Source organism: Kitasatospora sp. NBC_01246 (assembly GCF_036226505.1).
Lineage (GTDB): Bacteria > Actinomycetota > Actinomycetes > Streptomycetales > Streptomycetaceae > Kitasatospora.
On the sequence record NZ_CP108484.1, the window covers coordinates 57,672 to 288,357 of the forward strand.

General features: G+C 72.6%; 183 protein-coding genes and 11 pseudogenes (2 of these 194 only partly in view). 84 read left to right on the forward strand and 110 right to left on the reverse strand.

What is annotated here, in order from left to right; genetic code table 11:
* The 3 genes and pseudogenes from OG618_RS00270 to OG618_RS00285 form a co-directional block, all read right to left on the reverse strand.
* Positions 1–15 carry the 5' portion of a helix-turn-helix domain-containing protein gene (locus tag OG618_RS00270; RefSeq protein WP_329485030.1) on the reverse strand. It extends 765 nt beyond the left edge of the window, so only the first 15 of its 780 coding nucleotides appear in the window; it begins with the start codon at positions 13–15; its stop codon lies off the left edge, out of view.
* A 95-nt stretch (positions 16–110) separates the two neighbouring features.
* Positions 111–637 (reverse strand): annotated as a pseudogene (locus OG618_RS37935) (DUF6879 family protein).
* Positions 609–911, reverse strand: coding sequence for a hypothetical protein (locus OG618_RS00285; protein ID WP_329485031.1), 303 nt, complete (start codon positions 909–911; stop codon positions 609–611). The pseudogene OG618_RS37935 and the gene OG618_RS00285 overlap by 29 nt, the downstream one beginning before the upstream one ends.
* Positions 912–1,263: 352 nt before the next feature.
* On the opposite strand from OG618_RS00285, the pseudogene OG618_RS00290 reads away from it, so the two are divergent.
* Positions 1,264–1,458 (forward strand): annotated as a pseudogene (locus OG618_RS00290) (transposase); the annotation flags it as partial.
* Between the two features lie 511 nt (positions 1,459–1,969).
* Here OG618_RS00290 and OG618_RS00295 read toward each other — a convergent pair.
* From OG618_RS00295 to OG618_RS00310, 4 genes are all read right to left on the reverse strand, one after another.
* The gene (locus tag OG618_RS00295) at positions 1,970–2,251 is read right to left on the reverse strand and encodes a hypothetical protein (RefSeq protein WP_329485032.1); all 282 of its coding nucleotides are present in this window, start codon (positions 2,249–2,251) and stop codon (positions 1,970–1,972) included.
* A gap of 330 nt (positions 2,252–2,581) precedes the next feature.
* Positions 2,582–2,770 carry a hypothetical protein gene (locus tag OG618_RS00300; RefSeq protein ID WP_329491964.1) on the reverse strand — a complete coding sequence of 63 codons (189 nt, stop codon included), beginning with the start codon at positions 2,768–2,770 and terminating at the stop codon, positions 2,582–2,584.
* Positions 2,771–3,063: 293 nt separating this feature from the next.
* Complete coding sequence (locus OG618_RS00305; RefSeq protein ID WP_329485033.1) at positions 3,064–3,405, reverse strand: hypothetical protein; 342 nt, start codon at positions 3,403–3,405, stop codon at positions 3,064–3,066.
* Positions 3,402–7,403: a polymorphic toxin-type HINT domain-containing protein gene (locus tag OG618_RS00310; protein WP_329491965.1), complete on the reverse strand. Its 4,002-nt coding sequence runs from the start codon at positions 7,401–7,403 to the stop codon at positions 3,402–3,404. The genes OG618_RS00305 and OG618_RS00310 overlap by 4 nt, the downstream gene beginning before the upstream one ends.
* A gap of 384 nt (positions 7,404–7,787) precedes the next feature.
* On the opposite strand from OG618_RS00310, the gene OG618_RS00315 reads away from it, so the two are divergent.
* The 3 genes from OG618_RS00315 (at position 7,788) to OG618_RS00325 (ending at position 12,010) form a co-directional block, all read left to right on the forward strand.
* The gene (locus tag OG618_RS00315; protein ID WP_329485034.1) at positions 7,788–8,339 is read left to right on the forward strand and encodes a hypothetical protein; all 552 of its coding nucleotides are present in this window, start codon (positions 7,788–7,790) and stop codon (positions 8,337–8,339) included.
* 203 nt (positions 8,340–8,542) lie between these two features.
* Positions 8,543–10,165: a trypsin-like serine protease gene (locus OG618_RS00320; protein WP_329485036.1), complete on the forward strand. Its 1,623-nt coding sequence runs from the start codon at positions 8,543–8,545 to the stop codon at positions 10,163–10,165.
* Between the two features lie 90 nt (positions 10,166–10,255).
* Positions 10,256–12,010, forward strand: a complete 1,755-nt coding sequence (locus OG618_RS00325) for a trypsin-like serine protease (RefSeq protein WP_329485037.1) — start codon at positions 10,256–10,258, stop codon at positions 12,008–12,010.
* A gap of 378 nt (positions 12,011–12,388) precedes the next feature.
* Here OG618_RS00325 and OG618_RS00330 read toward each other — a convergent pair whose 3' ends face one another.
* The gene (locus tag OG618_RS00330) at positions 12,389–13,867 is read right to left on the reverse strand and encodes an ALF repeat-containing protein (protein WP_329485038.1); all 1,479 of its coding nucleotides are present in this window, start codon (positions 13,865–13,867) and stop codon (positions 12,389–12,391) included.
* 278 nt (positions 13,868–14,145) lie between these two features.
* Here OG618_RS00330 and OG618_RS00335 point away from each other — a divergent pair, with 278 nt between their 5' ends.
* From OG618_RS00335 to OG618_RS00345, 3 genes are all read left to right on the forward strand, one after another.
* Positions 14,146–14,541 (forward strand): hypothetical protein, encoded by a 396-nt coding sequence (locus OG618_RS00335; RefSeq protein ID WP_329485039.1) that lies wholly within the window; start codon positions 14,146–14,148, stop codon positions 14,539–14,541.
* Positions 14,542–14,926: 385 nt separating this feature from the next.
* Positions 14,927–16,135 (forward strand): DUF4241 domain-containing protein, encoded by a 1,209-nt coding sequence (locus OG618_RS00340; protein ID WP_329485041.1) that lies wholly within the window; start codon positions 14,927–14,929, stop codon positions 16,133–16,135.
* 337 nt (positions 16,136–16,472) lie between these two features.
* Positions 16,473–16,880 carry a hypothetical protein gene (locus tag OG618_RS00345; protein ID WP_329485042.1) on the forward strand — a complete coding sequence of 136 codons (408 nt, stop codon included), beginning with the start codon at positions 16,473–16,475 and terminating at the stop codon, positions 16,878–16,880.
* Positions 16,881–17,535: 655 nt separating this feature from the next.
* Here the strand turns inward: OG618_RS00345 and OG618_RS00350 are convergent.
* From OG618_RS00350 to OG618_RS00365, 4 genes and pseudogenes are all read right to left on the reverse strand, one after another.
* A complete protein-coding gene (locus OG618_RS00350) occupies positions 17,536–18,189 on the reverse strand; it encodes a hypothetical protein (RefSeq protein ID WP_329485043.1) in 654 nt (217 codons plus the stop codon).
* 63 nt (positions 18,190–18,252) lie between these two features.
* On the reverse strand, positions 18,253–18,405 hold the full coding sequence (locus tag OG618_RS00355) for a hypothetical protein (RefSeq protein ID WP_329485044.1): 153 nt from the start codon (positions 18,403–18,405) through the stop codon (positions 18,253–18,255).
* 82 nt (positions 18,406–18,487) lie between these two features.
* Positions 18,488–18,670 (reverse strand): annotated as a pseudogene (locus OG618_RS00360) (NUDIX domain-containing protein); the annotation flags it as partial.
* Positions 18,671–18,806: 136 nt separating this feature from the next.
* Positions 18,807–19,276 (reverse strand): annotated as a pseudogene (locus OG618_RS00365) (DUF4279 domain-containing protein).
* A gap of 138 nt (positions 19,277–19,414) precedes the next feature.
* On the opposite strand from OG618_RS00365, the gene OG618_RS00370 reads away from it, so the two are divergent.
* Entirely contained in the window at positions 19,415–19,657 is a 243-nt protein-coding gene (locus tag OG618_RS00370) for a hypothetical protein (protein ID WP_329485045.1), read from the forward strand.
* A gap of 527 nt (positions 19,658–20,184) precedes the next feature.
* Entirely contained in the window at positions 20,185–20,679 is a 495-nt protein-coding gene (locus OG618_RS00375) for a hypothetical protein (RefSeq protein WP_329484999.1), read from the forward strand.
* Here OG618_RS00375 and OG618_RS00380 read toward each other — a convergent pair.
* From OG618_RS00380 to OG618_RS00400, 5 genes and pseudogenes are all read right to left on the reverse strand, one after another.
* A complete protein-coding gene (locus tag OG618_RS00380; protein ID WP_329484998.1) occupies positions 20,645–21,427 on the reverse strand; it encodes an IS5 family transposase in 783 nt (260 codons plus the stop codon). The two genes, OG618_RS00375 and OG618_RS00380, sit on opposite strands and share 35 nt — an antisense overlap.
* 198 nt (positions 21,428–21,625) lie before the next feature.
* Positions 21,626–23,068, reverse strand: a pseudogene (locus tag OG618_RS00385) (IS1380 family transposase).
* 807 nt (positions 23,069–23,875) lie between these two features.
* Positions 23,876–24,184 (reverse strand): hypothetical protein, encoded by a 309-nt coding sequence (locus OG618_RS00390; protein ID WP_329485046.1) that lies wholly within the window; start codon positions 24,182–24,184, stop codon positions 23,876–23,878.
* A gap of 1,526 nt (positions 24,185–25,710) precedes the next feature.
* Positions 25,711–25,869: a hypothetical protein gene (locus OG618_RS00395; protein ID WP_329485047.1), complete on the reverse strand. Its 159-nt coding sequence runs from the start codon at positions 25,867–25,869 to the stop codon at positions 25,711–25,713.
* A gap of 460 nt (positions 25,870–26,329) precedes the next feature.
* On the reverse strand, positions 26,330–29,290 hold the full coding sequence (locus OG618_RS00400) for an AfsR/SARP family transcriptional regulator (RefSeq protein ID WP_329485048.1): 2,961 nt from the start codon (positions 29,288–29,290) through the stop codon (positions 26,330–26,332).
* 181 nt (positions 29,291–29,471) lie between these two features.
* Between OG618_RS00400 and OG618_RS00405 the strand changes: the two genes are divergently transcribed.
* Positions 29,472–29,804: a hypothetical protein gene (locus OG618_RS00405; protein ID WP_329485049.1), complete on the forward strand. Its 333-nt coding sequence runs from the start codon at positions 29,472–29,474 to the stop codon at positions 29,802–29,804.
* Positions 29,805–29,983: 179 nt separating this feature from the next.
* Positions 29,984–30,142, forward strand: coding sequence for a hypothetical protein (locus OG618_RS00410; protein WP_329485050.1), 159 nt, complete (start codon positions 29,984–29,986; stop codon positions 30,140–30,142).
* 93 nt (positions 30,143–30,235) lie between these two features.
* Here OG618_RS00410 and OG618_RS37940 read toward each other — a convergent pair whose 3' ends face one another.
* The 4 genes from OG618_RS37940 to OG618_RS00430 all read right to left on the reverse strand — a co-directional run bounded on the left by OG618_RS37940 (position 30,236) and on the right by OG618_RS00430 (position 33,144).
* Positions 30,236–30,379 carry a hypothetical protein gene (locus tag OG618_RS37940; RefSeq protein ID WP_442906714.1) on the reverse strand — a complete coding sequence of 48 codons (144 nt, stop codon included), beginning with the start codon at positions 30,377–30,379 and terminating at the stop codon, positions 30,236–30,238.
* A gap of 71 nt (positions 30,380–30,450) precedes the next feature.
* Positions 30,451–31,188: a hypothetical protein gene (locus OG618_RS00420; protein ID WP_442906715.1), complete on the reverse strand. Its 738-nt coding sequence runs from the start codon at positions 31,186–31,188 to the stop codon at positions 30,451–30,453.
* 563 nt (positions 31,189–31,751) lie between these two features.
* Positions 31,752–32,546 (reverse strand): hypothetical protein, encoded by a 795-nt coding sequence (locus OG618_RS00425; protein WP_329485052.1) that lies wholly within the window; start codon positions 32,544–32,546, stop codon positions 31,752–31,754.
* 43 nt (positions 32,547–32,589) lie between these two features.
* Positions 32,590–33,144, reverse strand: a complete 555-nt coding sequence (locus OG618_RS00430; RefSeq protein WP_329485053.1) for a SigE family RNA polymerase sigma factor — start codon at positions 33,142–33,144, stop codon at positions 32,590–32,592.
* Between the two features lie 557 nt (positions 33,145–33,701).
* Between OG618_RS00430 and murJ the strand changes: the two genes are divergently transcribed.
* Entirely contained in the window at positions 33,702–35,384 is a 1,683-nt protein-coding gene (gene murJ, locus OG618_RS00435; protein WP_329485054.1) for a murein biosynthesis integral membrane protein MurJ, read from the forward strand.
* Positions 35,385–35,879: 495 nt separating this feature from the next.
* Here the strand turns inward: murJ and OG618_RS00440 are convergent, their stop codons facing one another.
* Complete coding sequence (locus OG618_RS00440) at positions 35,880–36,965, reverse strand: IS110 family transposase (RefSeq protein ID WP_329485055.1); 1,086 nt, start codon at positions 36,963–36,965, stop codon at positions 35,880–35,882.
* Between the two features lie 323 nt (positions 36,966–37,288).
* Here OG618_RS00440 and OG618_RS00445 point away from each other — a divergent pair, with 323 nt between their 5' ends.
* Complete coding sequence (locus OG618_RS00445; protein ID WP_329485056.1) at positions 37,289–38,323, forward strand: IS110 family transposase; 1,035 nt, start codon at positions 37,289–37,291, stop codon at positions 38,321–38,323.
* Positions 38,324–38,474: 151 nt separating this feature from the next.
* Here OG618_RS00445 and OG618_RS00450 read toward each other — a convergent pair whose 3' ends face one another.
* The 6 genes from OG618_RS00450 to OG618_RS00475 all read right to left on the reverse strand — a co-directional run bounded on the left by OG618_RS00450 (position 38,475) and on the right by OG618_RS00475 (position 44,773).
* Positions 38,475–38,759 (reverse strand): hypothetical protein, encoded by a 285-nt coding sequence (locus tag OG618_RS00450; RefSeq protein ID WP_329485057.1) that lies wholly within the window; start codon positions 38,757–38,759, stop codon positions 38,475–38,477.
* A 335-nt stretch (positions 38,760–39,094) separates the two neighbouring features.
* Positions 39,095–40,132: a sugar ABC transporter substrate-binding protein gene (locus OG618_RS00455; RefSeq protein WP_329485058.1), complete on the reverse strand. Its 1,038-nt coding sequence runs from the start codon at positions 40,130–40,132 to the stop codon at positions 39,095–39,097.
* Between the two features lie 78 nt (positions 40,133–40,210).
* Positions 40,211–40,942, reverse strand: coding sequence for a FadR/GntR family transcriptional regulator (locus tag OG618_RS00460; protein WP_329491966.1), 732 nt, complete (start codon positions 40,940–40,942; stop codon positions 40,211–40,213).
* 119 nt (positions 40,943–41,061) lie between these two features.
* Positions 41,062–42,093, reverse strand: a complete 1,032-nt coding sequence (locus OG618_RS00465) for an ABC transporter permease (RefSeq protein ID WP_329485059.1) — start codon at positions 42,091–42,093, stop codon at positions 41,062–41,064.
* Positions 42,077–43,642: a sugar ABC transporter ATP-binding protein gene (locus OG618_RS00470; RefSeq protein WP_329485060.1), complete on the reverse strand. Its 1,566-nt coding sequence runs from the start codon at positions 43,640–43,642 to the stop codon at positions 42,077–42,079. Before OG618_RS00470 ends, OG618_RS00465 begins: the two co-directional genes overlap by 17 nt.
* A gap of 84 nt (positions 43,643–43,726) precedes the next feature.
* Positions 43,727–44,773 (reverse strand): sugar ABC transporter substrate-binding protein, encoded by a 1,047-nt coding sequence (locus OG618_RS00475; RefSeq protein ID WP_329485061.1) that lies wholly within the window; start codon positions 44,771–44,773, stop codon positions 43,727–43,729.
* Between the two features lie 510 nt (positions 44,774–45,283).
* Here OG618_RS00475 and OG618_RS00480 point away from each other — a divergent pair.
* The 10 genes from OG618_RS00480 (at position 45,284) to OG618_RS00525 (ending at position 54,106) form a co-directional block, all read left to right on the forward strand.
* Positions 45,284–46,135, forward strand: coding sequence for a fumarylacetoacetate hydrolase family protein (locus tag OG618_RS00480; protein WP_329485062.1), 852 nt, complete (start codon positions 45,284–45,286; stop codon positions 46,133–46,135).
* A gap of 11 nt (positions 46,136–46,146) precedes the next feature.
* Complete coding sequence (locus tag OG618_RS00485; protein ID WP_329485064.1) at positions 46,147–47,490, forward strand: L-fuconate dehydratase; 1,344 nt, start codon at positions 46,147–46,149, stop codon at positions 47,488–47,490.
* Positions 47,487–48,248 (forward strand): SDR family NAD(P)-dependent oxidoreductase, encoded by a 762-nt coding sequence (locus OG618_RS00490; protein ID WP_329485065.1) that lies wholly within the window; start codon positions 47,487–47,489, stop codon positions 48,246–48,248. The genes OG618_RS00485 and OG618_RS00490 overlap by 4 nt, the downstream gene beginning before the upstream one ends.
* Positions 48,245–49,243, forward strand: a complete 999-nt coding sequence (locus OG618_RS00495) for an aldo/keto reductase (protein WP_329485066.1) — start codon at positions 48,245–48,247, stop codon at positions 49,241–49,243. The genes OG618_RS00490 and OG618_RS00495 overlap by 4 nt, the downstream gene beginning before the upstream one ends.
* A complete protein-coding gene (locus OG618_RS00500; RefSeq protein ID WP_329485068.1) occupies positions 49,243–49,983 on the forward strand; it encodes a (Fe-S)-binding protein in 741 nt (246 codons plus the stop codon). The genes OG618_RS00495 and OG618_RS00500 overlap by 1 nt, the downstream gene beginning before the upstream one ends.
* Entirely contained in the window at positions 49,980–51,431 is a 1,452-nt protein-coding gene (locus tag OG618_RS00505) for a lactate utilization protein B (RefSeq protein WP_329485069.1), read from the forward strand. The genes OG618_RS00500 and OG618_RS00505 overlap by 4 nt, the downstream gene beginning before the upstream one ends.
* Entirely contained in the window at positions 51,428–52,084 is a 657-nt protein-coding gene (locus OG618_RS00510; protein WP_329485070.1) for a LutC/YkgG family protein, read from the forward strand. Before OG618_RS00505 ends, OG618_RS00510 begins: the two co-directional genes overlap by 4 nt.
* Positions 52,081–52,392, forward strand: coding sequence for an L-rhamnose mutarotase (locus OG618_RS00515; RefSeq protein WP_329485071.1), 312 nt, complete (start codon positions 52,081–52,083; stop codon positions 52,390–52,392). Before OG618_RS00510 ends, OG618_RS00515 begins: the two co-directional genes overlap by 4 nt.
* A complete protein-coding gene (locus OG618_RS00520; RefSeq protein WP_329485072.1) occupies positions 52,389–53,270 on the forward strand; it encodes an amidohydrolase family protein in 882 nt (293 codons plus the stop codon). The genes OG618_RS00515 and OG618_RS00520 overlap by 4 nt, the downstream gene beginning before the upstream one ends.
* 140 nt (positions 53,271–53,410) lie before the next feature.
* The gene (locus OG618_RS00525; RefSeq protein WP_329485073.1) at positions 53,411–54,106 is read left to right on the forward strand and encodes a FadR/GntR family transcriptional regulator; all 696 of its coding nucleotides are present in this window, start codon (positions 53,411–53,413) and stop codon (positions 54,104–54,106) included.
* 258 nt (positions 54,107–54,364) lie between these two features.
* On the opposite strand, the gene OG618_RS00530 is transcribed toward OG618_RS00525, so the two are convergent.
* From OG618_RS00530 to OG618_RS00560, 7 genes are all read right to left on the reverse strand, one after another.
* Positions 54,365–55,558 carry a mechanosensitive ion channel family protein gene (locus OG618_RS00530; RefSeq protein ID WP_329485074.1) on the reverse strand — a complete coding sequence of 398 codons (1,194 nt, stop codon included), beginning with the start codon at positions 55,556–55,558 and terminating at the stop codon, positions 54,365–54,367.
* 450 nt (positions 55,559–56,008) lie between these two features.
* Positions 56,009–56,221, reverse strand: a complete 213-nt coding sequence (locus OG618_RS00535) for a hypothetical protein (protein WP_329485075.1) — start codon at positions 56,219–56,221, stop codon at positions 56,009–56,011.
* Complete coding sequence (locus OG618_RS00540; protein WP_329485076.1) at positions 56,218–56,430, reverse strand: DUF6199 family natural product biosynthesis protein; 213 nt, start codon at positions 56,428–56,430, stop codon at positions 56,218–56,220. Before OG618_RS00540 ends, OG618_RS00535 begins: the two co-directional genes overlap by 4 nt.
* Before the next feature lie 593 nt (positions 56,431–57,023).
* A complete protein-coding gene (locus OG618_RS00545) occupies positions 57,024–57,740 on the reverse strand; it encodes a hypothetical protein (protein ID WP_329485077.1) in 717 nt (238 codons plus the stop codon).
* Between the two features lie 158 nt (positions 57,741–57,898).
* A complete protein-coding gene (locus OG618_RS37945; protein ID WP_442906716.1) occupies positions 57,899–58,291 on the reverse strand; it encodes a hypothetical protein in 393 nt (130 codons plus the stop codon).
* 40 nt (positions 58,292–58,331) lie between these two features.
* Positions 58,332–58,763, reverse strand: a complete 432-nt coding sequence (locus OG618_RS00555; RefSeq protein WP_329485078.1) for a hypothetical protein — start codon at positions 58,761–58,763, stop codon at positions 58,332–58,334.
* Positions 58,764–58,981: 218 nt separating this feature from the next.
* Positions 58,982–59,122, reverse strand: a complete 141-nt coding sequence (locus OG618_RS00560) for a hypothetical protein (RefSeq protein WP_329485079.1) — start codon at positions 59,120–59,122, stop codon at positions 58,982–58,984.
* Positions 59,123–59,578: 456 nt separating this feature from the next.
* On the opposite strand from OG618_RS00560, the gene OG618_RS00565 reads away from it, so the two are divergent.
* Together OG618_RS00565 and ppnP are read left to right on the forward strand one after the other, a co-directional pair.
* Positions 59,579–59,881, forward strand: a complete 303-nt coding sequence (locus tag OG618_RS00565; RefSeq protein ID WP_329485080.1) for a hypothetical protein — start codon at positions 59,579–59,581, stop codon at positions 59,879–59,881.
* Positions 59,882–60,279: 398 nt separating this feature from the next.
* On the forward strand, positions 60,280–60,564 hold the full coding sequence (gene ppnP / locus OG618_RS00570; protein ID WP_329485081.1) for a pyrimidine/purine nucleoside phosphorylase: 285 nt from the start codon (positions 60,280–60,282) through the stop codon (positions 60,562–60,564).
* Between the two features lie 96 nt (positions 60,565–60,660).
* On the opposite strand, the gene OG618_RS00575 is transcribed toward ppnP, so the two are convergent.
* The 5 genes from OG618_RS00575 to OG618_RS00595 form a co-directional block, all read right to left on the reverse strand.
* The gene (locus OG618_RS00575; protein ID WP_329485082.1) at positions 60,661–63,705 is read right to left on the reverse strand and encodes a hypothetical protein; all 3,045 of its coding nucleotides are present in this window, start codon (positions 63,703–63,705) and stop codon (positions 60,661–60,663) included.
* Positions 63,702–68,654 carry a hypothetical protein gene (locus OG618_RS00580; protein WP_329485083.1) on the reverse strand — a complete coding sequence of 1,651 codons (4,953 nt, stop codon included), beginning with the start codon at positions 68,652–68,654 and terminating at the stop codon, positions 63,702–63,704. Before OG618_RS00580 ends, OG618_RS00575 begins: the two co-directional genes overlap by 4 nt.
* 212 nt (positions 68,655–68,866) lie before the next feature.
* On the reverse strand, positions 68,867–70,621 hold the full coding sequence (locus OG618_RS00585; protein WP_329491967.1) for an ABC transporter ATP-binding protein: 1,755 nt from the start codon (positions 70,619–70,621) through the stop codon (positions 68,867–68,869).
* Between the two features lie 245 nt (positions 70,622–70,866).
* A complete protein-coding gene (locus tag OG618_RS00590) occupies positions 70,867–72,111 on the reverse strand; it encodes a cupin domain-containing protein (RefSeq protein WP_329485084.1) in 1,245 nt (414 codons plus the stop codon).
* Positions 72,112–72,162: 51 nt separating this feature from the next.
* Positions 72,163–72,336, reverse strand: a complete 174-nt coding sequence (locus OG618_RS00595) for a hypothetical protein (RefSeq protein ID WP_329485085.1) — start codon at positions 72,334–72,336, stop codon at positions 72,163–72,165.
* Positions 72,337–72,916: 580 nt separating this feature from the next.
* On the opposite strand from OG618_RS00595, the gene OG618_RS00600 reads away from it, so the two are divergent.
* The 3 genes from OG618_RS00600 to OG618_RS00610 all read left to right on the forward strand — a co-directional run bounded on the left by OG618_RS00600 (position 72,917) and on the right by OG618_RS00610 (position 75,426).
* Entirely contained in the window at positions 72,917–73,321 is a 405-nt protein-coding gene (locus OG618_RS00600) for a hypothetical protein (protein ID WP_329485086.1), read from the forward strand.
* Between the two features lie 66 nt (positions 73,322–73,387).
* Positions 73,388–74,596, forward strand: a complete 1,209-nt coding sequence (locus tag OG618_RS00605) for an IS701 family transposase (RefSeq protein WP_329485087.1) — start codon at positions 73,388–73,390, stop codon at positions 74,594–74,596.
* A gap of 269 nt (positions 74,597–74,865) precedes the next feature.
* Entirely contained in the window at positions 74,866–75,426 is a 561-nt protein-coding gene (locus tag OG618_RS00610) for a nitroreductase family protein (RefSeq protein WP_329485088.1), read from the forward strand.
* A gap of 122 nt (positions 75,427–75,548) precedes the next feature.
* Here the strand turns inward: OG618_RS00610 and OG618_RS00615 are convergent, their stop codons facing one another.
* The 6 genes from OG618_RS00615 to OG618_RS00640 form a co-directional block, all read right to left on the reverse strand.
* A complete protein-coding gene (locus tag OG618_RS00615; RefSeq protein ID WP_329485089.1) occupies positions 75,549–76,622 on the reverse strand; it encodes a HEAT repeat domain-containing protein in 1,074 nt (357 codons plus the stop codon).
* A gap of 455 nt (positions 76,623–77,077) precedes the next feature.
* Positions 77,078–78,343 carry a sensor histidine kinase gene (locus OG618_RS00620; RefSeq protein WP_329485090.1) on the reverse strand — a complete coding sequence of 422 codons (1,266 nt, stop codon included), beginning with the start codon at positions 78,341–78,343 and terminating at the stop codon, positions 77,078–77,080.
* Between the two features lie 4 nt (positions 78,344–78,347).
* A complete protein-coding gene (locus OG618_RS00625) occupies positions 78,348–79,154 on the reverse strand; it encodes a response regulator transcription factor (RefSeq protein ID WP_442906717.1) in 807 nt (268 codons plus the stop codon).
* A 112-nt stretch (positions 79,155–79,266) separates the two neighbouring features.
* Positions 79,267–80,181, reverse strand: a complete 915-nt coding sequence (locus OG618_RS00630) for an endonuclease/exonuclease/phosphatase family protein (RefSeq protein ID WP_329485092.1) — start codon at positions 80,179–80,181, stop codon at positions 79,267–79,269.
* A gap of 239 nt (positions 80,182–80,420) precedes the next feature.
* Positions 80,421–81,287 carry a D-alanyl-D-alanine carboxypeptidase family protein gene (locus OG618_RS00635; protein ID WP_329485094.1) on the reverse strand — a complete coding sequence of 289 codons (867 nt, stop codon included), beginning with the start codon at positions 81,285–81,287 and terminating at the stop codon, positions 80,421–80,423.
* Between the two features lie 675 nt (positions 81,288–81,962).
* Positions 81,963–82,463, reverse strand: a complete 501-nt coding sequence (locus tag OG618_RS00640) for a hypothetical protein (RefSeq protein ID WP_329485095.1) — start codon at positions 82,461–82,463, stop codon at positions 81,963–81,965.
* Between the two features lie 333 nt (positions 82,464–82,796).
* Between OG618_RS00640 and OG618_RS00645 the strand changes: the two genes are divergently transcribed.
* Both OG618_RS00645 and OG618_RS00650 read left to right on the forward strand, forming a co-directional pair.
* On the forward strand, positions 82,797–83,687 hold the full coding sequence (locus OG618_RS00645; RefSeq protein WP_329485096.1) for an SDR family NAD(P)-dependent oxidoreductase: 891 nt from the start codon (positions 82,797–82,799) through the stop codon (positions 83,685–83,687).
* A gap of 67 nt (positions 83,688–83,754) precedes the next feature.
* Positions 83,755–84,333 (forward strand): TetR/AcrR family transcriptional regulator, encoded by a 579-nt coding sequence (locus OG618_RS00650; RefSeq protein ID WP_329485098.1) that lies wholly within the window; start codon positions 83,755–83,757, stop codon positions 84,331–84,333.
* Between the two features lie 453 nt (positions 84,334–84,786).
* Here the strand turns inward: OG618_RS00650 and OG618_RS00655 are convergent, their stop codons facing one another.
* Positions 84,787–85,305 (reverse strand): hypothetical protein, encoded by a 519-nt coding sequence (locus OG618_RS00655; RefSeq protein ID WP_329485099.1) that lies wholly within the window; start codon positions 85,303–85,305, stop codon positions 84,787–84,789.
* An 877-nt stretch (positions 85,306–86,182) separates the two neighbouring features.
* Between OG618_RS00655 and OG618_RS00660 the strand changes: the two genes are divergently transcribed.
* A complete protein-coding gene (locus OG618_RS00660) occupies positions 86,183–86,458 on the forward strand; it encodes a hypothetical protein (protein WP_329485100.1) in 276 nt (91 codons plus the stop codon).
* A 151-nt stretch (positions 86,459–86,609) separates the two neighbouring features.
* Here the strand turns inward: OG618_RS00660 and OG618_RS00665 are convergent, their stop codons facing one another.
* Positions 86,610–86,999, reverse strand: a complete 390-nt coding sequence (locus OG618_RS00665) for an ATP-binding protein (RefSeq protein WP_329491968.1) — start codon at positions 86,997–86,999, stop codon at positions 86,610–86,612.
* An 835-nt stretch (positions 87,000–87,834) separates the two neighbouring features.
* Here OG618_RS00665 and OG618_RS00670 point away from each other — a divergent pair.
* The 6 genes and pseudogenes from OG618_RS00670 to OG618_RS00690 form a co-directional block, all read left to right on the forward strand.
* Entirely contained in the window at positions 87,835–88,017 is a 183-nt protein-coding gene (locus tag OG618_RS00670) for a hypothetical protein (protein ID WP_329485101.1), read from the forward strand.
* A 698-nt stretch (positions 88,018–88,715) separates the two neighbouring features.
* The gene (locus OG618_RS00675) at positions 88,716–89,978 is read left to right on the forward strand and encodes a PP2C family protein-serine/threonine phosphatase (protein WP_329491969.1); all 1,263 of its coding nucleotides are present in this window, start codon (positions 88,716–88,718) and stop codon (positions 89,976–89,978) included.
* 99 nt (positions 89,979–90,077) lie between these two features.
* A complete protein-coding gene (locus tag OG618_RS00680; RefSeq protein ID WP_329485102.1) occupies positions 90,078–90,218 on the forward strand; it encodes a hypothetical protein in 141 nt (46 codons plus the stop codon).
* Between the two features lie 1,101 nt (positions 90,219–91,319).
* Positions 91,320–91,418 (forward strand): annotated as a pseudogene (locus OG618_RS37950) (hypothetical protein); the annotation flags it as partial.
* A 26-nt stretch (positions 91,419–91,444) separates the two neighbouring features.
* Complete coding sequence (locus OG618_RS00685) at positions 91,445–92,020, forward strand: YncE family protein (protein ID WP_329485103.1); 576 nt, start codon at positions 91,445–91,447, stop codon at positions 92,018–92,020.
* A 21-nt stretch (positions 92,021–92,041) separates the two neighbouring features.
* Positions 92,042–92,347, forward strand: a pseudogene (locus OG618_RS00690) (DNA-binding response regulator); the annotation flags it as partial.
* 271 nt (positions 92,348–92,618) lie between these two features.
* On the opposite strand, the gene OG618_RS00695 reads toward OG618_RS00690, so the two are convergent.
* From OG618_RS00695 to OG618_RS00715, 4 genes are all read right to left on the reverse strand, one after another.
* Positions 92,619–93,170, reverse strand: coding sequence for an EF-hand domain-containing protein (locus OG618_RS00695; protein ID WP_329485104.1), 552 nt, complete (start codon positions 93,168–93,170; stop codon positions 92,619–92,621).
* 133 nt (positions 93,171–93,303) lie between these two features.
* Entirely contained in the window at positions 93,304–95,613 is a 2,310-nt protein-coding gene (locus OG618_RS00700) for a molybdopterin-dependent oxidoreductase (RefSeq protein ID WP_329485105.1), read from the reverse strand.
* Between the two features lie 950 nt (positions 95,614–96,563).
* Positions 96,564–97,448, reverse strand: a complete 885-nt coding sequence (locus OG618_RS00710; protein ID WP_329485106.1) for a carbon-nitrogen hydrolase family protein — start codon at positions 97,446–97,448, stop codon at positions 96,564–96,566.
* 5 nt (positions 97,449–97,453) lie between these two features.
* The gene (locus tag OG618_RS00715; protein WP_329485107.1) at positions 97,454–99,073 is read right to left on the reverse strand and encodes an APC family permease; all 1,620 of its coding nucleotides are present in this window, start codon (positions 99,071–99,073) and stop codon (positions 97,454–97,456) included.
* A 132-nt stretch (positions 99,074–99,205) separates the two neighbouring features.
* On the opposite strand from OG618_RS00715, the gene OG618_RS00720 reads away from it, so the two are divergent.
* The gene (locus OG618_RS00720) at positions 99,206–99,814 is read left to right on the forward strand and encodes a TetR/AcrR family transcriptional regulator (RefSeq protein ID WP_329485108.1); all 609 of its coding nucleotides are present in this window, start codon (positions 99,206–99,208) and stop codon (positions 99,812–99,814) included.
* Between the two features lie 912 nt (positions 99,815–100,726).
* Here OG618_RS00720 and OG618_RS00725 read toward each other — a convergent pair.
* The 5 genes from OG618_RS00725 to OG618_RS00745 form a co-directional block, all read right to left on the reverse strand.
* Positions 100,727–101,086, reverse strand: coding sequence for a hypothetical protein (locus OG618_RS00725; RefSeq protein WP_329485109.1), 360 nt, complete (start codon positions 101,084–101,086; stop codon positions 100,727–100,729).
* A 235-nt stretch (positions 101,087–101,321) separates the two neighbouring features.
* Complete coding sequence (locus OG618_RS00730) at positions 101,322–101,816, reverse strand: hypothetical protein (RefSeq protein WP_329485110.1); 495 nt, start codon at positions 101,814–101,816, stop codon at positions 101,322–101,324.
* A 54-nt stretch (positions 101,817–101,870) separates the two neighbouring features.
* A complete protein-coding gene (locus OG618_RS00735; protein WP_329485112.1) occupies positions 101,871–102,608 on the reverse strand; it encodes a hypothetical protein in 738 nt (245 codons plus the stop codon).
* A gap of 798 nt (positions 102,609–103,406) precedes the next feature.
* Positions 103,407–104,570: a hypothetical protein gene (locus OG618_RS00740; RefSeq protein ID WP_329485114.1), complete on the reverse strand. Its 1,164-nt coding sequence runs from the start codon at positions 104,568–104,570 to the stop codon at positions 103,407–103,409.
* A 677-nt stretch (positions 104,571–105,247) separates the two neighbouring features.
* Positions 105,248–106,504, reverse strand: coding sequence for a serine hydrolase domain-containing protein (locus tag OG618_RS00745; protein WP_329485115.1), 1,257 nt, complete (start codon positions 106,502–106,504; stop codon positions 105,248–105,250).
* A 332-nt stretch (positions 106,505–106,836) separates the two neighbouring features.
* On the opposite strand from OG618_RS00745, the gene OG618_RS00750 reads away from it, so the two are divergent.
* A complete protein-coding gene (locus tag OG618_RS00750) occupies positions 106,837–107,214 on the forward strand; it encodes a nuclear transport factor 2 family protein (protein ID WP_329485116.1) in 378 nt (125 codons plus the stop codon).
* 71 nt (positions 107,215–107,285) lie between these two features.
* Here OG618_RS00750 and OG618_RS00755 read toward each other — a convergent pair.
* A pseudogene (locus tag OG618_RS00755) lies at positions 107,286–107,459 on the reverse strand (IS630 family transposase); the annotation flags it as partial.
* 119 nt (positions 107,460–107,578) lie between these two features.
* Between OG618_RS00755 and OG618_RS00760 the strand changes: the two are divergent.
* The 4 genes from OG618_RS00760 (at position 107,579) to OG618_RS00780 (ending at position 110,464) form a co-directional block, all read left to right on the forward strand.
* On the forward strand, positions 107,579–107,950 hold the full coding sequence (locus tag OG618_RS00760) for a hypothetical protein (protein ID WP_329485117.1): 372 nt from the start codon (positions 107,579–107,581) through the stop codon (positions 107,948–107,950).
* A 752-nt stretch (positions 107,951–108,702) separates the two neighbouring features.
* Positions 108,703–109,020 (forward strand): hypothetical protein, encoded by a 318-nt coding sequence (locus OG618_RS00770; protein ID WP_329485118.1) that lies wholly within the window; start codon positions 108,703–108,705, stop codon positions 109,018–109,020.
* Positions 109,017–109,283: a DUF4235 domain-containing protein gene (locus OG618_RS00775; RefSeq protein WP_329485119.1), complete on the forward strand. Its 267-nt coding sequence runs from the start codon at positions 109,017–109,019 to the stop codon at positions 109,281–109,283. The genes OG618_RS00770 and OG618_RS00775 overlap by 4 nt, the downstream gene beginning before the upstream one ends.
* Before the next feature lie 611 nt (positions 109,284–109,894).
* Positions 109,895–110,464 carry an Asp23/Gls24 family envelope stress response protein gene (locus OG618_RS00780; RefSeq protein WP_329491970.1) on the forward strand — a complete coding sequence of 190 codons (570 nt, stop codon included), beginning with the start codon at positions 109,895–109,897 and terminating at the stop codon, positions 110,462–110,464.
* A gap of 345 nt (positions 110,465–110,809) precedes the next feature.
* Here the strand turns inward: OG618_RS00780 and OG618_RS00785 are convergent, their stop codons facing one another.
* The 3 genes and pseudogenes from OG618_RS00785 to OG618_RS00795 form a co-directional block, all read right to left on the reverse strand.
* Entirely contained in the window at positions 110,810–110,983 is a 174-nt protein-coding gene (locus tag OG618_RS00785; protein WP_329485120.1) for a hypothetical protein, read from the reverse strand.
* Between the two features lie 384 nt (positions 110,984–111,367).
* Positions 111,368–111,901: a hypothetical protein gene (locus OG618_RS00790; protein ID WP_329485121.1), complete on the reverse strand. Its 534-nt coding sequence runs from the start codon at positions 111,899–111,901 to the stop codon at positions 111,368–111,370.
* 199 nt (positions 111,902–112,100) lie between these two features.
* A pseudogene (locus OG618_RS00795) lies at positions 112,101–112,264 on the reverse strand (LLM class F420-dependent oxidoreductase); the annotation flags it as partial.
* A 391-nt stretch (positions 112,265–112,655) separates the two neighbouring features.
* Between OG618_RS00795 and OG618_RS00800 the strand changes: the two are divergent.
* From OG618_RS00800 to OG618_RS00805, 3 genes are all read left to right on the forward strand, one after another.
* Positions 112,656–112,901 carry a DUF2945 domain-containing protein gene (locus OG618_RS00800; protein WP_329485122.1) on the forward strand — a complete coding sequence of 82 codons (246 nt, stop codon included), beginning with the start codon at positions 112,656–112,658 and terminating at the stop codon, positions 112,899–112,901.
* 183 nt (positions 112,902–113,084) lie between these two features.
* The gene (locus tag OG618_RS37955; protein ID WP_442906718.1) at positions 113,085–113,300 is read left to right on the forward strand and encodes a nitroreductase/quinone reductase family protein; all 216 of its coding nucleotides are present in this window, start codon (positions 113,085–113,087) and stop codon (positions 113,298–113,300) included.
* 37 nt (positions 113,301–113,337) lie between these two features.
* Positions 113,338–114,195, forward strand: coding sequence for an SMI1/KNR4 family protein (locus OG618_RS00805; protein WP_329485124.1), 858 nt, complete (start codon positions 113,338–113,340; stop codon positions 114,193–114,195).
* Between the two features lie 825 nt (positions 114,196–115,020).
* Here the strand turns inward: OG618_RS00805 and OG618_RS00810 are convergent.
* Positions 115,021–115,935 carry an oxygenase MpaB family protein gene (locus tag OG618_RS00810; RefSeq protein WP_329485125.1) on the reverse strand — a complete coding sequence of 305 codons (915 nt, stop codon included), beginning with the start codon at positions 115,933–115,935 and terminating at the stop codon, positions 115,021–115,023.
* A gap of 386 nt (positions 115,936–116,321) precedes the next feature.
* A complete protein-coding gene (locus OG618_RS00815; RefSeq protein WP_329485126.1) occupies positions 116,322–117,461 on the reverse strand; it encodes a PucR family transcriptional regulator in 1,140 nt (379 codons plus the stop codon).
* A gap of 87 nt (positions 117,462–117,548) precedes the next feature.
* On the opposite strand from OG618_RS00815, the gene OG618_RS00820 reads away from it, so the two are divergent.
* Positions 117,549–118,616 carry a ferredoxin reductase gene (locus OG618_RS00820; protein WP_329485127.1) on the forward strand — a complete coding sequence of 356 codons (1,068 nt, stop codon included), beginning with the start codon at positions 117,549–117,551 and terminating at the stop codon, positions 118,614–118,616.
* Positions 118,617–118,623: 7 nt separating this feature from the next.
* A complete protein-coding gene (locus tag OG618_RS00825) occupies positions 118,624–119,748 on the forward strand; it encodes a fatty acid desaturase family protein (protein WP_329485128.1) in 1,125 nt (374 codons plus the stop codon).
* A gap of 33 nt (positions 119,749–119,781) precedes the next feature.
* Here OG618_RS00825 and OG618_RS00830 read toward each other — a convergent pair whose 3' ends face one another.
* Both OG618_RS00830 and xylB read right to left on the reverse strand, forming a co-directional pair.
* Positions 119,782–120,975 (reverse strand): ROK family transcriptional regulator, encoded by a 1,194-nt coding sequence (locus OG618_RS00830; protein WP_329485129.1) that lies wholly within the window; start codon positions 120,973–120,975, stop codon positions 119,782–119,784.
* Positions 120,976–121,048: 73 nt separating this feature from the next.
* Positions 121,049–122,479, reverse strand: coding sequence for a xylulokinase (xylB, locus tag OG618_RS00835; protein WP_329485130.1), 1,431 nt, complete (start codon positions 122,477–122,479; stop codon positions 121,049–121,051).
* A gap of 96 nt (positions 122,480–122,575) precedes the next feature.
* Between xylB and xylA the strand changes: the two genes are divergently transcribed.
* Complete coding sequence (xylA, locus tag OG618_RS00840) at positions 122,576–123,748, forward strand: xylose isomerase (protein ID WP_329485131.1); 1,173 nt, start codon at positions 122,576–122,578, stop codon at positions 123,746–123,748.
* Positions 123,749–123,880: 132 nt separating this feature from the next.
* Here xylA and yjfF read toward each other — a convergent pair whose 3' ends face one another.
* The 5 genes from yjfF to OG618_RS00865 all read right to left on the reverse strand — a co-directional run bounded on the left by yjfF (position 123,881) and on the right by OG618_RS00865 (position 130,238).
* Entirely contained in the window at positions 123,881–124,852 is a 972-nt protein-coding gene (yjfF, locus tag OG618_RS00845) for a galactofuranose ABC transporter, permease protein YjfF (protein ID WP_329485132.1), read from the reverse strand.
* The gene (locus OG618_RS00850) at positions 124,849–125,934 is read right to left on the reverse strand and encodes an ABC transporter permease (protein WP_329485133.1); all 1,086 of its coding nucleotides are present in this window, start codon (positions 125,932–125,934) and stop codon (positions 124,849–124,851) included. Before OG618_RS00850 ends, yjfF begins: the two co-directional genes overlap by 4 nt.
* Positions 125,931–127,454, reverse strand: a complete 1,524-nt coding sequence (locus tag OG618_RS00855; RefSeq protein ID WP_329485134.1) for a sugar ABC transporter ATP-binding protein — start codon at positions 127,452–127,454, stop codon at positions 125,931–125,933. The genes OG618_RS00850 and OG618_RS00855 overlap by 4 nt, the downstream gene beginning before the upstream one ends.
* A gap of 78 nt (positions 127,455–127,532) precedes the next feature.
* On the reverse strand, positions 127,533–128,516 hold the full coding sequence (locus OG618_RS00860) for an ABC transporter substrate-binding protein (RefSeq protein ID WP_329485135.1): 984 nt from the start codon (positions 128,514–128,516) through the stop codon (positions 127,533–127,535).
* Positions 128,517–129,248: 732 nt separating this feature from the next.
* On the reverse strand, positions 129,249–130,238 hold the full coding sequence (locus OG618_RS00865) for a LacI family DNA-binding transcriptional regulator (RefSeq protein WP_329485136.1): 990 nt from the start codon (positions 130,236–130,238) through the stop codon (positions 129,249–129,251).
* Positions 130,239–130,911: 673 nt separating this feature from the next.
* Between OG618_RS00865 and OG618_RS00870 the strand changes: the two genes are divergently transcribed.
* Positions 130,912–133,410, forward strand: a complete 2,499-nt coding sequence (locus OG618_RS00870) for a glycoside hydrolase family 9 protein (RefSeq protein WP_329485137.1) — start codon at positions 130,912–130,914, stop codon at positions 133,408–133,410.
* Between the two features lie 268 nt (positions 133,411–133,678).
* On the opposite strand, the gene OG618_RS00875 is transcribed toward OG618_RS00870, so the two are convergent.
* Together OG618_RS00875 and OG618_RS00880 are read right to left on the reverse strand one after the other, a co-directional pair.
* Complete coding sequence (locus tag OG618_RS00875) at positions 133,679–134,620, reverse strand: glycoside hydrolase family 6 protein (protein WP_329491971.1); 942 nt, start codon at positions 134,618–134,620, stop codon at positions 133,679–133,681.
* A gap of 46 nt (positions 134,621–134,666) precedes the next feature.
* Positions 134,667–136,550, reverse strand: a complete 1,884-nt coding sequence (locus OG618_RS00880; protein WP_329485138.1) for a glycoside hydrolase family 3 C-terminal domain-containing protein — start codon at positions 136,548–136,550, stop codon at positions 134,667–134,669.
* Here OG618_RS00880 and OG618_RS00885 point away from each other — a divergent pair.
* The gene (locus OG618_RS00885; protein ID WP_329485139.1) at positions 136,540–136,734 is read left to right on the forward strand and encodes a hypothetical protein; all 195 of its coding nucleotides are present in this window, start codon (positions 136,540–136,542) and stop codon (positions 136,732–136,734) included. The two genes, OG618_RS00880 and OG618_RS00885, sit on opposite strands and share 11 nt — an antisense overlap.
* An 80-nt stretch (positions 136,735–136,814) precedes the next feature.
* Here the strand turns inward: OG618_RS00885 and OG618_RS00890 are convergent, their stop codons facing one another.
* The 5 genes from OG618_RS00890 to OG618_RS00910 form a co-directional block, all read right to left on the reverse strand.
* Positions 136,815–137,903, reverse strand: coding sequence for an aldose epimerase family protein (locus tag OG618_RS00890; RefSeq protein ID WP_329485140.1), 1,089 nt, complete (start codon positions 137,901–137,903; stop codon positions 136,815–136,817).
* A 118-nt stretch (positions 137,904–138,021) separates the two neighbouring features.
* Positions 138,022–139,530, reverse strand: coding sequence for an L-arabinose isomerase (gene araA / locus OG618_RS00895; protein ID WP_329485141.1), 1,509 nt, complete (start codon positions 139,528–139,530; stop codon positions 138,022–138,024).
* Complete coding sequence (locus OG618_RS00900; protein WP_329485142.1) at positions 139,527–140,216, reverse strand: L-ribulose-5-phosphate 4-epimerase; 690 nt, start codon at positions 140,214–140,216, stop codon at positions 139,527–139,529. Before OG618_RS00900 ends, araA begins: the two co-directional genes overlap by 4 nt.
* Complete coding sequence (locus OG618_RS00905; RefSeq protein WP_329485143.1) at positions 140,213–141,910, reverse strand: ribulokinase; 1,698 nt, start codon at positions 141,908–141,910, stop codon at positions 140,213–140,215. The genes OG618_RS00900 and OG618_RS00905 overlap by 4 nt, the downstream gene beginning before the upstream one ends.
* Positions 141,911–142,209: 299 nt before the next feature.
* Positions 142,210–143,199 (reverse strand): LacI family DNA-binding transcriptional regulator, encoded by a 990-nt coding sequence (locus tag OG618_RS00910; RefSeq protein WP_329491972.1) that lies wholly within the window; start codon positions 143,197–143,199, stop codon positions 142,210–142,212.
* Positions 143,200–143,677: 478 nt separating this feature from the next.
* Between OG618_RS00910 and chvE the strand changes: the two genes are divergently transcribed.
* The 9 genes from chvE to OG618_RS00955 all read left to right on the forward strand — a co-directional run bounded on the left by chvE (position 143,678) and on the right by OG618_RS00955 (position 157,196).
* On the forward strand, positions 143,678–144,772 hold the full coding sequence (chvE, locus tag OG618_RS00915) for a multiple monosaccharide ABC transporter substrate-binding protein (protein ID WP_329485144.1): 1,095 nt from the start codon (positions 143,678–143,680) through the stop codon (positions 144,770–144,772).
* Positions 144,773–144,870: 98 nt separating this feature from the next.
* Positions 144,871–146,418: a multiple monosaccharide ABC transporter ATP-binding protein gene (mmsA, locus tag OG618_RS00920; protein WP_329485145.1), complete on the forward strand. Its 1,548-nt coding sequence runs from the start codon at positions 144,871–144,873 to the stop codon at positions 146,416–146,418.
* A 3-nt stretch (positions 146,419–146,421) separates the two neighbouring features.
* Positions 146,422–147,657, forward strand: a complete 1,236-nt coding sequence (mmsB, locus tag OG618_RS00925; protein ID WP_329485146.1) for a multiple monosaccharide ABC transporter permease — start codon at positions 146,422–146,424, stop codon at positions 147,655–147,657.
* 442 nt (positions 147,658–148,099) lie between these two features.
* A complete protein-coding gene (locus OG618_RS00930) occupies positions 148,100–150,748 on the forward strand; it encodes an RICIN domain-containing protein (protein ID WP_329485147.1) in 2,649 nt (882 codons plus the stop codon).
* A 140-nt stretch (positions 150,749–150,888) separates the two neighbouring features.
* Positions 150,889–151,935 carry an expansin EXLX1 family cellulose-binding protein gene (locus OG618_RS00935; protein WP_329485148.1) on the forward strand — a complete coding sequence of 349 codons (1,047 nt, stop codon included), beginning with the start codon at positions 150,889–150,891 and terminating at the stop codon, positions 151,933–151,935.
* Positions 151,936–152,066: 131 nt separating this feature from the next.
* A complete protein-coding gene (locus OG618_RS00940; RefSeq protein WP_329485149.1) occupies positions 152,067–152,597 on the forward strand; it encodes a SigE family RNA polymerase sigma factor in 531 nt (176 codons plus the stop codon).
* Positions 152,594–153,373, forward strand: a complete 780-nt coding sequence (locus OG618_RS00945; RefSeq protein ID WP_329485150.1) for a hypothetical protein — start codon at positions 152,594–152,596, stop codon at positions 153,371–153,373. Before OG618_RS00940 ends, OG618_RS00945 begins: the two co-directional genes overlap by 4 nt.
* Before the next feature lie 761 nt (positions 153,374–154,134).
* Positions 154,135–155,607 carry an endo-1,4-beta-xylanase gene (locus OG618_RS00950; RefSeq protein ID WP_329485151.1) on the forward strand — a complete coding sequence of 491 codons (1,473 nt, stop codon included), beginning with the start codon at positions 154,135–154,137 and terminating at the stop codon, positions 155,605–155,607.
* A 170-nt stretch (positions 155,608–155,777) separates the two neighbouring features.
* Positions 155,778–157,196, forward strand: a complete 1,419-nt coding sequence (locus OG618_RS00955; RefSeq protein ID WP_329485152.1) for a non-reducing end alpha-L-arabinofuranosidase family hydrolase — start codon at positions 155,778–155,780, stop codon at positions 157,194–157,196.
* Between the two features lie 260 nt (positions 157,197–157,456).
* Here OG618_RS00955 and OG618_RS00960 read toward each other — a convergent pair whose 3' ends face one another.
* Entirely contained in the window at positions 157,457–158,185 is a 729-nt protein-coding gene (locus OG618_RS00960) for an SDR family oxidoreductase (RefSeq protein ID WP_329485153.1), read from the reverse strand.
* A gap of 173 nt (positions 158,186–158,358) precedes the next feature.
* On the opposite strand from OG618_RS00960, the gene OG618_RS00965 reads away from it, so the two are divergent.
* The gene (locus OG618_RS00965; protein WP_329485155.1) at positions 158,359–158,829 is read left to right on the forward strand and encodes a hypothetical protein; all 471 of its coding nucleotides are present in this window, start codon (positions 158,359–158,361) and stop codon (positions 158,827–158,829) included.
* Between the two features lie 158 nt (positions 158,830–158,987).
* Here OG618_RS00965 and OG618_RS00970 read toward each other — a convergent pair whose 3' ends face one another.
* From OG618_RS00970 to OG618_RS00980, 3 genes and pseudogenes are all read right to left on the reverse strand, one after another.
* Positions 158,988–159,755, reverse strand: a complete 768-nt coding sequence (locus OG618_RS00970; RefSeq protein ID WP_329485156.1) for a hypothetical protein — start codon at positions 159,753–159,755, stop codon at positions 158,988–158,990.
* Positions 159,756–159,914: 159 nt separating this feature from the next.
* Positions 159,915–160,252: pseudogene (locus OG618_RS00975) on the reverse strand (aldo/keto reductase); the annotation flags it as partial.
* 366 nt (positions 160,253–160,618) lie between these two features.
* Positions 160,619–161,266, reverse strand: coding sequence for a TetR/AcrR family transcriptional regulator C-terminal domain-containing protein (locus OG618_RS00980; RefSeq protein ID WP_329485157.1), 648 nt, complete (start codon positions 161,264–161,266; stop codon positions 160,619–160,621).
* A gap of 80 nt (positions 161,267–161,346) precedes the next feature.
* Between OG618_RS00980 and OG618_RS00985 the strand changes: the two genes are divergently transcribed.
* Positions 161,347–161,787, forward strand: a complete 441-nt coding sequence (locus tag OG618_RS00985) for an ester cyclase (RefSeq protein WP_329485158.1) — start codon at positions 161,347–161,349, stop codon at positions 161,785–161,787.
* Between the two features lie 98 nt (positions 161,788–161,885).
* Here the strand turns inward: OG618_RS00985 and OG618_RS00990 are convergent.
* A pseudogene (locus tag OG618_RS00990) lies at positions 161,886–162,029 on the reverse strand (IS5 family transposase); the annotation flags it as partial.
* A 332-nt stretch (positions 162,030–162,361) separates the two neighbouring features.
* Positions 162,362–162,880, reverse strand: a complete 519-nt coding sequence (locus tag OG618_RS00995; protein ID WP_329485159.1) for a DinB family protein — start codon at positions 162,878–162,880, stop codon at positions 162,362–162,364.
* Positions 162,881–163,346: 466 nt separating this feature from the next.
* Between OG618_RS00995 and OG618_RS01000 the strand changes: the two genes are divergently transcribed.
* Positions 163,347–163,658, forward strand: a complete 312-nt coding sequence (locus OG618_RS01000) for a hypothetical protein (protein WP_329485160.1) — start codon at positions 163,347–163,349, stop codon at positions 163,656–163,658.
* 187 nt (positions 163,659–163,845) lie between these two features.
* Here the strand turns inward: OG618_RS01000 and OG618_RS01005 are convergent, their stop codons facing one another.
* Together OG618_RS01005 and OG618_RS01010 are read right to left on the reverse strand one after the other, a co-directional pair.
* Entirely contained in the window at positions 163,846–164,457 is a 612-nt protein-coding gene (locus tag OG618_RS01005) for a phosphotransferase-like protein (RefSeq protein ID WP_329485161.1), read from the reverse strand.
* Between the two features lie 426 nt (positions 164,458–164,883).
* Positions 164,884–165,756, reverse strand: coding sequence for a hypothetical protein (locus OG618_RS01010; RefSeq protein WP_329485162.1), 873 nt, complete (start codon positions 165,754–165,756; stop codon positions 164,884–164,886).
* Between the two features lie 400 nt (positions 165,757–166,156).
* On the opposite strand from OG618_RS01010, the gene OG618_RS01015 reads away from it, so the two are divergent.
* Positions 166,157–166,888, forward strand: a complete 732-nt coding sequence (locus OG618_RS01015) for a hypothetical protein (RefSeq protein ID WP_329485163.1) — start codon at positions 166,157–166,159, stop codon at positions 166,886–166,888.
* A gap of 661 nt (positions 166,889–167,549) precedes the next feature.
* The gene (locus tag OG618_RS01020; protein ID WP_329485164.1) at positions 167,550–169,490 is read left to right on the forward strand and encodes an ABC transporter ATP-binding protein; all 1,941 of its coding nucleotides are present in this window, start codon (positions 167,550–167,552) and stop codon (positions 169,488–169,490) included.
* Between the two features lie 217 nt (positions 169,491–169,707).
* Here the strand turns inward: OG618_RS01020 and OG618_RS01025 are convergent, their stop codons facing one another.
* The 8 genes from OG618_RS01025 to OG618_RS01060 form a co-directional block, all read right to left on the reverse strand.
* A complete protein-coding gene (locus tag OG618_RS01025; protein WP_442906922.1) occupies positions 169,708–170,142 on the reverse strand; it encodes a carboxymuconolactone decarboxylase family protein in 435 nt (144 codons plus the stop codon).
* 522 nt (positions 170,143–170,664) lie between these two features.
* Positions 170,665–171,018: an STAS domain-containing protein gene (locus OG618_RS01030; protein WP_329485165.1), complete on the reverse strand. Its 354-nt coding sequence runs from the start codon at positions 171,016–171,018 to the stop codon at positions 170,665–170,667.
* Between the two features lie 81 nt (positions 171,019–171,099).
* Positions 171,100–172,746 (reverse strand): fused response regulator/phosphatase, encoded by a 1,647-nt coding sequence (locus OG618_RS01035; protein WP_329485166.1) that lies wholly within the window; start codon positions 172,744–172,746, stop codon positions 171,100–171,102.
* Positions 172,743–174,509: an ATP-binding response regulator gene (locus OG618_RS01040; protein ID WP_329485167.1), complete on the reverse strand. Its 1,767-nt coding sequence runs from the start codon at positions 174,507–174,509 to the stop codon at positions 172,743–172,745. Before OG618_RS01040 ends, OG618_RS01035 begins: the two co-directional genes overlap by 4 nt.
* 32 nt (positions 174,510–174,541) lie before the next feature.
* Positions 174,542–175,738 (reverse strand): ATP-binding SpoIIE family protein phosphatase, encoded by a 1,197-nt coding sequence (locus tag OG618_RS01045; protein ID WP_442906719.1) that lies wholly within the window; start codon positions 175,736–175,738, stop codon positions 174,542–174,544.
* Complete coding sequence (locus OG618_RS01050; RefSeq protein WP_329485168.1) at positions 175,726–176,151, reverse strand: anti-sigma regulatory factor; 426 nt, start codon at positions 176,149–176,151, stop codon at positions 175,726–175,728. Before OG618_RS01050 ends, OG618_RS01045 begins: the two co-directional genes overlap by 13 nt.
* A complete protein-coding gene (locus OG618_RS01055) occupies positions 176,148–176,528 on the reverse strand; it encodes an STAS domain-containing protein (protein WP_329485169.1) in 381 nt (126 codons plus the stop codon). The genes OG618_RS01050 and OG618_RS01055 overlap by 4 nt, the downstream gene beginning before the upstream one ends.
* Entirely contained in the window at positions 176,525–177,370 is an 846-nt protein-coding gene (locus OG618_RS01060) for an STAS domain-containing protein (protein WP_442906720.1), read from the reverse strand. Before OG618_RS01060 ends, OG618_RS01055 begins: the two co-directional genes overlap by 4 nt.
* Positions 177,371–177,671: 301 nt before the next feature.
* Here OG618_RS01060 and OG618_RS01065 point away from each other — a divergent pair, with 301 nt between their 5' ends.
* The 3 genes from OG618_RS01065 to OG618_RS01075 all read left to right on the forward strand — a co-directional run bounded on the left by OG618_RS01065 (position 177,672) and on the right by OG618_RS01075 (position 183,209).
* The gene (locus OG618_RS01065; RefSeq protein WP_329485171.1) at positions 177,672–181,847 is read left to right on the forward strand and encodes a SpoIIE family protein phosphatase; all 4,176 of its coding nucleotides are present in this window, start codon (positions 177,672–177,674) and stop codon (positions 181,845–181,847) included.
* Positions 181,847–182,194 carry an STAS domain-containing protein gene (locus OG618_RS01070; protein WP_329485172.1) on the forward strand — a complete coding sequence of 116 codons (348 nt, stop codon included), beginning with the start codon at positions 181,847–181,849 and terminating at the stop codon, positions 182,192–182,194. The genes OG618_RS01065 and OG618_RS01070 overlap by 1 nt, the downstream gene beginning before the upstream one ends.
* Positions 182,195–182,330: 136 nt before the next feature.
* The gene (locus OG618_RS01075) at positions 182,331–183,209 is read left to right on the forward strand and encodes a nuclease (RefSeq protein WP_329485173.1); all 879 of its coding nucleotides are present in this window, start codon (positions 182,331–182,333) and stop codon (positions 183,207–183,209) included.
* Positions 183,210–183,291: 82 nt separating this feature from the next.
* Here OG618_RS01075 and OG618_RS01080 read toward each other — a convergent pair whose 3' ends face one another.
* The gene (locus tag OG618_RS01080; RefSeq protein WP_329485174.1) at positions 183,292–183,699 is read right to left on the reverse strand and encodes a winged helix-turn-helix transcriptional regulator; all 408 of its coding nucleotides are present in this window, start codon (positions 183,697–183,699) and stop codon (positions 183,292–183,294) included.
* A gap of 100 nt (positions 183,700–183,799) precedes the next feature.
* Between OG618_RS01080 and OG618_RS01085 the strand changes: the two genes are divergently transcribed.
* From OG618_RS01085 to OG618_RS01100, 4 genes are all read left to right on the forward strand, one after another.
* Complete coding sequence (locus OG618_RS01085) at positions 183,800–184,651, forward strand: alpha/beta fold hydrolase (protein ID WP_329485175.1); 852 nt, start codon at positions 183,800–183,802, stop codon at positions 184,649–184,651.
* 189 nt (positions 184,652–184,840) lie between these two features.
* The gene (locus OG618_RS01090; protein ID WP_329485176.1) at positions 184,841–185,173 is read left to right on the forward strand and encodes a hypothetical protein; all 333 of its coding nucleotides are present in this window, start codon (positions 184,841–184,843) and stop codon (positions 185,171–185,173) included.
* A gap of 91 nt (positions 185,174–185,264) precedes the next feature.
* Positions 185,265–185,561: a DUF3253 domain-containing protein gene (locus OG618_RS01095; protein WP_329485177.1), complete on the forward strand. Its 297-nt coding sequence runs from the start codon at positions 185,265–185,267 to the stop codon at positions 185,559–185,561.
* Positions 185,562–185,721: 160 nt separating this feature from the next.
* Positions 185,722–188,067 (forward strand): excinuclease ABC subunit UvrA, encoded by a 2,346-nt coding sequence (locus OG618_RS01100; protein WP_329485178.1) that lies wholly within the window; start codon positions 185,722–185,724, stop codon positions 188,065–188,067.
* 130 nt (positions 188,068–188,197) lie between these two features.
* Here OG618_RS01100 and OG618_RS01105 read toward each other — a convergent pair whose 3' ends face one another.
* On the reverse strand, positions 188,198–189,673 hold the full coding sequence (locus OG618_RS01105; protein ID WP_329485179.1) for a SulP family inorganic anion transporter: 1,476 nt from the start codon (positions 189,671–189,673) through the stop codon (positions 188,198–188,200).
* A gap of 43 nt (positions 189,674–189,716) precedes the next feature.
* A complete protein-coding gene (locus OG618_RS01110) occupies positions 189,717–190,319 on the reverse strand; it encodes a carbonic anhydrase (RefSeq protein ID WP_329485180.1) in 603 nt (200 codons plus the stop codon).
* A 520-nt stretch (positions 190,320–190,839) separates the two neighbouring features.
* Between OG618_RS01110 and OG618_RS01115 the strand changes: the two genes are divergently transcribed.
* Positions 190,840–192,345, forward strand: a complete 1,506-nt coding sequence (locus OG618_RS01115) for an alkaline phosphatase family protein (protein WP_329485181.1) — start codon at positions 190,840–190,842, stop codon at positions 192,343–192,345.
* Positions 192,346–192,653: 308 nt separating this feature from the next.
* Here OG618_RS01115 and OG618_RS01120 read toward each other — a convergent pair whose 3' ends face one another.
* Together OG618_RS01120 and OG618_RS01125 are read right to left on the reverse strand one after the other, a co-directional pair.
* A complete protein-coding gene (locus OG618_RS01120; protein ID WP_329485182.1) occupies positions 192,654–193,442 on the reverse strand; it encodes an LPXTG cell wall anchor domain-containing protein in 789 nt (262 codons plus the stop codon).
* Between the two features lie 274 nt (positions 193,443–193,716).
* Positions 193,717–193,905: a hypothetical protein gene (locus tag OG618_RS01125; RefSeq protein ID WP_329485184.1), complete on the reverse strand. Its 189-nt coding sequence runs from the start codon at positions 193,903–193,905 to the stop codon at positions 193,717–193,719.
* 285 nt (positions 193,906–194,190) lie between these two features.
* On the opposite strand from OG618_RS01125, the gene OG618_RS01130 reads away from it, so the two are divergent.
* The 4 genes from OG618_RS01130 to OG618_RS01145 all read left to right on the forward strand — a co-directional run bounded on the left by OG618_RS01130 (position 194,191) and on the right by OG618_RS01145 (position 198,304).
* The gene (locus OG618_RS01130; protein ID WP_329485186.1) at positions 194,191–194,727 is read left to right on the forward strand and encodes a hypothetical protein; all 537 of its coding nucleotides are present in this window, start codon (positions 194,191–194,193) and stop codon (positions 194,725–194,727) included.
* 34 nt (positions 194,728–194,761) lie between these two features.
* Positions 194,762–196,063, forward strand: a complete 1,302-nt coding sequence (locus tag OG618_RS01135) for a NucA/NucB deoxyribonuclease domain-containing protein (RefSeq protein ID WP_329485187.1) — start codon at positions 194,762–194,764, stop codon at positions 196,061–196,063.
* Positions 196,032–196,574 carry a hypothetical protein gene (locus OG618_RS01140; RefSeq protein ID WP_329485188.1) on the forward strand — a complete coding sequence of 181 codons (543 nt, stop codon included), beginning with the start codon at positions 196,032–196,034 and terminating at the stop codon, positions 196,572–196,574. The genes OG618_RS01135 and OG618_RS01140 overlap by 32 nt, the downstream gene beginning before the upstream one ends.
* A 353-nt stretch (positions 196,575–196,927) precedes the next feature.
* The gene (locus OG618_RS01145; protein WP_329485189.1) at positions 196,928–198,304 is read left to right on the forward strand and encodes a glucose-6-phosphate dehydrogenase; all 1,377 of its coding nucleotides are present in this window, start codon (positions 196,928–196,930) and stop codon (positions 198,302–198,304) included.
* 64 nt (positions 198,305–198,368) lie between these two features.
* On the opposite strand, the gene OG618_RS01150 is transcribed toward OG618_RS01145, so the two are convergent.
* Complete coding sequence (locus tag OG618_RS01150) at positions 198,369–198,719, reverse strand: beta/gamma crystallin domain-containing protein (RefSeq protein ID WP_329485190.1); 351 nt, start codon at positions 198,717–198,719, stop codon at positions 198,369–198,371.
* A 1,065-nt stretch (positions 198,720–199,784) separates the two neighbouring features.
* Here OG618_RS01150 and OG618_RS01155 point away from each other — a divergent pair.
* Complete coding sequence (locus OG618_RS01155; RefSeq protein ID WP_329485191.1) at positions 199,785–200,183, forward strand: hypothetical protein; 399 nt, start codon at positions 199,785–199,787, stop codon at positions 200,181–200,183.
* A gap of 148 nt (positions 200,184–200,331) precedes the next feature.
* Here OG618_RS01155 and OG618_RS01160 read toward each other — a convergent pair whose 3' ends face one another.
* The 3 genes from OG618_RS01160 to OG618_RS01170 all read right to left on the reverse strand — a co-directional run bounded on the left by OG618_RS01160 (position 200,332) and on the right by OG618_RS01170 (position 210,700).
* Positions 200,332–202,890: a collagenase gene (locus OG618_RS01160; protein ID WP_329485192.1), complete on the reverse strand. Its 2,559-nt coding sequence runs from the start codon at positions 202,888–202,890 to the stop codon at positions 200,332–200,334.
* A 254-nt stretch (positions 202,891–203,144) separates the two neighbouring features.
* Entirely contained in the window at positions 203,145–203,459 is a 315-nt protein-coding gene (locus OG618_RS01165; protein ID WP_329485193.1) for a hypothetical protein, read from the reverse strand.
* Complete coding sequence (locus tag OG618_RS01170) at positions 203,450–210,700, reverse strand: RHS repeat-associated core domain-containing protein (RefSeq protein ID WP_329485194.1); 7,251 nt, start codon at positions 210,698–210,700, stop codon at positions 203,450–203,452. The genes OG618_RS01165 and OG618_RS01170 overlap by 10 nt, the downstream gene beginning before the upstream one ends.
* Positions 210,701–211,043: 343 nt before the next feature.
* On the opposite strand from OG618_RS01170, the gene OG618_RS01175 reads away from it, so the two are divergent.
* On the forward strand, positions 211,044–215,351 hold the full coding sequence (locus tag OG618_RS01175; RefSeq protein ID WP_329485195.1) for a LamG-like jellyroll fold domain-containing protein: 4,308 nt from the start codon (positions 211,044–211,046) through the stop codon (positions 215,349–215,351).
* A gap of 138 nt (positions 215,352–215,489) precedes the next feature.
* On the opposite strand, the gene OG618_RS01180 is transcribed toward OG618_RS01175, so the two are convergent.
* Positions 215,490–216,881 carry a pyridoxal phosphate-dependent decarboxylase family protein gene (locus OG618_RS01180; protein ID WP_329485196.1) on the reverse strand — a complete coding sequence of 464 codons (1,392 nt, stop codon included), beginning with the start codon at positions 216,879–216,881 and terminating at the stop codon, positions 215,490–215,492.
* Positions 216,882–217,913: 1,032 nt separating this feature from the next.
* On the opposite strand from OG618_RS01180, the gene OG618_RS01185 reads away from it, so the two are divergent.
* Together OG618_RS01185 and OG618_RS01190 are read left to right on the forward strand one after the other, a co-directional pair.
* Positions 217,914–218,291: a hypothetical protein gene (locus OG618_RS01185; protein ID WP_329485197.1), complete on the forward strand. Its 378-nt coding sequence runs from the start codon at positions 217,914–217,916 to the stop codon at positions 218,289–218,291.
* A gap of 209 nt (positions 218,292–218,500) precedes the next feature.
* Positions 218,501–219,805: a YncE family protein gene (locus OG618_RS01190; RefSeq protein ID WP_442906721.1), complete on the forward strand. Its 1,305-nt coding sequence runs from the start codon at positions 218,501–218,503 to the stop codon at positions 219,803–219,805.
* A 100-nt stretch (positions 219,806–219,905) separates the two neighbouring features.
* Here OG618_RS01190 and OG618_RS01195 read toward each other — a convergent pair whose 3' ends face one another.
* The 4 genes from OG618_RS01195 to OG618_RS01210 form a co-directional block, all read right to left on the reverse strand.
* Positions 219,906–221,195, reverse strand: a complete 1,290-nt coding sequence (locus OG618_RS01195) for an MFS transporter (RefSeq protein WP_329485199.1) — start codon at positions 221,193–221,195, stop codon at positions 219,906–219,908.
* A gap of 44 nt (positions 221,196–221,239) precedes the next feature.
* Positions 221,240–223,399 (reverse strand): PEP/pyruvate-binding domain-containing protein, encoded by a 2,160-nt coding sequence (locus OG618_RS01200; protein ID WP_329485201.1) that lies wholly within the window; start codon positions 223,397–223,399, stop codon positions 221,240–221,242.
* Positions 223,396–224,784: an ATP-grasp domain-containing protein gene (locus tag OG618_RS01205; RefSeq protein WP_329485202.1), complete on the reverse strand. Its 1,389-nt coding sequence runs from the start codon at positions 224,782–224,784 to the stop codon at positions 223,396–223,398. The genes OG618_RS01200 and OG618_RS01205 overlap by 4 nt, the downstream gene beginning before the upstream one ends.
* A 927-nt stretch (positions 224,785–225,711) precedes the next feature.
* Entirely contained in the window at positions 225,712–226,284 is a 573-nt protein-coding gene (locus tag OG618_RS01210; protein ID WP_329485203.1) for a hypothetical protein, read from the reverse strand.
* Between the two features lie 203 nt (positions 226,285–226,487).
* Here OG618_RS01210 and OG618_RS01215 point away from each other — a divergent pair, with 203 nt between their 5' ends.
* On the forward strand, positions 226,488–227,219 hold the full coding sequence (locus tag OG618_RS01215) for a helix-turn-helix transcriptional regulator (protein ID WP_329485204.1): 732 nt from the start codon (positions 226,488–226,490) through the stop codon (positions 227,217–227,219).
* Between the two features lie 32 nt (positions 227,220–227,251).
* Complete coding sequence (locus tag OG618_RS01220) at positions 227,252–227,734, forward strand: DUF3291 domain-containing protein (RefSeq protein ID WP_329485205.1); 483 nt, start codon at positions 227,252–227,254, stop codon at positions 227,732–227,734.
* Between the two features lie 91 nt (positions 227,735–227,825).
* On the opposite strand, the gene OG618_RS01225 is transcribed toward OG618_RS01220, so the two are convergent.
* Positions 227,826–228,239, reverse strand: coding sequence for a RidA family protein (locus OG618_RS01225; protein WP_329485206.1), 414 nt, complete (start codon positions 228,237–228,239; stop codon positions 227,826–227,828).
* 73 nt (positions 228,240–228,312) lie between these two features.
* On the opposite strand from OG618_RS01225, the gene OG618_RS01230 reads away from it, so the two are divergent.
* Positions 228,313–229,206: a LysR family transcriptional regulator gene (locus OG618_RS01230; protein WP_329485207.1), complete on the forward strand. Its 894-nt coding sequence runs from the start codon at positions 228,313–228,315 to the stop codon at positions 229,204–229,206.
* Positions 229,207–229,348: 142 nt separating this feature from the next.
* On the opposite strand, the gene OG618_RS01235 is transcribed toward OG618_RS01230, so the two are convergent.
* Together OG618_RS01235 and OG618_RS01240 are read right to left on the reverse strand one after the other, a co-directional pair.
* On the reverse strand, positions 229,349–229,648 hold the full coding sequence (locus tag OG618_RS01235) for a hypothetical protein (protein WP_329485208.1): 300 nt from the start codon (positions 229,646–229,648) through the stop codon (positions 229,349–229,351).
* 221 nt (positions 229,649–229,869) lie between these two features.
* Positions 229,870–230,686 carry the 3' portion of a glutathione S-transferase C-terminal domain-containing protein gene (locus tag OG618_RS01240; RefSeq protein ID WP_329485209.1) on the reverse strand. Its footprint extends 38 nt past the window's final position, so 817 of the gene's 855 nt are visible here — the last part of the coding sequence; its start codon lies off the right edge, out of view — the gene reads right to left on this strand; the stop codon is at positions 229,870–229,872.

Here is a 230,686-nt window from a genome sequence, read left to right on the forward strand (position 1 = left end):
CCCGGCGTCCAGCATCAGCTCACGCAGCCGGGTGGCGAGCGCCGCCCGGGCGGCCTAGGCGCTGGAGGAGGGTGAGGTGGGCATGGGCTGTCGGCTCGGTGCGGGCGGGCTCAGACGGTGTACTGCTCGTGCGGGACGGCCCGCTCCCAGACCGACTCGAACGCGGTGGCGCACAGCTTCGCCACCGCGGGGTCCTCGGTGTAGGAGGTGCGCGGGTCGCCGTCACCGGTGAAGTGGTTACAGTAAACCGCGCGCCCCTGTCGTCGAACAGCCAGAAGTCGCTGCCGGGCAGCGCCAGGTCGCAGGCGTTGCGACGCGCCAGCCATCGGACCTGCTCACCGGCTGTGACGTAGACCGGGGTCATCGCGTGCAGGTAGCGCGTGTAGAGGGTGACCGGCTCGGACACGATCCGGGCCCGGCGGATGACCACGCCCCGCGCGGTCGCCTCGCGCACCATGGCCGTCCAGTCCCGCCAGTACTCCGACTCCGGGTCGAGATCGGACTCGCCGGTCAGCCGGAACCGCTCAACGGCCTCGGCCTCGTCGGGGACGTCGTAGCTGTCGCGCAGCTCCAGGTGGACCGCCGAGTACCGGGCGGCGGCCAGCAGGTCAGAGAAGCCCATCGCGCTCTGCGTCATCGCATGCCTTTCGCAAGATCGGGATCATCCGGGTGGGAATCCACACCAGGGCCTCGTGGCCCGGGATGCCGGCCTCGTGGTCCGGTGCCCAACTGCGCCCGCCGACCTCGGCCTCCAGGTCCTCCTCGGCCTTCACGCCCTGGAGGACGATCCTGCGATTGGCGCGGTCGAGCCACACCCTCGGTGACCCCTCTTTACCCGTATCCGGGTCGATGCCGATGAAATCTAGCCCCATGACGCCCTCCAGAACCAAGCCAGTTGCGGTCACTTGCACGCCACGTTCCGCAGGTCTGACGGCCCGTCAAGGGCGTGCGGGCGCAGCCAGGCGGCACGGGGGCATGAGAGGCCCGAGGTAGGAATTTCTTACTTCGGGCCGAGAGAAGCGGTCAGGCCGACCGCAGGGGGGTAGCGCGTCGCGGACACACCCACTGGCTCAGGTTCTGCGGGTACCACGAGGCGCCCGGTCGGGATGCGCTGTACGAAACACCATGATGGCCATACCCCCACCTTCCCGGCCGGCTTTCGGGGCCGCTACTCGGGGGTGGAGTAAGAGGACATCTGATCCACGTTGTGGTCGGTTTGTCCCAGGTGAGCGACCGGACCGCCAGTCAGTCGTTGCAGGGCCCGTGACTCCTCGACGCCCGTATCGCAGTGACGTGTCCGATGCTCGATGGCGCCTGATCGAGCCGGTCTTCATAGCCTGGCGGGCTCGCCGCAACGGTCCTGGTGTGGCAGCCCGGGTTCATGACCTGCGGGAGATCGTGAACGCGATCCTCTACGTCAACCGGACCGGCCTCCCGTGGGAGTACCTGCCGCACGACTGTGTTCGGGCGGCGGGTTCGGGGCGGCCGGTGTGCGGCCGGCCGCACCGGCGGGCGATGCCCTTGCCGGCTCGGTGCCGTGGGAGTGTACGTACCGAGTCGTGTGAAGAAGGGCATCGCCGCACGCCCTGGTCGGCGCGTTCACCCGTTCAACGAACGGAAGCGGTCTCGGTCACCAGCCAGACAGCGAGAACCCGAACGGCTCGGTGCCGACGGGGCAGCCGGGCCAGGCGTCGGTGAGCGAGCCGGGACGGGCGTTGTCGAGTCAGTCCACTCCCCCAGGGCCGGTCGTTGTGGCGTCCGACCGGGCGGGTGACGGCCTCGCAGCCGGCGTGGGCCCACGCGCTCTCCCGCGGTTCGACGTCCGGGCGCCCGGGTGCCGGCGCGTCGAGGCGCCGCACCAGGTAGGCCCTCCTCCCCCACCGCCACGACAAGCAGGCGTCGACCCGGCCGGGCGATCTCCTCGACGACGGCCCCGGCCCGGTAACGGGGGCTGGTAGTGGTCACCCCTTCATGCTCCCGCGCACACCGCCGCGACTCTGTCGGCGCTGGCGCGGTACCGCCCTGGCGCCAGGCGGAGCACTCCCGGGTGTGCGCCGGCGGGGCGGCTGGCTGGACCCGCGCCCATCGGTGCCAGGGCGAACATCCGCTGCCACTCGGTGGCGCGCGGGTTGAAGGCGCGCAGCTTCACCGTCTGCAGGATCCGGGCGGCGTGCTTGCGGGCCTTGATCCGCAGCCAGTCCACCGGCGACTCCCCCGCCGACAGCTCGGCGTCCCTGGCCTGCCCCGACACCCGTGTCCTCGCCGGCCGCCGGCGCGGTGAGGTCGTCGTCCTTCTCCCCCACCCGGCGGGTGCGCAGCACGGTGATCCTGCCGACCACCCGGACGGCGTGGGCGGCCAGAGCCCGCAGGACGCGCCAGATGGCGCGGAACGAGCTGGCCTCGATCTCGTCGTCAGCCTCCGCCTTCACGGCCTCGCCCGCGACTACGAAACCAGCCCGGCCCGCTCGGAGACCATGATCCGCTGGGCGATGATCGGCGTCATGATCCGCAGGATCACCCGAGGCCGGCCCGCTCAGCGACCGGGCCCACGACCCCTTCGCCTCTTGTCATGACGTTGGCCCTACCGCTTCTGGGCTCTGTATCGCTTGAGGAGAGCGGTAAGCCTCGCCGGGTCGGCCTCGCCGTTCAGTTCAGCAGTGAGGTCGTCGGGGCAGAGCTCGTACAGGTCACCCCACCACCGGCGCCCTCGGTTGTCCCAGATGCGGTACCCGCCAGGCACGCCTCTGGCCACATAGCGACGCCTACTCACGAAGCCCCCGCTGAGAGCAAGGCCCACGCCCGTAGCCCACTTCCCCTCCCTCTCGCTCTACTGGCAGCAGGCTACGGCAGATCTCAAACGCGGCCTGAAGTCTGATAGCAACGGCGGCGGAACCAGGAGTTACGCCGCCGTTGCTATCAACCACTGCCGCCAGGTACGGCCGAATCCTCACCGGTCACGGCTGGTGGGCTTCAGATCTGAAGGGAAAAGTGCGTGCTCGAATTTCACGGACGCCAGGTCACCGCACGTGGGCCGAGAAGTAACACCCTCGGACCGAAGCCGAATTAGCGATCGATCAGTGGTCTCGCGATTTCATTACCTGATTCCGTGTTTGCGATCCAGGCGCGACTGCCCAGCTTAGGCTCCCACGAGAGGCTCTCAAGGTCGTCAACTACCACCTGGGCCACTTCGTCGACCCCACCCTTCCATGGCAAGAATCCATCTTCGGCAAGTTCGCCAATCTGGATAAGATCACTTTCAAGCAAGAACTTCAGCAGTTCGACGAAGAATTCTTTCCATGCACGTCCTTCTGCCCCTTCCCGTGCTGCCCAGATAAGCTGATCGATTGGGACCCAGTCGTCCAGACCCTCGATCAATACGTCAGCGAAAATATGCTTGTCGATCATGGCAAGTGAACCTTCAATGCTTTCCCCCCAGCACCTGGCTGGATGTCGATCGTCGCCCCACCGGAGGCAGATGCCGTTCTCCACTGAATCACAGTACCATCTTCAAGTCGATAAACTTCAGGGATCTTTGGGCCTCGCGCCGGGAGCTGCTCGGCGCCAGCAGTCCATCGATCGAAGGCGGCACGCATTGTCTGCTCATCGGGCATTTCCCGAACATGCCCCTGCTTCCCCTTTGGAAGATTGTCAAACTCGGACTTCCATACGCCACACAGTCCACTGCTATTGTGAACGAGGACCGGCGCATTCCCGGCCAGCACATAATACGTGTGAAGATCCTGGACGGTCAGATTGTAGGCTGAGTCGAGCCCTGTACGGCTCTTGACCCCGGTCACATCTACGCTACGTCCGCTCGGGGTGCGCAGGGTGTTGCCGATACCGAGATCGCCAGCGTCAACCCACTTCGAGTCGTTCTCGACCCAGAAGGGGTGATGGTCGGTGGCCGTCAATGCTCCAGTGGCACCGTCCGCCGATGTGACACTGAGGTCGGTGAATTCTCGGTCATCCGGCGTGTAGATAGTGGCGTCGACGCGACGGGCGCCGGTTTCACCGGTATCGGGGTCCGTAGCCAGCACGTGGTCTCCGGCACGGACTTTCTCGATGGGGACGGCCGAGCCGTCCGCCATGAGGACGGGGGTGCCGGCGGGGAAGCTGTTTGCCCGCCGCAGACAGTCCGCCGCCGCTCGACTGAGGCGTGATGCCGCTGCAGTTTCCTCGAGGGTTTTGGCCTTCTTCAGGACTTGAGCAAGCTTTGCTGCTTTTCCGGCGGGGAAGAGGCCGGCCGCGAGTTCGACACAGGAGACGGCGTTCTTCTGCTTGATGCACTCTTCGGCAGAGTCGAAGCCCAGCAAGGATTTGGTGACGGTGGTGACAAGCTGCAGCTCGTCCCGGTAGAGATAGAGCGTTCCGAGGACCGGGCCGAGCCAGCGCGATGCCTCGTCCTTCTCCTGACCATTCCTGTCCGCGCAGTACAGGGTGACATCGATCGGCTTGGGAACGATGGAGTGGCAGTCATAGCGACTGTACCGCTCTGCCATAAAGGCGTCGTAACGTGCCTTGTCGGCGAGCCTCTCTATTTCCTCGTTGAGAGTCTTCTGGAGTTCGTCGGCGATCTTCTTTGCTTCGCCCTGAAGCCAGATTTCCTCGGCGGCGACTTCCGCCTGACGTTCCTGGCTCTGCTTCTCGGCCGTGATGGCCCAGGCCTCGTCGGCGGCGTCCTGGGCCTGGGTGGCATCCTTGCCCGCCGCGCGTGCGGAGGCGTAGGCGCTGTCCGCGGCGGTGCGGGCGGTCACGGCCGACCAGCGCGCCTGCGCAGCGGAGGTTCGGGCCCGCACCGCGGAGACGGCGGCCTTTCCGGCGTCGGTGCTCGCGGTCTGGGCGGCGTTGCGGGCGGTGGTGGCGGACTGGCCGGCGCGGGTCGCGGAGGCTTCGGCGTCCTGGGCAGACGCCTTGGCATCGGCGGCGTACTGCCCGGCCTGGCCGGCGTAGGTGCGGGCTTGGCCGCTCGCGGCCTCGGCCTCGGCGGCGGCGTTGTTGGCGACGGCTGCGGCGGCGGTGGCCTCCCAGGCGTCCTGCTGGGCCCTGGCCACGGTCTGGGACGCCTCGGCGATGAGGCGGCGCATCTGCGCGGCGTGGGTGGCTGCTAGTTGGTCCTTGCGGTCGGCCATGTACCGGCCGGTCTGCAGGAAGGAGGTGACGAGGTCGGGGGGGCCTGCGAGGGCGAGCTTGGCCGCGGACTGGACCTCCGGGCCGCCGGCGGCGAGCGCTTGGAAGGCCTGGACGCGTTCGTCGGTCTGCCGGGCGGTGTACTGGCCCATCATCAGGAACCCGGCGACAGCCTTGGGTGAGCCTTCCCGCAGGGCCTTCTCAGCGGCCTCCTTGACGCTGGGCCCGCCGGTGGCGATCAGCTGATAGGCGCGGACACGGTTGTCGGTGGCCGCGGCCTCGTGCTGGCCGGTGGTGAAGAACGCCTCGATCTGCTGGGGGGTGCCCTTCAACGCGGCGGTGGCGGCGGTGCGCACGGCCTCGTCGGGACTGTCCTGCGCGAGCTCGAGCACGCTCTGGCGCATGTCGTCCAGTTCGGCCTTGTGCCGCCCGCTGCGCACCCAGTCCACGACCGCCTCGTCGGAGCCGGACAGGGCGGCCTTGGCGGCTTCCAGACTCCAGGGACCGCCGCTCCGCATCGTCTGGATCGCGACCTTGCGGCCCTTGGCAGCCACAGTCTTGGGGTCGGCGCCGGGCCGGGCGGCATCGGCGGCCAGGTCGGCGGCCTCCTGGTCGCGGGCCCTCCAGTCGGCGAGAAGGGTGCCGACGCCGCCGATGGCCTCGTCGTCCGCTGCCTTCATCACACGTACACCCTCGAGAGCGGCAGCGGTGCGGGCGGTGAGGTCCTCGGCCTCGGTCCTGCGGGCGAGGTCGTAAACGCTGCCCGCCGTGGTCACCGCCGCGCTCGCCGCGGCGGCGGCGGCGCGGGCCGCCTCGGCCTGACGGGTGGCCTCGGCGGCGGAGGTGGCGGATTCACCGGCGTGTTCGGCCGCCTGGTCGGCGGCGGTGGCGGCGTTCTGGGCATGGGTGGCCGCGGAGCGGGCCGCGTCACGGGCCTGGAAGGCAGCCTGGGCAGACTGGTCGGCCAGGGCCGCAGACGCGGTCGCGGCGCGGTTGGCCTCCTTGGCCTGGCGGCGGGCCTGGTCGGCGGCGGCCTGGGCGCGCTTGTCGTTCGCGCCTGCGGCGTTCGCCAGTTGGCCGGCCTTCTCCGCGGATCCGGCGGCCGCGTTCGCGTCCGCGCCGGCGCTCTTGGCCGCGTTCGAGGCCTCGCGGGCGGCCTGGGAGGCGACTCCGGCGCTGTCCGCGGCGTCCGCGGCACGCTGGGCGTCACTGGCGGCGTTGCGCGCCTCTTCGGCCCGCTGGCGCGCTTCGGCTGCCTTGTTCCGGTCGGAGGCGGCGGCATTGGCGGCCTTGCGGGCGTTGGCCGCCGCGAGGGCGGCGCCCCCCGCGGCGCTGGCGGCGGCGCTGGCGGCGCTGGCGGCGGTTCGGGAGGCCTGGTTGGCGGCGGCCGCGGCGGCGGTTGCCTGGCCGGCTGCCGCGGCCGCGCCTTCGGCCGCGTCGGCCGCGCGTGCGGCCGCTTCCTTGACGCGGGCCAGGTCCTGCCCGGCGGCCTCGGTCTCCCTGGCCGCGGTCTCGGCGGCCTCCTTGGCGAGACGAGAGCTGTCGACCGCGCGGGCGGAAGCCGTCTTGGCGGCTTCCTTGGCGACCTGGGCCTCTTTGCCGGCCTGCTGAGCCTGTTCGGCCAGCTGGGAGATCGTCGCCCGCTCCTGGTCACGGGCGAGGGCCACAAACTGGCCGACAGCCAGGAACTCGGTGACATCGGCGGGCGTGCCCCGCAGCGCGACCTTCGCCGCCTCTCGCGTGGCCGGCCCGCCGGTGGCTATGAGCTGGAACGCGCGGACGCGATTGTCGGTCTTCGCGGCGTCGAACTGGCCCTCTTCGAGATACCGCTTGACGTCACCGGGAGTGCCCTTCAGGGCGGCGGTGGCCTGTTCCTTGACGCTCACCCCTCCGGTGGCGATGAGCTGGAACGCCTCGACCCGGCGGTCCTGGTCCAGCGGGGCCACCCAGCCGTCCTTGAGGAAGGCGCGCAGTTCCTCCTCGGTTCCCTTCAGCGCCCTGGTGGCCGCCTCACGGACCCCGGCCCCACCGAGACTGAACATCTGGAAAGCGCTTACCCGCTGGTCGTGGTACTCCTCGATGTCCAGGCCGGCGTCCAGGAACCGCTTGACGTCCTCATCCGACCCGGTCAGCGCGGCCTCGGCGGCCGCGCTGACACCGGGGCCGCCGCTCAGCCACAAACTGACGACACGACCACGGTCTGTCAGCGAGGACGCGCTCGAACCGGCATCAGGCTCTGTCGCGAAGGCGGGCGCCGCACTGAACAGGCCGACCATGAGCGTCACGGACAGCAGACCGGCCAAAGCACCGCGCAGTCCGGCGTTCCTCCTGTCACGGCGCCGTTTTCTTCTGGAGATGCCTGGCGCTCCCAAAGAACGCAATGGGTGATTCAATGTCAATCCCTCTCAAAACGGGCACAATGTGAGTAAACGTGAACGAAGTATCAATCGCTCACAGGGACGCAGAGTGACAAGACACCGCCCATTGGTGCATCTTGTCGTCAACGAACAGCCACCCCGCCATACAAGGCCGCCTATGCGAAGCAGGATCTCCCTCAGCCGGGGGGTGCTGATATCTTACGCATGCTCTACTCGTGCCCGAACAAGGGCGCGAACGCCGGGGAACTTTCCCCGCATTGACTCAAACTCAAAGGAATTTCCTTGCTTGAATCCCGTTTCCGGAAGACCATCCTGGCTGGTAGCGCCAGCATCCTGATGGCGTACGTCGTATCTTCCTCGCTGCCAGCCGCACAGGCCACCACCGGTGTGACGGTAACGCCGTCCGCCGTCGGTTCAACAACGAATGAGACGATCCCACTTGCCATTGAGGACTTCCAGCACCCAGGCGCCGCACGGATTCTGACGGAACGCAAGGTCACCTTGAAGCAAGGCGATGGACGTATCCGGCTGAAGGAGGGCGTCGAGAACAACACGCAGGCCGCTTGCCAGGGAGCGAACGACATCTTCGTCGAGTCCCGTATCGACGACAAGAACGGATACTGCTTCACCGTCTCCGGCACCACGGGCTACCTCGCGATGGAGCTCCCGAGCGTCTACGGCTTCTGGACCGAGGAACGCTCGGTCAGCGCCAAGCTGGTCGCCTCCGGGCACGAGACGCTGGTGAACGTCGCCCCCAACTCGGCCCAGCCGGTCGGGGAGAGCGTGCCCGGCGGGCAGCGCTCCGTGCTCGTCGAACTGCGCGTCACCAGCTGAGCCTCCAGCCGTCCCCTCGTGATGACTGGCCTCGACCGTCATCTTCGGACCGACCCGACGGCACGCCGGGACTCTCGGGGCCAGAACTGCGCCCGCCGAAGCACGCGAGAGACAGAGCCCCCTTGTGATCGAAGTAGTCGGCAGGCCGTGAGCGCACGCCGTTAACCACCAGAGCCTCCCTCACTCATCGGAGACCGAACCCCTTGTCCCGCAAACTCATACACCCCGCCCTCAGGGCCGGCGTTCTCTCAGCAATACTCATCGGTGCCCTGACCACGTTCTCCGTCCCCACCGCCGGCGCCACGGCCGGCGACCCCGCCAGCAACGGCTCCTATGCCTACACCGCGCGCGTCGCAATCGGCGACAACATCCGTGCCTGTACCGGCGCGCTGGTGGACCGTAAATGGATCATCACCGCGGCGTCCTGCTTCGCCGACGACCCCGCCCAACCGCAGAACCTCGCCGCCGGCGCGCCGAAGTGGCGCACCACCACCACCGTCGGGCGCACCGACCTCACCACCGGCGCCGGCCAGCAGGCCGACATCGTCGAACTGGTGCCCCGGCAGGACCGCGACCTCGTCATGGCCCGCCTCGCCACCCCTGTCGACGGCATCGCCACCCTCCCGCTCGCCACCACCGCACCCACCAGTGGCCAGAGCCTGCTCATGCCCGCCTACGGGCGCACCAGGACCGAGTGGGTCCCCAACAAGCTCCACACCGGCACCTTCACCCTCGACACCGCCCGGCCCACCGCGATCGACACCACCGGCGTGAACGGCTCAGCCGTCTGCAAGGGCGACACCGGCGCCCCGCTCCTGCGCGAGACGAACGGCAAGGCCGAACTCGTCGCCATAGCCTCCCGCTCCTGGCAAGGCGGCTGCCTCGGCGAGACCGAGACCCGCACCGGCGCCTCCAGCACCCGCACCGACGACCTCGCCTCATGGGTGAAGGAGCTGCGGCTGCGTACGGCAGACGTGCAGGCAGGTACCCACGTGCAGGTCGTCGGGGCCAACGACACACTGTGGGACACCGTCGTGGGCCCCAGGACGGGCGGAAGTTGGTCTCCGGTCACCAGCGGTACGCTGGCCGCTGTCGACACCGTCGCCATCGGCGACACCCTCCACATCTTCGTCGTGGGCTCCGACGGCCATGTGTACACCCGTGACGGAAAGGTCGGCGGCACCTGGACGCCGTGGGGTGAGGTCCCCGGCGGCGCGGCGGGAGTCAGCGGCATCACCGCCACCGCCCGCGGCACCATGGTCGGCCTGCAGATCATCGGCTCCGACGGCTCCCTCTACAGCACCGGCGTCGACTACGCCGCCGGCTACTGGAGGCCCTCGTGGGATCGTGTCGACACCAACAACCTGAAGGCCATCACCAGCGCCACCACCGCCAACGGTGCCGTCCACGTCTTCGCCGTCAACGAGGACCGCCGGGTCTATACCCGCGACAACAACCTCGACGGCAGCTGGACCGCGTGGGGTGAGATCCCCGGCAACGCCGTCGGCGTCGAGGACATCACCGCCAGTGCCCGCGGCAACATCGTCGATCTGCAGATCATCGGCGCCGAGGGTTCCCTGTACACCACCAACGGGAACTTCGACGCCGGCCACTGGGACCCCGCCTGGAGCAAGGTCAGCGACAACAAGCTGAGGGCCATCACCAGCAGCGCTGAGAACAACGTCGTCCACGTCATCGCCATCAACGAGGACTACAAGGTCTACCAGCGCGACGCCGACTACAACGCCGGCCGCTGGACCGAGTGGAGCGAGGTCCCCGGCGGCGCCGTCGGTGTCAAGGCCCTCACCGCCGCCACCACCGGCTGACCTACATACCTCGTGGTTTGCGGGGCCCGGACCAACACGGTCTGGGCCCCCGCAAACCACCATCCGCATCCGGCTTCAGGGAACCGCATCATGTCTCGCACCACCTCAGCCCGCACCTGGCGTGCGGGCCTCCTCGCCATCAGCATCGCCGCAGGCACCCTCACCGCCGGCTTGAGCACACCGGCCGTTGCCGTCTCCGCCGACCCGGCGGCCGACGGCTCCTACGCCTTCACCGCCAAGATATCGATCGGTGACACTTTCCGTGCCTGCACCGGCGCGCTGGTGGACCGCAACTGGATCATCACCGCGGCGTCCTGCTTCGCCGACGACCCCGCCCAACCGCAGAACCTCGCCGCCGGCGCGCCGAAGTGGCGCACCACCGCCACCGTCGGGCGCACCGACCTCACCACCGGCGCCGGCCAGCAGGCCGACATCGTCGAACTGGTGCCCCGGCAGGACCGCGACCTCGTCATGGCCCGCCTCGCCACCCCCGTCGACGGCATCACCACCCTCCCGCTCGCCACCACCGCACCCACCAGTGGCCAGAGCCTGCGCATGCCCGCCTACGGGCGCACCAAGACCGAATGGGTCCCCACCAAGCTCCACACCGGCACCTTCACCCTCGACACCGCCCGGCCCACCGCGATCGACACCACCGGCGTGAACGGCGCGGCCGTCTGCAAGGGCGACACCGGCGCCCCGCTCCTGCGCGAGACGAACGGCAAGGCCGAGCTCGTCGCCGTCGCCTCCCGCTCCTGGCAAGGCGGCTGCCTCGGCGAGACCGAGACCCGCACCGGCACCTCCAGCACCCGCACCGACGACCTCGCCTCATGGGTGAACAAGACCCGTCACACGACGCCGTCCGGGTCTGTCCTGGCCGGGTCGCCGTTCACGATCGCCGACCCCGCCGACAAGCACCTGGTCACCTTCGTCCAGGACAGCGTCAACCACCTGTGGTCCGTCGACCCCAAGGGCGAGGGCTGGCGCGACCTCGGCGCCTACGCCGCCGGCTCCCCGACCGCCCTGGTCAACCCGGCCGACAACCACGTCGTCGTCTACGTCAACGGGCCGAACAACCGGCTCTGGTCCTACGACCAGCAGGCCGCCCGGTGGACCCAGTTCACCACCACTTCCGCGGGCACCGTGCTGGCACCGAACGCCGTCCCGCGCACCGTCGTCGACCCGGCCGACGGGCACCTCGTCACCTACATCCGTGACACCGACAGCCACCTGTGGTCCGTCGACCCGCAGGGAGAGGGCTGGCACAACCTCGGTCCGATCGCCGCCGCCGACCCCTCCCCCGTGGTCAACCCCAACGACGGCCATGTCGTCGTCTTCCTCAACGGCCCGAACAACCGGCTGAACTCCATCGACGAACGCGGCGCCGGACGCACCGAGTTCACGACCACCGGTTCGGGCACCGCCATGGCCTTCGACGCCGTCCCCAGCACCGTGGTCGACCCCGCCAACGGGCACTTCACCACCTACATCCGCGACACCGCCAACCACCTGTGGTCCGTCGACCCCCTCGGCGCCGGCTGGCTCGACCACGGCGCCAAGGCCGCCACCGACCCCGTCGCGAGCATCAACCCGATCAACAACCACATCGTCGTCGTCGTCCACGTCAACGGCCCCGACAACTACCTCAACTCCTTCGAACCCCAGGGCTCCGGCGACGGCTGGACCCAGTACGACCGCACCCCCGCAGGCACCGTCATGGCCCCCGACACCAAGCCCAACACCGTCGAAGACCCGGCCGACCACCACCTGGTCACCTACATCCGCGACACCAACAACACCCTCTGGGCCGTCGACCCCGCCGACGAAGGCTGGACCCTCCTCTAGGACACGCCCCGCGCCCCCAGGACAGAACCCCTCCCGACGGGGGCGCAGGCGGGACAGGCTAGACCCGCCCGCCAGCCGGCGACGGGAGCACCGGCACCGCCCGTAGGCGCAGGACCGCCGCATCACCGGGCACCCACCCGGTGATGCGGCGTCCGCCGCCCCGCCCGAGGAACCACGCCCAGCGGGCGGTCAGGGACCGCTCGGGGCACGGCCACTCCCTCACGGTCAACGGCCGGCCTTCACACCCCCGGCCGCCGGCCCACACCGGTAGCAACACCAAGCACAGCCTCCGCCCGCCGGGTCGACGGACCAGCCGGACGCCAGACACAAGGTGCCCCCGACCAACGGCCGGGGGCACCAGGGTGTGCGGGGTCGCGGTCAGCTGTCGGCGGCGTGCCGGCGACGTGAGAGCGCCACCAGGGCGGCACCGGCGGCGACGGCCGCGGCGGCGCCGCCGGCCTCCCAGCCGAGCCCCTCGTCCACACCGGTCGCGGCGAGCTGACCGGAGACGGGAGCCGTGGCGGAGGCGACCCGCGCGGGCACCACAGCCGGGGCCGGGGTGGCACTGGTGCCAGTGCTGGTGCTCACGGAACCGACGGGCTGGACAACGGTCTGGGCGCTCTGCCCGGTGCCGGTGTTCTGGGCATGGTCAGGCTGCTGGACCGGCGCGGTCGGCTTGGCGGCGGCCGCCGCGTTGGCCTCGTCCTCGGCACGGGCCTTGTACTGGCCCTCCTTCAGGAAGGCGACCACGTCCTGGGGAGAACCCTTCAGCGCGGCGACCCCGGCCTTCTGGACCGCGGGACCACCGACCGACAGGATCTGCGCGACCTTCACCCGGTTGTCGATCACCCGTGCGTCCGCGAGACCGACCTCAAGGAAGCGACGCAGGTCGGCGGGCGTGCCGCCCAAGGCCCTCTGAGCCCCCTCGGAGACACTCAGGCCGTTCTCCTTGTCCGCGAGGATCGTAAGAATCTCGACCCGGTCGTCCTCCGCGCGGGCTATGTACTGGCCCTCCTTCAGGAACTTCAGGATGACCTCATGCGAACCGAACAGCGCGGCCTCAACGCCCTTACGCATCGCGGGTCCGCCATTGTTGAGGAGCTGGGCGACTTTCACCTTGTCGTCGCGCCAACGCCAGTCCTCCAGTTCGACCGTGAGAAAGTGCCGCAGGTCAGCGGCGGTACCGGCGAGAGCCTTCTCAGCCGCCTCCCGAACACCGGGCCCCGACTCCTTGTCCTCCAGAATCCGCTGCACCTCGGCGCGGTCCTCGTCCTCCGCGCGGGCCGTGTACTGGCCCTCCTGCAGGAACCTCAGGATGTCCTCGTCCGAGCCGTGCAGCGCGGCCACGACGGCCTTACGCACAGCAGGACCGCCAGTGTTGTAGAACTGGGCGACCTTCACCTGGTTGTCGGCCCGACGCTGCTTGGCCGACTCGGCGGTGAGGAAGTGCCGCAGGTCGCCCGCGGTACCGGCGAGAGCCTTCTCGGCAGCCTCCCGAACACCCGGCCCCGACTCCTTGTCTGCCAGGATCCGCTGAACCTCGGCACGGTCCAGCACCTCCTGGGAGTCATGGTCCCCCGACGCATCGGACGCCGTGTCCGGACCGGACACCCCCGCGGGCGCCGGCTGCTCGGCAGCGGACGCCATCGACGGGAACAGCACGGCGGGAGCCAGCGCGGCCGCGGCGAGGACCGTGGACACCTTGGGCAACTTCATCAAGCGGACCTGCTTCTTGAGCGGAGAACACGGGGAGAGATCGTGAATCCAGCCAGCATAGATCGTTTCATCCGATGGCCATTCCAGATTTTCGGCCAGGGCCCGGCCGCCCCTGGCGCTGCTCTCCTGTTCATCCTTCATCGGGCCTTTCGAACAGCTCACCGATCCTCAGCAGGCCTCCCACGCACGGCCCGGAGCGCACCGGGCAGACGAAGGGGGTTCTCACGCCCCGCTCAACCAGCTGAGCTCTGGTCAGCATGAGCCCGGATACTGCTGCGGGTGCCAGGCGCCGGCGGGCAGGGCTTCGAGGTCGCGATCGCGGAGGGCGGCCCGGAGGATGGCGATGGCCTGGAGCACGGCGGGGGCTCGGTAACGGTCTCGCCCTCAAAACCGGCGGGGACGGTGCGGTGGTGGCGGTAGTGGAGCTCGTCCTGCTGGAGGGCCCGAGCGAGGATGTCGGGCAGCATCTGGTGGAGCTGAACGAGAGCCCGGCCGGCCTCGGCAGCGATGCCGGCCTGGGCGGTGTGGAGGTATTCGTGGACAGCGTCGCCGGCCTCGGCGGCCAGGCGCAGAGGCTGCTCGGCCGGCGCGCCGGTGGGTGCGTCTTCGCGCGGCACCGGGAGCCGGAGTGCCCCGGTGGCCGCCGGGGCGGCCGGGTCGGTGGCGGTCTTGCGGCGGCGGTAGGCGGCGCTGCGGCAGTTGGTGTTGCAGTACCGCGGTTGGCGGCCGCTCCTGCCGGTTGTGGAGGTGAGTTCTCTGTCGCACGCCAGGCAACGCGAGATGTCGGGCGGGCCCGACTGGTCGGGATCACGTGATCAAGGCTAGGCGCGGGTGGTGGACATCATGCCGCCGCCGGCCGCCCTTTCGTGACGCCAGCCTTGGAACGCCGCTGCCACCAGGAAGAACGCGGGCGGCCTCGCGGACCGCGTCACGAAATTGCGACTCATGCCGGATCCGGTGGCCGGCTGGCTCCCTCGGCCGGTGGGGAGCCAGCTGCGCCGGCTGCTCTGCGCGGCGGCCCGGGGGCGTCACATTTCATCGGTAACCCCAGGTCGGGGCCTTCCACAATTCGCTGTGTCACATCTCAGTGGCAGACTGCGGCACAACGAAGCTTCAGAAGAGCAAAGCGTTGCGGCGGGGTCACCCTTCGAGCGCCACCGCTCGGGGGTGGCTGGTGCCACGGGGGGGAGATGTGCGGCTGTGATCTTCGACAGTCTTGATGTGTCGTACGGCGAGATGTGGGGTTCCTATCGGGGAATGACCCATCCGAACCCGATGTCGCGCGCGCTCGCGGCACGCAAGCACGTTGCCGGGGTGGACTACGCGGTTCTGCTATCCGCGCGGGAGCGACCGCTGGTGCTGGTCGAGTACTGGCCGCGACGGATGTGGCGTGTGTATCTGTTCGACGACAGGTCGTGGTGCATGCAGATGATTGACCTCAAGCCGCACAGCACGGGGATGTTGCTGGCTCAGCGGAACACCCGATGGCAGTTTCCCAACGAGCAAGGGTTCCGGTTTGGTAAGTGGGACGTTCAGGAGACCACGACCATCTCGGCCGACGGCCAGGTCGAGGTCAGGTCCGAGTTCGCCGGACCGCGGGGAGCGTCGACGGGGTCACCGCACGATCGAGCATCCGGCCCGAGCGGCCCCGTGCGGCGGTTCGCGGCGCCCGTCGAGGACTTCCTCTGTCCCGTACCGGAATTCGGCGACTGGCAGGTGTTCGCGCCGTTCGTCGCCCAGCAGGGCCACGAGCCCGCCACGACCGTAGTCCTGAACGACGTGTCGGTGGACGAAGGATCGGGACCGCTGCGCGCCACCGGCATCGAGCAACTGTTCAGTCCGGGTGCGTGCGAAACTCAAGAGGGGTCGACCGTCGTGGAGCTCATTGACGCCGGCGTGCTGCGGATCACGTCAGGGCAGCTGGTGGTCTCGGACCCCGGCTGGATCGAAGAAGCCCCGCGGACCGTCGCTGTGCCACTGGGCAAGTTCCCGGTCACACTGTCGCTTGTGCGCACGACGCGCGGGGCCGATGTCACCGCCGCCAAGGTGACGTTCCTGGACATTCCTCCCCACGAGTGGGAAATGGCCCTCCGGCCCGACGAAGACCTGGGGCTGCTCGGCGATGGCCAGTTCTACGGGGTCGGCGTAGATACCGGCACAGCGGCCTTCATGGATGCGACGCGGACGGTGAACGAAGACCAGCTGGACGAAGACCTTTTCATACCCCTCGACAGCGACAGCCGTTTCAGCGTCGAACTGCCCAGCGCAGAGCCCGATCCGAACCTCATCGCCTTCCGCGCCGGCCAGGGCGACGGGGCCTATCCCGTCTGGATCGGCCGTACCGAAGACGGACAGGTCAGTTGCGTCGTCGTCGACTTCCAGCTTCATTCTACCGACAAGGGAGAGTAAGGACCGCGCGTCGCGGTCGGTGCCGAGGGTGGCCAGGGGGTCGAATCCGAAAACGGAGCGCAGCGGCCGGGCCCGGGGACGACGGGGCGTTCCGCGGGCCCGGCCGGTGGGAGGCCAGCTGCGCCGGGGGCGTGGCGCGGCTGCTCTGCTCGGCGGCCTGGTGGTGCTGTGGTGGGGCCGCCGTGGCGGGAATGCTAGCCCCGCGCCGCCGATCGTGGCCAGGGCTTTGACCTGCAATATTTCGGGCCGCGAACATGCCAGATGAGAATGCCTGGCGTTCGGAGCGCACGGTGTGGTCCGCGCCCCGGCGCGGCGTGCCCGCCCCGCCGACGGAGCGTTGACGGGTCATGAACGATCACACGCCGTTCGCCTCTCCACCGCCGACCGCGCCCTGGTGGCACTCGGCGCGCCGACCGGCGCGGCCCCGGCCGCTTCCGCGAGAAGGACCGGCATCCCCGGCCTGGCCTCCTGGGAGCAGCGGGCTACGGCGGCGGGGATCGAGGTGGGGATCGCGGGCGGGTTGATGACGGCGTACTTGGCCGGGTTGTCGGCGCTGGCGCCGGCGTTCGCGGCGCTGCAGGTGCTCGCGCTGCTCGCGGACACGGACATCCGCGGCGCGCTGGCCGGGGTCTACCGGGTGGTCTGGGGCAGGTGGCTGGTGCTCCAGTGGGCCGAGCGGGTTGAACTCGCCATGTCGGTGATCAAGGTCAGGCGAGGGAGGGCTGTGGCATCCTCGTGCGCGTGATCGATGCCCCGAATGATGACTGGTCGTTTGCATCAACGCGGGAGCCGGCCCGATTCGGAGCCTGCGAGGTGAACGGCGTTCCTGGCGTCGAGCATGCGGTGGGCGCGCGGGACGCTGTGCGGCGTCTCGGCCCGGCATACCACCTGCTATCTGCATCTGTTCGTTCCCGAGGCCCTGCAGTCGTGCCGACGGTGCCGCCAGGAGGCTGAGGCAGCCCCGCCGCAGCCATGCGTCCAGGAGCGCCTTCACGGCCGAGTCCTGGACTCGGCTCAGGGAGCGACGCGTGACGAGTTGCTCGCCGCCCTTCGCATGGGGGCGAACGTCCGCTTGTGGCTCAACGGCCGCTCTGCGGATCTGGCGAAGTTCTACGCAAGGCTCGACGATCTGACCGACGGAGCTGGGCCCGCGGCCGAGGCTTTCTCATCCGTGGCAACCATCGGATTGGCGAACGTTGAACACGACCTCTGGCGGTTCCTGGTCGTCCTGCCGGAGGACGGCGGCCCACCGATCATTGCTCGCGGACCACGCGAAGTTCACTGATGCTTCGGGGACCTGCCAAGGCCAAAAGCGATCACGGCAGAGCGCCCAGCCCGGTCGCGGCCAGGCAGCCGTCGATCCCAGAAACAACCTCAGGGGCAGCTGGGTGGCCGGTCGTTCAGTCGAGGTCGGCGGATGCCAGGGCCACCGCGAGCACCAGGTACGGGACGGCTTCCAGGCACTGCTCGGCCATCATGCTCGGATCGGACGCCGTGCCCGCGTCGGCCAGCGCCAGCAGCCCGGCGCCGACGGCCGCGTCGAGCGCCGCGTCCAGGACCTCGGCCGCGGTGAACTCCCCGCCGGCCACCAGCTCGCGCACCACGGCGGCGGCCTGCGCGGGGTCGGCGCGCCACAGCTCGGCAACCTCGTCACCGGCGCCCGCCAGGTCGATGACCGCGCTCTGCTGCGCGGTCGGAAGCGGCACGGGCCAGGACGCTCCGGGCTCCTCCACGATCTCCTCGGCCCGCGCCAGCGCCACCCTCGCGGCGCTGGCGCGCCGGGCCTGCTCCCGCTCCCGGGCGACGGCGGCCGGCCACCGCGCGTCGTCCTCGGCCCGGGCCGCCTCCAGCAGCGGGGCGGCCGTGTGGCCGAGGTAGACGACCGGCAGCGGGTCCACCACGACCGCGTCCTGTCCGGGCGGGGCGTCCGCGACGGGCTGGTACAGCGCGGCCGCCGCCGTGGCGCAGGCCCCGACCGTGGCGGTCAGGGCGGCGATCAGCCGGGCGTGGCGGCGTCGGCGTGCGGGCAGGTCCGGGCTGGGAGTCGCGGTCACCCCCGCACTATGCCGCGCCGCACCCGCCCGCGGCGTCCGTTCCCGTGAACACCGTGCGGCAGGTCAGCGCCACTGGTAGGACGCGCCGGTCATCGCCGGGAGCAGCAGCGGGCCGCCGGCCTGGGCGGTGTCGGGCCGGACGGCCTGGGCGAGGACGGCGCCGACATCCGGGTACAGGTGGACGGCGGCCGCGTCGGCCACGGGCAGCCACACCACCAGCGCGCGGTCCGGGTCGTCCTGCTCGACCGCGGCGACGGCCGCCGCCAGGCGGTCGGGCGGGCGGGTGAGCGACGTAGACCAGGTGCCGGCGCCGGAACGGCGTGGTCTCGCCCGGGCGCTCGGTCTCCTGGTCCTGGACGAAGCACAGCACCGGTGGTGCGGGCAGCATCGCCAGGGCGAGGCCGAGCTTCTTGGTGAGCTCCCGGCGCAGCGCGTCGGCCGGTTCTTCGTCGTCCTCAAGCAGGCCGCCGGGCAGCGAGTGCTGGAGGCCTTTTCCGACCGCTTGAGTGTCCGCATCGGTCCTGAACTGGGGCGATGCTGGGCTTGGTGTCCGCGACGTGCGGCCCCTCGGCTTCGGTCCGGATCGACTTCGCTGGGCGTTGAAGGCGCGCGGGGGCTCAGATGGTGTCCTCGCCTGGGGTCATGTCGTACTCGTCCACGTCGAGCTCGGCGCCGACTGCGGCGAGAAAGTCCAGGACATCGCGCTCCAGATGCCAGCCGAAGAGATCGGGCGCGCCGGGAGCGTCCGGGAGGCCGGGCGATTCGTCGTGGTCTGTGTCGTTGAAGTAACGCACGACCTGCAGGACCGCCCCGCCACCGTCGGCGGCTAGTCGGCCCACGATCTCGGCTATGCGGGCCGTGTGGGGCTGAAGCCTTTCGAGGATGCGGGCGATCTGTTCGTCGACGCGCAGGTCAGGTTCCCGGCAGACGACCTTCCAGCGGTGGCTGATGGGAATCGTCTTCGGTTCGGTGAAGCCGCTGCCTCGGACGGACACCTCGTCAGGGGTGATGCCCAGTTGCGAGGTCATCTCGTCGGCGGAGACGTGCTGGCTGAACAGTGCGAGTAGGCGTACTGGCGGAGAGGCATCCGGGGAGGATAGCGGCGTGAGTACTGCGCCGAGCGTGGATTTATGCAGGTTGTCCCGGGGCCGGCAGTCACGCAACGTCGGGGTCACCTGACCAGTCCCTCTTCGCGGCAGCTGCGGCCGCGTGGGACCATCCGGTCATGCGTCTGATCGCCGATGGGACCACAACCGCCTCACAGTTGGTGCTCGTGAACGAACTCGAATCCGATGACGGATATGCCTTCGAGCTGGACAGCCCGCTGTTCTTGGCAGTTGGCGATCAGGTCAGCTTCGAGGGTAGCGACCTCGTCGTCGCTCGCGCGAGCGGTGAACGGCTGCGAGCCGCCGGCTCCTGGTCCACGCGCTGCCGGATCGGCTGTTACCGCTCCGCCACCGCCTCTTGATCTCGATGGCTCCACGACCGCCTGAGTGCTGAGTACGCCACGTTCGTGACTGGGCGCGTGACGCAGCACCTCAACACGGGGAGGCCGCAGCGCGGATCGGCCGCTGAGGTTCGTCGAGGGGCGGGCTACCGGCTGGGAACCTCCACACATGTACGCCCTGTGCGACGTGGAGAAGGACGAAGAATGCACCCCGCAGGACCGAACGATTGGGAAGCCTAGCCTCCGTGTTTCGGTTGGGGCTGGCTGAGCTGAGGTGATCTTCCGGGGCGGTCGTGATGCGGTGCTGTGGAGGAACGGGCGTGCCGAGGGCCCGACGCGTGGGTCGGGTGCTCCTGTGGGTCCTCGGGTCGTGGGCGGGCAGTGACGGTTTCGTCCGATCAGGTGGCCGGTCGGGGCAGTGCCGCGAGGCGGCTGAGAAGCCGTTGTCTTTCCGAGAGTGACGGGCGTGTTTCCGCTGGTCAGGTATAGGAATGGTGTTTCGGCGGCAGGGACGGGGTGTCGATTCGTCTCTTCGTGGAGGTGCCGGGATGCCGTCGGTGATGGGGCTGTTGGAGGAACGCGAACGCACTGCCCGACAGCGGGTGGAGACCCTTCAGGCCGAGCTGCGGGAGGCGGAGGCCGCGTGGGAGCGGTTCGTGATCACCCGTGAGACGGTTGTCGAGGTCCTAGCGGAACCTCGCGATGGCGAGGAGCTTCCGCAGGTCGTGGTGGCCGACGAGCGTCCGGCGCGGGACCTGGCGGCGGCGGCCGGTTCGGTGGTGCCGCATTGGCGGGAAGGGCTTGCTCCGGCGGTGCTGGCGCCGGACTATCAGCGGATCATGGACGTCCTGATTGGTCGGAGCGGGCCCGGTGGGGAGGCGATGGACTGCCGACAGCTCGCGGCGGCGGTCGGGCTGGAGCCGGTCCCGGCGAAGGTCGAGGGGATGAGGTCGAAGGCGAAGCGCCTGGCCGCGCGGGGCTGGCTGGCCGAGGAGAAGCCGGGGAGGTTCAGGCTGGTCGCCGGGCGAGGCGTCGGCTCATAACCATGCTCATCGACCAGCGAATCATCGCCTCGGCGGTGTCGGTGCGGGCCTCATAGTCGCGGGCGAGTCGGCGTGAGCACATCAGCCAGGCGAACGTGCGCTCCACCAGCCACCTTTTGGGCAGCACCACGAAGCCCGCGGTGTCGTCGGTGCGTCTGACCACGGTCAGCGCGATGGCAAGGACGTCGCGGGCGAGGTCGACCAGGCGTCCGGTGTAGCCGCCGTCGGCCCACACCAGCGTGATGCGCCAGTGCCGCGTCCGCAGCCGGGCCAGCAGCGTCTGTGCCGCGTCCCGGTCGGTGACCGACGCCGCGGTGACCATCACCGTCAGCAGCAACCCGAGGGTGTCCACCACGATGTGCCGCTTACGGCCGTTGACCTTCTTCCCGCCGTCGAAGCCCCGGCTCGCGGCCGGCACCGAAGCGGCGCCCTTCACCGACTGCGCGTCGATGATCCCCGCGGTCGGCTCCCGGTCCCGGCCCACCGCTTCGCGGACCCGGTCCCGCAGCCGGTCGTGGAACTCGGCGACCAAGCCCTTGTCCCGCCAGCGCCGGAAGAAGGCATAGACGCGGTCCCACGCGGGGAAGTCCGCGGGCATCGCCCGCCAGGTGATGCCGCCCGCGACCAGGTAGCGGATCGCGTCGACCATCTGCCGGTGGCAGGAGCCCTCCGGCTGTCCACCCCTGCCCTCCAACCATGCCGGTACCGGCATCGCCTCGCGGACCACGGCCCATTCGGCATCAGTCATGTCGGAGGGATACCTCGGCCGTCTGTGCGGCTGGTCCCCAGCGTTCCCGAACCGGTGAGCGAGGCAATCACACTCACGGGCAGCCAAGTTGAAACCCACAGGTGCGAGGGCATACAACAGCGACAACAGGGCCTCCCTGGTGCTTCTCCGGCTTCAACACCCAGGAGCTGCACCGGAGGCCCTGTCTTCATGCGTCCATCACCCCGCGATCACCCGAACGGGACTCCCGTTCGATCGGCAACCGCCCTGATCGGTACGACAACGGCGTCTGAACGCTGTGGTCAGGTCGTGGCGCCAGGGCCAGGTGGCGGCGATCCGAAGTCGTAGGCGGCGGGCTCCGCGGGTGAGGCGGGCGGCTGCGTGAAGAAGTCGGTAGCGGAGCTTCTTGGGCTCGGCGGTGGCCAACTCGCTGTCCAGCAGCAGGGTTCGGGTCCAGGCGAGAAGGTCGATCGCGGTCAGGGACAGCTCCAGCCAGGCCGCGTTGATGGCGAAGTGACGGGAGGGGAAGCAGCCGAAGCCGGTGGTCTTGCCGCAGCGGATGTGGTCCTCGACCCTGGCGTGAGCCCGATGACGGACTTCCAGGTGCTGCAGCGAGCCTCCGCCGGCGACGGGTGTGTCGGTGAGGAAGACCTGGTGGCGCATGCCCTCGTCCTGGTCGAACAGGGAGAGCTGGGCCCCGGGGTGGGGCCGCTCGCGGCGAACGATGATGCGAGTGCCGTCCGGGTGGCCGGAGAGATCGACCAGGCCGGTCAACTCTGCGACTTCGGCCCCGGCGCGCAGGGAGCCGTCCTGTTCCAGTGCGGGGTGTCAGACCCGGTTGGGCAGGGCGCGGATGGCTTTGCGGACTTCGGCAGTGACGGCATGTCCGACCGAGAACGTGGTCTGGATCCCGCGCTGTCGCAGCCCTCGCAGGTGGGTGAGGAAGGCCTTGGCACCGCCCGCGCTGTCGGCCCGGACGAGGATCGGGGTCCCGTGGCGATGCGAGTCCGGGATCTGGGCGAGGGCCTGGTCGAGGACCGTGATGTGGTCGGCTGCGGTGTTCGCTCCGGCGTTGCCCGGCCGCAGGAGACCTGCCAGGGCCTCGCCGGTGTTGTCCAGGAAGCAGAGCGCCGGGTGGTAGCCGAAGCCGCGCTTGTAGGTCGCGGCGGCCTCTTCCTTCTCGGAGTGGCAGGTGACCAGGGTGGCGTCGATGTCCAGGACCAGGCCCGGCAGTTCGCGCCCTCCGGCGTGCGCTGGAGGCAGGGTACGTCCGGTCTCGTCCGCTTGCAGCCAGGCGACCTCGTGCGCTCGGGCCCGGGCTGTTCGCAGCGCGGCCAAGGCAGCCGGGCTGACACCTGCCAGCACCCGCCATGCGGTGGAGGTGGAGGCGACCGGACCGAACACGTCGCCCTGGTCTCGCAGCACGGACAGGTCCCGGATCGCCTCGCCGCCGTCGGCGAGCATCACCGCCAGATCCACCGCGACACGGCCGGGATCGTGCCCGGTCCCGCGTGGTCGCAGCCGGCGCAGAGCGTCGGAGAAGGCGCTGGTCAGCGTCGTGGTGTCGGCCAGATCCGCGAGCAGGCGCGAGCCGGCGTGGTTGACCACCCCGTGCCCGTCGGCGCTGACGACGAGCCTCGGACGTGAGCGGGTAAGGTGCACGCAGAGAGTGCCTTCCTGCTGGTACGACGGAGACCTTAGACAAGCCTCATCGTCCCAGTTCAGAAGGCACTTTCGCGTCCCCGCTCACTATCCGCTCCCAGTCCGACGTGAAACGCGCAGGTTAGCAACAAGGAGTCCCATCATCGGGTGGTACTCGACAGCCACCCACACACCCGCCGTGACGCACACCAGCAGGGTGACCCATGCGACCCAACGCAACCGCCGCAAGGCCCTCCCCGCCGCGACCGCCTGCGCGGTGGCCGCGAACGCGATCGCCGGCTCTTCCGATACCGCGTAGCCAAGTTCCCTCGCCCTCACCCGTTTCTCCCTTACGGTCAGCGTCCCAACTGTCGGAGCGGACCTCCGCCGAACAGCCTGCCCCGGGCTATGGCAAGAGCGCACTGGAGCAGAACCGACCGAGGACGGCCCGTCGGCCGCACCGGCTGATCGTGGCCAGGAGCAGCACGCCGGAGCGGTTCCGGCCCATCGTCACCCGCCCGGCCAGTGGGCGGGCGCCGCTGGGCCGGGTGGGGTGCAGCCGGGCAGCACCACCCCGGTCCTTTTGGCCTTCCTGGTTTCTGCGGCGGGCGGCCCGGCGGCCGCGGGGGTGCCGGCCCGCCGGCCGCGCCGGGGAGATCTTGCGCCGCCCGACGGCTGCGCAACAGGCACGGGGTGGCCTGGCCCGGGCGCCTGCGGCACCGTGGCAGCCGAGGAGGCCGACCCGCCGGCTTCGACAACCGCCCTCCCCCCGCACGGGGCGGAGGGAGGGTGGGTTCTTTCAACGGGGCGTTTCGCCCCTGCGGGCTGTCAGATCTCGATCCACAGCTTCTGCTTGTTGCCGAAGGGGGTGCACTTGGCGTTGAGGTAGCGGGAGGGGTTGGACTGGATGACGTTGGCGCCAGCCACGATGCAGGCGCCGAGACTGTTGTAGGTCCCCCAGTAGTGGTAGACCCCGGCGGCGATGCTGGCCGTTTCCTCTCCCTGTGCGGCCCGGTTCGACGCGACCGTGCCGGCGGTGGTCGTGGCGGACGGGGCGGCAAGCGCCGGGGCGATCGAGCCGCCCAGTACCAGAGCGGTGCCGAGGGCGGTGGTCGCGAGCGCACGACGAATACGCATGAATTTCTCCTTGCCTCGTACGAGAACAGAGTGTCGATCCCGGACTCGGGAGAACTGGTACCAGTACCACTCCCCTGTCCGCCTGATGCACTCTGCCGTCACCGCATTGGGAAGACCTTGAACGTTCCTGTAATCCCCTGCTCGGACCCCTGGTCGCCGCGGCCGACGACACCATCGACGAGAATGCCGGGGCTGGGTGTTCTCCGGCCGGGGTGCGGACGGACGATCGGCCCTGGAACCGGTGCCCAAGTCATCCTGGTGGACAACGTGTCACCGACTTCCACCGAAGGGGACGTCGCGCCTCGCCGTGGTCGCGCCACGGTGTTGCCGCCATTGTCCCGGTGCCGCAGGCGTCCGGGCCCGACCGCCGGCCCGCTGCGGGGCCTTCCGGGCCCCGGCCCCCGCCTCGTCGGTGCGGCCGCCGGGCTGACACCCACCGCGGCCACAGGCCGCCCGTGTGGGGCGCGTGGGTGCGGCGGCGTGTGTGTGGGTGCGCGGAGAACCAGGAGGCCTTGAGGCGGGTGCCGCCTTCGCCGAGGACAGCGGTGTGCGGCACCTGGCTATCCGCGAGCCTCAGGCCGCACTCGGCTTCGTGCACTTTTTCGGCTGACGGTGACCGGGGCCGGTGAGCGGACGGTGTGGGTCGACAGCTCTGAGTGCCGCTGGAGCCCGCCCACCGGTTGACCCGGCATGGCGCAGCGGGCCCGGTCCGTTGGCGGGTGGGGGCGGGGTGTGATGGTTATGGCCACAGCGGGTGCTGGCTGTGGGCGATCTTCTGCTGGACCCGCTGTTCGGGGCTGCTGCCAAAGTGGCGGCGGGATCGCGGTCACGGTCGGCGCGCTCCCGGCACCGGCGGCAGACGGCGTCCCGCAGGTCGTTGTCCAGGTCATAGAACAAAGCGGTTGCTGTGCAGGCCAGTTCGAGGAAGAGCGACTGCGTTGCGGTCCGCACCCTGGCCAGGTGGTTGGTTCACCCTCCGTGGACCCGGACCTGCAACGGCCACGGATCGGCCGGCGGCTGCTTGTCCGTCCGGGCGGCCATGGCTCCCTCTCCCCCGCTCACCAACGCGTCCTGGCCTGATTCCATGACCCGGCGTGTCCAGGGCTGGCCCGGGGGTGCCGGGCGCGGCGGCGGGTGGCTATCCGGCGGGGCGCAGCAGGGGGATGACAGTGGGTCCGGTGCTGAGAGCTTTGCCGGTGAGGCGGTAGTAGCGGACGTTGGCGACGCGACTGGATTCCTTGGGCCATCCGTCGTCGACGAGGGCTGTACGGACCTTGGAGAAGGTGCTCTCTTCGTGCCGGCTTCGTCGGCGATGACGCGGGCGAGGGTTTCGACGGCTCCGGTGGGGTTCTTGGGCAGGACGCTGTAGAGGTTGAGGACGATGCGCTGGTTGGGGGCAGTTGGTTGGCGCGTCGCATCATGGCGCGGAGCTCTGCGCGGGGGTCGGTGCTCGCGCGGTCTCCTCCTCGTTCTTCTTCGGCCGCCTGCGCGACTTGCGAGAGTCGGCGTTGCAGTCGGCGCGGTGTTCAGCGCCGGGGTCGGGGGGCGGTGAGGCCGGGGATGTGGGGCGGGTTCCAGCGTTTGATGGCCTCGCGCTGCTTGTGTGCTTTGCCCTTGTAGCTGATGTAGGGGCTGATGCGGTCGATGACGACGCGTCCGACGCGGTGGGTCTCGGCGATGGTCACTGTGGCTGTGAAGATGGCGCAGGATCTGGCCGAGGGAGTTGGGGTTGGAGCCGATCTCGGTGGCCATGTCGACGGCGGTCATGGTGACGCCGGGGGCGAGGTCTGCGGGGGCGCCATTGGTGGGCGGGATGGGGCCGGGGACGCGGCGACGAAGAACGTGACGACGCGGCATTCCTTGTCGGTGAAGGCGGGGCCGGCTCCGGTGATCGCGCGGAGGTAGCGGTCGGAGGCGGTGGCATAGCTGCCGCCGTAGAGGAACCGGGCTGTTGGCTCGGCCGCCGCCCGCTGTCGCCGCTCGGGGCCTGGCTCACCTGCCGCATCCTTCCGTCCGTGGGCTCGCTGCTCGCTGGGCGGTGTTTGGGGCGTCTGGTGGCCCGGCCCCCGTGACGGCGACGCACCGGTGGCCGGGCGCCCCCCTGCGCGGGCCGGTAGCCGCCGGCCGGGGCGGACGAGGGCGCGGTCAGGACGGGGTGCCGAGGGTGTCGAGGGCGGCGAGCTTGGTGCGGAGGTCGGCGGCCTCCTCGTCCGTGTTCCCGAGGTCGAGGAAGATGTGGAGGGCCTGCGTCCAGGCCCGCCGTGCGGCCGGCGCGTCGCCGCTCGCCCCGTGCGCATCGCCCAGGTGGGCGAGGGCCTCGGCCTCGCCGTACCGGTGGCCGACGGTGCGGTGGAGCTCCAGGCTCCGCCCGTGGCAGCGGGCACCCTCGCCGTGTTCGCCGAGCTGCTGGTGGGCGTAGCCGAGGGTGTCCCAGGTGTTGGCCTGGCCGCGGACGTCGCCGAGTTCCTCCTGCAGCCGCAGGGCTCGTACGGCGCACGCGACCGCCTCACGGTGGTCACCGAGCTGGGCGTGGTCCCAGCCGACCGCGTTCAGGGCGCGGGCCTGTTCGGCGCGGTGCCCGAGCGCCTCGAACAGCTCCAGCGCCCGCCGGTCGTGGTGCAGGGCCTCCCGGTGGCGCCCCTCGCGTTCGCACGTCCAGCCGAGCATCACCTCGGTCCGGGCGATCCCGGCGTCGTCACCGAGTTCGCGGTGGAGGACGAGGGCGAGTTGCAGGTGCAGGTGGGCGCGCTCGAACGGTCCTGTCTCCGTGTAGGAGCAGCCCAGTTCCCGGTGCGATTCGGCCTGTTTGGCGCGGTCGGCGAGGCGGGTGGCGGCCGCCAGCGCGGTGTGCTGGGCGCGGGCCAGGCCGCTCCAGTGGCTGCGGCGCCCCAGGTAGGTGGTGATCGCACGGGTCAGGTGCCAGCAGTGTTCGTCGAGGCCGGCCCGGTCGGCGGCGGCGACCACGGCGAGCAGCGCCTCGCGTTCGGCGCCGAACCAGGCCATGGCCTGCGCGTGGTCCCCGGGCCGCTCCACCGTGACGCCCTCCGGCAGGGGCGGCGGCTCCATCGGCGCGCCGTGGGGCGACAGCAGCAGGTCGGCGCGGTGCGCGGAGTGCAGGTAGTGGCCGATCAGCCGGTCCAGTGCCGCGGGCCGTCCGGGGTCGGCGGCGGCCAGCTCGAACGCGTAGGCGCGCAGCAGGTCGTGCGAGGTGTACCGGCCCGCCAGCGGCTCCGCGAGGAGGTGGGCGCGGACGAGCTCGGCCATCAGCGGCCGTACCGTTCGCGGCGGCGCCCCTGCCAGGCTCGCCGCCGCGGGCAGCGCGAGGTGGGGGCCGGGGTGCGCGGCCAGGAGGCGGAAGAGCCGCGCCGCGGGGGCGGTCAGGGCCCGGTAGGACCACGACAGCACCGCCCGGACGTCGGTGTGCCGCTCGCCGTCGCTGAGGGCGTCCAGCCCGTCCTGGCACTCCCGCAGCTCGGCGGCGAGCGCCGCCAGCGGGAAGTGCGGGTGCGCGGTCGCGCGCGCGGCGACCACGCCGAGGGCCAGCGGCAGCCGGGCGCAGCGCGCGACGATCTCCTCCACCGCCGGCGGCTCGGCCCGGACCCGCTCCTGGCCGAGGTGGCGGTCGAGCAGCTGGTGCGCCTCGGCGGGTGTCAGGACGTCCAGGGTCAGGGGCCGGGCCCCGTGCGCGGTGACCAGGCCGCTCAACCGGGTGCGGCTGGTCACCAGGACCGCGCAGGACGGGCCGCTGGGCAGCAGCGGGACCACCTGGTCCGTGTCCCGGGCGTTGTCGAGGAGGAACAGCAGCCGCTTGTCCTCGGTCAGGCTGCGCAGCAGCCGGACCCGGGCGTCGGTGGCGGCGGGCAGTGCGCTGTCCGCTACGCCGAGGCCGTCCAGCAGGCACGCCAGTGCCTGCTGGACGGGCAGCGGTTCGTCGTCCGGAGCGAACCCCCGCAGGTCCAGGTGGAGCTGGCCGTCGGGGAAACGGTCGAGCTGCCGGCGCGCCCAGTGCACAGCCAGCCAGGTCTTCCCCACCCCGCCCGTCCCGTCGATCACCAGCAGGGGTGGCGCCGTGCCCGGGCCGGGCCCGCCCAGGAGTTCCTCCACCCGGGCCAGTTCGGCGGACCGGCCGACGAACCGGTGCGGCGCCGCGGGCAGTTGGTGGGGCGTCGGGTGGCGTACGGCGTCGACCGCCGCGCCGGGGGCTCCGGTGGCGCTGGCGGGGGAGTCCTCGGCCGCGGGGACGGCAGGGGCGCTCAGCTCCGGGTCGGAGACGAGGATCCGCCGGTACAGCTCCCGCAGGGCCGGACCCGGTTCGATGCCCAGTTCCTCGGCCAGCGCGGTGCGCACGACGTGGAAGTGCCGCAGCGCGTCGGCGGACCGCTCGCACCGGTGCAGGGCCAGCATCAGCTGCGCGGCGAGCCGCTCCTCCAGCGGCTGCCCCGCGGTGGCGGCGAGCAGCGAGGGCAGCGCCTCGTCGTGCCGGCCGAGGGCGAGCAGGGCGCCGTGTCGGTCCAGTACGGCCAGCAGCCGCTCAGCCTCCACGGCGCCCCGCCGGGCGTTGAACCAGGGCGAGTCGCACCCGCCGAACGGCTCGCCCCGCCAGAGTCCGAGCGCCTTGCCGAGCAGCATCTCCCGCTCCGCGTCGAGGGAGCACTCGCGTGCCCGGGCCGTCAGCTCGCGGAACCGGAACAGGTCGACGGTGTCCCGCTCCACGGCCAGCAGGTAGCCGCCGCTGCGCCGCAGCAGCTGCTGCGGCTGCGGCTGCGGCTGCGGCTGCGGCTGCGGCTGCGGCTGCGGCTGCGGCTGCCCGATGGTGTGCTGCCGTGGACGGTGGTCGTGATCGTGGCCGGAGTCGTCCGGCCGGGGAGGGACGGCGTCGGCCAGGATCCCGCGGAGCCGCGACAGGTAGCTGTGCAGGGTGCCCCGGGCGCCCCGGGGAGCCCGCTCGCCCCACACGCGCTCCACCAGCTCGTCCGTCGGTACCAGGCGCTGGGCGTCCACCAGCAGGGCGGCGAGGACGTGCCGCTGCCGGGCATGGCCGAGGTCGACGGGCCGCGCCCCCGCATGGGCCTCCACCGGACCTAGCAGGCTGAACTCCATCGTCATGACGGCAATTCAACTCCGTTGTCAGCGAATCTGTTTGGCATTCCCGGTGAGCCGTTCAAGGATTCCTCAGGAATCGGCCAAGCGAAGGATCGGAGAGTGGGTTTCACGCCACCGCGACCGTGATGGCGCACCGCAAGTACGAGGCCCCGGGCGAGTGTCCGGGGCCACCAGGGAGGACATCATGGCCCGCACGATGCTGCAGACCGCCGCCGTCGTAGTGAGCGGCGGCCTGCTCGCCCTCGGCGCAGGCGCGACGGCGCACGCCGCACCCGCCACGCCCACCACGCCCACCACGCCCACCACGCCCACCACGCCGGTCCCGGCCACGGCCCTGGTCCTGTCCACGGCCCCGTCCGTGACTCCCGGCGCGGTGGCCGGTTCGTGGCACACCAAGAGCGTCCACTCGACCGAAGGCGCCTGCATCCAGGCCTACTACGCCAACTGGGCGACGAAGTACGACGGTTGGTGCAACGAGGACAGCCCCAGCCGGTGGGTCCTGCGCGTCTGGTACTGATCACCTGCTGCCGGCCACCTGGTACGGGCGGCCGGCAGCCCGGTCCGCTCCCCGGCGCGCAGAGGTCCTCGGGGAGCGGAGCGGGTGCCGACGAGCACCGACCGGGCCGGGCGGCGGGGGCCGGGCCGGGCGGCGGGGGCCGGGCCGGGCAGGCCGTGAGGTGCGGCCCGTATGCTCCGGTGGTGACCCCCGGTGCCGCGTTCGGCGTCCACCCCGCTTGGCTGGCCGAGGAGCTGGACCTCCAAGCCCCGTGCGAGCGAGTGGTACGTCTTGGGCTGCTGCCCCTACGACTGCACGAGCCGCTGTTCGCGCAGGCTTCGCTGGACGGCAGGCTGTAGCGTCGCAGTTCCACCAGGGCGGCAACACTGGCGTCGGCGCCGTGGTCGGGCAGGGCCCTGTGGTGCAACGGCCGACAGCGGCTGCGGCCAGCCCTATCTGATCGACGGCGTCTCTCGTCCGGGGCAGTAGGACACGTCGATCGCCTGGATTCCGGTGAATTCGACTTCGAGACCGGCGGCCCGCCCGCCGTCCTTGAAGTAGATCTCCTGGAATCCCTCGGCCATGATGTCGCGCATCTATTGGTCGCTGGCCCCTCGGTTCTGGGCCGCGAAGAGGCGGTCGGCCCACTGCGGCGGGAGGTGGACCGTCAGGTGCCGCAGCCGGGGTTCGTCGGTGGTGCCGACCGGGGCGGTGTAGCCGAAGTACGCCCACACCTCCACCGTGATGCCGCCGGTGCTGGCAGCCTTCTTTCCTCGGCCATGGTGGTGACGTAGGCCTCGCGGAGGCGGTCGTGCCACGGGTCCAAGTAGGCGCCGGCGCTCTCGCGCAGGTACGCCTCGATCGGCTGGACGTCGTGGCCGAGTTCGAGGGCGTAGGCGACGGTCGGGGTGGTGTACCAGGCGGGTCCCGTCGGGGGCTGGCCGGTCGGGGTGAACGGGGAGGGCAGGCGCGGGTCGGTCGGGATGTGCGGCAGGTCCACGAACCAGGAGCCGGGCTTCTTCTTGTCGAAGGCCGGCTGGCGTACATGGACCGGGCCGGACAGGCCGACGCTCAGGCGGGCGGCGGCGGCGAGGTAGGCGGTGTTGATGTCGATGCCCACCGCGAACGGCTGCACCATCTCCGCCTGGGAGAGCGTCTCGACCGGGCGGGTCCACTGGTACGACTCCTCGTCCAGGAACCCGGCCGTCCAGCCCTGAGCGGCCGGGTGCTCGAGCGGGACCTCCGGCGGCGCCGCCTCGTAGACGTCGGCCAGCGCCCCCGGGTTCGGCCCCGACACCCACCTGCCCGTGGCCTCGTCGCGCACCGCCCGGGTCGGCGGGCGCAGCGCGGTCATCAGTTCCAGGCCGGAGGAGGACCAGCGGGACCTGCTGACGGCGATCGGCATCGAGGAGGACCAGGAGTTGGTGGCCGCGAAGGCCGCCGCCGAGGCGAAGCCGAAGGTGTCCCGCGGCGACAGGTTCGCCCAGGGCGTCGCCGCGCTCGCCCAGTTCGTCGAGCGGGAGCGTCATCCCCGGGTGCCCCGGCTGCACCGTGAACCGTTGGAGACCGTGGAGGCTGGCCCTGGCGGCGAGGACCAGGTCGTGGTGCACCAGGTGGCGCTGGGTTCATTCTTGAACAAACGCCAAGGCGAGGCGGGCGAAGCTCAGCCCCGGTCAGCTCGCGCAGCTCGCCGAGCACGGCGTGGAGTGGGCGTAACGGGTGACGTACAGGGTTCCCGGGATACCCCCGCGAACCCCCGTGAACCAACGAAGTTGGCAGGTCAGGGCTGGTCGGGCCTCCCTCGTAGACGAAGGCCCGACCGAGAACAGCAGCCTTCAAGCCTCAATGATGAGGCTCTTCGAAAACGGCCAACAGCAGGACCGGACCGGCGGCGACCAGGCACAGCCTGCGGGCAGGACGTCGGCCAGGACCAGAGCCGAGGGCTGGGGGGAAGGGCCTCGTGGTCGGCTACTGCTTGCCGTTGTGCTTCTGCCAGACGGGGTCGGTCACGATGGCTGTGATCTGGTCGAGGGTGAGCGGCGGGGTGGGGCGGCTGGCCTTGGCCTTGACTGTGCTCTTGTGGAGCGCGGCGTTGAACGCCTGCACGACGACCCTGGTGCCGTCAGGGCGCAGTATGTCCGCCGACCAGCGGACCAGGTCGCTGCCGGTGCTCGGGGGAGGCTGGTGGTTCACCAGTTTGCTGCCGTCGGGCATGGTGGTGGAGATGTCGTAGCGGGGGTCGGGCGCGCCTGCGGGCTGTTTGGCGACGTAGATCTGGACCTCGGCCTTCCCGTGGCCGTCATCGAGGTTGAAGCTGACGTAGCCCTTCTCCGCAGTCGCGTCGGCCACGGTGAGCCCGCGGGGCAGCAGAGCGGCGGCGACGGTCAGGATCTCGTCGCCTCCGGGTTGGGCTTCCGGACTGGGTGGGCGCAGGTCGGCGTTCGCCTGCGGGGGCTGCGCACTGGTGCTCTGTGACGTGGGAGGGGGTGTGGTGACGCTTGGAAGTGCGGCCGTGTTGACGGTGTCGCCCGACGGGGCGGGAGTGCTGTGGCCGACGGCGAACACCCCGCCCACGCCGATCGCCACGAGCGCGGTGACGCTGCCCGCGAGAGTGGCCATCCGGCGGCGGCGCAGCGAATGTCCTCGCGCGGTGACCTCATCGAGTCGCGGTCCGGTCGTCGGGTGGAAGCTCTGGCCGAGCGCCGAGAAGGCGTCGCCGATACCGCTCTCGAAGCGTGGGTGCGACTGGTCTTCGTCTGCCATGGGTATGGGCCTTTCAATCCGTCCGTGAATGGGTGAGGGCGCGTCAGCGGGTGACGAGATCGTCGAGGTGGTCGCCGAGCTGGGCACGCAGTCTGCGCAGCGCGCGGTGGCTCTGCGTCCGTACGGATCCTGAGCTGGAGCGGAGGATGTCGGCGGCCTCCTCGATGCTGCGGTCCTCCCAGTAGCGGAGCACCAGCACCGCCCGGTCCCGGTCGGAGAGCCGGGCCAGGGCGTTGAGGAGCATGAGTCGCAGATCGCTGTCGCCCACGGAGCCGGCGGGTAGGTCGGGGAGTTCGCCGACCGGCCGTTCGGTACTGCTGCCGCGGCGGCGGTGGGTGAGGAACTGGCGGACCAGGACGCTGTGCGCGTAGGCGGCCGGATTGTCGATGCGCCTGCCGGTGGTGATCCCCGGCAGCCAGGTCGTACGGCGCCATATCGCGTGCATCCGCGCCAAGGTCTCCTGCACCAGGTCCTCGGCGAGATGGGTGTCGCCGCCGGTCAGCAGGCAGGCCGAGCGGTACAGCTGATCAAAGCGCCCGAGGGCGAAGTCCCGGAAGTCGGCGTCCTCACCCTGGCGGGCGGCACTTCTGCGGCTCATCGTCATCCCTTGGTCCGACACCATGACAGGTCCAAGGACGCGCCGAACACCCCCGGGTGTTACACGTGATGCTCCACCAGTCCTCGGCGCCCCCGCCCCACCGAACAGGCCCCGCAGCTGCGCGAGCAAGCCCGGCACTTGCTGGAGGACATCGGCCCCGCAGCTGGCCACGGCGTGGAGTGGGCGTAGCAGCCCTGTACGGGGCCCGGGACGGGCCGGTCGCGAACCGGGCGACGGTGGCCCCGCCCGTGCCGGGGCGGGGCCTTTGTCGTCGCGGCGTCGGGCCCGGGCCAGCTCGCGAAGCTCGCCGAACACGGCGTCGAGTGGGCGTAGGGCGGGTTGCCCCGGTCTCCGTTGGTGGGTGGGGCAGCCCGGCAGCATTGGCCGTGATCGTCACGGAGTCCGCCACCCGAGTACCGACGGGTACTGGTGACGAGACCATCTGACCCGGTTCGGCCGGCCGCGGAGCGCCCGCGCGCCGGTCGCCTCTGCGACCCACTGGGAGGAGGTCGGGGGCGGGGTGCGGACGGGTGACATCCGGGCCGTAGGTTGGTCGGATGCTGGAGGGAACGCCGGATTCGGCGCGGGTGCGGGGGAAGCGGGGCCGGGGGCGGCACGCCGCTGCGAAGTCGGGCAAGGCGAAGAGCGGGCTGCTGCGCTCCTCGATGCTGATGGCGGCGGGAACGATGGCGTCCCGGGCGACCGGGCTGATCAGACAGGTGCTGCAGGCCGGGGCGCTGGGGACCGGGCTGCTGGCCACGACCTACAACCAGGCCAACGTCGTACCGGCGAGCCTCTACTTCCTGCTCATCGGAGGAGCACTGAACTCGGTCCTGGTACCGCAGTTGGTCCGCGCCAGAATCGACCAGCCGGACGGCGGACGGGCATTCGAGCAACGCCTGGTCACCCTGACGATGTGCGTGCTCGGCGTCGGCACCTGCCTCGCCGTGTGGGCCGCCCCGCAGATCATCAGCCTCTACCAGAGCGACTCCCCCGACAATCACGCCGCCTTCGAGCTGACCGTCGTCTTCGCCCGGTTCCTGCTCCCGCAGATCTTCTTCTACGGCCTGTTCAGCATCCTGGGACAGGTTCTCAACGCCCGGAACAAGTTCGGCGCCATGATGTGGACCCCGGTCCTCAACAACGTCGTCCTGATCACCATGTTCGGCGTCTACCTCGGCCTCATGACCGCACCCGAGCAGGTCCAGGACATCACCCCCACCGAAGTGACGCTGCTCGGCGCCGGCACCACGCTCGCCCTCGCCCTCCAGGCGCTCGCCCTGATCCCCTTCGTCCGCGCTGCGGGCTTCCGCTTCCGCCCCCGCTTCGACTGGCGCGGCACCGGCCTGCGCAAAAGCGTCGGCGCCGCCCGCTGGACGTTGCTGTTCGTGCTGGCCAACCTGGCCGCCGCCACCGTAGTGACCCGCTACGCCTCGGCGGCGGACACCACGCTGCCCAACGACGGCGTCGGCTTCTCGGCCTACACCTACGCGCAGACGATCTGGATGCTGCCGCAGTCCATCGTGACAGTCTCGCTGGTGACCGCTCTGCTGCCACGGATGAGCCGGGCAGTCGCCGAACAGCGCCTGGACGACATGAGAGCCGACCTGTCGGGCGCCCTGCGGGTGAGCGGTGTCGTCATCGTCCCCGCCGCGTTCTTCTTCCTCGCCCTCGGACCGCAGACCGCGCAGCTCCTCTTCGCCCACGGCGCCGCGGACGCGGCATCAGCCCGACCGCTCGGGAACATGCTCCAGGCCTTCGGCCTGGGCCTGATCCCGTTCTCCGCGCAGTACCTCCTCCTGCGCGGCTTCTACGCCTTCGAGGACACCCGCACACCGTTCTGGATGGCCCTCTGGATCAGCGCCGCGAACATCCTCCTCGCCACCGCCTGCCACCTATGGCTGCCCGCGCGCTGGGCTGTCACCGCAATGGCGGCCTCCTACGCGCTCTCCTACGCCGTCGGACTGCTCATCACGGCCACGCTGCTGCGCCGGCGCCTCAACGGGCACCTCGACGGCAGGAGAGTCCTGCACACCTACGGCCGGCTGACGACCGCCGCCGCGGCCGCCGCGGGCACCGGCTGGCTGGCAGCGCACTACTGTTCCGCCGCGCTCGCACCGACCACCTGGACAACGGTCCTGAGCCTGGCAGCCGGCGGCGTTGCCATGCTGCTCATCTTCGTCGGCCTGGCCCGGCTCCTGAAGATCAGCGAACTGCGGAGCCTGCCAGGGCTGGGATGACCCGGCCAGGCCCTGCTCCCGCATGCTCCGGCGGACAACACCCTCCCGGGACGGGTACAGGACGGAGCCATCGGCCCCACCCCGAACCTGCGGCAGTCGTCAGAGACCTGCCTCATTGCCCCCAGCTGGTTGACGTCTTGGAGTCCTGTCAACCGGCTAGGCGCAGCTGCCCGTCGATACGGTGTTCGAGGGCGAGCAGCTCGGCCGCTGGGTCCTCGCGCAGCGCACCGGCCTGCCCGGCCTGGAGGCCGATCAGCGGGGCCTCCTGTCGGCGATCGGCATCGAGGCCGACCGGCGCTGGTGGCCGCGAAGGAGGCCGCCAAGGCGACCAGGGCCTGGCGCGGTGGCGGCTGGCTCGGTGGCCGGCCGCTGGAGGAGTGGCCGGCCACGGTGGTGCCGTACGGGTGAGGTCGTGCTCGATAGCGCCGTACGTCGACGGCCGCCACCCTGCGGGTTGGCGGCCGTCGGTGCGTCCAGGGGATGCTCCTATAGACGTCAAGCCGCAGGAGCAAGGTCGGGTTGGGTGATTCGTGAGGTTGGAGTGCTGGTCAGTGCGCGGTAGACCTCGCGGGCGACGAAGCGCTTGAGGCAGCGCGTGATGTCCTTCTTCGACAGTCCTTCCTTGGTGCGGCGGGCGACGTAGGCGCGAGTGCGTTCGTCGTAGCGCATGCGGACCAGCACGATTGTGTGGAGGGCGTTGTTCGCGGCCCGGTCACCGCCTCGGTTAAGGCGGTGACGGTGGGTGCGGCCCGAGGAGGCGGGGATCGGTGCGACGCCGGCGAGGTGCGCGAACGCTCCCTCGGAGCGCATCCGTTCGGGGTTGTCCCCGGCCGATGCGAGAAGCTGGCCGGCGGTCTCGGGGCCGACGCCGAACAGCGCGAGAAGGTCGGGCGCGGCTTCCCGGACCAGCGGGCCGATCTCGGCGTCAAGCTCGGTGATCTCCTCGTCCAGCGCCTGGTGGCGGCGGGCCAGGCACCGCAGGGCCGCCTTGGTCGCGGCCAGAGGTGTCGACAGGTCCGTACCGGGCCGCAGCCGGGCGAGTGTGCGTATCAGGGCGGCCCGTTCCAGGCCCGCGAGCTGCTCGCGCAGGACCGCCGGAGCGGACACGAGCAGGCCGCGGATCTGGTTCATCGCCTGGGTGCGGGCCTTCACCGCGCTGCGGCGGCCTACCCGCAGCACGCGCGCGGCCTCGACCACACCGTCGCGGCTCTTCGGGACGCCGGTGGCCCGTCCCGAAGCCACCGCCGTGGCAGCCGCGTAGGCGTCGATCGGGTCGGACTTGCCCTTCAGCCGCCGGGTCTTTCGGTCCGGCCGGTCAACGTCGACGACCGTGACCCCCGCGGCGGCCAGCACCCGGGCGAGTTCGGCACCGTAGGCGCCGGTGCCCTCCACGCCGACCGCGGTCAGGACGCCGTGCGAGCGCATCCAGTCCAGCAGGTCCCGGTAGCCGACGATGGTGGCTGGGAACTCCCGGTCGGCGAGGTGTCGGCCAAGCGAGTCGATCACCGCCGCGTGGTGGGTCAGGCCGTGAGTGTCGACTCCGCCGGTGATCTGCGGGCCGTCGTGCGTCATGCTGGTCATGTCCGTCCTTGTCGCTTGTCCGAGCCGAGGGCGGCACGCGCCGGTCGGGCGGGTGGACAAGACAGTGACGGGGCCTCTGGCCAGGCTCCTGACTTGTTGAATCGGACCCAGGCGCTCGGTCTGCAGCCGTAGCGTCCAGGGTGTCGGTCGGCACGGGCCCGCAGTGCTCCTTGCCGCCCACGGGCTGGCTCTCTCATAGCGTGCCGCCGCCGGCCGACACCCGCGCGGTGTGGCTCGACAGAGGCATGAGGACGACACGGTGACTTCAAGTCAGGATGCCCACCGCACTCCCCGCCCGGTCCCGTCGAGTGCAAGGCCAGCCTGTGATCCTGATCGGTATCGACCCGCACAAGTCCTCCCACACCGCCGTCGCCGTCGACGCCTCGGGCCACCAGCTGGCCAAGCGCCGGTTCGTCGTCAACGCTGGCACGTTCCGCCAGCTCATGACCTGGTGCGAGCAGTGGCCCGAGCGTCGCTTCGCCGTCGAGGGCGCCGGCGGCCTCGGCCGCTCGCTCGCCCAGCAGCTGGCCGCCGCCGGCGAGCACGTGGTCGACGTGCCGGCCACGCTGTCGGCCAGGGCCCGGCTGCTGGCCACGGGCGGCAATCGCAAGACCGATGAGGCCGATGCCCGCCACGTCGCGCAGGTCGCGCTGTTCCGCCCCGACCTGCGGCAGGTCACCGCCGAGGACCAGAGCACGATCCTTCGGCTGCTGACCGAGCGCCGCGACGACCTGGTCCACGAGCGCACCCGCGTCCTGAACCGGCTCCACGCCGTCCTGCGCGACCTGTTGCCCGGCGGCGTGGCCACCGGCCTGTCCGCCGACAAAGCCGCCGCCGCGATGAAGGGCATCCGCCCCGTCACCGCCACCGACAATTGCCGCCGTGACATAGCCCGCGACCTGCTGGCCGACCTGCGGCGTCTGGACCGGCTGGTGAAGGACAACGAGGTCCAGATGCGCGAGGCGCTGGCCGCGACCCGGACCACGCTCACCAGCCTGCCGGGACTGGGCACCGTGCTGGCCGCCAAGGTCCTCGGGCACGTCGGCGACATCGGCCGCTTCCCAACCGAGCACCACTTCGCCAGCTACACCGGCAGCGCGCCACTGGACGCTTCCAGCGGCAACAACGCCCGCCACCGGCTCAACACCGGCGGCAACCGGGCGCTGAACTCGGTCCTGCACACGATCGCGATCTGCCAGATCCGCGACGGCGGCCGCGGCCAGGACTACTACCTTCGCAAGATCGCCGAGGGGAAGACCCCGTCCGAGGCTCGCCGGGCCCTGAAGCGACGGCTGTCCAACGTGGTCTACCGGATCATGAAACGCGACCATCGGAACCAGCTCACCACCGCTGCTTGACACACAGAGGCGCTATGAAGTCACAACGCCCGTCCGGCCGCGTGCGTGGTGACGCCGCCGACGGGCCGACAAATCCCAAACAGGACAGCCGAAGCGTCAGTCAGCCGAAGGGTCAGACCCGCCAGCAACATCACCACGAACATCATCACTGTCAGCCGATCGCGTTCTCGGCGACGTCGGCGGCCGAGGTGCTGGTGCCCTTGGCCCAGGTGATGACGGTGGCGGCCAGGGCGAGGGCGGCGCCGTCGGTGACGTGGAGGCCGCCGTGTTTGACGATGAGCTTCTGCACCAAGCGGTGGGCGCGGCCCTTGCGGGCCAGGGCCAGGATGTCGGTGGCGGCGCGCTCGCCCCGCCAGTGCCCGGCCGGGAGCGCGGTGCCCGTCAGCAGCCCGGCCGGAACTCCGGCGGGCCCTGTGGACCAGGTGTCCAGCAGCATGGCCAGGCCCGCCGCGTGCGCACCGGTGAACAGCCGCTGCGCGGTGGGGTCGGGGCCGAGCGAGTCGAGGAGGTGCGCGAGTTCGTGCGCGCCCGGGTCGCGGGCTACAAGTACCCGCGGTTGGTGTGGACGACGGAGGTGCTGCCCAAGGGGGCCGACGGGGAGATCCTCAAGCGCGAGATCGCGCCGCCGGTCCGGCAGCTCCCGCGGCCCGGCGCCGGGCGGGCGTCGGTGCGCAGGTCGGCGTCCGCCCGCTGCCGGTGGCGTGCTCGGGTGGTGTCGCGCGTGGGGCGCCGGGGCGGTTGCCGACCTGGTCCGGTGCGCCGGTCCGGGTGTCAGCCCACGGGGTGGTTCGCCCAGAGCGCCGGATCGTTCACATTGTCCTTGGTCACCAGGGGCGCGGGGAGCTGGTCCTCCAGGCCGTTGGGCAGCTGGATGATGGTGGACTGGTGGTCGGTGGGACCGGTCTGGAAGGACTTGCCCTGGGCCGCGGCCCGGGCGTAGAAGAGGGCGTACTTGGCGTAGAGGTCAGCGGGCTGGGAGACCGTGGCGTCGATCTGACCCTCCCGGATGGCGGCGAGCTCGGTCGGGATGCCGTCGTTGGAGACGATGGTGATGTGGCCGCTCTGGCCCGCGGGCTTGAGTAAGCCCTTCTGGCGCAGGACGTCGAGGGTGGGCTGGAGGAACACCCCGCCGGCCTGCATGTAGATGCCGTTCAGGTCGGGGTGGGTGGCCAGGGTGGACTGGAGCTTGGTGGCGGCGACGTCGCCCTTCCAGTCGGTCGGCAGCTCGATGACCTGGATCTTGGGGTAGTTCCGCTTCATGCAGGTGGCGAACGCCTCGGAACGGTCGTAGCCGTTGACCGAGTTGAGCGCGCCCTGGAGTTCGGCGACCTTGCCCTTGCCGCCGAGCTGCTTGCCGAGGAACTCGCAGGCCTTGGTGCCGTAGGCCTTGTTGTCGGTGCGCACCACCATGTAGACGTTGCCGTGTTCCGGCTCGGTGTCGACGCTGATCGCGTTGATGTTGGCGGCGAACAGCCCGGAGAGCGTGACATCGGTGGTCACGGTGTTCTGCGGCGCCATCACGATGGACTTGGGGCGGCGGCGCTGCAACGCCTGGATGTTCGCGGTGAACTTCGCCTCGTCGCCCTCGGAGTGGGTGAGCGGCAGGACGTCCAACTGCTGGGCGCCGATCTCCTGCTGGAGGTACTTCGCGTAAGCCTTCCAGAAGTCGGAGTCGGTGCGGGGGATGTCGATGCCGATCTGCTGGGCGGAGCCGCTCGGCCCGCCGGAGCTTCCGCAGGCGCCGAGGCACCCGGCGAGGAGCACGACGACGCCGCCCGTGCAGGCGGTCCGGGTGGTACGTGTCTTCATGTGGCGAAACGTCCTGGGTGGTAGGGGTCCGGCGGATCGGGGCGAGGCGCCGGGGGCCGGGGTCTCGGCACGTCGCTGTCAGGCGGTGGTGCCGGGGCCCCGGAGGTCGGTGGTGGTTCCGGTGGCGAGCCAGTCCTCGACCGCCGCCACGTGCACGGTGCCGGCGCCGGCGGCGCGCAGGGCGTCGCGGTCGACCAGGGCCCGCCAGAGGGCCTCGTGCTCCAGGTGGGCCTGCTCGCGGGCGGGGGAGGTCCGGGTGCCCGCAGGGCAGGACCGGAGGAGGGCGCCGCGCACGATCCGCAGCCGCTGGGTGTGGGTGGAGAGGATGCCGAGCAGGGTGGACAGCACCGGGTTGCCGACGGCGTCGGCGATGGCGCGGTGGAACTCGATGTCCAGCTCGACGAACTCCTCGATGCCGATGTCCGTGGCGCTCCGGTCGAGGGTCGCCCGGAGCGCCAACAGCTCGTCGTCGGTGAGCCGGCCGGCGGCGAGGGCGGTCACCTGGGGTTCGAGCAGCCGTCGGACCTGGAGGAGCTGGCGGGCGGTGCGGCCGTGGGAGACGTCGGCGGCGAAGGCCAGGGCTTCGAGGAGCAGGTGCGGCTCCAGCCCGCAGACGTAGGTGCCGTCGCCCTGTCGGGCGACCACGATCCGCATCGCGGTGAGCGCTCGCACGGCCTCGCGCAGCGAGCCGCGGGACAGCCCGAGCCGGTCGGCCAGGCCGGCCTCGCTGGGCAGCCGGTCACCGGGCTGCAGGACGCCGGAGACGATCATGCCCTTGATCTTCTCGATGGCCTCGCCCGTCACCCCGATGGTGATCGCCTCCTGCGTCCGGGTGCTCGCGCCTGCGGGGGTCGGGCGAGGCCGCGGCGGCGCGGCCGGCCGGACCCGGTGCCGGCCGCGCCGCTGCGGCTCGCAGGCCGTACGACCCGTCACTCCTGCTTCTCGCCGGAGGCGAAGCGGGAGATGATCAGCGCGACGATGATGATCGCGCCGTTGAGGAACTGGTTCCACAGCGGCGGCACGCCCGCGAGGGTCATCACGTTGACCACGAGCTGGAGGGTCAGCACCCCGGTGAGCGCCCCGAACAGGGTGCCGCGCCCGCCGTTGAGGCTGACGCCGCCGATGACGGTGGCGGCGAAGACCTGGAAGATCCAGCCGTTGCCCTGGTCGGCGGAGATGGACCCGTAGTGTCCCGTGTAGAGGACGCCGGCGAAGGCGGCCACTAGGCCGCCGAGGACCAGCACCGTCCAGGTGATCCGGTCGACCCGGATGCCGGCGGCACGGGCGGCCTCGGGGTTGCCGCCGATCGCGTACAGCGCGCGGCCGTGGCGCAGCCAGGCGAGCGCGCACCCGCCGGCGAGGAAGAGCAGGGCGCAGATCCAGATCGCCGCCGGGACGCCGAACCAGCGGGCGCCGCCCAGGTAGGTGAACGAGCCGGGCAGGTTGACGATCGACTGCCCCTGGGAGACGGCGACCTGGAGCCCGCGGAGCAGGGTCAGCGCGCCCAGGGTGACGATGAAGCCGTTCAGGCGCAGCTTGAGGATCAGGAAGCCGTTGACCGCGCCGATCAGCGCGCCGACCGCCAGACACAGCGGGACGGCCGTCCAGGAGGGAAACAGCCCCAGGCCGTTGAAGCGCGCGCCGTGGTCGGGCAGGACCAGCCAGACCGCGATGACCGGGGCCACACCGATCGTGGACTCCAGCGAGAGGTCCATCCGGCCGGCGATCAGGATCAGCGCCTCGGCCAGGACGAGCAGGCTCAGCTCGGTGGCCTGCTGACCGACGCCCAGGAGGTTGTCGGAGGTCAGGAAGGCCGGCGAGACGGCGAAGCCGATGACGCCCAGGACGAGCAGGACCGGCACCAGTGACAGGTCGCGGTAGCGGGCGAGGGTGAAGCGGCGGTCGGCGGGCGCGGTGACGGCACTCGCCGGGCGCGCGCGGACCTCAGTGGTGGGAGACATCGCGTTCCTTCGTGTCAATCGGGCCGGCCAGGCCCTCCATGGCTGCGACCAGCTGTTCGTCGCTCCAGCCGTGTTCGAACTCGGCGACCACGCGGCCGTGGAACATGGCCAGGACCCGGTCGCAGACCCGCAGGTCGTCGAGTTCGTCGGACACGATCAGGGCGCTTCGCCCGGCGTCGGCGACCTGGCGGACGGTGCCGAGCAGGGATTCCTTGGACTTCACGTCGACGCCGTTGGTGGGCCGGACGGCGATGAGGACGTGCGGTTCGGTGGCCAGCGCCCGGGCGATGACCACCTTCTGCTGGTTGCCGCCGGACAGCGCGGACACGGGGGCCGCCGGCCCGGGCGTCTTGATGTCGAGTTCGTCGATCATCCGCCGGGCGAAGGCCCGGGTGCGCGAGGGCAGCACGGTGCCGAACGGGCCGAGCTGGTCGGTGACGGTCAGGGTGGCGTTCTCGGCGACGCTGCGCTGCGGAATGAGGCCCTGGAGGTGCCGGTCCTCGGGAACGAACCCGATGCCCGCGGCGAGGGCGGCGGGGACCCGCCCGGTGCGCACCGGGCGGCCGGCCACGGTGATGGTCCCGGTCTGGGGGCGGTGCAGGCCGGCCACGGTCTCGCCGAACCGGACGTTGCCGCTGGCGGCCGCGCCGGCCAGGCCCACGACCTCGCCGGCCCGCGCGGTCAGGGTCACGTCCTGGAAGGCGCCGGCCAGGCTCAGGCCGGTGACGGTCAACAGCGGGGCCCGGTGGGTGCCCGGCCGGCCGGGCACCGCCCAGGACGGCTCGCCGCCCCGAGCGCTCTCCCCGGTCATCGCCTCCACCAACGCCTGCCGGTCGAGTTCGGCGACCGGCGCGGTGACGATATGGCGCGCGTCGCGGTAGACCGTGACGGTGGAGCAGAGGTCGTAGACCTCCTGCAGATGGTGGGAGATGAACAGGAAGGCGACGCCCTGCTCCTGGAGCGAGCGCAGCTTGTCGAAGAGCAGCTCGATGCCGCGGGCGTCGAGCTTGGCGGTGGGCTCGTCCAGGACGATGAAGCGGGCACCGAAGGACAGCGCCCGGGCGATCTCCACGAACTGGCGCTGCTCGACGGTCAGGTCCTCGGCGCGAGCGGTCGGGTCGACGTCGACGCCGTACTCGGCCAGCAGCTCGGCGGCGCGCCGGCGCAGCCGCTTCCAGCCGATCGGCCGCAGCGCGCCTCTGTCGTCGGGGCCGTGCCGGTTCAGGAACAGGTTCTCGGCGACGCTCAGCGCGGGGACGACGGTGGAGCGCTGGTACACGCAGGCGACCCTGGAGCGCCAGGCAGCGGTGTCGCCGGGTGCCGGGGCGGGCTCGCCGCCGAACCGCAGGGTGCCGGTGTCCGGGCTCTGCAGGCCGGTGAGCACCGAGACGAGCGTGGACTTGCCCGCGCCGTTGCGGCCGACCAGGGCGTGCGACTCGCCGGGCGCGACCGAGATACGGGCGTCGCTGAGGGCGACGGTGGCGCCGAAGCGCTTGCTGATCCCGTCGGCCTCGACGACGGAGCCCCGTCCGGGGCTGGGGTCCGCCATGGCGGGGTCCTTTCCGAGGGCTCCGGTGAACGGCGGCGGGTGGCCGCAGGCTCGGCCGGCACCGCCGTTCACCGGGGGCGGGGACTACTTGCCGACGTTGTTGCCCCAGAGGCTCTGGTCGTCGACGTTCTCCTTGGTGACCAGGGGGGCGGGGAGCTGGTCCTCTAGGCCGTTGGGCAGCTGGATGATGGTGGACTGGTGGTCGGTGGGACCGGGCTGGAAGGTCTTGCCCTCGGCCGAGGCCTGCGCGTAGTGCAGGGCGTACTTGGCGTAGAGGTCGGCCGGCTGGGAGACCGTCGCGTCGATGTCGCCCCTGCGGATCGCGTCGAACTCCTGCGGGATGCCGTCATTGGAGACGATCGCGATGTGGCCGGGCTGGCCGACGGGCTTGAGCAGGCCCTTCTGCTGCAGCAGGGCCAGCGTCGGCTGCAGGAACACGCCGCCGGCCTGCATGTAGACGCCGCCCAGGTCCGGGTGGGCGGCCAGGGTGGACTGGAGCTTCGCGGAGGCGACGTCACCCTTCCAGTCGGTGGCCAGCTCGATGACCTCGATGCCGGGGAACTTCTCCTTCATACAGGCGGCGAACGCCTCGGAGCGGTCGCGTCCGTTGATGGAGCTCAGGGCGCCCTGGAGTTCGGCGACCTTGCCCTTGCCGTCGAGCTGCTTGCCGAGGAACTCGCAGGCCTTGATGCCGTACGCCTTGTTGTCGGCGCGCACCACCATGTAGACGTTCCCCTTGTCGGGGCGGGTGTCGACGCTGATCACCGGGATCTTCCGGGCGGACAGCTGTTCCAGGGTGGAGGCGATCGCACCGGTGTCCTGAGGTGCCATCACCACGGCCTTGGCGCCGGTGTTCTGGAACACCTGGACGTTGGCGACCAGCTTGGTGACGTCGTTCTGGGAGTTGCTCACCGGCAGGGTGTTCAGGCCCTGGGCGGAGGCGTCCTGCTTGACGTACTGCGCGTAGGAGTTCCAGAAGTCGGAGTCCGCGCGCGGCAGGTCGATGCCGATCGCCGGCTTGCCGCCGGCGGAGGAGTCCGAGGCGCTACCGCGGTTGCAGGCAGTGGCGAACCCCGCCAGGACGACGACGGCGGCGAGCGTGGCCGCGGTTCCGGAGGAGCGGAACTTCATGGTGCAGATCTCCTTGGCTGGGATTGGCCGGGTCCTCCACGGCGGTGAGGGGAACCGGCGCGGCGGGAGGGGTGCGAAGCCCGTCCCGGCGGGGCGAGGCGGGAGGGGAAGCCGGCCGCCTTCTCCGGCCCTGGTCCGGGAGGGGAGCCGGTTCCTGGTCGCGGCGATCGGGGCGGCAGACGACACCGGAGCGCGCGTCCCGTAGTTATGGGATGCCTTGCGATACGGAGGACCTTATGAGCCTGACAGCTGACTGACAAGAGGAAACCTCGGATGATTCACAACCGTGACATCCGAGTTTCCCGGATGTGTCACGACGCGCCGTCATATTGGCTCTGAGCTGCAAGGTTTGGGAGCTTCTGACGAGGCCTCACCCGGTGTCGCCAGGAAGACATCGGAGGACTTCTTGCGATATGCGAGGTCGCTCCGTATCGTCTGGGCATCACGGATTCATCCGATGTATCGGCCCATGGAGAGCCACGGCCTCCGGAGTGACCTGGGAGAGACAGCATGAGGTTCCTGCGGATCGGGCCGGCGGGGAAAGAGGTTCCGGCGGTCCTGGGCGAGGACGGGCGGGTGTTCGCGCTCTCGGCCCTGACCGGTGACATCGACGGGGCGTTCCTCGCCTCGGGCGGGATCGACCGCGCCCGGGCGGCCCTGGCCGCCGGGGACCTGACGCCCCTCGACCCGGCCGGCCTGCGGACCGGCGCCCCCGTCGCCCGCCCCGGCAAGGTCGTCTGCATCGGCCTCAACTACCGCGATCACGCGGAGGAGACCGGGGCGGCCGTCCCGGACCGTCCGGTGGTCTTCCTGAAGGACGCCTCCACCGTGGTCGGCCCCTACGACCGGGTGCTGATCCCCCGGGGCTCGACCAGGACCGACTGGGAGGTCGAACTCGCGGTCGTCATCGGCCGGGAGGCCCGTTACCTGGCGAGCCCGGCCGACGCGGCGGACCACATCGCCGGTTACGCGATCAGCAACGACGTCTCCGAGCGGGAGTTCCAACTCGACTACTCCGCCCAGTGGGACCTCGGGAAGTCCTGCGAGACGTTCAATCCACTGGGTCCGTGGCTGGTCACCCCGGACGAGGTCGGCGACGTGCGGGCGCTCGGCCTGCGCCTGGCCGTCAACGGCGAGGTGCGACAGGACGGCGACACCAAGGACATGGTCTTCGACGTGCCCTACCTGGTCTGGTACCTGAGCCAGTACATGGTCCTGCGGCCCGGCGACGTCATCAACACCGGCACCCCGGCCGGCGTCGCGCTGGGCCTGCCCGGCACCCCCTACCTGCGCGCCGGCGACACGGTCGAACTCGGCATCGACGGCCTCGGCACGCAGCGCCAGACCTTCTCCCACGCGTGAAAGGCACCGAGTTGTCCGCAACCACAGCGCGGATCACCGCCGTCGACACCTACGACATCCGCTTCCCCACCTCGCGGGAACTCGACGGGTCCGACGCCATGAATCCCGACCCCGACTACTCCGCCGCCTACGTCGTCCTGCGCACCGGCGCGGACGGCCACGAGGGCCACGGCTTCGCCTTCACCATCGGGCGCGGCAACGACGTCCAGGTCGCCGCGATCGACGCGCTGCGCGAACACGTCGTCGGACGCCCCGTCACCGGGCTGTGCGCGGACCCCGGCTCGCTGTACCGCGACCTGATCGGTGACAGCCAACTGCGCTGGCTCGGCCCCGAGAAGGGCGTGATGCACATGGCCGTCGGCGCCGTCGTCAACGCCGTGTGGGACCTCGCCGCCAAGCGCGAGGGCAAGCCGCTGTGGCAGCTGCTGGCCGACGCGGACCCGGCGTGGCTGGTCTCTCAGATCGACTTCCGCTACCTCACGGACGCGCTGACTCCCGACGAGGCGCTGGAACTCCTGCGCAACGGCAAGCGCGGCGCACCGGCGCGGGCCACCGAGCTGCTGCGCCGCGGCTACCCCGCCTACACCACCTCGCCCGGCTGGCTCGGCTACAGCGACGAGAAGCTCACCCGCCTCGCCAAGCAGGCGGTCGCCGACGGCTTCACCCAGATCAAACTGAAGGTCGGCGCCGACCTGGCGGACGACACCCGCCGCTGCCGCGCCGCCCGCGAGGCGGTCGGGCCGGACATCCGGATGGCGATCGACGCCAACCAGCGCTGGAACGTCGACGAGGCGATCGAATGGACCAACGCCCTGGGCGAGTTCGACCCGTACTGGATCGAGGAGCCCACCAGTCCGGACGACGTGCTCGGCCACGCCGCCATCCGGCGGGGGGTCCACCCGATCAAGGTCGCCACCGGTGAGCACGTGCAGAACCGGATCATCTTCAAGCAGCTGCTCCAGTCCGGCGCCATCGACGTCCTCCAGCTGGACTCCGCCCGGGTGGCCGGCGTCAACGAGAACCTCGCCATCCTGCTGCTCGCCGCCAAGTTCGGGGTCCCGGTCTGCCCGCACGCCGGCGGCGTCGGACTGTGCGAACTCGTCCAGCACCTGTCGATGTTCGACTACGTCGCGCTGTCCGGCACGGACGAGGACCGTGTCATCGAGTTCGTCGACCACCTCCACCAGCACTTCCTCGATCCGGTGGTGATCGAGAACGGTCGCTACCGGGCCCCCACCACGCCCGGGTTCTCCGCGACGATGCACCGGGCCACCATCGACACCTACACCTACCCGGGCGGCGCGTTCTGGGCCGCGGAACCGTCGGAGCCGGCGGCGCAGGGGGGCCGGGCATGACCACCGACCTCGACGGGCTCACCGCCCTGGTCACCGGCGGGGCCTCCGGCATCGGCCTGGCCACCGCCCGACTGCTCGGCGAGCGCGGAGCGGACGTCGCCGTCCTGGACCTCGACCCGACCGACGCCCGCCCCCCGCTGCGCGGCTTCACCGCCGACGTCGCCGACGACCGCTCGGTGCGCTCGGCCGTCCAGGCGGCGGCCCGGGCGCTCGGCGGGATCGACATCCTGGTCAACAACGCAGGCGTCGGCGCGGTCGGGACGCTGGAGGACAACCCCGACGAGCAGTGGCACCGCGTCCTGGACGTCAACGTGCTCGGCATCGTCCGCACCACCCGCGCCGCCCTGCCCCACCTGCGCCGCTCGGTGCACGCCTCCGTGGTCAACACCTGCTCCATCGCCGCCACCGCCGGCCTTCCGCGGCGCGCGCTCTACTCGGCGAGCAAGGGCGCCGTCCTCTCGCTCACCCTCGCGATGGCCGCCGACCACGTCCGCGAGGGCATCCGGGTCAACTGTGTCAACCCCGGTACCGTCGACACCCCGTGGGTCGCGCGACTGCTGGGCGCCGCCGACGACCCGGCCGCCGAACGCCTCGCGCTGAACGGCCGTCAGCCGACCGGACGTCTGGTGGCCGCCGAGGAGGTGGCCGCCGCCATCGCCTACCTCGCCTCCCCGGCGGCCGCGAGCGTCACCGGCACGGCCCTGGCGGTCGACGGCGGCATGGCCGGCCTGCGGCTGCGACCGGAGCCCCGCCCGTGAAGCCGCGCCGCCGCCCCCTCGGCCGCACGCCGGTCCAGGTCACCGAGCTCGGCTTCGGCGCCGCCGGAATCGGCAACCTGTTCACCGCGGTCGGCGACGACCGCGCGGAACAGGCCGTCACCGCCGCCTGGGAGTGCGGCGTACGGTACTTCGACACCGCCCCGCACTACGGTCTGGGCCTGTCCGAGCGCCGGCTCGGCGCCGTGCTGCGCACCCTGCCCCGGGGCGAGTACACGCTGTCCACGAAGGTCGGCCGGCTGCTGGAGCCGGCCCCCGCCGGTGGGGGCGACGACCTGGCCGACGGCTTCGCCGTCCCCGCCACCCACCGCCGCGTCTGGGACTTCAGCGCCGGCGGCGTGCGCCGTTCCATCGAGGACAGCCTCCGACGCCTCGGCCTGGACCGGATCGACGTCGCCTACCTGCACGACCCCGACGACCACGCCGAGCAGGCGCTCGCCGAGGCCTACCCCGAGCTGGAACGCCTGCGCGCCGAAGGCGTCCTCGGGGCGATCGGGGTCGGTATGAACCAGGCCGGGATGCTGGCCCGGTTCACCCGCGAGACGGACCTCGACGTCGTCCTGCTGGCCGGCCGCTACAGTCTGCTCGACCAGCGCGGACTGGCCGAACTGCTGCCGCTGGCCCACCGGCGCGGCGTCGGCGTCGTCGTCGGTGGCGTCTTCAACTCGGGCCTGCTCGCCGACCCGCGCCCCGGCGCGACCTTCGACTACACCGCGGCCCCCGCCGAGCTGCTCGCCCGCGCCACCGCGCTCAAGGCCGTCTGCGCGGAGCACGGCGTACCGCTGCGCGCCGCCGCCCTGCGGTTCCCGTTCGGGCACCCGGCCGTCGCGAGCGTGCTGGTCGGCACCCGCAGCGCCGAGGAGGTCCGGGACGCCGCCGCGCTGCTCGACCACCCGGTTCCGGCGGCGCTCTGGGCGGACCTCAAGGAGCGTGGTCTACTGCCGGCGGACGTCCCCACCCCGGCGCGGGAGAGCTGATGCGCATCGCCCTGTTCATCACCTGCTTCAACGACACCCTGTACCCCGGTACCGGCCGGGCCGTGCTGACCGTCCTCGAACGCCTCGGGCACACCGTCGAGTTCCCGCGGGACCAGACCTGCTGCGGACAGCTGCACTTCAACACCGGCTACCGCCCCGAGGCCATACCGCTGGTGGCCCGCTTCGCCCGGGCCTTCGCCGACTACGACGCCGTGGTCACCCCCTCCGCCTCCTGCGCCGGCATGGTCCGCGACCACCATCCCCTGCTGGCCCGGGAGTACGGGAACCCCGGCCTCCAGCGGCAGGTCGAGGACCTGGTGCCCCGGGTGCACGAGTTCACCGAGCTGCTCACCGACGTCCTGGGCGTCACGGACGTCGGGGCCCGCTTCCCGCACCGGGTCGCCTACCACCCCACCTGTCACTCGCTGCGCGGCCTCCGGCTCGGGGACCGCCCCTCGCGCCTGCTGCGCGAGGTCGAGGACCTCGACCTGGTCGACCTCCCCGCGGCCGACTCGTGCTGCGGCTTCGGCGGCACCTTCGCCGTCAAGAACGCCGACACCTCGGCCGCGATGCTCGCCGACAAGGGCGACGCGGTGCTCGACAGCGGGGCCGAGGTGCTGTGCGCCGCCGACAACTCCTGTCTGATGCACATCGGGGGCGGACTGTCCCGCCGGCGCGCCGCCGTGCGCACCATGCACCTGGCCGAGATCCTCGCCGCCACCGAAGGAGCCGCGCCGTGAGCGACCACCGTGACCGCGGCGTCGTCTGGCTGGGCGCCCCCTCCTTCCCCGACGCCGCCCGCGGGGCGCTGAAGGACACCCAACTGCGCGCCAACCTCAGGCGCGCCACCGCCACCATCCGCGACAAGCGGCTCGCGGTCGCCTCCGAACTCGACGACTGGGAGCAGCTGCGGGACGCCGGCGCCGCGATCAAGAGGCGCACCTCGCGGCACCTGGACCGCTACCTGGTGCAGTTGGAGGCATCCGTCACCGCGGCGGGCGGCATCGTGCACTGGGCCGCCGACGCGGCCGAGGCCAACCGCATCGTCACCGAACTGGTGCTCGCGACCGGCGAGCGCGAGGTGGTGAAGGTGAAGTCGATGGCCACCCAGGAGATCGGGCTGAACGAACACCTGGCCGAAGCCGGCATCACCGCCTACGAGACCGACCTGGCCGAGCTGATCGTCCAACTCGGCGACGACCGGCCCTCGCACATCCTCGTCCCCGCGATCCACCGGAACCGCACCGAGATCCGCGACCTGTTCGCCGCCGAGATGCGCCACTGGGGGCGGCCCGCTCCCGAGGGCCTGACCGACGAACCGGCGGACCTCGCGGAGGCGGCCCGCCGCCATCTGCGGAGCAGGTTCCTCACCGCCAAGGTGACCGTCTCGGGGGCCAACTTCGCCGTCGCCGACACCGGTACGGTCGTCGTCGTGGAGTCCGAGGGCAACGGCCGGATGTGCCTGACCCTCCCCGAGACGCTGATCACCGTCATGGGCCTCGAAAAGGTCGTCCCCACCTGGTCCGACCTGGAGGTCTTCCTCCAGCTGCTGCCGCGCTCCTCCACCGGCGAGCGGATGAACCCCTACACCTCCACCTGGACCGGCACCACCGACGGCGACGGCCCGCGGACCTTCCACCTGGTCCTGCTCGACAACGGCCGCACCGACACCCTCGCCGACCCCGTCGGACGGCAGGCCTTGGCGTGCATCCGCTGCTCCGCCTGCCTCAACGTCTGCCCGGTCTTCGAGCGCACCGGCGGCCACGCCTACGGCTCCGTCTACCCGGGCCCGATCGGTGCCGTCCTCACCCCCCAGCTCGTCGGCGTCGAGAACGCCGCGAGCCTGCCGTTCGCCTCCACCCTCTGCGGAGCCTGCTACGACGCCTGCCCCGTGAAGATCGACATCCCGGAGGTGCTCGTCCACCTGCGGGCCGAGGTCGTCGAGAGCGGGACGGGCGGTGCGGAGGCGCCGGCCATGAGGGCGGCCGCCGCCGTCCTCGACTCCCCACGACTGCTCGGCGCCGCCCAGAAGGCCGCCGCCCTCGGTGGCCGGGCCCTCGCCCGCCACGGCCGCATCGGCCGGCTGCCGGGCCCGCTGCGCGGCTGGTCCGACACCCGCGACACCCCCGTGCCCCCGGCCGAGTCCTTCCGGACCTGGTGGCGCAAGAACCGGGAAGGCGAACGATGAGCAGCCGTGAAACAGTCCTCGGCCGCATCCGGGCCGCCCTCGCCGACGTCCCCGCCGACGAGGACCCGGACGACGTCCCGGTGCCCCGGGCCTACCGCCGCCGCCACACCGAACCGGGCGAGGACGTCGTCGCCCTGTTCGCCGAGCGGGTCGCCGACTACCGCGCCACCGTCACCCGCACCGACCGGGCGGGCCTGCCGGCCGCCATCGCCGCCGCCCTCACCGCCCGCGCCGCCGTCCGTCTGGCGCTGCCCGACGGCTTCCCCGTCGAGCTGCTGCCGCCCGGCGACTGGCAGTGGCACCCGGAACCGCTGGACGTTCCCGAGCTGGACGCCCTGGACGGCGCCGTCACCCTCGCCGCCGCCGGCATCGCCGTCACCGGGACCGTCGTCCTGGACACCGGCCCCGGCCAGGGCCGCCGTGCGCTCACCCTGGTCCCCGACTACCACCTGTGCGTCATCCGGGCCGGCCAGATCGCCGACGACGTCCCCGAGGCCCTCGCCCGCCTCGATCCGACGCTCCCGCTGACCTTCGTCTCGGGCCCGTCCGCCACCAGCGACATCGAACTCGACCGGGTCGAGGGCGTGCACGGCCCCCGCACCCTGCACGTCATCATCGTCGACCCCACCCGACCGGACCCGGAGCCGTCATGAGGATCGCCCTGCACACCCGCGTCCGCGAGGACCGGATCGAGGAGTACGAGGCCGCCCACCGCGCGGTGCCCGCCGAACTCACCGCCGCCATCCGCGCCGCCGGCGTCAACTCCTGGACCATCTGGCGCAGCGGCTGCGAGCTGTTCCACCTGCTCGAATGCGAGGACTACGCCCGGCTGCTCGGCGAACTGGAGCGCCTTCCGGTCAACGTCGCCTGGCAGGCGCGGATGGGCGAACTCCTCGACGTCGCGCACGACTACGGCGAGGGCGGTGCCGCGGCCGGGCTCCGGGCGGTGTGGGAGCTGTGACCGGCCCCGGCACCGTCGACGCGCACCACCACCTCTGGAACCTCGCGGCGAGGCCCCAGCCCTGGATCACCGGTGCGGCCCTCGCCCCGCTCGCCCGCTCCTTCCACGTCGAGGACCTGGCGCCGCGGGCCCGCGCCGCCGGTGTGAGCGCCACCGTCGTCGTCCAGACCGTCTGCGTCCCCGGGGAGACCTCCGAGCTGCTGGCCCTCGCCGCCGGCGGCGGCCTGGTCGCCGGCGTCGTCGGCTGGACCGACCTCACCGCCCCCGACGTCGCCGACGCGCTCGCCGCCCTGCGTGAACGACCCGGCGGCGACCGGCTGGTGGGCATCCGGCACCAGGTCCAGGAGGAGCCCGACCCGGGCTGGCTGCTGCGGCCCGACGTGCACCGCGGGCTACGCGCGGTCGCCGGGGCGGGCCTCGCCTACGACCTGGTCGTCAGGCCGCACCAGCTGCCCGCCGCCACCGCCGCGGCCGCCCGGCTGCCCGGTCTGACGTTCGTCCTCGACCACCTGGGCAAGCCGCCGATCGCCACCGGGGCGCTCGAACCCTGGGCGGGGCACGTGCGCCGTCTGGCCGCCCTGCCCAACACCGTGTGCAAGCTGTCCGGCCTGGTCACCGAGGCCGCGCCCGGCCGCTGGGGGAGCGAGCACCTCGGGCCGTACGCCGACACCGTCCTCGACGCCTTCGGCCCGCGGCGGCTGCTCTTCGGTTCCGACTGGCCGGTGTGCACCCTTCGGGCCGGCTACTCCGACGTCGTGCGGACCGCCGAGCAGCTCGTGGCCGGGCTGAGCCCGGGCGAGCGGGACGCGGTGTTCCGGCGCAACGCGGTCCTGGTCTACGGCCTCGACGTACCCGTTCCGGGCGTCGCCGCCACCTGAACCGGGGCCCGCGCCGCCGCCCGCGACACCGGCCGCCCGTGACACCGGCCGCAGGTGCCGCCCTGCCGCGGCCGACGGGCCCCGGGCCGAAAGGGGCGGGGTGACTATGCTGTGACGATCAGGACCAGGGAGGCAACACCGTGCCCGTCACCGACGAGGCGATCGAGAAGATCAAGGCCATGATCGTCAGCGGTGAGCTGCGGCCGGGCGCGCGGCTGCCCAAGGAGGCCGACCTCGCCGAGCGGCTCGGCCTGTCACGCAACTCCCTGCGCGAGGCGGTCAAGGCGCTCTCGCTGATCAGGGTGCTGGACGTGCGCCAGGGCGACGGCACATACGTGACCAGCCTTGAGCCGCACCTGCTGCTGGACGCGCTCGGCTTCGTCCTCGACTTCCACCAGGACGACACGGTGCTGGACTTCCTGGAGGTCCGCCGCATCCTGGAGCCCGCCGCCGCGGCCATGGCCGCCCGGGTGATGTCCGAGCAGGACATCACCGCCCTGGGCGAGGTGCTGGAAGGCCTGCGCGACGACTCGGCGCTGGAGGAGCTGATCGACAACGACGTCGAGTTCCACCGCCGGATCGCGGCAGGCTCGGGCAACTCCGTGCTCTGCTCGCTCATCGACGGGCTGTCCGGCCCGACCGCGCGGGCCCGGACCTGGCGCGGCCTCACCGAGGAGGGCGCCGTCGCCCGGACCCGCGAGCAGCACCGCGCCATCTTCGACGCCATCGCCGGCCGTCGCCCCGACGTCGCGCACGCCTGGGCCACGATCCACGTGGCCGGCGTCGAGCAGTGGCTACGCAACATCCTCGGCGCCCCCGGGTCCGCACTCGGCTGAAGGGCCGCCGATCCGCCCGGCCGCCGATCCGCCCGGCCGCCGATCCGCCCGGCCGCCGATCCCCCCTGTCCGCCGATCCGCCGGCCACCCCACGCGGGCCCGTGCGACAGGCGTGTCCGTCCTGCGAACAGAGCCGTCCACCACGGGCCTGTCACGGCTGCCGGCGAGTGCCTGGCGTCGTCCCCCAGTGGTGAACGGATCGCCCTTGCGCGGCTGCCGGCCCGTACGGTCCTCGCCGCAGACTCCGGGGTGGAGGACCTACTGGTCGAGCACCTCACGGCCGAGCACCGGGCGCCGCACCACCGGATCGGCGACGAGCGAGTCCACGTCCTCCTGCACCCCCTCAAGCCGGAGGAGGCCGCCGTCGCCACGTGACGGGTCCCGCTGGTGCGGCACCGGGGGGTGGTAGGACGGGGTGCCCGTCCCGTCCTGCCGGAGCGAGACCGTCCGCGTAGGCGCGGGGATCGAGATGCCTTCCGTCCGGTACCGCTGGTGCAGGCGCTTGATGAACTCGTGCTTGATCCGGTACTGGTCGCTGAACTCGCCGACACCCAGGATCACCGTGAAGTTGATCCTTGAGTCCGCGAAGGTGTGGAAGCGGACGGCGGCCTCGTGGTCGGGCACGCCGCCGCTGATGTCAGCCATCACACTGTCGACGACGTCGAGGGTGACTCTCTCCACGTGCTCCAGGTCGCTGTCGTATCCGACCCCGACCTGGACCAGGATCGACAGCTTCTGCTCGGGCTGGGAGTAGTTCGTCATGTTCGTCCGCGCCAGGCGGCCGTTGGGGATGATCACCAGGTTGTTCGACAGGTTGCGCACCACGCTGTTGCGCCAGTTGATGTCGACGACGTACCCCTCCTCCCCGCTGGTGAGCCGGATGTAGTCACCCGGCTGGACCGTCTTGGAAGCGAGGATGTGCACACCCGCGAAGAGGTTGGCGAGGGTGTCCTGCAACGCCAGCGCGACCGCGAGACCGCCCACGCCGAGGGCGGTGACCAGGGGGGCGATGGACACACCGAGGGTCTCCAGGGCCACGAGGACGCCCATCGACAGCACCACGATCCGGGTGATGTTGACGAAGATGGACGCGGATGCCGCGACACCCGTTCGAGAGGCGGCCACGGACTGCACCAGCCCGGCCACCACCCGGGCCGCGCTGAGCGTCGCGATGACGATGAACACGGCCATCAGCGACTGATCGACCAGTCCCCCAGTCCGCGCGGTGAGCGGAAGCGCCGAAGCGGCCACCGCGACCCCGGCGAGCACGGCCGCCCAGGGAACGATGGTGCGCAGCGCGTCGACGATGACGTCGTCACCGCTCCATTTGGTCCTGGTCGCGTGTTTGCGCAGCCATTTCATCAGGGCCCGCAGCAGGAGACCGGCCGTGCAGCCGGAGGCCAGCGCGATGCCGGCCACCACCCAGTCGTGCAGGACCAGGTCCCGGGTCACCGCGCCGCTTCCACTGCGTGGGGAGGGAGGGAACGGGCCGTCGCCGGCCGCTGTATGTGTTGTGTCGTCATCCTGTTGCCTGTCAGATCGTTCTGTTCGTAGCCACGTCGGAGCGGATGTACGCGTTCCGAACGGACTGCCAGCCTGCCCCATGGGCAGGCCGCCGCTACGAGCAGCCCGCCGTGCAGCCGGTCGACCGCGCCCTGCCCGCCCGACGAACGGCCGACGATCACCAGAACCGAGCGCCGGTCGGGCCCGGGGGCTCCCCCGCGCCATGGGGAACGGTCGGCGGAAGGTCGCTACGCCGGCGCCAGCTCGAGCGCTCGGCCCGCCGAGGACGACCCGCCCGCCGCTCCGCGGCGGTGCTGAGACCCGGGGCGTGCGTGCCGGTGGGCAGCCGCCGCCGCGGGGCCATCCCCCCCGGGCGCGGGGAGCAGGAGGCTGCTGTGGTCAGTTCGCGTCCTCGGCAAGCACCAGGACCAACTCCTCCCGTTTGACGTCGACCTCCCGAGCCGCACGTCCGAGAGTCCGAGCCGGGGAAGGGGCGTCACCGATGGAGAGGTTCACCCGCAGCAGTTCCTCCACGCCCGCGCCGACCAGGTCGCGGCGGGCCCGCAGCAAGCTGTTGATCGCACGCTCCACGGTGTTGCGCTTCGTCGTCACAGGTGGGAGACCAGCATCCATACGGCAATGGCGAGGAACGCGATCCCGACCACACGCTGCATCAGGTAACCCCTGCGCGTGGGCTCACCGGCATCAGGGTCCTTCACCCACCCCCGCTGGAGCCGCCGGTTCATCCCCCACAGGAGCTGTGGCCGCAGTACCTGAAGAAGCCCCATCGCGAACACCGCGCACGCCACCATGATGAACATCCGTCCTCCTCGTCTGGCCACCGCGGGCGTTCCTCTCATCTGACACCCGCTCATCCAGCGGCTGCCCTCGGAGCCTCGCCTGAAACAGGGTCTGCAACCCGCGGTGCGCCACCACCCGGCTGTCCGGCATCGCGGTGGGGCGACCTCGGCGGCGACATCGGCTCCGGGCTCACACTGACCCCCGACCAGCGGGCGAACTCCTACTGCTGGGAGGTCGGCCTCTCCTCTCCAGCTCGACGACCGGGACGTCGGGGCGGGCGCGGACGTCGGAGACGGCCCGGGCCACAGGCGGCGGACCGGTCGGGGCCGGCTGATGTGTCAGTCGTGCTCGCCGGTGCGCCGCGCTGCGGACGGGGGCCTCGTACTGGCCGAGCTGTACGTGGACTACCGCGGCACCCCCCGCCCCGCACCGACCTCGGACGGCACCACCGGCTGGCTCCTCCCTCGGTCCCCCACCAGACGGCCGACCAGGGCAACCGCGTCCCCGGTCGACCGCCTCCGCCGGCGGGCGCGCCGGCGCCCGGGGTTCGCTGATCCGGTCCGCGAGTCGGTCGACGGCCGCACGGGCAAGGACCCGTTCGCCTGACCGGCCGTCAGATACGGACCTGGTTCTCCACCCGGTGCCTGATGTAGTCGTCCGGGTGCGCCCGGGCGACCGCCGTCGCGGTCTCCACCAGGTGGTGCAGCTCCGGTCGGTAGGCCGATGTCCGCAGCGGGAGGCCGGGGAGGATGCAGCGCCGTACGTCGAGGTCCTCGTTGGTGACGAACTCACGCAGGGCGGCCTCGTTCCATTCGCGCACCAGGACGGCCCGGTCGGTGGCCCCGTCCAGTTCCAGGGCGCCGGGGTGCTCCGCCGTGGCGCCGTCGGAATCGAGGGGGAACGCCGTCCAGTACCAGGCCCGGGCCGCCCCAGCGCGCTGCGCGTCGGTACCGCCGACCAGACGGGCGAGCAGTCCGGCGCGCACCCGCCGGTAGCCGTAGGCGTTCAGGGCGGGCTCGACGAACCACCGGTTGTAGCTCGGGTCCGGGTCCTGGACGGCAGCCTCCAGCAGGGCCTCGAAAGACTCCTCGGAGAGCACCAGCCCCCGCTCCCCGGCATCGCGCAACGCCCGTCGGACGGCGTGGCCCCAGGCCCGGCCGTCGCCGTCGGCAGGCTCGGGCGCCGGCTTCAGCCCGGGGATCCGGGACACCTCGGCCAGGCATCGGTGGAACGTCGAGGTGTCGTCGTCGGTCCGGTCCGGCAGCGCCGCGAAGGTCTGCGCGGTGCCGGTTGCACCGTCGCCGGCCGGCTCGTCCCGCTCCGTGGTCACGTCGTCCTCCCTGCCCCCGTGACCGACCCGGTGGCCGGCGACGTGGAGCCTAGCCGATACACGGTTCCGCCGAGGCTTCAGCGAAGGAATATCGCACGCCCGAAATGACGCTCCCCGCCAATCGGAGCCGACACCTCGACCACCGCCAAGCCCCGCGCCTACGCCACCGACCTTACCCACTCCCAGCTGATCGCCGTCTCCGCCGCCTCCAACCGCAGCAAGGGCGACAAGCGGAAGTGCGGCGCGATCCAGCCGAGGGCGCCCTTGAACAGGCGAAACGCGGGCTCAAAGTCGAATCCGCTTAGGAAGGTGCGCCGTATCCGGTCCCCGTGTGCGGTGTCGATGCCGGTGGCCGAGGAGCACAGCCACAGCGGCTTCGCTTCGCGTTCGCCAGGCCGGTGCTCGACCGGGAGGCGGACCAACGTGCCGTGGGTGATGGGGATTTCACCTTCGCCGTCGAGCCATGGGCCGTGTTCTTCTAGCCAGGGCCTGTCCGGTCGATCATGTTCGGAGGCAGATGAAACCCGTCCAGCCCCGGGCAGGATCAGCAATGGCGACTTCAGCGACTGCCCGGCCCCGGTCGGGACCGGGTCACCAGCACGACCGCGGGTCTTGTACGTGCTCTGGTGAGTGCCGGTCCTCGCCCCTGCCCAGGCCGGTCTGGACCAGGAAGCCGGGGTCCACTTCCCACGGCGGGGCAGCAATGTGCACCCGCTGGGTGCCGGGGATGCCCACCTCGACGAGGACCCCGTCGCGGAACATCCACAGACCGAACAGGTCGTCGTCCTCGTCGTGGAGCATGACCTGCACGCAGGCGGGCTCGTTCCACGGCAGGGACTCCAGGTCCTTGAGTACCCCGCGGCGCCGGTTCCACCGCTCGAACTCGATGTGCCAACCCCCAACAAACCAGGGAATCTGCACGAAGCAGCCGTGCCAGGTGCGGGCCTCGTCCGGCCGCGTCAGCGGCTCCATCACCTCGTCCTCGGACCGCGCCAACACGATGACCTGCGCCATTCTGCTCATACCCACATATCACACCGTGCCGGGGCCCGAGGCAATCGATTTTGGGACCCCGAGCCGTCGGGGCTCCTTCCGTACGCGGAGTCCGCCGCATGGGCAGCGGCCGTTCTCCGGCTTCTTCGTGACTCGACATCTCGAAGCGTGGAGAACGGCCACCTTCGCTGTCCCCGGAAGAACCGCAGATCAGCAGGTCGACTGACCAGTGGGGTTGAACAACGAGCTCAGGCGGGTGTGGCCGGCTTCCTGCCGCGCCGGGCGCCGAGGAGAGCGCACCGGAACAGGATCAGCAGGGCGGCCGCGGCGCCCAGTGGGGCGAGCAGGCAGGTGGCGGGCAGGTCCTCGTCCGGGTAGGGGTCGCCCACACCACGCGCGCTGTCGCCGGGTCGCCGGCGGCCACCTCCAGCGGGGCGCTCACCCCGACGGCCGGATGTGCGACGCGCTCGAGGCCGAGGGTTGCCGTCGAGTAGTCGCGATCGCCCACCCGGTAGGTGACCTGGTAGTCCCTGCCGCGCTTTCGGGGGATCGCGGAGGTGATCGTTCCGTTCACCCTGAGCGGCTTGTCATCGATGAGGCTCCCGGCCCGCTCGCCCAGCGGCCGCGAGGGAGCAGCGCGGCCGCCGGTCGCCAACCCGTCGGCCCTGTGGTCGCCGTGCCGGTCGCCAGCGTGCCGGAGGGGTGGATCGCCGGGCTCGCGGCCGGTGGCATCGCCCTGGACGACCCGGCCGTCCATCACTTGTTGACGGCCTGTCTACGCGCGCTGCCCAGCGTCCTTCCCTGTGCCGGCCCGATTCGGGACCGGCACGAAAGGGAGAACCCCCGTGCTGCGCGAGACCCGCGCTCTGCTGACCGGTTCGGTCGCCCTCCTGGCCCTCAGCCTCACCTTGACCACCTTCACCGCCGACGCCGCAGGTGACCAGAGCGGCATCGACGCCTGCGCCCGCGAGGCCCCGTGGGCGGGCTTCGCGAAGGACAAGTCCGGCGAGGGCCGCAACGACGACGCGATCTACGCGGTGGCGATCGCCATGGCCGAGTCCGGCTGCGACCGGCTGGCCGACCACACCGACCATCCCCACCGACCCCGACCCGGGCCCCAAGGAGCTCGGTGCCCGGCAGATCAATGAGCACTGGTCCCCCGAGGTCCACGGCCACGACGCCGGGATCGTCACCGCCGAGAGCTGGCAGGACATGGGCTGGTCGGCACGAAAGGCCTTCAAGATCGACAACGGCGGCACCGGCCGGGGCTGGGCCTCGTGGGCGGGCTGGCACCTGGGCACCTGGGCACCTGCCACCAGTACCTCGGCCAGGCACGGGAGGCGGTCTACCGCGTCTGGCAGTGACGTCCCACCCCCGCGGGACCACCGCGGGCCCCGACCGGCCGAAGCGGCTCGGCCCCGACCGGCAGACCGTCATTCGGACCGGTCCCCGACGACGAACTCTCCACCGCTACCCTTCCCCCCACCCGCGGACCGGCCCGCTACGGGCGGGCCGGTCCCCCCTGCTCATCCCCCAGAGGACGCCCATGTTCAAGGTCAACGAGTACTTCGACGGCACGGTGACGTCGATCGCCTTCACCACGGCGGACGGGCCGGCGACCGTCGGCGTCATGGCGCCCGGCGCGTACGGGTTCGGCACCGCGAAGCGCGAGATCATGCACGTGGTCTCCGGCGCCCTGACCGTCCGGCTGCCCGACTCCGAGCAGTGGGAGACGTTCGAGGCAGGCGAGCGGTTCGACGTACCGGCCGACAGCGCGTTCCAGGTCAAGGCCGACGTCGAGACCGCCTACCTCTGCGAGTACCGCGACTGATTCCGGCCGCGCGGCCCGCCCGGGACGGCGCGGCCCGCCGGTGCGCCCAGCACGGGCGACGCGCCGGGCACGGGGGACACGCCCGTCGCGGCGGCGTCAGGCCGGTGCGGCGCCGGTGCCGGTGACCATGGGGAGGGTGCGGCCGTCCGGGGTGGTGAGGGCCACCAGCCACTGCTCCGGCGGCGGTTGGCCGGGAAGGGCGTCGAGGCGCAGTTCGGGCCCGGCACCGGTGATGGACGGCGGGGTGGACGGCGTCGGGCCAGTCGGGTCAGCCGGCCCGGCCGCCGTGGTGGCGGCGGACAGCGTCCAGGGCGCCGCGGCCGGGTGCGTGGCCGGCACCGTGACGGCGAGACTCGCGGTGCCGTCGCCGTGCGTGGTGTAGACGGGTACGACGGCCGGGAGCGGCTGGGGCGCGGCTACCCCGCGGGGCTCGGAGGGCGGGCTCCACACACCCGGCCGGGCGACCGTGGCGGGCGCCCCGAAGGTCTGGGCGAACGCGCCGGCGACCGGCTCGGCGCCCGGCCGGTAGGTGGGCTCGGCGGGCCAGGCCGCCTGGCAGGTGTAGCGCAGCGGCGCCCAGGCCGGGGTGCCGGGCGGCAGGGTGTCGGCGAGTTCGCCGGTCCACCGCCAGCCGTCGGCCGGGTTGTCGGGCGGCTCCGGGCGCATGTCGACCGTGGCGAGCACCGGCCAGGCGGCGGGCGCGCCACCGGCTGCGGACCGGCGCACCCGGACGAGCGGGGCGGCCTCCCCGCCCGGACCGAGCCGTCGGGCGATCGGCGGCGCGGTCCCCCCGCCGGCCGACCGGTCACCGGGGAAGGCGACCGACACCCTCAGCCGGACGGTGCGGCCGTCCGGGTCGAGGGCGGCGGTGAGCAGCGGGGCGGGGGGCGCGTCGGTCAGGGGGACGGCGACGACGCAGCTGCCCCGCCGGTCCCGGGGCGCCTCCAGCCCGGCGGCGCTCACCGGTGCGAGCTGCAGGGCCCGCAGCGACTCCAGCCGCCCGGGGAGCGGGCAGCGGATCCGCAGCCGTCCGTCGGTCTCGGTCACCGTCGCCTCGGTGGCCCGGGCCATCGGGGTCTGTCCGGCGGCGGTGTCGTCCCGGAGCCTCTTGGCGCGCTGCCAGCGGGGTTGTCCGGCGGCCCCGGCGGTGCCCGGGCTCTGTTCCTCGCCCGTGTACAGCCGCCAGGTGGTGCCGGCCGGAGCGCCGGCCGGCCGGTCGGTCCAGAGGTCCAGCTCGGCGAAGCCGTCCGGCCGGCGGTCGCCGCTGAAGAGGATCACCTCGCCGCGCAGGGGGCTGGTGTAGGGGCGCGGGTCGTGGACGGTCAGGCCGGCGGGCGTGGAGGTCGTGGTGCCGTCCTGGTAGGTGGCGGTGACGGTGCAGGAGAGCTCCAGGCTGGTACCGGGGGTGGTCGGCGGTGCGGCGACGTCGGCCGTCCACAGCCCGTCGGCCAGCTTGCTCAGGATGAACGGGCTTGGCATGCCAATGAGTTCGGCTTCTACCGAGCTGATCGGGGCGCCGCCGGCCAGGGGTGCGTTGAGGGTCGCCCGGACGGTGACGGTGCCCGGGCTCGCGGGGGCGTCGTCGGTGGGGACGGCGAGTGCCTGGGCGTAGTCGAGGGCGGCCGCGGGAACGGCCGGGTCGGGCCGGGTGGGCTGCTGGACGTCGCCCGAGCTGCCGAAGTCCGACCAGCGGCCCCACGGGTCGGCCGTGGCGACCAGCCAGCGCGCGCTGCCCGCCGGGCAGTCGGTGTCGGTGACGAGGGCGGCCCCGGTGCCCGGTCCGGCGGACGCCGCGATGATCGGTTGCCGATCGGGCCCGGTGTCGTCGGTTACCGGGTTGAGCCACGTGCCGGGCTCGCGCCTGACCGCGAGCGGGCCGGCCACGGCGTTCCGTACGGTGAGGGAGACCGTCCGGGTGCCGTCGGGTGCGCCGGCCGCGTCCTGGGCCGGGTTCCACCGGGTGAGGTCGGCCACGGCGTCGACCTCGGGCGGGTCGGGCGGGTCGGGGGGCGGCGTCGCGACGGCGATCGTCCAGAGGCTGACCAGCCGTTGTCCGCCCGCCTCCAGTTCCTTGGCCTTTCCGAGCAGGTCCTTCGCCGTGTGGGCCTGGTACAGGGCCTTTCTGAACGCCTGCTCCATCGGATCCGCCGCGTCCGGCAGCAGCCGCAGCAGCAGGGCGTTGCGCTCCGTCGGCGCGATCGCGAACAGCGCGGCGACGGCGAAGCAGCCGACCAGCTCCCGGCCGACGAGTGGCACCGGGTCCGCGTCCAGGGTGGTGGCGAAGCCCCACCAGCGGGCCACGGCCGGGTCGGTGGCGGCCGCCCAGAGCGGGAGCGAGAGGTCGGCGTCGACCGTGACCTCCTTCTGGTCAGCGCCCGCGCCGGACAGCGACAGCGAGGTGAGCGGCGCGAGCGAGGGCGGTGACGCATGGGCGTCCCGCGCCCAGAGTCTGCCGATGTCGGCCTCCAGGTGCCGGGCCGCGGCGGCGGCGCGCTCCACCGGGTCCTCCGGCGCCGGGTCGTACGGCGGCGCGGCGCTGTCGGGAACCCCGCGGCGCACCCGGGCCTCGCTGTCCGCGGAGTGGTACGCGCGATCGGCACCGCACCACCAGAGGCCCTCCGGCAGAGCGGTGCCGATCGCGTCGACCGGCGGGGCGGCCAGCCAGGCCGGGGGTGTGACCACCGCGCCCTCGACCCGCGGCCCGGACCGGTAGGACGCCAGGCCCAGGTCGGTGGACGGCCCCTGGTAGCGCAGCCCCGGCAGCGGCACCCGGGCCACGAACGGGCGGCGGGTGAACGGGGGCCGCCCGGTGCACCCGGGCCCCGGGCGTCCGGCGGCGTCCACGAGGGTGACGGTGCGGTCGGGGCCGCCCCACGCGCCGACCAGCAGGCCCTGCGCGCCCGTGCCGGTGAAGCACCGGGAGCCGTCGGGCAACTCCGCGGGCAAGGGGTCGGCGGACAGCGTCGCGCTCCCGGCCCGCCAGACGGTGAACGGGCAGACCGGGAAGCCGATCAGCGGGGAGGGGAACACCCGCAGGTGCACGCCGGGCGGCAGCCCCGCGCCGCTCGCCTCGTCCTGCGGGACGCTCACGCACTCCGCGGCGAGCAGCGCGGGGCTGACCCAGGCCGGTCCCGTGGTCATGGCCACACCTCCAGGGCGAGCGTCGGCACCGTGGCAGGCGCGGGGAGAACGAGGGTCGCCAAGTGGCTGACCCAGTCGGCCTTCTCCGGTGCGCGTTCCTGCCAGGTGAGGGTGAGCGGACCGGCCGGGACGGGGGCGGGCGGCACGCACAGCGCCGCGGTGGTGGCGCGGTCGGTGCGGGTGACGAACCCGGTGAGGACGGGGTCCTTCAGCCGACCCGCGCGCACCAGGGGTTCGGCGGCCTCCAGCAGCACCCCGCCGACGGCGTGTCCGCCCGCGCCGTCGGGCACCCACAGCACGGTGGTGCGGGCCCAGGTGTCCAGTGGGCCCGGGTCGGCACCGGCCCGGTCGAGGGCGGCGCGCAGGGCGCCGTCGCTGTCCTCGCCCGGGTCGGTGGGGGCGGTGTGGACGACGAGGTGCTGCACGGCGTCCACCGGGCCGCCGAAGCCGAGGTCCTCGAACATTCCGGGCGCGTCGGCCCAGTGGCTGGTCCGGAAGGAGACGTGCGGCAGGGGGGTCCGCACCCGGTCGGGCTGGGCCGTGTCCGTTCGGAGTTCGGCCACGGCGGCCAGGTCGTAGCAGGCGTCGGGGACCAGGACCGCCTGCACCGCCAGATCGGCGGCGGTGACGGGCCATGCGCAGGCCGACAGGACGGTGTCGGTCACGCCGTGCCGATCGGCCGGATCCATCAGCCCGAACCGCGCCGACGGGGCCAGGCCACCGGTCAGCAGCTGCTTGAGGCGCGGGTCCTGGTTCTGCGCCCAGCTGGGCGGCGGGTCCTGCGGCTGCGCCCAGCTGGGCGGCGGGTCGGTCCGGGCGACTTCGAGACCGATGAGGTAGCCGTACAGGCGGGCGACGGTGGAGACCGTGTCGGTGGAGAAGGTGGCGACGAGCCGGTCCTCGTAGAACACCGGGGCGTCCCCGCCGGCCGAGTAGCCCTTGAGGTACCGGCCCAGCATGGCCGGGTGGAAGGTGCTGACGTCGCTGTGGAGCGTAGCCTCCGACGGGCGCGTCGCCTGGTGCTTGGCGATCCGGAAGCAGCGGCTCTCGGTACCGCCGGAGGTCTGCGGGCTGCCGTCGAGCGAGCCCGCCCAGGTGACGTCCAGCCGGTAGGTGGCGTCCTCGACGAACAGGTTGCCGAGCGCGAGGGCGCGTGACTTCTTCCGTTCGGCGATCGAGGCCTTGCCGGCGGCCCGGGCGTGGTCGACGGCGTCGGCGGCCACGGTGGTGACGCCGCCGATCGCCACCACGGCCAGCAGCGGGCCGACCGGGCGGGCGGCCGGGACCAGCCCGTGGCGGACCGTCACGGTGGCCACGGGCGCGGGAGAGCCGTCGCCGGGCCGGTACTCGAAGACACCCAGGAGACCGCCGGACGTCTTCTGGGTGTCCGTCAGCGTCCAGTCCACCCGGGCCCGGTTGCCCGGCCGCTCGGTGAAGACCTCGACGCCCCGGAAGGACTCCGCGGTGTACCGGAGGACGAGCGTCGGCGCGACGCCGGTCCGCTCCCGCGGCACCAGCGGCGAGTCCAGGGCGAGGGTCGTCCGGGCCGGCCGCGGGCCCTCGCCCTCGAACGGGACGACCACCAGGTCGGCGAGCGGCAGCAGGCCGGGGAACTCGGTCGGCGGGAACGTCGACGGGAAGGAGACGGGCACCGGGCCGGTGTCGGGCGGCCCGCCCGGGACCAGGGCGGTGCCCGGCGCCAGCACCGGCGCCGACGAGGGGACGGCCGGGACGGGGTCCAGCGGTGCCAGCGCCGTGACCACGGTGCTCGCGGTGGCCCGGACGGTGGCGGTGGTCGCGGGGGTCGGCCCCGGCGTGGACGGCCCGTCAGCGAGTGACGGGAGCCGCCAGGAGACGCCGTCCGGGACGGCCCGGCCGCCCACGGCCCAGCCGGGGGCCGCGGACCAGTCGCCGGCGCAGTCGCGCCGGAACCGCGCGACCGGGTCGGCGAGGTCCTTCGCACCGCCGTTGAGCAGGTGCCGCGTCCAGAGCGCCGGTTCGTCGGTCAGCAGGGCCAGCACCCGGCCGGTGGTCGGCGTGTTCGGCGCCACGCCGGGCGGGAGCTGCCAGCAGGCGGGCAGTCGGGAGGTCAGGGGCACGCTGACGCCGTTGTCCAGCCGCTGGAGGGTCAGGCTGGTCAGCGTCCAGTGGCCGGGGTAGCCGGGTGATCCTATCGTGCCGTCCGGGGCGGCTCCGGTGCCGGGGCCGGGTGGGGCGGAGGTCTGGTCGAGGGCCCGGTGGAACGGTTCGCCGGGCGGGCCGGTGTAGGCGGGGCCGGGCGCGAAGCCGAGCAGGAGGACGCCGTCGGGCCACATCGCGGGCGCGCCGTCCGAGGTCGGGGTCATCGTGCCGTCGGTGGCGGCGGCCCCGGCGAAGTCGGCCACGGTCGCCGAGACCAGCGGGTCCGCCGGTGGATCGGGCTCGACCAGTTCGCTGTCACCGAACGTCAGGTGCACACAGCCGCTGAGCTCGAACAGCCACAGGTCGATCGATCCACAGGCTTTGAGCTCGGCGAACTTCGCTTCACCGGGGCCCAGTCGCAGCGTCAGGGTGCTGTTCAGGCCGAGGCTGAACGGCCCCAGGTGCAGCGAGCCGCGGACGTCAGCCGCGCCGGCCACGAACACCGGCGCGCTGGCGACCGCGGCCACCGCGCCGGCCGACAGCTCGGCCCACACCGGCGGCACGCCGTACTTGGCACGGAAGGAGAACCCGGCCGCGGCCGCGAACCCCGCGGCCGGGGTGGCCGGCAGCCCCGGCAGCGGCTTCGGGAACCCGTTGCCCCGCAGCATCAGGAAGGCCTCGGCCCCGACCGCGAAGAGTTCGGGCAGCAGCGTCGCCCGGACCGGCGTGCCGTAACCGGGCGCGGCCCCGAGATGGACGAACCAGTCGCTGTCACCGGCCCCCCGGACGTAGCGGGCCTCCGCGGGGACGTCGACCTGGAGCAGGTGCCACGCCCCGGGGTGCTCGGGGTCGTCGGGCGGGACGCGGTAGTGGCCGGCGACGCCCGCGTAGAGCTCCTCGGCGCCGACGGACAGCAGGCCGGTCAGCCGGGCGGTCGTGGTGGTGTCGGGTTCCCGGGTCACGTCGCGGGGCGTGGAGAGGACGGTGGCGTCGAGGGCGACGAGCAGGCCGAGGTCGGGGGTGCGTACGACGACCCGGCCGAGCGCGGAGAACGCCAGGCCGAGGTCGGGCAGGGTGCCGACGGCGACACCGGCTCCGAACAGGTGCGTTCCGAGCCGCTTGACGGTGTGCGCCGCGTCCGGCTGCCAGTCCAGCCGCTGCTCGACCGTCCCGCCGATCGGCTCGACCGTCCCGCCGATCGTCGGGACGCGGTTGAGCCCGAGGACCGCCTCGATGCCGAACAGGCCCAGCCCGCTGTCGGCGAGCGGCACCGGCGCCGGCAGGGTCACTCCCAGCACCGCGAGGATCGAGCGGGTGCCGTCCAGCGATTCGGTGGTCAGCCCGGCGTCGGCGGCGAGGTTCAGCGGGGTGATCCCGACCCGCAGCGTCGCGGAGAAGGCCCCGTCGTCGCCGAAGGCGATCCGGCCCTCGCCGGAGACCAGATCCGGCACGTCCAGGGACAGCGAGAACCCCTGGAGCGACACCCGGTGGTCGTCGAGCGAGACCCGCAGGACGCCGCCGGCCGAGTGGACCGGGCCGAGGTCGAAGGTCAGGCGGAGGTCCAGTTCGAAGAAGGACGAGCCGTGGCCGGAGCGCACGCCGGTCACCTGGAGCAGGCCGGAGGGCTGGGACACCTCCCAGCGCCCGGTGTCGCAGACGTCGATCGACGCGCCCTCGAAGCTCAGCAGGGGCGCGCCGGAGCCGTACTCCAGGAGGGCGTCGCGGACCGCGACCCGCATGGGCGACACGGTGCCCGCCGTCAGGATCGTCGACCGGATCCGGCAGTCGAGTTCCGCGCGGTAGTCGATCCTGGCGAGGCCGGGGGTGGCGGGGTCGAACCGGACCGCGGTCACCGTGGTCCGGCCGTGGCTCCCGGCGCCCTCGGGGAGGATCCCGGTGCCGGCCCCGGTGCCCCCGACGAGAAGCCGGGCCTCGGCGGCCAGCGAAGCGAGCGCGGCGACGTCGTGGTCCTTCGCCACCGGCGCCGTGCCACCGACGGTGGCGGTGACCAGCACCGCCGCGGCCGCGAGATAGGGGTCGGCGTCCCACAGCACGCCGTCCTCGCCGGACTCCACCGCGACCGTCCCGTGGTAGCCGCCGGCGTCGTGCACCAACCGGGCCCGGACCACCGACCGGCCGGCGGTGGCCGGCGCGACGCCCGCGACGACGGTCGGCGGCGGGTTGAACGGCGTGCTGACGTCGATCGAGTCGGGGAACGGCCCGCCGGCTCCGCTCCAGCAGAGGCTGTAGTCCACCGGGCCCGTCGTCGCGTTCACGCCGCCGGCGAAGCCCGGCCGGCCGACGGTCAGCGCGAAGTCCAGCGGCACCGGCCCGGCCGACGGCAGGCCGCCGACCGTGACGGTGCCGGCCAGCTCGAACGCGGGCGCGCCGTCGGCGATGCGCAGCGCCGCCGTGGTCAGCCCGAGCGACACGGTGGTGCCGCCCGACGCCGCGTGTACGACGGCCGGGGCCGGGGTGAGCGTCGCGGTCCCGTCGACCGGCCCGGTGAGCGCCCAGTGGACGCCCTTCGGGTCGATGTCCACCGTGGCGACGGCAGGACCGGCCACCGTGAGGGACAGCGCCGTTCCGTCGGCCTGCCCGGCGAACACGAGCCCGGTGAGCGGGAGGGTGAGCCGGGCCGAGGCCGGGCCGCCGCTCGCGGTCACTCCGTGGACGGTCCCGCGGAAGCCGCCGATCGTCAGCTCGACGTCGAAGGGCGCTGCCCTGGAGGCGGTGGTGGCCGAGAGGGCCGACAGTTCCCCGCCCGCGGGGAGCGGGAGCTGCGTGATCAGATGTGCGGCGCGTAACACGTCCACCAGCGCGGTCATGGTGGGTCTCACTCTGCTGATCGGGCCCCGGCCGCCGACCGGCCGGGGCGCGGTGCGATCGGGCCTGCCCGACGGGTTCCCTTCCAGCGTCGACCCGCCCTCACGGCAATGCAACCCCCTGGGAGGGCGGATCCCGCCCGGCCACGGCGGGTCACGCGCGCCCCGGGCCGTAGGCGATGCGCTCGACCTTGAGAGGCGGACTCTTCGCGGCGTCATCCGGCGCCGGCACCACGCCCCGGACCTCTCCCGGACCGACTCGACCCGACCATCGCGGCATAGCGGCCCGAGAGCGCCATGAGCTCGGGGTGTGAACCTTGTTCGACGATTCTCCCCCGGTCCATGACGATGATCCGGTCGGCGTCCCCGATCGTGGCGAGGCGGTGGGTGATGGTGATCGTGGTACGTCCTTCGGCGAGGGTCTCCAACGCCTCTTGGATCAGCCGCTCCGTGTGCGCGTCCAAGGCGCTGGTGGCTTCGTCCAGGACGAGGACGGGTGGGTTGCGCAGCATCGTCCGAGCGATCGCCAGGCGTTGCCTCTCGCCTCCGGAGAATCGATAGCCCCGCTCTCCCACGACGGTGTGGTAGCCGTCGGGCAGCCGCTCGATCAGATCATGGATCTGGGCCGCCCGCGCCACCTCGGCCAACTCCTGGTCCGTGGCGCCGACTTTGGCGAAGCGAAGGTTGTCCGCGATCGTGGTGTGGAAGAGGTGGGTGTCCTGTGACACCACGCCGATCGTGGCGGCGAGGGTGTCGAAGCTCAGGTCCCGGACATCCGTCCCGTCGATGGTGATACGTCCACCGGTGACGTCGTAGAGGCGGGCCACCAGGTACCCCAGTGTCGTCTTTCCGGCACCGGTCGCTCCGACGATCGCGATGCTCCCTCCGGCGGGGACCTCGATGTCGATGTCGGACAATCCGGTGGCGGCGCCCGGATAGCGGAACTGCACCCCGTGGAACCCGACGTGTCCCCGGGGGTGGCGAAGTACCTTGGGGCGCGACGGTTCCGGGACGTGGACGGGCAGGTCCAGGTATTCGAAGACCCTCTCGAACAGGGCCATCGAGCTCTGGACGGAGATGCCGATCTGCAGGATCGACACGGACGGTCCGAGCAGTGCCTGCTGAAGCACCGCGAAGGCGACGACAGTGCCGATCGACGTCGGGCCCCGTCCGTCGATTCCCACGGTGCCGGCCGCCCAGTAGACGGCGACCGGCATCACGGCCAGGACCACCGAGACCGTGGACTGGTGCCAACGGCCCGTCATCGTCGACCGGACGGCTAGGTCGGTCAGGTCCCGGGAGTGGCCGGCGAACTCCCGGTTCAGCGTGCTGGTGCGCCCCATGGTTCTTCCGAGCAGGAACCCGTTCACCGACAGCGACTCCTCGACCAGCGCGGACATGACCGCCAGTTTCTGCTGGTACTGCCGGGTGACGTCACGCCGATCGTCGCCGACCCGGCGGCTGATCCAGGCGAACAACGGCAGCATCGCCATGGAGAGGACGGTGAGGGTCGGATTCAGGGCGAGCATGGCGATCAGACTGGTCACCACCGTCGTGACGTTGCCGACGACGGAGGTGGCGGTGGTGGTGACGGTTGCCTGCATGCCCCCGATGTCGTTGGCGATCCGTGACTGGATCTCACCCGTGCGCGCCGTGGTGAAGAAGCTCAGCGACATCCGCTGGAGGTGCGTGTACACGGCGATCCGGAGATCCTCCATGACCCGCTGGCCCAGGACCACCGTCAGGTACGACTGGAGTACGCCGAGCGCGGTGCCGACGACGATGACGCCCGTCATGCCCAGGGCCAGTGCGGTGAGCAGTCCCTCGCGCCTCTCGGGCAGAGCGACGTCCAGGATCTCCCTGAGCATGAAGGGCGGGGCGAGCGAGATGACGGAGGACCCGGCGACCAGGGCCAGCAGGAGGCAGAGCCGGCCGCGGTGAGGCAGGAACAGCCGGAGCAGTCTGCGCAGCGGCACACCTGTGGGGCGTTCCTTCGACCTCGGGCTCAAGGGTCTGGTTCCTCTCCTGGTTCGTGGGTGACGGACATGGGTGACGGGTTCATGGGTCACGGGCTCATGGGTCACGGGCTCATGGGTGACGGGCTCATGGGTGACGGGTGACGGATCGAACCGCCCGAGGAGCGCGCGGCCGCCGGAACGGGACAGCGCCGCCGACCGAGGAGGGCCCCGGTCGGCGGCGCTGTCCCCGCCGGCGCTCAGTCGAACGTCAGGAAGCCTTCCCGCAGCAGCGACTCCACCAGGACCAGCCGGCCCGGCTCGTCCAGCTCGCCGGGAATCGACTCCGGGGAGAAGCCGGGACCGCCGCCGTTCTCCGCCACGTACCGGACCTCGCCCGTGACGTGGGCCGGGTATCTGACCTTCTTGTGGTGGAACTCCAGCTCGACCCCTTCAGGGGTGGTGTTCAGGGCCCATCCGAGGTCGGCGCGGCGCCGAACCAGGGTGGTGGGCCGGAGGGAGGAGAGCGCCTCCAGGTCGCTCAGATGGTGACGCAGGCTGGTCGGCCCGATGGCGGCGGCGTGCTTCACGGCCTCGGCCGTCATGGTCGCCGGCGCGAGCCTCGACGCCAGCAGCTCGACCAGCTCACCGAGGGTGTCCTCGGTCCGCCGCTGGAGGGGGCCGCTCCTGGCGAAGCCCAGCGGGAGCGCGGTCCGGAACCGGACGTCGTCGGCGAGCACCTGCCCGACCGCGTCCTGGAGGACCGATGCCCACAGCAACGGGTGGACACCGATGGTGACGTGGACCGAGGCGGAGTCCATCGAGGTCCCCGCATGGACCGTGCCGCGCGGGAGGTAGAGCAGGTCCCCGGCCGTCAGCTCCAGCTCCTGTTCGGCCTCCTCCGGCAGCGGATCGGCATGGTTGTACGGCTGGCTCCGCAGCGGCAACTCGTGCGCGCTCCCGTACAACGACCACCGCTTGGACCCGTGGACCTGAAGGATGAACACGTCGTGGGTGTCGTAGTGGGGGGCGAACCCCCGCTCGTTGCCTCCCGGGGTGAGATAGACGTTCATCTGGGGCCGCGCGCTGATCTCCGCGCCGAGTTCCGCCGCGAACCGGCCCAACGGCTCCCACCGTCGGTCCAGGGAATTCAGCACGATCGTGGATCCGGTGCGGTAGTGCTGGTACACGGCTTCGACCGCGGTGGTCCGGCCGGTGGAACCGTTCGACGCGACCAGTTCGGAGACCGAGATCTCCTGACCGTCCCTGATGATCCGAACGGTGTCCAGATTGGCGTCGACCAGCGCGAGCAGTCGGTCCACGTCGTCCAGGGTCAGGAGTTCGGAGAAGTAGTGCGGATCCGCGTGACTGACGTGCAGGCTCCGGCTTTCCCAGAACTCCTCTTCGAAGGTCTCCCGCTCGACCGGATCGAGCATCCAGGAGAGCGCGGACACGAGCCTCCCGCCACGCGTCCGCGTCGCCTGTTCGCCGGTTTCTGTCGCCATATCGCGTGGCTCCTCGTCTGTGGCACTCGTGCCGGGCCGGTCGTGGGGATGTCAGTCATTGTCGTCCCGGAACACGTTGGTGTTGGGGTAGTTGTACCAATCCGCCTTTCCCGAGTCGTTGACGTCGTTGTCGTCGTGGTTCCCCCGGCTGCGGTCATGAGCGGCCAGGGAATCGCCTCCCGGCCGGACGACGACGATGTCCTCGGGGTCAAGTGAGTGGGCCATCGGCTTTCTCTCCCTTCGGCTTCCGTGGCGGAAGCGTGTACGAGCCGGTCCTTCGACTCGGCCGGGCCGACCGGATGCGTTCGGTCCTGCCGTCCGAGCCGCCGGAACCGGTGGAAGTCCCACAGTCCGGCATGTTTGTTTGTCCGTCACTACGGAAGAGGCCAAGGGCCAGGTGAGTGGCGGACAAATCCGGTTTGGCCGCGGACAAAGCGGGGGCGCGGGAGGGCGCCGCGCGGGCCCACGGGCGGCGCCCGGCGGCGGGTGGAACGACGGTCCCGGCCCCGGGCTTCCGTCGTCCTCTCGTCCGTGCCGACGGTCGGCGTCGTGTCGCCGCCGGGGCGCCGCCGGCCTCGGCCTGGCGCGACGCCCACGCCGGAGGCATCGAGCACCCTGCGGGACCGTGCCGGCCCGGGCGGCCCGGCCGCCCGGGCCGGTCATCGCCTTCGGGTCTGGAGGATGTCCGACGTGAAGGATCGTCCCAGCGAGGTCGTCGCGCTTCGCACTGCGGCTTCTGGTGCCGGTCGTCGGCTGCTCCACACCGACCGGTGGCTCCCACACGGCTTCATCCGACTACCGCCCGGTGGCGTCCGGCGAGGCGGCCGGGCACACCTGGGAGTTGCTGCGCGGCGAGAACGACGAACGGGTTTCCTGCTTCGAGGTCGAGGTCGATCAGGCGGAAAGCTCGGCGGATTGCGGCACGAGTGTAGAAGGTCGTGCCGTTCAACGTGGTCGTCCAGAGGTTCGCCGATGGATCCACGGCGGCCTTCGGCATTGCCAGGAAAGAGCTTGCCGCGGTTCTCGTGGAGCGCGGGGTGCGGCGGAATACGTCTCGACCATCGGCTCACCGTCCGCGAGCGGCCCCAACGACGTGGTCGTCCTGGAGGCTGTCGACAATCCGATCGGCAATATCTCATCGAAAGGTCCGGACGGTAGCGAGCATTCCATCAAGGACACGATGGATGAAGTCAATTCGGCAGGCACGTAGCGCTCCGCCTAGTAGTGCTTTGTTAGGTGCCTTGCCAGGTGCTGGAGTTGGTAGTTCTCTGTTGGTATGAGGGCTGGGGAGCTTGCGTCGTGGCGGGGTCGTTTGGAGGAGTTCGCGGCCGAGGTGTTCGCGCCCTTGGCCCGTGTTGATCAGCGGGCCAAGGGCGGGCTGTATCTGCGGGGGCTGCTGCTGGAGGGCCGGCGTAAGTCGATGCAGCCGATGGCCGAACGCCTGGGGGTCGACCATCAGCGGTTGCAGCAGTTCATGACGTCCTCGACCTGGTCGGTCGAGGACGTGCGGGCCCGGCTGGCGCGGCGGGCCGTGCGGGCGGTGCGGCCCGAGGTGTGGGCCGTGGACGACACCGGCTTCCCCAAGGACGGCAAGGCCTCGCCCGGGGTCGCCCGGCAGTACTCCGGCACCCTCGGCAAAGTCGGCAGCTGCCAGATCGGCGTCAGCGTCCACGCGCTCTCCGACACCGCCTCCTGCCCGCTGTCCTGGCGCCTGTTCCTGCCCGAGTCCTGGGACAGCCCCGCGGCCGCCGGACGCAGGGCGGCCTGCCGGATCCCCGAGGACGAACACCACCGGCCGAAATGGCAACTGGCCCTGGACATGCTCGACGAACTCGCCGACACCGGGCTTCGGCCCGCCGTACTGGTCGCGGATGCCGCTTACGGCGCGAACGCCGACTTCCGCCACGGCCTGGAGGGCCGCTTCCTGGCCTACGTGCTGCAGGCCAGGGGCGAGATGACCGCCCACGCAGAAGACGCCGAACCGCACCGGCCGCCCTACGGCGGCCTCGGGCCCCGGCCACTCGCGCGCTACCGCACCCGCCCCGTCCCCCTGCGCGAGCACGTGCTGGCCGCCGGACGCCGCTCCGGGCGGAGCGTGACCTGGCGCAGGGGCTCCAAGGCGGCGATGAGCTCGCACTTCGTCCTGCTGCGGGTCCGGCTCGCCGGACGTCGGCCCAAGCCGGCCGACGACGGCACGATTCCCCTCACCTGGCTGATCGCCCAATGGCCCGAGGGCGAGACGGAGCCGGTCAAGTACTGGATCTCGAACCTGCCCGCCGACATCCCCGCCAAGGACCTCGTCCGACTGGCGAAGTCACGCTGGCGGATCGAACATGACTACCGCGAGCTGAAGACCCGCCTCGGGCTGGACCACTTCGAGGGCCGCTCCTACATCGGCTGGCACCGCCACGTCACCCTCGTCAGCGCCGCCCACCTGTTCCTCACCGAACAGCGCGCCCTCCCAAAAGCCCTGTCCAGGGCCTGACCTTCTACCAGGCCCTGGACCTCCTCCAACACCTCATCGCCACCTGGACCGGCACCTGCCCCACCTGCCGACAACCCATCCCATGGCAGACCTACGACACCACCTAACAAAGCACTACTAGGCGCCGTCACTTTGTCCCGGAGCTGTGGGGCGATTCGCCGTCGGCGCCGAGCCGGCGGCAAGCGGGGCAGGCGGGGCAGGCGGGGCAGGCCGGGTCCGCCTGCCTCCCGGCCGGAATACGCCCGGGCGGTGGGGGGTTGCCGCTGGAGATGCAACGTGATCTTGCACCACCCAGTGGCATCCATCCCCTGTTGGCGGCCCGGTTCAGCCCCCGCGCGTTCGACCCGTCGGCGACCGTCGACGACCACGCCCTCGGTCTGCTGCTGGAAGCCGCGCGGTGGGCGCCGTCGGCCGGGAACTCGCAGCTCTGGGGATTCTTCACGAGCCGGCCCGGTGAGCCGGCGCACGAGCGGGTGGTACCCCACCTCGCGCCCAGCTCGGCCCGCTGGGCGACGGACGCCGGACTGCTGATCGTGACGTTGACGCGCCGCCACGTCGACGACACGCAGTTGCTCTACTCCGAGTTCGCGGACTACGACCTCGGCCAGGCCGTCGCGCACCTGACCGTCCAGGCCCAGGCCCTGGGGCTGGCCGCCCGCCAGTTCAGGGCCTTCGACCTGGAGGGCCTCACCGAGGGACTGCGCCCGGACCCGGGATGGGCGGTGATCTCCATGATCGCGGTCGGCGGGGCCGCCGGCGCACCGTCGGAGCCTCGCGCCCGGCGCAGCGCCGGCGATCTGCGTTCCGCCCCCTGGGCGTTGCCGCGGTAGCGCGGTGACCGGGGGCGTCCCGGCCCGGACCGCTGGTGCGAAGGGCTTGGGGAGGTGTCCCGGCTCGTCGCGGAGCTGGTCGACGACGTGCCGGATCCGGGGCCGGGCACGCGGGAGGCCCGTCAGTTCGCGGTCCGCTCCCCACCGGAGCTGGTGAGGTCGGCCACCACCAGCCCGGCCGCCCGCACCGGGTCCCCGCCGGCGCGGGTGAGAAGCGGTGCCACGTCGTAGTCCGCGTCGGCCCCCTCCAGGTGGGTCGCTCGCAGGGTCAGTCGCATCCGGTGCACCGACTCGTAGCGCGGTGAGCTGAGCGCCGCGCCGATGCCGGGGCGCAGCCGCTCCAGCTCCGTCACGACCGTCCAGGCGTCGTCCTCCATCCGGGCCCGCCGCACCGGGTCGCAGGCCGCGACGGCCCGGTCGGTCTCGGGCGAGTCGGGCTCGCAGCCGGCCAGAGCCGGCAGGAGTTCGGGAACGCCCAGGATCTCCGCCGCGTCGAGGGTGAAGGAGTGGGACCAGCCGTCGCATTCCAGCAGTCCCGCGATCAGCGGGACGGCCCGGGGGTCGTGCCGTCTGGCGAGCCCACGCGCGCCCTCCTCCCGGACCTCGCCGCACTCGTCGGTGGTGCACGTCCACAGGGCGTCCCTGATGGCGGTCGTGTCCTGCTCCAGTTGGAACCCCAACGTGAAGGCCGCCCAGTTGCGGACGTCGGGGTCCTGGTCCCGCATGAGCCGGATCAACGCCTGGACATCGGGCCCGTCGGGCAGTCCGCTGGTGACGAAGGTGAATTCCGAGGCGACCAGACTCCGCAGGTCGGCGTCCTCGTGCCGGGAGAGCCCGACCAGCACGGGAACGGCGCGCCGGTCCCGCGTCCGACCCAGGCCGCAGGCGAGGGACGACAGCACGCAGGTCTCCGTCTCCGCCTCGGCCAGCGCCATCAACGCGGTCGCCGCCTCGCTCCGCACGGACTCGTGCGTGTCGGCCGCGTTTCCCAGCAGATCGCATCCCACCTTCCGCTCCAGGACATCGGCCGACCCCAGCAGCCCCGACCCGCAGCGCAACGCGGTCTCCCCGTTCTCCTCCTGCGCCGCCTCCAGGACCAGCGCCCAGTAGGCGTGCTCGTCGCGGTCGGCCTCCGAGTCCCGCGCCAATCGCGCCGCCGCCATCAACCGTCCCGCCGGCCCCACCACGTTGTCCATGTCCGCATTCTGGCCCGACGGCCCGGTGCCGGGCACCGGATTTCTTCACCGGAGGGTCTGTCAGGACCCACACCGCCACCCCGGCCGCCCGCTTCGGCACGAGGCGCCGGCCGGCACACCGTGTGCCGGCAGGCGTGTGAGGGTCGTCGCGGTCGGTGGGTCAAGAACTCCCCCGAGTTCGACAACGACCGGCACACGGGCGACCGCGAGTACCGCGATCGCCTCGACGGCTACTACACGGGCGGCACGGCCCACTGACGGCCACGGGCGACAGCGACGGGACCCGCACCACCGGGCGGGACGCGACACCTCGCCGGTGACATCCGCCGCGCCACGCGCCGCCCCGTCCCCGACAGCGGCGGTGCCCCCCTTCAGACATCACACACCCGGCCCTCCCGTGGCTCGCGGGCAGGCGTCGGCACAGAGGTTGCCGAGTAAGTCCGGGGGGTCGGGGGTCAGGGGTCGGGGAGGTCGAGGGTGGCAAGGGCTCCGCCGTCGGGGGCGTTCGCGAAGGTCAGCCGGGCGTTGAGGACGAGCGCCTGCCCGGTGGCGATGGTGAGGCCGAGGCCGTGTCCTTGGCCGCGTTCGGCGGCCCCGGTGCGGAAGCGCTGCGGCCCGTCGGCGAGGAGGGCGTCGGGGAAGCCCGGTCCGTGATCGCGTACGGTGATCCGGCTGCCGGTGACGGTGACTTCGACGGGGGCGGTGCCGTGCCGGTGGGCGTTGGCGAGAAGGTTGGTGAGGATCCGCTCCACGCGGCGCGGGTCGGTGCGGACGGTGGCGGGCCTCGTCAGCCGCAGGCGGACATCGCCGTCGCCCCTCCCGCTCACCTCGTCGACGAGATCGCCCAGGGGGACCTCGTCGAGTCGGGCGCTCTCGACGCCGGCGTCGAGGCGGGAGACCTCCAGCAGGTCCTCGACCAGGGCGCGCAGGGCGCGGACCTGCGTGCGGACCAGGCCGGCGGCCTCGTCGTCCTCGGGCAGCAGACCGGCGGCCGTAACCAGGCCCATCAGCGGGGTGCGCAGCTCGTGGGCGACGTCGGCGGTGAAGCGCTTCTCGGCGGCGAGCCGGCCCTGGAGTGCCCCGGCCATCTCGTCCACGGCCGTGGACATCTCGGTGATCTCGTCCCGGGCGCGGCCCCGGCGGCCGATCCGGGCGTCGAGGTCGCCGTCCGCGATCCGGCGGGCGGTCCGGGACCCGTGGCGCAGGCGGCGGTTCATCCGTTCCGCCGCCAGCACGGTGAGGGGGACGACAACGGCCAGGGCGGCGAGGGCGGCCTTGACGATGCTGCGGTCCAGCAGCTGGAGGCTGCGCACGGTGGCGCTCATGTCGGTCCGCACGGCGAGCACCTGACCGTCGCCGACCGGGACGGCTGCCCACATCCAGTACCAGTTCGGTGCTCTGACGTCGTACCACAGGGCGTACTCCCCCGGAGCCTTCGAACCTTCGAGGGCGTCGGCCAGCGGCCGGGGCAGGCCGGTCCGGGGCTCGAGGGAGGCGTTGTCGGGACGGCGGCCGGTGCGGGAGAGCTCCTGCTCGGCGGCGCCCAGTTGCGCGATCGCCTGGTCGCGCCCGGTCCGCTCGCCCTGCTCCGCGGTCGCCCGGTGGACGAGCAGGCCGATCACCACCGCGACCGCAGCGCAGGCGAGCACGACCAGGGCGGTGATCTTCCAGCGCAGGGAACGCGGGTCCAGGGGGCGCGGGCCGGTGCGTCGTACGGTCATCGCGTCAGCTCCGCAGGAGCTTGTAGCCGAAGCCCCGGACGGTTTCGATGCGGTCGGCGCCGATCTTCTTGCGCAGCCGTACCACGCACAGGTCGACCACCCGGGTGTCGCCCTCCCAGCCGTAGTCCCACACCTCGCGCAGCAGGCGGCGGCGGTCCAGGACCGTGCCGGGACTCTCCGCGAAGACCAGCAGCAGGCGCAGTTCGGTGGGCGTGAGGGCAATGGCACGGCCGTCCAGACGGACGTCCAGGCCGCGCGGGTCGATGGTCAGGCCGCCGAAGGTGAGCAGGTCGGGCACGTCCTCCGCGGGGAGGTCCCGGTGGCGGCTTCCCGGCCCGCCCGGCGCGGCCGGCTCCTGCCGAGCGGGCTCCGCGGCCGGGCGCTGGTGGAAGGTGGCGCGGCGCAGCAGGGAGCGGATGCGGGCGACGAGGACGGGGATGTCCACGGGCTTGACCACGTAGTCGTCGGCCCCGGCTTCCAGACCGGCCACGACGTCGAGGGCGTCGCCGCGGGCGGACATCATCAGGACGGGGGTGAGGGTCTCCTCGCGCACGCGCCGGCACAGGCTGATGCCGTCGAGGCCGGGCAGCATGACGTCCAGGATCAGGACGTCGTGTGCGCCGGCCCGCACGGCGTCCAGGCCGTCCAGGCCGTCGCCGGTGACGTCGACCCGGTAGCCGTAGCGTTCCAGGGCCAGCTGGACCGAGCGGCGGATGACCGCGTCGTCCTCGACGAGGAGCACGTTGACCGCTTCGGGTACTCGGGTGGCGGACAAGAGCTCTCCGGTGTCGTCGCCTGGGGGTCGGGTCATCATTCCAGCACGTCCGGGGCCGGTCCCCGTCGCCGGGGGCAGCCGGGGGGGGGAGCGCGCCGCCGGGGGCGGTGGCGGGTGGCCGGGGGGCGGTGGCGGGTGGCCGGGGTGGTCACAGCTTCAGGGACGCCGCGACCGGGAGGTGGTCACTGCCGGTGTCCGGCAGGGTCCACGCGGAGCGCGCGGTGATGCCCTTCACCAGGATCTGGTCGATGCGCACCACCGGGAACGGCGCGGGCCAGGTGAAGCCGAAGCCGTCGCCGGCTTCCTGCTGGGCCGAGCGCAGCGGTCCGGTGAGCGGGTGCAGCGCGGAGTCGTCGAAGGAGCCGTTGAGGTCGCCCACGACGACGATCCTCGTGAGCGGCTCGCTGTGTACGGCCGCGGCGAGTTTGGCCGCCGCTTCGTTGCGGGCGGCGGTGGTGAATCCGGCGTCCGGGCGTACCCGGACCGAGGCGAGGTGCGCCGTGTAGAGGGCGAGGGGGCCCTTGGGAGTGAGGACGGTGGCGCGCAGGGCCCGGGTCCAGGGCATGATCTCCACCGGCTCCACGTCCTGGAGCGGGTACTTGCTCCACAGTGCGATGCCGCCGTGCACCTCGGAGTGGGCGTAGGTGGCGGCCAGCTCGCGCCGGTAGGTCTCCTGCGCCCGGCCCGCCAGTTCCTCCACCGCCACGACGTCGGCTCCGGAGCCGGCCAGGGCGCGTGCCGTTCGGCGTGGGTCGGGGTTGTCCTCGTTCACGTTGTGGCTGACAACGGTGAAGTCCCCGCCGCCCGCCCGCTTGTCGACCAGGGCCGGTGCGAACAGAACGCTCCAGACGAGAGCGGGCAGCAGGACGGCCACCGCTGCGAGAGCCGAGCGCCGTAGTGCCGCGAGGAGGAGAAGCAGCGCGATGCCCAGACCTGACCAGGGCAGCACGGTCTGCCAGAGGCTGACCAGGTTGAGCGGGCCGCCCGGCAGCCAGGGGCCCAGGACCATCACGGCGGCGAGCACGGCGGCGGCCCCCGCGATCAGCCACCCGCGCCGCCCCACAGCACGACGGGCCGGCCGCGGCGAGCGCGTCGGGCGCGTCGGGCGCGTCGGGCGGCGAAGGACGCGGTCGCGAAGGACGCGGTAGAGAGGGACGCGGCGGAGAGGGACGTGGCGGAGAGGGACGTGGTGGCGGACCGTCCGACCACGGGACCCATGCCCACCGTCGTCGCCGGGCCCGCCGGCCGACGTGGCGCTGTCCACGGGCGAGGGCGTCGTCGCGGCCGTTCCGGTGCGCGCGCTCATGCCCACTCCTGCCGGCCGCCATCGAGAGCCGGCAGGACACCGGGCAGCTTCTGCCGCAGGGCGTCGACGAGCCGCCCGCTGCGCTCCAGGGCGGCCCGCAGGCCGTCGGCGGGAGTGGTACCGGCACGCTGGCCGAGCACCACGCCGTAGACGAGCCGGCGCCCCGAGCCGTCCGTGCCGTCAGCGACCTCCAGCGCCCACATCAGGTTCCCGCCCGCCGAGGTGGTCGAACCGGTCTTGAGGCCCACCACTCCGGGCAGGTCGAGCAGCCTGTTGGTGTTGCGCAGCGGTGCGGCGCGGCCCGGGAGCGTGGTGTCGCGCAGGGCCACCGTGGCCCGCAGTGCCGGGTCCTTCATCGCCTCGCGAGCCAGTTTGAGCTGGTCGGCGGCGGTGGACACGGTCGTGGCCTCAAGTCCGCTGGCCCCGGTGTAGGTGGTACCGGTCATCCCCAGCCGGGCCGCCTGCGCGTTCATCCGGGCAACGAACGCGTCCTCACTGCCCGCGTCCCACCGGGCCAGCAGCCGGGCCACGTTGTTGGCGGAGGGCAACAGCATCACCTCCAGCAACTTGCGCTGGGTCAGGCGCTGCCCGGCGGTGACGGGGGCGGTGGACTCGTCCGTCGCCTCCGCCTCCTCGGCGGCCCGCGCGTCGACCGTGATCGTCGGCCCGTCCTCGCCGTCCTGGAGCGGGTGGTCCCTGAGAACGACGTACGCCGTCATCACCTTGGTGACACTCGCGATCGGCACCGGCTGCTGCGGCCCTCTGACACCGAGCACACCGACCTTCGCCGCCGCGACGGCCGACTGGCCTTCCTGCGGCCACGGCAGACCCAGCGCCGTGATCGCCTCCGGTACCGGCAGCACCAGCGCCCCGCCGGCCCGGATGCCGCTGTCGACGGCCGCGTCGCCGCCCTGCCGGGCAGCCAGCGCGCCACCACCGGCACCGGCCCCGGCGAGCAGGACAACGGCCGAGGCCCACAGCGCCCCACGACGGACCGGGGCAAGCCGACCGGGCGAGGAACGCCGCTCCCGGTCCCTGTTCCGGTCTCGGTCCCGGTTCCGGTCTCGGTCTCGGTCTTCGGATGGTGTGGGAACTGACACGACAACGGCCTCCCGGAGCCAGAGGGACAAGGTCCCGGGGCCGTGGCCACCGGGTGTACCCACAGACTCCGCGACCGGCGCTTCGGCCCGGTCGTAGCGCGGCTTCCGCCATCACGCAGTCGTGTATCAACCATGTACCGGACCACCGGCACCCCAGACCGGGCAGGAGCCCCGCAAAGCCGGACAGCCCGACCCGCCGGGCCGGACCCCGGCGGGGGGTGCCCCAGGCGGTGCCCCGCCGGACCGATCACCTGACAGCGCACCTACGCCGATCGCCCTTTCGTGACACCGACCCTTGGTACAGCCCTGCCACCGGGGGAATCGCGGGTAGTCTCACGACCCGGCGCCACGAAATCCCGACTCGCGCCGGGCCAGGCGGCCGGGGCCGGAACGGGCGGCGAGGTGGGGGGTGCGTCGGCCCGCCGCTCAGCCGGGTGGTCAGGCCGCTGACCCGTAGGGAGCGAGCCGGCGGGCGAGGTCCGCGGTGACGTCGCCGTTCTCCAGAGCGGTGGCGAGCGGGGCGGGCAGCGGGCCATCGGATGGCGTGGTGTCGTCGGCCCCGGGTGTCGGCGACCCCGGGGGCCCGTTGAACCAGGCACGGACGAAGTCGGCGACGGCGGCGGGGGCCGGCAGCGCGCCGTCGTCGGCGAAGGCCTCGGCGGCGTGCTCGTGGCGGCCGTGGCGGCCGTGGCCGTCGTAGTCGATGCCGAGCCAGCCGGTGATCTGGCGCCGGGCGAGCGCCGTTCGTACGGGCTCGTCCTCGTCGTCCTGGCCGTCCTCGCCCAGGTCGATGAACGCCTCCCGCAGCATCGCCTCTCCGTCCTCGGTGGCGTAGTCGGTGGAGCGGTCCGGGCCGGTGTCGTCGTCGGCCTCGCGGACCGCTCGGATCACGGCGTCGATGTACGGATCGTGCGGCAGGCGCTCTGTCGTCCGCGGCACTCCCTCTGGTACTCCCTCTGCTCTCGTCACGACGGTGCCCTGCGTGAGCGTCAACCCTCGGCCGCGGTTCGGGAACTGGCCGCCAGCGCCTCGTCGGCCCGCCGCTCCTGCGATGCCGGCCGGGGAGGTGTAGACGGTCCCGTGATTCCCCAGGTGCCCGGGGGCAGTGGCGGATGAGCGCCCGGGCCGTCCGGCGTGCTCGGATCGGCGCGGCTCATGGCGCCCGGCATCGCCTGTCCGCCGCCCGACAACTCTAATCGGATAGTTCATCCGTTTCTATGCTACCGTCCCAGCAAGCGGATGAACTATCCGGATATCGGAGTGGAGGGGCACATGGCGAAGACAGCTGTGGTCACAGCGGGGACGGCCGGCATCGGGCTGGAGACGGCCCTGGGACTGGCCGACGCCGGGTTCTCGGTCACCGTGGTCGGACGCGACGCCGACCGCGGCGCCCGGGCGGTCGGCCGAATCAACGCGACGAACCCGGCACATCCCGGACGGTTCCTGCCCGCCGACCTCGGCTCGCTCGACCAGGTGCGCGCGCTCGCCGACCGGATCACCGCCGAGCACGCCGCCTCCGGCGACCCGCTGACCGTACTGGTCAACAACGTCGGGGCGATGTTCCCGCAGCGACGGACCCTGGACGGCATCGAAGCGTCGTTCCTCGTCAACCACCTCTCGCCGTACCTGCTGACGGAACTGCTGCTGCCCACGCTGACAGTCGGGGCGCCGAGCAGGATCGTGAACGTGACCTCGGGCGCGGTCGGGCTCGCGAAGAAGGCCTTCGACGCCGTCGAGCCGCCCGGCGGCTACTACGGCTTCCACTGGTACGGCCGCGCCAAGCTCGCCAACCTCGCCTACACGCTCGACCTGGCGAACCGACTGAAGGGCACGGCCACCTCCGTCTTCGCCGCCGACCCGGGAGGCGCCGCGACCGACATGACCAACGGCACCATGACCGACCCGAAGATCGTCTCACCGGCCCTGCGACTGCTGTGGCCGCTGGTGCGCCGCAAGTTCGACCGCTCCACCTCGGGCCCGGCGTCCGTGGCCGCCCGGTCCTCGATCGTCGCCGCCACCGACGAAGCCCTCGCGGGCCGGACCGGCATCGTCATCGGGGCCCAGGCGCACCCGGTGACGCCGCTGCGCGCGGCCACCGACCCCCGCATCGCCCAGGACGTGCGCCGGCTCAGTGAACGGTACGCACCCCTCACCGCCACCTGACCCGCCAGGCGGTGCGGGTGCTGTCAGCGGTGCCATCCGGATGGAGAATCCGGTTAGCATGTCCCCCATGACGATGCCCCTGCGCAAGGACGCGGCACGCAACTGGGACCGGATCGTCGCGGTCGCCCGTGCACTGGTCGACCAGGGCACACCCTTGCAGCTGAACGACGTCGCCGGCCGCGCCGGACTCGGAGTCGGCACCGTCTACCGGCACTTCGCCACCCCCGAGGCGCTACTGGAGACCGTCGCCGCTCCCTGCCTGGAAGCCCTGGCCGACCACGGGCGGCAGGCTCTGGCCGGCACCGACCCCTGGCACGCCCTCGAAGGTTTCCTGTTCCGCACCGTCGAAGCGCAGGTCACCGACGCGTCCCTCGCCCCGGTCACCGCGGCAGCCACCGACACCCTGCCGCGCACCACGGAACTCAAAGAGACGCTTCGGTCGGTCGGCACCGCACTCCTCGACCGGGCTCGCGATGCCGGAGCGGTCCGACCTGACCTGGCCGCCACCGATCTCGTCCCGCTCATGTGCGGCATCGCCCACGCCGTCAATGTCCACGGCGGAAAACCCGCCGCCCGGATCGACACCGCCCACCGCTACCTGGCCACGCTCCTCGAAGGACTGCACGCCACGCCACAGCACGCGTGAGAACACCGCCCGCGCACCGACCGGGATGATCCGTACCGGGGTGATCCGTACCTGCTGCCACCACCTGTGCGGCGCACCGGACTGCGATCGCCGTCCCCCTGGGGAAATCGTGACCACGAGGGTGGGGAGCTCCGCCGAGCTCCGTGACGCGCGGAAACGGTCGAAGGCGGGGAACTCCGTGACCGCCGACAAGGGTGCAACGCACCCGCCGCAACACGGCCTGCCAGCCATCCAGCAGAGGTAGAGGCCCAGTTCAGGGGTGCAACACGCAGTCTCGCGTCGCACCCCGCGACACGTCAGGGGCCGAGACACAGGACAGCAGCAGCCACTACAGACCGCACCGCCAGGACCAGGAGGCAGACAGCCCGACAGCGGACATCAGGCGGCGGGCGCCGGCGGCCCCCGCCGCCGGCGCCCGGTGTCCGGCCCGTCCGGGTCGCCGTCCGGGTCGGGTCAGCAGGTGCCGACGCGGCCGTTCAGCCGGGACCAGACCGCGGTCCACGGACCGTCGTTGTGGGGACGATAGATGACCAGGTTCCCGTCGTTCTGCAGGCGCAGCCAGTTGACAGGCGGGTTGCAGCCGAGTGCGGTTCCGGAGGCCCACAGGGCGCGCATGGAGCGGTCGTAGACGACGAGGTTGCCGTCCGACTGCATGATGACCCTGCCCGGCGAGGTGTTGGCGGTCCCGGTGGTCCAGACCGCGTGGCCGCCCTCGTCGTACTGCACGAGGTTGCCGTCGTTCTGGTAGACGAGCCGCTGATCGCCGTTACCGGAGACCAGCGAGTCGCCGGGGAGCAGACAGGTGCGCCAGTCCATGTGGTCCCAGCCACGCGGGTTCCGCGTGCACTTCCACTCCTGGTCGACGGCGTCGGCCGACGCGCTGGTGGCGGTGGTGAGGCCGATGCCGCCGGCCAGGGCGGTCGCGGCGATTGCGAGTGCGACGAGCCGCTTGGACGTCCTGCGGATGGTCATGGCGTTCCTCCTCGCCCCGGAGCGTTCCCGACCGCTCCCGGGCCTACAGTTCATGGCGGCGCGGTACCCCTCCCCGCCCCGCCGATGGTCCGGAGCCCCGTTCAGCGGCCCCGTACCTGACAACGCTCCGCACACGTCCAGCGGTTCAGACACCCGGACGACGAAGCGGCCACCCGGACGAGCACACCTCGAACCTCCGGGGACAGGGCGGTCATCCCCTCCAAGCTGATCGGCTGGTGCTTCCGGCCCGGCAGCAGCACTACCCGGCCCTCCCGTGGCTGCTGTTCGTCCTGGCCGACACCCGCGAGCGGGCCGCCCGCCAGCGCGTACGCGATCTCAAGGCCGATGCCGACAGCCACCCGATGGTGCGGCGGATGCCGACCGGCGTGAAGGCCGGCGCTGCCCGCCTGGCCGACGTCGAGGACCCGGTGCGGGGCCTGGGACCTGTAGTCCTGCCCGCCGGCCCGGCCCGCGCCATGCCGGGCCGAGCTCGGACTCCGGGGCGCCGTCAAGGTGCCCGGCCCCGGCCTCACGAGATTCGTCAAGGTGTCCGGCCCGTCTCCACGGTGGGAGGCCGGCCATCGAGGAGTCCACCACGTCTCCTGTGCCATCGAACCTTGATCGATTGCCATCGAAGATGGACGGCCTGCTGTTGTGTCTCCGAGGGTTGACCGCGCGGGTCAGCGGCTTGTTCGCACGTAGGCCACGATGCCGGGCGTCGTTGTGTCGGCCTACCCCGACCGCTACCAGTTGGAGGCCGCCGACGCGCAGCGGATCGTCAACGCCGACGGCACCGCGTCCACCGCGTCCACCACGCCCCCGAAACCGCACTCGCTGCCGACCGGGGGCCCTGGTCGAGTCGGCCGCCGGGCCCGACGTGGTGATGATCGCCGGTGCCCGGGCTCCCGCCGCGGCTTCCGACGTCACCGCCGACCACTACGACCTGAGCTGGATCGTGCTCGTCGACGACACCGCGTTCCGGCCGCTGCCCGGCCTTGCGCCGGCGGGCACCGTCGTCCTCGACCAGTCCGGCTCCGACGCGAGCCGGTACGTGGCCGTCGACGGCGCGGCGCTGCCGATCTCCGGCGCCGAGTGGACGGCCAACGGCTACGAAACCCGCTCGCTGATGGGCGTTCCAGCCCCTGCCGGATAGCCTCACCTGCGACTCTTCCTCCAAGCAACCGCTGGCAGGAGCCGCATCCCACTGACACCGCGCCCGAACATCCCCACCGGCCGGCTCGACGGGCGCGCCGATACCGCACCCTGCGCGGTGCCCGAGGCCGTCTCGAACGACCGTCCCGCCGCTACCGGGCGAGCAGGGCACTGACGGTCTTGCCGCCGCCCTCCCGACGTACGACAGCGGTCGCACGGGCAAGACGGTTGACCATGGGCCAGCCGAAACCCCCGGCGCCGCCGTCGAGGTCCGGGGTCCGCATGCGCGGCAGCCGCGAGCTGCGGTCGTGCACGGCCACCTCCACACCGTCCGCCTGCGCGGTCAGGTCCAGAGTGAACGTGCCGCCGCCATGGCGCAGGGCATTGGTGACGAGCTCCGAGACGACGAGAAGCACCGTCTCCGCAGCCTCGGGCGCGGACGCCGGGACGAGGCCGTCGAGGAACCCGCGCGCTCTCTCACGCGCGGCCGCGACACACGAGCCCGAACCGAGGGCCGCGACCTCAACGCTCACCATGCCCATCATTCACCTACTTCCTGCGTCGCCAACCCCGCTCCATCCTGCCCGAACCTTGTGCCCCGCCATGAGAGCGCCAACCCCGCCACGATCAACCCGCTGCCCACGCCGGTCCCCCGCGTCCGCACCTTCCATGCGCGTGAACGGTTTGCTCGTTGCGCCTGCTGACGTTGCGGACTGGGGTCGGGCGCTGAAGGAGGCCGACCTGCTGTGGGCGATCGGCATCGAGGAGGATCCGGAGCTGGTGGCCGCGAAGGCCGCGGCCGAGGCGAAGCCGAGGGGTCCCGCACCGGCCGCTTCCGGCAGGGCGTCGCCGCGCTCGCCCGGGTCGTGGAGCGGGAGCGGCATCCCCCGGGTGCCCCGCCCGCGCGGGGAGCCGGTGGAGGCCGTGGAGGCCGGCCCCGGGGGTGGGGAGGCGGTGATGTCCACCTCGCGGTGGGCGCCGGGCTCAATCACCCAGAAGGCCCGGCGGGAGGCCCCCCGGGCAGCTCGCCGAACACGGCGGGGAGTGGCCGTGGAAGCGGGCGCTGCTGGGGGTCCCGGGGCACCCCCGCAACTCCCTCAAAGCCGGCGCCATCGCCACCCTCCTGCCCCTCGCCGCCGCCTCCACGGCCCGCGACCGCGCAACCGCCGGGCAAGGGACCGGCAACCGCCAGAGCCGCCACCCAGGCCGGGGCTCGACGACCGCTGACCCGCGGCCCCCCACTTCCCCGGCGCCGCCGGAAGGGCCGCGCCATCTCCGCCTCCCGGCGGCCCCACGCATGCCCCCACCCGCAAGGGGCACACGTCCGAACAGGCCCCACCGCCTCGGCGGAACAGGAGAGACGAAACAGGAGAGACGATGAGCACAAGACCCGAACTCGAACCGGTGCTGCGCGGCATCGCCGAAGCCGTCCACGACCGCGACGACCACGTCCTGCGCCGCCTGCTGGCCCGCCTCGCCGAACAAGCCACGATCGACGACCTCTACGCCCTGCGCGACGCACTCCCCCGCCTCCGCACCTCCACGAGCGCCACCCACTGACCCCCATCACCCGACCAGCGGGTCCGCCCCGCGCGCGTGGCCGCCGGAGGGCAGCGGCGCCCACCGGCTGACCAAGGTGTGTACGTCTCAGGTGCCGGCGGCCGCCTGCCGCAGACGCTGTCCGCCGCCGGCTCCAGGGTACGAACAGCGCGGCGGCCGGCTGGGGCACTCTCGGATCTTCGACAGTATGGCCTGACCCGCAGAATCAGCTGAGCCAAAAGGGAGAAGAACGGTCGGCAGGCGAACGCCGTGGGTGCACCAACTCAGGGACTGCCGGATGTCCAGGATGTCGAGGCCCTGGCCGCGGAGGAGGGTCGGCCCCGCGGTCCTGGCCCTCAGACGAGAGCAGCAGGCGCACGGGCGCCCTGTCGGTGTGGCTGTCCGTGGGATATGTGACGGTGGTGCGCCAGGAAGCGAAGCCGCCGACGCGCCGGCCGGGAGGGACGGACAGGTCGTCTGGTAGCCACATCGCCGGCCCTCGGGAGGGCATGTGAAAGCCCCGGAGCGGTGGGCCTCGGGACCCGGCAATCCCGTGGTGCAATGCGACCCGCGGGCCCGGAGCGAATCATTCGCCCACCGAGGCCGGGGTCCTGAGCGTCGTCGAGCAGTGAGGAGTCACCGTGACCGCAAGGAAGCCGGAGGAGGACGACGGGTGCTCGCCCCGTCCTGCTGAGGGCGGGAGCCCTCTGGGCAGGGCGATGACTCTGGCGGGGATGTTGGAGGCTGCGGAGGCCGCGGCGCCCGTGGAGTCCCTGGACGTGGTCGCGCGCATCCTCAAGGAGCGCCTCGGGGCATCGTCCGTGTCCTTCCTGATCATCGACTTCACCGGCAGCTCAGTCGTGCGACTGGGCGCCGCGGGCAGCGTCAAGACCGGCGAGCCGGCCCAGCGCATCCCCGTGCGGGGCACCCCGTACGACGACGTGATCCGCAGCCAACGCCCGAGCGTGGAGCAAACAGGTGCCGCAGAGCTGGCGCGGATCATCGTCCCGGTGACCAACCGCGGGGACGCCATCGGGCTCCTCGAACTGTTCCTGCCCGCCGCACCGAACCCCGAGGTGATGCGGGAGATCGGCGAGAGCGCGCACGCGCTGGCGTACATCATCATCGCCAACCGGTCCTTCACCGACGTGTACCAGTGGGGCCGACGCACCGTCCCACTGAGCTTGGCCGCCGAGATCCAGCACCGGCTGCTCCCGGCGTCGCTGGCGTGCGAGGCCGCGCAGTTCGCGGTCGCGGGGGCACTGGAGCCCGCCGACCACGTCGGGGGCGACACCTTCGACTACGTGATCGACCGGGACACCGTCCAGTTGTCCGTGACCGACGCCATGGGCCACGACGTCGGCGCCGCGCTGCTGGCCACCCTCGTGGTGGGCGCCCTGCGCCGGGCCCGACGGGCGGGTGCCGGCCTCGACGAACAGGCGCGCCAGGCCGACCAGGCCATGCGGGACCACGGCCGCCAGGGCTACGTCACCGGCCAGCTCCTGCGCATCAGCCTGCTCGACGGCACCACCGAGTTCGTCAACGCCGGGCACCCCTGGCCGCTGCGGCTGCGCGACGGAGAAGTGCGGGAGATCGTCCCGAAAATCGATCCGCCGTTCGGCCTCGGACTGCGGGCCGCCCCCACCAACACCTACCGGGTGCAGTCCCTGGACCTCCGGCCCGGGGACCGGCTGGTGATGCTGACGGACGGCATGCTGGAGCGCAACGCCCAGAACCTCCACCTTCCGGACCTGATCGTCCACACCCGCGCCCTGCACCCCCGGGAAGCCGCCCGCACCCTCATCGGGGCGATCCTCGACGCCGGCCACGGCCACCTGGACGACGACGCGACCGTCATGTGCCTGGACTGGCACGGCCCCCGCAACACCCACCGCGTCGCCGCCACCGGCGCCGACCTCACCGACGCCTCAGAACCCGCAGAAACGACCCGCACCCCGACCATGACCCCGGACGTGCGCTGAGGCCCAGGCCTGTCCGGCAGCGGCACGGTGGGCGCATGAACCGCAACCGGGACAGCCACCGCTACGGGGCGCCCGGGCTCGGCTCGAGCGTCCCAGCCGATGTCGGGGCCCGTCCGCCTGGTCGCAGTCGTGGTCGGTGCCGACCACGACGCTGTCCTCGACGAGCCCACCGTGATCCGCCAGCAGCGGTCGACGCTGGGGATCCGCTGCACCGCGGCGGCCAGCTCGGCCGGGCGGTGAGCCATCGGGTGGACGTGGAAGGGGACCGTGGTGCGGGGGTGCAGCGCCCGCACCACGGTCCGGGAAGAAGATCGCGTCGGGGATGAAGGACATGTCGGAGGCGTCGATCATCGTGCCCTCGCGCGGTCGGTCAAGAAGGGCACAGGGGACTCATCTCGTCGAGGTTGCTGAGGCAGGGTGCGCGGGCTGGGGGGCGCGGAGCCGGTCGGTGATCGCGGCGGCCATCTCGCAGGCGACCTCCGGTGCTTCGCGCAAGCCGACCTGAAGGGGCAGGATGCGCGGCCGGTGGGCGTCGAGGACCCGCCGGTACGCCGCCTCATACCGGGGAAGGAACAGCAGGCGCTCGATCGCGGCGGGGTCGCCGCCTCCCCGGCCGCGGGCGATCGCACGCCTGACATGCCTCCTGACCCAGGGTCTGTTGGAGTCCCGCCTCGACGTCCAGCGCGGTGCCGAGCTCCGCGGGCATGGCTTCGCTCCTGTACCGAAGCCTGCCCACGCGTCCGATGCGGTACCGCTCGTCATACCGGCGGAGGGTGCCTATTCCTCGCGTGCCGTATTCCCTGGGTGCGCTCAAGGTGACGGTCGAGGGACCAGGGAATACGGCACCCACGTCGTGTGCTGCTCGGGCTGACACCCTTTCAGGGGATTGACCTGCTGGCTAGCAGACGACCGGACAGGTGGCGCGGTACATCTGATGGCGCGAGAGACCATCACGTCGATCCGGAGGTCCACGTGCACTTTCAGCGACCCGCTGTACGGCGAACCATCGCGGTGGCCATCACGTCAGGACTGGCACTCCTGGCGCCCGCGCCTGCCACGGCTGCCCCGAAGCCGCCGCCGCAGCAACAGGAATACGCGTACGTCACCAGCCTCGACGGACACGTGTACCCGATCGACACGAGGACCAACAAGGTCCAGGGGCTCGGGACCACCGCCGTCGGTGGCGGCCCCGACCGGGTGGCGATCACCCCCGACAACACCCGTCTCTACGTGACCAACGCCTTCAAGTACGTGTCGGCGATCAACATCGGCAAGAAGAGCGTCACGGACATCCCCTTCGACAAGGACGAGCTCTCTCCCGACATCCTCTACGGGGAAGCGATGGCCCCGGACGGCAAGCACGTCTACGTGGCCGTCCAGAACCCCGTCGACGGGGACAAGGTGTCGGTGATCGACACCGCCACCAACCAGGCCTCCGCCACCATCAACGCAGCAGGCCCGACCAGGTGGCGATCGATCCCGGCGGCAAGCGCCTCTACGTGGCCGACAGCAAGGGCAGCCTGTCCGTCATCAACACCGCCGACAACCAGCTCATCGCCACCATCCGCCTCACCGAAGCGGCCAACGGCATGGCGATCAGCCCGGACGGCAAGCGCCTCTACGCGACCGGCAACAGCGGCAACGTCTCGGTCATCAACCTCGCGAAGCAGAAGATCGTCCGCACCATCACCGGCGCCGGCACGGGCGGGCTAGCGATCAGCCCCAACGGCAAGCGGGCCTACGTGGTCGGCGTCGACAACAAGATCATTCAGGGCAAGGTGTCCGTGATCAACCTGAAGACCAACAAGGTCACCAAGACCATCCCGATCGGCGACATCCCGCCGTCCACCGGGTCGGGCAGGTACTTCCGTCCGTCGGAGGTGGGCCTCACCCCCGACGGAAAGAGCGCCTATGTGGTGGGCTCCTACGGCAACGGGACACCCGAGGGGACGGTGTTCGCGATCAACACGGCGACCGACGCGGTGACCCCCATCACCGTCGGCGCGGGCGACACCATGGGGGTAGCCGTCGGCCGGCTGTGACGGCGGCACGAGCGCTCCGTCATCGAGGCCACCCACCGGATTAACGCGGATCCGGAGTCGAAGACCCGCGTCCTCGTCCTCACCACTTTCGACGACGAGTACGACTATGGCCCGCTCCGCGCCGGAGCGAGAGGCTCCTCGTCAAGGACATGCCGCTGAAGACCATCCCCGACGGGATCAGGGTTGTCACCGCCGGAGACGCCCTCATAGCTCCGAGCGTCACCCGCCGTCTCATCGAGGAGTTCGCGGCACGGCCCGAACCCGCCGCCCCTAGCCGCCACCCCTACCCGCCGGGCCGTGGTCGACGGCATCACCGACCGGGAACGCGTGACGGCTGCCGGACCAGCGTGATCGTGCTCGGTGGTGCTGGCACCGATCGCGGCTCCGTCACCCGATCGGTGGCCGCTCTGGACATGCTCAGTGGTTCCGAGGTCCAGGTTCGGCCTCGGGGCGCCGTTGGCCCCCAAGGCCGAAACCGCGTCAGCGGCACCATACCTCCGAAGGCGGCGCAAGAAACTGCCTGGCCCGTGGCCTCGACGCCGACGGCCCACACACCGGCAGGTGTGGGCCATCGGGTCCCGGGCCGTATCAGGGGCTGTCAGGCGGTGGCCCTGCCGAACAGGTGGTTGGCAGGAGCGTCCGGGTCGTCGCCGTAGAAGAACTCCGAAACCGCCTGGTGGAACTCGGTGCGGTCCAGCGCGCCGGAGCCGTCCCGGTCCAAGGCGGCGAAGACCTCGGCGCAGCCCTCGCCGGGAACGCCTGAGATCGAGTTGAACATCAGCTGGAACTCCGCCTGCTCGATCTTGCCGTTTCCGTTGAGGTCGACGAGGTCGAAGAAGCAGTTGGTGACCGGCTCGATCTGTTCCGGGAACCGGGCAGGATCGGTCAGGGCCCGCTTGAAGCCTTCGGTCATCTCCCGCAGATCGACCTTTCCGTCACCGTCCTGGTCCATCGGGGCGATCACGTTCGTCCAGAACTCGTCCATCCCCTCGGTGAGCCGGCGGGCGGTCGCGGAGTCGGGCGCGGTGCCCCGGGCGGCGATGTAGCGCTCGCTCATCGCACGGACGTCCTTCCGGGTGATGAACCCGTCGCCGTCGGTGTCGGCGCCCCTGAACCACTGGCCGTACTTGAGGTCTCGCAGTGCACTCATGACTGCGCACAGTATTCATTCGGTTACCCAATCGCAAACGGGTGAGTGGGGTACCCGGCGGGCCGGCCAGTGGCCGCGCGCTTGACGACGGCGAACCCGAGACACGCCCCGACGGGGTCGGGAGTTCTTCGTGTCAACGTTCGAGGTGTGGCGGCATGAAGGCGAGCACCTCCGGAGGAGGGCCGTCGTAGACCTCGACGTCGACCAGCGCGCTGTGCGCACTCGGCCCCTGGGACAGGCGCGAGCAGCCTCGATCCGCGGTGAGGGAGTTCGGATTGCCGTGGCGGTCCAGGGTTCCGCTCAGGCCCGGCCGGACCGGATCCCACCACGCTCCCGTGGACAGCTGGACGACGCCTGGCATGACGTCGTCCGACAGGACTGCGCCCGCCAGGCAACTGCCCCGATCGTTGTGGACCCGCACGATCATGCCGCTTTCGATGCCGCGGGACGCGGCGTCCAGCGGATTGATCGTCACGGGCTCACGACCAAGGATCTTCGACTTGAGGCTGTGGCCGCCGTTGTCGTACTGGCTGTGCAGACGCGAGGCCGGCTGATTCGAGATCAGGTGCAGGGGGAATCGGTCCGACAGGCCGCCACGGAGCCACTCCACCGGTTCGAACCACGCCGGATGCCCGGTGCAGTCGTCGTAGCCGAACGAGTCGATCTCCTCGGAGAAGATCTCGATCCGACCCGACGGCGTCGTCAGGGGGAACCGCTGCGGATCTGAGCGCAGCGCCTCGAAGCTGCCGGGGAACGGTCCGCTCAGCGCCGGCAGCTCAGCGGTGGAGCTTCGCCAGAAGTCGTCGAAGCTTGGCAAGGCGGTGTCGTCGCCGAGGTTGGCCCTCGTCTGCTCGTAGAGGTGCCGGACCCATTCGATCTCGGAGCGCGACTTCGTGAACTCCTGCTCGTATCCGAGCCGGGAGGCCAGGGCGGTGAAGATGTGGTGGTCGGTGCGCGACTCACCCTCCGGCTCGCGGACCTTCGGCATCGCGACGAGGTGGGGGTCGGAGAACCCGGCGGCGAAGTCGTCGCGCTCGAGGCTGGTGGCGACGGGAAGGACGATGTCGGCGAACTTGGCCGTGGTGTTCCACCAGGCTTCGTGCACCACCACCGTGTCAGGAATCTGCCAGGCGCGGGCCAGCCGGTGGAGATCCTGGTGGTGGTGGAACGGGTTGCCTCCGCACCAGTAGATCAGGCGAAGCTCGGGCAGGGTGAGGCGCCGGCCGTCGTAGTCGATGGTCCTGCCCGGATGCAGCAGGGTGTCGGCGATCCGTGCGACAGGGATGAAATCCGCAACAGGGTTGGGACCCTGGGGAATCGACGCCACGGAGGGCCGGCCGGGGGCGACACCGGTCGCGTCCATCGTCGCGTAGCCCGCGCCCCAGCCGCAGCCGGCCCGCCCCATCGAGCCCGCCATGGCAGCCAGCACGACCGACATCCAGACTGGCTGTTCGCCGTGGTCCGCCCGCTGTATCGCGTAGTTGACCATGATGAGGGAGGGTTGCGTGGTGAGGCGGCGCGCGAGGTCGGTGATCGTGTCGCGGCTGATGCCCGTGATCGTCGCCGCCCAGTCAGCGTCCTTCGGGACGCCGTCCAGGTCGCCGACCAGGTAGGAGGCGAAGCGGTCGAACCCGACGCAGCACCGGCGCAGGAAGTCTTCGTCGTGCCATCCGTTGACCAGCATCGTGTGGGCGATGCCGAGCATCGCGGCGGTGTCGGTGTTGGGAATGACGGGTAGCCACTCAGCGTCGAGGAAACCTGCGGCGTCGCTGCGGATGGGGCTGACGTTCACGAACCGCACCCCGGCCGCTCGGCACTTCCGTTGCAGCTCCTGCGTCCGGTGCCGGGCCAGCCCGCCCGGGTTGACCTGGCTGTTCTTCAGGGCCAGCCCTCCGAACGCCACCACCAGCTCACAGTTCTCGGCGATCTCGTCCCACATCGGCATCCGGGACTGGTAGCTCCACGGGGCCCCGCCGATCACATGGGGAAGGATGACCTCCAAAGCCGCGGTGCTGTACGTGTTGCGCGAGTCGGTGAATCCCCCGCCCAACGCCAGGAACCGGTGGAGCTGACCTTGCGCGTTGTGGAAGGCCCCCGCACTCGCCCAGCCGTACGATCCGCCGAACACCGCGCTGTCTCCGTGCTGGGCACGCACCCGACTCAGTTCCTCGCTCACCAGGGTGATCGCGTCGTCCCAACTCACCTCCACGAAGGCGTCCGTGCCCCTGGCCGTGTCGTGGACGCGCGGCAGACCGTTCAGCCAGCCCCTGCGGACCGCTGGGCGCAACACGCGAGCGCTGTCGTCGGCGGCTGTCACCATCCCGGGGCCGATAGGCGACGGCGCCGGGTCGTCGCTCCTCGGCTCGATGCGCACCAACCGGCCAGAATCGACCACCGCGATGAAACTGCCCCAGTGCGTCGCAACCGACATGCGTCGTTCCACCGTGCATCAACTCCACTCCTGATGTTTGCCCGGCTCCCGGACAGCGGTTGCCTACGCCGCAGGGCTCCACTTCACTCGGCGAGCCGCAGAACACAGGCTCCCCCTGCGGTCCGCCGCCCAACCCTGTAGGTGACGAGCCTTCCAAGGGCCGCACGGCAGCGCCGACCGACGCCCGGCAGGTCGCCAGCCTGTTCGGGCCAGCGGGCCAGCAGGAGGGAAGTCGAGGGCGCGAGAACGCGGGTGCGGCCCCTCATCCCCCGGGGCAGCCAGGAAGAACATCACCGAGTTCGCCTCGTCCGCGGACTTCCGGGACGCGACGAGGAGCAGGCCGACGGCCACGCCGGCCAGCTCTGCGACCCGGCTTTCGGGCGCGCCCTCACGGACCGCTCGCTGCACCATCGGGTGGACCCGCACGGAGCGGTGCTGGTCCGCCGGGTCGTGGTCGAGCAGGCTCCAGCGGTGTGACGATGCTCCCGCTACCTCCCGACGATGCCCTCGGTGCCGGTGGTGTGCTGCGCGGGCTCACGCGACCGGCAGGTCACGGACGGCGGGACGGTGGTCGTGCTGACCCGCCGCGGCCGACTGCCCGATCTGGTCCGCCCGCTGGCCACCTGGCGCGCCTCCAGGCCGTCGACCCGAGCGACCTGCCGCGCTCGGCGCGCTCGCCAACGTCCAGCCTCTCCGGGCTGCCCACGAGCCGCACAGGGACGAGCTGACCATCCCGTTCCTCGGTCCCGAACGGGCCGCCTGGCAGTACTCGTTCGGCGGCCTGCGCGGGCCGGCGCCACCCTGGCGGCGGGCAGCGACCGGCCGGCGGCCGTCGCTCGAGCGCCGGGTGCGTCCGCCGGGGTGGCGGACGCACCCGGCGTTCCGGGCATCCCCCGGCATTCCCGGCGCACCCCCGGCGTCCCCGCCCGCGCCGGGGAGCCGGCCGGCGGAGCGGTGCCGCCCTACGCCTGCGCCTCCCGCAACCAGTCCGGCGTGCGGAAGCCGCCGCCGCCGTACATGGGGAGCCGGACGGTGTCGCCGTAGCGGGCGAGCTGGGCCCAGGGGCGGTTGAGGCCGGCCGAACCGTGGCGGCGGACGCGGGTGACGGCGTCCAGGTCGAGGACGTCGACCAGGATCTCCTCGCCGGGGCCGGCCTGCTGGCGGACGATGCCCTCCGGGTCCACGACGACGCTGGCGCCGACGCCGGCCGGGTCGGCGGCGTTGACGTTGACCACGTACACCTGGTTGGTCCAGGCGTTGGCGCGGGCGCAGACCAGCTCCATCTCCCGGTCGCGGGTGGTGGTGAGGGTGGGCTGGATGACGATCTCCGCGCCCAGCCAGGCGAGTTGGCGGTAGGTCTCGGGGAACGAGCCGTCGTAGCAGACGGCCAGGCCCACCCGGCCGGTACCGGGGATGTCGAAGACGGTGAACTCGTGGCCCGGGGCGGCGCGTTCGTACGGCTGCCAGGGGAAGACCTTGCGGTAGCGGGCCGCGATCTCGCCCTGTGGGGAGACGGCGATGGCGGTGTTGTAGACGAGCCCGTCCGCCGGATCCCGTTCGAAGAGGCTGCCGGGGACGAGCCAGAGGCCGGTCTCCACGGCGAGCGCGCAGATCCGGTCGGTGAGCGGGCCGGGGACGGTGACGGCGGCCCGCTCCATCCAGTCCGCGGGTGCCGGCCGCAGGAGCGGGCCTTCGGCCGCGAGCAGCAGTTCGGGAACGACGACGAGCTGGACGTGCGGGAAGAGCGCCCGCGTCGTGCGGACCTGGTCGGCGAAGCGCTGCCAGCTCGCTTCGAGGTCGTGGGGGACGGGCGAGGTCTGCAGGGCGGCGATGGCGAGCGTGCGCATGGTGTTCAGTCCTCCGTGGAGTCGGATGGGCGGTCGACGTCGGTGGCAGAGAGGCGGGCGGTGGCAGAGAGGCGGGCCGTGGCAGGGGCCGGGGCGGGGACATCGGCGTCGGTGTCGGTGACGGTGTCGGTGACGGTGAGTCGGGCTACGGCCGTGCGGCCGTCGCGGAAGAAGCGGGGCAACCGGGCGCGCACGACCAGCATGGCGACCACTCCCCCGGCGATGGAGCCGACGCCCAGCAGGAAGACCCCGCCGACGCCGTGGAAGGAGGTGCTGCCGTAACCCGGGTCGAACATGTCGGCGGCGCTGCGGGCGAAGGCCGCGAGCATCAGCAGCCCGCCGAACAGGGGCAGGACGCCTCGCAGCAGCAGGTCCCGCGGGGAGTCGCGGAGTCGGCTGCGGAAGTACCAGACGCAAGCCAGTGCGGTGGTGCCGTAGTAGCAGGCGATGAGCAGGCCGACGCAGAGGATGGCGTCGCCGAGGAAGTGGCTCGACACCAGGGTGAGCAGGACGAGCAGGCCGGCCGCCGTCGCACCGAAGAAGACGGTGCCGAAGCCCGGCGTCAGGTGACGGGGGTGGATGCGGGCGAAGGCGCGCGGCAAGGCGCCGTGAGCCGCCATCGAGAGCGTGCCCCGCGAGGTGCCGACCAGGCAGGTGAGCAGCGCGGAGGCGGCCGAGACGCAGACGGCCAGCTGCATCACCCTGGCGAGCGCATCACCGAGGACGGGTGGGGCGAGGGTGGCGAGGACGTCGGCGGCGTTGTCGGGGTTGCCGAGCCCGAGGCCGTCGGTGCCGGAGCCCGCGAAGGAGAGTGCGGCGAAGGCGGTGAACAGGTACGTCCCCAGCAGGACGAGGGTGGAGATCACGGCGGCCTGGCCGGGGACCCGGCCGCTGTCCCGGGTCTCCTCGTTGGTGGTGATCAGGGCGTCCCAGCCCCAGTAGATGAACAGGCAGAGCAGCACGGCCTGGGCGAACGGCCCGAAGCCGTCGAAGCCGAGCGGGTCGAGCCAGGCCAGTGACGGGGTGGCGGCGCCGGGCCGGGTGAGGGCGACGGCTCCGAAGCCGAGCAGCGCGATCAACTGGAGCCCGAGCAGCGCGTACTGGACGGCGGCCGCGACGCGCAGGCCGCGGTGGGCGATCGCGGTGAGACCGGCCAGTAGCAGGACGGCGGTCGTGGTGACGGTCGCGCCGTCGTCGGCGAGCGCATGCAGACCGAGCAGAGCCAGCAGGTAGCCGGCGCTGACCTTGGCGAGAGCGGTCATCGCGATGACGGTGGCGGCCTGAGCGACCCAACCCCCGGCGAGCCAGCCGGCGGCCGGCCCGAAGGCGCGGGTGGTCCAGACGAAGGTGGTGCCGCAGTCCGGCATCTCCCGGTTGAGCTCACGGAACGCGAAGGCGGTGAGCAGGATCGGCAGGAAGCCGAGCAGCAGCGCGGCCGGGGCGTGGTCCCCGGCGACGAGCGTCACGAAGCCCAGGGTGACGGCGATGCTGTAGGCCGGGGCGACGGAGGAGAGGCCGAGCGCGATCGAGGCGGCGAGGCCGACCGAGCCGGCCCGCAGGCCCTTTCCGGCGGGGGTGGGTGGTGGGCCCGGTCTGACGTCGGTAGCGCGGGGGTCGGGTGTCACGGCGGGCTCCTGGGGCGGTGGGGGGCACAGGGAGTTGTTAAACGCAGATTTAAGAGATGGCTGCTGTATCAGTCAAGAGCTGAGGAGGTATTGTTAAATCGAGATGCAAGTGAATCAATGAAGGGAGAGGGAGTGGCGGCCAAGAAGGGCAGCGGCAAGGAGGCTCGCCGGGCCGAGCTGGGGGCGGCGGTGCAGCGGGCCCTGATGGTGCGGGGCCTGGAAGGACTGCGGCTGCGCGACATCGCGGAGGAGGCCGGGGTCACGCCGGCCGCCGTGCTCTACTACGGCGACCTCGACGGCCTGGTGCACGAGACCTACCAGCAGGCCATCGAGCGGTACAGCCGTGGGCGCGAGGAGGCGGCGGACGGCTTCGCCGACGCCCGCGACAAGCTCAGGGCCTGCATCGACAACGGCGTCGCCACCGGCCCGGATGACGCGCTGACCAGGCTGCTCTTCGAGTACTGGCCACGCTGCCTGCGTGACGCGAAGGCCGCCGCACTGGACAGTGCCTTGACGGAACGTCAGATTGCCGTCTATTCGGCGATCCTGGTCCTCGGCGAGGCGCAGGGCCACTTCGTCCTCCCGGACCCACCGCGCCTGCTGGCGGCCAACTTCGTGGCGATGGAGGACGGTTACCAGATGGAGGTGCTCGCCGGTCGGCGCACCCGCACCGAGGTGATCAGCGCACTGAACTCCTACGCCCGCGCCGTCACCGGCCACGACCCGGGCGTTCGGACCTGAGTAGGAGCGGGCCGGCGCGGAGCGGACAGCGCGCAGGCCGACATGGCCTGAGCGCGAACCTTGCGCTGATCGTCCAGGGGCAGGCAAGCGGGAACCAGCTGATTCAGGCGACGACCGGAGCCCCCTACGAGGACGGCCGCGCCGCCAACGTCGCGGTCACCACCGTGCCCGCCGTCGAGGCCAAGCCGCGCATCGCCGCCGACGTGGACGCGGCCCTCTGCCGGTAGACCGGCGGGCAGCGCGGTCCCCTCCTCCCATCGAGTCCCGGGGGAGGCTCGACGGCGAGGTGACCGCCGCGGTCCTGACCCGTCCTGCTCGACCTCACCCCGGAGAGCAGGGCCTTCCGACCGCTTCGTGGCGGCGCGGGCGCAGTGGAGGACGTCGGTGAGGGCTTGGCGGGCGAGGGCCGGGTCGTCGTCGCGGGCCGCCCGTCGGAGGTGGCGCGCAGCACCGCGTCGGGCTGCAGGCCGGTGTCGGCCGGGTGGGCGTCGGCCCGGCGGGCGCCCACCGGGCCGACGCGGCGGGGGCGGGATTCCTCGCCGGGGTGTTACGGGGGCGGCCGTGACCGGCCCGGCCCCGGGCGCCGTTTCGCCCCGGGGAGCCACGGCCGCCGACGGAGCCTGGCCAGCGCAGTGGGCGGTGCCGGGCACGGCCGCCGTTTCGCTCCGGGGCGTTTCGGTGGCCCCCGGGGGCGGGTTGTCCCGCCTCCCGGGGCTGGGTGCGGTGTGCGGCGAGCAGCCGCTCGGCCCACTCTCGGTGGCGCACCATCACGCCATACGCGGCGTGGAGAACCTCGCCGTGCATGGGCGTCGGCTGCTGCCGAGGCGGAAACCAAAGCCGGCGGCTCCTGCACCTGCGCTCCGCGACCGCCCCCGTAACCGGTCCTCGCCGCGGCCGCCGAACTGATCGCCCCTATCGGACGATAACGGTCCCGCTGTTCGGCCGGTAGTGCCAGCCAGATCCCAGGGTATTGCAGTGGATGGTGGACCACCCGTTATTGCTCGCCTCGTTGCCGGTGAGGGTGGTGTGTCGGCCGTCGCTGCTGTCGCAGTACGCCTTCACCTTGTAGACCTTCTGGGTGTTGCAGTGCACCCCGAAGTAGTTCGAGTCCGATCCCGGGGTGCAGTACGACGGGATCGAGGCGAGGGAGCTCTGGCCCTGGGCGGACGCGGTCGTCCGATCTGCCGGCGTCGCACCGGCGTAGGCGGCGGTGCCGGCCACGGCGAACACCGCACTCCCCACGACGATGCCGACCTTCGATGCTATGCGCATTCCACACTCCTCGGATCTATCGCCGGATGCCCCGGCTCGACTACGAGAAGCCTTTCCCAAGCCGCCTGAGCAGAGCAACGTTCGGCACCTGTCCCGGACACCGGTCCGGTGTCCGGCCTGGTCAGACCTCTGTCCGGGACAAGCTCGGTGGGGTCCGGCGCCGGGGTCGAGAGTCCGGGTGGCGTTTGACCGGCGCCCGCCGGCCGCGCCCGGCCGCCAGGCGGAGCTGGCGGCGTTACTCAGGGGCCTGGTGACCGTCCGGCCTGATCGGTGCGCGGCGGACAACCGGCCTGGTGGGCGGGACGGGAGCGGTGCGGCGCAGAGCGGCGGCGAAGGCGGCTTCGACCCAACCGGCGATGGCGGTCATGGTGTGGTGGTCGAGGTGGGCCAAGCGGCGGGCGGTTTGGTGGTCGGCTTCGGCTTCGGTGGGTTCTAGGCCGGCGCGCCGCAAGGCAGTGAGGACGATCTTCCTCCGGGTGTCCGGGGCGGTGGTGGCCTGTGCGGCGCGGGCCCGGTACGCCTGTTCGCGGCGCCAGCGCCGGACGGTCAGGTCGCGGTCGGGTCGGAGGTGGTGAGGTTCTCCTCCACCACGACGTAGCCGATCCTGCGCCATGTCCGTGAACGTGACAGCACCGAGGTCGACCACGAGCGTCGACGGAGCCGGCTGGAGCGCGATGACCGGCGTGTGTGGCAGGGAGACCTGGTCGACATCGAGCTGCCGCGCGCCCACATCGCCACCGGGAAGCCGGCCTCGCCCCGTGGCGGATCCGACCGGTGTGCCGTGCTACTTGTCGAGGACGCCCACCGCGTGGGCGATGACGAGCAGCGAGGTCATGAGTGCGGCGACGCTCTCGATGGCCATCAGCGCCTTGGCCCGGGGGGACAGCGGCATGGTGTCGGTGGGGCTGAAGGCGGTGGAGTTGGTGACCGAGACGTACAGGTAGTCCATCAGGGTGGGGACCCAGTCGCTGGTGCGGGACGAGCCGTCGGCGACCTCCTCGACGGCGTCGTCGTTCTCGTCCTGGGAGAAGCGGAAGTCCGCCAGCGGCAGTTCGGAGCGCTCGGCCTGAGTGCGCGCCACCGGGCCGCCGCGGTCGAGTTCCCAGAACGCCAGGCCGAAGACGATGATTCCGGTGGCCCAGACCTGGAGCGCGGCGAGCAGTAGGGGGCCGCCTTCCTGGGCCTTGTCGGTGACCATGGCGTGCACCAGCAGGCCGAGCGAGATCAGGTTGCTGATGCCGATGAGGGCGACCAGGGTCAGCGACACGATCCGGGAGAGGCGGTTCTGCCGGGTCATGCGGCGCGGGTTGACCGCGATCAGCGGTATCAAGAGCAGCAGTTCCAGGCCCGGCAGGACGAAGCGCGGGAGGAACAGCAGCTGCTCCGGCAGGACGAGGTAGAGCAGCACGGCCGCCAGGGTGGCGAGCACCGCGGGCAGCCGGGCCTCGCCGCGGCGGTCGTGGCGCGGGAAGCGCTGCAGCGCCTTCGCCCGGTGGCCGGGCGTCTTTCTGCCTGAGTCCATGGAGCGTCTCCCGTGTGCGGCGTGGCTGTCACCAGCGGGTTCCCCGCCGTACGGGGTTCACGCTCCCGGGGGGTCGGTAAAGCACAGCGAACCGGTACACCCCGGAGGAGCGCCGAGGTGGACGCCGCCCAGGTGAATGGCGGAGCGTCGGCGGATCTCGTGCAGGAGCGCTCGGACAGCTTCCTTCGGCTGAGCCAGTCCCTCTCGCGGACCGGGCCACCCAGGCGCCGCGGTGAGGTGTTCCCACCCGCGGCCCGTCAGCCCCGGCGCAGCGCGTGACGCGGTGCTTCGCCGGCGACGCAACATCGGCCGGGTTCGCTCCCGCTCGCGCATGACCCCGCCCCCGCCACACCCGTGGGTGTGGCGGGGGCGGCCGAAGGGCGTGGTCCGGGTCAGACGGTGCCGCGGTAGCCGCCGGAGGCTGACCTCCAGCGAAGCGGCCGATACGAGATGTCGTGAACCCCATCAGGCGCGGGTGGGCCGTGCTCAGGTCCTCGGCGCCCTGGCCTTCCTGGTGGCCGAAGCCACCACCGCTCCCGCAGGATCCGGTCAGCCGACGATCGACCTGGCCCCCAACGAGATCCGCCACCTGGTGAACGCACTAATCCTCGATCAGCCGCGCTCTCCACTGGTCGATCGGGCGGCCGGACGCACCACGGACGAGCCCGCCACAGCCACCACCGGCGCAGACTCGCCACCTGATCACGAAGTGCGGCCGGAGTACCTGCAGCGGTTCCCCGCCGCACCTGTGCCCCGGGAGGGCCCGCCGCCGTGCGAAGGAGCGGGCCCGGAGGCTGGTCAGCCCTTGCGCGGGTAGGCGACCAGGCCGCCCTCCGAGACCGACGCGACCTTGAAGACGCCCACCCCGGCCAGGTCGGCCACCGGGACGCCGTCCACACCGTCCAGCGCCTGCGCGGTCCCGGTGGCCAGCGACAGCTGGACGGGCGCCTTGGAGCCGCCGATGCCGCCGTCCTTGGTGAGCGAGGTGCCATAGGCCGTTCCGTCGTCGGTGACGACGGTGAAGGTCAGCGGCTTGCTGCTCTTCGTCTCCTCGAAGCAGTAGCCCTTCTTCGCGGTGAGGTCGAAGGCCAGGTGCTCGGAGACCAGGTAGCGGCCGTTCGGCGAGAGCGCCGAGGCGGGGGCCCCTCCGGTGCCGATCAGCGGCTTGTCACACAGCACCGACGCCTTGACCTGGCCGCTCTCGCCGTCCAGGACGGCCCACACGTTGTGGCTGCCCTGGTCCTTCTCCTGCCAGCGGGCCAGCAGTTGGCCGCCGGCCACCGGCCAGACCGCCGCCTGGGCCGGATCCGCCTCGGGCGGTGCCACCGTGGTGTTGTCCCAGCCCGCCGGCGACCAGAACCTGGTCGCGTCCAGGCTGTTGCTGACCACCGGGCCCTTGCCGGTCATCGCCACGACCGGGCCGTTGCACTGAAGGCAACCCGTGGGCGCGGTGAGCGATTTGGGCTCGACGGTCTGCTGCGCGCCGGTGGCCGCGTCGATTACCGTGACCTTGTCGGTCACCGAGTCCAGCAGCAGCTTGCCGCCACCGCCGTCGAGCACCTCGTGCCGGCCGCCGCTCGGCATCGGGATCTCCAGGTGCTGGGCGGGGACGGCGTCCTGGCCCGAACCTTCGGCGGCGAAGACGTCGATCGAGTAGATCTGCTGGGCCTTGGTCAGCGCGTCCCCGCCGGACTTGCCGGTGGACCAGAGCACCACGAACTCCTTGCCCCCGGCGGACACCACCATCAGCCTGGGCGCGTACGCCTCGCCGAGGCCCTTGACCGGCTTGCTCACCCACCGGACCTTCCCGGTGCCGGCCTCCCGCGCGGTCAGCAGAGACGTCTGGTCCGTGCCGGACAGCGTGACCACCAGCCCGGCCTTCGGCAACACCGCGTAGCTCACAGCCTGCTGGGCCGTCAGCTGCCAGCGCGCGGTGTTCCCGTACGCCGCCGGGACCTTCATCGCGAGCGTGGGCGCATCCGACGGAGCCGACGGTGCACCGTTCCCGGCCGGCGTCGTCGAGGCCGCTCCCGCAGCCGCCCCCGCACTCGCGCCGTCACCAGTCCCACCACTTCCGCCGCTCCCGCACGCCGTGAGCACCCCCGCCGCCAGTAGGACGCCCGCCACCCTGGTGATCCGCACCCGAAAACCTCCTCCCCCGAAGGGGAACGCACACCAGCGCGCTCCCCCGGTCAAGCCGTTCTGGTCGCGACACGGTACCAACGCGGCGGACCTTCGTGCCCGGTTTCCCCGCCGCTCCTGTGACAGTCCGTCAACAAAGCGGCCCCGTAATCCGCGGCCGTCCCGGGGCCCGGCGGGTCGCCGCCGCGCGGCATCCGGGTCGCAGCCCGGAGGCTGCGCGGGAGGGGTGCGGTGCAGGGTCGGGTGCGGTGCCGCCGGGGCAGCACCGCACTGGCTATCCGGACGAGGGGAACGGGAGCCGAGGGTGGTCCTCACCGCGGACCCGGCCCCGGGACAGCGACCGCGGTGATGTGGCGATCACCTCGCAGGCGCACACGATCCGGTCGCAGGCCGGGCAGGTGCCACGTCCGGATCCGGGCCACCGCCCCGTTCTCCTCGTCAAGGCGGGGGCCAATCCCCCGGGAATCGGTACGAAGGGGGGCCGGCCCCCCGCCGGTCTACCGGCAGAGGGCCGCGTCCACGTCGGCGGCGATGCGCGGCTTGGCCTCGACGGCGGGCACGGTGGTGACCGCGATGTTGGCGGCGCGGCCGTCCTCCGTGACGCCGCCGCGGGTCACATAGCCGGGGAGGGTACCGCCGTGGCCCCAGTAGACGCCGCCGCACGTCAGCGGGAAGCTGGCCAGACCCAGCCCGTAGCGGGCCCCCTGGCCGAAGGAGTCGTCCACCGGGACGGTCGTGCGCATCTGCGCGAGCAGTTCCGGGGCGAGCAGGCCGCCGCCGATCAGCGTCGTGTAGAACCGGTTCAGATCGGTGTTCGTGGACACCAGCGCCCCCGCGGCCCAACCCCAGGACATGTCCTGGCGCGTCACGTCGGTGAGCGGGCCGTCGGGTGTCAGCCGGTCGTAACCCTCGGGGTGCGCCTCGTGCACGGTGGTGTCCCCCGGGACCGGGAAGTAGGTGTGCCGCAGACCGATCCGGTCGATGACGCGGTGGGTGATCTCCTCACCCACCGGCCGACCTGTGATCCTCTGGATGATCATCCCGGCGACCAGGTAGCCGGTGTTGCTGTACTTCCAGCCGTCGCCAGGGGTGAAGTCGGACGGGTGGGCGAGCGCGAGGTCGAGGAGCTCCCGGGGCTCGTGGTAGCGGTCCAGCCGGTCGCCCTCCAGGTACTCCGTGTAGTTGGGCAGCCCCGAGGTGTGCTGGAGGAGCTGACGGACGGTGATGTTCCGTCCGTCGATGCCGTCCCCGCGCAGCAGGCCGGGCAGGTAGGTGTCGACGAAGGCGTCGAGCCCCACCTTGCCCTCGCCGACCAGTTGCAGCACGACCACCGAGGTGAAGGCCTTGGTGTTGCTGCCGACCCGCACCTGGCCGTCCACCGGCACCCTCGCCCCGGTGGTCAGGTCACCGACTCCGGCCGTGTACCGGCGGGTCCGGCCGTCCCGGCCGGTGACGGTGGCCAGCGCGGCCGGAGCCTTGAAGTCCCTCACCAGGGCCTCCAGTCGCTGCTGGACTCCGTCCGGCCGACGCGAGGCGGACGCGGCGTCACCGACGGTCGCCGGGTCGGCGGCGAAGGCCGCGGAAGCCCCGGAGCCCGGAGACGCCGTGGAGGCCGTGGCAGCCGTGGCGGAGGTCGGCACGCCGATCGCCAGCGTGCCGAGCGTCAGCGCGCCGGCGACGACGGCCACCGCTGCGCGGGCCCGCCCGCCGGGTCGGAGACGGAGGCGGAACCCGGGCGACACAGACTCGTTCACGAAGGAACTCCTGTCGATGGAGGGGTTCCCGGGGGTCTCCCGGGTGGTCTCCAACAAACCATTCGCGGCCCCCGAGGGTCGTCCGCGCGCAGGACGAGACCACCCCCTCGCCGCTGCGCCCCCGGGATGACACCTCCAGGACCCCGGTCCCACCCACCCGTCCTCCCGGAGCCCCACGCTCGCGCCGTGAGCGGCACCCCCTTCCCTCTGCGCCCCCACCGTTGCGGTGGACCTCTTCCTCGCAGCGCTCGTCCTGTGACCGGGATGGTCCACCGTGATCGGAAGGCGGCTCGCGGGATGAGCGCACGCGCCATGGCTGGTATTACTGGGGGATGCAGGAAGAGACGGCACGCTCCGCGATCGACACGTTCATCTCCGCGTTCAACACCTCGGACGACAGCTATGTGACTGCCCTGCTCTCCCGGGCCCTGACCTCAGACGTGGTCTTCTGGGGACCGTTGGGTCGCAGCGAAGGAATCGCGGCAGTCGAGCGGTTCGTGCTGGACATCCGACGCCACCCGGCGGGGAGCGGCACCATGGTGCGCTGCTCAGCGGTGGACATGCCTGACGAGTGGGCCCGGTACCAGTGGGTCTTCACCACGCCGGATGGAGGCCCCCGCCTGGCGGGAACGGACGTCGTCCATCTACGGCGGAGCCTCATCGACCAGTTCATCGTCTTTGCGGGGGAGATCGAGCCGTCCGCCTCCTGAGTCGTCGTTCTGTCGCTGTCCTTCTCCTGAACTTGCCCCGTCGGCGTTCGGGGGCTGCGGTCCGCGGTCGCTCAGGCCGCGGTGTTGAGGGGGCGTCCGCCCCGGCGGATGCCCTTCTCACTGCGGACACGCGCACGCTCGCGGCGCTGGGCGGCGAGGACGTCGGGGTGGCGGGCGTTGCTGTTGCGCCAGCGCAGGTAGGCGTGCGGGGCCCGGGTCTGGACGGTGTGGTTGGGGTGATGGGAGGTCGTCGCCGACGGATCAGCAGCCGCGGAAGTACCGGACGCCGTGGTGCCCCGAGCCTCTGGCCGTCGGCCGCGCGCCGTGAGATCGTCCGCAGGTGACCGACACCGCTGCTGGGGCAATGACCTCGGAACGCCCGGACGACCGCGTTGCGTCCGCGCTCCGCTTCTCGACGGAACTCGTCGCATGGGTGGCCACCCCCTGGGCGCTGGCCGACTACTCGTGGCTGCTTGCCACCCTCTCCGTACTGGCCCTGATCGGCCTTCCGACGTTGTTCTCCACCCCGGGAGACAAAGCCAACGTGGTCGTCGCGGTGCCGGGTTGGGCCACGATCCTGCTGGTACTGCTCCAGCTCGCTGCGGCGGTGGTCTCCTCGTGGCTGGCCTGGCCCGCCTGGGTGGCGGCCCTCGTGACCGTACTGGCCGCCGCCACCCTCTTCACGGAGCGTCGACGCTGGCGGTGGCTGGTCTCCGCGCACCGACGCGCGGGCTGAGGCTGCCCGCTGCCCGCTGCCCGCTGCGGAGTTGACCCGCCCCGGGGCCGCCGCAGGGTCCGCGACATCCGCGCCGGCGCCCCGCTCCCCCGGCCAGCGTCCCGAAACCCTCCGACCCGGCCCCGGACGGACCCAGGTTCGAAGAACCGCAGGCCAGCGCCCCGCCATGACGTCGGCGAGACCATCGAACGCGAACCCACGCTCCAAGCGCGCCTGGCCCGTCGAGGTCGAAGGTCAAGCTGGGATCGCCTCTCAGCACTGCCCATGATCCGGTCCAGAACGGCGGTCGGGCTGCCACCCCCGCGCCGCCGGCGCACACTCCACGTCACACCAACGCCGCAGCCAGGCACGCCAGTTCGGGGTTCGACCGCTGACCTCCCCCTGCTGGCCGCACTCGACCTGTTCGGGCGGCGGTGGAGCCTGCGCATCCTCTGGGAGCTGAGCGGCGGCCCCGTGCGGGCACTGCGCAAGGCGCTGGAGAAGCAGGGCGTTGTCGCGGGGCAGCCACGGCGTGGCGGCGAAACCGTCCGCTTCGGACGTACCTCGCCACCGATACCCCGTCAACCCACCACCCCGTTTCCACCCGGACGGGATCACCTGGGCCGCCCGCGCCGAACAAAGGCGGATGCGCGGCGCGTTCGGGGGTAGCCGGGGTTGTACCGGCCCAGCCGCACCTGCGGAGGACTCGGCCGTACATCGGACGCCGACGGGCGGGCCACGCACCCGGCCCTCGCCGACGAAAGGGGACAGCTGTGAAGAACCCGGCACAGGAGACCGTCGCGCACGCCGCCGAGGCGGTTCGCGACACGGTCACCAAAACCGCCCGGACCCTGCGTGACCACGCCCCGAAGGATGTCCTGGACCGCGCCGGAGACCTGGCGGCCCAGGCCCGTGGTACGGCGGCGCATGCCGGGCGTGTCGCGGCGGACCACACCCCGGCGCAGGTCCGCTCGAAGGCGGGCCGGGCCGTGGGCGCCGCCCGCGCCAACCGGTCGCCGCTGCTGGCAGCCGCCGCGGCAGCCGTCCTCGCGGTGGTCCTGCTCCGCAGCCTGCTCGGACGGCGCCGGTGAAGGCCGCCAAGATCGCCTACAGGCCGGTCGGCCTGCTGCTGGGCGCATCCGCCGGCCTCCTGGCCGGCGCCCTCTTCAAGCAGACCTGGAAGGTCCTGGGCCACGACGACGACGCGCCGAACGCGACCGACGAGCACCGTACCTGGCTGGAGATACTCGTCGCGGCCGCCCTCCAGGGCGCGATCTTCGGCACCGTGAAGGCCGCCGTCGAACGGGGAGGCGCGGCCGCCACCCACCGCCTGACGGGCACCTGGCCCGCCTGAACCACGGCACTTTCGAACTGGAACAGCGCCCCCGGCTCCGGTTCGCGCCGAGCCCTACGACCCCCGGCGGTCGCCCCGTTCACGCCCGGGCAGGGGGCCGGGCGTGAACGGGGCCTCCACCCCACCGGCCGGACACCGGGCCAACCCGTTTCCACTGGTTCCACTGGTTTCCGCCAGTGCGGGAGCACAAGCGGGGACGTCGAGCACGAGCTGGCACCGGGCGTCCTGCGCCTGCTGCCCCGCGGGACGGCACGCGGCGTGTTGTCCGCGGGGTCGGAAGCCCTCGCCCACCTGACGGTTCACCGCCGACGCCCGGGCCTGGCCGTCCGGCCCTGCCCCTGAGCCTGCTGTCCGTCCTGGGCGATGGCCCCGAGGACGGCGCAGGCGTGGGCACGTGGCCCTGGGTGTCCAGGCAGGGGAGGCGGCGGTCGGAGAAGTCGAGGCCGGCCTTGCTCGGTCATCTCCAGTAGCCGAACCTCAGCCGCCCGCCCGGCTCCCGGCGCCACGGCACCCCGATCGCCGGTCGAACCAGGGTTGGTCCACCCGGTGGTGGGAAGGCGCTCGGTGGTCGGCCGGTACGGTCGGCCACGAGGTGCAGGCGGTGAACGATGATGACCTATCCCACCAACCCGACGGGCAGCGGTGCGGTGCAGAAACCCGCGACGACGGCCCCCACGCCTCCCGGCGACTACGCGGCCGCAGCAGCCGAGCCCTCGTCGGCGCCCGGTACCGGGCCCGGACGCCCCGGGCCGAAGCGCCCCGGTCCCGTGGCCGCGGTCCGGCAGCAGGACGCCTCGGGGCCGCCCGCCGGCAGAACGACCGTTCTGAAGGGCGCGGTGGCACGGATCGTGGCCACCGCCGCCTGCGAGGTACCGGGTGTCCACCGGCTGGGCGGCGGACCTTCGCTCACACATGGCAATCACGGGGGCGCTGATCGGAACGACCCCGCTCGCGGGGTGGAGGTGGAGGTCGGCGAACGGCAGGCCGCCGTCGACCTCGATGTCGTGACGGAGTACGGGTTCTCCATCCCGCGCACGGTCGACGCTCTCCGGGCCGCCGTGGTCGCCGCAGTGGAGCAGATGACCGGCCTGGAGGTGGTCGAGGTGAACGTCCGCGTCACCGATGTCCACCTGCCGCAGGACGACCTCCCGGCGGCGGGCGAGACACCACGGGTCATCTGACCCGGACCCTCAGGGCTGTCCGGGGGACCCACCCTTACGGCCTGTCCTGGCGCCCGGTCGACCGGTCCCGGTCGGCCCGATCACCGCGGGTCCGCTCCCGCACTCCACGGGCCGGCTTCGAGTACCGGGTAGCAGGAACGACCGGCCGCCCGCGCAGGCACGGACGGCCCCTGAGCCTCCTCTCCAGCGGCAGGGCGCGCGCATGGCCAGGGGGGCGACATCGTGTGGTTGTGCGGCGGGGACGTGGTCGGGGAGGCGTTCGCAGAACCTTCCCAGCGGGTGGCGGGCCAGAGCCGTGGCGTGAGGGCGGGGTCGGCCCAGCCCGCCGGTGCAGAGCAGGGCAGATCAGGGCAGAGCAGGAGGGTGGAACCGGGTCGGCAGCTGGACGGTGACGTCGGCGCGGGTGGCGCCGGCCTTCTGAAGATCCGCGCCCTCCTGGTCGTCCGGGCCCGCTACGCAGCTGCGCCAGTCGAGGCGCTGGTGGTGGACGCGGGCGAGGCCGCCCAGGAGGCCCGACACGGCCGACGCGCCGCCTCGGGCCCCGGTGAGACGCACCGACACAGAGGGGGGCGGCGTGCGCGGCTCCGCTCGCGTCGGCCACCGTGCCGAGGACGGCGGCGAGGGCGACGACGAGGGCGAGGCCGGCCGCAGCCCCGCTGGAGAGGCCACTCAGCGCAACCTCGGCTGCACCACGGAGTACCCCGGGCGCAGCGCCTGCGCGGGGCGCGTGACCCCCGCCGATCCGCCGCTGCCCGGCGTGATGTGGCCCGCCCGGCCGGCCCACGGCGGCAGGTGGCGAGCCGCCGGGCTGCCGGTCGGGCCCCCGGAGGCCGCCCGGAGCGAAACGCGACCGCGCCGCGCAACCCGGGCGGCCGGTGCCGGGTGGTCCTTCAGGGGCGCGCGTCAGGCCCGGTGGCGGGAGAGCGCCACGACAGCGGCGGCGACGAGCATGGCGGCACCGGCGGCGGCCAGTACCGGCCCGGCGTACCGGGCGGACTGGAGCACCACGTCCCGGGCCGGGCCCTCCCCGTCGCGCGCGACCGCCGACCCGGCCGTGTCGGTGAAACCCGCGATACCCGCCTTCGCCCGCACTGCCCCGGCGCGCAGGCTGTCGGTGGCCCCGTCGAGTCCCTCCTCCACGGCGTGCCGGGCCTGGTCCGCGCCGTGGCCGACGAGTTCCCGGGCGTGCTCGGCGGTGTGGCTGACGCGCTCCCGTGCGTCGGCCACCCCGTGGCTGACCCGTTCCCGGGCCTGCTCGGTGCTTCGGAGCACGCGTTCCCGGGCCTGTTCGGCTGCATCCCGCGCCCGGGCTGCGACGTCGCTGCCGGCTTCGCGCTCCGCGCCCGTGTCGGCGAGACGGTCGCGGGCCTCCTCGGCCTGCGAACTCAGCTCCGCCATGGTGCGGGCGGACTCATTGGTGCTGTGGTCGGCGTCCATCGGGGGCACACTCCTCGGTCACGTCGATGTGTCGGTCTCGTCGACGTCAGTCAGGTCGACGGGGCGGTCAGGGTCGGCGGGTCGGTCAGCTGGACGGGGGTAGGGGCGGTCGTGCGGTTGACGTCAGCGCAGGGCCGGCGGGCAGGCTCTCCCAGACGGACGCGGCCCGGTGGGGCCCGGGCGTGGGAGGTGGACCGCGTCACAGCTCACGCAGGGCGGGGAGCAGGGTGCGCTCGGACCAGTCGAGGAAGACCTCCCGGTGGTCACCGCCGCCTGGACCAGCGCCACCTCGTCGAACCCCGCGTCGGCGTACGCCCGGACCGCTTCGACGAAGCCCTCGACGCGGTCGCCGCAAGGTGCCGCGACGAATCGACTCGGCGACGTGTCCAGCCACGGAGAGTAGTCGTCGGAGATGGCAGCGAAGTCGTAGCCCGCCTGCTCGGCGTGGACGACGTCCCGCACCAGGTGCCGGGGGCCGGCCCGCCCGCTCATCACCGTGTAGCCGAATCTCACCATGTCCGGACGCCTGCCCGGGTCCCGCGGAACCACACTTCCTTGTTCGGTCGTCGGCCCGAGACGGGGCGGCGGGCGCCGCTTCGAGCGACGCCCGCCCGCCTCACGACCGACCGCCGCGCCGGGGCAGCGGCCGGCTGGAGCTCCACGCTCCCGGCGGGGCCCGCGAGATTCGCTTCGGCCGGGGATGGGCACACGCCCGGTCGGACCCACGACGCGGTCGGAGCCGGGAGGACGCACCATGACGACCAAGTCCCACCCCACCGGGAACGGGCGGAAGCGGCTGCGGCGAGGCGACCACGTCTCCTGGCGGAGTCACGGAACCACCGTGACCGGCCGGGTCGAGCGGGAGATCACCTCGCAGGTCGAGGCCGCGGGCCGGACGGTAGACGCCTCACCCGAGGAGCCGCAGTACGAGGTGCGCAGCTCCGCCTCCGGGCGGACGGCCGTACACCGGCCGTCCGCCCTGCGCCGACGGAAGGACTGACCGGACACGGCGGCGCCGGCACGCACCGCTCGTCCTGGCGGCGCGTCAGCAAGAGCGGCTTCAGCCAGAGCGTCGGCGGGTCGCCCTCCGAGAGGAACACGAGAACGTCATCAGCCTTGCAGCGTGAGTCGGCGAGGTCGAAGAGGGACCCGAGCGCGGGCCGGCAGGACCGCTCGAAGGCTCGTGCCCGGCCCAGGTCCGGTATCGGCCGAGCGGGCCGCCGCCCGGCCGCTCATGGCGGAGCACTGGCCCGCCTACGAGGAGTACCAGGCGAAGAACGACCGGGAGATCCCGGTGGTCGTGATCGAGCCGACGGCGTTCGGTCGGCCGCCGGGGGCCCGGCCGGGCGGCCCGGCTCGACGCCGTCGTCCGGCGGGGACTGTCCCCTCCCGGCGGTAGGGTCGTGCCGCCGACGCACCGACCGAGGGGGACCCTGATGACCGACCGCACGACCGACGGCGCCGCGAGCACGCCCAGCGCGGCCCAGGGCGCCGTCAGCGCCGCCGGCGACGACGCCGTATGGACCGCGGGGCGGCTGCGGCGGGTGGCGAAGTCCTCCGAGGGGCTGGTGGTCCTGGACCCGGGGATCAGCGACGAGGAGATGGACGGCTGGCCGGCGCCGGTGCCCGAGGAGGTCCGCACGCTGCTGCGGGTCGTCGGGGGCGTGCGGATCGCGGTCTCGCGGTCCGCGGTCAACGGCCACCTGTCGATCGAGCACGTCGACCTGGGTCACCCCTTCAACCGGGGCTGCTACCCGGCCGGTGACAGCAGCTGGTACGTGGAGCACGCCGGCGGCGCCGGCACCCACTGGTTCGTCTACCTCGACCACGGCGACGGCCACACCTACGTGGACGTCGACCGGGTCACGGGGGCGTGGGGCCCGGTCTTCCGTTTCTGGGACGCCACCGACTCCGTGCGCGTGGCGCCGTCGCTGACCGCCTGGCTGGAGCGCCTCGCCGACTGCCTGGAGGAGGCACTCGCCTCGGCCCGGGCCGAGGCCGGACCCGGCACCGCCATCGAGGTCAGGACGTTCGGCCGCCACTTCGGCGATCGGTGGCCGGACCCGGAGCGGGAGGCGACGACGGTGGAGCCGGTCACCGCCGCGGCGGCCCGGTTGAGCGGTGACCCCCTGCTGCGCGAGGCCGCAGCGGCCCTGCCCGACGACGCCCTGCTCGCCGATCTGCGGTCCGTCACCGGCCCCGCCGCCGTCGACTTCCCGCTGCCGGTGAGCTGCCGCTACGCCCGCTGGTCGGCCGGGGCCCTGCTGTCCGCCACCGCGTGGGACGGCGAATAGCTCCGCGGGGCGGGGCCGTCGGCCCACTTGGCTGAATCTCGCCCCCGGTCGGCGGGCCGACGCCCGTGTGGTCCCGGCCGCGCGGGGAACGCGGGCTCCCGGACGGCGCCGGACACGAGGTCCGGCGCCGCACGGCTGGACGAGAGAGGGCGATCCTCATGATGGCGACAGTGGCGGTGCTGGCTCTGACGATCCTGCTCTTCAGTGCCGGACTCGGTCTCACCGTGGCGGTGGCGGGCCTGGCGAATCGGTTCGGGCGGTCGGCCGCGCGCCGCCGGCGATGACCGGTGGGCGACCGACCCCGCCGGCAGGGGCCGCCAGTGCAGGACGGAGGAGAGCGCCGCACCGCACCCCGCCAGGAACCAGGCCAGGCGGCCGTGGGTGCGGGCCAGGCCTGATCACCGGAACGGCGAGCGCCTCGCGCCGCCGTTCCAGGCGCCGGGGCTCCACCGCACCCTCCCGGCCGGCCGCCCCCGGCAGGCGGCCACCTCGCGGGCCAGCGCCCGGTCCTTCGGTGTCCGGTCCTTCGGTGTGAGGTCCCCACCCTGCTGTCCCGAGCTCCTGACGTCGCTGTGCACCCCTTCCCCCCGGTCAGGGCGGGGGTCGCCGATGGCCGCCCGGCTGCGGGCCGCGGACGGGCTCCGGACACTGCGCTTCCCGGCGCTCCCGGTACGGCGCCTGGCGCAGGAGGAGTTCAGCGAACCCGGCCACCGGTCTGGTCCTGGCCGTGATCGGCGTCGTCCTCCGGGCGGCGGCCGCCGCCACTACTGGGAGACGCCGGGCGGCCGTCCATTCTGGCACCGAGGTCCTGACCAGGGGTCCTGGTCAGGTCGGGACGCCCGGGTCCACCCGCCGACCCGCCTCGCCCCCGGGCGGGCGGGTCATCGCCCATCTGATCCCCCTGGTCACGCCGGCCGCGCCCAGCCGGACGGCCGGCCCCTCCACCACCGGCAGGTAGGGCAGGCGGAGTTCCCGCCGCGCCCACCCGGGCAGCAGCGAGACCGCGCCGGCCGCGAGCAGCCCGTACGGCGGTCGGACCACCCACGGCAGGGGCGGCCGGAGGAGGATGAACCGCGCCGCGTCGAGGGCTGCCCTGGTCCGGTGCAACTCGGCGCGGTACGCCGCGAGGACGCCGGCGAGCTGCCGCTGGTCGCGCGGCGGGTCGACGACACCCAGCGCGGCGGCCACGACGGCGGCGTCGGCCACGTAGCCGTCATAGGCCTCGTCGTCCAACGACCTTTCCCCGTAAGCCCGGTGGGCACGGAGGAAGCTGTCGACCTCGGCGGCGTGCACCCAGCCGAGCAGGTGTGGATCACCGGCCCGGTACGCCTCCCCCGAGGCACTGGTGCCGCGGACCCGCTCGTGCACCGCCCGCACGTGGTCGACCGCCCGCTGCGCGTCGGCCGCCGTCCCGAACGTGGTGACCGCGAGAAACGTGCTGGTGCGCTGGAGCCGGCCCCACGGATCGCCCCGGTAGCCGGAGTGCGCCTCGACGGCGGCCATCGCCAGCGGGTGCAGCGACTGCAGCAGGAGCGCCCGGAGTCCGCCGACGAACATCGAGGCGTCCCCGTGGACGACCCGGATGGGCCGGTCCGGGCCGAACCACCGGGGGCCCGGCGTCTCGTGGATCCGGCTCCGGGTCGCCGGGCCCTGCGGCCCGGCCACCCGGGCGAACAGTTCCGCCCCGGCGCGCCGCCGGAGCGCGGCGAGGGCCGGGATGCCGGAGATGCCATCGGTCATACCTGCCACTGTAGTTCCGCTCCGCGCCGACGGGCCGCCACCGACGGGCCGCCGCCCACGGGCCGCGCCACCGGCCGGGCCGGTCGCACGGCGATCCCCGCTACCGGCGGCAGGGATCACGGGCGCGGGTGACGGTCCGTGGAGAGCCGGGCGGGGCCGGCTTCCCGGGGACCGTCGGAGCGGACGCACCGGCGCCCGGAGCGGCGGCCTACGAGCCGTTCCCGTCGTCGGTGCCGGAGACGGGCGGACTCAGGGGTCCGCACCGGGCGCCGCACGCGGCCGACCACGCACCTCACCTGGGAAGACGTGGCCCGGCCTTCGGTTTGGGAATCGCTTCTGATCCCTGGCCCGCGCGCGGACGCGGTCGTGGACGCCCGGAGTACGCGTCAGCCGGCCGGAAGACCCACCGCCAGGGTCAGTTCAAGGACCCGGTACGGCGATGCGAGATCCGGAAACAGCTCCCGCAGCTGCGACATCCGGTACCGGACTGTCTGCGGATGGACGAACAACGCCGCCGCCACCTCGTCCCGCCTGCCCTGGTGCAGCAACCACGCTCGCAACGTCTCCTCCAGCCGCCGCGCGGTCGCGACGGGCAAGGTCCGCAACGGTGCGAGCGCGCGGGCACGCAGGTCTGAGAACGCGTCCATGTCGGCGCTCAGCACCAGCTCGGGCAGGTGGGCCTCGGTGTCGCGGATGTCAGCGGAGAGGGAGCGCGCGCGTACGGCTCGCGCGTACGAGGCGGACGCACGAGTCCACGGCCGGGCCGGGCCGACCACGGCGGTGCGGTCGGCCAGCTGCCGCAAGAGATGCGATCGGTCGGCATCGGGAACGAGCAGCACACCGGTGGCGTCCGGCAGATCATCGAGGACGAGGGTGCCCGGGTCGAGCGCGCGGTAGGCAGGCCGGGCCTGGGCGGCGGGCAGCAGGACCGCGGTCAGCGAAGTCGGAGGCTGCCACCCGGCCCGTTGAACAGAGGCCAGCAGCACGTCCGGGCTCGCGTCGGCGAGGAGGTCGCGGGCCAGGTGTTCCAGGTGGCGCTCGCGGGCCCTTCCCCGAGCCGCCAGTTCGTCGGCGTGGCCCGCGGCGCTCGCGGCGGAGAGCTCGTCGATATAGGCGAAGGTCAGCTCCGCGAACTTGGCGACCTCGGCGGCGGGCAGACCTACGGGTACGGCACCCGCTGCCAGACACCGCCAGGCCACGCGGGCGCCGACGCGGTAGGCGCTGAGCAGGGCGTCCATCGAACGGCCGTCGCGCACCTCGCCGCGGCCCAGCTCGTAGGCTGCGTCACCGGCGTCGCCGCCCGTGGCATTCCCGCTCGCGAGGTCCAGGTAGTGGCCCAGGGCGGTGCGGACGGCTCGGCGGATGGTGCCGCCCATGCGGCCCGAAAGGGCGTTCGCGTAAGGAGGGACCTCGTCGATGATCGCCTGGACGACCTCGTCGGCGGTGGACCTCAGCGCGGCCCGAAGCGCGGTGACCGTCGTCTCGTCCAGGACCAGCTCGCTGGCCCTCCGGATTGCTTGACTCACGCTTTTGTTCCCTGCGAACAATTCGGTCGACCAGATTCACGTCCTACGGTCAGGACTTTACACCCTGAGGCGCAGCAAGCTGGAGTCATGACGAGTGCAGCCCTCCGCAAGAGGGCGTGGAAACTGCTGGAGATGGTCACGACGCCGCTGCTGCCGTCGGACTACCTCGACCTGGTCAGCCCGCTGCGTGCGGGCGCCGACCTGCGCGGGCGCATCGAGGCCGTGCACCCCGAGACGGGTGACGCCGCGACCGTCGTGATCAGGCCGGGGCGGGGCTGGCGCGGCCACGCGGCCGGTCAGTACGTGCGGATCGGGGTCGACGTCGACGGGAGGCGCCTGTGGCGTGCCTACTCCATCACCTCGCCGACAGACCGCCAGGACGGCCGGATCACGATCACCGTGAAGGCGATCCCGGACGGCAAGGTCAGCAACCACCTGGTCCGCAGGGCGACACCGGGCACGCTGGTCCAGCTCGACCAGCCGACCGGTGACTTCGTGCTGCCGCCTGCCAAGCCCGCCAAGGTGCTCTACCTGACGGCCGGCAGCGGCATCACGCCCGTGATGGGCATGCTGCGCGACGTCGAGTTGGATGACGTCGTCATGGTCCACTGTGCGCCGCGGCCCCAAGACGTGATCTTCCGCAACGAGCTGCACGGCCTGGTCGCGGACAAGAAGCTGCGCCTCGCCGAGGTGCACAGCGCCACGGACGGCAAGCTCGACATCGCCCGCCTCGGCGAACTCGTGCCTGACTGGGCCGAGCGCGAGACCTGGGCCTGCGGGCCCGCGGGCCTGCTCGACGCCGCGGAGGAGTACTGGACCGAGCACGGTGTCCGGGAGCGCCTGCGCACCGAACGCTTCCGACCCCGCATCGTCGTCGCCGGCGACGGCGACGGCGGCGGCGGCGAGGTCACGTTCAGCGCCACCGGCACGACAGTCGACGCGGACGGCGCCACGCCGTTGCTGGACATCGGCGAGGAGGCCGGCGTGCTCATGCCCTCCGGGTGCCGCATGGGCATCTGCTTCGGCTGCGTCACGCCGCTCAAGGCGGGCGCCGTCCGCGACCTGCGCACCGGCGAGATCACCGAGGCCGAGCCGGGCGTCCTCATCCAGACCTGCGTGTCCGCCGCGGCGGGCCCCTGCGACATCGAACGGTAGACGCACCTTGACCGCCATCGACCCCACCGCCCACCTGACCGCGCAGCAGATCGAGGAGCTCGGCCGCGAGCTGGACGCGATCCGCGACGAGGTGATCGCCGACCGCGGCGAGAAGGACGCCGCCTACATCCGCAAGGTCATCTCGGCGCAGCGCAAGCTCGAGCTGGCCAGTAGGGGCGTGCTGCTGTTCTCGGTCTTCCCGCCCGCGTGGCTGCTCGGCACCGCCGGCCTGTCCGTGGCGAAGATCATGGACAACATGGAGATCGGCCACAACGTCCTGCACGGCCAGTGGGACTGGATGCGGGACCCGAAGATCCACTCCACCACCTGGGAGTGGGATCACGTCTCGCCGGCCGAGCAGTGGAAGCACTCGCACAACGAGTTGCACCACACGTACACCAACGTGATCGGCAAGGACAACGACCTCGGCTACGGCATCATGCGCGTCGACGAGGACCAGAAGTGGCACCCGGCCCACCTCGGCCAGCCGCTGTGGAACTTCCTCAACGCCTGCTTCTTCGAGTACGGCATCGCGGCGTACGACCTGGAGCTCGGCAAGAACCTGCACAAGCGCCGCCGCAAGGACCCGGAGTTCCGCGCGCGGGCCAAGGCCGTGGGCCGCAAGATCCGCAAGCAGGTGCTCAAGGACTACGTGATCCACCCACTGCTGTCGGGCCCGTCGTTCCTCACCACGCTCGCCGCCACGTTCACCGCGAACCTCGTCCGCAACATCTGGTCACACTCGGTGATCATGTGCGGGCACTTCCCCGAGGGCGTACAGGTCTTCGAGCGCCGGTCGATCAAGGGCGAGACACGCGGCCAGTGGTACCTGCGCCAGATGATGGGCTCGGCGAACATCAGCGGCAGCAGGGCCATGCACTTCATGACCGGCAACCTGTCGCACCAGATCGAGCACCACCTGTTCCCGGACCTGCCGAGCAACCGGTACGCCGAGGTCGCGGTGAAGGTGCGCGCGCTGTTCGAGAAGTACGAGCTGGAGTACGTCACCGGGCCGCTCCCCGCGCAGGTGTTCTCCGCGTGGCACAAGGTCTTCCGGCTCTCGCTGCCCACCAAGAAGCCCGAGGTCATGACCCCGGACGGGCACGCGATGGTCGTGGTCCAGCACGACTGACACGGTGACGGCCCCGGGATGCTCCGCGGGCCGTCAGCCGACGGACAGCAGGGTCGGGTCCGCCATGATCCGGCGGATCGTGGTCTGCGCCGCGCCCAGCACGGGTCCGCGACGCCCCAGGGCGGACGAGCGCAGCGCCTCCGGGGCCCAGGGCCGGACGGTGACCCGGTCGGTGAGTTCGGCACGGACGGACGGCAGCAGCCACGCGGCCAGTTCGGCGTAGGTGCCGCCGAGGACGAGGCCGTCCGGGTCGATGAGGTCGACGGCGGAGGTCAGGGCGAGGCCCAGGGCACGGCCGGCGCGGTCCAGGGCCGCCAGGGTCGGCGGGTGCCCGGCACCGGCCCGCTCGGCCAGCAGGGCGACCGGGTCGCCGGCCTCCGCGGGTGCGGCCGGACCCGGGTCGTGCTGCGCCAGACCGGCCTCTCGCAGCACGGCCGCCTGGCCCGCGTACTGCTCCAGGCAGCCGCGCGCGCCGCAGACGCACCGGAGGCCGTCCGGGTGGACGGGGATGTGGCCGAGTTCGCCGGCGAAGCCGCGGGCGCCGCGGAACACCTGCCCGTCGATGACCAGGGCGGCGCCGATCCCGGCGTCCGCGGAGACGTGCACGAAGGTCTCCGCGGCCTGCTCGGCGTTCCAGTACTCGGCCAGGGCCCCGAGGTTGGCCTCGTTCTCCGGCTCGGGCGCGGTGTCCGGATCGGGCCAGTGGTCGGCGACGCGGACGGTGTGCCAGCCGAGGTTGGGCGCGCGATCGACCTGTCCGGCGGGTTCGTTCGGCACCACCCCGGGCACGGCCAGGACCCGCCCCTCGACGCGCAGTCCGAGGTCGCGGGCCTCGGCCTCCGCGTCGGCGGCCAGCGCGGCGACCTCCGCCAGCACCTGCCCGACCGGCCGGCCGGCGTTCGACCGTTCGGCCCGGCGCCACACCCGGGGTTCTCCGCGCAGGTCCACGACGCACGCGCCGAGGTGCATGACGCCGATCTCCAGACCGAGGCCGGCGGGGCCCCGGTCGCTCACCGACAGCGCGCGTCCGGGGCGGCCGACCCGTCCGTCGGGGGCGGTATCCGTCTCGGTCAGCGCACCCCGCCCGATCAGTTCGTCGACCAGCGAGGAGACGGCCGCCCGGGTCAGACCGACGCGTGCGGCGACATCCGCGCGGGACAGCGGGCGGCTGAGCGGGTTGTGCGCGGCGACCGTGCCGAGGACCACCGAGAGGTTGCGCCGTCGCATGTCCTGTTGCGAAGCGGGCCCGGAGCCCCGGCTGTGCCCCGTTCTGCCGACCACTCCCACGCGCGGGCCCCTCCTACCGGTCCTCGGCCGGGGCTCCCTGCAAGGCCCCGGCCCGACGCAGGGTACCGCTGATCCGTTCGAGTGCGTCCGCGTCCCGTGCCACGGCCTCCAGCACCGGGCCGTCGGCGGTGCGCCACCGGCGGGCCACCGCGTCGGCGGGCTCGCCGGTGAGCAGGGCGGCGGCTTGGGCGGCCGCGCCGAGTGCGACCAGTTCCCGCGCGACGGGTACCCGCACGGCCCGGCCCGAGAGCCGCAGGACGGTCCGCTGCCAGGCGCGGCCCCGGGCGCCGCCCCCGATCAGCAGCAGCGGCTCGTCGCCCGCCGGCTCCTCGCCGCCCGCGCGCAGCACCTCGTCCAGGGCGGTGAGCAGGGCGTGGGCCGCGCCGTCGTAGGCGGCTTGGAGCACCTCCCCCGGTGTGGTGTCGTGACGGAGTCCGTGGACCAGGCCTGACGCGCCGGGCAGGTCCGGTGTGCGCTCGCCGTCCAGGTAGGGCAGCACCACCACGGTGCCGCCGTCCTCGACCTCCTCGCGCCCGCGTCCGAGGAGGCCGGCGACGCGGTCGACGGCGAGGGTGCAGTTGAGCGTGCAGGCGAGCGGCAGCCAGCCGCCGAGGGCGTCGGCGAAGCCCGCGACCGTCCCGCTCGCGTCCACCGGCCTCTTCCGGCCGACGGCGTAGACCGTCCCGGAGGTGCCGAGGCTGAGCACGGGCTGCCCGGGCCGCAGTCCCAGCCCGAGGGCGGCGGCCATGTTGTCGCCGGTTCCGGCGGCCACCAGGGCCCCCTCGCGCAGCGCCGTGCCGGGGCGGACCAGGCCGGCCGGTGCGCCCGGCACGAGGACCTGCGGCAGCAGGGCCGGGTCGAGGCCGATGCGGTCGAGGACGTCCTCGTCGTAGCCGTCCGGCCCCCACCAGCCGGTCCCCGACGCGTCGCCGCGGTCGGTCACCGCCTCCCCGGTCAGCCGCTCGGTCAGGAAGTCGTGCGGGAGGCGGACGGCCGCGACACGGTCGGCCGCGGCCGGCTCGTTGGCGCGCAGCCAGGCCCACTTGGGAGCGGTGAAGGCGGCGGTCGGCAGGCTGCCGGTGCGCCGGACGATCTCCGCCGGGCCGATCCCGGCTCGCAGCGCGGCGGCCTGGGGGGCGGACCGGACGTCGTTCCACAGCAGCGCCGGGCGCACCGGTGCGCCGGCCGCGTCGAGGGTGACCAGGCCGTGCTGCTGGCCGGCGATCGAGACGGCGGACGCGCGGCCGGCCCAGCCCGTCCGCGCGACGGCCTCGTCGAAGGCCCGCCACCACTGCTCGGCATCGCTCTCCCGGCCGGCTCCCTCGCTGACGGTGTGCGGGGCTCGACCCTCGCCCAGGACCGTGCCCGTGTCGATGTCGACGGCGAGGGCCTTGGTGGACTGGGTGGAGCTGTCGACGCCGATCACGACACGCTGCTCAGCCATGCGTTCCTCCGATGGGGGGTTCCTTCTGACGCCCCGGCATACTAATTTGTTGAGAGCCCTGACAAACACCCCTGCGCACCGATCCGGAGCCGCTCCATGTCCAGCGACCCGCTCGCCCCCACCCCCGCGCACAAGTTCACCTTCGGCCTGTGGACCGTCGGCTGGCAGGGTCGCGACCCCTTCGGCGACGCGACCCGCCCCGCCCTCGACCCGGTCGAGACCGTGCAGCGGCTGGCCGGACTCGGCGCCTACGGCGTCACCTTCCACGACGACGACCTGATCCCCTTCGGCGCGGACGGCGCCACCCGCGAGGAGACCGTCAAGCGCTTCCGCGCCGCGCTGGACGCCGCCGGACTGAAGGTCCCGATGGCGACCACCAATCTGTTCACCCACCCCGTCTTCAAGGACGGCGCCTTCACCGCCAACGACCGCGGCGTGCGGCGCTACGCGCTGCGCAAGACGATCCGCAACATCGACCTGGCCGCGGAGCTCGGCGCCTCGGTCTACGTCGCCTGGGGCGGTCGCGAGGGCGCGGAGTCCGGCGCGGCCAAGGACGTGCGCACCGCGCTCGACCGGCTGAAGGAGGCCTTCGACCTGCTCGGCGAGTACGTCGAGCAGCAGGGCTACGACCTGCGGTTCGCGATCGAGCCCAAGCCCAACGAGCCGCGCGGCGACATCCTGCTGCCCACGGTCGGCCACGCCCTGGCGTTCATCAACGAGTTGGAGCGCCCCGAACGGGTCGGCGTCAACCCGGAGGTGGGCCACGAGCAGATGGCCGGGCTCAACTTCCCGCACGGCATCGCCCAGGCCCTGTGGCACGGCAAGCTGTTCCACATCGACCTCAACGGCCAGTCCGGCATCAAGTACGACCAGGACCTGCGCTTCGGCGCGGGCGACCTCCGGCAGGCCTTCTGGCTGGTCGACCTGCTGGAGTCGGCCGGCTACGACGGCCCGCGCCATTTCGACTTCAAGCCGCCGCGCACCGAGGACTTCGACGGCGTCTGGGCCTCGGCCGCCGGCTGCATGCGCAACTACCTGCTGCTGGCCGAGCGCTCCCGCGCCTTCCGGGCCGACCCGGAGGTGCAGGCCGCGCTCGCCGCATCCCGGTTGCCCGAACTCGCGCTCCCCACCGCCCATGACGGCCTGGCCGGCCTGCTCGCGGACCGCTCCGCCTTCGAGGAGTACGACGTCGACGCCGCCGCGCGGCGCGGCATGGCCTTCGAGCAGCTGGACCAGCTGGCTCTCGAACACCTCCTCCGGGCGCGCTGACCCCGTCACGGCGAAGCCGGGTCGTGCGAGCCGCACGACCCGGCGCCCCCCGGTGCTCACCTCGGCCGATGGCCGCGGTCCGGTACCCACCCCGGCACGGCCGGGGCGGGCCGGCCGGGGTGGCGCGGTGTTCTACCGACGCCGGACGGTGTTCAGGCGCTGGAGGACGATGAAGACGAACAGCAGCCCGCCGATCACGATCCTGGTCCACCATGAGCTGAGGGTGCCCTGGAAGTTGATGACGGTCTGGATCAGGCCAAGGACCAGCACACCCAGCACGGTGCCCAGCAGGTAGCCGGAGCCGCCGGTGAGCAGGGTGCCGCCGATCACCACGGCGGCGATCGCGTCCAGTTCCAGGCCGACCGCGTGCAGGCCGTACCCGGAGAGCATGTAGAAGGTGAGCAGCACACCGCCGAGCGCCGAGCAGAAGCCGCTGATCGCGTACACGGTGGTCTTGGTCCGCCCCACCGGCAGACCCATCAGCAGGGCGGACTGCTCGCTGCCGCCGAGCGCGTACACGTTCCGCCCGAGCCGGGTGTAGTGCAGCACGACGAACCCGGCCGCCAGCACCAGCAGGGCGATCAGCACGCTCGGCGAGACGAACAGGTCGCCGAGCGGGATCCGGGTCTGCGCCATCGCGGTGTACCACGGATCCGTGATGGAGATCGACTCGATGCTGATCGTGTAGCACAGTCCCCGGGCCAGGAACATGCCCGCCAGCGTCACGATGAAGGGCTGGATCTCGAAGACGTGGATCACCCACCCCATCACCCAGCCGCCGGCCGTGCCCATCAGCAGTACCAGCGGGATGACCACCAGCGGCGGCCAGCCGTGCCGCTCGACCAGCCAGGCGGAGACCATGGTGGACAGCGCCACCACCGCGCCGACCGACAGGTCGATGCCGCCGGTCAGCACGACGAAGGTCATCCCGACCGCGACCACGAGCAGGAAGGCGTTGTCGATCAGCAGGTTGAGCAGCACCTGCCCGGAGAAGAATCCGTCGTACCGCACCGAGCCGACGGTGAACATCGACACCAGCAGCACGGAGGTGACCAGCAGCGGGATCTGCTCGCGAACTCTGGTCAGCAGGGCGTTGGCGTTCACGCGCCGACCTCCCGGTCGGTGATGGCGGCGGCGGGGCCCGGCCGGACGCCGCTGCGGCGGCCGGCGCCGCGCCGGGCGAGCTTGGCACGGAAATTCGGCGACTGGATCAGACAGACCGTGATCACCACGAAGGCCTTGAAGACCAGCGTGGTCTCCGGCGGGATGCCGATGGTGTAGACGGTGGTGGAGAGGGTCTGGATGATCAGCGCGCCGAGGACGGTGCCGCCGATCGAGAACCGGCCGCCGTTGAGCGAGGTCCCGCCGATCACCACCGCGAGGATGGCGTCGAGTTCGATCCACAGCCCGGCGTTGTTGCCGTCCGCCGCCGAGACGTTGGAGGAGACCATCAGTCCGGCGACCGCCGCGCACAGCGCACTGAACACGTACACCAGACCGACCAGGCGCATCGCCCGGATCCCGACCAGCCGGCTGGCCACCGGATTGCCGCCGACCGACTCCAGCAGCAGGCCGAGCGCGGTGGAGCGGGTGAGCAGTGCGGTGAGCAGCGCGACCAGCGCGCTGAGCAGGATCGCGAACGGCATCGCCAGCCAGTAGCCGCCGCCGATCAGCTTGTACGGTTCGCTGGTGATCGTGATGATCTGGCCGTCGGTGATCAGCTGGGCGACGCCGCGTCCGGCGACCATCAGGATCAGGGTGGCGACGATCGGCTGCACGCCGACCCGGGCCACCAGCACCCCGTTCGCGAGGCCCAGCAGTACCGCCGTGCCGAGTGCTGTGCCGACCGCGCCGAGCACCGTGCCGAGGCTCCCCGGGTCGGTGGCCTCGCTGATGTGGAGGCAGGCCAGCGCGCCGGCGATGGCGACCGTGGAGCCGACCGAGAGGTCGATCCCACCGGTGGCGATCACCAGGGTCATGCCGAGCGACACCAGGATCAGCGGCGCGCCGAAGTGCAGGATGTCGACCGTACTGCCGTACAGGTGACCGCCCTTGAGGTGGAGGGCGAAGAAGTCCGAGGTGAAGGCGAGGTTCGCGAGCAACAGCACGGCCAGCACGGCGGCCGGCCAGAACAGCCGGTGCCGGGTCACCGCCCAGGCCCTCGGGGTGGTCGGCGCCGTGGTCATTGTTCCGCTCCGCTCGCGATGGTGGCCAGGACGCGCTCCGGGGTGAGCTCGCCGTCGTTGTCGAGTCGGGCGACCATCCGGCGGTCGCGCAGCACGCCCACGCGGTGGCTGAGCCGCAGCACCTCCTCCAGTTCGGCGGAGATGAACAGCACCGCCATGCCCTTCTCGGCGAGGTTCGCGACCAGCTTCTGGATCTCGGCCTTGGCGCCGATGTCGATGCCGCGGGTGGGCTCGTCCAGGATCAGCAGCTTGGGGTCGGTGATCAGCCAGCGGGCCAGCAGCACCTTCTGCTGGTTCCCGCCGCTGAGGTTGCGGACCAGCGCCTCCGGGTTGGCCGGGCGGATGTCCAGGGCACGGATCCAGCGCAGCGCCAACTCGTCCTGCGTGGTGCGCGACAGCGGACGGGCCCAGCCGCGGGCCGCCTGTAGCGCCAGCACGATGTTCTCCCGGACGGTCAGCTCGCCGACCAGGCCCTCGGTCTTGCGGTTCTCGGAGCAGAACGCGATGCCGTGGGCGATCGCGTCGCGCGGGCCGCGCAGGTCCGTCTCGGCGCCGTTGATCCGCACGGTGCCGCGGTCCTTGTGGTCGGCACCGAACAGCAGCCGGGCGGCCTCGGTCCGGCCGGACCCCAACAGGCCTGCCAGGCCGACCACTTCACCGGGGCCGATGGCGAGGTCGTACGGCTCGACGGCGCCCCGCCGGGCCAGGCCCTCGGCTTCCAGGAAGGCCCGGCCGGTGGCCGGCGCGGAGCGCTCGCGCCGTTTGCCGCCGGCGAGCTGGTCGAGTCCGGCGAGCTCGGAGCCGATCATCCGGGAGATCAGGTCGATCTGGTCGAGCTCGCTGGTCAGGTACTCGCCCTCCAGTCGGCCGTTGCGCAGCACGGTCATCCGGTCGCAGATCTCGTAGATCTGGTCGAGGAAGTGCGAGACGAACAGGATGGCGACCCCCTGGTCCCGCAACCGCCGTATCACGGTGAAGAGCTGGCGGACTTCGTCGCGGTCCAGGCTGGAGGTCGGCTCGTCCAGGATCAGCACCTTGGCCGAGACGTCCACCGCACGGACGATGGCCACCAGCTGCTGGACCGCGATGGAGTGGCTGCCCAGCGGTGCGCTGACGTCGATGTCCAGCTCCAGCGTGCGGACCAACCGGGCGGCCCGGCGGCGCATTTCGGCCCAGTCGATCAGGCCGAGGCGGCGCGGCTCGCGACCGATGAAGATGTTCTCCGCGACCGACAGGTTCGGGCAGAGGTTCACCTCCTGGTAGACGGTGCTGATGCCCGCCTCCTGGGCCTGCAGCGGACCGGCGATCCGCACCCGCCGCCCGGCCAGCACCACCTCGCCGCCGTCCGCCGGGTGCACCCCGGTCAGCACCTTGATCAGCGTGGACTTGCCGGCGCCGTTCTCCCCCATCAGGGCGTGCACCTCGCCGGGGAAGAGCCGGAAGTCGACCCCGTCCAGCGCCACCACCCCGGGGAACTCCTTGCGGATCCCCCGGACTTCCAGGACCGGTTGCTGACGCACCCCGGTTCTCCTCTCCTCGTGCGAACCCGGTCCGCCCGGGAGCGTTCCGCCGAACGCTCCCGGGCGGGCGGGGGCTTGTCAGTACTGGCGGGTGGGCAGCGCGGCCGCGGCCTGGTCCTGGGTGAAGACACCCTCCTCGGTCTTGATCCGCTTCGGCACCTGCTCGCCGGCCTTGACCTTCTTCACCAGGTCCATCAACTGGTCACCGAGGAGCGGGTTGCACTCCACGTCGACGTTGATCTTGCCCTGGCTCATCGCGGTGAAGGCGTCCTTGACCCCGTCGACCGAGATGATCCGGATGTCGGTGCCGGGCTTCTTGCCGGCCTCCTCGATCGCCTGGATCGCACCGAGGGCCATGTCGTCGTTGTGCGCGTACAGCACGTCGATCTTCGGCTGGGCCTTCAGGAAGGCCTGCATGACCTCCTTGCCCTTCGCCCGGGTGAAGTCACCGGTCTGCGAGGCCACCACCTTGAACTTGGCGTCCGCCTTGATCACGTCGCCGAAGCCCGCCTTGCGGTCGTTGGCCGGCGCCGAACCCGTGGTGCCCTGCAGTTCGACGATGTTCACCTCGTCGGGCTTGCCCTGGTACTCCTTCGTCAGCCACTCGCCGGCCTTCTTGCCCTCCTCGACGAAGTCCGAGCCGAGGAAGGAGACATAGAGCGAGTCGTCCTTGGAGTCCACCGCCCGGTCGGTGAGGATCACCGGGATCCTGGCGTCCTTCGCCTCCTTCAGCACGGTGTCCCAACCCGACTCCACCACCGGCGAGAAGGCGATCACGTCCACCTTCTGCTGGATGAACGAGCGGATCGCCTTGATCTGGTTCTCCTGCTTCTGCTGCGCGTCGGAGAACTTCAGCTCGATGCCGGCCTTCTTCGCGGAGTCCTGGACCGACTTGGTGTTCGCGGTGCGCCAGCCGCTCTCCGCGCCCACCTGCGAGAAGCCCACGACGAGCTTGTGGCCGGAACCCTTGTCGGCCGAGCCGCCGCCGGCGCCGGAACCGCACGCGGTGAGGACGGCGACCATCGCACCGGCGACCAGGGCCGCCGCAGCTCTCTTGGACATGGTGGGACTTCCTCTCGGGATCATCGATCGCGCGGACGGCACCGGTCACGTGAACCCGAGGTGTCGGCACCGTTTCGCTCGAAACAGATTGTTAACGCTCACAATCGGCAGCGGCAAGACCCTCGCGGCCCGTTACCCAATCTTGACCAGCGCCTTGGCTCCGCTCCGAGGGACCATCAACTCGACCGTACTGCAGGGAGTTGATTCGTCGCGGGCGGCAGAGTCCGACGGGAGCACCGGATCGCACCCGGCCGACGGCGGACGCGGGTGCGGCCGGGAACGGCACCCGTCGGGCCGTGCTCCCGCGGGGAGTGTGCGGGGGCCTCACCTGCCCGAAGTGCCGGTTGCCACCAGCCGTCGACGCGGGCGAACGGTCGGCTGGCACCCGCGGGTCGACGGGAGCGTCGACAGCGACCCCCGGGGACGCCCGCCCCGGTGCGCGCCGACCGTCGGCACCGAGGGGTGCCGGCCGGAGCGGAAGGGGCTGAAGTTCACTCGACCGTGGTGGAGCCCGGCGCGGGCCACGCGCTCCCGCGACCCCGACCGGGGGTCGGTCCTGTCCGCACGGTCTCCATCCGGCCACGCCGAGGCGCCGTCCGCGCCGTCCGCACCGTCCGCGGCGTCCGCACCGGCCTCGACCGCCGGACGGCACCCGACAGCGCGTGGGACCGGCGGGCCCCCGACGGCCCGGCACCGTCCGGACAAGCGCATCCGGCAGCCGCAGGCCCCGAGTCAGCCGCTGCGGGCGGGACCGGCGCTGCGGCGCAGGACCATCTCCGGGGAGATCTGGACGTGGTTGCGGACGTGAGCGACGCCGGCCAGCTCCTCCAGGAGGAGTTCGAGGGCGCGTCGGCCGAGTTCGCCGAAGTCCTGGCGGACGGTGGTGAGCGGCGGGGTGAAGTAGGCGGCCTCGGGGATGTCGTCGAAGCCGATCACGCTGATGTCGCCCGGCATGGCGCGGGCCGCCTCGTGCAGGGCGCGGACCAGGCCGAGGGCCATGTGGTCGTTGGCACAGAAGACGGCGGTGACCTCCGGGTCGTGCGCGATCCGACGGCCCGCGTCGTAGCCGGAGCGGGCGCTCCAGTCGCCGCTCTCGACCGGCGGCACCCGGGCGCCGCCGGCCTCCAGCGCCTCCCGCCAGCCGGTCTGGCGGTCGCGGGTCTCCATCCAGCCGGCCGGCCCCGCGAGGTGGTGCACCGTGCGGTGGCCGAGGTCGAGCAGGTGGCGGGTGGCGGCCTCGGCGCCGACCCGGTTGTCGAACGACACCATCGGCACCCGGGACTGGCTTCCGGAGCCGACCGCGACCACCGGCACCGAGCTGGACAGCCGGGCGAGGACGCCGACGGCGGAGATCTGCGGGGCGATCACCACGATGCCTTCCACACCCTGGTCGCGCAGCCGGTCCACGGCCTCCTGAACGGAGCGGCTGTCCAGGGAGCGCAGGCTGGCGACGCTGACGAAGTAGTCGGCGGTGCGGGCGGCGCGCTCGATGCCGTCGAGCATAGAGGCGGGCCCGTACAGCGTGGAGTCGAAGCTGACCACGCCCAGCGTCTTCGAACGGCGGGTGACCAGGGCGCGGGCGGCCGAGTTCGGCCGGTAGTCGAGTTCGCGGATCGCGGCGAGCACCCGCTCCCGGGTGCCGGGGCGTACGTGCGGGGCGCCGTTGAGCACCCGGGACACCGTCTGGTGGGAGACGCCGGCCAGCTTCGCGACATCCGCCATCACCGGCTGTCGCACCTCTGTGCCGACCGCTTCAGATCCCACGCGCAGTCCCCTCCGGTGCCCCGGTCCGACCGTCCGCCACGAGCCGTGCGGCGGCGCCACTGTCTCATGCCTACACCGTGCAGTGTAATGTTAGCGTTAACAGACGACGGAGGGCAGACGCCGGCCACCTCGCGCCACCCGAGGCGGGGGCCTGCGCCGGGAGCGCGACCGCGAGCGGGGCAGTCGAGGGCCGAAGGGCGCGGGGGCGCCGCCGCTGGCGACGCGATTCCCCTCGGCGGCGGTGACCGGTGATGCTGCTCCCGCAGCAGGAGTGGCTGCCGAGGGGGACCGACGGCGCGCCGGTACCGGACCCACGGGCTGTTCCACCGCCGGCCCTCCACCCGTTCGGGGCCGACGGGCGTGAGGCCGACGCCGGCGCGCTCCGGGTCCGCTCCCCGCCCACCCACGCCCCGCACGGACGAGCCGGCGACCTCGGCAGCCCACCGACCGCCCCGGGAGCGTCGCCGGTCGGCACGGCCGGGGTCAGCTCGCCCGCCCCGCAGGATCAACGGCCTTTCGCTGCCGGTCTCTTGACGCGGCCATTGCGAAGCTGGCTTGATTGGCGAGTGGGAGCGCTCCCATCATTGCTGCCCACCCCCTGCACCCTCCCCACCCGAGGAAGGCCCCACCCGTGCCTCCTGTCACCCCCGCCCGAGGCGTGTCGCGGCGCGCGGCCGCCGTACTCACCGGCCTCGCCCTGGCCGCCGGCGCCCTGACCGCCACCGGGCTCACCGCGCCCTCCGCCCACGCCACCGCGTCCCCCGGGGCCGGCCCTGCGGCCGCGGTGGCCGACTCCCCCGTCCGGGTCAACCAACTCGGCTACCTGCCCGACGGCCCCAAGCGGGCCACCGTCGTCAGCTCCGCCACCGCCCCCCTGGCCTGGCAGCTGCGCGCCGCCACCGGTGCGCAGGTCGCCTCCGGCACCACCACGGTGCTCGGCGCCGACCAGGCCTCCGGCCAGTCGACCCACCTGGTCGACTTCGGCGGCTACCCCGGTACCGGCACCGGCTACACCCTGGTGGTCGGCGGTCAGGCCAGCCACCCGTTCGACATCTCGGCCTCGCTCTACGACGGCCTGCGCGCCGACAGCATGTCGTTCTTCTACCAACAGCGCAGCGGCATCGCGATCGACGCGGCGCTGGCCGGCAGCGCGTACGCCCGCCCCGCCGGGCACCTGGGCGTGGCCCCGAACAAGGGGGACACGAGCGTGCCCTGCCAGACCGGCGTGTGCGACTACCGCCTGGACGTGCGCGGCGGCTGGTACGACGCCGGCGACCAGGGCAAGTACGTGGTCAACGGCGGCATCGCGACCTGGGAGCTCGTCAACTCCTTCGAGCGGGCCCGCCGGTCGAACGGCGACGCGGCACTCGGGGACTCCACGCTGCGCCTGCCCGAGCGCGGCAACGGGGTGCCGGACGTGCTCGACGAGGCCCGCTGGGAGCTGGAGTTCCTGCTGCGGATGCAGGTCCCCGCGGACCGGCCGATGGCCGGGATGGCCTTCCACAAGATGCACGACGCGCAGTGGACCGGCCTGCCGACCCGGCCCGACCTCGACGACCAGGAGCGCGAGCTGCACAGGCCGTCGACCGCCGCGACGCTCAACCTGGCGGCCACCGCCGCCCAGTGCGCCCGGGTGTACGCGCCGTACGACGGCGCCTTCGCCGCCCGCTGCCTGGACGCGGCCCGCCGCGCCTGGGCGGCTGCCGGGGCCAACCCGAACGTGCTCGCCCCGGCGACCGACAACACGGGGGGCGGCGCGTACGAGGACGCGGACGTCTCCGACGAGTTCTACTGGGCGGCGGCCGAACTCCTCGCCACCACCGGCGAGTCGCAGTACCGGGACGCGGTCACCTCCTCCCCGCACCACACCGGGCCGGTGGACGGCTTCTGGTGGGGCGGCACCGCCACGCTCGGCCGGATCACCCTGGCGACCGTCCCCGGCGTGGCCCTGCCCGCCGACGACGTCAACCGGTTGCGCTCCCTGCTGACCGCCGCCGCCGACACCCACCTGTCCACCATGGCCGGCCAGGGCTACGCGGTGCCGATCCCCGCCGACGCCTACGTCTGGGGCTCCAACAGCTCGGTCGCCAACGACGCGATGGTGATGGCCGTCGCGTACGAGCTGACCGGCCGGCAGGGCTACCGCGCCGGGGCGCTGGAGACGCTGGACTACCTGCTGGGCCGCAACGCCCTGGACCACTCCTACGTGTCCGGCTACGGCGAGCGCGCCTCCGAGAACCAGCACCACCGGTTCTGGGCGCACCAGAACGACGCGACGCTGCCGCACCCGCCGGCCGGCTCCTTCGCGGGCGGCCCGGACGCCGGGCTGGAGGACCCGATCGCCAAGTCCCGGCTGGCGGGCTGCGCGCCGGCGGCGTGCTACGTCGACGACATCGGCTCGTACTCCACCAACGAGGTGGCGATCAACTGGAACGCGTCGCTGGCGTGGCTGGCGGCCTTCGCCGCCGAGCGGCGCAGCACCCCTACGGCGCCCGCGGTGCAGGTGGTCCCGGCCGCGGTGACCGTTCCGGAGGGCGGCTCGGCGACGGTGGGCGTGCGGCTGTCGGCGGCGCCCGCGCAGACCGTCAGGCTGACGGTCTCCCGCTCCTCCGGTGACCAGGACCTGGCGGTGGCGTCCGGCGCCACGCTGGTCTTCACCCCGGCCGACTGGGCGACGGCCCAGCAGGTCTCGCTGACGGCGGCGCAGGACGCGGACGCGCTGGCGGGCGGCGCGGTCTTCCGGGTCGGTGGCACGGGGGTGACCGCGGCGACCTTCACGGCGACCGAGGCGGACGACGACACGGCCCCGCCTACGGCGTCCTGCTCGGTGGCGTACAGGGTGGACAGTTCCTGGGGCAACGGCTTCACCGCGACGGTCACCGTCCGGAACACCGGCACGTCGACGATCTCCGGCTGGACACTGGGGTGGGACTTCACGGGTGACCAGAGGATCACCACCGCGTGGAACGCCACCGTCAGCCAGTCGGGCGGCTCGGTGACCGCCCGGGACGCCGGCTGGAACGGCACCCTGGCACCCGGCGCCACCGCGGGTCTCGGCTTCCAGGCCGGCTACTCGGGCAGCAACGCCGCTCCGACCGGCTTCACCCTGAACGGCGCGGCCTGCGCCTGACCCCGCTGCGCCACGGCCGGTCGCCGCCGGCCCCGAGGTGGCGGACGCTTCGCACCCGCACGGGTCTCGAAGCGTCCGCCGCCTCGCGCCGTCCCGGCGACCGCGCGGCCGGAAGGCCTCGACGCCCACGTCCTGCCGGCCGGGCCCGCCCGCCGCGCCCGGGTCCGGGCAGCCGTGCGCGCCGGCACCGGAGCCGGGGAGCGGTTCCGGTGCCGGGGAGCGCTTCGGCTCGAGAGCGGCCGCGGGACCGCCCCGCACCGGTCCGCGGTCAGTAGCCGTAGATCATCTTGTAGGCGACCTCGGGCAGGAACTGTCCGGCGGTCGATCCCGTGCCGACACCGCAGTTGCCGTCCGACTCGCCGGGCACCTTGATCCACAGGAGCATCTCGGCGCCGCCGCCCCACCCGGTGGGGGTCCCGATCCGGCGTCCCGCCGGGTTGCACCACGCGCCGTCGGACCCGTTGCCGTTGCGGCTGGTGTCGACGACGAACGGCTTGGTGAAACCCTTCGTCGACTTCAGCGCCGCGTTGACCGCGTTGCCGTACGCCACGTTCTGGGCGGTGGTGAGGTAGTTCGAGACGTTCAGGGAGAAGCCGTGGGCTCCGGCCACCCCGGCCGCGGCCAGGTGTCGGGCCATGGTCTCGGCACTCAGCCAGGCGGGGTTGCCGGCGTCCAGGTAGAGGCGGGTGTTCGGCGCCTTGGCGTTGAACTGCGCGACGGCGCCGCTCAGCAGCACGTTGCGCTCGGAGATCTGGGCCTGGCTCATGCAGCTCTCGTCGCCGAGCGAGTCGGGTTCGAGGACGACCACCGCCGGCCGGGTGCCGATGCCGGCGGCGAAGGCGGCGATCCACGTCCGGTACTCGGCGGCGCTGCCCGCCCCGCCGCCGGACTGGCCCGCGCAGATGTCCCGGTCGGGGATGTCGTAGGCGACGAGGACGGGCAGTTTGCCGGCGGCGGCGGCCGCGCCGGTGTAGGCACCGGTGGCCGTTCCGACGGCGCCGCTCCAGTTGCCGAACCAGCGGGCCGACGGCACGTTGGCGATCGACGCCTGGATCGCGGCGGCGCGGCCGTCGCCCCGGTTGGCGTTGACCCAGCGCTGTGCGCTGGAGTCGGGGTCGGCGTAGAAGCCGCTGGTCGTGAGGGCGGGTCCGGCCGCGTGGGCGCTGCCGGGGTCGAGCGCGAGAAGGACGGTGGTCAGCGCGGGTGCCATGAGCAGGGACAGCCTGCGGCTCGATCGGCGCACGGTGGTTCCCCCGCTACGGGGTGGGGGTGGGTGGAAGGTCCTGGACGGTGACGGTCGGGTGGAGCCGGCGGGTGTGGTCGAGCGGGCGGACCGAGCCGGTCAGGCGCAGCGGCACGGTGAGGCGGGCGTCGGTGCTGGAGGCGGCGATCCGCAGTTCCAGCGCGCCGGGTTCGACGATCCGGTGGCCGTCGCGGCCGGTGAAGGAGGCCAGGTCGGCGGGGAGCGCCAGCACCACCCGGCAGCCGGCTCCCGCGTCGAGCGGGATCCGCCGGTAGCCGACCAACCGCTGCACGGGCTGCACCACCGAGGCCACCGGGTCGTGCAGGTAGAGCTGCACCACCTCGGTGCCCGCCCGGGCGCCGGCGTTGTGCAGCTCGAAGGCGAGCCGGAACTCGCCGTCGGTACCGGCCTCGGCCACCTCCACGGTGAGGCCGGCCCAGGTGAACTCGGTGTAGCCGAGACCGTGTCCGAAGCCGTAGGCGGGTGTCGGGTCGGTGCTGGAGACGTCGCCGGCCTGGGCCAGCCGGGCGGCCAGGTAGGTGGAGGGCTGGACGCCGGGGTGCGCGGGCACGGAGACCGGTAGCCGTCCGGTCGGCTCGACCCGCCCGCTGAGCACGCCCGCGAGGGCCCGGGTGCCCTCCTCGCCGGGGAAGAAGCACTGCACGACGGCCGCCGCCTCGGTGACCGCGCGCCCGAGCGCGTACGGCCGCCCGGCCAGCAGGGTGACCACCACCGGCGTGCCGGCGTCCAGTACTTCCTCCAGCAGCTTCCGCTGGCTGCCGGGCAGTTCGAGCGAGGCGGCGTCGCAGCCCTCGCCGCTGGTGCCGCGGCCGAAGAGCCCGGCCCGGTCCCCGAGGGCGAGCACCACCACGTCGGCCCGCCGGGCGGCCCGGACCGCCTCGGCGATGCCGCCGGTGTCCTCGCCGTCCACCGTCACCCCGCGCACCGTACGCAACTGGCTGCCGGCGAACTCCGCCTCCAACGCCTGCCGCAGGGTGGGGAGTTCGATGCCGGCCGGGGTCCGCGGGTGCTGCGCGCCGACGTGCACGGGGAAGGAGTAGCAGCCGAGCACGGCGGTGGGTTCGTCGGCGTTCGGCCCGATCAGCGCGATCCGGGCGGGGCCGCGCAGGGGCAGCAGGCCGTCGTTGCGCAGCAGTACCACGGCCTGCTCGGCGAGTTCGGCGGCGAGTGCGCGGTTGGCGGGCCGGTCGAGGTCGACCAGGCCGCGCAACGCCTCGGGATCGCCCGGGTCGGTGCCGGCGAGGGCGGCGGGCACCGGGTCCCAGTCGGCGTCCAGGAGGCCGAGCTGGGCCTTCTGCACCAGGACGCGGCGCAGCGCCCGGTCGATCAGCGCCTCCGGTACGGCTCCGGCCCCGACCGCGTCCAGCAGGGGCTGTCCGAAGGTCTGCACGGTCGGCAGTTCGACGTCCACTCCGCTGGCCAGGGCCAGTGCGGCGGCGTCGGACCAGTACTCGGCGACGCCGTGCAGCGTCTTGAGGAAGGCGATGCCGAAGTAGTCGGCGACGAGCGTGCCGGTGAAGCCCCAGGTGTCCCGGAGCAGTCCCGTGAGCAGGGCCTCGTCGGCGGCGGAGGGCAGGCCGTCGGTGTCCGTGTAGGCGTGCATGACCGAACGGGGACGGCCTTCGCGGACGGCCATCTCGAAGGGCGCCAGGATGACGTCGGCGCGCTCGCGGGGGCCCATCGAGACGGGGGCGAGGTTGCGTCCGGCACGGGAGGCGGAGTACCCGGCGCCGTCCACCGCCATCGCCTCGTACAGCTCGGGGCCGATGTCGCGCATCGCGCCGGTCAGCACCAGGGTGCAGACCGGCAGGCAGAAGGCGGCGGTCGGCAGGACGACACCGATCAGCCGGTCGTACAGGCCGGTCTTGCTGATCACGTACTGGACGCAGCTCGGCAACGCCCTGCCCGCTGCCCTGACGTCCCGCCAGGGGCTCGCCGCCCGTTCACCCGAACGGACACCCCGTGAACCGCTCACCCGGCCCTGCTCCGGCGTCGTCGGGCGCGGGCAGATGCCGGAGCGCTTCGAGCACGCGAACCACGAGGCCGGATCAACGGCCTGACCAGCGCGGGGTGGGACGCCGACAGGGGGGCGGCGAGCCCCGTCCGGCCCGCCGCCCCCGTTCACCGCTCCGCGGCTTCGCTACGCCACGGAGAAGCGGTACACCGTCGTCGAGCGGAACTCCTCTCCCGGGCGCAGGGCGGTGGAGGGGTACTCGGGACGGTTGGGCGAGTCCGGGAAGTGCTGCGTCTCCAGTGCGATGCCCGCGTACGCCCGGTACGGACGGCCGGAGCGGCCGGTCAGCGACCCGTCGAAGTGGTTGCCGGTGTAGACCTGGAGGCCCGGCTCCGTCGTCAGGCATTCGACCTGCCGGCCGCTGGCCGGGTGGCTCAGCACCGCGACCCGGCGCAAGCCCGTCCCGTCGAGCACCCAGGTGTGGTCGAAGCCCGTACCGGCCGCGCGGACCTGGGGGTCCTCGACCGCGACGCGCTCGCCGATCACCGCCGCCTCGCGCAGGTCGAAGGGCGTGCCGGCGACGGACTCGACCGGGCCGAGCGGGATCAGACCCTCGTCCACTGGCAGGTAGCCGGCGGCGTCCACCCGGAGCAGGTGGTCGAGCACCGTCCCGCTGCCCTCGCCCGCCAGGTTGAAGTACGCGTGGTTGGTGAGGTTGACGACGGTCGGGGCGTCCGCGCGCGCCCGGTAGCCGATCCGGAGCTGCCCGGCCGGGTCGAGCAGGTACGTCACCTCCGCGCGGAGCTCCCCCGGGAACCCCTGGTCGCCGTCCGGGCTCCGCAGGCGCAGGCGTACCCCGGCCCGCCGGCCCTCCCGGACCGGCACGCCGTCCCAAAGCCGGGTGGCGAACCCGTCCGGACCGCCGTGCAGGGTGTGGCCGCCCGGCTGGGCCCGCAGCCGGTGGGTCGTACCGTCCACCGGCACCGTGCCGCCCGCGATCCGGTTGGCGTAGCGGCCGACCGTCGCCCCGAGGTAGGCCGCTTCACCGAGCAGGTCCCCGACGCCGTCGCACCCGAGGACGACGTTCGCCCGCCGCCCGTCCCGGTCCGGCACGTCCAGGGCCTGGAGGCGGGCGCCGAGGCTGAGCACCTCCGCGGTGGCCCCCGCCGGGGACCCGATGGTCCAGCGGATGACGCGTCGCCCGTCCGGCAGGATCGCGGCGACCTCCTGGGACACCGTCAACTCGCTGCGGGAGACGAGTGCTTCTCTCGGCACGGGATTGCTCCGTTCCATGCGGCTGGGTGGGTGGCGGCCGGACGCCGGACGCACCGGACCGGCGTTCGGCGGCTCGGGACGGACGGGGTCGGGACAGACGGGGTCGGGAGGGACGGGGTCAGAAGCCCTGGGCCAGGCGGTGATAGGCCTGGTTCCAGCGCAGTTCCTTGGTGAACCGGCGGATGTTCGTGTCGTCGTCGATGACCAGGAGTTCCACGCCGAGCATCTCGGCGAGGTCGTCGAGTTCCTCCGTGCCCAGCGCGCTGGAGAGCACGGTGTGGTGGGGGGCGCCGGCGGTCAGCCAGGCCTCGGTGGAGGTTCGCAGGTCAGGGCGCGGCTTCCAGACCGCGCGGGCGACGGGCAGGTTGGGCAGTGGCGCGGGCGGCTCGACCACGTCTATCTCGTTGGCGACCAGCCTGAAGCGGTCGCCCAGGTCGGCGAGACCGACCACCACCGCGGGACCGGGCTCGGCGTCGAAGACCAACCGGACCGGGTCCTCCCGGCCGCCGATGCCCAGGGGGTGGACCTCGCAGGAAGGCCTGGCGGCAGCGATCGACGGGCACACCTCCAGCATGTGCGCGCCCAGGATCAACTCCCGCCCCGGCTCCAGGTGGTAGGTGTAGTCCTCCATGAACGACGTGCCACCGGGCAGGCCCGCACCGACCACCTTGAGCGTGCGCAGCAGGGTGGAGGTCTTCCAGTCGCCCTCGCCGCCGAAGCCGTAGCCGTCGGCCATCAGCCGCTGGACGGCGAGGCCGGGAAGCTGGCGCAGTGCGCCGAGGTCTTCGAAGTTGGTGGTGAAGGCGTGGAAGCCGCCCTGTTCGAGGAAGTGGCGCAGGCCGGCCTCGATCCGGGCGGCGTAGCGCAGGGCCGCGTGCTCCTCGCCGTCGGCGCGCAGTTCGGGGGCGAGGTGGTAGCTGTCCTGGTACTCCTCGACGAGCCGGGTGACGGTGCTGTCGTCCACGGCGTCGACGGCGGTGACGAGGTCGTTGACGCCGTAGGTGTTGACCGAGACGCCGAACCGCAGTTGGGCTTCGACCTTGTCGCCTTCGGTGACGGCGACGTCGCGCATGTTGTCGCCGAAGCGGGCGAGCCTGAGGGTGCTCAGTTCGGCGCGGCCGGCACCGGCCCGGGCCCAGGCGGCGATCCTGGCGGCGACGGCCGGGTCGCTGACGTGTCCGGCGACGGTCTTGCGGGGGACGCCGAGGCGGGTCTGGACGTGGCCGAACTCGCGGTCGCCGTGGGCGGCCTGGTTCAGGTTCATGAAGTCCATGTCGATGCTCTGCCAGGGCAGTTCGACGTTGGCCTGGGTGTGCAGGTGGAGCAGCGGCTTGCGCAGGGCGTCCAGGCCGGCGATCCACATCTTCGCCGGGGAGAAGGTGTGCATCCAGGCGATCAGGCCGATGCAGTCGTCCGTGGCGTTCGCGTCCAGGCAGATCCGCCGGATCGCGTCGGCGCCGGTGAGGACCGGCTTCCAGACGATCCGCACCGGGACGGCGGCGTCGCCGTCCAGGATGTCGGCGATCCGCCGGGACTGCTCCGCGACCTGGCGCAGCGTCTCCTCACCGTAGAGTGCCTGGCTGCCGGTCAGGAACCAGACCTCGCGGCCTGCGAATGCTTCGGTCATCGGGGTTCGGCTCCTCGGTGGCCGGCGGGCTGCTGGCCGTAGACGTTCTGGTAGCGGTGGTTGAGGCGGTCGATGTCGGCCTGGGCGATCGGCGCCGGTTCACCGAGCTGGCGCGAGAGGTGCACGGTCCGCGCCACGTCCTCGCACATCACGGCGGCCTTCACCGCCGCCTTCGCGTCCTTGCCGATCGTGAACACACCGTGGCTCTTCATCAGCACGGCGGGCGAGCGGTGGCCCTCCAGGGTCTCCACGATGCCCCGGCCGATCGAGTCGTCCCCGATCAGGGCGAACGGACCGACCGGGATCTCCGCACCGAACTCGTCCGCCATCGCGGTCAGCACGCACGGCACCGCCTCACCCCGGGCCGCCCAGGCACAGGCATAGGTGGAATGGGTGTGCACCACTCCCCCGACCTCGGGCATGTGCCGGTACACGTAGGCGTGCGCCGCCGTGTCGGAGGACGGCGCGTACCCGCCCTCGACGACGTTCCCGTCCAGGTCGCAGACGATCATGTTCTGAGGCGTCAGCTCGTCGTAGGAGACCCCGCTCGGCTTGATGACCAGCAGCTCCTCACCCGGGACCCGGGCCGAGACGTTGCCGGCGGTCCAGACCACCAGGTTGTACCGGACCAGCTCCTGGTGGAGGTCGCTGACCTGGCGGCGGATGAGGTCGATGGACGTTTTCACGGGGCCTCGCTCGGTGTGGTCAGGGCGGCGTTGCGGATGTCGCGCAGGCGGTGCAGGAGCTTGTCGGGCCCGGTGCCGAAGTGGTCGTGCAGGGCGCGGTACTCGGCGAAGAGCAGGTCGTAGACGTCGGCGGCGGCCCGGTCGGGCTGGTACGCCCCGCGCCGTACCCGGCCCATCGCGGCGGCCGCGGCCCGTACGTCGGGGTAGGCCCCGGCGGCGACGGCGGCGTGGATCGCGGAGCCGAGCGCCGGGCCCTGCTCCGACGCGGCGACGGAGACAGGCCGGCGCAGGACGTCCGCGTAGATCCGCATCAGCAGGTCGTTCTTCTTGAGACCGCCCGTGACGATGAACTCGGTGACGGGGACGCCGCCCTGTTCCAGGGCCTCGACGATGACGCGGGTGCCGTAGGCGGTGGCCTCCAGCAGGGCGCGGTAGACCTCCTCGGGCCGGGTGGCCAGGGTGAGGCCGACGATCACCCCCGAGAGGTGGTGGTCGACCAGCGTCGAGCGGTTGCCGTTCATCCAGTCGAGCGCGACCAGGCCGTGGCCGCCGACCGGCTGGTCCGCGATCTTCCGGGTGAGCAGCTGGTGGAGGTCCTCGCCGTTCTCCTCGGCCTCGGCGAGGTAGTCGGCGGGAACGCCCTGGCGCAGCCACCAGGCGAAGATGTCGCCCACCGCGCTCTGGCCGGCCTCGTAGCCGTACGCGCCCTCGACGATGCCGCCCTCGACCACGCCGCAGATCCCGGGGACGTCCGCGAGGGCGGCGCCGTTGATCACGTGACAGGTGGACGTGCCCATGATGGCAAGGAGCTGGCCGTTCTCGACCGCCTGCGCGGCGGGGGCGGCGACGTGCGCGTCGACGTTGCCCGCGGCGACCGCGATGCCTGCGGGCAGGCCGGTCCACTCCGCCGCCCGCGCGGTGAGCGAGCCGACCCGGGAGCCGAGCGGGGCGAGCGGGTGCTCCAGCCGGGTGCGGGCGAAGTCGGCGAAGTCGGGGTGCAGGGCGGCGAGGTAGTCCTCGCCCGGGTAGCCGCCGTCCTGATGGATGCCCTTGTAGCCGGCGGTGCAGGCGTTGCGGCTCTCGGCGCCGGTGAGCTGCCAGACGATCCAGTCGGCGGCCTCGATCCAGCGCGCGCACGCGTCGTACACGGCCTGGTCCTCCTCAAGGACCTGGAGGGCCTTGGCGTACTGCCACTCCGCGGAGATCTTCCCGCCGTAGCGGAGGATCCACTTCTCGCCCCGGGCGTGGGCCAGCGCGTTGATCCGGTCGGCCTGGCCCTGGGCGGCGTGGTGCTTCCACAGCTTGGGCCAGGCGTGCGGGCGGCCGGACCAGTGCCCGGTCTCGGCGAGCGGGGTGCCGTCGGCGAGCACCGGGAGGACCGTGCAGGCGGTGAAGTCGGTGGCGATGCCGATCACCGCGGCCGGGTCGACGCCGGCGGCGGCGACGGCCGCGGGGACGGCGGTGCGCAGCACCTCGCGCCAGTCCTCGGGGTGCTGGAGCGCCCAGTCGGGCGGCAGGCGGCGGCCGGTGCCGGGCAGGCGGTCCTCGATGACGGCGTGGGGGTAGTCGTGGACGGCGGTGCCCAGTTCCTCACCGTCGCGCACGCGGACCACCACGGCGCGGCCGGAGAGCGTTCCGAAGTCGACGCCTACGACGTATCTCTCCGAGTCCTGGGCGGCAGGAGTCACGGTCACTTCCTCATCCTTCGTACGACCGGTGTTGTCACCTGTCGCCGGCGCGGCCCAAATCCGGGGCAGGGCAGGGCGCGCCGACGACAGGATCCGTTCCGCTGCCTCTCCCTCAGGAGGACGGAACGAGTGGCCGCCGGCGGCGCGGGGAAGCGGGGCTTTCAGCGCCTCGCCGGCGGAGTGGGAAGGGCGCTGTTGTTCACGCTCACAGGAATTGTTAGCGCTCACAATCCTGGTGTCAAGGGAAAGTTCACGGCATCGCACCGGCACACCGGGCGGTCAGGGGCTCGCGGACCCCCGTCGCTTCAACGCCGGGCGACCGGGCGCACGCTGCGGCGCAGCACCATCTCCGGAGAGATCTTCACCTGGGCCCGCGCGGGCGTGACGCCCTCCAGCTCTCCGACGAGCAGCTCCAGGGCTCTGCGGCCGAGTTCGCCGAAGTCCTGCCGCACGGTGGTCAGCGGCGGGATGAAGTAGGCGGCCTCCGGGATGTCGTCGAAGCCGACCACGCTGATGTCGTCCGGCACCGACCTCCCGGCCTCGTGCAGGGCGCGCAGCAGGCCGAGGGCCATGTGGTCGTTGGCGCAGAAGACGGCGGTGACATCCGCCAGTTCCGCGATCCGCAGGCCGGCCTGGTAGCCGGAGCGGGCGCTCCAGTCGCCGCGTTCGACGGCCGGCACCGGGGCTCCGGCCGCCTGCAGCGCACCGCGCCAGCCCTCCTCGCGGTCCTGGCTCTCCAGCCAGTTCGCCGGCCCTGCCACGTGGTGCACCGTGCGGTGGCCCAGGTCGAGCAGGTACCCGGTGACCTCCCCGGCACCGGCGCGGTTGCCCACCGACACCATGGGCACCCGGGTCTGGTTGCCCGAGCCGACCGCGACGACCGGCACCGAGCTGGAGAGCCGGGCCACCGCGCTGACGCCGGAGGTCTGCGGTGCGATCACCAGGACGCCCTCCACGCCCTGGTCGCGCAGCCGGTCCACGGCCTCCTGGACCGAACGGCCGTCCAGGGATCGCAGACTGGACACGCTCACGAAGTACCCGGCACTGCGCGCGGCCCGCTCGATGCCGTCCAGCATCGAGGCCGGACCGTAGAGGGTCGAGTCGAAGCTGACCACGCCGAGGGTCTGCGAGCGGCGGGTCACCAGCGCCCGGGCGGCCGAGTTGGGCCGGTAGTCCAGCTCCCGGATGGCGGCCAGCACGCGCTCGCGGGTGTCCGGCCGGACGTGCGGGGCACCGTTGAGCACCCGGGACACCGTCTGGTGGGACACGCCTGCCAGTTTCGCCACATCCGCCATCACGGGCTGGCGCTGTTCCGTCCCGGTGCTGTCGGTTCCCACTCGCAGTCCCCTTCTTCGGCTGCGCACCACAGTACGCGACCGGGCCCCCACCGATGCGTCACCTCCGGGCCGGCGGAGGCGCTCCTCCCCACCGGGCGTCCGGGCGCCGGACCGACAGGCCGCCGGACCCGCTGACCGCCGCCCCGGCCGCGCGGCGGTGGAACGTGAACCAACCGACGGCCGTCGGCAACGGCCCGCGGCCCCGGCTCCACGCCCGGCGAGGAGGTTGTCCCGCCCCGGGGATCCAACGATGCACCGGCAACCCTTGACTCCGCCGATGTGAGCGTTAACACTCATGTCACGCCAGGCCACGGCGACCGTAACCCCGGTGCCCCACGGCACGAGGGCCCCGTCCCCGGCCGGCCCCGCCCGACCGCTCCCAGTCGCCCGCCCATGGTCGCTCTGTGCCGGTCGCGGAACCATCACTGGAGGAACTGTGCGGAAGATTTCGGCGAGCCTCGTCGCCGCAGGCCTGATCCTGTCGTTGGCGGCCTGCGGCCAGAGCGCCAACGGCGCCGGCGACGGTCCGGCCAAGGGGGACGCGAAGGGCGGCCTCATCGGCATCGCCATGCCGACCAAGTCGTCGGAGCGCTGGATCGCCGACGGCACCAACATGGTCAAGGAGTTCCAGGCCAAGGGCTACAAGACCGACCTGCAGTACGGGGACAACGTGGTGGAGAACCAGGTCTCCCAGGTGGAGAACATGATCACCAAGGGTGCCAGACTGCTGGTGATCGCCGCCATCGACGGATCCTCGCTCACCAACGTGCTGCAGAAGGCCGCCGACGCGCACATCCCGGTCATCTCCTACGACCGGCTGATCCGCGGCACCGGTAACGTCGACTACTACGCCACCTTCGACAACTACAAGGTGGGCGTGCTCCAGGGCGGCTACATCGTCGACAAGCTCGGACTCAAGGACGGCAAGGGCCCGTTCAACGTCGAGCTGTTCGCGGGCTCGCCGGACGACAACAACGCCAACTTCTTCTTCAACGGCGCGATGAGCGTCCTCAAGCCGTACATCGACGACAAGAAGCTCGTGGTCCAGAGCGGCCAGACCGCCTTCAACCAGGTCGCCACCCTGCGCTGGGACGGCGGTCTCGCCCAGTCCCGGATGGACAACCTGCTGAGCAAGTCGTACACCGCCGCCCGCGTCGACGCCGTGCTCTCGCCGTACGACGGCATCTCGATCGGCATCCTCTCCTCCCTCAAGGGTGTCGGCTACGGCGCCGGGAAGTCGCTGCCGGTCGTCACGGGTCAGGACGCGGAACTGGCGTCGGTGAAGTCGATCATCGCGGGCGAGCAGACCCAGACGGTCTACAAGGACACCCGCCAACTCGCCAAGGCGGCCGTCCAGATGGGCGACGCGCTGCTGACCGGCGGCAAGCCCGAGGTCAACGACACCAGCCAGTACGACAACGGCGTCAAGACCGTCCCGGCGCAGCTCCTCCAGCCGGTCAGCGTCGACAAGGACAACTACCGGAAGGTCCTGGTGGACAGCGGCCAGTACACCGCAGACCAGCTCAAGTAACCCCGAGGCCCGGCTGACGGGCCAGGCGTCGACACGGTGGTGCGAGGTGCGGGAGATCCCCCGCACCGCACCACCCCGAACGATACGGATGCACAGCCATGGCCGGACCCGTTCTCGAAATGCGGTCGATCAGCAAGTCGTTCCCCGGCGTCAAGGCGCTCTCCCAGGTCAACCTGACCGTCTCGGCGGGCCAGGTGCACGCCGTCTGCGGTGAGAACGGCGCCGGCAAGTCCACCCTGATGAAGGTGCTCAGCGGGGTCTACCCGCACGGCAGTTACGAGGGCGAGATCCTCTTCGAGGGCGAACCCTGCCGGTTCAAGGACATCCGGGCCAGCGAGCGGCTCGGCATCGCGATCATCCACCAGGAGCTCGCCCTGGTGCCCTACCTGTCCATCGCCGAGAACATCTTCCTCGGCAACGAGCACGCCAGCCGGGGCATCATCAGCTGGCACCGGACCCTCACCCACGCCGCCGAACTGCTCCGGCAGGTCGGCCTCGACGAGAGCCCCCACACCAGGGTCGCCGATCTCGGGGTCGGCAAGCAGCAGTTGGTCGAGATCGCCAAAGCGCTGGCCAAGGAGGTCAAACTGCTCATCCTGGACGAGCCGACCGCCGCGCTGAACGACGAGGACAGCCGCAAGCTGCTCGACCTGATCCTGGAACTCAAGGCGCGCGGCATCTCGTGCATCATCATCTCGCACAAGCTGAACGAGATCGCCCGGGTCGCGGACGCCGTGACCATCCTGCGCGACGGCCGGACCATCGAGACCATCGCGATCGGCTCCGAGGGCATCTCCGAGGAGCGGATCATCCGCGGCATGGTCGGCCGCGACCTGGAACACCGCTACCCCGAGCGCACCCGGGACGTCGGCGAGGTCGCGTTCGAGGTCGAGGACTGGAGCGTCCGGCACCCGATCGACCAGCAGCGCACGGTGGTGGACGGAGCCTCGCTCAACGTGCGGCGCGGCGAGATCGTCGGCATCGCCGGCCTGATGGGCGCCGGCCGCACCGAGCTGGCCATGAGCGTGTTCGGCCGTTCGTACGGCCGGTGGGCCGGCGGCCGGGTGCGGCTGCACGGCCGGGAGATCCGCACCCGTACGGTGCCCGAAGCGATCGGGCACGGCATCGCGTACGTCACCGAGGACCGCAAACAACTCGGTCTCAACCTCATCGACGACATCAGCCGGAACATCTCGCTGAGCGCGCTCGGCAAGGTCACCCGGTTCGGCCGGGTCGACCGGCACGAGGAGACCCGGGTCGCCGAGACCTTCCGACGGACGATGAACATCAAGGCGCCGACGGTGTTCACCCGGACCGGCACGCTCAGCGGCGGCAACCAGCAGAAGGTCGTCCTCAGCAAGTGGATCTTCGCCGGACCGGAGGTGCTGATCCTCGACGAGCCCACCCGCGGCATCGACGTCGGCGCGAAGGCGGAGATCTACACCGTCATCGCCGAACTCGCCGCCCAGGGCAAGGCCGTGCTCGTCATCTCGTCCGAACTCCCCGAACTCCTGGGTCTGTGCGACCGGATCTACACCATGGCCGAAGGCCGGATCACCGGTGAGGTGGCCCGGGCGGACGCCACCCAGGAATCCCTCATGCGGCTCATGACCATGAGCGCCGCATCCAGCAACGAGCAGGTGTGAGGCATGGCCCAGACCGAGATCATCCCGGATTCGTCCCCGAAGGCACCGCGGGGCGGCCCGAGCCCGTCCGTCGGCGGCGTGCTGGCCCGCGCGCTGAGCGGCAACGTACGCCAGTACGGCATGCTGGTCGCTCTCGCACTCATCGTGCTGCTCTTCCAGTTCTGGACCGACGGCATCCTGCTCCAGCCGCTCAACATCACCAACCTGATCCAGCAGAACGGCTACATCCTCATCCTGGCGATCGGCATGATGATCGTCATCATCGCCGGGCACATCGACCTCTCGGTCGGTTCCCTGGCCGCGTTCGTCGGGGCGGCCGCCGCGGTGATGATGGTCAAGCACCACCTGCCCTGGCCCGTGGCGCTGCTGGCCGCGCTGGTGATCGGCGCGCTCGCCGGCGCCTGGCAGGGCTTCTGGATCGCCTACCTGGGCATCCCGTCGTTCATCGTCACCCTGGCGGGCATGCTGCTGTTCCGCGGCGGCACCCAGATCCTCCTCCAGGGGCAGTCGGTGGCGCCGTTCCCCAAGGGTTTCCAGAGCATCAGCAGCGGCTTCCTCCCCGAGGTGGGCCCGCACACCGACTACCACAACCTCACCCTGCTGCTGGGCCTCGCCGTGCTGGCCGTCGCGGTCCTCCAGGAGGTGCGCGGCCGGCGGCAGACCGCCTCGTACGGGCTGGAGCCGCTCCCGCTCGGGCTGTTCCTCGCCAAGCTCGCCGTGATCACCGCGGCCGTGGTGGTCTTCACGCTGCTGCTGGCCAGCTATCACGGCGTGCCGATCGTTCTGCTGATCCTCGGCGCGCTGCTGGTCGCCTTCGGCTATCTGATGCGCAACTCGATCATCGGGCGGCACACCTACGCCATCGGCGGCAACGAGGCGGCGGCCAAGCTGTCCGGGGTGAAGAGCAGGCGGGTCGTCTTCCTCGCCTTCACCAACATGGGCGTCCTCGCGGCGCTCGCCGGGCTGGTCTTCGCCGCGAGGCTCAACGCCGGCACGCCGCAGGCCGGCATCAACTTCGAGCTGGAGGCGATCGCCGCCGCGTTCATCGGCGGCGCCTCCGCCAGCGGCGGCGTGGGCACCGTGCTCGGCGCCATCATCGGCGGCCTGGTGCTGGGCGTGCTCAACAACGGCATGTCACTGGTCGGGATCGGCACCGACTACCAGCAGGTGATCAAGGGCCTGGTGCTGCTGGCGGCCGTCGGCTTCGACGTCTACAACAAGCGCAGGGCCGGCTCCTGACCCGGGAACGGCTGCGCGGGGACGGGTGGGGCGCCTCCACCACCCGGCCCCCGACCGGGGGAACACCGCCGCCCGGCACGGCTCCCCCTAAATTCCGCGCCCCCGACCGTCCGCCACCGGACGGCCGGGGGCGCGGACGCGTCCCGGCCCGTCGCGGCCCCGCCCCGGCGCGCCGACGACCCGGGACGAGGCGTGGGTGTACCCAGGCGGCAGCCGGCTGCCGGACGCCCGGTGCGCCCTCGCGGTCCGGCCGGCCGGGCCGGCCGGCATCGGCGGAAAGTCCCGGGCGCACGGCAACCTTCGCTCCGCCGGCGGCAACTGACGGGTGGCACGAGGGCGGCACACCGCTCACGGGCCCGTCCGATCCCAGCGCCGCCCACCGCCGCGCGCCGCCGACCCGGGCGGCAGCGCCGCGGCGGCGCCGAAGCAAGGAGTAGCCCCCATGAACGAGACGGATCCCACCGCGGACGGCAGCACCCGGCACGACCGCGCGGCCGGTGGCCGGCGACGGACGCGTGGGCGCCACCGCCGGCGCTGGACCACGCTGGGCCTGGCCCTCGGCGTGCCCGGCGTGCTCGGCCCGTACCTGCTCCTCGTGCAGGCCGACTCGAAAGCCGCGTCGGTGGACCCCACCGCCTACTACACGCTGGTGTCGGTCCGCAGCGACAAGGCGCTGGACGTCCCCGGGGCGGACGCGGCCGACGGCGTCCGGATCCGCCAGGCGGGCCGCGCTGCCGGTGCCGCGAGCCAGCAGTGGCAACTGAAGCTGGTGGGGGACGGCTTCTACGAGGTGGAGAACCGCAGCAGTCACAAGGTCATCGGAGTGCGGGGGGCTTCCACCGAGCCGGCCGCCGCCGTCGAGCAGCAGACCGACCACGGCTCCGCCGCGCAGCAGTGGAGGATGCAGGACGTCGGCGGCGGCGCGGTGAAGCTGGTCTCCCGCAGCAGCGGCATGGTCCTGGACGTGTGGGGCGGTTCCGACGGCGAGGGCGTGCCGCTCATCCAGTACGCCGACCGGGGCAGCACCAACCAGCACTGGCGGCTGGTGAAGGTCGACGGCACGGGCGGGTACGCCTGGCACAACGCCCAGATCGTCGGTGGCGGGTTCGTCACCGGGCTGGTCTTCAACCCCGCGCGCAAGGACCTCCTCTACGCCCGGACCGACATCGGCGGCGCGTACCGCTGGGACGCGGCCGCCTCCCGGTGGACCTCGTTGACCGACTGGATCGGCGGCGACGACTGGAACCTGCTGGGGATCGAGAGCCTGGCGACCGACCCGGTCGACCCGGGCCGCCTGTACCTCGCGAGCGGCACCTACACCAACGACTGGGCGGGCAACGGCGCGATCCTCCGCTCCACCGACCAGGGCCGGACGTTCCAGCGCACCGACCTGCCGTTCAAGCTGGGCGGCAACGAAGACGGCCGGTCCATGGGCGAGCGCCTGGTGGTGGACCCCGACGACCACCGCACGCTCTACCTCGGCACCCGCAAGAACGGCCTCTGGCGCAGCACCGACTACGGCGTGACCTGGAGCCAGGTCGGCGGCTTCCCCGTCAGGGACGGCGCGAGCAGCGGCGCCGGCCTGTCCTTCGTGACCTTCGGGCCGCCCGGCAGCAGGACGGTCTACGTCGGGGTGGCCGACCGGACCACCTCGCTGTACCGCTCCACCGACGGCGGCGCCACCTGGCAGGCCGTACCGGCCCAGCCCACCGGGCAGCTGCCGCAGCACGGTGTGCTGGCCGGTGACGGCTCGTTCTACCTGACCTACACCAACACGCCCGGCCCGAACGGGGTGACGGCCGGCTCGGTGTGGAAGTACACGCCGTCCACCGGGGCCTGGAAGAACATCTCGCCGTCCAGCGGCGCTTACGGCTTCGCCGGCCTGGCCGTCGACCCGCAGCACCCGTCCACGGTGATGGTCACCACGCTCGACCGCTGGTGGCCCTCCGACGAGCTCTACCGGTCGACCGACGGCGGCGCCACCTGGAAGCCGCTCGACGCGAGCGCCGTGCGCGACAACTCCGCGGCGCCGTACGTGGGTACCGGCATCGGGCACTGGATGGGCACGCTGGCCATCGACCCCTTCGACTCCGGACACGTGCTGTACGGCACCGGGTCGGGCCTGTGGGGCAGCAACGACGTGACGGCGGCGGACACCGGGCGTCCGACGCACTGGACGATCCCGGCCAGGGGCCTGGAGGAGACCGCGACGCTCGGACTGGCCAAGCCCCCCGGCCTGCCGCTGATCAGCGCGCTCGGGGATGTCGGCGGCTTCCGGCACGACGACCTGACCAAGGTTCCCGCCAAGGCGCTGACCGGGCCGCTGTTCACCAACACCACCGGCATCGACTTCGCCCAGGGCAAGCCGGAGTTCCTGGTGCGGGTCGGCCTCGGCGGTGCGCAGCACGGCGCCTGGTCCACCGACGGCGGGGTCGGCTGGACACCGTTCTCGAGCGTTCCGGTGGGCGACGCGGGCGGTGGTTCCGCGGCCGTCTCGGCGGACGGCGCCACCGTGGTGTGGACCCCTTCGGGCCAGGCTCCGTTCCTCTCCACCAACCGCGGCGCGTCCTGGACGCCGGCCGCCGGCCTGACCAAGGACACGGCCGTGGTGGCCGACCGGTCGGCGGCGAACACCTTCTACGCGCTCAGCGGCGGCACCCTGTACACCGCCACCGACGGCGGAAGGCACTTCACCGCCCGCGCCGCCGGTCTGGGCGACGGGCAGCTCAAGGCGGTTCCGGGCGTCGCCGGCGACCTCTGGATCGCCGGCGGGCGCAACGGGCTCCGGCACTCCACGGACGGCGGGTGGAGCTTCCGCAAACTCGACGGCGTGGAGCAGGCGAGCGCGGTCGGCTTCGGCAAGGCGGCGCCGGGCGCCGGCTACCAGGCCGTCTTCCTGAGCGGGAAGGTCAAGGGCGTCACCGGCCTGTTCCGTTCCACCGACGGCGGCTCGACCTGGACCAGGATCAACGACGACCAGCACCAGTTCGGCGGAAGTGTCATCAACGTCGTCGCCGGCGACCCCGACGTCTACGGCCGGGTGTACCTGGGCGGCTACGGGCGCGGCGTGCTGTACGGCGACCCTTCCTGACCGTCGCTGCCCGGGCGGGCGGCGGGCCACGCCGCCCGCCCGGGCAGCCCCTCGGGAATTCCGCGCCGGAGCGGCAACCTTTCCGGCTCCGGCGGCCACTGAGCAGTGCAACGTCGAGTCGATCTACCGAATGGATGGGAATGAGGGCAACGAAGCACGCCGCCCCGCAGTCGAGGCGCGGGCTGGTCATGGGCGTTCCGCTGGTTCTGGTGGCGGCCGGGGTGCTGGCGTTCCTGGCCTTCGCGCTCCTGCCGGGGAGCGGGGGCGGCGGGGGTAGCGGGGAGGCCGTCGCCGGACGGCCGGCCGCCGCGTCCGTCGCGGCCACCGCACCGAGCACGGGACAAGCCACCGGTCCTGCCGTCGGGACAGCGGCCGAAACGGCCGCACCGACCGCCTCCGCCGCCCCGCCCGGGACCACGCCCACCGTGGCGACGGCTTCGGCCGCCGGCACCCCGTCCCCGGCGACCGCCGCCCCCGCCCCGCCCGCCACCACCACGCCGCGGCCGTCGACCGCCGGGGCCACCCCGTCGCCCTCGGCCACCGCCCACCCGGTGCCGGCCACCGCGTCCCTGGCCGGGCGGATCAAGCCCGGGGCGAGCTACCCGGGCGTCGCGACGTCCTACGACGCGGCCGACGGCAACGGCGCCTGCTCGTTCGGCCCGTCCGGCGACCTCATGGTCGCGGCGATGAACCACACCGACTACGAGTCGGCCAAGGCGTGCGGGGCGTCCGTGCTCGTCCGCGCCGCCAACGGCGCCACCCTCACGGTCCGGATCGTCAACGAGTGCCCGCTGCCCTGCGCACCGGGGCAGCTCGACCTCAGCCACGAGGCCTTCGCCGAGCTCGCCGAGCTCTCGGTGGGCCGGCTCCCGATCACCTGGACGCTGCTGAGCCCGGGCGCGCCGGAGACGATGTCGGTCCGGTACAAGACCGGGTCGACCCAGTGGTGGTGCGGCATCCAGGCGATCGGTCACCGCAACCCGGTCGCGACGTTGGAGGTCCGGGCGCCCGGCGGCTGGCGACAGCTCCCCCGCAGCGACTACAACTACTTCCTCTCCGCCGACGGCACCGGGTGCGGGGGCCCGATCAGGGTCACCGACATCTACGGGGAACAACTGACCGTCGACGGGATCGCGTTGCAACCGGGCATCGCGCAGCCGGCCCGGGTCCAGTTCGCCCGGCATTGACCGCGCCGCTCGCCGGCCCGCCGTCCGGGCTCCGTCTCCGGGGCGGCCACCACCCGGAGCCGGTCACGGCCCCTGCTACGCTCAGCCAGGCTGTTAACGCTCACATTGCTAGGAGAGGGCGACCGGGGGAAATGCTCCTCGATGACGCGTCCGCGGAGTTCCACGACTTCTTCGAACGCCACCACGCCGAACTCGCCCGTCTCGCCCATCTCCTGACCGGCGAGACGGACGCGGCCGACGACCTCGCCGCCGACGCCCTGATCGCCCTGTGGCAGCGCTGGGACCGGCTCCGCGCGGCCGACCACCCCCTCGCCTACGCCCGCGGGGTGGTCGCCAACATGGCCCGGGAACGGATCCGCAGCGCGGTTCGCGAGCGGCGCCGGATCCTGCTGTTCTGGTCCCGGGCCCCCGAGCGGACGGACGGCCCGGACGTCGCCGCCGTGCTGGACGTCCGCGCGGCGCTCGCCCGCCTGCCGTTCCGCAAGCGGGCGTGCGTGGTGCTGCGCCACGCCTTCGACCTGTCGGAGAAGGACACCGCCGTGGCCCTGGGCATATCGGTCGGTACGGTGAAGAGCCAGACCTCGAAGGCGATGGCCGAGCTGGAAGGCGCACTAGGCGCACGAGCGGTCGGCGAACTGGCGGCAGGAAGGCGGAACCGGTGAACGACGACATCACCCGTCGGCTGCGCGAGGCCGCCGAGGCCCACCAGCCCGACCGGGCACGGATCCTGGCCCGCGTGGAACGCGGTGCGGCCGGCCCTCCCGTCCGCCACCGCACACCGTCGTTCGCGAGGTCGTGGCCCAAGGCCGCCCTGGCCGGCCTCGCCGCCGCCGGCATCCTGGCGACCGGTGGTCTCGCCGTCGCCGGCATCGCCCGGACTCCGCCGTCGGAGCCCGTCACCACCCCGGCCGTCCCGCCTCCGGCGGTCGCCTCCTCGCCCCCGGCGGCGACTCCCCCCGCTGCCGCCGACCCGACGCGGGCACCCACCGCCGCCCCGCCCACCAACGCCCCGCCCGCCTCGCGCCCGACCCCCACGGCGAGCACCCGGCCACAGAACGGACCGCTGTGGTCGGAGGGCTCGGTGGACGCGCACAGCACCGTCTACTGGGCCCAGAGCGACCTCGTCCTCACGTCCGCCCAGCCGCTCACCTCGCTCACCGTGGAACTGCGCGTCGCGCAGACCGGCGACGTGCGGGACACCGGCAACTGGCGAACCCTGCCGGCCGAGGACTTCTCCGTCACCGTGCAGGAGTCGGACGGCGTGCTGGTCTACCGCTGGACCCTCAGGCCCGGCCGCACCGTGCCGGCCGGGCAGCACGAGTTCGCAGGCCAGTACAACCACGCCGCCGGCACGCGCAGCGCCGCGAACGACAGCTACCGGGTCGAGGCCCGGAGTGCGGGCGGCCCCGCCTCCGTCTGGGGAGGGTTCGCCCGATGAGCCGGCCGATGCACGTCCGGGGAGGTGCCGAGCGGCGAGAGCCACCGCTCGGCGGGGCCCTCCTCCGGGAGGCAGGGCGTCCGCCGCGCCGGGTAGCCGGGTAGCCGGGTAGCCGGGCAGCCGGGCAGCCGGGCAGCCGGGTAGCCGTCCGGTCGTATCGCGCCGCCCCGGGGGCGCCCGAGCGCGACCTGAAGGCCGGGCGGCACCGCCCGCGTGGGGTCCGGCGGGCCGGCGGTGCGAGGCACCCGGACGGCTACCCGGCGCCTTCGGGCCGGTGCCGGCCCGCGCGGCGGCCACCGTCCCCGTCCCGCGTCGGGTCGCCGGCAGCGAGCGCTCCCGGCCACCGCGCAGGCCGGCCTGCCGGTGACGCCGCCGACGGGACGGCGGAGGCGTCTGCGCCCGGGCGAGCGCCGCGGCGAATCCGGTCCGCCGCTGCGCGAGGTATTGACAACTCGCAACGCCTGTTGGAGATTTCACCTGAACATGTCAGGCAGGGCGCGCTCCCCATCGCGGAAATGTTAGCGCTAACAGAAGGTGCCGACAGTCCGGTTGATCCCCGGATCCGCCGAACCCACAGGGGTGCGCTCGGTGCGTCGACCGGCGCTACGGCTCCTGGACGGGACCGAGCGCCGCGCTCGGGGCACGCACAGCCCGCCCTGCCCGGCAGGACCGGCTCGGCCGCGTACGCGCACGATCGTCACGACGAGGCCCCGGTCCCCACCGGTGTGCAGTCATCCCCCACCCGAGGAGAACGATCCGTCATGCCATGGCTCACCCAGAAGCCCCGCCTCCGCAAGGTCCTGACCGGGGTCGCGGGCCTGGTCGTCAGCTCGGTCACGGCCGTCGCCGCGAGCCCCGCGGCCGGCGCCGCCGGTGCCACCACGCTCGGTGCGGCGGCGGCCGGCAGCGGCCGCTACTTCGGCGCCGCAGTGCCCGCCGGAAAGCTCGGCGACCCGACCTACTCCACCATCCTCGACCGGGAATTCAGCATGGTCACCCCGGAGAACGAGATGAAGTGGGACACCGTCGAACCCTCCCGCGGGTCGTTCAACTTCGGGCCCGCCGACTCGATCGTCGGCCACGCCTCCGCGCACGGCCAGCGCATGCGCGGCCACACCCTGGTCTGGCACTCCCAGCTGCCCAACTGGGTCACCGGCATCACCGACGCCAACACCCTGCGCAGCGTGATGAACAACCACATCACCACGGAGATGGCCCACTACAAGGGCAAGATCTACGCCTGGGACGTGGTCAACGAGGCCTTCGCCGACGGCGGCAGCGGCCAGCACCGCGGCTCCGTGTTCCAGAACGTGCTGGGCAACGGCTTCATCGAGGAGGCCTTCCGCACCGCCCGGACCGCCGACCCCTCGGCCAAGCTCTGCTACAACGACTACAACATCGAGAACTGGTCCGACGCCAAGACCCAGGGCGTCTACTCCATGGTCAAGGACTTCAAGGCCCGCGGCGTGCCCATCGACTGCGTCGGATTCCAGAGCCACTTCGGCGCCGGCGGGCCGCCGGCCAGCTTCCGGACCACCCTGTCCGCTTTCGCCGCCCTCGGCGTGGACGTCCAGCTCACCGAGCTCGACATCGCCCAGGCGTCCGCCGGCGCGTACACCACCGCCGTCCAGACCTGCCTCGACGTCGCCCGCTGCACGGGCATCACGGTGTGGGGCATCCGCGACAGCGACTCCTGGCGCACCGGTGAGAACCCGCTGCTGTTCGACAACAACGGAAACAAGAAGGCCGCCTACGGCGCGGTGCTCTCCACCCTGAGCCGCGGTAGCGGCGGGACGCCGCCCGGGGGCATCACCCCCGGCACCGTCTACACGCTCTCCGACGTTGCCGCCGGACGCGTGCTCGACGAACCCGCGGGACAGAACGGCAACGGCACCCCGCTCCAGGTGTGGGACGCCAGCGGCGCCGCCAACCAGCAGTGGCGGGCCGCCCAGAACGGCGACGGCTCCTACACCCTGACCAACGTCGCCAGCGGCCGGGTGCTGGACGAGCCCGCGAACCAGACGGGCAACGGGACGAGGATGGAGGTCTGGGACGCCAACGGCGGCGCCAACCAGCACTGGCGGGCCGCCCGGAACGGCGACGGCTCCTACACCCTGACCAACGTCGCCAGCGGCCGCGCGTTGGAGGTCGCCGGCGGTCAGACCGCCAACGGCGCTCCCGTCCAGATCTGGGACTCGACCGGCGGGGCCAACCAGCACTGGAAGTTCGGCTGAGTAGAGCGGGCCTGCGCGGCGGGTGCCCCGCCGGGCTCCTGTCTCGACCGGGCACCCGCCGCGGGGCAGCCGGTGTGAAGACGCTCGATGCGCGCCCTCACGGCGGCGCGCACAGGTGAGCGGTGACAAGGCCGTGTGACAACTCCCTCCCCTCACGAAAGAGGTCTCCCATGCGCAGACGGAATTCCCGTCGCGGGCACCTGTCCGTGGTGCTCACCGCCGTGCTCGCGGCCGTGGTGGCGTTGGCCGCGATGCTCGTCGCCAACCCGGCACAGGCGGCCACCGGCAGCGCCTTGCGCGGTGCCGGTTCCGGCCGGTGCCTCGACGTGCAGAACGCCGGCCAGGCCGACGGCACGTCCCTGCAGATCTACGACTGCTCGGGCGGTACCAACCAGCAGTGGACGTCGACGTCCACCAACCAGCTGACCGTGTACGGCAACAAGTGCCTGGACGTTCCGGGCCACGCCACCACGGCCGGCACCAGGGTGCAGATCTGGACCTGCAGCGGCGGCGCGAACCAGCAGTGGCGGGTCAACTCCGACGGCACGATCGTCGGCGTGGAGTCCGGGCTGTGCCTGGACGTCACCGGCGCCGGCACGGCCAACGGCACGGCCGTGGGGATCTGGACGTGCACCGGCGCCGCCAACCAGAAGTGGACCGGTCTGTCCGGGACGACGCCGGGCGGCACCTGCCCCCTCCCCTCGACGTACCGCTGGTCGTCGACGGGCGTGCTGGCGCAGCCGGCGAACGGGTGGGGCGCGCTGAAGGACTTCACCACCGTGACGTACAACGGCAAGCACCTCGTCTACGCCTCGGACGTGTCGGGTTCCTCGTACGGTTCGATGGCGTTCGCTCCGTTCACCGACTGGTCGGACATGGCGTCGGCCGGGCAGACCGGGATGAACCAGAACGCGGTGGCACCCACGCTGTTCTACTTCGCCCCGAAGAACATCTGGGTGCTGGCCTACCAGTGGGGCGCGTGGCCCTTCATCTACCGCACGTCGAGCGACCCGACCAACCCCAACGGCTGGTCCGCGCCGCAGCCGCTGTTCACCGGCGGCATCCCGGGCGCCGCCCCGATCGACCAGACCCTGATCGCCGACGACCAGAACATGTACCTGTTCTTCGCCGGTGACAACGGCAGCATCTACCGGGCGAGCATGCCGATCGGGAACTTCCCGGGCAACTTCGGCTCCTCCTACACGACGGTCATGAGCGACACGGTGAAGAACCTCTTCGAGGCACCGCAGGTCTACAAGGTCCAGGGCCGGAACCAGTACCTCATGATCGTCGAGGCCCGGGGCGCGAACGAGCAGCGCTACTTCCGCTCCTTCACCGCCACCAGTCTGAACGGCTCCTGGACCCCGCAGGCCGCCACCGAGAGCAACCCCTTCGCGGGCAAGGCCAACAGCGGCGCCTCCTGGACCAACGACATCAGCCACGGGGACCTCGTCCGCAACAACCCCGACCAGACCATGACCGTCGACCCCTGCAACCTGCAGTTCCTCTACCAGGGCAAGTCCCCCAGCGCGAGCGGCCCCTACGACCAGCTGCCGTGGCGGCCGGGTGTCCTCACCCTGCAGCACTGACCGACCCGCCCCCCTTTGAACTCGGGCGCGTGCGGCCGGCGGTGCCCGGACGATCCTCCCTCGGCACCGGCACCTCCGCCTGCTGACCGCTCCTGACCGCTTCTGACCGGCCCGAGGGACCCCGGCCGCACGTCGGCCGGGGACCCTCCCTTCGCGGACCGTCGGCGCGGGGTGCGGACGGCGCCGCACGGACGGCGCGCTCGGCCGGGGCCCGCCGCGCGGCGACCCGACGGCGCCCCACGGCCACTCGAAGTGCCGCTCTACAGCTGCTCGAAGTGGAAGGAACGGATGAAGCAGTCGCGCGGCTGGCCGATCGCGAAGAGGACGCAGTCGAGGACGGACCGCGCGGTCAACGGGTCGTCCGTGGTCCGGGAGGCGTCGTCCCAGCGGGGGTGGAGCGGGTCGCCGTCCGTGAAGTCCGGCGGGTAGAGCGAGATCACGCGGATGCCCTCGGGGCGGAGCCGATGGGAGAGGACGTCCGCGAATCCGGCCTGGGCGGCCTTGGCCGCGTAGAACGCGGGATGCGCCTGCGACCGATGGTTCCTCGCTTCCGCGGCCGAGGAGACCAGGTTGACCACGTCCGCGCCCGCCGAAGCGCGCAGCAGGGGCAGGAAGTGCTTGACCGTCAGCAGGGTGCCGGTGGCTCCGGAGGCGACGGTGTCGGCGATCGCTTCGTCGTCGGCGTCCCACAGGTCAGGGCCTTGCAGGTACCGGGCGCCGTTGTTGACCAGCACATCCACCTGGGCCGTTCGCGCGGCGACCCCCTCCGCGAAGCCCCGCACCGTGGCCGGGTCGGCCAGGTCGCAGGCGAACGCGTCCACCTGGGCACCGCTGTCGGCCGCCACCTCCGCGGCCGTCTTCCGCGCGGCGGCCGGCGTGCGGGCGGAGACGAACAGGCGCGCACCCATCCGGCCGGCGTGCACCGCGAACGCCCTTCCGAACCCGCGCCCCGCGCCGGTCACCACCACGGTCCTCCCGTCGAGACCCATGCCCGCACCTCCTTCGACGCTCTCAGTGGATCAAGGGTGAGCCTAGCCGCGGCGTCGACCGTTCCGCCCGGCGGGCCCCGCCGGCCGCCGGGTGCGGAGCCACGACCGGGATCCACCACGACTCCCGGCTCGCCGTAGGGCCCGTCTCCGGGGACGGGGGCTAGGGTCTGCGAATGGACGCACCCACGGAGCAGGACCAGGACTCCCCGCCCAAGCCGGACCGTCGCCGCCCCCGGCGCTGGCGCGAGGTCTCACCGACCCGCCGCGGGCTGGTCCTGGCATGGTGGGGATTCACCCTCACGTTCGCCTTCCTGCGACTGCTGACCTGGCTGATCCACATCGACGCCGCCGGCGTGGGCAACGTCTCGGCGGGGGGTGTCCACATCCACCACTACGTGTGGGGCATCCTGATCCTCATGATCGTCGGAGCGCTGGGGCTGGTGGAGCGCTCACCGCGCTGGCGCACCTGGATGGGCCTGGCCTACGGCATCGGCGCAGCCCTCGTCATCGACGAGACCGCCAACCTCATCGACCTCAGCGACGTCTACTGGCAGCGCACCGGCGGCATCAGCATCGCCGTCGCCCTCCTCGTCATCGGGCTCACGGGCAGCATCCTGGCCCTGACCCGCAGGGACGAACCGTAGCGCCTGGGCGCGGACCGACGGCCGCACTCCTGTGGTCTCCAGGTGACCCCACGCTTCGCCCGTCGCCCGATCCGGCCCGCCCTCATCGTCTGAGCCGTCGTCCTCGCCGCCGCGACGGCGGGCGGTGGCGCGGCGGTTCGACCGGGAGGGACGGCCGGTCAACGGAAGCGGCGGGCGCGGAGCCGGCGGGCGCGGAGCCGGACGCCGTCGTTCCGGAAGAAGACCACGGCGATCACCGCACCGAACAGCCAGAACACCGCCGAGAGCAGTAACGCGAGCCAGGACGCACCAGGGCCCGTCAGCAGCCCGGTCACCGGCCAGAGGGTCCAGACCCCGAACCACACCCAGGCGAACGCGCGGTGACCCATGATCCCGAAGAAGGTGATCGCCCGTCCCCCGCCGAACACGGCCCACAGCAGCAGGCCCAGCCCCGACCAGGCGAGCAGGAGGTCCCACAGCAGCCGACCGGAGGCCGAGGGCGGCTCCCGGTGGTGCCGGCCGGCGACCGTGATGCCGACGACCTCGGCGTACCACGTCTCCAGGTCGGCCGCGGCCTCCCGGTCGGCCCCGTCGTACAGCGCGGAGTCGACCTCGATCCGCTCGACCGCCCCCGAGGCGCGCCGGACGGAAAGCTCGTAGACGGTCTCCGTGGTCGTGGACGAGGTGTCGGTGCTGCCCGTGGTGGTGGTGCGGGTGGAGGTGTCCTTGTCCACCACCCGGCCGGTCTCGTGCCCGATGCAGCCGCGACCCTCGTCCGCCGCCGCTCCCCCGCCGGCCCCGGCGCCGTCCGTCGTCGCGACGGGACAGGCCGCGGCGTGCCGGAACCGCACGGTGTCCCGGTAGGGCTCCCCCGCCAGATCGATCCCCGCCCAGAGCCCCGCCACACCGAGCAGGGCCGCACAGCACCGCACGATGATCCGCAGCATCCCGGCACCTCCCGCCTCGCCCCCATTCTCGCGGGCGGCCCGGTCGCCCGGCAACGCGTTCGCGCGACCGGCTGACGGAGCATCCGGTCAGCCGACTTCCGCGTCCGTCCCGGGAGTTGGGCTTCGAACCACGGGGGAGGCCGGCCCCGGCGCCGTACCAGGCTCGGGCCACCCGAGGTACAGGTCGACGCACTCCAGGCCCAGCTTGGCGAGGCTGGCGTCGAAGGCGCGCAGCGTGGCGTCCTGGCCCTGGTCGGCGTTCCACCGCTTGGTGGTGACGAACAGTTTCTCGCGCGGCACGCCGCCGGAGGCCAGGGCCCGGCCCACGCCGGTCTCGTTGCCGTAGATCACGGCGGTGTCGATGCCGCGGTAGCCGGCCCCAGGGCACGGGAGACCGCCGTGGCGGTCTCGTCGTCAGGGACCTGGAAGACGCCGAAGCCGAGCTGGGGGATCCGGGTCGTCGGGGAGGACGGACGGGACCGGGCCGTCGGCGGCATCCGTGCAGAACCGTGCCGGGGGCCGGCGGGGTGGCACCGGGATGTCCCGGTACCACCCCGCCGGCCCCCGGCGCAGCGCGGGCGACCCTCAGGAACGGGCGTGGCGCGGGCGGCGATCCCCGGCTCGGCGCGCCGGCCGGGAGCCGGCCCCTCGGTGGTTACCGGGGGGCGCGAACGCGGTCACGAGGGCAGCGACGATGAGCGGCACGACCAGCAGCACCATGGCAGTGGACATGTGCACCTCCGGGAGAGGAGTCGGGCAGGTGACGTCCGCCTGCCCGACTCGTCCGGGGTCATGCCGACGGCCACCCGTCCGGACGAGAACCCCGTTCCCCGGGGCGCCCCAGCGCCGACGGTCGCGGCCGCTCAACGGCGCTCGTCGACTCCTAGCGGCAGGCCGGTCAGCAGGGCGTCCAGCGCGAGGTCGAAGCGCGCCTGGTGGTCGGCGGGGGTCCCGAGGCCGCCGGCCACCGCGGCCGCCAGGACCGGGAACCGCGCCGCGTCCACGTCGACACCGGTCGGCTCGTCCTCGTGCCCCGGCGTGGCGGCGGCCTCCGCGAGGCAGTGCCCCAGCACCAGGGTGCTCACCGCGTTGACGATGCGCAGCGCTCGGACCGGCGGGATCCCCGCGCGGCCGAGGGCGGCTGCGGCGTCCTCCGCCGCGCGCAGTGCGGCCGAGGAGCGCACCGGCCGGGTGGCGACGAGGGCGATCACCCCGGGATGGAGCAGCAGTTCGGCCCGGAGGGCGACGGCGAACTCCCGCAACCGCTGCGGCCACTGGTCGGCGGGGCCCTCGAAGGACGGCCGGACGGCGGAGAGCACCAGCTCCACCAGGCCGTCGAGCAGGGCGGCCTTGTTGGGGACGTAGTGGTACAGCGTCATGGCCTCGACGCCGAGCTCGGCACCCAGCCGGCGCATGGACAGCTTCTCGACACCCTCCCGGCCCGCCGCTTCCAGTGCGGTGCGCAGCACCCTGTCGCGGGTGAGTCCCACCCGCCTGCCGGTCGTCGCCATCGGCCCTCCTTGACATTCTTACGCCGTAAGGACAGGGTATCCCCAGATCGATCCTTACAGCGTAAGAGAGAGCCGGGAACATGACCTCCACCCTGACCGTGGAACAGAACAAGAAGCTCGTCCGGGAGTTCTTCGACGCACTCAACGAGGTGCGGATCGGGGACTTGGGGGACTATCTTGCGGCCGACGTGGTCGACCACAACAAGATCATCCACGGCGAGCCCGATGAGCCGGGCGCGGCCTTCGCGGCCATCGAGACCCAGCTCACCGCTCTCGCCCCGTACCGCGCCCGGGTCGACGCGCTGATCGCCGAGGGCGACTCGGTCGTCGCCCGGATCACCCAGACCGGTGTCAGCTCCGGCAGCCATCCGCGAATGCCCAGCCCCACCGGCCGCGGCTTCGAGAACGAGGCGATCTTCGTCTTCACCCTCACCCACGGCCGGATCAGCGAGATCCGCGGCGTCTCCGACCGGCTCGGCCTCTTCCTGCAGCTCGGCTGGGACTGGCCCACCGCGGACTGAGGGGGCCGATCCGCCGGGCGGTGCGGCACCCGACGTGGCGCGGGGCGACGCGTCGATCGGGCCTCGTGCCGGTGGGGCCGGGCGGAGAAGAATTCCACCAGGTCCCGCAGCTCGTGCTCGGGGGGTCGGCCGAACGCGAGGGCCCGTTCGGTTCGAGCCTGGCGCCAGGCGGTCAGGGTGGGCTCGACCAGGGCCCACCGGGCGTCGGACAGGCCGCTCGGATACGGTCGACGACCCGTCATGATGACGGCGTACTGCGGGATTGCCGATATGCCCGGAGGCCGCGGAACTCGGGAGACAATGGTGCTTCCAGCCCATGGGAATTGGACTTCAAGCAGATCCTGACCAGGCGTCCGACCATCTATGGGTGCCGAGAACTCCATCCGTAGGTTGCGGCCTTGTCCGAGTAGGTCGGGGTGGCGTTGCCGCCAGCTTCCCCATTGCGGCAGGCACGCCGCCGGCGAACGCCTGCGCGCGGTCGTCGCCAGGGCAAACGTTGCCTGATGCGGCAGCGCGGCAGCCAGGTAGGCGGTCGCACGGGAAGTCGGCGGGGCCGACTTCCCGTGCGCGGGTGTCACTCGCCGGTGGCGCCGTCGGTGAGTTCGCGGACGATGTCGAGGTGGCCCGCGTGGCGGGCGTACTCCTGGAGCACGTGGAACAGGATCCAGCCCAGGGTGGGGCGCTCGGTGCCGTCGTCGGGGAAGCGGCCGCCGGCCGCGGCGACGGCGGACAGGGGCGTTCCCGAGGCGACGGCCCGGGTGTACTCGCCACCGGCACGCAGGGCGGTGAGGAGGTCGGCGGCGCTCTCCTGCGGGGTGACGTGCCAGCGGTCCTCCGGACCGCGGTCGCCCCAGGGGGCCGGGACCGGCTCGGCGCGGAATCCCCATCGCAGCCAGCGCTGCTCCATGTGGACGAGGTGCTTGAGGAGTTCGAGCATCGTCCAGCCAGAGGGGAGGCGGCTGGTGCGCAGCTCCTCGTCGGCCAGTCCCTCGATCTTGGCTCCGATCACGGAGCGGTAGTAGTCGAGGTAGTCCAGCAGCAGGGTGCCGGGGTCGGAGAGTCGCGTGCTGGGCTCGGACAGGGGGGTGATCATGGCGTCGAGTCTGCCACGGCGTGTCACATCACTTGCCTTGCGCCGCCGTCCTTGCGGATCTGGGAAGCGAGAGCGTGAGTTGATCACCACCTGGAGAACGGGCGAGGGCGATCTCGCGATCCGCATCGCCGCCTCCCCGCCGAGGGCGGCACCTACCTACTCCTGAGCCTGGCCCGCGTGCTCACCCACCTGTCCGACGCCGCGTGGCGTACCTACACCCACCCGGCCGGCGCCGCCACCTCCATGGAGCCCAACTCGGAGGGCTGGCACCGCGCGGAGGAACGCACGTCCTTCGACGCGGTCCCCGGCGCCATCACGCGACCCAACCTTCCCCAGGACGGCATGCCCGACGTCTCCCACACCCCCTGGTCGAGGGCGCCCACCGCGCCGGCTGCGCCCTGCGCGCCCTCGGCAACACGGACCTCACCGCCGCCGTCCTCGCGGAGCCGCCACCGAGTCCGCCGCCGTGGAGAACGCCGAACTCGGCGACCTCACCGGCCGTGCCCGCCAGGCCGTCCGCCTCGGCCGCGAAGGCGCCTCTCCCGTCCAGGTCGCTGCCGCCGACCGCATCCTGGAGCAGGACCCCTTCGGCCCCGCAGCACTGTTCACCGGGATCGACCCCACCGCCGCGGCCGTCGCCGCGGCGCACTGGCTCGCAGCCGCCGCCGAGGTCACCGCAGAAGCCACCGGCCATCCCCCAACCTGGCCAGGAGGCCCTTGTGTCGCGGTCTTGTGGCTCTGTGCCGGTTGCGGCCAACTCGGTTGCCCGGTCGTGTGATTGCCTCGCTCACCGGTTCGGGAACGCGGGCGGCCGGACCGCGAGCCCCGTATCCCTCGGACAGGTCGGACGAGGAGTGGGCGGTCGTGCGGGACGCGATGCCGGTCCCAGCATGGCTGAACGGCCGTGGCGGGCAGCCGGAGTGCTACTGCTGGCCCGTCGGCGAGTGTGACCGGTAAGCCCGCGGTCACGACTTCACATACTCCTGGTCCAGCCAACGGCACACGAACGCGGCCACCTCGGCGGCCGACATACTGCTCGTCTCGACGACGAGATCGGGTTCGGTGGCCTGCTTGGGAAGGCTGTTCTGATGGAGTGAAAGGCCGACCGGATGAGCGTGACGGCGCTGCCGGTCGGCCAGCGGCTCGTCGGTGACCGAGAGCTCGATGATGGCGACCCGGGCCAGCCCCCGTGCACGCAAGTCCAGGAGTCGGCCTTCGAGGTCCGTGTTCACGACGGGCTCGAACGCCTGACCGTCGACGATCACACCGACGCCCGCGCTGAGAATTCCCACGATCCCCGCGTTCATCGCGCGGAGCATGGCGATGGCGTCGACACCGTTGTTGATCCGGCGCGCCCCAGGCATCGACGGGACGTCCTGGTAGGTGAAACCACGTTCGGCGAATCGGGCATCTGCAACGCCACCGGCCCACTGCCCGGGCACCATCCGGTAGAGCTCATCCACTCCGAAGCGCAGTAGGGGCTCACAGGCGTGCTCTTGGATGGCGGTCGCCAACGTCGACTTCCCGGCAGCGGAAGGTCCGGTGATCACGACGCACAGTGGGGGCTTGCCACCCATACAAGATCCCCTTGTCTCGATGCTCGTGAGTCGCGGGCCGGCCCGTCGGCGAGGGCGAACCGGCCGGGGGCAGGCTCGGCTGCCCAGCCGCGGTCTGCGAGGCGCTTCATCTTCGACCCTACCCCTTCGACGCTTGCCGGGCGCAGCTCCAGCCCGAGTACGACCGCGATCTCCTGGTCCGTCATCACCCCCTCGCCGTCTGCTGAACCGACCACCTCGGCGAGCTCCAGTACAGCCTCCTCGGCCCCACCACCGAGGTCTCGCCGCGCTCGACGCGGACCGTCAGGACCGCGGAGACCTCGGTGCGAGGGGGAGCTTCGCACCGCGTGTGCGGCCCAGGCGGGCCGGCGGTGGACTTCGCCGTGCGTCGCCCCCGCCCGCAGGCCCCCGGTGCGGCAACGCTCCAGCCGACCCGCACCCCGTCGCTCAGGCCGGGCCGGCCGGCTCCTGACGCACCGGCTCGTCCGCCGTCGTGAGACGGGCGACCCAGCCATCGGGGTCCAGGAGCTCCCGGCGGTCCGGGACCAGCGTCGGATCGGCCCGAAGGCGGAGCAGCAGGTCGGGGATGCCGTACTCCACCGCCTTCCGTACGCAGTCCTCGCCGCGGTCATACACTGCCAGACCCCGGTTCGGTCCCCACAGCAGACGCAGGAGGCCGCCGGCCTTCCGTTCCTCGACGTAGTCGGCCGCGAGCAGTTCCCTGGTCGTGAATAGTGCGTGGCCCTCCAGTACGGCGCTCAGGCTCCGGAACTCCTCGACGGCGGCGCGCGTGGCCCGATGGACCAGGTGCGCGGCCCGCAGGTCCATACTCAGCGACGGCCCCCACAGTGCGAACTGCGCCTGGTGGACGAGCTGGTGGGCGAGGACCGACCGGAGGGCGTCCCGGCTTACCGTCCCGGCACTCCGCCGGAGCAGTGCCGGGACCAGCAGGATCGTGGAGCCGCCGTCGGTCCCCGGGACCGCCCGACTGGACGGCAGACAGCCGAACTTCCGGTTTCCGCCGGAGTACGAGCCGTCGGCGCGGCGGAGGTCCGCCTCCAGCCGCAGCCGACGCGCCTGGTCCGGGATCGCGTAGAGCAGGTCGCTCGCGAGCAAGGCCTCGTTGACCCGCCGCTCGTGCGCCTCGTGCGCCAGGGCATAGGCGTCCGGGTTGAGCAGCCGGACGTGGAGCTCGGGCCCGAGCCCGAGGCCCGTTCGCCTCCCCACCCGCTCGGCCAGCCCCGTCGCCACCGCCCGTACCTCGTCGGCGACGGCGTCCCAGCGCCGCCCGGCCTCCTGTGTGACGACGATCTCGACCACGCCTCCCCCTTCCGACCGCCGAGGCGCCCTCGCGGTCCACCCACATCTGCGGCGAGCACTCTAGCGGCAATCTTGTCCCGCTCATGCGCCGGCTGTCCCCGGCTCGGTGCCCCTTTGGTACACCGGTCCGTTCCCGGGGCGGGACCCGCGCGAATAACCCGGGCGTGTGTCCGGGAGCGCCTCTACGATCGTCGGGTTCGCCCGCCGGCAGTCCGCTGTCGTCAGGCCGACCGTTGTCGAGACAGAGCCGGGGGTGCGGTCGTGGGGTGGCGATGGCGCAGGACGACCAGCACGTGGCCCGAGGCCGCAGACACGCCCGAGGCCGTGCGGCCACCGGACGAGGCCCCGGTGAAGGAGGCGGCGCACCAGTGGACCCATCGCTGGGGCCCCGGGGCGAGCAGTGGCAGGACTGGCTGCGCCGTTCCCCACGGGCGCCGACCTGCTCGTGTGGTGGCGGGACGAAGGAGACGACCTGCTCGCCCTCGTCGGGCCGCAGCGGTACCTCCAGCGGCTCGCCGAGTTGCTGTCCCGGGCCTCGCCGCGGGACGTGGAGGCCATGGGGATCGGGTGCGGCCGCCGTATCGACCGGCCGTGCCGTGATCCGAGGACGTGCGGCCAGGATCCGGCCGACGCCCCGACCGGTGCGACCCGGGACCGGACCGGTCCGGTCCCGAGCGCCTGCACCGGCTTCAAGGACTGCTGGAGCGCCTACGGAATCGATGTCGAGTTCACCGCCGACGGCCGGCACTGCGCCGTGCACTTCCAGGACCCGTCCGACCGCTCCAGGACGGACGTCCAGGTGAACGGGGTCCGGGTGGCGGAGTCGCTCAGACTGGACAGCTCGGGGTACTGGGTCGGCCGGCGGAACTACGTGGTGCAGGCCGAGGGCCCGCCGGACCACCCCGAGCAGGGCCTCACGATGGGGAACCTCTGCTGCGCCATCCTGTCGCTGGTCGTCCACGACGCCGAGCTGGTCACCACCCGGATCCTCGTGCCCGAGGCCGCGGAGACGTGGACCGATCCCGAACTGCGCCTGGACCGCGACACCTTGCACGTCTACCCGAACGGCCAGGCCCGTGAGGCCGGGCGGGCGGACCGCGTGCTCCCCGTCGAGCCGTCGCCGTCGTACTGACTTCGGTGGACGGCCGCCGCACGCGGCCGCGCCACCCCGTCAGATCCGCCCCGAGGAGGCCTCGTCCTCCCGCAGCTGCCACTCCCGCACCGCGGGAACGCGGTCCAGCAGCCCGCTCACCCGCAGGCCCTCCTCACGCGAAGTCACACTCGCCGTTGCCCGGGCGACCGGCTGGACACTCGGACGCGTCCCGCAGAACGCCCAGGCGCTCCCGACCGGCCGACCGCACGCGGACCGGGCAACCGCGCCCGACGGTGGAGGGCGGCCGGGCAGCGGTCCCGGACCACTGCGCTCGGCCCGGCCCGCCCAACGTGGCCGGACCGACACCCTGGTCTCACCACCCGTGCCCCGCGAACGCCCGGTGAGCGGCACCCTCGCGGGGCACCAACCACCGCAAGGGCGAGCGGCGATGTCCACCAACTCGCCGACCGGGGCACGGGTTTGCTCACATCGAGTGAGCCTGCCCAGGACACGCCCGGCGGGCAGGCCGGCCACTGCCAGGATCAGCGGCACACCGCGATCGCAGCCCTTCCGGACGGCTCCCAGCGAGCCCGTCCGCCACCCGCGCACGCCCGCGCCGGGCCTCCACCCGGCCACCGGGCGCGGCGGTCCGGGCCGCCCGCCTGCGGCACCGATGTAACCAGACTCCAGAGGAGTACGCATGGTTGAGCGACGACAGCAGGACCTGGAGCCGGCCGGCGAGCAGCCGGATGACGCAGCGGAGGAAGCCCGCTGGTCGTACCGCACGGACCGGATCGTGCGGGCCACCGCGAAGCTCTCGGCATGGGCGATGATGCGGCGCCTGCCGCAGCTGGTGCGCCGAACCCTCAAACTGGCGTGGCGGGTGGACCGGCGGGCGACCGTCGTCCTGCTCGCCGGGCAGCTGGTCTCCGGCGTGCTGGCGGCCGTGGCACTGTGGGCGACCGCCGGTGCGATCGGCGCGATGATCGCACCGGCGGGCGGCCCGGTCACCGACCGGCTCGGCGGCACCGCGTGGCCGGTGACGGTCCTGGCGGTGGCGGCGGCGGGCCGGGCGCTGCTGGGCACCGTCAGCGTGGCGATCGCCGAACGGCTCTCACCGAGGATCGCGCGTGAATCCGAACTGGAGCTGCTGGCCGTCTCCGTGGCCGCCGAGCTGGAGGCGTACGACCACGTCGGATACGCGGAGCGGTGGGACGCCGCCGACCGGGGGGCCGACTCCTCGCAGGAGCTCCTCGGCGTGGCCCAGGAGATCATCGCCTCCGTCGTCACCCTCGCCGCGGCCGCCGGGGTCCTCGCCGCACTGCACCCGGTACTCGTTCCGTTCCTGGTCCTGGCATCGATCCCGCAGGGCGTGGTCGCCGCCCGCTCCGCACGCGTCCGCTATCTGATGGCGATCGAGAGCATGGACGACCGGCGCCTCCTGGCGATGCTGCGGTACTGCCTGTGCCATGACGACAACGCCGACCAGATCCGCTCCGACACCATGGCCGGCTTCCTCACCGCCAAGTACCGCAAGGCCGGGAACCGGCTGGACGCCGCCACCGACCGGGCCGCCCGCCGCGCTGCCCGTATCTCGCTCCTCGGCTCCCTGGCCACCGGCCTGGCCACCGTCCTGGTGTGGGGCGCCCTGGTGGCGCTGCTGGCCACCGGTCACGTGTCGGTGGCCGCCGCCGGGACGGCCGTCTTCGCGCTGCGCACCGCCGGGTCCGGGCTCCAGGGCATCGTCGGCGGCGGCACCCGGCTCTACCGACTCGGTCTGTACCTGCGGGACTTCGACGACTTCGTGGCCGAGGCCGGCGGGCACGCGATGCGGCGGGGCGCCGCCGAGCCGGCCGCCCCGCGCCGGGTCGAGGCACGGAAGGTCTCGTACACCTATCCCGGAGCCGACCGGCCGACCCTGGACGGCCTGGACCTGGAGATCCGCCAAGGCGAGATCGTCGCCCTGATCGGGGAGAACGGGTCCGGGAAGAGCACCCTGCTGCGGCTGCTCTCCGGCCTGACCCTGCCGACCGGCGGCGTCGTGACCTGGGACGACGTGCCCACGCAGGAGATGGACCCGCACGCGCTGTGGAAGCGGGTCGCTCTCGTGCCGCAGCAGTTCTCCCGCTGGCCGCTCACCCTGGGCGAGAACATCCACCTCGGCCACGTCGACCCTGCCGGCGGGCAGGAGCTGGTTGAGCGGGCCGCCGTGCTGGCGGGCGCCGACGAGGTCGCGGCCACGCTGCGTTCCCGCTACAACACCCTGCTGGCCCGGGCGTTCTGGGGCGGCGAGTGGCTGTCCGGCGGCCAGTTCCAGCGCGTGGCGGTCGCCCGCGCCTTCCACCGCTCGCTGCGCGCTCCCGGCCTGCTCGTCCTGGACGAACCGACCTCCGACCTCGACCCGCGCGCCGAGCACCGGATCTTCCACAACCTGCGGACCCTGGCGGCCGGACGCGCCACCATCCTGGTCACCCACAACCTCGACAACGCCGTTCTCGCGGACCGCATCGTCGTCATGCGCGGCGGCCGGATCGCCGAGGACGGGACCTTCGCCGAACTCGCCTCCGGCAAAGGCCTGTTCAGGGAGCTCCTGGACCTCAAGCACGACCGTGACCGCAGGCTGCCCGGCCAACGCCGGTAGCCTTCGCGCCTCCGTCGGCCCCGGTCCCGCGCACCGGGGCCGACGGCCCCCGAGCCCCGAGTCAGGGGGGACGGCGGGGGCGGCACGTGAACCACCGCGCCCCCTTCCACCGGACGTCACAGCCCCTTCGGGCTCCCGTAGGTGGGTACCGGCCCGTCACTCAGCCCCGGGATCAGGGCGTCCCCCTGCTCTCGGGCGAGGCCGTCGGCCCGGGCTGTCAGGTCCACTGGTCAGCCGGGGCGACGCCGGGCACCGGCTTGCCGATCAGGGCGAGCGGGACGAAGAAGTTCACCTGGCCGATCGCGATCGTCCGGGTGGTGAGGGCCTTGGGGTCGTGGTGGCGGGCGGCCTCGACGTAGAGGGGGTCGGGGACACGCTCGCCGTGCGGATTCGCGGTCAGGACCGCCTCGACCAGGGCGAGCGCGGCACGTTCCGCGTCGGTGAAGTACGGAGCGGTGTGCCAGGTGGCGACGGCGTCGATGCGCCGGTCGGCCTCGCCGGCCTTGCGCAGCAGGCCGGTGTGCAGGGCGGTCAGGTAGGTGGAACCGACGATCTGCCTGGCGCGCAGCTGGACGAGGCCGATGGTGGTCTGCCCGGCGCCGCCCTCACCCCGGAGAACCCGCTCGCCGGGCTGAACGAGATCGCCCGCCAGACGCCGAAGGCCTGGTCCGGGTCGAACGGGAGGAGACCGTCGACGGACGCCCCCGCCGGATCTTCGCCCTCACCCCGGCCGGCGTCCAGGCCCTCACCGACGAGAGCGAGCGGCTGCGGGCCGCCCTCCGCGAAGCCGACCGGCGCCTGGCGACCACCCGCACCCGACTCGCCGGAGGCATGGCATGACCCCGGACCGAACCACCCCGAACGCCCGACTGCTGCGGCGCGCCCTCGCCCTCTACCCCGCCTCCTACGGCGCCCCCGAGCTGGCCGAACTCGCCGACCACGCCGAGCGCCACGTGCGCACCGCGGGCCCGCTGGCCGGCCTGCGGGAAGTCGCCGACGTAGCCGGACACGGCGCCCGGGTCCGCCGCGGCCCACGGCGAGCACCACGCCCGAGACCCGGACAGCCTCGACCGTCACGACCTTCGCGGTCTCGGCGCGGATACCGACGACGCCGACCTCGCTCATGGCCCCGACCACGGCCGCGCCCCAGCCGCCGGCCCCGCGGCCGCGCCGGTCAGCCGAGGGCCGCGACGGCCTGGTCCACGCTCTCGTAGAGGCCGAAGATGCGGTCGATACCGGTGATCTGGAGGATCTGTGCCAGATCCCGGCCCGCGCCCGCGACGGCGAACGGCGCCGAGGCCGCGGTGGCCCGCTGGTAGCCGGAGATCAGCGCCGAGACCCCGATCGAGTCGCAGAACGACAGGCCCCCGACGTCCAGGACGAGCGGGACGGCGGCGGTCAGCGGCAGCCCTTCCACCATCCGGCTGAGCCGCGGGGCCGTGTGGTAGTCGAGCTCGCCGGTGACGGTGAGGACCGTCGCCCCCGAGGGATGGGTGTGGACGGCCATGGCCAACGCGAAGTCGGGCACCGGAACTCCTGGAGGGACTGGGACGGGAGGCGGGGAGGCCCGTGCGGTGCGCACCGGCTCGGGTCGTCTCGTGCGGGACGGTCAGTGGATTCTCGCTGCGAGGAGGGCGATGTCGTCCGTCTTCGCCTTGCCGAAGTCGTCCAACAGCCGGTCGCACAGCTCATCGAGTCCCTGCCGGGCGGCGGACACCGCGCTCCCGAGAGCGGCGAGACTCTCGTCGAGGTCCTCGCCGGGAACCTCCACGAGACCGTCGGTGAGCAGCAGCAACGTGGAACCGGCCGGGACGGCGTGGGTGACGGCCGGCGGGTGCGGCAGGTTCAGGCCCAGCAGGATCCCGTGCTCGGTGAGGTAGCGGGTGGAGCCGTCGGGAAGGCGCAGGAGCGGCGGCAGGTGGCCGGCGTTGGCGATGTGGACGCGCCGTCCGCCGGGTTCCACCAGCACCAGGCAGACGGTGGCGGTCATCGTCGGCCGCAGGCGGACGAGCAGCGCGTCCAGCCGCTCCAGCAGGGTCCGCGGGTCGTGCCCCTCGATCGCGTAGGCCCGCAGCGCGTGACGCAGTTCGCCCATGACCATGGCGGCCTTGAGTGAGTGCCCGGCGACGTCGCCGATCGCCAGCAGCAGGCCGGCCGGGGTCTCGATCGCCTCGTAGAAGTCGCCGCCGATCTCCGTGTGGTCGGCGGCCGGCTTGTAGCGGACGGCGAGGTCCACCCCGGCGACCTCGGGCAGCCGGTCGGGCAGGAAGGTGCGCTGCAGGGTGAGGACGAGCGCGTGCTCCTCGCTCCGGGCCCGCATGGCCTCCAGCGCCAGTGCGCAGGCCTGGCCGAGCTGGGAGAAGAGCCCGCGGTCATCGGGGCCGGTCAGTGCGGGCGCGTCCACCACGAGTGCGACCGGGGGCCGGCCGTGTTTGGTCCGGGTCAGGAGTACCGCGACCTCCCCGGGGAGGAGTTCGGTGAGTCCGGCGCCCAGGCGGGCGGCCAGGGCGTGCCAGTCGGCGCGGGACAGGACGGCGGTCTCGGCGCCGGTCGCGTCGCCGAGTGCGTGGTCCGTGAGCCGGTCCAGGAGGCCCGCGTCCGCCGTGCTCAGTCGGGGGGCGGTGGTGGCGCCGTCCGGGGCGGGCCGGTCGACTACCGCCACGTGCAGGGCCCGCTCGTCCGGGCTGAGGGCGAGAGCGACGGCCGGGGAGGACATCAGGGTGGCCGTGCCGGCGGCCGCTCTCGACGTGAAGGCCTCGGCACCGCTCACCCCGTACACGGCCAGCGTGGTCCGGTTCAGGATCGCCACCCGGGCGGCCAGCCGCTCGGCGCGACGGCGGGCGCGGGCGTAGCGCAGCGCCGCCGTGACGGTCGCCAGCAGCTCGGACGGCGCTATCGGCTCGGTGAGGTAGGCGTCCGCGCCGCGGTGCAGGCCCTGGGCGCGGTCGTCGACCTCGATGGCGGTGGCCGAGATGTGGATGACCGGGACGGACGCGGTCCGGGGGTCCGCCTTGATCCGTTCGCAGACCTCGAACCCGCTCATGTCCGGCAACCGGACGTCGACCACGGCGAGTTCGGGCAGGTCCTGGTCACCGGCCGCGGCGAGCAGGGCGAGGCCCTCGGTGCCGTCCGCGGCCTCCACCACCGTGTGGCCGCCGCGCACCAGCCAGCTCCGGACGAGGTAGCGGTTGATGTCGTTGTCGTCCAGGACCAGGATGGTGGCGGCCGCGCCGTCGGCGGCGGGCCCGGCGCTCACCGGACACTCCGTCCATCGGCGGCCGGCCCACCGGGGTGGTCACCGGGGTGGTTGCCTCGGGCGGGCGCCGCGAAGGCGGCGGCCAGCTGGTGGGACCTCAAGGTGGCCTTCTCCAGGACGGCGCGGGCGTGGACCAGCCGGTCGTGCTCCAGGCCGGCCGTGCTCGCGGAGGTGATCACGACGACGGGGACGGCGCACAGTTCGGCGTCCGCCGCCAGCTGGGCCAGGACGTGGTACCCGTCCAGGTCCGGCATGTGCAGGTCGAGCAGGACGGCGTCCGGGCGCTCGCGCCGGATGGTCTCCGCCGCCCGGCCGCCCTCGGAGACCTCGATGATCCGCTCGGCCAGTTCACCGAGCAGAGGGCGGACGGTGGCCCGGTAGGCCTCGTCGTCGTCGACGGTGACCAGCACGGCCACGCGTTGCGGCGGGTCCTCGACGGGCGGTCCCGGGACCGGCAGCCGGACCACGACACGTGTTCCCTCGCCCGGGCTGCTGGTGAGCGTGAGGGTGCCGCCGAGGAGTCCGGTCAGGCGGCGGGCGTAGGGCAGGCCGAGGCCGGTGCCGGAACGGCCCCGCTGGTGCGCGCCGCGCACCTGGTAGAACTCCTCGAAGACGCGTTCCTGTTGTTCCGGCGGGATCCCGACGCCGGTGTCCGCGACGGTGAGGACCAGTTCCTCGCCGTCCAGGCCCTCCCGCAGCGCCACGTCCAGTGTGACGGTGCCCCGTTCGGTGAACTTCAGCGCGTTGGACAGCAGGTTGCGAAGGATCCGGGTGAGCATCACCTCGTCGCTGACGAACCCCGGTACCGTCGTCGGGTCGGCGATGCTGAGCGTCACACCCTCACCGGCGCGCACGCCCAGGGTGCCCCGCAGTTCGGCGAGCAGGGCCCGCAGATCCACCCGGGCCCAGACGGGCTCCAGCCGCCCCGACTCCGCCTTCGCGACGTCCAGCAGTTCGTCCACCAGCGTCAGCAGGGTGCTCCCGGATGCCGCGATGAGCCCGATCTGTTGGCGCTGATCCTCGTCGAGGCGGTCGGCGCCGCTCGCCAGCAGTAGTCCGGCCAGCCCGACCACGGAGTTGACGGGGGTGCGCAGTTCGTGGCTGACGTTGGCCCAGAACCTGGTCTTCGCCTCGCTGGCCTCCCGGAGCTGGCGTGACTTCTCGTCGAGTTCCGCGTAGAGGGCCACCACTCCGCGGTTGGTCTCCTCCAGCTCCTGCGACAGCTCGGAGTAGAGCGCCATCACCCCACGGTTGGTCTCCCCCAACTCCTCGTTGAGCCGCTGCAGTTCCTCGCGTTGAGCGCGGGACTCCCCCAGGGCCGCGATGAGGTCCCTGGTCTGGGCCCGGGCGTCCTCCGACGCCGAGGACCCGCCGTGTGCGCTGAGCACCTCGCGTGCCCCTTCCATCAGGCCGGCCAGTGATTCGCCGGACGTGAGGAGTGTCTGTTCGACGACCAGGTACTCGGCCGCGGGCCCCTCCCCCCGGCGGACCTGTACCAGGCGGGCGACGGCGCCGAGCGCGTCCGGGCTCGGTCCGGGGCCGCCCTGCCAGCGCATGGTGACCTGGAGCACCGCGGGGACCCCGCCGGTGACGGCGAACTCCACCGTCAGCGCGGTCGCGGTGAGCAGGTCGCGCCCCAGTTCGCTGAGCGCGGTGGCCAGCCTGACCTGGTCCTGGTTCTCGACGCCGAGCACCCCGGCGACCGACCGGCCGCAGCGCCGCAGGGCGAAGGTGTCCTGCTCGGTGGCGACCGAGATGGTCATCAGATGGACGGTACCCGTACCGCCCGGCAAGCTCACCACGCTCCCTTCGCCACGAGCACCCCCGCGTCGTCCCGACGCACGGCCGCCTCGCGCAGCAGCTGGCCCGCGGCCACGAGCGGGATGTGTCCGAGCAACCCCGGCAGATCCGCCGGCCGCCACCGTTCGGTCAGTCCGTCCGAATGCATGATCACCGCGCTGCCGGCCGGCAGGTCCTGCTCGATCGTGCGCAGGGACGGCAGGTGGTGGCCGACGATACCGGGGGCCGAGGGCAGCGAACGCCGGCCGCCGGTCGCCGGATCGAGGACGAAGGTGCTGACGTTCCCGACGCCGCAGAACAGCACCCGTCCGGCCGACGGCCCGATCAGCACCACCGCGACCGCGCCGCCGCGGCCGGCGTTCAACGCACGGTGGATGTCCGCGAGGACGGCGTCCGGCCGGGTGGCCCGCGAGGCGTGGAAGGCGTCGACCGCCGACCGGGCGGCCCGGGCCGCCAGCGGACCGTGTCCGAGGCCGTCGCAGAACATCAGGAGCAGGGCGTCGGAATCCGGGGCGGCGCTCCTCTCCTCGCGCACCGGCGCCGTTCGCGGCGCCGCGGGGGCGTCGACACCGGCCAGGGCCGCCCAGCTCAGGGGGGCGCGGGGGGCCGTGCCGCCACGCGGGGCCGGGCCGGTCCCTGGGCCGTCCCCCGGCGCCGCCAGGGACCGGGCCGCCCACGCGTCCCCGCAGGTCTCCTCGCCACTGATCGGCCTGGTGAGCCCGGCCACCACCGGTTCACCGGCCATCCGGGCCGACGCCGCGGCCTCCCTCGTCCAGAACCGGGCCGCCAGCACGGTGCCGCGCCCGGGCAGCGAGTGCACGTCGAAGGTGTCGGCCAGCCGGGAGATCGCGCCGAGCCCGATGCCCAGGGTGCTCGCGGAGGACACCCCGTCGGTCAGCGCGCGCGGGACGTCCGCCATCCCGGGGCCGGCGTCGACGGTCACGAACTCCAGGCCGGCGTCCGTCGCGGTGCGGATCACCCTCAGCAGCAGGGCACCGTCGACGGCGTGGCGGCACAGGTTGGTCGCCGCCTCGCTCACCGCGAGCGCGACCTCGGCCGCCCGCTGGTCACCGAGGCCGATCCGGCGCGCCAGCGCGGCGGCGGCACCACGCGCCGCCGCCGGCATGGAGTGCTCGTCCCGGAACCAGGCGACATCCTCGGTCCCCGGCAACATCGCGCTCACCGGGCCCACTTGATCACCGACACCAGCGTGCCCCGGCCGACCTCGGTGTCGAGGACGAAGTCGTCGACCAGACGCCGTGCGCCGCTCAGACCCAGACCCAGCCCGCTGCCCGAGGTCCAGCCGTCGGTCAGGGCGAGGTCCACGTCGGCGATGCCCGGCCCGTTGTCCTCGAAGACCGCCGTCACGCCGAGACGGCTGTCCCGGCGGACCAGCCCGGTCCGCATCACCCCGCCCCCGCCGTAGACCAGCGTGTTGCGGGCCAGCTCGCTCGCGGCCGTCACCAGCTTCGTCTGGTCGACCAGGGAGAGCTTGCAGCGCTGGGCGAGCGAGCGGACCAACTGCCGGGCCCGCACCACGTCGTCGTTGGACCGGACCGGGATGCTCTCCTGCTCACCCTCGGGCGTGGGCGCGAGGCCGGTCACGGCCGGACCGAACGGCGGCCGTCGGCCGACCGGCCCAGCATCGCCAGGCCCTTCTCCAGGCTGAGCGCGGTGCGCACGCCCCCGAGCGAGAGCCCGAGTTCGACCAGGGTGATCGCCACGGCGGGCCGCATGCCCACCACCACGGTCTCGGCGTCCAGCATGCGGGAGATCGCGGCGGTCGTGGCGAGCATCCGGCCGACGAACGAGTCGACGATCTCCACCGCGGTGATGTCGATCACCACCCCGCTCGCGCCGGTCGCCACGATACGTGCGGCCAGGTCGTCCTGGAGGTCCAGGACGGTCTGGTCCTCCAGGTCGACCTGGATGGACACCAGCAGGACCTCGCCGATCTTCAGGACCGGTACGCGTTCGGTCACGGCCGGCCACCGGCCGTCGTCGGGTCGACTCCACCGCGGCGCAGCGCGTGCTTGAGCGCGTCGGCGAGCGTCGCCTTGGTGACGATGTCCCCGAACTGGATGCCCAGCGCGACGATGGTCTGCGCGATCTGCGGGCGGATGCCGGAGATGGTGCACTCGGCGCCCATCAGCCGCGCGGCCACCACGGTCTTGAGCAGGTGCTGGGCGACCTCGGTGTCCACCGCCGGCACCCCGGTGATGTCGATGATCGCCTGCTCCGAGCCCGTGTCCACGAGCGTCTGGAGCAGCTTCTCCATGACCACCTGGGTGCGGACCGAGTCGAGCGTGCCGACCAGGGGCACCGCCACGACGCCGTCCCAGAGCTTCACCACGGGGGTGGAGAGCTCCAGGAGCTGCTCCGACTGCGCGCTGATGAGCTCCTCGCGGGTTCGCGCGTACACCTCCATGGTGAACAGCGCCAGCGCGTCCATCAGCTGTGACAGGCGCAGGTAGGCGGTGATGTCCTGCGCCGAGCTGTCGGTGGTGGGCGCCAGGATGGCCTTGAAGGCGAGGACGCTGGTCGCGGTCTCGGTGGTGGTGAAACCCTGGCGGGCCCGGTTGCGCGAGAGCTCGGTGAGCAGCGCGCGCACCTCCGCGAAGTCCTCGCCCTGCCAGTCGAAGCCTCCCTGGCGCAGGCCCTCCACCAGGGCCGTGAACAGTTCCTGCAGCTCGCGGTCGAGTTCGGCCTCGCTGATCCGCCCCCGAAGCGTCCGCGACACCGCGTCCACCCAGGCCGAACCCAGCTCCTTCCGCTGCTCCGCCAGGAGCTCCACCAGTCGCACCGACATTGCCTTATCCGCCACTTGGGCACTCTCCATCGATCATGCCCGACGTCACGGGCTGTCCCGCACCCGTATGCCACGGACGCGGCGGGCCAAACCTGCGTCTTCGCGCACGGGTCCGAGACCCTCCCGCACGGCGGGGGCGGCGCCGGGCGACGCTGTCATCGGACGACTCGAAACGCCCGTCCGGGGCAGACGGGGACATCGTGGCTTCTACGATAGGGCCAGGTGCCCCGACACGAACGGGGCGACGGTCGGGGCCGGTGGCGCGAGGTGCGGATGGTCGCCGGTGTGGACCGTACGGAAGGAGAGGACGCGTCGGATGGGCCAGCCCGAAGGAGTCGAGTACGGGGCGACGGCGGGTGCCGGTGTCGACATCTTCGAAGGCGACCGCGAGGTCGGGCGCGATCTCGCGGCGGTGGACTGGACGGCGACTCCGCTGGGCGCGCCCACCGGCTGGCCGCAGAGCCTGCGCACGGCCGTGAGCATCCTGCTCTCCTCCCGGTTCCCGATGTGGATGGCCTGGGGCGACGACCTGACGTTCTTCTGCAACGCCGCCTACCGGCGCGACACCCTCGGCCGGAAGTACCCCTGGGCGCTGGGCCGGCCGGCGAGCGAGGTGTGGGCGGAGATCTGGGGCGACATCGGCCCGCGGATCGGGACCGTGCTGACCACGGGCCGGGCGACCTGGGACGAGGCGCTGCTGCTGTTCGTGGAGCGTTCCGGATATCCCGAGGAGAGCTACCACACCTTCTCCTACAGTCCCCTGCGTGACGACGACGGCCTCGTGAGCGGCCTGTTGTGCGTGGTCAGCGAGGAGACCGACCGGGTCATCGGCGAGCGGCGGATGGCGACCCTGCGGGACCTCGGCTCGGACCTCAGCGTGGTGCGCACCGAAGAGGAGACGCTGGCCTTCAGTACCCGCCAGCTCGCCGCCAACCCTCATGACCTGCCGTTCGTCCTGACCTACCTGGCGCTGCCCGACGGGTCCGCCCGTCTGGCCGCCGCGACCGGCCTGCCCGCCGGACACCCCGCCGCCCCGGCGCTCCTGCCCCCGGGCGGCACACCCGGGGTGTGGCCGTCGGCGCGGGCGGCGCAGGCCGAACCGGTGGTCGTCGCCCTCGACGGTCCCGCGTTCGCGGACCTTCCCACCTTCGGCCGGCCGGCTCCGCCCACCCATGCCCTGGTCGTCCCGCTGCTGCGGCGGGGCGACGCGGCCTACGGCTTCCTGGTGGCGGCGCTCAACCGCTACCGGGCAGCGGACGAGGGCTACCGGGGATTCGTCGAGCTGGCCGCCGGCCACGTCGCGGCAGGGATCGCCGGCGCCCGCGAGTACCAGGCCCAGCAGCAGCGCGCCGACGAACTCGCGGCACTCGACCGGGCCAAGACCGCCTTCTTCTCCAACGTCAGCCACGAGTTCCGCACCCCCCTGACCTTGATCATGGGCCCGCTCGAAGAGCTTCGGACCAGGCTGGCCGACGCCGATCCGCGCACGAGGGAGGAACTGGACGTCATCCACCGCAACGGGCTGCGGCTGGGCAGACTCGTCAACACCCTGCTCGACTTCTCCCGCATCGAGGCCGGCCACCTGCGGGCCAGCTACGAACCGGTCGAGCTGGCCGCGACCACCGCGGAGCTGGCCAGCGTCTTCCGCTCCGCCGTCGACAAGGCCGGCCTGGCCTTCACGATGGACTGCCCACCGCTGGCGGAGCCCGTCCACATCGACCGGGACATGTGGGAGAAGGTCGTCCTCAACCTGCTCAGCAACGCCCTCAAGTTCACCTTCGAGGGCTCGATCGGCGTCGCCGTGCACCGTGAGGACGACCACGCGGTCGTCACGATCACCGACACCGGCGTCGGGGTGCCCGCCGCCGAGCTGCCACGCCTCTTCCAACGGTTCCACCGGATCGAGAACACCCGCGCGCGCTCCCACGAGGGCAGCGGCATCGGACTCGCCCTCGTCCAGGAACTCGTCCAGGCCCACGGTGGCACCATCACCGCCCGCAGTCGCGAGGGCGAGGGCACGGCCTTCACCGTCCGCCTGCCGTTCGGCCACGCCCACCTCCCCCAGGACGCCCTCGCCCCCGCGCCCGCGGCGCCCACCCGCGCGTCGGCCGCGGCCGACCCCTACCTGGAGGAGGCGCTGCGCTGGCTCCCCGGGAGCGAACGGGCCGACCCCTCCCGGTCCACCGAGGTGCCGGACCGCGCCGCACCCCTCGGCGGGCGGTCGGCCCGGCCCCGCGCCCGGGTCCTGATCGCCGACGACAACGCCGACATGCGCGAGTACCTCAGCCGGCTCCTCACCGGCCCCGGCTACCTGGTCCGGGCCGTCGCCGACGGCCTGGCAGCGCTGGAGGCGGTCCGTGCCGAGGCCCCCGACCTCGTCGTCAGCGACGTCATGATGCCCGGCCTCGACGGTGTGCGGCTCGTGGCCGCGCTGCGCGCCGACCCGCGGACCGCCGCCGTCCCCGTCATCCTGCTCTCGGCCCGCGCCGGACAGGAGGCCTCCATCGAGGGCCTCGACGCCGGCGCCGACGACTACCTGGTCAAACCCTTCGCCGCCGCGGAACTGCTCGCCCGGGTCCGCGCCACCATCGACATGACACGGCTGCGCAACCGCCACGCGCGCTGGCGCACAGCACTGGTCGACTCCCTCCAGGAGGGGTTCTTCGTCTGCGACGAGCACGGCGACGTCATCGAGGTCAACGCCGCGTTCACCGCCATCCTCGGCCACGGGCCCGAAGGCCTGCCCTACCGGTACCCCCAGCCGTGGTGGCCCGAGCGCGACGCCGACCCCGACGCCCACCGGCTGGTGGCCGACGCCCTCGCCGAACTGACCGGCCGGGAGCACGGCACCTGCACCATCCCGGCCACCCACCGCGACGGCCGTCAGGTGTGGGTGGCAGCCGCCTTCAACCGCGTCCAGGAGCCGGAGAGCGGGCGCCGCGTCATCGTCGGCACCATCCGTGACGTCACCTCGGAGCACCACGCGGCCCAACGGGCGACGGCCCTGGCCTCGCTCGGCACGCGCCTCGCGGAAGCCGCCACCCTGCCCGACGCCATGGCCGCGGCCATGGCCGAGCTGCGACGGGTCTGGCGGGCCGACACCGTCCTCGCCGTGCTGTTCCCGCCCGACGGGGCCCCGGTGCTGACCGCCACCGACCCGGAACAGCGCTGGGACGACCTGCCGGCCGAGCGGCGCGAGACCCTCACCGCCCTGGGCACGCGCCCCGCCCTCACCCCGGTCACCGACCGGGCCGACGGCTCCGGCATCGTCCTCGAACACCCGCGCGGCACGCTCCTCCTGTGGATCGACCGCGAAGGGCCGCGACCCTTCACCGAGCAGGACCGGCTCCTGCTCTCCCAACTGGCCGGCCGCCTGGCCCAGGGACTGGCCCGAGTGCACCGGATCGACCAGCAGCGCGAGACCGCGATAACCCTGCAACGCGCCATCCTCGGCCCCTCCCACCTGCCCGGCGGCTTCGCCGTACGCTACGAGCCCGCCACCCGCCCCCTGGAGGTCGGAGGCGACTGGTACGACATCGTGGCCCTCCCCGACGGCCGCACCGGCATCGTGGTCGGGGACTGCGTCGGGCGCGGGCTCACCGCGGCCACCGTCATGGGCCAACTCCGGAGCGCCTGCCGCGCCCTGCTCCTCCAGGACCCCTCACCCGCCCGCACCCTCGCGGCCCTGGACCGCTTCGCGGCCGACATCCCCGGGGCGATGTGCACCACCGTCTTCTGCGGAGTGCTCGACCCCGCCGACGGCCATCTCGTCTACTCCAGTGCCGGCCACCCTCCCGGCGTCCTCACCCACCCCGACGGGACCACCGTCCTCCTCCAGGACGGCAACGCGCTGCCCCTCGCCGTCCGGACCGGTGCGGACCGGCCCGAGGTCCGGTGCACCATGCCGCCGCGCTCCACCCTGCTGCTCTACACCGACGGTCTGGTGGAGCGCCGCCGCCGCCCCCTGAGCGAAGGCGTCGACCGGGCCGGAACCATCCTGCGGGAAGGGCGCGCGCTGCCGGTCGACGACCTCGCCGCCCGCCTCATGGCCGCGCTCGCCCCCGACGACGGGTACGACGACGACGTGGCCATCCTGCTCCACCGCCACCCCGCCCCGCTGGAGCTGACCTTCCCCGCGGAGTCCGGGCAGCTCGCCCCCGTCCGGAACAGCCTCCGCGGCTGGTTGAACCGGTGCGGGCTGCCCGCGCCCACCGTGCAGAGCGTCCTGGTCGCGGCCGGCGAAGCGTGCGCCAACGCCATCGAACACGGTCACCGTGACGCGCCGGGCGCCCGGATCCGCCTGTCCGCCGTCGCCACGGCCGCCGAGCTGCGCCTGACCGTCGCGGACACCGGCCACTGGAAGATCCCCGGACACCGGGCCGACACCGACCGCGGTCGCGGCGTCGCCCTGATGAACGCCCTCATGCAGCAGGTCACCATCACCCCCGGCAGCGGCGGCACCACCGTCGACATGCAGCTAAGGATCGCCTGATGACCACCGCGCTCGTCCTCACCCCCGGCCACGGCCCGGGCGGCTCGCCCGTGCTGCGGGCGGCCGGCGAGATCGACCTGGCCAACGCCCACGAACTCGCCGCGGCCATCGACCGGATCCCCGAGTCCGACACGCCCCTGACCGTCGACGTCAGTGCCGTCGAGTACCTCGACAGCGCCGGCCTCACCGTCCTCTTCGCGCGTGCCCACCGGATCCGGCTGATCACGAGCCCGCTCCTGACCCCGCTGCTCACCGTCTCGGGCCTGAGCCAACTCGTCTCGGTCCGCGAGGTCATCGACCCGCCGCCGAACCGAGAGCTCCCCACGCGCGGGGAGAGCGTGCCGTGACGGGGGATGTGGCCCACGCGGCTCCGCACCGGGCGCCGGCCCCGGCGCGCCCCGCCAAACGCGCCGACGGCACGGTCCCACCGTCCGTCCACGAAGGGCATCACAATGAGTCGCAGTCCAGCCATCGGAGGCACTCATGACCATGATGCTCGTCAAGGGCCGCTACGAGATCAAGAACTTCGAACCGGACGGCGACACCGTCCACTTCCTCCCCGACGACCCCGGCTTCTGGCCCGAGCTGCCCGGTGAGCACAAGGTCAAGCGGAACGCCCACGGCGGCGCCGGCCTCCGGCTGGACGGGATCGACGCACTGGAGACCCACTACCAGGGAGTCGGCCCCGACTTCGTGCACCAGCCGCTCGATCTGGGAGCCCACGCGGCCCGGGACGCCCTGCTGACCTGGCTGGGCTTCACCAACGTCACGCGCGGGGCGGACGAGAAGGTCACCTCCGCCACCCCGGACACCGTCCCCGGCTTCGTCCTCGCCAGCGGCGCCGACACCTACGGCCGCTGCATCGCCCTGGTCGGCAGGGGAACTCCGACGCCGGACGCCAGGAGCGGGACGATGATCAGGGTCGACGTACCGCTCCTCCGCCAGAGCGCCAACCACGAACTGCTCTCCCGCGGCCTGGTCTACCCGACGTTCTACTCGAACCTGCCCCGGGAACTGCGCCTCGACATGGCGGCGACCGCCCGGCAGGCGCAGGCCGCGAAGGCACCCGGCAGCGTCTGGGCCACGGACGTCACCCACAGCGGCGCCCAGATCGAGGACCTGAGCTCGATCACCGACCGCCTGGTCATCCTGCCCAAGCTGTTCCGGCGCCTGGCCGACTACCTGCGCCTGTTCGGCCCCTCCCTCGACTCGCTCCCCGCCTACCTGGCCGGCGCGGACGACGAGTTCTTCCTCTCCGAGCAGACGACCTCCACCAGAGGCCTGCACCGCGTCATCGACATCAACGACGGCACGGTGAAGCTGCGCCCCGGCATCGAGGACATCGTCTTCGTCGAGAAGTGAACGAGAAGTGAACCGGAGGGCCGACGGCAGGTGTGCCGGCGGCATCCTCGGTCCGTGACGCCGCGTTGGCTCGACGCCCTCGTCAGAGTGACTCGTCGGCGAGGCGGTTGCTGCGGTCGATCTCCGCCATGTGCGTCTCGGCCCAGACCCGCAGGGCGGAGAGCGGCTCTTCGAGGGAGAGGCCGAGTTCGGTGAGCCGGTAGTGGACGGCGGGGGGCACGGTGGGCTCCACCCGGCGCGCGACCAGGCCGTCGCGGACGAGGCTCTGCAGGGTGACGGACAGCATCTTCTGGGAGATGCCGGGGAAACGGCGCCGCAGTTCCGCGAAACGGAGCTCGCCCGGCGCCTCCTCGGCCAGCACCTTGACCGCCATCGACGTCCACTTGGTGCCGATCCGGTCGAGCAACTGGCGGGTCGGGCAGAGCGGATCCAGCAGATCTCCCCGCTCACCGGGCCGCCGACCGGGTTCGCCGGGCCTGGATGTGGTCACTCCGGGCTCACCACCTGAAGGAAAAGTGCCGTCTTGGAGGAGTCAGCGTAGTTCCTTAGCGTGACCTGGTCACCATTCCTCACCACCTCTGGAGCCCTCCATGCCCGAGTTGCGGCGCGTCCCCGTCAACGGTGTCGAACTGAACGTCGCCCTCGCCGGATCGGGCCCGGCCGTCCTGCTGCTGCACGGTTTCCCGCACACCTGGGAGGTGTGGACGGACGTCATGGCCGGCCTGTCCGGCCGCTACCGCGTCATCGCCCCGGACCTGCGCGGGTTCGGCGCGAGCAGCGGGACCGCCGCAGGGTACGACGCGGGAACCCTGGCCGAGGACGCCGCGGCGCTTCTCACCACGCTCGGCGTGGCCTCGGCCGCGGTGGTGGGCATCGACGCGGGTACCGCACCGGCCTTCCTCCTCGCCCTGCGCCGCCCCGGTCTCGTCCGGCGCCTGGTCGTCATGGAGGCCCTTCTGGGCAGGCTGCCCGGCGCCGAGGGGTTCCTCGCCGACGGCCCGCCGTGGTGGTTCGGCTTCCATGCCGCCGCGCCCGGCCTCGCCGAGTCCGTACTGGAGGGCCACGAAGCGGCCTACGTCGACTGGTTCCTGCGCTCCGGCACGCTCGGCGACGGGGTGCGCCCCGTCCTCCGGGACGCCTTCGTCCGCGCGTACACCGGCCGCCAGGCATTGGGCCGCGCGTTCTCGTACTACCGGGCGCTGCCCGAGAGCGCGGTACAGGTCGAACAGGCGGTCGCCGCCGCGCGCCTGACGGTGCCGACGATGGCGGTGGGCGCCCGGCCCGTCGGCGCGGCGCTGGAACGCCAGCTCCGCCCGATCACCGACGACCTCACCGGACACGTCATCGAGGACTGCGGCCACATCATCCCGCTGCACCGCCCCCGCGCCCTGCTCGGGCTGCTGCGTCCGTTCCTGGCCGGTGCGGAGGCGAAAGCAGGGTGACCCGGCCCAGGGGCCGGCGTCCGATGCACGCCCCGGCCGAGGTGCCCTTCTCCCGCTCGCACATCCTCGGCCCCGAACCGGGTCAGGACTGCCGTGATGCCCCTTCTCCTCCCCCACCGGGCCGGCGGAGGCAGCCGGCCCGGCGATCAGCTCCTCGGCTCGCGCCGATGGCCCCCGCCCCCGAGGATCATGCCTGTGGGCACCCAGCGGCAGGGACCTGAGAAGACGGCCGACGGGCATTTCGTCGTGATCGACGGCCGCCGGTGGCGGGCGACGGACCCGTCCCTGCCCGAATCCACGGCCGCTCGTCTCCGACACCACCTGATGGCGGCCCGCCGCGCCGTGCGCGCCGCCCTGGCGGCGGGGGACTCGGAGGCGGAGCGCGACGCCCGGTCCCGCGTGCATGCGGCGAAGACGGCCCTCGGGGAACGGGGGACGCCGTGGTGGGAGCAGTCCCCCCGGGAGCGCCGCGAGCGATGGGAGCGGGGTCTCGCGGACCTGGACGCCAGGAGCGAGCGGTGACGGCCACGGCCACCCGCACCGGCTCTCCGAGCACCGCTCCGACCCGCGCCTGGTCGGGCCGGCCCGACCGGCACAGTGCGATACTCGGGTGGTGGCGAAGGATCCGCAGAAGGTCGACCGGCTCGTCGAGCGGACCATTCTGGCTCTGCTGGAGCGTCGTGGGCCGGCCTCGTCGATCTGCCCCTCCGATGCCGCCCGAGCGGCGTACGCGGGAGAGGGCGAGGGATGGCGCGCGTTGATGGAGCCGACTCGCCGGGCCGCGTGGCGGCTGGCTTCGGCGGGTGAGGTCGAGGTCACTCAGGCCGGGCGCCCGGTCACGCCCGCCGAGGCCCGTGGCCCGATCCGCATTCGTCGAGCGCGGGGACGAACGATCCGCACCGAGCCGTAGGCCATCCCCGCGGTCCCGATGGTGGTGGCCGGTGAAGAGAGCCGTGCTGTCAGAGCGCGCGCGGACGGCTGCGGCGCGAGGGCCCCCGCCGGGGGCTCGCCGAGTGCGGCGCGTCGCGCGCAGCACCCCATCCCCGTGGGTCGCGCCTACGATGGCGGCCATGGCCGATCACGCTGCAGCAGGCGAGTCCCTCATCCGTATCGTCGGAGCGGCCGCCAACAATCTCGCCCAGGTGAGCGTCGACCTGCCGAAGAAGGCGTTGACCGTGGTCACCGGGGTTTCCGGGTCCGGCAAGTCCTCACTCGTGCTGGACACGATCGCCGCCGAGGCACAACGTCTGGTGAACGACTCGTATCCGTCGTTCGTGAGGAACCGCCTTCCCCACATGCCGGCGCCCGAGGTGCAGTCGATGAGCGGTCTGACGTTCACGGTCATCATCGATCAGCGCCGCTTCACCGGAAACGCCCGGTCGACGGTGTCGACGGCTTCCGACCTCGCTCCCCTGCTCAGACTCGTGTTCTCGCGGATCGGTGTGCCCTCCGCCGGATACTCGCCGGCCTACTCCTTCAACGATCCGACGGGCATGTGCCCCGCGTGCGAAGGCCTCGGCACTGTCGTCGACATCGATGTGGAGGCGTTGATCGACCCGGAGAAGAACATCGACGAGGGGCCTGTTCGATTCAGCCAGTTCCGCCCCGGCGTCTACCGCTGGAAGCGCTTCGCCTACTGCGGGCTGTTCGACCGGGAGAAGCCGCTGAAGGACTACACGCGGGACGAGATGCGGCTGTTCCTCTACGCGGATCAGCTGAAGCTGCCGAATCCGGATCCGCGCTTCCCCAAGACCGCCCGCTTCGACGGCGTCGTCACCCGGATGCGGGACGTGTACGTCAAGAACCGTCCGACCAAGATCTCGCCGCAGGTGCGGGAGGAGCTGGACCGTCTGACGACGCACCGCGTCTGCCACGAGTGCGGCGGAGCGCGCCTGAACGCCGCGGCCCGTGCCAGCCTGATCGAGGGGCGCTCGATCGTCGACTGGTCGGCGATGCCGGTGGCCGAGCTCCGCGAACTCCTGGCGGCGCTGGAGGATCCGCGGGTGGAACCGGCCCTCGACGGGATCCGGCGGACCTTGGACGCACTGCTCTCCGTCGGGCTCGGATACCTCTCGCTCGACCGCGAGTCATCGACGTTGTCCGGCGGCGAGGCACAACGGGTCAAGATCGTCCGACACCTGGGCAGCGCCCTCACCGACATCACCTACGTCTTCGACGAGCCCTCGACGGGCCTGCACCCCGCCGATGTGCAACGTCTCAACCACCTCCTGCTGCGGCTGCGCGACGCCGGCAACACCGTGGTGGTCGTGGAGCACCACCCCCAGGTGATCCGAATCGCCGACCATGTGATCGACATGGGACCGGGGGCGGGTTCACGGGGCGGGCTGGTGCAGTTCGAAGGTACGCCGAAGGCTCTGGCCGGCAGCGACACCGTGACCGGACGGCTGCTCTCGACGCCCCTGCCGCTCGCACGCGCGAACCGCGGGCCGCGAGCCTTCGTCCGCGTGGAGAACGCCTCCGCGCACAACCTCGCCGGCTTCGACGTCGACATTCCGCTCGGCGTCCTCACCGCGGTCACGGGCGTGGCGGGTTCCGGCAAGAGCTCGTTCGCCACCAACGAACTCCCCCGGCAGCACCCCGAGTTCACGGTCGTCGGGCAGGACCCGCTGCGCGGCGGGGTACGGTCGATGCCGCTCAGCATCCTCGGCGTCGCGGACAGCGTGCGCGAGGCGTTCAGTGCCGCCTCCGGGCTCGAACCGGCCTGGTTCAGCTTCAACTCCAAGGGCGCCTGCCCCACTTGCCGGGGCAGGGGCTACATCACCACCGAACTCGCCTTCCTCGACGACGTCGCGACACCCTGCGACGTCTGCGGGGGCGAACGCTTCAACCCCGCCGCCATGAAGGTCCAGCTCGACGGCCGGACGATCGCCGACGTCCTGAGAATGCCGGCGGGCCCCGTGGCGGACCTCTTCGCGGACCGCTCCGACATCGTGCGGACGATGGGCTGGCTCGAACGCGTCGGGCTCGGCTACGCCGCCGTCGGACAGTCGCTCGACACCCTCTCCGGCGGCGAGAAGCAACGCCTCCTGCTGGCCCGGCACCTCAGCAGCTCGCCCGGCTTCGCCGAGGAGCGGATCGTCCTGGACGAACCGACGACCGGTCTGCACCCCAGCGACGTCGAACGGCTCGACCTGCTGTTCGCCGACCTCGTGGACGCCGGTGCGACGCTGGTGGTCGTGGAGCACAACCTGCGCGTCGTCGCCCAGGCCGACCATGTGATCGACATCGGCCCCGGAGCCGGGACGGACGGCGGCCGCCTGCTCTTCGCCGGCCCGCCCGCCGAACTGCTGCGCCGGACGGACTCCCTCACCGGGCGCGCGCTGGCGGCGGCCACCGAACAGCGGACTACCGGGGCCGCGTCCCGCAGCACGGCCGGAGCCACCGCCCCCGGGTGACGCGACGCGGCCGTTCCCGGGTACCGCGGGTTCGGCGGGGCGGCACGGCGCGGGCAGCACGGCAGCGACGGCCGATCCGCCGCTACCGCGCCGTCGCCTCCTCGGAAGCAGCAGACCCCGGCAGCGGCGGTCAGACACCGACCGGGACGCGCACCACGAGCGCCTCACCCACCCGGTTGTGGCGCTCCTCCCAGGTCTCCAGCGCCGTCCGGCAGGCGTGGTCGAGGTGGCGCAGGCCGGTCAGGTCCAGGTGGACGGTCCGGCCGGCGGGCAGTCGCTCCAGCGTGTCCAGGAGCCGGGGCAGGCGGAGGAAGGTCGCGTTGCCGGCCAGTGTCACCCCGACCGTTCCGTCCCCGCGCTCGTCGACCTCCACGTGCAGGTGCGAGGTGTCCCAGGCGCTCTTCAGCACGGAGAGCAGCAGGCCGAGCAGCACCCCCTCGAAGAGGTTGGTCACCACGACGGCGACCGCCGTGGCCATCAGGATCAAGGCCTCCCCGCGGTGCGTCCGCCACAGCGGAACGAGCGCCTTCGCCGGCACGAGCTTGGCCCCGGCGTGCACCAGGACCCCGGCCAGCGCGGCGAGCGGGATGACCGACAGCGCGGCGGGGAACAGCGCGGCGAACAGCAGCAGCCAGAGGCCGTGCAGCACGCGGGAGGCCTTGGTCCGCGCCCCGGCCTGGACGTTGGCGGCGCTGCGCACGATGACGGCGGTCATCGGGAGCGCGCCGAGAGCGCCGCAGACCGTGTTGCCGACCCCCTGGGCGATCAACTCCCGGTCGTAGTGGGTGCGCGGGCCGCCGTGCAGGCGGTCCACCGCCGCGGCGCTGAACAGGCTCTCCGCCGAGGCGATCAGGGCGAACGCGAGCACGGTGCCGAGGACGCCGACATCGCCGAGCGCCGCCAGGTCCGCGCCGCCGGGGAGGTCGATCACCCCGGCCAGACCGGCGACCTCGACCTTGCCGACGGAGAGGTCGAACAGCGCGGTGGCGGCGGTGGCCGCGGCGACGGCGGCCAGCGGCGCGGGCACCGTCCGGACCCGGGCGGGCAGCCGGGGCCAGAGCACCAGAACGGCTATGGTGCCGATGCCGATCGCGGCGGCGGTGAGCGCCCGCGTCGAGGTCACGGTGTCGAGGACCAGGCCGGGAAGGCCCGCCAGCTTGTCGAGTCCGCTCCTGGGCGCCTTCGCGTCGGCCAGCGCGTAGAGCTGGCCGGAGATCAGCACCAAGCCGATGCCCGCCAGCATGCCCTGGACGACCGAGACCGAGATGGCGCGGAACAGGCGCCCGAGCCGCAGCGCGCCCATGCCGATCTGGAGCAGTCCGGCGGCCGCGGTGATCACGCCGAGGGTGGCGAGCCCGTGTTCCTGCACGGCCGCGAACACCAGGACGGTGAGGCCCGCGGCGGGGCCGGACACCTGGAGGCTGCTGCCCGGCAGCAGCCCGGTGAGAAGCCCGCCGACTATGCCGGTGAGCAGGCCGAGTTCGGCCGGGACGCCGGAGGCGACGGCCACACCGACGCAGAGCGGCAGCGCGACCAGGAAGACGACGAGGGAGGCGGCCAGGTCTGCCCGCAGGTCGGCGGGCCGGAGGGCGGGACGACGGATCATCAGGTCCTCGGTTCGATGGAGTGGACGGAGGGCAGGCGGCCGGTCACAGCGGGAGGAAGAGTCCGGAGTCGGCCCGGTGCGCGAGCACCAGCCCGGTGTGGACCTCGTAGAACCAGCCGTGGATCCGGACCCGGCCGTCGACCAGTCGCCGTGCGATGCCCGGGTAACCGCGCAGCTGCTCCAGCTGGGCGAGGACGTGCCGTTGCACGGGCCCGGCCACGGTCGGGTCGAAGACGTCCGTCCCGTCGGCCCGCAGAACGCCGCGGTCGGCGTTGCCCAGCCAGGAGCGGACGGCGGGCGCCAGGCTGAGGTCGTCGCCGCGCACCACCGCGCCGACGGCCCCGCAGTGCGAGTGGCCGCACACCACGATGTCGCGCACGCCGAGGACGTCCACGGCGTATTCGATGGTGGCGGTCTCACCGGAGGCGGAGTCCGCACGGTAGGGCGGGACGATGTTGCCCGCGGTGCGGAGTTCGAAGAGGTCGCCGGGCGCGGCCCCGGTGATCAGGGCCGGCACCACCCGGGAGTCCGAGCAGGTGATGAAGAGCGCCTGCGGCGACTGACCGGTGGCGAGGCCGTCGAGTTCGCGGCCGGCCCGGCCGGCGCGCTCGGGGAAGGCGCGGGCACGGTCGATCAACGGTTCCATGAGGGCATGCCTCCTTCTGCCTCCCGCCACGGACGGCGGGCGGGCGATCGGGATCGGGCAGGGGACGTTCGGCCCAGGCTCCGGGCCCGGACCGGCCGTCGGGCACGGCGTAGCCGCACGGCCGGTGACCTTCGGTGATCCCCCGATGACCTGATGCATCGTCAAGCGCTAGTAAAGCACGGCCATGAAGAAGGTAAAGCCCGCATCTGGGAGGAAAGTGCGCCGGTCCGGTTAACATCTTGTTACCGCGTCGTGCCGGAGCGGTACGGGGTGCGGGCGGCACGTCTGGCGCCGCGCCGGCGCTCCGGCGCGCGCCTCGTCGGCCGCGCACGGATGATCACGAAAAGGTAACTGGTCTGAACCCAAGTTCGGGAGTTGTTCACGCAGCCGTGCGTTGTGTGAGGCCGGGGGATCGCCGTGCGGCTCCACACTCTTCGGCGGGCGGCCACCCCGAGCACGTGTGCCCCCGGCCGTCCCGTCCCGCACCTCCCCCCATCTCCCCACGGGAGTTCCTGTGCACATGTCCCGTTCCGTCCGGGCCGCCCTCGCCACGGTCACGCTCACCGCGGCACTGCTGCCGCTCACCGGCGTCCAGGCCTCGGCCGCCACCGGCCCGTACAAGGGCCTGCCGAACGGCACCAGGACGGCCAAGACCCTGGTGATCGGCGTCGACGGCACCCGGTACGACAAGCTGCTGACCGCCGACGCGCCCACCCTCAAGGCGCTGATGGCCTCGGGCCTCACCGCGACCAGCAACCTCTACGCCAGCCCGCTGGCGCCGACGCTCTCCGGGCCGGGCTGGTCCACCATCGCCACCGGCGTCTGGCCGGACAGGCACGGCGTCAAGGACAACACCTTCGCCGGCTCCCGCTTCGACCTCTACCCGGACTTCGCCACCCGGCTGGAGACGGCCTCGCCCAGCGCCTCCACCCTGGTCGCCGCCTCCTGGAACCCGATCGCCGACAACGTCTTCCACGGCACGGCGGACCTGCGGATCGACGAGAGCGAGAACGACGTCAAGACCGCCTCGGACGCCGCCGACTACCTCACCAACGGGAACCCCGACACCACCTTCCTCCACTTCGACGAGGTCGACGAGGCGGGCCACAGCTACGGCGGCACCAGCTCCCAGTACGCCGCCGCGATCCACTCGGTCGACGCGCTGGTCGGGCAGGTCGTCCAGGCGGTGCGCAACCGCGCGACCTACGCCTCCGAGGACTGGCTGATCATCGTCACCACCGACCACGGCCACACCGACGCCGGCGGCCACGGCGGGAACAGCGCCGTCGAGCGCCAGACCTTCCAGATCGTCAACGGAGCCGGCTACGCCGCCGGTTCGACCCGCTTCGACGTCAAGCCGGTCGACATCGCGCCCACCGTCCTCAAGCACGAGGGTGTCGCCCTCCAGCCGGCCTGGCAGCTGGACGGCAAGCCGATCGACGAGATCGTCCCCGATGCCTTCGACGCCCTGCGCCCCGGCCTGCAGACCCGGGTGGACGAGACCGGCATCCCCGCCACCACCAAGGGCTGGACCCACACCCCGCCGTCCGGCTGGACCATCGACAACTCCCGGATGCCCAGCGGCGGCGTCACCGAGTGGCGGGGCTGGGCCTTCGCCACGGACGAGTTCTGGACGGCGGCCCAGCTCGGCCAGTCCCGGGAGACCAACGTCCGGGCCCGCAACGTCTTCGCGGTCGCCGACTCCGACGAGTGGGACGACAAGTCGCACGGCACCGGGCAGTTCGACTCCACGCTGATCAGCCCGGCGTTCCCGGTCAGCGGCACCCAGGCCACCGTCTCCTTCGCCACCGACTACAAGGTCGACGGCCCGCAGACCGGCGACCTGTACGTCGTCTTCGGCACCGGCACCCCGCAGCTGGTGAAGTCCTACCGCAGTGACCTCAACACCTTCGAGAAGCTCCAGGTCACCGTTCCGGCCGGCGCGACCACGGCACAGCTCCAGTTCCGCTACACCGGCACCAACAGCGCGTTCTGGACGGTCGACCAGGTCTCCGTCACGTCCTGACGCACCACCCGCCCGGGACACGTCGGCCCGGAGCAGCGGGCCGCCACGGCGGAGGGCGGTGGCGGGAGCAGCGACACCTCCCGCCACCGCCCTACCGCCACCGCCCTCCGGCCTACCGTCGTGGGCTCCGGCCGCCGGGGGCGCCCGTCATCCGTCCCTCACCCACCTGCCGTAGCACGGCCGCCAGGGCCCGGGCGGCGCCGTCGGCGCCCGGGCGGGGCGCGTCCGCCGCCCGACCGGCTCGGGACGGTGCGGCCCGCCCCGCCCGGTGGCCCGCCCCGCCCGCACCGTGTCGGACGACGGTCAGGTCAGTGCCGGCCCGCCTTGCGGCGGCGCATGACCAGGACGGAGCCCGCCCCGACCAGCACGACGGCGGCGAGGAGGGTCAGGCCGACGTTCGCGCCGGTCGAGGCCAGGCGGTCCGAACCGCTCGCCGCCACCGACCCCGAGGGCGAAGCCGAGAGCGAGGGCGAGGGCGACTCGCCCGCGGTCACGCCGGAGGTCGAACCCGTCGAGGGGGCGACCGTCGCGGTGGGGCCGGAAGAGGCCTTGCCGGTGGGCGACGCGGAGACGGAAGCGGTCGTCGTGGCGCCCGGCGAGGTGGAGACGCTCGGCGAGGTGGAGGCCGACGGGGTGGTGGAGGCGGACGGCGCGGAGGTGGACGGCGTCGGGCTCGCGGTGGTGCGCACCGCCGGGCAGGTGTGCGAGAGGTTGAACCACTTCACCTCGCCGCCCATCACCTCCGCGCTGGCCGACGTCAGCTTGGCGCCCGGGGCGGATCCGACATAGGCGTGCTTGCTCGTCGGCGGCCCGAACACGGACACCACCTGCGGCGCGCCGTTGTCGAAGGAGACCGTGAGCTTGACGAAGTCCGTCGAGTTCCCCGGGAGGACGAAGTGCCAGCCGTCCTGGTCAGCGCCGATCGACCCGCACTTCGCCTCGTGCTCGCCGAAGCCGGCGGCCGTGACGGGAAGGTCCTGGTGGACGGGCACGGTGTAGGTGCCGGCGGTGGCGAAGGCCGAAGGCGCGGTGGGGAGGATCAGGAGGCCGGCGGCCGCCGCCGTGAGAACGGCGCGGGTAGTGAGGGAAGCGCGCATGGTCACCATTCGCTGTCAGAGGTGGTCGCAGAGGGGACGCCGACCGGTCCGACCGGACCGGTCACGGTCGTCTCATGTCCCTCAGCGCCGTCGCCGTCCGGCGCGTCACACCCCGGACGTAACAGTTATGACACCACTGTGCGCGCCGACCGCCGCATCGCCCCCGACTACGTGGCGCCACCGACCACCGGGGGCACCGACAGCCGGACGGCCGAACCCTCCGGCGCGATGCGAGGGGCCGGTGGGTGAGCTGCCCCCTGCCGAGGGCCCTGCCTCAGGGGGCCGTCCGCTCGGCCGGTTCCTCCAGACCGAGCACGGCCAGGAGCAGTTGCTCGTCCTCCAGGTCGCGGGCGTAGGCGGAGACGACCTCGCGGGCCCGGTCCGCGACCGTCCCGTCCGGGGGCCGGGCCACCCGTTCCAGCGAGCCGCCGAGTGTGGAGAGGTCACGATTCACGGCTGACACTGCTACCTCCTCGTTGCCTTGTTCGGAAGCCGACCGCCCACGCTACTGCGGCCGGCCGGCGCGGGCACGTCCGGCCGCCTCGCCCCCGCACCCCGGCGCCGAGCGGAACGGACGGTCCCCGCCCCGCCCCCCGGCCGGACCCGGACCCGGCCCGGCCGGGGGACGGCGCGAACCAGGGCGCACGAGGGCGAAGGCGATCCACTCGGATGACAGCATGTGTCCGCGCGATGACTGGATGTCACGTTCAATGGGTAGTCCACGAACAGTCAAGCGAGGAGAAGCCGGATGAAGGGCACGACCCGGATGAACAGCACGACCCCCCGCACGGCGCTCCGCCTCGCGGCCGCCGCCCTGACGATCGCCGCCGCGACCGCCTTCACGCCCAGCACCACCGCGCGGGCCGACCAGGCCGCCACCGCCTGCGCCCCCTCCCCCACCTACCACCTGCAAGCGCTCAACCGCTACGGCGACTGGGAGCGCGCCGCGGAGGTGGACGCCTCGATCAACGCGTGCGCCTTCACGCCCGCCAACGAGTGGACGTTCGACGTCGCCCAGGCCGCACCGAACCGCGGCTACGGTCTGGCCGGCTGGAGGATCCGCGCCTGGTTCCAGAACCAGGACCAGACGCCCGACTACCGCACCGTCGTCCTGAAGATCCGCGTCGACCACTGCTACCCCAGCGGCACGTGCGCGAACGACCTCGCCGCGTTCGACGTGAAGCACCGGCTCTTCCGCGACTCCTACACCCGGCAGGTCATCACCGACACCTCCACCGAGGTGATCGGCGACCCCCGCGGGTGGCGCATCGACCCCCGCTCCTGAGCCCCGGACTCCCAGAACAGGAATCGAGGCAACGATGCGCCCGGACCGCCCCACCCACCGCCGGCCCCGCCGACGCGGCGCCGTGACCGCCCTCGTCACGGCGCTGCTGACGCTGGCCACCGCCGTCGCCGTCACCCCCGCCCGCGCGGCGGGCGCCGGCGACGCCGCCGCACGCCGGGACTACGTCCTGCTGGCCCCCGCCCACGTCCCCCTGACCGAACCCGGCCACGAACAGCCCCTCGACCAGCTCCTCGGGCGCATCCGCGCCATGGAGCCCGGTCCCCACGAGAACCACGCCCCCCGCACCGCCCAGCGCTCCGGCCAGGACGACCTGCCCGCCTACGAGTGCCGTGAGCAGGACGCCGCCTTCCACGACCAGGGGTACGGCAAATCGCGGTTCGTCACCTGCCAGGCCTTCCACCTCCACCCCACCCACGTCACCTGCTGGTGGATCTTCTGCTCCGTCACCGGCAGCGCGGACGCCGAGATGACCGACGTCCAGTACGGCCACAACGTCCGCCGCGAGGTCGACGTCGTCCAGGTCCTCGACAACTGGCGACTCGAAGGCGACATCGCCGAGGTGCCGCTCAGCGTGAACGTCACCTGCACCGCCCGGCCCGGGTTCGGCCCCTGCGTCGTCGACAGCGGCTTCGGCGGGCCCTACGTCCAGCCGATCGGGCTGTGGGCCGCCGAGGGCTCGATCACCAGCCGCTACTACTCCTTCCGCCAGGACTCCGCCGGCGGCATCGGCAGCGCCCTCATCAGCTACGCCGACCTCGCCGCGCACGTCTCGGTCATCGGCGAGGGCGCGGCCAACCCCTACGACGGCCCCAACAGCGGCATCCGCTGCGACTCCGCCTCCTACCTCGTCAGCACCGCCTCCGGTGAGGGCTGCGTCTTCCCCTGGGTCACCGAGACCCTGCACCTCCACCGCGCCGACCACCCCGAGTCCGCCGACCACATCGTCACCGCCCAGTACCACCCCGACCAGACCGTCCCCGACGCGCCGAACAAGCAGATCCCCGGCGCGCCCGGCGCGGCCCCGCTGCACCGCGTCGCCGACCAGAACGCCATTGACGCGCACCGCGTCGTCGCCGTCGCCGCCTGCCTGAAGTACTTCCCCGACTACGCCCACGAAGGCCTGGACTGTGACGAGTACCCCTTCGCGTCGACCCTCGAAGGCGCCGACGACAACCTCAAGAACTACAGCGTCGAGCCCATCCACGACTGGGACAACCGCGGCTCCGGCGGCCGGCTCAGCGGCTTCTACCAGAACCGGCGCATCCTCGGCAGCGACTTCACCAATGACCCGTTCCACGTCCAGATCGACCCCTGACCCGCTCGTGGACCCCCGCGCCGACCGGCCCCCGGCCGCACCCGTCGGCGAACCCGCCGCCGAACTCGCCGCCGAGCTCGCCATCGAGGTGCGCGCGGAGAACCACCTCTTCCACCTCGTCGACACCGCCGCCCCGCCCAGCGGCGACGCCGACGACCGGCCGCCCACCCCGGGCCCCGGCCGGCTCGCGACCACCGCGGGCGGCACCGTCACCTTCAACAGCGCCCTGTCCGACCACTACCCCCACGTCACCCTCCAGTACTGGTCGGCCCGGCCCCCGGCCCCGCCCGGCCACTGGCCCCAGCACATCCGGCTCACCGTCGACCTCGAAGGCGGCCGTCTCGCCCTCACCTCCGGTGTCTCCCACCTCCCGGCAGCCGCCGCGCTGCCGCTCCCACCCGGCCGCTACACGCTCGCCGCCCACCGTGGCGTCCTCCACCCCACCCCGTCCCTCCTCCCCCACCGGGCCGAGCACTGGCTGCTCCAGCTGTGGCCCCACCGGCACCCGTGATGATCCTCGTGGGCACCGCCCGGGCGGCTCCCGGCAGCCGGAGGCCGTCCGGTGGGCACCGGGACCGGTGACCGGCGACCCGAGGCGCGACGCCGCTCCGCAGTGCGAGCAAGTCGACACATCGGGTTATATCGTCCCTCCATGAGCGATCGTCAGTCGGGGCCGGGCCGGGCGCACCTGAGGGGCCCCGGCGGTGTTCTCACGGAAACGGCCCCGGTGCGAGTGCCGCAGCGGCGGGGGCCGTCCGACGGTTCCGCGTGGTCAGGGGCCGGGCCGGGTGAGGCGACCGGCGCCCGGGCGGCCCGCCGCGGCCGGCCGGGCGGGCGTGGATCCGTGCGACATGGAGCCCGACGGTGACCGCCGACGCCCTGGTGATCTTCGGCATCACCGGCGACCTCGCGCACAAGATGACCTTCCGATCGCTCTACCGCCTGGAGGCGGCCGGCCTCCTGGACTGCCCGATCATCGGCGTGGCCCTGGAGGACTGGTCGCACGACCACCTGGTCGCCTCCCTGCGCGAGGCCCTGCGGACAGCCGGTGAGGAGGTGGCGGCCGGGCCGCTGGAACGGCTGGCCCGACGGCTCTCCTACCTGCGGGGCGACTTCACCGACCCGGCCACCTACCAGGCGCTGAGCGCGCTGCTGGAGGGCGCCGCCAGGCCGCTCTTCTACCTGGAGATCCCGCCCTCGCTGTTCGGCCCGGTCGTGGAGGCGCTGGCGGCGGCGGGCCTCACCGCGCACGCCACGGTGATGCTGGAGAAGCCCTTCGGCCATGACCTGGCCTCCGCCAGGGCCCTCAACGCACGGCTGCACCGGGTGCTGCCCGAGGACCGCATCCTGCGCATCGACCACTTCCTCGGCAAGCAGCCCGTGCTGGACATCCAGTTCCTGCGGTTCGCCAACTCGCTGCTCGAACCGGTCTGGAACCGCGACCACGTGGCGGCCGTGCAGATCACCATGGCCGAGGACTTCGGTGTGGAGGACCGGGGAGCGTTCTACGACCCGGTCGGCGCGCTGCGCGACGTGGTCCAGAACCACCTCCTCCAGGTGCTCGCCCTGGTCGCGATGGAGGCGCCGGTCGGCCCCGGCCCGGACGCGCTGTGGGACCGGAGGGTCGATGTCTTCCGCGCGACGGCTGGCGTCGATCCGGCGCACTGCCTGCGCGGCCAGTACGAGGGCTACCTCGACGTACCCGGCGTCAAGTCCGACTCGGTGACCGAGACCTACGTCGAACTCGGCCTAGAGGTGGACAACTGGCGATGGAGCGGAGTGCCCTTCTCCCTCAGGGCCGGCAAGGCCCTGGCCGCCAGGGCCACCGAGGTACGGGTGGTCTTCAAGCGCCCGCCCCGGCTCGCCTTCCTGGACCAGCCCGCGCACCCCGACGCCAACGAACTCGTCCTGCGGATCGACCCGGACCCGGCGCTGCGGCTGGGCATGCTCTCGAAGGAGGCATCCGGCCGCTCGGCCCGGAGCGTCCACCTCAGCCTGTCCTTCGCCGCCGAACTCGGCAGGCCGCCCGAACCCTACGAGCGGCTCCTCAACGACGCGCTGACCGGCGACCGTTCGCTGTTCACCCGGCAGGACGTCGTGGAGGAGACCTGGCGGGTGATCCAGCCCCTGGTGGACCACCCGCCGACGCCCGTGCCGTACGCGCGCGGGACGTGGGGACCCACCCCGGGCCTCGGCCGCACCACCTGGCGGCCGCCCTGGCTCTCCAGCCCCCACCCGTAGGTTCACCACGCGCCGCACCGCCGGCCGGCCGGGCGGCGGTGCGGCGCGTCCGAACTGCGGTCCGTCAGAGGATCTCGATGGACTTCACCTTCGGCGGACGGTTCGGGAACGTGATGTCGGTCCACCGGTTGATCCTGACCGAGTCACCGTTGGCGTCGTAGTAGATCAGGTCGTTGTTCCCGGTGGAGATCCGGTCGACCCACCAGCTGCCGAAGTCGGTGCGGCCCCCGTTCGCGTAGCAGTCCACGCTCTGTCGCCCGTCGAGGTGCGACCAGATCTTCAGGAAGTTCTCGCCTCCCCGGCACTCGACGTGGTCGATGGCGTACGCGCTGGACGGCACCGCCACCGTCAACGCCGCCGCCGCCGCGAAGGTGGCGGCCGCGGCACTCACGAACTTCCTCGTTTTCGAGATCACGCATTCTCCTCGGACGAATCGGAACCCGAATCGGATACGTACAACTCGACCGAGCTCCGGTTGAGTCGTACTCGACCCAGCATTGGGGCGGCCGGCGGCGTGGTCAATGACGGCTGCGATGAACTGACCGCGTATCGGTCACATCCACCCGGCCTTCCGCGCACCGGACGGGGCCGCTGGGACCGCTGGGCCATGAGTGGTGATTGTCGGCGCGTCAGGGCCGCCACCCGCGCGACCGGTACTCGCGCCGATCATTCCCGCCCCGACCTGGGAAAACGGGAGAACCGCCCGCCGGCCGGACCAGCCGGTGGGACGCGAGGCCGCGGCGCCGTGGCGACCGGTCGGCGGATGAGTGGAACCCGCCACCGCCCGTCCGCACAAGAGGCGTTCCGCAGACGTACGACCTATTCTCCGTTTCCTCGCCACGAAGCCATGCCACGGAACAGCAGGAGCACCGGGCGGAAACGGACCGTCGAATTCCCGGAATCGGGCATTTTCCCGTCGGCCGCCCCCGCGGACCGGCTCGACCGGCGGCCGGGCCGGCCGGGAGCACCGCCCAGGGGACTTGGGCTCGGCGCCACCGCGGTGAACCGGGAGAATCCGAACGGGACCTCCGTCCGGGTCCGCGGCCTCGCCCCCGGCCGGCCCTCCAGCCGCGAGGGCTGCCACCGTCCCTGACCCCCCGGGCGCCCGGCGAGAGGCTCCGGCGCGCGGATGTCAGTGCCCACCGGTAGGTTCTGCGGTGGTCCCGAGAAGACCAGGTCGGCCCCGGCAGGGCACTGCCGGGGCCTGCTGATCTTCGGGTCGGGTGTCCCCGGGGGCGGCGCCCGCTACGTGGTCGAGCAGGTGCCGCGGGCGCGGGTGGAGGCGGTCCGGACGGACTCGCGGCGACTCTTCCACGCGCCACGGGCCGGGTGTCGGGCGAGGACCGTGCACGGCTGCCGGCTCCGGGGCGGTCGGTCAGGCACGTGCGCGACCTGCAGTCATCTGACGGATGCCGCCCGGGTGACTGCGCCGGGACAGTGGAGGCGTTCCGCACACCAGCACACCCGAGGAGTCGTCACCATGAGGAAGTCGTCGAACGGGCTCGCCAGGACGGCCGGTGCCCTGGGCCTCGCCGTCGCCGCGCTGACCGGCCTGTCGGCCGCCCCGGCGTCGGCGGGCACCGCCGCCACGGCCGGCTGCACCAAGTACTACTCCAATGAGAACATCCAGGTCCAGGTCGACAACTGCTCGTCCGGCTGGGTGTGGCTGTACGCCGCCGACCCCGGCACCTACTTCAAGGCCACCGTCGTCGTGACCGACTCGTTCGGACACGTGCAGCCGGAACTGGCCGTCGACCGGGGCAAGTCCACCGCGAAGAAGTTCGAGCAGGTCCACAGCTTCCACCTCTGCGGCACCAAGTACCTCAGCTGGGCTCCCCCGACCTGGAAGACCTACTGCACCAACGAGATCTACGTGTGACGGGCCGACCGCCCCTGCTGTGGCCCGGGCCCGGGCCACAGCAGGGGCGGTCCCGCCGTCGGACGGAGCGGCTCCCGGACAGCGCCGACACGTCCCGATGAGGACTCGGTCGGACCCCGCCGGGAGCCGCTCGTGAACGCCCGCGGGGTCAGAACTGCGTGCTGACCGTGACGCCGCTGAAGTCGGTCACGGCGTACAGGCTGAGGTAGCGGTAGCCGGCGGTCGGGTTGGTGACGGTGAGGGACTGGGTGGTCCCGGCGCCGGTGGAGGAGGCGGTGAAGGCGCTGGGCGAGGCCCAGGTGCCCGGGTTGTAGTACAGGTGCGCGGTCCCGGTGCCGCCGGAGGTGGTGACCTTGAGCGTGGAGGTGCCGGCCGGCAGGTAGACGTACAGGTAGTCGGTGTTGCCGGCGGTCGCGGCGCGGCCGGTGCGCGAGCAGTTCCGGCCCATCGCGTCGGCGCGCTGCTCGGTGCAGTTCGGCAGGGTGACCGGGGCGGCGGTCACGGTGACCGAGGCCGGGGTGGTGGCGGTCCTGCCGGTGTCGTCGGTCGCGGTCAGGGCGACGGTGTAGGTGCCGGCGGCCGCGTAGGTGTGGCTCGGGTTGCGCTCGTCCGAGGAGGTGCCGTCGCCGAAGGTCCAGTGCCAGGCGGTGATCCGACCCGGGCCGGTCTGGACGGACCGCTCGGTCGCGCTGACGGTGGCGCCGTTCACCGACGTGTCGAACAGCGCGGTCGGGCCCGCCGCGTAGCAGGCCCCGGCGGCGCAGGCGGTGAGCCAGGCGTCGAAGTCGGCGTCGTAGGAGGTGCCGAGACCGTTGTAGACCGCGTAGCCACCGGTGTAGTCACCGACGCGGAACCGGCCCAGCATGGCCTGGACGTCGGCGGGGTGCTTCTCCAGCATGTACCGGACGGCGAGGTAGCCCCAGGCGTAGACGCGGGTCGAGTCCGAGTTGCCGTAGGTGTTCTGGAAGACCGTGCTGAGCTTGTAGGTGTGCTTGGCCGCCTGGGCCATCGCGTCGGTGTCGGTGGTAGCGCGGTAGCTGTAGGACATGTACTCGGCGAGGCCCTCGACCCACCAGATGTCCGGGACGGACGTCTGGGTGGCGAAGCTGCCCTTCATGTCGTAGATGCCGTCCAGGTAGTGGGTGTACTCGTGGTTGAGGTTCCACACCCGGGCGGGGTCGCCGTTGTTCCACGCCTTCTGGTACATGACGTTCGCGGCCCGGTTGTTCGGGTCGGTCGGGTCCATGACCGTCTGGCCGCCGTTGTCGGTCGAGTTGCCGAAGATCGCCCAGGAGTAGGTGGTGTAGTCGGTCTTGTTGGCGAAGACCCCGAGGGTGACGGTCTTGTCGTACTGGTTCGGGATCGGCCCGTTGTCCTTGACCACGTTGTGGAAGAACGCGTCCTCGTTGCGCAGGCTCGCGCAGACGGTGGCCAGCTCGGCGGCCGACAGCGCCTGGGTCTGGATGGTGCGGTTGTCGCAGACCAGTTGGTGCGGCAGGACCACCGCGGTGAGCTTGGCGGGCAGGTCGCAGATGCCGTAGTACGAGCACTGGCCGTTGTCGTAGACGGTGGCCTGGAAGGCCGTGTGGACGTACAGCGGGGCGTCGGCCGTGAGGAGCGGCGCGGCGTCCAGCACCCGCTTGACCAGCGGCTTGGCCACCGCCTCGACGGTGGCGCTCGTCCCGGCCATCCGGGCCAGGTCGTTGCCCGCGTTGGTGTCCAGGACGGCGTTGGGGCCGCTGAGCAGGTCCTTGTGGTTGACCGCGAAGTTCGCGAGGGAGGTGACGAGCCGCGGGTCGGCGCCGAGCGCGCTGACGAAGGCCGGGTTCGTGTTGCCCCGCCAGAGCGGGAACCGCAGCACGGAGTTGACCGCACCGACCATCTTCGGCAGGGCGTTGTAGGAGTTGTCGAAGTCGTCCAGCACCCGCTGGTAGACGCTCAGGTAGGCGCCCTGGATGTTGGCGCTGTCGGTGAGCGTCAGCACCTCCCTGAGCACCTCGCCGTTGTTCTCGGTGACGTCGTGCCAGCGGGCGCCGGCGAAGAAGGCGTCCAGGCCGGCCTTGACGCCGCTGGTGAGCGTGGCGTCGTACGGGCCGGTCGCGTCGGGGTAGTACGACTGGATGTAGTAGCCCACCCGCAGGAAGAGCACCAGTTGCAGGATGCCGGTCGAGTTGTCGCCGGTGTAGCCGGCCGCCAGGTCCTTGAACGCGGTGGCGACGGGCAGCATCCGGGCCTGCTTGAAGATGCCCGGGTCGGCGCTGCCGTTGCCGAACAGCGAGGAGACGCAGTCCGTGGTCGAGCTCTTGAGGAACGCGACCAGGTCGGCACCGGAGCGGGCGGCGAAGTCGGCCGGGGTGCAGCTCTGCTCGGCGGCGCCCGCGAGCGCGGCCGAACGGGACTGCGCCGCCAAGGAATCGGGGCGGGCCGGGGCCGGCTCGCCCATGAGGGTCTCGCTGAGCAGTGCCGGGGATATCGGGACGGCGGGGGCGGCGAGGTCCTCGGACCGGGCCGTCGCCCTGCCGGGGCCCGAGGGGCCGGCCGGCTTCGAGGCCCCGGCGGTCGCGGCGGTCGGGGTGACCGTCGCGATCCGGATCGGTCCGTCGGCGGCGGGTGCCGCGAAGGCCTGGGCCGGGAGCACGGCGGTGGCCGTGGCGCAGCAGGCGATGACGCCGGCCGCGAGGGTGGAGAGCCGTATGCGCAGTTGCACGCCGAGTCCTTCTGCGAGTGGGGGCAGCCTGACGTGAGGTCGGGCTGAACGAAGGAAATCGACACGGATCCTGCCATCGAATGGGCATCAGAACAATGTCACAGGTCATATTGCGCGCCAGATTCCAGCCAGGGCCAGGTCACCGGCCACCCCGTCACCTCCGCCGCCTCCGACGGGGCGGTCCGCACGGGCCGTCGTGAAAGGCCGGTGTCCGGGTGCGCCGTAGCGCACCCGGACACCGGCCTCGGGAGGGGTCAGTCCTGCGGCTTCGCCGCGTCCCGGAGTGCGAAGTACTCCGTGACGCCGGCCACGAAGCGGCACGCGCCGGTCTCCCGGTCCACGATCACCGGGAGGTTCCCGCCGACCCGCAGTCGCCCGCGCGCGTCGGGGACCGTCGGCAGGTAGCCGAAGACGTAGGCGCCCTCGACGGCGACCGTCTCGTCGATCCGCAGCCGGTACGCGCGCTCGTCCCAGCCGCGGACCCGCTCGCGGCAGTACGCGTCCGCCGCCAGCCGGGCCGACTCCTGGTCCATGCTCACCATCCGCTTCCTCTCCTGGCTCACCACCATGTGATCATCATTTCGAGATTCTCCCACTGCGAGGTCACGGCGTGCGTCTCGCTCTGGTAGTCGAGGAACTTGATCACACCGGCGTCGTTCACCACGTTGAAGTAGTGGCCGACGTCGACGCCGTCGGTCCAGCCGAACACGATGCCCCGGGTGCCGTAGCCGAGCACGGTCAGCTGGTGGCTGATGTCGTCGACCCCCTCGGTCATGTGGAACAGGGAGTCGTACTTGTACTCCAGTTCCTCCGGGGCGAGGATGCCGCTGTCCCAGGCCGTGGCACCGTCGTGGGTGCCCGCGAGACGGCTGTCGCCGGCCTGGGCGCAGGCGCCGCAGTTGTCGGTGTAGCCGCCGGGGTTCGCCCCCGCCAGGGTGTCCTCCGCCTTGCCGGGCTTCGGCCCCTTGGTACCGGTGCCCCCGCCGCTGTCGGGCGAGCCGCCGCCGCTGGGGCGCCCGGCGTCCTTGCCGGCCGCCGGCGTCTCGGAGGCCGGAGCGCCCGGGTCGTCGCCGCCCTTGCCGGTGCCGGACTTCGGGCTGCTCGGCTTCTCCGTCTTCGGCGTGGTCGGAGCCGGGTCCGCCTTGGTGGTGGTGGGCAGGTCGCCGGAGAGCAGCTTCTTGACCGCGCTGACGACGTCCTCTCCCTCGGACACCGCCGTCTTGATCGCCTTGACGGCCTTGACGCCGCCGCTGATCGCCTTGACCGCGCCGTAGCCGTCGATCGCGAACGAGCCGACCACACCGGTGACCTGGCCCGCGAAGTACGAGGTGGAGCTGGTGTCCACCTCGAACAGGTCCGCCAGCGGCGTGTCGTCCACGTACCCGGTGTGGCCGAGCCTGAACGGGGACTCGTTGGAGTACCCGAACATGTCGTTGAACACCTGGTTGTCGCCGTTGGCGATGTCGGCGAAGGAGTTCCAGCAGTCGGAGAGGGTGTTGACGCTCCACTGGTACGGGTCGCCGACGATCGAGTCGCCGACGCCGGTGAAGAAGCTCCCGACGTCGCCCCAGCTCCACCAGAGGCCGTTGGGGTCGCTGCCGGAGGTGGGGTTGCCGGCCGCGTACCCGTAGCCGCCCATCTGGTTGGGATCGCCCGACTCGAAGACCGGGTCGACGGTGAGGAACCGTCCGATCATCGGGTCGTAGACGCGCACCCCGAGCAGGTCCAGCCCGCTGGTGGCGTCCGTGGGCTTGCCGAGGTAGCCCCGGTTGTCGGCCCAGGCCGCGGGCGCGGCGCCGCGCGCGTTCCCGTACGGGTCGTACGCCCGCCGGACGACGGCCAGGCTCGCGCCGTCGACCTGGAGCTGGGCGGTGCCGTGCGGGGTGGTCGGCTGGTAGCTGACGGTGCCGGCCGAGGAGCGGACGATCACCGTGCCGTCCGGGCTGTGGTAGTACCGCAGGCCGGTGACGGTCTTCTTGACGGTGTCGAGCCTGAGCTGCTCCGCGCCGCCGAACAGGTAGAGGAGGTTGGTCCCCGGGTTGCGCTGGATCAGCAGGCTGCCGTCGGCGTCGTAGAGGTAGCCCGCCTCCGTGCCGTTGGTGGTGACCGCCTTGGTTCGGCCCTCCTCGTTGTACTCGAAGGCCTGGCTGGTGCCGGGCCCGGTCCGGGTCTTGGTGTTGCCGGCGCTGTCGTAGTCGGGCACGACGGTGGTGCTGCCGGACGGCCCGGTGGTGGTGACGGCACTGGCCGCGTTGGGCTTCTTCGCGGGAGTGACGCCGGCGCCCGGGTAGGTGATGGTCTGGGTGACGTCCTTGGTGGCCGCCCCCTTCACATCGTGGGCGACCTGCTGGGTCCGGTCACCGAGCTGGTTGAACTGCCAGTCCAGCCAGTACGGGGACGGCCCGCCGATGGTGCCCGGCGACGGTGCCGCCGTGGCGCACTTGGTGAGCTGCCCGGCCGTGACCGCGCCCAGGCCCTTGGTGTCCGTCCAAGCGGTGGTCAGCCGGTTCTGCGCGTCGTAGCCGAAGCACTGGGTGTCGGTGACCCGGTCGGTGCCGCCGCTGGACTGGACGTCGGAGACCGCGGTGACGCTGCCCGCCGCGTTGTACCCGTAGGTGGTCGCCGAGATCGGGTTGGCCGTGTTGCTCTGCAGCGTGACCCGGTTGGTGGCCAGCCGGCCGGTGGCCTGGTCCCAGGTCTGCGCGGTCCGCAGCTGCTTGCTCGGTGTCCCGAGGGTGGTCTGCAGGACCTGGCCCTGCGGGCTGTAGGCGACGGTGGCGATGTACGGCCGGCTGGGCGTGCCCATCGCGACCAGCTTGCCCTGGAGGTTGTAGCCGTAGCCGACCGTCTCCGCGGGAAGGCCCGCCTCGGTGCCGAAGGTGGTCGACGCCAGCAGGCTGACCGTCTCGGTGTAGGAGGCCGTCGTGCTGTAGCTCCCGGCGAGGTTGCCCTCGACCGCGGGGATCACCGTGGTGGTGCCGGTCGGCTGGCCGACCGCGTTGTAGCCGTTGACCTTCTTGACGTAGGCGCTGCCGCTCTTGCCGCCCACGTAGCGGGTGGACGAGACCGGCATGCCCTTGCCGAGCGAGTCGTACGTCCACTCGGCGAGCGCCTTCGCCGGGTCGCCCGGCGTGTCACCGGTGTACTCCGCCGTCTTGCGGCCGAGTTCGTCGTAGCTGTACGACAGCACCTGGCCGCGGCCGTCCTTGACGGTCAGCACCCGGCCGAGCGGGTCGTAGGTGCTGCTGGAGCTGCCGCTGTCGGGGTCGGTCTGGGCCACCACCCGGCCCTGCACGTCGTAGGTGTAGGACCAGGTGTTGCCCACCGTGTCCTTGACCGTCTCGACCTGGCCGCGGGGGGTGTAGCCGAAGGTGGTGGTGATGTCCGCGGCCGCGGCACCCACCGGGCCGGCCGACCAGAGCTGGGTGTTGGCGCCGTCGTACATGACGGCCCGGCCGTCGCCCTGCACCTTGAGGTAGCCGCCGGTGTGCCCGCCGCTCGCGCTGGTCCAGAGCGTGGTCTTCCCGGTGGTGTCCAGCACCACGAGGCTGCCGTCGGCGAGGACGCTCGCGTACGCGCCGGGGTGGCCGGCGGTCCCGGAGGACCACAGGGACTTCCCGTCGACCAGCGCGGTCAGCACCAGGTTGCCGTCGGCCTGCATGGCCAGGCGGACGCTGCGGGAGACCACCGAGGTCCCGGAGGCGATCACGCTGCCACCGGTGAGCTTGCGGTCCGGCGTGGTGTCGCGCACCACGGTCGAGCTCCGCCGGCCGAGCGCGTCGGTGTACGCCGTGGTCGCCTTGCCGCCGGGCGGCGGCGTGACGTCCACCCGGTCCACGCCCCGGTAGGTCGTGACGGTCTGCCAGAGCGTGCTCGCGAAGGACACCTGCTGGACCGTGACCGGCCGGCCCTGGCCGTCGTACGACGTCCGGGTCACCGCCGGGCCGGTCTTGTTGGTCTCGGCCCACATCGAGGTGCCCGGCGCGTTGGCCGCGTCGTAGTAGCTCGCGATGGCGGAGACGGTCCACCCGTGGGAGTCGTAGAAGGTCGAGGAGACCAGCCGGCCCACCGAGTTGTCCGCGGTGGTCGTCTGGGTCTGCCGCGCCTGCAGCGTCCCGTCGTAGAAGGTGACCTCGGTGCTGTAGGTGCCGTCCTCGCGCAGCGTCCTGGAGGTGACGGTGGACGGGTCCGGGCTGTCCCCGGCGCCGTGGACCGCGTACGCGAAGGTCCGGTCGGGCGACTGGGTCGCCTTGTTCCGCCCCGGCATCCACACCTTCACCCGGCGCCCGAGGGCGTCGTAGGCGGAGTCGGTGACCCGGCCGTTGACGTCGGCCGCGTGGGTGATCGAGCCGCGGCCCGGCGAGACGGTGCTGGTCGCCTTCCACTTCAGCGGGTTCTCGGTCGACACCGCGGTCGGCAGGAGCCCGGTGGCCGGCGTGTACGTGGTCGTGGTGGTCCGGCCGGCCGCGTCGGTGCTGTCGCTGACGCGCCCGTAGCGGTCGTACGCCATCGCGCCGAGCACCTGGAACTGCGGGTTGCCGGCCTTGTCGTAGCCGGTGACCGACTCGGTGGCGGTCACCAGGCCGAGCGAACCGGAGCGCTGGCCGAGCCGGCCCAGGGTGCCGGGGTTCGTGACCGTCCCGTCGCCGTCGTAGTAGACCCGCTTGTGGCTGAGCGTGGTGCCCTGCCCCGGCTTCGTGTCGCACGAGCCGGCGAGGCTGAGCGTCTCCTTCGGGTAGACCAGCATCATCGGGTTGGCCGACGGCGCGTCGGCGTAGGTCGTGACCGTACAGGTCCGCTGGGAGGGCACGGACAGGTCGCCCTGCTCGTCGGCCTTCCAGATCCGGCCGAGGTCGTCGAAGGTGGTGCCGCTCCGGGAGGTCCGCCAGGTGCGGTCGTCACTGAGCAGGCCGAGCGAACGGCTGCCGCTGGAGCGCACCCGGCGCGACGTCAGGTCGGGCAGCGTCGAGAGCTTGTCCGGCTTCGGGTCCTCCGAGGTCCACGCGGTGCGCCCGGCGGTCGCCACGACCACCGAGTCCGGCACGTCGGTCAGCGTCTTGGTGACGACGGTGCCGCCGGCCTTGGTGAAGCCCTGGCTCTCGAACGGGGTGCCGGCCAGCCAGGCGCTGTCGGTGATCTCCTCGCCGAGCGAGTTCGTCACCTTCGCGCTGCGCCGGGTGCCGTCCTTGCGGTAGTCGCCGTCCATGCCCTGGAGGTAGGAGACGGTGCTCTGGGTGGTCGGGTCCGGGGCGGCGCCCGTGGTGGTGGTGACGGTCCGGTAGCCGCGGAACTCGTTCCACGTCCGGTGCTTGTCGTCGGTCAGCTCGGAGTCGTCGCGGTGCCAGGCGGCACCGCCCGAGTAGCTGTAGTCGGTCACCTTGGCGGGCGAGCCGGCCTTGGTCCGGTCGCTGGAGGTGACCTTGGAGACCAGGGTCTTGTGGAACCAGTCCTCGATCGGCTCCACACCGCCCGGGGTGTTCCAGAACACCGGGTAGCAGGCCATGGTGTTGGAGTCGGCCGAGGCCGGCATGGTGTTCTTCTCGCGCGAGCACTCCGGCGCCCGGTAGGTGACCGCGACGGACTCGCCGGTCTCGGTCTGCACGCTGGAGATCCGCGGGTGGAACAGCGGCGGGGCGGCCGGGGTGAGGCCGTCGACCCGGTTGTCCGTCTCGATGCCGACGAAGGTGACCGGGTCGAGGGAGATCGGGTCGTCGCCCCCGGCGGAGGTGTCCTTGCCCGTGTGGACGATCTCCGAGAGCCACATCACCGACTGCAGCGAGCCGCTGGACTTCGGGTCCTGGGTCTTGCCGGTGACCGGGTCGTAGGTGCCGCCGGCGTCCGAGAAGACCTGCTTCAGCTCGTAGCTGTCGACGTCCTGCCAGCCCGAGGAGGTCCGGACCTTGGTGTCGATGCCCTTCAGCCGGTACGTCTGCCAGAAGGTGGGACCGCTCTGCAGGCAGACGCCTTCGGTGTCGCCCTCCTCCCCGATCTTGGTCTTCCAGTCGGAGGGGCAGTTCAGGTCGTACGGGGTGTCCGGCCAGTTGGCGGCGGTGTCCGAGGAGAGGTTGCCGTCCTTGCAGACGCTGTCCGAGGTGGTGCAGCGCTGCGCCGTGCGGAAGACCACCTTGGCGGCCGGCTCACGGCCCGCCCGGGCGTCCGCCAGCTGGTAGCCGTAGGAGATCTGGGTGAGGTGGCCGCCCCGGGTGTACTGGGTGAGGGTGCCGCCCTTGTCGTCCTTGTCCTCGTCTGGGATCTGTCCGAAGCCCATGTTGTAGTAGTTCGACTCGGTCGACCAGTCGTAGCGCTGCACGTTGCCGTGCGGGTCGACCACGAAGTCCAGGTTGAACCGGTAGCCGACCGGCTTGTCGCACTGCGAGTCGTCGCCCTTGTCCGAACTGTGGCAGGGATCGTCCGACTTGGGGTGGTAGACCGGGATGCCCCAGGCGCTGCCGGTGGCGTCGTCCGTGCTGCCGCCGGGAGCGTGGTTGAGGCCGAGGTAGTAGGCGGTGCCGTCGGTCGTGGTGACCTTGAAGTACTCGCCCTGCCAGAGGCCGTTGGTGGCTCCGGTCAGCCGCTCGATCCTGGTGCCGTCGTCGGTCTGGAGGTGGTACGTCCCGTCCGAGTCCCGCAGCAGCTGGCCGTTGTGGGTGCCGAGCGAGATCGTGGCGTTCCAGCCGGCCCAGCAGGAGTCGCCCGAGTCCTCGATCCCCTGGTCCTTGCAGGTCTTGTACGAGCGCTCGATGAAGCCGGGGCTGTAGGACCAGCCGTCACCGACCCAGGACGACTGCGAGTTGCGCGCGGAGGTCTCGCCGTCCACCGACTGCGAGTCGTAGGCGAGTCCGACGGTCGGCGCCGCGCCGCCCAGGGACGGGGGCGCGGTGATCGGGTACCGGTACGTGAACGCGCCCGAGGCGGACGCGGACCAGGCACCCGAGGCGGACAGCGACGTCGCGCCGTAGTCGCCCTGGGACCCGCCGCTGCTCGCCACGGCGGCCACCGCGACCCCGCCGGACCGGGCGGCCGCCAGCGCCGCCGGGGCGGCGAAGGCGCTGCCCGGCTTCGCCGCCCCGGCGGCGCCACCGGCCGCCGCGAGCACGACCGTCCCGCTCAGCTTCCGGCCGACCGGGTCGTTGACCGCCTCGATCGGCGTGCGGGTCCGGCAGGCGGCGAGCTGCGGCGTGGTGAGCGCGCACGCGGGCATCGCCACCAGCTGCAGCCGGGAGGCCCAACCACCGCCGTACGCCTGCTCGATGCCGCCGTAGTCGAGGGAGACCGCGACGCTGCCGCTCTCCGCGCGGGCGTCGGCCCGGTCCAGGCCGACCAGCAGGCCGTCCACGCCGGCCCGCTTGGCCCGGCCCCGGTCGGCGAGGTCTACCCGGACCGAGGAGACGGCGCTGAGCGGGGCGACCGACGGCGCCAGGGACTTGGCCCGGGCACCGAGCGCCGCGGGGGCGGCGGGCGAGACCGAGACCGGCAGGCTGCCGGCCTTCGCCTTCCCGGCGGGCGCCGCCAGGCTGCGCACCTCGGGGGTGTTCCCCAGGTCGACGGTGGCGGTCGCGGCCGCCGGCCACTGCACGGGCTTCACCACGTGCGGGACCAGCTCACGGGCACCGGGCGGGATCGCGGGGGCCGGGACGACCGACCCCCGGCCACTCACCGGGCTGCCCGGGACCTTCGCCTGGTCGGGGAGCGGGTCCGCGCCCCAGAGCTTGTCCGTGTACTGATAGCCGCCGACGACGTCGGCGACGGCGAGCGGGGTCGCCAACGAGAAGACGGCGGCCGTCGCTATCGCGACGGTCGCCCGTTCCATCCAGGCCCGTTTCCGGGCACCTCGAATTCCGCGCGGTCCTGCGCGCATGCGTATTCCCCCTGAAGGCACATCAGAGAGCCGGTGAACTGACGAATCACCAGCTGACGGCACGTTCGGCCGACCGGAACCGTATTGCCATGGCAGGGTCAGAGCAATACCCTTCCCCAGCAGTCACTCTGTCCCCTTCCGTCACACAGGCCCCAAAGAGTCTTCACAGGCGGCGCCAGGGGTGAGTAAAGACCGCAATTCCGACACGTGGCGGGGGGCCACGGGGGTCCGTTCTGTGACGAGGAACACAACGGCGCCCGGGTTCGTCCGCCTCCGGTCCCTGAAAGGGCGATCCATGGGGGAGCACCTCCGCGTCCGGAGAAATCCGGCGCGCACACTGACACGCCGTCTGGCGCTGTCGGCGGCCGTCACCGGCCTGCTGCTCGGCAGTGCCGGACCGGCGCTCGCGGACGATCCGGCCGCCGGATCCGCGAGCACGACGACGGGCCCGGCCGCCGACTCACCGCTGGCGGCCGCCAAGGCCGAGGCCGCGCGCACCGGCCGGCCGGTGACCGTCGACAGCCTCACCACCGAGACGTCGCGGACCGTCGCCAACGCCGACGGCACCTTCACCGCCACCACCCACCTGCAGCCCGCCCGGGTGCGCGAGGACGGCCACTGGAGGGACGTCGACGCCACGCTGACCAGGAACGGCGACGGGACCCTCTCCCCCGCGGCCACCCCCTCCGCGCTGGCCCTCTCCGGCGGGGGCGACGGGCCACTGGCCACCCTCACCGACCCGGACGGGCGACGGCTCTCCTACACCCTCCCGTTCCCGCTCCCCGCTCCCGTGGTGAACGGCAGCACCGCGCGCTACGACGGCGTCCTGCCGGGCGTCGACCTCAAGGTCACCAGCACCAACCAGGGCGGTTTCCACGAGGTCCTGATCGTGCGCGACGCCGCCGCGGCCGCCAACCCCGCGCTCGCCTCGCTCAAGCTGACCACCTCCGTCGGCGGAGGCCTGTCGCTGACGGCCGACCAGGACGGCCGGGTCGCGGTCACCGCGCCCGACGGCAGCGCGGTCTTCCGTTCGCCGACCCCGCTGATGTGGGACTCGGCGACGACCGCCCCGGCCGGGGCCGCCGCGGACCCGGCCCCGGCCGCGAAGGCGGCGCCGAAGACCGCACCGCAGGGCGCGCCGCAAGCCGCACCGCAGGCGGAGGCCCCCGCGGACGGCGCCCCCGCCACGGCGTCGACTCCCGAGGAACCGGGCAGCTCCGCCCAGGTCAAGCGGATCGCGGTGACCCATGCGGCCGACACCCTGACGCTGGTCCCCGACGCCGGCCTGCTCCGCGGCGCCGACACCGTCTGGCCGCTGTACATCGACCCGTACACCAGCCCGATCACCAGCAAGAAGAGCCACTTCGTCACCGTCAAGGAGGGCTGCGCGAGCCAGAGCCCGTACGACGACGCGCAGGACAACGGCGAGGGCGTCGGCTACCAGCGCTGGCAGGACTGCTTCGGCCTGAACCGCGCCTACTACGAGCTGAACATCGCCGGCCTCGACAAGAAGATGGTGATCTCCAAGTCGGTGGTCCACCTGACCTCGACCTACGGCGCCTCCTTCGACTGCGACAACGAGACCGGCGTCCGGCTCGCGACGGTGACCCCGATCAGCGGCTCCACCAGCTGGAACAACCAGCCGGACATCACCGGCGACGGCTACATCGGCGGCACCCAGCAGGTCAAGAGCTCCAACATCAGCCAGAAGTGCGGCAACCACGACGTCAACTTCGACGTGACCGGCCAGATCAGGAAGCTCTCCGGCGTCAAGGACAGCTGGACCTTCGGGCTCTGGGGCAACGAGTCCAAGTCGACGAGCAACAACGACTTCGTCCGCTTCGCCAACAACCCCTACCTGACCACGGTGTTCGACATCGCCCCGGAGACGCCGGACAACCTGGGCACCACCCCGGCCACCCGCGCCCCCGCGAGCAACGGCTGCGCCGGCGCGGCCGACGGCTGGATCGGCCAGTCCGGCCTGGCCGGGGACGCCTCCGACATCACCCTCAACGCCCACCTCACCACCGACATGAGCGGGGTCAACCTGCGCGCCCGGTACGAGGTCTGGGACACCAAGACGGCAGCCGCCGACGGCGGCTCGACCGACAAGGGCGCCCCGGTCAGCAGCTGGGTCAGCAACGGCGGCACCACCCGGGTCAACATCGGCTTCAAGGTCGCGGACGGCCACCAGTACGGGTGGCACGTCAAGGCCGAGGACGGCACCCTGGCGAGCGGCTGGACCGCCAACTGCTACTTCAAGACCGACCTGAGCGCGCCGAGCATCCCGTCCTTCACCGACTCCCCGGTCTTCCCGCCGCTCGGCGGCGACAAGGCGCCCACCGGCCACGCCGGTGACACCGGAGTCAAGATCACGGTGACCTCCAACGACCCGACGCCCACCGGCTGCACCCGCGGCAGCTGCGTCAGCAGCGGCATCGACCGCTTCGAGTACTCGCTGGACGCCAACATCCCGGCCAACGGCGCCGCGGCGGTCAACGCCGTCCCCACCACCGGCGGCAGCGCCACCGGCGACGTCCCGATCGTGCTGAGCGCCGCCCAGTGGGGCGCCCACACCCTGTTCGTCCGGGCCGTCGACAACGCCGGCAACACCCAGGGCACCGTCGGCCAGTACAGCTTCTTCGCGCCCTGGAACCCGGCCACCAAGGTGACCGCCGGCGACGCCGACGGCGACGCGGTGCCCGACCTGCTCGCCCCGACCACCGACGGCGACCTCGTCCTGGTCCGCGGCAACACCGACCCGGCCGGACCGCCCGTCAGCGCCTCCGCCAAGGCCCAGAGCCCGGACGGCACGGGGTGGGACAACTACCTGGTCGCCCACCGGGGCACCGCCACCGGCACCAACGTCGACGACCTGTTCGCCTACTCCAGGGCGACCCACGAGCTGTACCTCTACCAGAACGACGCCGTGACCCCCGGCGGCGTCACCGGGCACTTCACGCTCACCCAGAACGTGATCCCGATCCGCAACTCCTCCTCCTGCCCGGCCAAGGGCTCGGACGGCACCTGGAAGAACGTCACCCAGCTGCTCGCCCCCGGCAAGCTCGCCCAGTTCGCCGACGCCCCCGACCTGGTCACCGTCGACAAGGGCGAACTCTGGTACTACCCGGGGACGTTCCAGGCCGGCTGCAACCTCGGGGCCGGCGTCCGGATCGGCACCGGCGACTGGTCCGGCACCACACTGCTCGCCCCCGGCACCGTGGGCGGCGTGCCGACCCTGTGGGCCCGGGACAACGCCACCGGCGCGGTCAGCAGCTTCCCCCTGACCTTCGACGCCGGCCTGCCGACCACGAAGATCGCCGCGCCGACCCACGCCCCGCTGGTCTCCGGCGTGCTGGACACCGCCAACAAGAACCTCTGCCTGGACATCGCCGGCGGCAGGACCGTCAACGGCACCGCGGCCCAGATGTACACCTGCAACGGCACCGACGCGCAGCAGTTCGCGCTCGGCGCGGACGGCAGCATCCACGCGCTCGGCAAGTGCCTGGACGTGCAGAAGGGCGAGACCGCCAACAACACCCTCGTGCAGCTCTACCAGTGCAACAACACCGGCGCCCAGCAGTGGGCCCCCGGACCGTACCCGGGCACGCTGAAGAACCCGCAGTCCGGCCGTTGCCTGGCCGACCCGGCGAGCAACCGCAACCCGCGCACCCAGGTGATCATCTACGACTGCATGAACATCGCCGACCAGAAGTGGGCCGCCACCACCGGCAACGTGCTGCCCGCCGCGCAGAAGGTGCTGCCGATCGGCGTCGGCGACCGGGACGCCCCGACCGTCGCCTCCCCGGGTGACGTGCAGGGCACCGGGTACCCGGCGCTCTACGCCGGCTCCCGTTCCGGCCGGCTGACCGAGTACCCCGGCGCGGCACCGGCCGGCGGCCTGGCCCAGTTCGGGAACCCGGTCGGCATCGGCAACGTCCGCCAGCCCTCGGCCTGGTGGAAGCTGGACGGCACCGCGGACAGCATCCGCCCGACCGGTGCGCTCACCCTCAACGGCGGCGCCGCCCTCGGCACCGACCCGGCCCGCGGCGGCGTCCTGAACCTGAACGGCTCCACCGCGTACGCGGCGGCCGCCGGTCCGGCGGTGGACACCAGCCGCAGCTACACGGTGTCCGCCTGGGTGCGGCTCACCAGCCTCACCGCCAACTCCACCTTCGTCTCGCAGTCCGGCACCAGCGCCAACGCCCTCCAGCTCTACTACTCCAGCGGCGCCCACGCGTTCGCCTTCGGCCACGCCCACGCCGACGACACCGCCGGCGCCTTCACCAGCGCCTACGGGCCCACCACCGGCGCCCTCGCCCCGAAGACCAACACCTGGTACCACCTGGTGGGCGTCTACGACGCGGACTCCGCCGACCTGCGCCTCTACGTCGACGGCTCGCTCGCGGGCACCGCCGAGTACGCGGGCACGGTCTGGAACGCGACCGGTCCGCTGCAGCTCGGCCGCCGCCTCTACATGGGCGCCTACGGCGAGTACGCCGCCGGCCAGATCGCCGACGTCCAGCTCTTCCCCGAGGCCCTCACCCCGATCGGCGTCTCCTCCCTCGACGGCAGGCGCCCCGTCCCCACCCAGCTGAGCTGAGGCATCCGCCCCTCCGGCGCCCGCGGCCCGTCCACCCCACCCGGGTGGACGGGCCGCGGGCGTCTGGGGCGTCTGGGGTGTCTGGGGTGTCGGGTATCGGGGTGGGGACCACCGGCGTCGACACCCGACCGCGGCCGGTCAGCTCGCGCCGGCCGCCGCGCGCAGCGCCGCCAGGACGCGGTCGGTGTCGGTCGCGGTGGTGCGCCAGTTGCTGAAGGCGGCGCGGACCGCGGGCACCCCGTCGTACACCGTCGGAGTCAGGAACGCCTCCCCGGAGGCCGCGACGCGGCGCAGCAGGGCGTCGACGTCCTGCTGCGCGGGCCGCCCGGCGAGGGTGAAGCAGACCACGTTGAGGCGCACCGGCGCGAGCAGCCGGAAGGCCGGATCCGCGGCGAGGGACGCGCCCAGCCGGGCCGCCTCGGCGCAGTTGCGCTCCACGATCTCCCGGTGGCCCGCCCGGCCGTAGGCGGTGAGCGCGAACCAGGCCGGCAGGGCCCGCAGCCGCCTGGAGTTCTCCGGGGCCAGGTGCACCGGGTCCGGGTCGCCGGTCGGGGCGCCGAGGTACGGCGAGGCGTTGTGGAAGGCGGCCACCTGGAGGTCCCGGCGGCGGGTGAACTGCACGGCCGCGTCGTACGGGACGTTCAGCCACTTGTGCAGGTCCACGCAGACCGAGTCGGCCGCGTCCAGACCGTCGACCAGGTGCGCGTGGGCCGGCGAGAGAGCCGCGAAGGCGCCGAACGCGGCGTCGACGTGCAGCCAGAACGGGTACCGCGCGCGCAGCGCGGCGATCGCCCGCAGGTCGTCGAAGTCGACGGTGTTGACCGTGCCGGCGTTGGCGACCACCACGGCCGGACGCCCGTCCAGTGCCGCGAGTTCGTCGGCGAGCGCGGCCACGTCGACCGCCTCCCGCCCGTCCAGCGTCCGCACCTGCCGCAGGGCGCCCCGGCCGAGTCCGAGCACGGACAGCGCCTTCCCGATGCTCGAATGCGCGGCGCCGGACAGGACGTCGACCGGCCCGAGGGCGGCGAGGCCGTCCTGGGTGACGCTGACGCCGCGCCGCTCGCCCACCCACTCACGGGCGACGGCGAGGCCGACGAGGTTCGAGGTCGTCGCGCCGCTGACGAAGACGCCCGCGTGGGCCTCGCCGAGGCCGAAAAGGCCGCGGAGCCAGCCGATGGTCTCCTGTTCCAGGTCGGCCGCGGCCGAGCCGGTCCGGTTGCTGACGTTCTGGTCGAAGGCGGCCGTCAGCCAGTCTCCGGCGAGCGCGGCCGGGGTCGCCCCGCCCGTGACGAAGCCGAGGTAACGGGGGCCGGCGCTGCCGCTGAACCCCGGCTCCCAGCGCTGGGCGAACAGCTTCAGCGCGCCGTCGGTGCCGCTCCCCTCGTCGGGCAGCGGCTCCACGGGCCCGGGCGCGCCGGGCGTCACCACCGGCCGGTCCGCGAGGCCCGCGAGCACGTGCGCAGCGCGATCGCCGACCGCGTCGAGGAGTTCGGGCAGTCGGGCGAGGTCTTCACCGAGGCGAGGATGCATGCGGACAGCCTAGGCTCGGGCCCGGCCGGGGCCAACGGCCCCCGGGGCGGGACGCGGCCCGCGGGCCGTGGGACGGCCGCGAGCTTCTGCCGGTGCCGCCGGCGAAGCCCGACACCCCCGCCACGGCGCGTACTTCATGGGCGCCGTCACCTGCTGCTCCACCCGCCGGTGAGCGGAGGCGTCCAGCGTCCCGGGGCCCTGCCCTCAGGGCTCACCGGCCGGGCCGACACGTCCGGCGGCGTCGCACCGGGTAGGGCGGGCGCCCGCCGCGACGCGGCGCCGGGCAGACGGTTTCCGAACTCGACCTCGGTACAGGGGTTTGCCGCACGCGATCGGGGTCAGAAGTGCCGCGGGGCGTCGCGCCTCCCGATCGGGGCCATCCCCCCCGGACCGGTCGGGACCGCGCGCGACGCCCGTGCGGTTCCCAGGGTCCGCCGCCACTCCCCCTCCCGGCGGCGGACCTGGGCCCGCTCCCCCACCTCCGTCGTACGCCGTGACCCTTCGGGTCGGCGGCCGCCGACACCCCCGTGCCCCGTCGTACAGCTGAGCCCACCTCAGCGGCCCACCATGGCCGGGGCGGCGGCGTGAGGGCCTCGGCGGGAGCGGCCGGTTTCACCCATCCTCTACAGTCCTGTAGATTTTGGCTGGCAGCGGGCCGCACCGGCCCGGCCGGGGCGCGACCTGGTGGCGACACCGACGCACCCGTGCCGACGCAGTACCGATCGAGTGCTCCGGGGGAAGCGACCGTGGTCCCACCGCTCGGGCTCCGCCCGGAGGGCCGGTCGGTGGCGGGCACGTCCTGGCCCGGAGTGACGGTCGGCGCACGCGGATCGGCAGCCGGGACCACCGCGGCCGTGACGGAGCGCGAACTCTGCGGCCGGCGTCGGCGGCGCGGGTGGGCGCCGCCGCCGGGGTGTCGGAGGCTCCCTGACGACGTGCCACCGGGCGCTGTCCGGACGCCCGCCTCTGACGGAGCGTGCCCAGGCCGAGAGCCGCGCCCGCAGGACACCATGGAAAACAGCAGGAGGAACAGTGAAGTCGCGCATCATCACGAGAGTCGTCCCCGCCCTCGTTCTGGCAGGCCTGATGCTGGGCTCGCCGGGCGTCGCCGCGGCCGCGCCGGCCGCGGTCCACGCGGCCGGGTCCGTCGCCCGGCCCGCGGAGTCGGGCGTCGACCGGGCGGGGGACCGCGCGGCGCCCGCCGTCGCGCAGCCGGTCGAGAACCGCGAGGACCGGGCCGCCGCGCTCGCGGCCGACGACAAGAAGGAGAAGAAGAAGGGCGGCTTCTTCAAGAAGCTCGGCATAGCCGTCCTCGTCGTCATCCTGTTGATCGTGCTGTTCGCCGTCGGGCTCGTCGTCGCGATCGTCTTCGCGATCCGCGCCATCTTCCGCCGCCGCCGGGAGGCGTGAGCACCGGCCCGGGTGCCGGGGGCGGGCGGCCGTGCGGCCCCGGCCCGGGCCAGGACGAGTGCGCCGGGCCACCGCCGGCGGGCGGTGGCCCTCCCCCAATTGGTGCGCGCAGACGTCTTGGCAGAAGGAGGGGGCCTTCCCTACCGTCGAGTAACGCAATCGACCGACGCCCACCCCCCCACTCTGCGCGTCTGCGCGAAGGAGCGGCGATGTCCCCGCACGCGTTATCGTCCGACGCCCGCCCGTCCCGCCGGTCCCGGCCCGTCAGGGCCGCCGTGGGCGCCCTCGCGGCCGCCCTCGTCCTGCCCCTCGCCGCCGTCGCCCCGGCCGCCGCGACGGCCGGGCCGGCTCCCGGGCACGTGCGCGCCCTGCGCGAGGTGATGTTCGTCGGCAACAACTGGGACGGCACCGCGGACGTCATCCGCTCCACCGGTGACCTGGCCGGGATCGGCCGTGTCAACGTCGTCCCCGACAAGGACCAGCGGCTCACCGAGATCTACCTCAACCCCGTCAAACTCGCCTACTTCCTGGGCGTCCGGCTGGGCCCGGGCGAGGGCCACGACCAGTTCGTCGACGACATGTACTCCACCCCAGACGGGTCCGCGGTGGTCGTCTCGCGCCCGAGCTTCGCCGACGTCGTCTCCATCGACCTCGCCACCGGGCGGATCAACTGGCGCTTTCCCGTGTCGGGTTACCGCTCGGACCACATGGCGCTCTCCCCGGACGGCACCCGCGTGGCGGTCTCCGCCTCCACCTCCAACACGGTCCATGTGCTGGACGTCCGCACCGGCGCGCAACTCGGCTCGTTCTCGACCGGGGACAAGCCCCACGAGAACCTCTTCACCGACGGCGGGCGGCGGATCTGGAACATGTCGATCGGCGAGGTCAACACCGCCCTCGACGCGCCGTGGCTGGACTGGACGAAGGGCGACCGCCGGATCACCGTGGTCGACGCCGACACGTTCGCGCCGGTCAGGGTCATCGACATGCGGGAGCGGCTGGACGCCGCCGGCCGCTCGGACCTCTCCGACGCGATCCGCCCGGCGGCGTTCACCCCGGACGGGTCGACGCTCTACTTCCAGGTGTCCTTCTTCAACGGCCTGGTCGAGTACGACGTCGCCGCCGACCGGATCACCCGGGTCAAGACCCTGCCGAAGAACCCCGCGACCAGCGAGGACCGCACCACCTGGGTCAACGACTCGCGCCACCACGGCCTGTCGATGAGCCCGGCCGGTGACAAGCTCTGTGTCGCCGGCACCATGGACGACTACGCGACCGTGGTCGACCGGGCCACGCTCCAGGAGGGCCCGCTGGTGCCCGCCTCGAAACCGTACTGGGCCACCGTGAGCGGCGACGGCACGGCCTGCGTGATCTCCGAGAGCGGCGCCGACCAGGTCACCGCGATCGACTTCGCGACCGGACGGAAGACCGTCTCCGTACCGGTCGGCGACCACCCGCAGCGCGTACGCCTCGGCCACGTGCCGGCCGACTGGACCGGCCCCTCGGGGGCGTGACCCGGGCCGGCCCGGGCGCCCGGTCGTCCGGTCGGCCCCGCCACCGCCCCCGCCGCCCGTTCGCCGCACGGACACTGCCGGGACGGGCGCGGTGGAGCGGCTACCGGGACAGCGCCCGGTCCGACGGGGTGCCGGTGTCCGCTCCCGGACCGGGGCGGCGCCGGACCAGCCGCAGCGCCACCGCGACGGCGCCCAGCAGGACGCAGGTGCCCAGGGCGGCGTGCAGGAGCAGCGCGTCGAGCCGGTCCGCCGCCAGGTAGGCGCCGACGGCGAGCGCCACCAGGGCGCACACCCCGCGGTCGATGATCGACTCCAGGGACAGCAGGGTCGCCCGGTAGGGGGTCGGCGGGATGGCCGCGTTGATCAGGTAGCGCTGGACCGGGTAGGCGAGGCCGGTGGCGGCGGCGAACACGCACAGCCACGCGATGGTCGCCGCCGCACCGGACAGGGCGGTGGCGGCCAGCGATCCGGCCATCACGAGGCTCAGCACGGTGACGGCCGCGGTGTCCGAGAGCCTGGCCCGGATCCAGCCGGGCCGGGAGGAGCCCAGCGCCTCGGCCACCGTCATCGCGGAGAGCACCGCGCCGTGGTCGGCGACCGGGACGGCCCTGGCCAGCAGCAGCGGCTGGAACAGGTTGACCTGGCAGATCCGGGCCAGGGTGAAGATCGCCACGCCCTGGACCATCAGCGGTCCCAGGGCCCGGGAGGTCCGCAGCACCTTCCACGCCTGACGCACGGAGTCCAGGAACCCGCCGCCGGGCACGGCCCCGGCCGGCGGAGGCGCCGAGGGCGGCGGGGGCAGCGCCGGCAACGCGGCGGCGCAGGCCAGGGAGCCGAGGGTGCAGGCGGCGGTCAGCAGGTAGGGCGCCTGGTGGACCGTACCCATCAGCACGCCCACCAGCGGCCAGCAGGCGATCTTCGCCCACAGGCCGAGGGCCCGCGCGGTGCCCTCCGCCTGCACGTAGCGCTCTCCGGCGCCCTCGGCGTGCAGGTACTCGTAGAGGTAGGCGCTGGAGGCACCGGAGACCAGGGAGCGGGCGGCGGCGATCGCCAGGAAGTGCAGCAGGAAGCCGGTGGCGGAGGGCAGCGCCACCGGCACCAGGTTGGCGGCCGTCATCACCGCGGCCCCGAGCCGCAGGCAGGTCCGCTGCCCGATCCGGTCGGCGATGAAGCCGGTGGGGACCTCCAGCAGGCAGAAGGCGACGTAGTAGACGCTCTGGATGCCGAAGATCTGGCTGTCCGACAGGCCGGCCTGCCGCTGGTACTCGTAGAAGACCGGCATCCACCACAGCAGGTTGAACAGCAGTTGGAAGCCGTTGTTCAGGCGGACCACCCGGCGGACCCCGGGCGGGGCGGCGGGACCGCGCTTGGCTCGGCCGAGCAGGGACACGAGCTTGCCTTCCTTCGCGTCGGGGGGGTGGTTCCGCGGGCCGCTCAGCCGTTGTAGGGGCGCAGTTGCAGCAGGTGGACCCGGCCGCCGGGGGCCAGCAGCCACTCCACGTCGAGGGGTGCGGCGAAGGTGTAGTCCGCGGCGAAGTGGGACTGGAGCAGGCGTCCGGCCAGGGCGAGCCGGCCGAGGTGTGCCCGGGTCTCGGCGTCGAGGTCCTCGGCGGCGGCGCCGAGCGAGAGCGTCCGGCCGCCGCCCTCCACGGTGTTGTAGAGGTACTGCAGCGGCAGCGCGGTGCCGTCGACCACCGCCGAGGTCGAGCCGGGCGCGCAGTTGAGGTAGACGTTGCGGAAGTCCGCCCGGTTGGTGGGGTTGCAGGTCACCATCACCCCACCGAGCGGGGACGGCTCGTAGCGCTGGACGATCACCCCCATGAACGTGTCGTCCAGGGAGATGCCGGCCTCGTGGCGCAGCCGGACGCTGCGCGGCGACAGCAGCGAGGCCCACACCTGGCGGATCGCGTCGAGCAGGCCCGGCAGGTCGGTGACCTTGGTGTGCGACTCGTAGATGCCCGCGGCGGAGAAGCCCGGCAGGTCCTCGGCGTTGGAGGAGGAGCGCACCGCCAGCCGCCCGGCGCCGGCGAGGTGGCGCACCGCGTGCGCGTCCAGCGCCCGCACCAGGTCGTCGGGGACGGGGGTGGCCACGATGAGGTGCTGGAGCTGGACGCAGACCGAGTCGACCGCGTCCATCGCGCCGAGTTCGAGCGCCATCTTCAGCTTGCCGATGCTCTGCTGCACGGCCCGGGAGGAGTCCAGGAAGCGCTGCTGGACGGCGAACGGCACCGCGATCCCCTCGGGCGCGCTGACGTGCCGGGACAGGAAGTCCGCCGCCGCCTGGACGAGGTCGGCGTCCGCGGCCACCCCCAGCCGCCCGGCCAGGTGGCCCAGCAGGTCGGGTCGCGGCGCGCGGGGCACCGAGTAGTAGCCGGTCAGCCGGGCCGATCCGTGGCGCAGCACGTGGTGGAGTTCGCCCAGGTTGGCCGCCTTGGTGCCGTAGCCGCGGCGGTCCCCGGCGCGCAGCCGGGAGAGCGGCACGATCGGCACGTCCTCCACCCGGGGGGCGTCGATCCGGATGCGCTGGGTGTGCCAGACCGGCTGGGTGAGGTCGGCCGGCTCCTCGGCCCGCTCGATGGTGACGCCGTCGGCGCCGACCTCGTAGCGGACCCAGCCGCCGTCCAGGTCGTCGGCGGCGATCCGGTCGAGGGCGCCGCGCACGATGGCGTTGGGTATCCCCCAGCCGGCGGCCAGCATGTTGGTGTGCGACAGCGGGGTGGTGGGCAGGGCGTTGACCAGGCCGGCCAGCCGGGGGATGTCGTCGGGGACGACCGGCATGGCCACGATGTCGTACCAGGTGAGGTCCGCCCGGGCGGCGCGGTACGCGTCCGCGTCGGCGAAGGCGCGCAGCCGGCCGGTGGCCGATCCCAGGGTGAGCGGGACGAAGGGCCGCGCGGCGAGCAGCGCGTCCGAGCCGGTCCGGGGCAGGACGCTCTCGGGCACGGCCGCCAGGGCGTTCTCCTGCGCGTGGTTGGCCGGCTTCACCAGCAAGGCGAGGGACTGGTCGAGGTGCTCGCGGACGAAGCGGTGGAACTCGGTGAGCAGGTCGGCGCCCATGGTGTCGGCCTCGGTGGTCTCCAGGACCATGAACGGCTCGGTCGACCGGCTGGGCTGGTCGGCCTGGCTGGGCTGGTTCGCCTGGTCGCCGGCGTGCAGGGAGAGCACGCCGAGCAGGAAGCGCCGGTCCGGGTCCTGGTAGACGCTCCGGTTGAAGCCGTCGAGGTCGGCGTCGAGCTCCTCCAGGGTCAGGCCCTCGATCGTGGTGGCGATGTAGTCGACGTGGAACGGGTGCACGGCGCTGTCGAGGATGTGCCACAGCGCCTTGTGCCGGTCGACGACGACCTTGACGTAGGGATGGCCGCCGAGCGTGCCGCAGAGCCGTTCGAAGAGCGGCATGGTGAGACGCGCGCCGATCACCGCACCGGTCTCGGTGCCGGTGTCCGTGTCGCTCTCCGTGCCGAGCATCGCGTCGGTCTCCGTGCCGGTCGGCGCGCCGTCCGGCGCCGCGTTCGTGGCCTCGTTCGGCGCGTCGTACGTCGCCTCGTTCGTCTGCGGGCCGGCGGCGCCCGCCGACGCGCCGGGGTGGGCGGTCACCGGCTCGCTCCGGTCGTCAGGTGGGCGGTCAGTGCCTTGGGCAACGCCTCGATGATCCGGGTGCAGTCCGCCACCAGGACGTCCGCCGACCTCGCGGTCAGGAAGCACAGGGCAGCCATGGTGTTGGCGCCCTCGGCCCGCTCGTACGCGGGCATCGGGGTGCCGGCGGGGAGGCTGCGTTCCCGGACCGGTTCGATCGTGGAGCCGGGGCTGAGCAGGTCCGTCCAGTCCACGGCGTCGAAGTCCCAGCGCGGCTGCTCGCTCCAGGGCTCGCCCGCGCGGTCGGCGGCGAGGATCACCAGCGAGCCGGCGGCCCCGGCGGCCCCGCTGCCCCCGGCGCCGGTGAGCATGGCGGGCGGGTAGGCGACGGGCCGCCCGAGCAGTTCGCGCGTCAGCATGCCGATCATGTCGAGTCCGAAGACGGCCTCCACCTGCCGGGTCGTCATCACGCCCCCGAACCGGGCGGCGGTCTCGATCAGCCACATGTCCCGTCCGCCGGGGGCGAGTTTGATCTCGGTGTGGGTGGCGCAGGTGTCCAGACCGAGCGCGTCCACGGCGGCCCGGGAGGCCGCCTCGATCCGGCGCTGGAGGGGCTCGGACAGGTCCGCCGGAGCGATGCTCGCGCGCTCGGTGAAGGGCGGGACGGTCGGCAGCCGGCCGGTGAGGCACAGCGGGTGGTAGACGCCGCCGGCGACGATGCCCTCCACGCTGACGTAGTCGCCCCAGCCCGGATCGGCGAACCAGCCCCGGATGCCGCCGGTGACGATCTCCTCCAGCAGGAAGTCGCTCACCCCCTCGTCGGCGGCGTGCAGTTCGGCGTAGCCCTCCTCGGCGGAGGAGGCCATCACGGACCGGCCGAGCCGCCAGGCGCGGCCCGCCTCCCGGGCGTCGCGCACGGTGAGGTGCGCGGTCGATCCGGCGCTCCACGCGGCCTTCAGCAGCAGCGGCGGGGTCAGCCGTCGGAACGCCTCGTCGATGTCGGCGGCGCCGTGGATCTCGGCGAAGCCCGGGACGGGTACGCCGGCATCACGCCAGATCCGCCGCATCAGGCGCTTGTCGCGGGCCGCCGCGACGTGCTCCCCCGGGCCGGCCAGCCCGAGTCGGCGGCAGGCGAGGGCCACGGCCACCACCGCGTACTCGGAGAACGTCAGCACGGCCTGCGCCGCGACGCGTTCGGCGTGGTCGGCGATCAGCTCGACCAGCGCCGTCCCGCCCGAGGGCGGCGCCTCGGTGACCGACGCGCAGGCCGGCCGCCAGGTGTCCGCCGTGACCTGCGGCAGTGGCGCGAGCGCCAGCAGATGGACCTCGCCGTGCGCCGCCATGCGCGGGACCGCGTACTCCAGGGGCGGACCGCCCCTCGCATGCACGAACAGGATGCTGCTCATCTCGCTCCTCGGGGTTGGGCGGACAGGGACGTTGCCTGTCGTGTCGGGTGCCCGGTGGCCGGCCCGTCCTCGGGCGCCCGGACCACGGCGGGGGCGCGGCACCCCGGTGCGGCGTGCACCGCACCGGAGGACGGATGCCCGGTTGTACCGTTGCCAACAGCAGCAGCTGACCGGCCGTCACGTGCTTTCGGCCTGACGTCGGCAGCGCATCTCCGCCTCGGGCCGGGCCTGCCTCTATCCTCAGCAGCCATGCTTGTCATGCACCAATCGGACTGGACCCCGACCGAGACTTTCCGCCACCCGGCACAGGCCACCGGCACCGGGCCCGGTCGGCAGCCCGACCCGCCCGGACACGCCCGCACGATCGGGGCCGCGCCCGCACCCGCCGGGCGCCGCACTCCGCTCCCCCGCGCCGAGCACGACCGGCGAAGTCGCGAGCGGGCGGCACCGGAGAAGCGCCGGTACGCGGCGGCGGCGCCCGTGAAAGCCTCGGACCGCTGGGCCCGCCACCTGGCTCCGCCGTGGCCGCGGCGGAGCCAGGTGGCGGGCCGGTTCGACGCCCGGCGCGGGATCCTCCACCGGCATCGTGCGGGGCCGTCGGACGTCGGCCCCCACCAGCCCGTGCCGCCCGCCTCGCCGCAGCCGACGATGGCCGGAATCGTCTCCCGCCCGTGGTGGGTCGGGCACCGCTCGGCCCGGCGGCTGCCGGCCCGCCGTCCCGGGAAGGGCGTGGCGCTCCTCTCGGCGAGCGGCTCGACCTCCGCGCCACCCTCAGCAGGGCCGCCGGGACGCGCGCCCCGCCGACCGCGCTGCTACTCGGCCCGCCAGTGCACGAAGCGGGGCGGGACCGCGCCGCAGGTGACGACGGCACCGATGGGACTCCTCTACGGGGAGGCCTCCGGGGCGATCACCCCGTCGCCGAGACCGTCAGTCGTCCAAGGGACGCTCGTGCATCCAGTCCAGGCAGCCCGGCATCAGGAAGCACGCGTAGAGGACCTGGAGGACCACCAGCAGCACGGCCGGCCAGGACCCGAACATGAGCCCGACCAGCAGCGGGAGGGCACTGGGCACCAGGGCGACGACGGCTCCCACCCCACCACCCCGACCCGCTCTCGGCGCCACCGCCAGAAGGAGCACGAGGGTGGGGAACGTCACCAGGCAGGCCACGATGGACAGCGGCCACACGTACGTCGCGAAGTCCGCCCGCGCGAACCCGTCCCGGCCCCGCCCTCCCGGCAACGACAGCCCCAGTACGACGAACACCAGAGCCGGTGGAACGAAACAGCAGGCGAGGTAACGCACCATCGCCTTTCCCACCCAGTGAAGCTCACACCTCCACTGCTCCGCCGACCGGCCGGTCGCCAGCCGGGCCACGAGGATCAGGACGGCCACCCCCACGACCGCCTCCAGGAAGACGATGCTCCCGTGCTCGGCGGGCAACCACACGACCACCCCGACCGGCAACGCACCGAGCAGTACCACCGCAACGGCCACGAACACCGTCCGGAGGGAAGCACTCCGCTGGCCCAATCACTCCACCCCAGGATTGAACGCGTTCAAATCATCAGGGCGCCACTCTCCCATACCCGCCCGACAACGACCCGAGCGTGGGTCGAGCTGCCCGGCCACCAAGGGGCCAGCGGGCGGTCGGTGGCGGAGACGACCCTTCTATCTCCGATCCACGTTGTTCCTAGAATGGCGGGGTGAACGACATCGATGCGATCGCACTGTTGCAGGATCCGGTGCGGCGACGCCTGTACGAGTACGTGGTGGCGCAGGGCCGCGAGGTCGGCCGCAACGAGGCCGCCGAGGCGGCCGGGGTGGCGCGCACTCTCGCCGCGCACCATCTGGACCGGCTGACCGAGGCCGGGCTGCTGGAGAGCGGCAGCCGTCGGCTGTCGGGCCGCTCGGGGCCGGGCGCGGGCCGTCCGGCCAAGGTGTACACGCGGGCGCCGGGCGAACGCTCGGTGTCCCTGCCCGCCCGTGACTACCGGACCGTCGCCGAGCTGCTCGCGGAGGCCGCCGAGCAGGCCGGGCTGGATTCCGGGCTGTACGCGGCCGCGCGCCGCCGGGGGGAGGCGCTGCGCGGCTCGGCGGAACCCTGCGGCGGTCTCGCGGAGGCCATGGAGTTGCTGGCCGCGCGCGGGTACGAGCCGCGTCTGGACACCCTCGGGGAGGACCGGGGTGTCGAGGGCGACGACGCCGCCGACGGCGTCGAGGAGGCGACCGGGGCGGTGGCCGAAGCGGGGGTGGTCCGCATGCGCAACTGTCCCTTCCACGCGGTCTCCGAGCGCTTTCCGCCCCTCGTCTGCGGCATGAACCTGGCCCTCCTGGAAGGGCTGCTCGGAGTGGACGGCCCCGTCCGCGCCCGGATGGACGCCCGGCCCGGGGACTGCTGCGTGATCGTCGAGCCCTCTAAAACCAATACTGATTGACATAGAAAAGCGAGCCGTGCTGGGATGAGGCCATGACCTCCTCCACGCATGCCCTCCACCTGGCCCAGCTCAATGTCGCCACCCTCCGGCACCCCCTCGACGACCCCCGCACCGCACCGTTCGTCGAGTTGCTCGAACCGATCAACACCGCCGCCGACGGTGCGCCCGGCTTCGTGTGGCGGCTCACCGAGGACGGCGAGGCCGACGCGACCGGACTGCGCCCGGCGGGCGAGAACGTCATCGTCAACCTGTCGGTGTGGGAGAGCCAGGAAGCCCTCTGGGACTTCACCTACCGCAGTGGCCACCTGGACGCGACACGACGGCGGCGCGAATGGTTCCACCGGCACGCCGAGGCACACCTGGTGCTCTGGTGGATCCCCGCCGGTCACCTCCCCACCGTCGGCGAGGCCTTGGCACGACTGGCCGACCTGCGGGAGCACGGTCCGTCTCCCCGCGCCTTCACCTTCGCGTCCTCGTTCACGCCCGCCGAGGCCGCCCCGCAGCCCGCGCCGTGACACAGGCTCCGCAGCCCGCGCCGTGACACCGGCTCCGCCCTCGACGGCTGTCTGAGGCCGGGCCACCCGGTCCGGGGCGCCGCCTGCCGGGTCAGTCAACGGCGGAGACGGTACCCGGCCCTGCGGGCCGTCGTGCGTCGACCTCGATCTCGATCTTCATCCGGGGGTCGGAGAGGCCGCATTCGAGCATCGTCGCGGCCGGTCGCACCGCCCCGAAGGTGCGGCGCAGGGCGGGCCAGCACGGCGGGAAGTCCTCGCGATCGGGCAGGAGGTACCTGACCCGAACGACGTCCGCGAAGGTGCAACCCGCCTGTGCCAGTGCCTCCGCGATGTTGCGCAGGCACTGCTCCGCCTGCTCCACCACGTCGTCGGAGATGGTCATGGTCGGGTAGTCGAACCCGGTCGTCCCCGACACGTGCACCCGGTCGCCGTCCACCACCGCCCGGGCGTAGCCGATCTCCTCCTCGAAGGTGGAACCGCTCAGGATCGCGCGTCGCTCTGTCATGCAGCGAAAGCTAGGGAACCAGCGGGTGATATGTCCAATAGCATGGAAACCATCGTGTGATATCCCTGGCGGCATGGATCGCCCGGAACTCGGCCTGCACCAACTCCACGCCTTCGCCGTTCTCGCCGAGGAACTCCACTTCGGACGCGCGGCGGAGCGGCTGGGCATCGCACAACCGCCGCTCAGCCAGCAGATCCGCCGTCTGGAGGCGAAGGTCGGGCACCCGCTGTTCAGCCGGGCGCCGGGCCGGGTCGCGCTCACCGCGGCAGGACAGGAGCTCCTGCCGGCCGCGCGGCACGCGCTCGACGAGGTCGCCGCCGCACTGAGCGCGGCGCGGGCCGTCGCCGACGGCGAGGCCGGTCGCATCCGGATCGGCTTCTCCGGGTCACTCGCGCTGAGTGTCCTGCCGGGCCTGCTGCGCGCCTACCACGACCGGTACCCCGCGGTGGAGATGGAGATCCGGGAGATGACCACGGCGGTGCAGGTGACCGCCCTGCACGAGCAGGTGATCGACCTCGGGCTCCTGCGGGAGCCGCCGGACGAGCCGGGACTGATGAACGAGATGATCCTGTCCGAGGAGTTCGTCGCCGTCCTGCCGCGGTCCCACCCCCTCGCGGCCCGACGCGTGGTCCCCGTCGAGGCGCTGGCGGGCGAGCCGTTCGTGCTGCTGCCCCGCAGCGCCGGACCGACAGTGCTCGACCGGATCCTCCACCTGTGCCGCGACGCGGGATTCGAGCCGCGCCTCGGACAGCAGGCGGTGGAGTGGCAGACGGTCTCCGCGCTCGTGGAGGCGGGGCTCGGCGTCTCGCTCGCCCCGGCGAGCATCCGCCGGATCCGGCTGAAAGGCGTCGCGTACCGCCGGATCGAGCCGAACACCACACGCACCACCGTCGCGATGACCTGGCGGCGCGACGACCGGAATCCCCTGGTCGCGCGGTTCCTGGAGGAAGCCCGTCGCGAACCCTGAACCCGTTCGGTGGGCAGGTGGCGGCACGCTCCGGCTGGGGGCCGGCCGGTGGTCGGGGCGGCCGGCCTGGGCACGGTCCGGCCGCCCCGGCGGGCGGCGCCGTACGAGCTCGGCGCCGCCGGGGTGCACGTGTCAGGAGTCGCTATGCCGCGCCGGTGGTCCCGGGCGCGACGTACCGGCGGTGGAGCGGGGCGAAGGACACCTCCGGAGCCCCGCTGATCCGGGCCGTCGCGATCGCGGGGGTGAGGCGCTGGGCCATGAACGCCTCGAACGCCTCCCGGGACTCCCACACATCGGTCACGTGGAGGCCCCGCGCGTCGAACCAGGCCACATGCAGCTGTCCCCCGGCCCCGGGGACCTGCTCCCAGTCCACGGCGTCCCGCACCGTGTCGTACTGCTCCGGAGTCGCGTCGGCCCAGAGCATCGACATCACCACGGCCATGACCACTCCTCCTTCATCGGCGTCCAGGTATCTACCCCGACCGGCCAACCCCCGGCCGCCACCACGCGCACGCCGTGACAGCCGAGCGGACCAGCCGCCTCTCCGACCTCTCCGACCTCTCCGGCATCGACGGGAACGAGGTGGGCGACGGGGCGCGGCCAGAGCAACGGGCTACCGGCACAGGTAGGGGCTCGTGGTGACCACCCGGCCGACGCCGCCGCTCAACCGGAGTGCACCCGCCGCTGGGCGTGCTCCGCCCAGTCGACGATCTGGATCGCCGCGCCCGCGGCCTCCTCGCCCTGGCAGCGGGTGTGGTGGCGGCGGGCGATGCCGTCCAGATCGAGGTGGCGGCCGAAGGCGGGGTGTCCGGCGAGCCGCCGGGCGTGGGCCCACACCCGGGAGTGCTCGGCGATGCGATGCACGGCGGTGGCGTCCAGGTGCCAGCGGTGCACGGTGTCCAGCCGCACCAGGGTCACCCAGAGCTCCACGTCCGCGAGGGTCAGCTCCTCGCCCAGCAGGAACTCCCGGGTGGCCAGGCGGTGCTCGATCGCGGCCAGCCCGTCGAGCAGGCTACGCAGGGCCGTCGCGCGCTCGGCCGCGGTGGCGTCGGCCCGGCCGGCGCGTTGGGCCGGGGCGTTGATGCTCCGCTCGCACAGCTCCCGGACCGCCTCGATCGCCGTGTCGAGGCCGCACGGGTGGAGGTCGGGGCCGGGGAACCGCCGGGCCAGGTCGGTGAGGATCTCGGTGGTGTCGGTGCTGACGATCCGTCCGCTCCAGCTGTCGCTGAGCACCGGCGCCACGGCCGGCCCGGGGTACTGGTGCGCGCTCGCCTCGTACAGCGGCCGCAGCGCCAGGTACCCGCCGGCGCCGTCGTCCGGCAGCGCCGGCAGCAGGGTCACCGGGAGGGTGTCGTCGAGGCCGAGGAGGCTGTGGGTGACGGCGATCTGCAGACAGTGCGGACAGGACAGCGTGAGGTGCAGCCGGTAGCGGTGCGGCACGGCGTAGTACCCGCTGCGGGCGTCGCGGCCGATCCGGCCG

Bases quoted from the DNA above. Each gene is read 5' to 3' on its own strand.
- OG618_RS00735 (WP_329485112.1), bottom strand. From the start codon at position 102,608: ATGGACTCAGGCAGAAAGACGCCCGGCCACCGGGCGAAGGCGCTGCAG.
- OG618_RS00440 (WP_329485055.1), bottom strand. From the start codon at position 36,965: ATGACCAGCATGACGCACGACGGCCCGCAGATCACCGGCGGAGTCGAC.
- OG618_RS01155 (WP_329485191.1), top strand. From the start codon at position 199,785: ATGAGGAAGTCGTCGAACGGGCTCGCCAGGACGGCCGGTGCCCTGGGC.
- OG618_RS01075 (WP_329485173.1), top strand. From the start codon at position 182,331: ATGACCATGATGCTCGTCAAGGGCCGCTACGAGATCAAGAACTTCGAA.
- OG618_RS01115 (WP_329485181.1), top strand. From the start codon at position 190,840: ATGTCCCGTTCCGTCCGGGCCGCCCTCGCCACGGTCACGCTCACCGCG.
- OG618_RS00425 (WP_329485052.1), bottom strand. From the start codon at position 32,546: ATGGCAGACGAAGACCAGTCGCACCCACGCTTCGAGAGCGGTATCGGC.
- OG618_RS01225 (WP_329485206.1), bottom strand. From the start codon at position 228,239: ATGACAGAGCGACGCGCGATCCTGAGCGGTTCCACCTTCGAGGAGGAG.
- OG618_RS00665 (WP_329491968.1), bottom strand. From the start codon at position 86,999: ATGGGCATGGTGAGCGTTGAGGTCGCGGCCCTCGGTTCGGGCTCGTGT.
- OG618_RS00595 (WP_329485085.1), bottom strand. From the start codon at position 72,336: ATGGCCCACTCACTTGACCCCGAGGACATCGTCGTCGTCCGGCCGGGA.
- OG618_RS00860 (WP_329485135.1), bottom strand. From the start codon at position 128,516: ATGTCCAAGAGAGCTGCGGCGGCCCTGGTCGCCGGTGCGATGGTCGCC.
- OG618_RS00950 (WP_329485151.1), top strand. From the start codon at position 154,135: ATGCCATGGCTCACCCAGAAGCCCCGCCTCCGCAAGGTCCTGACCGGG.
- mmsA (WP_329485145.1), top strand. From the start codon at position 144,871: ATGGCCGGACCCGTTCTCGAAATGCGGTCGATCAGCAAGTCGTTCCCC.
- OG618_RS00850 (WP_329485133.1), bottom strand. From the start codon at position 125,934: ATGACCACGGCGCCGACCACCCCGAGGGCCTGGGCGGTGACCCGGCAC.
- OG618_RS01180 (WP_329485196.1), bottom strand. From the start codon at position 216,881: ATGCATCCTCGCCTCGGTGAAGACCTCGCCCGACTGCCCGAACTCCTC.
- OG618_RS01220 (WP_329485205.1), top strand. From the start codon at position 227,252: ATGACCTCCTCCACGCATGCCCTCCACCTGGCCCAGCTCAATGTCGCC.
- OG618_RS00960 (WP_329485153.1), bottom strand. From the start codon at position 158,185: ATGGGTCTCGACGGGAGGACCGTGGTGGTGACCGGCGCGGGGCGCGGG.
- OG618_RS00955 (WP_329485152.1), top strand. From the start codon at position 155,778: ATGCGCAGACGGAATTCCCGTCGCGGGCACCTGTCCGTGGTGCTCACC.
- OG618_RS00330 (WP_329485038.1), bottom strand. From the start codon at position 13,867: ATGAAGGATGAACAGGAGAGCAGCGCCAGGGGCGGCCGGGCCCTGGCC.
- OG618_RS00995 (WP_329485159.1), bottom strand. From the start codon at position 162,880: ATGATCACCCCCCTGTCCGAGCCCAGCACGCGACTCTCCGACCCCGGC.
- OG618_RS00390 (WP_329485046.1), bottom strand. From the start codon at position 24,184: ATGCGTATTCGTCGTGCGCTCGCGACCACCGCCCTCGGCACCGCTCTG.
- OG618_RS01135 (WP_329485187.1), top strand. From the start codon at position 194,762: ATGCGCCCGGACCGCCCCACCCACCGCCGGCCCCGCCGACGCGGCGCC.
- OG618_RS01085 (WP_329485175.1), top strand. From the start codon at position 183,800: ATGCCCGAGTTGCGGCGCGTCCCCGTCAACGGTGTCGAACTGAACGTC.
- OG618_RS00805 (WP_329485124.1), top strand. From the start codon at position 113,338: ATGACCGACCGCACGACCGACGGCGCCGCGAGCACGCCCAGCGCGGCC.
- OG618_RS00910 (WP_329491972.1), bottom strand. From the start codon at position 143,199: ATGGCGGATGTGGCGAAACTGGCAGGCGTGTCCCACCAGACGGTGTCC.
- OG618_RS00650 (WP_329485098.1), top strand. From the start codon at position 83,755: ATGACGATGCCCCTGCGCAAGGACGCGGCACGCAACTGGGACCGGATC.
- OG618_RS01205 (WP_329485202.1), bottom strand. From the start codon at position 224,784: ATGAGCAGCATCCTGTTCGTGCATGCGAGGGGCGGTCCGCCCCTGGAG.
- OG618_RS00555 (WP_329485078.1), bottom strand. From the start codon at position 58,763: ATGAGCAGAATGGCGCAGGTCATCGTGTTGGCGCGGTCCGAGGACGAG.
- OG618_RS00400 (WP_329485048.1), bottom strand. From the start codon at position 29,290: ATGACGATGGAGTTCAGCCTGCTAGGTCCGGTGGAGGCCCATGCGGGG.
- OG618_RS00430 (WP_329485053.1), bottom strand. From the start codon at position 33,144: ATGAGCCGCAGAAGTGCCGCCCGCCAGGGTGAGGACGCCGACTTCCGG.
- OG618_RS00310 (WP_329491965.1), bottom strand. From the start codon at position 7,403: ATGGTCGGCCTGTTCAGTGCGGCGCCCGCCTTCGCGACAGAGCCTGAT.
- OG618_RS00420 (WP_442906715.1), bottom strand. From the start codon at position 31,188: ATGCCGATCGCCGTCAGCAGGTCCCGCTGGTCCTCCTCCGGCCTGGAA.
- OG618_RS01040 (WP_329485167.1), bottom strand. From the start codon at position 174,509: ATGACCATCTCGGTCGCCACCGAGCAGGACACCTTCGCCCTGCGGCGC.
- OG618_RS00670 (WP_329485101.1), top strand. From the start codon at position 87,835: ATGAGCACAAGACCCGAACTCGAACCGGTGCTGCGCGGCATCGCCGAA.
- OG618_RS00620 (WP_329485090.1), bottom strand. From the start codon at position 78,343: ATGACCGTACGACGCACCGGCCCGCGCCCCCTGGACCCGCGTTCCCTG.
- OG618_RS00710 (WP_329485106.1), bottom strand. From the start codon at position 97,448: ATGCGCACGCTCGCCATCGCCGCCCTGCAGACCTCGCCCGTCCCCCAC.
- OG618_RS00325 (WP_329485037.1), top strand. From the start codon at position 10,256: ATGTCTCGCACCACCTCAGCCCGCACCTGGCGTGCGGGCCTCCTCGCC.
- OG618_RS00465 (WP_329485059.1), bottom strand. From the start codon at position 42,093: ATGTCTCCCACCACTGAGGTCCGCGCGCGCCCGGCGAGTGCCGTCACC.
- OG618_RS00750 (WP_329485116.1), top strand. From the start codon at position 106,837: ATGCAGGAAGAGACGGCACGCTCCGCGATCGACACGTTCATCTCCGCG.
- OG618_RS00780 (WP_329491970.1), top strand. From the start codon at position 109,895: ATGACCTATCCCACCAACCCGACGGGCAGCGGTGCGGTGCAGAAACCC.
- OG618_RS01065 (WP_329485171.1), top strand. From the start codon at position 177,672: ATGGGCCAGCCCGAAGGAGTCGAGTACGGGGCGACGGCGGGTGCCGGT.
- OG618_RS00375 (WP_329484999.1), top strand. From the start codon at position 20,185: ATGCCGTCGGTGATGGGGCTGTTGGAGGAACGCGAACGCACTGCCCGA.
- OG618_RS00980 (WP_329485157.1), bottom strand. From the start codon at position 161,266: ATGGCGACGACCGGCAGGCGGGTGGGACTCACCCGCGACAGGGTGCTG.
- OG618_RS00470 (WP_329485060.1), bottom strand. From the start codon at position 43,642: ATGGCGGACCCCAGCCCCGGACGGGGCTCCGTCGTCGAGGCCGACGGG.
- OG618_RS01070 (WP_329485172.1), top strand. From the start codon at position 181,847: ATGACCACCGCGCTCGTCCTCACCCCCGGCCACGGCCCGGGCGGCTCG.
- OG618_RS00540 (WP_329485076.1), bottom strand. From the start codon at position 56,430: ATGTTCATCATGGTGGCGTGCGCGGTGTTCGCGATGGGGCTTCTTCAG.
- OG618_RS00970 (WP_329485156.1), bottom strand. From the start codon at position 159,755: ATGCTGCGGATCATCGTGCGGTGCTGTGCGGCCCTGCTCGGTGTGGCG.
- OG618_RS00725 (WP_329485109.1), bottom strand. From the start codon at position 101,086: ATGCGCATAGCATCGAAGGTCGGCATCGTCGTGGGGAGTGCGGTGTTC.
- OG618_RS00475 (WP_329485061.1), bottom strand. From the start codon at position 44,773: ATGAAGTTCCGCTCCTCCGGAACCGCGGCCACGCTCGCCGCCGTCGTC.
- OG618_RS01020 (WP_329485164.1), top strand. From the start codon at position 167,550: ATGGTTGAGCGACGACAGCAGGACCTGGAGCCGGCCGGCGAGCAGCCG.
- OG618_RS00605 (WP_329485087.1), top strand. From the start codon at position 73,388: ATGAGGGCTGGGGAGCTTGCGTCGTGGCGGGGTCGTTTGGAGGAGTTC.
- OG618_RS00930 (WP_329485147.1), top strand. From the start codon at position 148,100: ATGAACGAGACGGATCCCACCGCGGACGGCAGCACCCGGCACGACCGC.
- xylB (WP_329485130.1), bottom strand. From the start codon at position 122,479: ATGGCTGAGCAGCGTGTCGTGATCGGCGTCGACAGCTCCACCCAGTCC.
- mmsB (WP_329485146.1), top strand. From the start codon at position 146,422: ATGGCCCAGACCGAGATCATCCCGGATTCGTCCCCGAAGGCACCGCGG.
- OG618_RS00800 (WP_329485122.1), top strand. From the start codon at position 112,656: ATGACGACCAAGTCCCACCCCACCGGGAACGGGCGGAAGCGGCTGCGG.
- OG618_RS00490 (WP_329485065.1), top strand. From the start codon at position 47,487: ATGACCACCGACCTCGACGGGCTCACCGCCCTGGTCACCGGCGGGGCC.
- OG618_RS00865 (WP_329485136.1), bottom strand. From the start codon at position 130,238: ATGGCGGATGTCGCGAAGCTGGCCGGCGTCTCCCACCAGACGGTGTCC.
- OG618_RS01165 (WP_329485193.1), bottom strand. From the start codon at position 203,459: ATGGTGGTGAGCCAGGAGAGGAAGCGGATGGTGAGCATGGACCAGGAG.
- OG618_RS01130 (WP_329485186.1), top strand. From the start codon at position 194,191: ATGAAGGGCACGACCCGGATGAACAGCACGACCCCCCGCACGGCGCTC.
- OG618_RS00370 (WP_329485045.1), top strand. From the start codon at position 19,415: ATGCGTCTGATCGCCGATGGGACCACAACCGCCTCACAGTTGGTGCTC.
- OG618_RS00405 (WP_329485049.1), top strand. From the start codon at position 29,472: ATGGCCCGCACGATGCTGCAGACCGCCGCCGTCGTAGTGAGCGGCGGC.
- OG618_RS01235 (WP_329485208.1), bottom strand. From the start codon at position 229,648: ATGGCCGTGGTGATGTCGATGCTCTGGGCCGACGCGACTCCGGAGCAG.
- OG618_RS00830 (WP_329485129.1), bottom strand. From the start codon at position 120,975: ATGCGACGGCGCAACCTCTCGGTGGTCCTCGGCACGGTCGCCGCGCAC.
- OG618_RS37940 (WP_442906714.1), bottom strand. From the start codon at position 30,379: ATGCGCGACATCATGGCCGAGGGATTCCAGGAGATCTACTTCAAGGAC.
- OG618_RS00615 (WP_329485089.1), bottom strand. From the start codon at position 76,622: ATGGACAACGTGGTGGGGCCGGCGGGACGGTTGATGGCGGCGGCGCGA.
- OG618_RS01090 (WP_329485176.1), top strand. From the start codon at position 184,841: ATGCCTGTGGGCACCCAGCGGCAGGGACCTGAGAAGACGGCCGACGGG.
- OG618_RS00500 (WP_329485068.1), top strand. From the start codon at position 49,243: ATGCGCATCGCCCTGTTCATCACCTGCTTCAACGACACCCTGTACCCC.
- OG618_RS00450 (WP_329485057.1), bottom strand. From the start codon at position 38,759: ATGCTGCTGGACACCTGGTCCACAGGGCCCGCCGGAGTTCCGGCCGGG.
- OG618_RS00580 (WP_329485083.1), bottom strand. From the start codon at position 68,654: ATGACCGCGCTGGTGGACGTGTTACGCGCCGCACATCTGATCACGCAG.
- OG618_RS01005 (WP_329485161.1), bottom strand. From the start codon at position 164,457: ATGGGTGGCAAGCCCCCACTGTGCGTCGTGATCACCGGACCTTCCGCT.
- OG618_RS00590 (WP_329485084.1), bottom strand. From the start codon at position 72,111: ATGGCGACAGAAACCGGCGAACAGGCGACGCGGACGCGTGGCGGGAGG.
- OG618_RS01175 (WP_329485195.1), top strand. From the start codon at position 211,044: ATGGGGGAGCACCTCCGCGTCCGGAGAAATCCGGCGCGCACACTGACA.
- OG618_RS00455 (WP_329485058.1), bottom strand. From the start codon at position 40,132: ATGAAGACACGTACCACCCGGACCGCCTGCACGGGCGGCGTCGTCGTG.
- OG618_RS01230 (WP_329485207.1), top strand. From the start codon at position 228,313: ATGGATCGCCCGGAACTCGGCCTGCACCAACTCCACGCCTTCGCCGTT.
- xylA (WP_329485131.1), top strand. From the start codon at position 122,576: ATGTCCAGCGACCCGCTCGCCCCCACCCCCGCGCACAAGTTCACCTTC.
- OG618_RS01100 (WP_329485178.1), top strand. From the start codon at position 185,722: ATGGCCGATCACGCTGCAGCAGGCGAGTCCCTCATCCGTATCGTCGGA.
- OG618_RS00655 (WP_329485099.1), bottom strand. From the start codon at position 85,305: ATGACCATCCGCAGGACGTCCAAGCGGCTCGTCGCACTCGCAATCGCC.
- OG618_RS00965 (WP_329485155.1), top strand. From the start codon at position 158,359: ATGGACGCACCCACGGAGCAGGACCAGGACTCCCCGCCCAAGCCGGAC.
- OG618_RS00515 (WP_329485071.1), top strand. From the start codon at position 52,081: ATGAGGATCGCCCTGCACACCCGCGTCCGCGAGGACCGGATCGAGGAG.
- OG618_RS00510 (WP_329485070.1), top strand. From the start codon at position 51,428: ATGAGCAGCCGTGAAACAGTCCTCGGCCGCATCCGGGCCGCCCTCGCC.
- OG618_RS01110 (WP_329485180.1), bottom strand. From the start codon at position 190,319: ATGGAACCGTTGATCGACCGTGCCCGCGCCTTCCCCGAGCGCGCCGGC.
- OG618_RS00625 (WP_442906717.1), bottom strand. From the start codon at position 79,154: ATGACCCGACCCCCAGGCGACGACACCGGAGAGCTCTTGTCCGCCACC.
- OG618_RS00790 (WP_329485121.1), bottom strand. From the start codon at position 111,901: ATGGACGCCGACCACAGCACCAATGAGTCCGCCCGCACCATGGCGGAG.
- murJ (WP_329485054.1), top strand. From the start codon at position 33,702: ATGCTGGAGGGAACGCCGGATTCGGCGCGGGTGCGGGGGAAGCGGGGC.
- OG618_RS00940 (WP_329485149.1), top strand. From the start codon at position 152,067: ATGCTCCTCGATGACGCGTCCGCGGAGTTCCACGACTTCTTCGAACGC.
- OG618_RS00680 (WP_329485102.1), top strand. From the start codon at position 90,078: ATGTCGGGGCCCGTCCGCCTGGTCGCAGTCGTGGTCGGTGCCGACCAC.
- OG618_RS00875 (WP_329491971.1), bottom strand. From the start codon at position 134,620: ATGGCACCCGCGCTGACCACCGTCCTTCTCGCGCTCGACCCCGGCAGC.
- ppnP (WP_329485081.1), top strand. From the start codon at position 60,280: ATGTTCAAGGTCAACGAGTACTTCGACGGCACGGTGACGTCGATCGCC.
- OG618_RS00740 (WP_329485114.1), bottom strand. From the start codon at position 104,570: ATGAAGGTCCCGGCGGCGTACGGGAACACCGCGCGCTGGCAGCTGACG.
- OG618_RS01140 (WP_329485188.1), top strand. From the start codon at position 196,032: ATGACCCGTTCCACGTCCAGATCGACCCCTGACCCGCTCGTGGACCCC.
- OG618_RS01170 (WP_329485194.1), bottom strand. From the start codon at position 210,700: ATGGAACGGGCGACCGTCGCGATAGCGACGGCCGCCGTCTTCTCGTTG.
- OG618_RS00305 (WP_329485033.1), bottom strand. From the start codon at position 3,405: ATGATCGACAAGCATATTTTCGCTGACGTATTGATCGAGGGTCTGGAC.
- OG618_RS01190 (WP_442906721.1), top strand. From the start codon at position 218,501: ATGTCCCCGCACGCGTTATCGTCCGACGCCCGCCCGTCCCGCCGGTCC.
- OG618_RS00760 (WP_329485117.1), top strand. From the start codon at position 107,579: ATGACCTCGGAACGCCCGGACGACCGCGTTGCGTCCGCGCTCCGCTTC.
- OG618_RS00575 (WP_329485082.1), bottom strand. From the start codon at position 63,705: ATGACCACGGGACCGGCCTGGGTCAGCCCCGCGCTGCTCGCCGCGGAG.
- araA (WP_329485141.1), bottom strand. From the start codon at position 139,530: ATGACCGAAGCATTCGCAGGCCGCGAGGTCTGGTTCCTGACCGGCAGC.
- OG618_RS00695 (WP_329485104.1), bottom strand. From the start codon at position 93,170: ATGAGTGCACTGCGAGACCTCAAGTACGGCCAGTGGTTCAGGGGCGCC.
- OG618_RS00380 (WP_329484998.1), bottom strand. From the start codon at position 21,427: ATGACTGATGCCGAATGGGCCGTGGTCCGCGAGGCGATGCCGGTACCG.
- OG618_RS01120 (WP_329485182.1), bottom strand. From the start codon at position 193,442: ATGCGCGCTTCCCTCACTACCCGCGCCGTTCTCACGGCGGCGGCCGCC.
- OG618_RS00810 (WP_329485125.1), bottom strand. From the start codon at position 115,935: ATGACCGATGGCATCTCCGGCATCCCGGCCCTCGCCGCGCTCCGGCGG.
- OG618_RS00610 (WP_329485088.1), top strand. From the start codon at position 74,866: ATGCAACGTGATCTTGCACCACCCAGTGGCATCCATCCCCTGTTGGCG.
- OG618_RS00480 (WP_329485062.1), top strand. From the start codon at position 45,284: ATGAGGTTCCTGCGGATCGGGCCGGCGGGGAAAGAGGTTCCGGCGGTC.
- OG618_RS00820 (WP_329485127.1), top strand. From the start codon at position 117,549: ATGACGAGTGCAGCCCTCCGCAAGAGGGCGTGGAAACTGCTGGAGATG.
- OG618_RS00985 (WP_329485158.1), top strand. From the start codon at position 161,347: ATGACCTCCACCCTGACCGTGGAACAGAACAAGAAGCTCGTCCGGGAG.
- OG618_RS01105 (WP_329485179.1), bottom strand. From the start codon at position 189,673: ATGATCCGTCGTCCCGCCCTCCGGCCCGCCGACCTGCGGGCAGACCTG.
- OG618_RS00645 (WP_329485096.1), top strand. From the start codon at position 82,797: ATGGCGAAGACAGCTGTGGTCACAGCGGGGACGGCCGGCATCGGGCTG.
- OG618_RS00935 (WP_329485148.1), top strand. From the start codon at position 150,889: ATGAGGGCAACGAAGCACGCCGCCCCGCAGTCGAGGCGCGGGCTGGTC.
- OG618_RS00675 (WP_329491969.1), top strand. From the start codon at position 88,716: ATGACTCTGGCGGGGATGTTGGAGGCTGCGGAGGCCGCGGCGCCCGTG.